We start from the raw sequence: 230,686 nt of genomic DNA on the forward strand, positions 1-230,686 counted from the left end.
TTTATTATACTCTCCTACAGAAACTAAAATCCCCATTAATGCATATAAATGAATAAATTTATTGCCATACTTTTTAAACATATTTACATAATCATAAGCTAAATCATAATTATAATTTTCTTTAAAATAAATATTACCTCTATAAAGTCTTCCTATTATTTTTGATAATAAATTAAACTTTTTAGCATTTACTTTTCCATTATATAAATACCAAAAAATACTTAGCTTTTCAAAAATAATATTTGCAAGTTCCTCTTCGATTATATTATTATCACTACCCTTTTCTACTAGCCAAAACCTTATATCATCTGATAAAACTTCTAACTTTGAAATGGCTATAAGCTTACCATATCCTCTAGATATTTTACACACTTCAAAAATGAAAGTATTATATTTAGAATACTCTTTTACACCTTCTACACAGAAAAATATGTAGCTATTGTGTATAGAAAAAACTTTGAATATTTCTTTTGCTTCTTCTTTTCCAGATAACCTCAACAAAGTTAAACCTAATTTTATTTCATTTGAATTATTACTTTCTTTTGAAAATCTTACTCCATAGTCATATAAAATATCTTTTGAAATAATTCCTTCACTTAGCATACATTTAAACTTTTCTATAAACTCATAATAATAATCTACTATATTATAATTATTAATAAATAGTTCCAAGCTCTCTTTACTATACTCATCTTCTTTTAAAAAATATTTATATACAAGATCTATTGCCGTATTAGAAAGCATCACTCTATCTTTTATATTATACTCTTCATTTAAGTAAATTTTTTTCGCCTCGTATTCTCCTGAACGACTCATATTTTGCTTATTAAATGATTTATAACCATGTTTTTCTATATAATCATTTAATATATCATATAAGAATACGACTGTACCCCTCTCCATTTGCACCCTCCTTATACCTTATATAATGCTTCCTTATAACAAAAACTCCCTGCCTTTATCTGCAAGGAGTGCTTTAAAAGTATTTTACCATTTAATGTTAATTATATCAATTGCTATATTTTTTATCTTTTATAACATTCTCTATAAATACTCTTACAGTTTCTTTATATAGTTTCTTATCTTTTGAATAAGCTCCTACATGTTTTGCACCCTCAATTAATAATAGCTTATTTTTATCCCCTTTTTTAACTTTATACATTTCCTCACTCATAGAGTGTGGTACTAATTCATCTGATGTTCCATGAACAAACATAACTGGCACATCACTATTTTTAATATCGTCTATTGGTGATATCTTATTCATATCAAATCCACATATTCTTTTAATTTTTCTGTTTAAAATGTGATAAACAGGGAAAAATGGAACTTTAGATTCTTTAAATTGTGACTTTATTATTTTTACACCATTTGAATATGCACAATCAGCTATTATAAAATCTATTTTGTTACTATGCTTTCCTCCATACATTAAAACAGTAGCACCTCCCATTGATTGTCCATGTAACCCTATAATCCCCTCCTTACCTACCTTTTCTCTCATTAAATCTACCCATTTATCCAAATCTTTAACTTCCTTATATCCATAAGTACTATGCTCTCCTTCACTTTCTCCATGACTCCTCATATCTATAAGTAATACATTAAATCCTTCTTCAAAAAATATATCTGCAAATTGAAAACATACATAATGATTAGCTGTATATCCATGATGTATTATAGCTATTTTTTTAGAATCCTTATTTTGCAAATAATAATAACCTTTTAATTTATATCCATCATAACTCCTTATTGTAAGCTCTTCTCCTTCTAAATTTTTATAATCTTCATAATCACTTGAAAACCTTTCCTTCATAGCTTTTATCATTTCATCTTTTGTTTTTCTCTTGTCCATAATTACCTTATAAAAAGCCTTTTTATTTATAAAATATAAAACAATACTTATAGAAACTAATAATATAGCAATTAATATTAGTATAGCCATTCCTACTCCCCCTTTTAATAATTAATTTTTATTAAATTTCTAAGCTTAAATCATATAATAATTTTATCCTATTATGAATTTCTCTTCAACATTATATCCTTTTTATCTACTTATAACAAAAAGGATGAACCCCTAATGGAGTTCATCCTTCTCTTTTATTATTTTATAATTTATTTTTTCTTCTCTTAAGGAAAGTTCCAGCTCCAACTGCAGCTATTCCTGAAAGTAATACTAATAAACTATTAACCCCTCCTGTTTGAGGTAAATTACCCTTATTTCCTGAATTTGAAGAATCACTTGGTTTACTTGGATTAGTAGTATTTTGTTTTTCTTTTACTGTTACTTTAATTTTCTTAGTAGCCTTTGCACCTTCACTGTCTACCACTTCATATATAACTTTATATTTACCTGCTTTAGCTGTGTTAACTGTATTTTCAACAACCTTAATTTTATCTGTAAGATTTCCTTCTTCAGCATCTTCTGCTGTTACTCCTGTCATAGGATCAAATTTAGAATTTAATTCTATAGTTGAATCCTTAGCATTTATTACTGGTATTTTATTAATAACTGATGATTTTTTCTTTACTGTTACTTCTATTTCATTTGAAGCTACAGTACTTCCATTTATAGTTACTTCAGCAGATACCTTTGAAACGCCTTCCTTTTTAGTTTTTATAACGCCATCTTCTACTGATAGAACTTCTGGATTAGATACTGTATATTTAATAGTAGCCTTACTTAAATCTGCTTTATTTCCATTAGACATAATTGCCTCTAATACTACTTTTGATTCATTTCCTTCTATTAAAGTAGTATTATCCATACATAGTCTTACTGATTCTAAAGTTAGTTTATCTTCTGGCGTTACATCTTTAATATATAAGTCATCTAAAACTAATTCATCATATCCATTACCTTTATTAAATGCTAGATAATAATCTACAGCATTGCCTGTTGTAAATTCTTTCTTAAATTCTTTAACTTCTCTTTTATATTCTGGACCATCTATTGGTCTTCCTGTAACAGTTCCTGGTGTTAGGTTTTCATTAAATAATTCACCTGATGTTTCAGATTTTATAGCTACTGAATATAGATTATCTATTTTATTTGTATATTTAAATCCTATTTCATAAGTTGTATTAGGTTTTAATTTTAATGTAGATTCATCTGTCAATAATATCTCACCTGTTGTACCTGGTTGTTGATTTGATTTTAATGAGAATCTACCATCAATTACCCAATTCATATATTGTTTTCCTTCTGGATCTTTTTCTGCATAGTGAGTTCTATTATCAGTTCCTAGATTTTGACCCATATATAAAGGTCCATGTCCCTCATCCACATTTTCAAAATCTTCATAGATTACATATCCATCTCTATTAGTTTTATCTAAATCAAGAGGGTTAGTCCAAATTCTAAAATCATCTATAAGAACTTTACTATCATCTTCATCCTTCGCAACATTTAAATATAACGTTCCTTCAGTTATTCCTTCTGGTATTGTAAATTCAACTCTCATTCTTGTTGCTCTTTCACCATGCCATTTTAAGCCTTCTCCAACATTCATTCTTGTTGTTTCTCTAGTTATAGTACTTTCTTCTAAAGTACATCCTGACTTAAATCCTAAAGTAACATCTCTATCACCATAATTTTTAACCCATACTGAAGCTGTATAAGTTTTACCCGGTTCTAGCCCTGTTATTTTTTGAGATAAATTTGCATCTGCTCCATTATTTCCTTGAACTACAACTGCATCATTACCTAATCTTCTATCAACATTCTCATTTATTATAGAAATATGCTCTTTATTTTCTGATGAAGAATTAATTGTCCATGAATCAAGTGTTTGAGAGTCAAAACCTGGATCACTTATCAATGTTCCTTCTCCCCAATTATTTATTCTATCTTCATTAACCTTTTCTTGGAATACTATATAAGGTGTATTTGCTTTAGCTTCAATTGTAACCTTTCCATTTGTTACAGGTAACTCATCTACAAAAGTTCTTCCTAAATCTGATAATTCATATATCTTAACTGTTTCTGTTCCTTCCCATCCTGTAGGAATATCCCATGTAGTTGTTCCCCCTTCTGGATTCCAATGATACACTTTATTTTCTGGTTCATTATCAAGTTGTTCCCATGTCCAAGGCATAAATAATGTAGTTTTTCCTATACCTCTATCATTAATAGTATCCTTTGGAGTTATAGATATTAATTTTCCATCTTGATACATATTAATGTTTCCATTTTCCCTCTTAACTTCTAATCCATCATTAAACTTAACAAAACCATTTGTACCATCATCTTCCCATTCCATTATCTCAAAATGTTGCATATATTTTGATGGTAATGTTTGATTGTAGAATGTTTCTATAGCATAAAATCCTTCTACATCATGTCTTGTTCCCCATCCACCAGATAATGCATGCTTGGCTCCTTTTAAAAGATCATCAGACATAAATACATCTTGTTCTTGGTTTCTTATAAATCTAATCATTTTACTTTCATTTCCTCTATTAGGGTATGCTGGATCTCCACCCCAATGAGTCCAAGCTGTTTGTTGTTCTAATGGACCATTAAACTCTGTTGCAAGCATCCAATCATTATCTTTTATTATTTCTGATAACTCATTTGCATTCCAACCATTTCCTGTATATACGTCAACATATATCCAAGATAAATCTGGATGATCTTCTTTTAACATAGAAAATCTTCTTTTTAATTCTCCTGTTAATATATCTTTCTTTTGATCTACGTAATAAGAATTATCTTTCCATGCCCATCCTTCTTGGAATCCTGGTCTTAAATTATTTACATCTAGTTCAAATGCATCTAAATGATATTCTGTTGCATTAACATGAACCCCTATTTTAGCATTATAATCTTTACCTATTTCTATTAATTTATTTAAATCATCCTTACCACCTTGTCTTATACCTGTATGACCACCTATATCAGCTATAACATCATCATGACCTTCTCCTTGATATCCCTTTTCTAATACTAATTGACCAAATCCATCTGTATAATTAGATAATTTCTTAATCATATCCCCTGTTCTTAGGAATGGTGATTGTGCTAAAGACCCTATATTAAACGGTATATATGAGAAGCTATTTTTTATATAATCCGCTCCTTTAACTTCATCCATATTGTCTCTGTAAAGAATAGCTGCATCTTGCCAATTTACTTTTCCACTTTTATTTTTATCCTTTGCTATCATAATTTGAGACCATGGAAGTTCTTCTGGCTCTCCTGGTACCGCACCTGAGTCTTCTAAATTTAATTTAACTTTTGTTACTCCATTTCCATCTAAAGTAGCTTTTATTTTTTCTCCATATTCATTACTTAATCCGATCATATTTATAGTGTCTTTTGTTACTTGTTCTGGCACACCTCCACTTTGTGTGTTAATACAAATTATATAAAGAGCTCCTGCCGCTTGAGCATTCCTAGCCTTATCTTCAAAAGTATGAGTTCCTCTATCAACTATAGCTACTTTTCCTGTAAGATCTTTACCTTGAAAATCTTCTACTCCACCTAATCCACAATATACAGCTTCATACTCTTTACCCATATACTTTTTAATCTTTTCTTCACTAGAGAATATAGGTTGATTTGTATTTCCATTTATCTCAACATTTCCTATATTACCAATAAAGGCTGGCGCTGATGAAGATTTTATTGCTTCTCTGTAAGTCCAAGTACCATTATATATACCCGCTTTTTTATATCCATTTCTATCTGCAACATTTATGACAATTCTATTTCCACCTTCAATTACATTATTATCTACTGCAATAGCAAATTTATCATCATTTATTATTCCGTAAGTTTTATTATAATCGCCCATTTTAACATCAGATACATTTTCAAATTTCTCTTGAATGTTATTCCAATCTCCTGTAGTTAGTACACCTGAAATCTTACCATTTTCAGTACTCTTTACAGAAGCTAAACTATGCCCTGGGAAATTTATTGTTCTTAATTTGAAACTTCCATTTTCTACAATTTCTTTTACTTCCATTTTTAAAGCATCATCTTTAACTAATGATATTTGAACTTTCATTATTAAATCTAATTCTTCAAAGGTCATAACATATTCAGCTGTTTTTTCATCAATAGTGTTATATGCTACTTTAGGAACATACTTTTCCTCATTTAACTCAACAATAAATAGTTGTTCATCTTCCCCTTCTAGTACATCTCCTCCAACTTCATATCTTATTACTCTTGGAAAATTATTATCTAATACAACCTTCATATCTCCTGATTGTATTACTTTTTCTTCTACAACTACTTCAGGTGGTATTATAGTTCCATCCTCTGGATCTGCTTTAACCGTAACTGTAGCAGTCACTCTATCTTCTCTATCAACTAAAGTTCCTTCTGATTTAAAAATTCCTTCCTTTGAGTATAGTGTTTTATCTATATAATCCCATTCTACACCTTCTAATGCAGTAGTCCCATCTTCATAAGTTACATTTACCTTTTTAGGTAACTCTGGACGTATTCTTATAAAGGTTTCTGCTGTCACTTCCTCTACTGATTTTATTGGCTTTAATGGCATTTTTTCATCTAAAGCTCCAACAGTACCAGCTCTAAAGTAATCTACATAGGCATCATTAAGTCCATACCATGTTTTAAATCCTACTCCATAACTTGAATTCAAAGGCATACCTTGTAAATTTACTTCTTCACTAAATATTTGTTCATCATTTAGCCACATAGTTATTTTTTTACCTTCGAATCTAACCTTTAATTTATATTCTTCTCCTGGATTTAATTTTGGACCTGAAAAATCTTTACTACTTCCATTTGCAGTTGCTATTCTCCAGTTCCCATTTAAATCATATCCTGCAAATAAATATGCTCCATCAGTTTGTGGTCTTAAAATAAAACCAAACCTTCCTACACCTCTTGAAGCATCACCATCTAACTTAAAGACCATTTCTGCTTCACCATCTTTTAATTGTGGTGCATTTTGATCAAAAAAAGTAAACTCATTATTTACTTGAGCATTTCTTGTTACCTTTAAATATCCATTTTCCACTTCATGAGTTCCTTCTCCTATAAGTGTTTTCCAATCACACTTCTCTGTATCATCAAATAAGGCAGTATATATTTCTTCACTTATAGGATTTATTCTTTCTTGTTGTAGCACTTGATTTTGAGCTTCTTCTATATTTGTTAAGTTATTTGCAAATGTTGGTGTTGTTATAGAAGCTATTTGAGTAACTACAATAGTACTTGCAACTAAAACAGATAGTCTTTTGCTCATTGATCTTCTTCCTATATTTCCTTTATTCTTCATTTTACATCCCCCTTGAAATTTATGGTTTTAATGTAATTAAAATCCCATAACCATATATTAATAATATTATTATGTAAACATTTACTCAATAATTTTATTGCTATCTTCTTTATGTTTGTTGTTATAAATTTACATATAAATAGATATATCTCATATTTACTTATTTGTAAGTTCCTATAGAATAAGAAAATCAATATTTTAATAAAATATAAAAAGGTGAACTACAATTAAGTAGTTCACCTTTTTAACATTACTTTTTTTGATCTAAATATTGACTTGCACTAAGAGCCGCTATATTTCCTTCACCTGCTGACTTTATATATTGATATGGCTTACCAACACAATCACCAGCTGCAAAACAACCTGGTATATTTGTTCTCATAAGTCTATCAACATAGATATGATTTTCTTCTATTTTTAATCCTGGAACTAATTGACCTGGAGAAATTGAATCCTTTAAAACAAAAACTCCATCAGTTTTTAGTTCTGAATTTTTTAATAATATTTTATTTACTTTCATATCTCCAGTAATAGCTTCTGGTTTATCTTGTACAACTTCTATATTATTTCTTAAATTATAAGAACCCTTATACATTGGTATATAATATACAAGTCCTGCAAGTTCACTTACAAAATTAGCCTCTTCTTCAGCTTCTTTATTATGTCCTATTATAGCAACAGTTTTCCCTCTATATAATGGTGCATCACAAGTTGCACAATATCCAACACCTTTTCCAAGATACTCTTCTTCACCTCTTATAGGTCTTGTATATTCCATTCCTGTTGCTAGTATTACTGTTTTTGCTTCATAAGTCTTATCATTAGCCATTAAAGCAAAGTACTCTCCCATTGCATAAATATTATTTATTCTTTCTTCTGTAATTTCTATCTCCATTGCATCTAAGTGAGCTTCAAATCGCTTTTTTATATCTTCTCCAGTCATTCCAAAAAAACCTAAATAATTATTAACCTTTGGAGCTTTAATTAACTTATTAGTTAAATTTTTATTTCCAAATACAATAAATTTTTTATTTCTTATTTTAGCATTTAATGCTGCAGAAAGACCTGCTGGTCCACTTCCTACAATTGCAATGTCGTATCTTTCATCCAAAATTTCCACCTTCCTCTTATAGGTGTTTAGTTACAGCAGCCTTTAATGATTCTTTTGGCATAAATCCTATTAAAGTTTCTACAGGTGCTCCATTTTTAAAAATCATTAATGTTGGGATACTTGATATTTGATATCCATTAGCTAATTTTGGATTTGCATCTACATCTACCTTTGCAAATTTTACATTTGTAAGTTCCATTGCTAAATCTTCAACTATAGGTGCTATCATTTTACATGGACCACACCAAGTTGCCCAAAAGTCAACTAAAACTACACCTTTTTGTTGTAATACCTCTTGATTAAAATTCATTTCTGATACATGTTGAACCATACTTTTATTCCTCCTAATATACCCACAAGGGGTATCTATTTTATATTCTCATATTACACATTTTTTTAATCCTAGTCAATAGGTAAGAATTAAACTTCTCACTATATATATTCCCTTAATATATAAATTAATATTCTACCTAAATGTTAAAGATTAAAACTTTTTTTCTCTATTATTCCTTTGAAAATTGTGCATCGTATAGTTCTTTATATATACCATCCTTAGCTAATAACTCCTTATGATTTCCTTTTTCCTTTATCCCCTCATCTGTTAGAACTATTATTTCATCTGCATTTTTAATTGTAGACAATCTATGAGCAACTACAATTGTTGTTCTTCCTTTGCATAATTCCTCTAATGATTTTTGTATTATACACTCTGTCATATTATCTAAAGCAGATGTAGCTTCGTCTAGTATTAGTATTGGTGGATTTTTTAAAAATACTCTTGCTATAGATATCCTCTGTTTTTGTCCACCTGATAGTTTTACTCCTCTTTCTCCTATATAAGTGTCATATCCATCTTTTAAATTCATTATAAATTCATGAATATTTGCCTTCTTTGCAGCTTCTATTACTTTATCAAAGGTAGAATCTTGTTTTCCATATAGAATATTTTCTTTTATTGTTCCTGTAAATAGAAATACCTCTTGCTGTACTATACCTATATTGTTCCTTAATGATTCTAATGTACTACAGTATATGCTTTTTCCATCTATTGTGATATCACCATCTGTAACATCATAAAATCTAGGTATTAAATTACAAAAGGTTGTCTTGCCACCACCTGAAGGGCCAACTAATGCAACCATTTTACCTTGTTCTATCTTTAAAGATATACCTTCTAAAATATTTTTATCTTCATAGCTAAAATGTACATTTTTAAACCCTTAATCTATCTATATATATCTACAATTAATCCTTGTATTTCATCTATTGATGAAGCTATATTTAAATTTTCTCTTTCATCACTTAATAGAGCCTGTGTAAGTTCTTCTAATTTTAAATCTATAGTATCTACAGTTATAAAGTATTGTGTTTGCCAAAAACTAACATCCCTCTTAGTATCATACATAAAATTTAATATTGACTCTAAATATTCTTTTATCATTTTTTTATAAGCCACAACATCTCCATAGGTTTTAGTTATTACTAACCTATTTCCTCTTTTTTTTATGTCTTCAATCATTTTCTTTAATTGTTCTTCTGACTTTCTTTCTCTTGCTTGATTAAAGCTTTGTGAAAAATCTTTTTTTTCTGAAGTTATCCTTCTTTCTTGTTTTATTAAACTTTTTCTATTTACTCTTCCTATTTCCACATCTTTCACTCCTCTATAGGATTATTATACCAAAGCATTTCATTTTCAACTAGTTATATTATACAACATAAAGTAAATTACATTTTTTCCCACGTATTAATATTTTTAAACTATTTATGCTATACTTATAGTAGATTTTTAATTTACATTATTTACAAAATAGGAGGTTATTTAATGTGGTTTAACAAAAATATAGAGGATATCATAGAAGAATTTGGTTCAAATACTACAAATGGTTTATCCTCCTCTGAAGCAAAATCTAGACTTGAAAAGAATGGACCAAATAAACTTGCTAGTAAAAAGAAAAAGTCTATGCTACAACTATTTTTTGTCCAAATAAATGATGTTATGATTTATATTTTACTAGCAGCTGCTGTTATTTCTGCTTTTATGGGCGAAGTTAGTGATGCTATTATTATTTTAATTGTAATCTTAGTTAATGCAATTATAGGTGTTGTCCAAGAATCAAAGGCTGAGAAAGCTTTAGAAGCCCTTAAAAACATGTCTACTCCTAAAGCATTAGTTAAAAGAGATGGACAGATAATAGAAGTTCCATCGGAAGAAGTTGTTGTAGGTGATATAGTTATTATAGATGCTGGTAGATATATACCTGCTGATTTAAGACTTATAGAATCTGCTAACTTAAAAATTGAGGAATCTGCTTTTACAGGTGAATCTCTTCCTTCTGAAAAATCAACTGAAATTTTAAATAGTGAAAATGATATACCTGTTGGTGATCAACACAATATGGCTTTTATGTCTACTTTAGCTACTTATGGAAGAGGAAATGGTATTGTAGTTGCTACAGGTATGGATACTCAAATTGGTAAAATTGCAAAAATGTTAGATGCTGAGGAAGATGATACTACACCACTTCAAAAGAAACTTGCTGAGCTTGGCAAAATTTTAGGTTTTACAGCTGTTGCTATTTCTTTAGTTATGTTTGTAGTTTCTATGATTCAAGGAAGAGACTTTATGGAAATGTTCATGACTTCTATAAGTTTAGCTGTTGCAGCTATTCCTGAAGGACTTCCTGCCATTGTTGCTATTGTACTTGCCTTAGGTGTTCAACGAATGATAAAGGAAAATGCTATTATTAGAAAACTTCCTGCTGTTGAAACTCTTGGTTCTGTTAATATAATTTGCTCTGATAAAACAGGGACTTTAACTATAAATAAAATGACTGTTAAAAAATATTTCGTTAATGGTGAACTAAAAAATTTAGACGAAATAGATACTAAAGAAAATACTTCTAAACTACTTGTTGAAGGTATGATATTATGTAACGATGCTACCTCTAAAGATGGTTCACAAACTGGAGATCCTACTGAAATTGCATTACTTGATGTAGGTAATAAATTCAACATCTTTAAAGAAGATTTAAATTCTATCCATAAAAGAGTTGATGAAATTCCTTTTGATTCAGATAGAAAACTAATGACTACTGTAAATAAATATGATAATAAGGATTCTGTATTTACAAAAGGAGCTATAGATAGTATCTTAAAAATTTCTTCTAAGATTTTAATTAATGGTAAAATTGAAGATTTTTCAGATGAGCTTAAAGCTAAAGTCTTAAAGGCTTCTAATGATATGTCTGATGAAGCTCTTAGAGTTCTTGCCCTAGGATATAAAATAATTGAAAATGAACATGTAGAGATTGATTCATTAGAAAAAGATTTAATTTTTGTTGGTTTAATGGGAATGATTGATCCTCCAAGAGTAGAGGTAAAAGACTCTATAACAAAAAGTAAAAATGCTGGTATAAGAACTATAATGATTACTGGAGACCATAAAAACACTGCCGTTGCAATAGCTAAAGAATTAGGTATTGCCGAAAATATTTCCCAGGCAATGTCTGGTAGTGAAATAGATACTTATACTGAAGAGGAGTTTACTAAAATAGTTAATAATTTTAGAGTGTTTGCTCGTGTTTCACCAGAGCATAAGGTTAAAATAGTTAAAGCCTTTAAATCTCATGGAAATATTGTTTCTATGACAGGTGATGGTGTTAATGATGCCCCTTCATTAAAAGCTGCTGATATTGGTGTTGCAATGGGTATTACAGGTACAGATGTTGCTAAAGGTGCTGCTGATATGGTTTTAACTGATGATAATTTTACTACTATAGTTAAAGCTGTTGAAGAAGGTAGAAATATTTTTAATAATATAAAAAAATCAATACTATTCTTGTTAAGTTGTAATTTAGGTGAAGTAGTAGCTCTATTCTTTGCGATTTTATTTAATTGGGATACCCCTTTATTACCAATTCATATTTTATGGGTAAATTTAATTACTGATAGTTTTCCTGCTCTATCTTTAGGTGTAGACCCTGGTGATAGCGGAGTTATGGATAAGAAACCTAGAAATCCTAAGGAAAGTTTATTTGCTGGAAGAATGGGAAAACTACTAATAATAAATGGTATTTTAATAGGTGTAACTACTCTTTTTGCATTTAAATTAGGTGAAAAATTATATCCTGATTCCTTAAGACATGCACAAACTATGGCCTTTGTTGTTTTAAGTGTTTCACAATTATTCTTCTCTTTAGCTATGAGAAATGAAACTAAATCATTATTCCAAGTTGGAATATTTAAAAATAAATCGCTAATAGGATCTTTAGCCTTTGGAATTGCTCTTCAATTCCTAGTTATATCAATACCTTTTATAGCTTCAATCTTTAAAGTTTATGCATTAACTCTAAAAGACTGGACAATAGTAATTGGAATTTCATTAATACCATTTATTATTAATGAAATAATAAAAGTATTTTTTAGATCTAGCGATAAAAATAAAGCTTAAATAATTAAAAGGGATATATCAGACTTAGTGATATATCCCTTTTAAAATTAATTTATATCATTATCAAATATTAAGCCTTCTGTTAAAATCCCTTTGTCCATTGAATATATTTTATCTGCCACATTTTTTGCAAATTCCATATCGTGAGTTATGATAAGCATACTCATTCCTTGTTTTCCTAGAGTCTTTATAAGATTTGTAACTTCTCCTGTTAATCCTGGGTCTAAAGCTGATGTTGGTTCATCAAAACACATAAGTTTTGGATTTAAAGCTAATGCTCTTCCTATTGCAACCCTTTGTTTTTGACCTCCAGACAATTCGCAAGGGTAATTATTAACTTTCTCTTTAAGTCCTAAGAACCCTAAAATTTCTTTAGCTTTTTTTATTGCTTCAACCTTATTTTCACCTAACACTCTTTGAGGTGCTTCTATAATATTTTCTAAAACACTCATATGTGGAAATAAATTAAAGTTTTGAAATACTAATCCTATATTTCTTCTTATTTCATTAAACTTATTTTTATCTACATATTTTCCATTATCACATAATTTTTTTTCATCTATCTCAATAGTACCAAAATCACACATTTCAAGACCATTTACACATCTTAATAAAGTAGTTTTACCACCGCCAGAAGGACCAACTATTACAAGGATTTCTCCAGCTTTTATTTCTAAATTTACACCTTTTAAAACTTCTGTGTTTCCAAAGCTTTTTTTAAGATTTGTTATCTTTAACATCTTATTCCCTCCTAATTATAATAGTTATATCTTTCTTCTATTTTTTCTAAGCCTTTAGTTAACAAACCATTTAAAACTAAATAAACTACTGCTACAACTACAAAAGGCATTATTGAAGATATTCTATTTGATGCAATTTTAGCTACCTTTAATAACTCATCTAGCCCTACTACATAAACTAATGCTGTATCCTTAACTAAAGTAACAACTTCATTAGCTACAGGTGGGAATATTCTTTTTAGAGCTTGTGGAAGTACTATTCTAAAGAATGTGTCTTTAGGTGTTAATCCTAAAACTTCTGCAGCTTCAAATTGTCCCTTATCTATTGAAAGTATTCCTGCTCTAAATATTTCTCCAAAATAAGCTCCATAATTCAATACCATTGCTAAAATTGCTGCTGTAAATCTTGGAATTCTAACTCCTATTAAAGGTAATCCAAAGAATACAAATAAAATTTGTAATAACAGAGGAGTACCTCTTAAAATCAATACATATAATCCAGTAATTGATTTTATAATCTTTATTTTTGATATCCTTCCAAGAGCTATTATTACTCCTAATGGAATTGATAATATCAATGTCAAAACAAATACACCAAGTGTCATTTTTAAGCCTTCTGATATTTGTGGAATAAGGCTAATTATATCATTTACTAACGTCACAGTTACTCCTCCTTATTGTAAACTACTTAACTATTATATCTTCACCAAACCATTTTTCTGATATTTTTTGTGCAGTTCCATCTTTTATTACTTCATTAAAAGCATTATTTATAGCCTGTAATAATTCTGTATCTCCTTTTCTTATCCCAACACCATACGTTTCTTTTCCAAAGTCTTCACTTAAAACCTTATATTTTTCAGCTCCTCTTTGATTTATATAATATTTAGCAAGTATCTCATCTGCAACTACTGCATCTACTCTTCCTGCTTCTAAATCCATTAACGCTTCGTTATTTGTTTCAAAAGTTACTATTTTTCCATTCTTAAATGTAGATACTGTATCCCCATCTGATTCTATTGCATCTACCGCACTTGATTGATTTTGTGCACCTACTGATGCTCCTTTTAAATCTGACTTAGTTTTAATTTTAGAATCTACTAACGTTATAATAACTTGTCTATTATTTAAATATGCTTTTGAAAAATCAACTTTTTCTTTTCTTTCATCTGTCATAGAATATCCATTCCATATTAAATCTATATTTTCATTATCAAGTTCAGTTTCTTTCATGCTCCAATCTATATTTTGAAACACTATTTCTTTTCCTAACTTTTCTCCAACTGCTTTTGCTAAGTCAACATCAAAACCTGTTGTTTTACCATTTTCATCTTTAAAACCTAGTGGTACAAAAGTATCATCTAGTCCTATAATCAATTCATCTTTATCTATAGTAGTAATTTTACTATTTTCAACATTTCCGCATCCTACTAATCCAATAGCTATTACCCCAAACAATGATACAACTATAATATTTTTTATAATATTTTTTATAATCTTTTTTAACATAATATTATCACCCTTTTCTTTATCACTTTACTATATCATTACTTTATCACACTAAAGTAATGAAGTCAAACTTTTTATATATAAAAATAAAACCTTCATATAATTATATGAAAGTTTTACTTTTTTAGTTCCTATTTTAATCTTGTTCCTTCTTCTTCTTGAACAATTTTACCTTCTTTCATTAGTCCACCAAGAGCCATTTTAAAATAATTTTTGCTTGTTTTAAAAGTAGCTCTTATATCTTCTGGATTTGATTTATCATTAAACTCCATAAACCCACCATTCTTTTCCATGTGCTTTAGTATATCATTTTGTAGTTTATCTCTTTCGTTAAGTCTTGTTTGTCTAGGTGTTAATCCTATAACCCCATCTTCATATAATCTCTTAACTCTAACCTGTAACTCTTCTCCTGGGAATACTTCGTTATAATATTCATTAGGTAAAATTAATCCTTTATATTTTGAATCTATCGCCACATTTAAAGTACCAGCTGGAGTTCTTGAATAAACTTGAGCTGTAACCTCATCTCCAATTTTAAATATAACTTCTTCCTCTTTAGCATTATATACATAGTTTTCAACTTCTGTAGTTGCTGCTATTCTACCTGTTTTATCTAAATATATATAAAATAAATATTTATTTCCTATTTGAAGCTTAAATCTTTGTTCCTTAATTGGTACAAAAATATCTCTATCTAATCCAAAATCTATAAAGGCACCAAATTTCGCTTGAGCGACAACCTTTAAATACGCTACATCTCCAACCTTTGCTAAAGGAGTTTTAAAAGTAGCTACTGGTCTATCTTTAGAATCTCTATATACGAAAACCTCTATGTCATCTCCTTCTTTTATTCCCTTACCTTCTGCTAAGGATTTAGGAAGTAAGACCTCATCTCTTCCTTCATCTCCAAGATAAAACCCAAAGTCTTTTTCTCTTTTTACTTTTAAAACATTGTATTCACCTATTTTTATCATTTTTCCTCCTAAATTTATAAGTATTTCTTACTTAAATTTACATAGTTATTTGCTGAAGTTTGAATACTTTTTATTTCGTCTTCTGTAAGTTCTCTTACAACTTTAGCTGGACTTCCCATTAAAAGTACTCCTTCTTTAAAAGTTTTTCCTTGTGAAACTAAAGAACCAGCTGCCACAATTGTATTTTTAGATATTTTAGCTCCATTTAATATAATACTTCCCATTCCAACTAAAACATTATCAGCAATCTCACATCCATGAATTATAGCTCCATGTCCTACAGTTACATTATCTCCAATAATAGACGGACAATTTGTATCTACATGAACTACTGAATTTTCTTGAATATTAGTATTCTTACCAATAATAACTTTATTCATGTCTCCTCTAATTCTTGTTCCAAACCAAATGTTAGAATCCTCTCCAATAACAACTTCTCCTATTATATCAACACTCTCTGATACATAGCAAGTTTTATGTATACAAGGTTCCTTACCGTCAAATAATTTTTTCATAAAATCAACTCCTTTAAACTAAACTTATTTTATCATCCTATGATATTATTGTCATTATTTATACACATTTAATACTATATATATAATAAGTAATAATTTAAGAGAGGCTTATTTTGGGAAAAAAGAAACACAAGGAAATTAAAGGATTTAATCAAAACGACTTAAAATTTTACTATGGTATTCCTCATTGCCATACAAATTTTTCTACTGGTAAAGGCAACCCTTTAGAAGCCTACGAGTATGGAAGAAAAGCAGGACTTAATTTTATGTTTGTAACAGATCATAATTCATTTTTATCTAATAAAGTATCTATTAAAGATTCAATTTATACCCGTTGGCAAGGAACTCATTACTATGCTTCAAGGCTTATGAAAAAATATGAAGAGTTTTTACCACTAGTAGGCTTTGAATGCAAAACTGATTCCTATGGTGATTTAAATATAATGAATTCTTCAACCTTTTTTACTGGTATAGTAAAAGATATAAAAATACTTTTATTATGGATGTTAAATAATGAAAATGCTTTTATATCAATAAATCATCCTCATAAAAATATTAGAAATTTATCCTATAATCCTATTTTAAATAAACTTATTACCTCCATAGAGGTTGGAAATGGTAACCCAGCTGCAAAATATACAAGACATGATAAGCATTATTTTAATTTACTTGATGCAGGATGGAAGTTAGGAGCAATAAACGGTCAAGATAATCATAAGATAAACTTTGGAGATTCTGAAAATTTAACAGTCTATATTGGTAATGAACTTTCTAAATCTGCTTTAGTAGATTCCTTTAGAGCTATGAGAACTTACTCTACAGAATCTAGATTTTTAAAATTTTACTTTACTATAAATGATAGTTTTATGGGGGAAACTATACTAATTTCTGATAATAAACTAAAATTCCTAATTTATGCTGAGGATATTAGATATAGAATAAAAGAAATTAGTATTATAAGTAACAAAGGTACTACAATTAAAGACATAGATGAAATTAATTTAAATCATATTAAGTATATATATGAACATAAACATGAGGAAAATGAAACTTGGTATGTTATAAAGGTAGTTCAGGAAAATAATCGTATTGCTATTAGTTCTCCAATATTTGTAGAGTCAGCAAAAGAAGTTTTAGGTAATTCTTATGAATCTTAAAATACAAAAAGAGTTGTAAAATAAATTACAGCTCTTTTTGTATTTATGTTAACATTATTTATTTTTTTGATTTTGCATATGTTTAACTCTATTTGGTTTAGCTTTAGGTTTAATTTCAATTTTCTTTTCTTGCTTTTTTGGTCCCCCTGTAGCTTGAATATCTAAGAACCATATAAAGAACCATACTACAACTAAAGTAAATAGTATATTAATCCATGGATTTGTAGTTTTAAATAAAAATTGAACTGCAAATAACGCAACAGATATGCCTAATAATAACCATTTGTTAACTTTAACTTTTGAGAAAACATATTTTCTTCCTAATGTGAACATTAACATGACTGCTCCTAACATAACTGCAAAGTATGCTATCATAAACAATATATTTGTCATAACTTTTATCCTCCTATATTCACCTATAATTATATATTAAAAGAAATTACCTTTACATGCAAGTAATATAATTTTTAAATATTTGTAACATTTACGCACATAAAAATTTGTCTATAAAACACCGGGTTAAAGTGGCTTTTTTTGATTTTATTAACTTTTTTATCAAAATAACAAATTTATTTTAATTTCTTTTACTTTTTTTTCTTCTATTTTGTGTATTTTTTTGATAAAATAAAAAAGTAATTATAAAATCATTACGAGGGGTGATTATATGGGTTTAAATCAAACCTATCAATTAGACGAACTAGATCTTCAAATATTAGACTTATTAATAAAGGATTGTAGGACTCCTTATTTAGAGATAGCTAGAATTTGTCATGTTAGTGGTGGTACTATTCATGTAAGAATGAAAAAAATGGAGGAACTTGGGATAATAAAAGGTACTAGAATACTATTAAATCTTCCTAAGCTAGGTTATGACGTATGTTGTTTCGTTGGAATATATGTTGATAAAACTGAATCTTTTTCTTCAGTATTTCATGAGTTATCTCAAATAAAAGAAGTTGTTGAATTACACTTAACAACAGGAAATTATTCAATATTTGCTAAAGTTATTTGCAAAAACATTTCAGACCTTCAAGATATCTTACTAAATAAAATAAATTCTATAAATGGAATTCAAAGAACTGATACATTTATTTCTCTAGAACAACCTATAGACAGAAATATATCTATTTAGTGTCTATTTGCATAAAAAACCTTCCTCTAGGTTAAAATATTTAGTGAAAAAACCTATTAAAAAAGGAGTGTTTTTTATGAAAATTCTAGACACAATAGCACTTATTTTGGTTATAGTCGGTGCCGTTAACTGGGGTCTTATAGGATTCTTCCAATTCGATCTTGTTGCAGCTTTATTTGGTACCATGACTATGTTTAGTAGAGTAGTCTATGCTCTAGTAGGTCTAGCTGGACTTTATTCACTATCCTTTTTTGCAAAGGGTAGCATGACAACCGATAAGATATAGACATAAAAAAGCCTATCATTTTAAATGATAGGCTTAATTATTTTTAAAGATTTTTTATTATTTCAAATAATTCTATAGCTGCTGCTCTTGGTCCATTTTTTTCTTGACCTTTTACAGCTAAACATGTTTTTATTTGTCCAACCTTAATATTATCATTAAACATAGTATCAAAATATTCTTCTATTAAAATATTTGTTTCTGTTTGCTTTTGAGCTGGACCAAATGGATTCGCAAAGTAACTTTCAACTAAACCAGTTTCTGAAGTAGTTCCTTTAGCCATTCTTGCTCCTGATTTAAATACACTAATTGCATCCTTTGGAGTCTTAAAGTATTCTATAGAAGTTTCTCCTTCTTCTACCTTAGTATAATTATTAGCATATAAGAATAAATCTACTTTATATCCCTTTACAATTTCCTTATATGGTGCCACTGGCATAACTAATCTAGCATTTATCTTATCTGGATTCATAAATATACTTCTATCCATTTCTTTAAATGCATATCCTTGATCTAAATCATCTAATCTTACGAATGCACCTATTTCAGTACCATATCCAAATACTTCTCCATTTATATTCTTAAATGTTCCCATATCATCAAATATAATAGTCATATTACTTATATAATCTTCACTTAATGCTCTAAAGGCTTCTAAGCTTTCTGATTTACCAGCTCCACTATCTCCCATTATTACAACATTAGCTTGCTTACCGCTCTTTAATTCAATATTAACCATTGCTCCATGTATTGGAAGACAACCTCTTTTTATCATAACTAAGTTGTGAAGAGTTAATGTCATCTTCTTCATATAACCAAAGTAATCTACTTCCTCTGAGTGGTTTACATATCCTATCATAACATCATTTTCTTTATCATCATAGAATACAGTTTTAACTTTATCATCTTCATCTGTAGCACCAAACACATAAACTAAATCTGGCTTTCTACCTCTATATTCATCACTTCTTGCCATTTCAAATAAATTACATAAAGTAATTCCATGTTCCATAAAATCTCTGTGGAAATATATAAATGCTAATAATTCTCCTACTTTAGCTGGATAGCAGAACCAATGCTCTTTATTTAAATTTGCATATCTTAATGGGTTTTCATATACTTCTTTAAACATTCCACTTCTAGTATTCTTCTTAGGATAAGTTATAAATGGTGTTTCTAATAAAATGCTATCTATAAAATTAATATCTTCTAAAGCTTCATATCCCTTTGGTATTGGCCATAAAACTCTATTAATCATTAAAGATGAATTTCCGCCAGCTGGTATTTGTCTAAATACTTTTGGCTTATATCCTAATACATTCTTTTCTATTTTTCTATATAATTTTAATATTAAATTAGAAAATTCTGAGTTAGCTTCTGTAAAACTCATTGCTGCTAACCCTTGTTGAACTTTATCACTGTGAATTATAGTATATCTTTCTAATCTTCTCCAGAATAAATAAAAATCTTCAATAAATGCTATAAAGTTATCTTTATCCTCAAAAAGTTTTTTATATTTCTCATTTGCCTCAACTATTTCTTCGACACTCATTACCGTACAATACTTACATATTCTACTTATATCTTTTCTTATCTTTGTAATATCTCCTGTATCTAATCCATCCTTTAGATATTTCCAACTTAAGGAAAGTCTACTTTTAGAAATTCGTAGATAACTCTCTACAACCCTTCTAAAACCTTCACTTTCTAATAATGTTTCGAAATTGTTACAATATTTCGCTGTAAAGTTTATTAATATTTTATCATTACTCATTGAAAATTCTTTACGCATAATTTGCCCCCTCTATGAATTTTATGTTAATTAAATATTTCATTTTTTATTATTTTTGACCTTAACAATTCGATTATAACATATTTTATGCAATTTTTAAAAGAATGATTTTGCATTTTTCACAAATTATTATCAAATTCTATCTAAAACCCTTTTTGAAAACATATACATTAGAAGTTTATCAATCTCCTTTTATAAAATTATTAATTTTATCGAAATATTTCCTTATTTTTTTATTTTTATTTCTACCCCCTACGAACATTTTTAATTTCAATAGTTCTTTTTAATAAATTTAATACTAAATTTCTACATAATAAAAACTTCTAAGAAAATATCCTAGAAGTTTTTATTATCTTTAACCTTGATTTAATTCTTTTACTATTATATCTCTAACCCTATCTGCTAATGCTTTTTCTTCATCCCTATTAAGATTATCTGTATATATTGGCTTTCCAAAAGTTATTGTTATATCTATAGCTTTAAATTTTCTATCTATTTCAAAAGCTCTATAAGCTCCATCTATTGATACTGGTATTATTGGTGCTTTTGCCTTAGTAGCTAACTTTAAGCTCCCCTTTTTAAACTCTTGAACTTTACCATCTTTACTTCTTGTTCCTTCTGGAAATATACACATGCTATATCCGTTTTTTAAATTTTCAGCTCCTTGTTGTATTACCTTTATAGCCTCTCTTGCATTTTCTCTATCTAATGGTACACAATGGTATTGTTGCATCCAATATCCTATAACTGGAGTTTTAAGCATCTCTTTTTTAGCTATAAATCCCATAGCTCTTTCTGCCGAATCCATAAGTAATGGTATATCTAAGATACTTGTATGATTTCCTATAAAGCAACAAGCTCTATCTGGTATATTTTCTTTTCCTTTAACTGTAACATTCATTTTTATTGCTCTATTTATAGTATAATCTGCCCAATCTCTCCCTACTTTTGCGCTATATTCATATCCTGCTTCTATTCCTTTAGTTTTTCTTATGTACCAAAGCTTAATAGCCTTTAGTCTTAAAACTATCATATATAATAAATAATGTATTCCTTTAAAAATTCCTATCATTTTTCCCTCCATAAATCGTATTGTTTTACCTAATGTTATTATACTAATAACGAAAATATTCTTCAACGACAACTTTCTCTTTCCATATACATAATATAATGTTAAACTTATTTAAGTCTTAAAATTTAATAATGGAGGTATTTTAATTGAAAAAGAAATTATCAATTTTATTACTTTTTGTACTATCATTTTGTTTTATTTTTGTTGGATGTGATATTGATGTAGCAAAAGGTACTATTCCAGATAATAAAACTATGAAGGTACATTATATAGATGTTGGGCAAGGAGATTCAATTTTAATACAGGTTAATGATAAAAATATGCTAATTGACTGTGGTCCAAGAGATGGTAAAGATAAGTTTTTTTCTTATCTAGAGTCACAAAAAATAACTAAACTTGATTATGTGGTGGCAACCCATCCCCATGAAGATCACATAGGAAATATGGCTGATGTTATAAAAAAATACGATGTAAATAAATTTTATGCTCCTAAAGTTGAACATACTACTAAAACTTTTGAAAAAATGGTTGAAGCTTTAGTTAAGAAAAATTTAAAGATAACTACTATAAAGGCTGGTACTGATTCCATAGATCTTGGAGAAAACACAAAAGTTTCTGTTGTAGCTCCTAATAAGGATACTTATGACGATTTAAATAATTATTCTCCTATTATAAAGATAGAATATGGAAATAACTCTTTCCTATTTACCGGAGATGCAGAAAGTAAATCTGAAAAAGAGGTTCTTAAAAAAGGATATAATGTAAAAGCTGATGTACTTAAACTTGGACATCACGGATCATCTACATCAACTTCTAAAGAATTCTTCGAAGCTGTCAATCCTTCAATCGGAGTGATTTCACTTGCTAGTGATAATAAATATGGTCATCCTCATAAGGAAACCCTTAATTTATTAAAAGATAAGAAAATTAAAGTGTATAGAACAGATGTTGATGGTACTACAGTCCTTTCATCTGATGGTAATAAAATTTCTAATATTAGTAAATAAAAGCTAGATAATATCTAACTTTTAGCCTTAAAAATTTTTATACTTTCCTGTACATCAAAAAACAGTAGATAGATTTGTTTTTACACAAAACTATCTACTGTCTCACTACCCCTTTTAAAACAATCAATTTTTACTCTTTAACATTCTACTTTTTTAATAACTTCTTTATTTGTTTCTTCTTTAATTTCTATTTCTTCTTTGACTTCATCACTATCTTTTACTTGTAATACTTCTTCATTCCCTACATCATCACTATTATCTTCTTCTTTAACTTCATCTTCATCACTAATTTCTTTAGTCTCAACTATGAATTTATTCCATAGTGTAAAAATATTATAAAGATTAGTAACATCTTGCTCATTATATAAAAGTATATTTTCAACCTTTTCTCTAGGTATTCTTAAAATATATTCTTTATCTTTTAAAACCTTATGAAATGTTTTAGCTAAATTAGAACCACTTATAACTTCGCCTTCTCTAGAAATCTCAAAGACCTTTTCTAAATTTTTCAATCCTATAGAATGTCCATAGACTCTTTCGTATTCTCTTTGTATATCTATATCTTGAAATTCTTTTGAAAAATCATAATGGATATTATATTTTTTAAACAAATAATTTATCACAGTAAAATCATTATTTCCTGAAAAGGTAACTATAGAATTTTTCCCCTTTTTCTTCATACTCATAAAGTACCTTTTAGCTAAAACTAATATATCTACAACCTCATTTTTATTTTCAATCATATATTGAGTAACATGTAGTTTTTTATCTTTCTTATTAAATATACACGCACCAAAAACACCAATACACTTAGGTTTTTTATAAACATAATGCTCTAAATCAAAAAATATCAGTTCATCTTGGTCTTTACATATATTATCAGTTCTTAAAATAAACTCTTTGGATATTTCACTAACCTCTACTATATTTTCACGAATTATCACAATACCACTCTTTCTTCCTCTTTATTATCACCTTTTAATGATTACTTGTTCTTTATATTACTATATTAATTATAGCATCTTTTATTCTAATGTTAAAATCTTTATGTATATATACTTCTATACTATACTATTAATCTCAATGAGTATATGTTAATATAATCGAAAATTATTATTTTTCCCAGCACTTGTGAAAATTATTCTCATTTCTCTTTAAAAGTATTGACTATTTTTTATGATTTTGCTATTATATTAGTATGTATATATGATAATGATTTTCAATACGAGGTGTGAAAAATGAGTATTTGCGATTTAAAATTAGGCGAAAAAGGGAAAATAGAATCTATTAAAGGCGACGATAAACTTGCTAAAAGATTATTTGCTTTAGGTTGTATTGAAGGTACTGAAATAGAATTAAAAAGAATTGCTCCATTAGGCGATCCTATCATTGTTAATTTAAGAGGATTTGACCTAGCTATTAGAAAAAAGGACGCTAAAAATATAATCTTAAGTTTATAGGGGGATACAACATGAAAATAGTGGCATTACTTGGTAATCCCAACGTAGGAAAGACTACATTATTCAATAGTTTAACTGGCGCCAATCAAAGAGTGGGAAACTGGGCAGGTGTTACTGTAGATAAAAAGGAAGGTTTTTTTGATGATATCAAAATAGTTGATTTACCTGGTATCTATGCAATGGACACTTACTCTAATGAAGAAAAAGTTTCTAAGAATTTTTTAGAAACAGATGAAGTTGATGTAATACTAAATATAGTTGATGCATCAAATATAGATAGAAATTTATATTTGACTACTCAATTGAAACAATTTAATAAACCTATAATTTTAGCTGTTAATATGATTGATGTTGCTAAAAGAAAAGGTATTTATATTGATTATAATAAACTATCAGAGCTTCTAAATATAACTGTTATTCCAATAATAGCTTCTAAAGAAGAAGGTATAGAGGATATTAAGACTGCATTAAAATCTGATAATTTTTTAATAAATGATGCTGATAATGATTATCAGTTCAAAACTGAAAAAGAAGCGTATTCTTTTATCGAAGATATATTAAAAAAATCTAGTGTAACTAAGAGTAATAATGAAGAATCTTTTAAAGATAAATTAGATAACTTCTTATTAAATCCTTGGCTTGCATATCCAATATTCATTATAATAATGGCATTAATGTTTCAAATTACCTTTGCGTGGGTTGGACAGCCTTTATCTGATATGTTAGATGGATTGCTTAATGATTCACTACTACCATATATATCAGATCTTTTATCTAATACGTCACCTTGGTTCCAATCATTAATAGTTGACGGTATTGTCGCAGGGGTTGGTGGAATATTAGTACTACTTCCAATAATACTAGCACTATTTACTTGTATTTCAATACTAGAAGATAGTGGTTATATGGCTAGAGTTGCATTTATAATGGATAAATTAATGAGAAGAATGGGACTTTCTGGAAAAGCTTTTATACCTATGATAGTTGGTTTTGGGTGTACCGTTCCTGCTATAATGTCTGCTAGAACTCTGGAAAGTGAAAAAGATAGAAAGCTTACAGCTTTATTAGTTCCTTTAATGAGTTGTAATGCTAGATTACCTGTTTATGCAATATTTGCATCAGTATTCTTTCCTGATTATAGGGTCTTAGTTGTAGCTGGACTTTATTTATTAGGTGTAATATTAGCATTTATTTTGGGAATACTATTTAAGAATACAATTTTCAAAAAAGATGAAGAACCTTTTATAATCGAATTACCAGAATATAAAAGACCATCTCTTAAAAACATATCAAAACAAGTTTATGAAAAGGCAAAAGGCTTCTTAATTAAAGCTGGAACTATTATATTTGCTATGAGTGTAGTAATTTGGTTCCTATCAAACTTTAATTTTACTGGTATGGTTGATGTTAATGATAGTATATTAGCTTCTATTGGAGGATTCATTGCTCCGATATTTAGACCATTAGGTTTTGGTGATTGGCAAAGTTCAGTTTCTCTTTTAACAGGTTTACTTGCTAAAGAAACTGTTGTTGCTTCTATGGAGGTAATTTTCGCTGGTGATTTAAGCGCCATGTTACCTTTATATTTCAATGCTGCTTCAGCTCTTTCTTTCTTAGTATTTGTGCTGTTATATACTCCTTGTATATCTGTACTTGGTGCTATGAAAAAAGAATATGGAATTAAATTCACTTTACTTTCAGTATCATACCAATTAGTTCTTGCATGGGTAGTATCCTTCTTAATATTTAATATAGGACGAATTTTTATATAGAATATTATTAATTTAAAGGAGAATTTATGGAAATTATTATAACAGTTGGAATCATCGCATTCTCAGCATTTGTAATTTATAAAAAATTAAAAAAATCTTCAAAAGGCGAATGTACTTGTGGTTCTTGTTCATCACATTGCCCAATGTATAAAAATAAAGAAGAAATTAAAATTAATAAAAAATAAAAGATATAAATTATTGTATACACCCTTTATAGTAAACAGTTGAAATAATAAACACTGTTACTATAAAGGGTGTATTTTATTATAAGAAGAAATCTAATATCTAGTAAAATTAAAAGGCATAGCACCTATATAATATAGACGCTATGCCTTATTTATTTAATTTCCATTATCCCCTTATCTACTTGACAGGAGGTAGTTAACTTTTAAGCTTTATCAGCCATCTCTACCAATTCTTTATTTTTGTCCATTAATCTTGTAATATAAATTTTAATTGTTGCTACTGTTGGTGATGCAAGAAGCATTCCTACAGGTCCAAAGAACCCTCCCCCAACTACAACTCCTAGTATTATAAAGAAAGGTCTAACTCCAACTTTACTTCCAATTAACTTAGGATCTAAATACCAACCATCAAATAATTGAAGTGATAATAATACTAAGAATGTTAAAATACCTTTTGTAGGTGATACAAAAACATTAAATAAGAAACCTACGATTTCTCCAATAAAAGGTCCAAAGTAAGGAATCATGTTAGTTATTGCAACTATACAAGCTAAAAGCACTGCATATTCTGATTTAACTAAGTTTAGTAGTATAAAAGCAAGGCCACCTATAATTGATGAATCTATAGCTTTAATCCCTATATATGTACCTATCATATGGTTATATATTCTTACAAACTCAATAATCTTTTCTGATTTTTCCTTTTTAAAGATTATAAATAAAATTCTTTTTGTTCCAGCTATAAGTCTTTCCTTATCTACAAGAACATAAACTGAAATCATTATTCCTAATACAAATTTCATTAAATTGCTTGATATTGAAAATGCATATGAAATTGATCCTTCTAATAAAGTTACTGCTACAGTTCCTACTTGTGAAATAAGTCTATTAACACTTTCCATTGTTCCTGTAGATACAATTAAATCTTTAATACTTTCATTGCTTAATAAGTTGTTTAATCCATTTTGCATTTCAGTAATATAACTTGGTATATCTTTTGTTAAGTCTATTGCACTTTCAACAATATTTGGAATACAATAAAATGAAATTAAAGCAATTACTCCTATTAAAATTGCGTATGTTGTTAAAATAGCTAATCCTTTTTTAAGCTTAAACTTTCTTTCTATACGCTTAACTAAAGGATTTAATATGTATGCTATAACTAACCCATAAATAAATGGTACACATAATGATAATAACTTTCCTAATACACCAAAAAAGTATTGATAGTTATCTATAATCTTATATCCAATAATACCCATAACAATTGCTATAACAATAGATACTATTAAATCTTTATGCTTTATATTTTTACCAAACATAAATACCTCCACCTCTCTATATCATTTTATATTTGATTATATCATAAAGTATTCTTTAAGTCTTTGTTATAATTATTAATTTTTTCATAAATTAAAAGGGATGATTATCACCCCTTTTAACTACATTTTTTCTACTACTTCTATTCCTAATAAAGCTAATGCATTTTTTATTACTTGACAGCTAGCTTCAACTAATTTTAATCTAGCTTCTTGTAACGTTTCATCCTCTAAATTCAATACTGAATGTGCATTATAGAATTTATTAAATGCCTTAGCAACTTCTATAACATATCTAGTAACTATTGATGGCTCTAATTTTTCTATTGCTAAATGTATTTGTTTATTGAAGTTTTCTAAAGTCTTAACTAATTCAAACTCTTCTTTTGAAGTAAGCTTAGAGTAATCTTCTACGCCCTTAAGCTCTCCAGCTCTTGTTAATATACTATTAGCTCTAGCATATGAGTATTGAACATATGGACCTGTTTCTCCTTCAAATGAAAGCATTTCCTTCCAATCAAAAACTATATCCTTTTCTCTTGAGTTCTTTAAATAAGTAAATACTAAAGCTCCAACACCTATCTTCTTAGCTATATCTTCTTTGTTTTCAAGGTTAGGATTCTTTTCATTTATTACTTCTAATGTTTTATCTACAGATTCTCTTATTAAATCATCTAATAAAACTATTTCCCCTTTTCTTGTTGAAAGCTTTCTATCTGCAAATTTAACTAATCCAAAACCTACGTGAACACAATCCTTTGCCCATTCATGTCCTGCAAGGTCTAAAACTTTAAATACTTGTTTAAAGTGTAGGGCTTGTGGAGTTCCTACTACATATACACACTTATCAAAATTATAAGTCTTCTTTCTATACATAGCAGCAGCTAAATCTCTAGTTGCATATATTGAAGCACCATCAGCTTTTAAAACTATACAAGGTGGCATATTATATTCATCAAGCATTACAACTTGTGCACCATTACTTTCAACTAATAGACCCTTTTCTTTTAATTCATTAACTACAACATCCATTTTGTCATTATAGAATGCTTCTCCTGCATATGAATCAAATTTAACATTAAATACATCATATACTCTAGCAAACTCTTTTAAACTTAAATCTCTAAATCTTTTCCATAAAGCTTCTGCTTCTTTATCTCCATCTTCTAAAGCCTTAAAATATGCTCTTCCTTCATCTTCTAATTCAGGATTCTTTTCTGCTTCATCATGGAATTTAACATATATTCTAAGTAATTCATTTATAGCATTTTCTTCTAATGCTTCTTCATTACCCCATCTCTTATATGCTGATATAAGTTTACCAAATTGAGTTCCCCAATCACCTAAATGATTAATACCCTCTACGGTATATCCTTCCTTTTTAAATAATTTATATAAAGAATTACCTATAGCTGTAGTAAATAAATGTCCTACATGGAAAGGCTTTGCTATATTTGGTGATGAATATTCAACACAAACTGTTTTACCTTCTCCAACCTTTGATGATCCATAATTATCTCCTTGCTCTAGAACCTTTTCTATTGCATTTTTTGTAAACACACTCTTATCAGCAAAGAAATTTACATATGGTCCTAAATTAACTATTTTTTCAAAACCTTCTTTATCTAGTTTCTCACTTAATTCCTCTGCTATCATATTTGGAGCTTTTCTAAAAGCCTTTGCTAATTGAAAGCATGGAAATGCATAATCTCCCATTTCAGGCTTTGGTGGTATTTCTATAAGTTTTTCTATAGCTTCAATATCCATATCAACATATTGCTTTATAGTTTCTGAAACTTTCTTTTTATAATCCATTTTAATTCCTCCATTATCATTTCAAATTTATAATAAAAAAATCCGTCTCTTATAAAATAAGAGACGGAAATATATCCGCGGTACCACTCTAATTGCATCAAATGCCACTTAACGCTTTAACGCAGCTACTACGATTTATCCTACTTAATTTCAGTAAATATCTCCAAGGCTCTTTTCTTATAACCTATCTTATAGAGCTTCCACCAACCTCTACTCGCTTAAAGAATCAATTATAATACTCTTCTTTTCCTAGATTTTTTATTTAATTTAGTAAGATTATTATACATAATTATAACTTTTATTGTCAACTAATAAAAAAGCTATTCTAATTAAATGTAATTTTATTATATATTTTTCATTTATCTCTTGAATATTAGACAAAATGATATAATATTTAATTATGGGTATTTCCCAAAGTATAGTATTATTAATTATAATAAGGAGTTTTTATGAATAGAGTTGGAGTTATTGATATTGGCCCAAGTTCTGTACGTTTAATGCTAACAGAAGTTGAAGAAGGCGGATATTTTAAAATTATAGATGAGCTTAAAACATCTATACGATTATGTGATGATTTAGTTAATGGATGTGCAATTTGCAGTAAAAATGTTAATTCAATCCTTTCAACATTACGTTCTTATAAATCATTATGTACTGTCTCTGGGGCTACTAAAATTTTTGCAGTTGCTACTGAATCATTTAGAACTGCTAGTAATAAAGATTTATTAATATCAACTATAAAAGAGGAGCTAGATATTGATGTAAATGTATTAAGCTGTGAAGATGAGATATATTTAAATTATCTTGGGGTTACTAGAAGTATTTATGTTGAAAATTCTTTAATGGTGGAAGTTGCTGGAACTGCTACTCATATTGCTTGGATACAAAATAATAATATAATTAAAAGTGCTACACTTCCTTTTGGTAGTGTAAATTTAAGTTCTAAGTATAATTTAAAAGATAGAGTTTTACCAAATGATATAGATAATGCTCTTAAGTTTATAAGTGACAGCTTAAACGAAATTTCTTGGCTTAAAGATGCAAATTTTGATTCTATAATAGGTGTTGCTGAAATTGTTAGAAATTTAGGTAAAATAGATAGAGTTAAAAAGCGTTATCCTTTTGAAATTCCCCATAACTATGAATTAACTGATATAGATGTTCATGATATATTTAATATTGTAAAATCAAAAGATTTTAAACAACGTCAAAAAATTGAAGGTCTTGACTTTGAAATTTCAGATATTGTTGTTGGAGGAATTTCTATTTTTTATAGTATTGTAAAAGGTGCAAATTCTAGTAAAGTTGTAATTTCAGGGCGTGGCTTACGAGAAGGTGTAATGTATGATTACTTAAAAGAAAACTTTAGTATTACTCCTGATATTTTAGATTATAGTATAAATGGTATATTAGATACTTTAAATATTAATAAATGTCATGCTAAACATGTTTTTGCAATTACAACAAAACTTTTTGAAGAATTAAAGCCTCTTCATCATTTAAGTGATAAATTTCATCATGTTGTAAAAACTGCAGCTATGTTACACGATTGTGGAATTAGCATAAATTATTATGATCATCATAAACATTCTTTTTATGTTATATTACACTCTTATATAAACGGATTAACTCATAAGGAACTTTTAATGAGTGCTGCAATTGCTGCATCTCATAGATTTAACAGATATAAGCTTCCACTACCACCTTTTGCTTCTATCATAAATCAATTAGATTTAAAGTCCATAAGCCAAATTGGTGTATTACTTAAAATTGCAGAAGGTCTTGATCGTAGTCTTGTTGGAGCTATTAAGGACATAAATGTTGAATTTGATTTAGATACAGTTAAACTGACTGTCTTTTCAGATATAGATGTAGACCTTGAAATTCGTCAAGCTTTAAGAGCATCTGATAAATTTAAAGAAGTCTACAATAAAGATTTAATTATAATAAAAGCCTAAAAAGAGGTCTTGCAAATAAGCAAGACCTCTTTTAAAATTTCAATACACTTATTAGAAAAATATACCAACAACACTAAAAGCTATTTTAGTAAATAAAGAACAAATAAGAGTTGAAGGAATTGATATTATTTCACTAGCTACTAATACCACTCCTAATAATATTAATACTTGATATTGATATATAGTATCAGCTACTTTATAATATGTTTTTGGCCATAAATCCCTTAATATATCAAAACCTGCAAGACCAGGTAACGGTAATAGATTAAATATAAATAGATTTACGTTTATTATACAAACATAAAATAACATCCTTCCTCCAATTTCACAAAATTCAGAAGACATACTCTTAAACATATTACTCCATAAAGCCCATATAAATGCAAAAATAAATCCTGTTATTAAATTTCCAAGAGGAGCAGCTATACTAACTTTTATAGAATCCTTATATCCTCTTTTATATGCACTTGGATTAGTGTCTACAGGTTTAGTCCACCCAAAATGAACTAACAAAATCATTATAAATCCAAGTGGATCGATATGAGCTGCTGGGTTTAAAGTTAATCTTCCTTGAAATCTAGGTGTTTTATCACCAAGCTTATCAGCAACTAAAGCTCTTGCATAGCCTTGAACTGTAAATGCTACTAAAATAGCTGGTACTGTTAAAATAATCTTTAATAAATAATTTCTCATATTTTTCACTCCTAATATTTATTATCTAGTATTATATCACATATAATATTTTAGTTATTACGTGTTTACAGTATTTTAATAAAGAAAAACTCCTCTTTAAAGAGGAGCTTTATGTTTAAAATAAATATTTAACGTTGTGAATGTTGTGAGTCTGGTTTATTTACATCTTCACCTGGTGATGGTGCTACAGGTGGTTTTTCTTGATTTCCACTATCTGAACCTGATCCATCCTCTGAAGGTTTAACTGTACCATCTGTTCCATTTCCTGCTCCACCGCTTGGATTCCCACTTCCAGCCCCTGGATTTTCACCTGTTGTTCCACTTCCACCAGCTGTTCCTGGATTAGGTGTTGGATTTCCTCCAGAAGTTCCATTACCATGTGAACCTGAAGTTGAAGATCCTTGGTTATTTAATGAATCTTGCGGTGTAGTTTGAGGAAGTCTCATATCTACATCATCTGAATTTTTATCATTATAATCTTCTGGATTTATTCCGTGTAATGAATTATATCTTGCTTCCTCTGCATCCATTTCAGCTTTTAAATTTTGTATTGATAAAATATCAAATTCCTCTCGATTTGGAAGTTTATTTTCGAATATAAAATCATGTAGTACTTTTGAGTTTTGTTCTTTATCTATAAGTAATACCCAACCTAAATTTTTATATACTCCATCTCTAACTATAAGATCTGTGTGAGGCATTTGAAGTTGTTGAATATTCAATTCTGGGAACTTATAAATTGTATATCCTAAATTTAGGGCTTCTGGTATATCTATGTTAGTATTTACTTGTTTTGCTAAACTATTTGCTATACTCATATATTTTAAAGGACTAACATCCTTTAATTTACCTGCAACTTGTGATAAAACCTTTCTTTGTCTTTCTGTTCTTTCATAGCTACCATTTCCTACTTTTCTAATTCTAGAATAAGAAAGGGCTTGTGCACCATTTAAAGTTTGTACACCTGTGTTAGTTATTAATTCTGCCTTAGAACCTGTTGTGTCTCCTATATATTTATTTAATTCTTCTATTTCATAATCTTGTATATCGGCTTCAATTCCACCAATTTCATCTATTATAGTTTCGAAACCCCAGAAATTAACTATTATATATTTTTGAAGATCAATTTCAAAGGTATCTCTTATTGTTTCCATTAATAATTTAGCTCCACCTTGAGCTCCATCTTCTGCAGCGCCTATAGCATATGCAGCATTAATTTTTTGCTGACCATAACCTGGTATATTAACTAACGTATCTCTCATAATTGAAGTTAACTTTACAACTTTATTGTTGCTATCTAAAGTTGCAATTACGATAGTATCAGATCTTGCTGCTTCATCAAGAGTTCTTCCATCTGTTCCTATTAATAAAACGTTTGTTACGCCTTCTACTTCTTTATAATCTACACCTTCTTTTTCTTGTGGTGTATATTCTGTATATACTTGATTTCTAAGTTTGTAGTACGAGCCTACTACAGTTACTGCTATTATGGCTATTACAACTAATATACTTAATGATATAATTACAGTCTTCTTTTTTTTATTCATTTTCTTCTTTTTACTGCTTGTATTATTTTCTTTCATCATTAATGCCTCCTCTTCCCAATTATATTATATATCCTATTGCTATCTTTTTACAACAATATTGTATTAATTGTAACATTTTATTCTTTTAATTTTATTAAGAATAAATAACATTTTTATATTTTTTATCTTATTTATATGTAGTATTTATATTTAAAAGCTTTATTATGTATTAAAATTCTTGTCTTTATTATATATAACTTCCTTTTACTATGTTATAATCTATCATAGTAAAATTTTGAGAGGTGATTAAATTTGAAAGAAAAGGTTTTAACACTATTAAAAGGCAGTAATGATTTCATTTCTGGCCAAAAAATAAGTGATAAACTTGGTATAACTAGATCTTCAGTTTGGAAATATATAAATATACTAAAAAGGGAAGGTTATGTTATAGAAGGTATTTCCAACAAAGGTTATAAATTAATATCATCTTATGACATTTTAAACCCTTTAGAGATAAAAGAAAAACTTAAAACTAAAAATATAGGTAAAAATATTAATTATTTTGAAAGCATAGATTCTACTAACATTAAAGCTAAAAATTTAGCAAATAGTAATTCTCCTGATGGTACATTAGTAATTAGCGAAACTCAATCTCTAGGAAAAGGGCGTCTTGATAGAGAGTGGATTTCTCCTAAAGGTGGCATTTGGGCGTCATTAATTTTAAAGCCTAACCTTGAACCAATACACGCACCTAAAATAACTTTAATTGCTGCTGCTGCTATGGCTATAACTCTTAAAGGTTATTCTTTAGATATTAAAATTAAATGGCCTAATGATTTAATTTTAAAAGATAAAAAAGTCTGTGGAATTTTAACTGAAATGAATTGCGATATGGATAGAATAAATTACATTATTCTAGGCTTTGGATTAAATGTTAATATACCTGAAAAAAACATACCTATTAATTTAAAATCAAAAGCTACTTCACTTTTAATTTCTACAGGAAAAAGTTTTAGTAGAACAGATTTACTTTGTAACTTTTTAAATAATTTTGAAATACTCTATAATGAATTACTAGATAAAAATCATGCAAATACTTCTATAGATATTTGCAGGAAATATTCTTTATTTATAGATGAAGAAATTATTATTTCTACTCTTAATGAAAATAAAAAAGTTAAATGTATAGACATAACTTCTGATGGGTCTCTTTTAGTTTTAGATTCATTAGGTAATAAATCTAAAGTATTTTCAGGTGAAGTTTCTCTTTCTAAAAATTATATTATTGATTAATTTAATTTTTTGTACATATTTTTTCATCTTTTCTCTATTATAATATTAACAAATTTGCAAATAAAATTTATTGATATTATTATTTACTTGGTATTATATTGATAATTAACCATATCATTTAATACTATAAATTCATTATTTGCAAATACTAGACATATAAATTAATTTTTTTTTAATTTTTTATTTACTTATTCGGTTTAAGCGATTAATATAGTATTGTTGTCGAAATTAATACCCGTTTGGAGGTTTGTTTTATGAATATTAGTATTATTGAAATGCCATTATTTTATGGATGTGATAATCCTGGAGTAGAAAATGGCCCTAAAGTTTTAAGGGAGAACAACCTTCTAGATATTTTTACAAAAAGCCACACTGTCTGTGATATGGGTGAAGTAAGCATTAAGCAAATAGATCCTAAAGATAAATACGCAGCAAATGACAAGATGAAGTATTTAGATGAAGTTGTAAGAGCAAATATCGAATTAGCAAATAAAGTTTATATGTCATTGCAAAATAACTCATTACCTATAGTAATTGGTGGAGATCACTCCTTAGCTCTTGGTAGTGTAGCTGGTACTAGTAAGTATTACGGTGAAGATTTAGCAGTAGTTTGGGTAGATGCACATGGTGATATCAATACCTCTAAGACAACACCTTCTGGTAATATTCACGGTATGCCTTTATCAGGATCAATGGGTCTTGGAGATGACTCATTAATAAATATATATTCACTTGGAAGAAAAGTTAAACCTGAAAATGTATTTATATTAGGTGCAAGAGATTTAGATCAAGGTGAACTTGAACTTATAGAAGAGCATAAACTTAATGTTTGGGATATAAAATATATAACTAAAAATGGAATAGATTCTGTCTTAAAAGAATTTTTAGAAGAAATTAAGAAAAAAGGAATTAATCATATTCACTTCAGCTTTGATATAGATTGTTTAGATCCTTACTATGTTCCTGGTACTGGAACCCCTGTAGAAGATGGATTATCTTTTATAGAAGGAAAAAAAGTACTAGAAACTGTAATAGGTACAAACCTAGTAACTTCTATAGATTTTGTAGAGTTTAATCCTGCATTAGACAAAAATAATAAAACTCTAGAAACCTGTTTAGAGTTACTTAAGATAATTTCAAATTCTTTAAAAAATAACTAATAGTTTTCTATTAGTTATTTTTTTGTGTTATTATATAATAAGTCGATATTTATTACAAATTTAGGAGGATATAATGAAATTACTAATTTTTGATACTGAAACAACTAGCGTAAAACCAGGTCATATTTGTCAGTTAAGCTACATATTAATAGATGCTTCTAAAAAGCCTCAAACTACCATAGGCAAGAACTTTTTCTTTACTGTAGATGAAATGGATGAAGGAGCTGAAGCTGTACATGGTTTTAGTTTAGAGAAGCTTTATGAACTTTCAAATGGTCAAGAATTTTTAGAATTTGTTTCTGAATTTATGCCTGATTTCTTTGAAGCTGATTTTATAATAGGTCATAACGTTCAGTTTGATATAAAATTCCTAAAACATGAATTACAACAGCTTTGGGAGGCTGGTCTTATAGATACTACATGGGAGCCTAAAAATTCATTCTGTACTATGGGTTATTATAAAAACATTTGTAAAATACCTAATCCGAATGGAAATATAAAAAATCCAAAGCTTTCTGAAGTAATAGACTTTTTAGGTATTACAGAAGATAAAATAGCCTCTAAATCAAATGAATTGTTTGAAGGTAGCGGAAACTATCATGATGCTAGATTCGATACTACAGCAACATATTTAATTATTATAGAGGGTATGAAAAAAAGACTTATACCAGCTGGCTATTTTTCTAACTTATTAAAAAATAATTAATTTAAAAAACCAAGCATAAGCTTCAGCTTATACTTGGTTTTTCTAATAAATACTCTTTAAAGAAATAATTCTTTAAACTCATTACATTTTTCTTTATCCATTTGAGGTACGCCTTCTAGTCTATACTTTATTCCTAAGCTTTCATATTTATTAACCCCTAATAAATGGTATGGAAGTAATTCTACTTTTTCTACATTTTTTAAAGTATTTATAAATTCTTTAAGCTTTAACATATATTCTAATGAATCAGTTTTTCCTGGTACAACTACTTGTCTTATCCAAAGTTTTGTACCTAACTTTTGACAAGTGTTTAAGAATTTCTTTGTTTCATCCATTTGTAATCCTGTCATATCTTTATAGCCTTCTTCAGTTAAATGCTTAACATCATATAAAACTAAATCAGTATATTTAAGTATTTCTTCATAATTGCCGTGTCCAACTCCTGAAGTATCTAAACAAGTGTGTATTCCTGCTTCTTTACATAACTTTAATGTTTCTAGTAAAAATTCTGGTTGTCTTAAAGGGTCTCCACCTGAAAATGTAACTCCACCGCCAGAAGATTTAAAATAATTTTTAAATCTTGAAATCTTCTTAACTAACTCTTGTGGAGTATATTCTTCTCCACCCTCTTCTTTCCATGTATCTGGATTATGACAATAAAGACATCTTAATGCACATCCTTGCATAAACACCACAACCCTTATCCCAGGTCCGTCTACTAATCCCATACTTTCTATTGAATGTATTCTTCCTTTAAGCATACTACGTCCTCCTCTAAATCAATTTTGTGATTAATCATGATTAATTATTCTTTAAATAACCACTCATCATTAATCCCTTATTTATTATTAACATTCCCCCACCTATAAAATAGGCAGGGGAATGTTTAAAACTTAATAATTATATACTTTGATGGAATGTTCTGCTTATAACTTCCATTTGTTGTTCTTTAGTTAATCTTGTAAAGTTAACTGCATATCCTGAAACTCTTATAGTTAATGTTGGATATTTATCTGGGTTTTCCATTGCATCTAATAAAGTTTCTCTATTAAATACATTAACATTTAAGTGATGAGCTCCTTGAGTGAAGTATCCATCAAGAATTCCAACTAAGCTGTTTATTCTTTGTTGTTCATCTTTTCCTAATGCATCTGGAACTATTGAGAATGTATTAGAAACACCATCTTGACAAACTGAGTTGTAAGGTATCTTAGCAACTGAGTTTAATGAAGCTAATGCACCATTTTCATCTCTTCCATGCATTGGATTAGCTCCTGGTGCAAGTGGTTCTCCTAATTTTCTTCCATCTGGAGTTGATCCTGTCTTCTTACCATAAACTACGTTTGAAGTTATAGTTAAGATTGATAAAGTATGTTGTGCATCTCTATATAATGGATGTCTCTTTAATTCATCAGAGAATTTAGTTACTAATTCTACTGCTAAATCATCAACCTTATCATCATCATTTCCGTATTTAGGGAAAGTTCCTTCTATTTCGAAATCAACAGCTATTCCAGCTTCATTTCTTATTGGCTTAACTTTTGCATACTTAATAGCTGATAATGAATCGGCAGCAACTGAAAGTCCAGCTATACCAAATGCCATTAATCTACCTACTTCAGTATCATGTAAAGCCATTTGTCCAGCTTCATAAGCATATTTGTCATGCATGAAGTGAATAATGTTCATTGTATCTACATATAATTTTGCAACATATTCTAATACGTTGTTGTAAGCTTCTTTAACTGTATTGAAATCTAAAACTTCATCTTTTAATGGTTTTAATCCTTCAATTACAGTTTTTCCTGATTTTTCGTCTACTCCACCGTTTATAGCGTATAATAATGCTTTAGCTAAGTTAGCTCTAGCACCGAAGAATTGCATTTGCTTACCAACTTGCATAGCTGATACACAACAAGCAATAGCATAGTCATCGCCATAAATTGGTCTCATAACTTCATCATTTTCATATTGAATAGCATCTGTCTTTATTGACATTTCAGCACAATACTTTTTGAAGTTTTCTGGTAAATTTGGTGACCATAAAACAGTCATATTTGGTTCTGGAGCAGCACCTAAGTTAGTTAGAGTGTGTAAGTATCTAAATGAGTTTTTAGTTACTAGAGGTTTTCCGTTTACACCCATACCTCCGATTGACTCTGTAACCCAAGTTGGATCTCCAGCAAATAAATCGTTGTATTCTGGTGTTCTTAAGTGTCTAACTAATCTTAATTTTATAATTAATTGATCTATTAATTCTTGAGCTTCTGTTTCTGTTATAACGCCTGCTTCTAAATCTCTTTCGATATATATATCTAAGAAGTTTGCAGTTCTTCCAAGTGACATTGCAGCACCGTTGTTTTCTTTAACAGCTGCTAAATATCCAAAGTAAAGTGCTTGAACAGCTTCTTTAGCATTTGAAGCTGGCTTTGATATGTCACAACCATATTTAGCTGCCATTGCTTTAATTTCACCTAAAGCTCTGATTTGCATGCTAACTTCTTCTCTTTTTCTTACTAATTCATCTAGCATATCTCCTTGAAGATTATCTAGATCCTTTTTCTTTTCTTCTATTAATAGATCTATACCATATAATGCAACTCTTCTATAGTCACCTATAATTCTTCCTCTACCATAAGCATCTGGAAGACCAGTTAATAAACCTGCACTTCTTGCAGCTCTTGTTTCTTTAGTATAAGCATCGAAAACTCCTTGGTTATGAGTCTTTCTATATGCTGAGAAATGAGCTTCTATATCCTTATCTAGTTCATAGCCATAAGCTTCACATGAGCTTTTAACCATTCTCATTCCACCAAATGGATTAACTATTCTCTTTAACGGAGCATCTGTTTGTAAACCAACAATTACTTCATTATCTTTATCAATATATCCAGCTTCAAAATTATCAATTCCTGATACTCTATCAGTAGCTATATCTATAATTCCTTTTTTAATTTCTTCGATAATTAATTCTCTGGCTTCTCCCCAAACCACAGATGTCTTATCTGAAATAGGAGCTAAGAAGTCTGAATCACCTTCATATAGCTTGTAGTTTTTTTGTATAAAGTTTCTAACGTCAATTTTTTCTTTCCAGCTTTCGCCTTTAAATCCTTCCCATTGTGGAAACATTTCAATTCCTCCCCCGTGTCATTTTTTTAACAATTTTATTATACACTCTATTTGTAATTTTGTTAATATAAATTTTTAATATTTATATGATTTCTTGTAAATATATTAAAAATTATCCAATTTTCTTATATGTTTAAATATTCTCACTATAATAAAATGTAAAAATAACTTATTTAATATTAACCCCAATTTCTGCACTTAATACCTTTACACAATTCTCCCCTGCTATTTTTTTCACAATATTCAAACAACTCTCTATATTCCCTACTATATTAGATGAAATCACTATCTTTCCATTATCTACAAAGTTTTTATCTACCAATTTATGCTTAGATATATTTTCTAGCCTATTCAAATCAAATTCCTTACTCTTAGGAATAAAAAGACCCTCTATTATATTACATTTGTTTAAAAAATGTATTCCTAAGTTAAAACATAAAACATAATCACAGTTATTATAATTAGATAAAATATATTTTACTATAACTTCATCTTCTAGTACTTCTAATGCTCCCATCCCCCCAGGAACTATTAAAATTTCCTTTTCTAAATTATTATCTTTAAAACTTTCTGAGTTAATCTGGATATTATTTTGTAAATTATTTATCCCATCATAAGATATACTTATTACTTCAAACAATTCTTCACCTAATATCTCATTTGCTCTTTTAAATATCTTAAAGGGAATAGAATAATCAATAATATCCATATTATCATATGCTAAAACTTGTACATTTCTTTTTTTTCTAGAACCTCTATTTAAGAAATCATATTTTGTTATTTTATAACTCTCTTGATTTCTAAAGCTTCCAAATTTTTTAAACCCTATTTTTTTAAATATAATCTTAGCATTTTCAGTTGTTATTGTGTCTATTATGGTTTCTCCACCAAATTCTAAAAAATAATATTCAAGAAGAAGTTTTAAAGCCTCCTCTCCATATCCATGACCTCTATAATCTTTGTGTATTTTAATATTTATTCGTGCAACTTTAGTTGCAGAATCATATCCATGAAAACTTACTTCTCCAATAGTTTTATCTTTTATTGTATATATTAAGCAATAAAAGTTCTTTCCATCTGTTGGATATACCATTTTTTTATAAAATGCATCCCACTTATCTCTTGTAAAGTTATAAGTCCCCCCAATATCAACCATGGTTTCTTTATGTCCCCATAGACCTTCAACAAAGGCTAACTCTTTAAAATTTGGTTGCTTTATATAAACTTTTTTACCATTTCTTCTGTATAAATTAACTTTATCATTCATATAATCACCCTTAAATTTAATAAGTATCTAAATATACTCATTAAAATATCTCATATTATTATTATTTTATCAAGAAATTCCCTTACATTGTTTAACAATTTAATATTTTTTTAAGAAATTTATTATTAATACTAATTTATATATATCATCTTAAATTTCATAAAGGTTGATTTCTCTATGTTTTAATGTTGTTATAAAATTTCAATTATTTACACTTCGTTTTTTTCCTTAGTATTTGTAAACTTAAAGTGTTGTTTTATTAAACTTACAATACATAAAACATACTCTAATGTTAATACTATCAATGGTTATAGCAATATTTTTTTTAAAACTTTTTAGTAAAAAATTCTTGATTTTTTATAAATTACTTTATATAATATTTTTTGTTTGTTTAGTAATTTTAAACCTAAGGTTTAGTATAAGCAAAGTTTTTAAAGGTAGAAGGTGTAATTGTGCAAATAGGCGAAAAAATTCGTAGATTGAGAATCGAGAAACAGTTAACTCAAGAGGAACTTGCAAATAGATGTGAATTATCTAAAGGATTTATTTCTCAAGTAGAAAATGATTTAACTTCTCCATCTATTGCAACCCTAGTGGATATTTTGGAAATACTTGGAACTAATCTAACTGAGTTCTTTAGTGAAGATAGTGAAGAAAGAGTTACATACACATATGAAGATATGTTTGAAACAGATAATGAAGATTTAAAATATAAGCTAATGTGGCTTATACCTAATGCTCAGAAAAATCAAATGGAACCTATTATGATAACTTTAGAGCCTAAAGGGCAATATATAGAGGAAGAACCTCATGAAGGAGAAGAATTTGGTTATGTATTATCTGGAACTATAATACTACATTTAGGTGAAAAGAAATTTAAAGTGAAAAAAGGTGAAAGCTTTTACTTCAAACCTAAAGTTAACCACTATATCTCTAATCCTCACAAAACTCCCGCTAAAGTAATTTGGATTAGTACTCCACCATCATTTTAATTTCATAGAAAGAGGTGTTTATTTTGGAACAAAATATTATTGAACTTGAAGGAGTATCAAAAAAATATGGAGATAATAACGTATTAGATAACCTTTCATTAAGTATCAAAAAAAATGAATTTTTAACTTTACTTGGACCTAGTGGGTGTGGAAAAACCACAACCTTAAAAATTATTGCAGGATTTGAACAAGCTGATAGCGGAAAACTCTTGTTTGATGGAAAAGATATATCTTCTTTGCCTCCTTATAAAAGGCAAGTAAACACCGTATTCCAAAAATACGCTTTATTCCCACATATGAATGTTTATGAAAACATAGCATTTGGATTAACAATAAAAAAGATTAATAAAAATGAAATAGATAAAAAAGTAAAAGAAATGTTAAAGCTCGTTTCTTTAGAAGGATTTGAAAAAAGAAATATTGATTCTTTAAGTGGTGGACAACAACAAAGAGTTGCTATAGCTAGAGCTTTAGTTAATGAACCAGAAGTTCTTTTATTAGATGAACCTCTTGGAGCTTTAGATTTAAAACTTAGAAAAGAAATGCAAATAGAACTTAAAAGAATTCAACAAAGACTTGGAATTACTTTTATCTTTGTAACCCACGACCAAGAAGAAGCTTTAACCATGTCTGATACTATAATTGTTATGAACAAAGGGAAAATCCAACAAATGGGGACTCCTGTAGACATCTATAACGAACCATCTAATGCATTTGTTGCCGACTTTATTGGTGAAAGTAATATATTAGACGGTATTATGATTGATGATTTTAAAGTTAATTTTTCTAATAGAACTTTTGAATGTGTTGATAAAGGCTTTAATAAAAATGAAGAAATCGATGTGGTTATAAGACCTGAAGATATAAAAATAGTAAATTCTGATAGTGGAATGTTAAAAGGAATTGTTAAATCAGTAGTATTTAAAGGTGTTCATTATGAAATAGAAGTATTAGAAGGAGATCATTTGTGGATAATCCATAATACTAAACATGCAGAAATTGATTCTATAATAGGACTTGATATATATCCTGAAGATATTCATATTATGAGAAAGGTTAAAAATAATGAGTAAAATAAGAAAACATTCAAGTAGTTTAGAAGTCTCTCCTTTTGTTATTTGGAGTACTCTATTTATAATAATTCCTTTATTCATTGTATTATTCTTCGGATTTACAGTAAAAACTACAGAAGGTAGTTATGCCTTTTCAGTAGAAAACTTTACAAGACTTATTCAACCTCAATATATAAAAGTTTTTACTAGAAGTTTATCTCTTGCTTTTTCAGCAACTTTAGGCTGTTTAATCCTTGGATATCCTGTGGCATATATTATTTCTAAAATGAGCCCTGGAAAAAGAAATATATTAATTATGTTATTTATAGTTCCAATGTGGATGAATTTTCTTCTTAGAACTTATGCATGGCTTCCTATCCTAGGTAAGAACGGCTTTATAAATAATCTTTTATCTAATTTTGGAATGGGTCCATTTACATTTTTATATAACGATGGCGCTGTTATTTTAGGGATGATTTATAATTTCTTACCATTTATGGTGCTTCCAATTTATACAGTACTTACAAAAATGGATCAAAATCTAATAAATGCAGCATCTGATTTAGGTGCTAATAAAGGACAAATTTTTAGAAAAATAGTTTTACCTTTAAGTATGCCTGGTGTTATATCTGGAATTACAATGGTATTTATGCCTGCGGTTTCAACTTTTGTAATCTCTAGATTATTAGGTGGTGGACAATATATGCTTATTGGTAATTTAATAGAACAACAATTTACAACCATGGGTGATTGGAATTTTGGTTCTTCTATTTCCATTTTTATGATGATTATAATTTTAATTTCTATGGCTGTAATGAGTAAATTTGATATAAGTGATAAAGAAGGAGGAGGTCAATTATGGTAAAAAGATTAGAGAGTTTTTTTAAGAAATTTTATTTATTTATAATATTTGTATTTTTATATGCACCAATATTTACTTTAATTATCTTCTCATTTAATGATTCTAAATCTATGGGAAACTGGTCTGGTTTTACATTAAAATGGTATGGTGAACTTTTTAGAAATGAAAGAATATTAGAAGCATTATTTTATACAATACTTATAGCTATTATTTCTTCTATTGTAGCTACTATAATAGGAACCTTAGCTGCTATAGGTATAAATAAGATGTCTGGTCCTAAAAAAACATTTTTATTAAATATTAACTATTTACCTGTTTTAAATCCTGATATAGTTACAGGGATCGCATTAATGAGTTTATTTATATTTGTAAGACCACTTACTAAATTAGATTTTGGATTTACAACTATGTTACTAGCTCATATAACATTTAATATACCTTATGTAATCTTAGCTGTACTTCCAAAATTAAAGCAATTACCAGCTAACATTACAGATGCAGCTTTAGATTTAGGTGCAACACCAGCTTATGCTTTAAGAAAAGTAATATTACCTCAAATAAAACCTGGTATCTTTGCTGGTATGTTAATGGCCTTTACAATGTCAATTGATGATTTTGTAATAAGTTTCTTTACAACAGGACCTGGAGTTACAAATCTTTCAATTGAAATTTTCTCAATGGCTAGAAGAGGTATTAAACCTGAAATTAACGCTCTATCTACTTTAATGTTTGTAACTGTTTTAATCCTATTATTAATTGCTAACAGAAAAGAATTTACATCAAGAGGTGATAAAGTTGAAAATGCATAAAAAATTAATGTCTCTAGTTACTGCTACTATTCTTTCATCTACCTTATTTATAGGGTGTAGTAATAATTCTGATAGTAAAAAAGGAGTCAATGGATCTATAAATGTATTTAATTGTGGAGATTATATAAATCCAGATTTAATAGGTAAATTCGAGGCTGAAACTGGAATAAAAGTTATATACGATACTTATGATACTAACGAAATAATGTATCAAAAAGTTAAAACTAGCCCTGGAACTTACGATTTAGTTTTTCCATCAGATTATATGGTAGAAAAAATGATTAAAGAAGATATGGCTGAAAAAATAGATTATAATAACGTTCCTAATTATATTAATATAGGTAATGATTATAAAAACTTATCTTATGATCCAACTAATGAATACTCTATTCCTTATATGTGGGGAACTATCGGTATAATTTATGATGCTGATAAAGTTAAAGGAGAAATTACTAGTTGGAATGATCTTTGGGATTCTGATTATAAAGATGAGATATTTATGTTTGATTCAATTAGAGATACTTTAGCAATAGCTTTAATAAAACTTGGCTATTCTCAAAATTCCGTTGATCCTTACGAAATAGACAAAGCTAGTGAAGAATTAATTAAACAAAAACCTTTAGTTCAATCTTATGTTGTTGATGAAGTTAAGGATAAAATGATAAATGGTGAGGCAGCTTTAGCAACAGTTTGGTCTGGAGATGCTGTATATATTCAAGAAGAGGCTCCTGATTTAAATTTAAAATATATTGTTCCTAAAGAAGGTTCTAATAAATGGTTTGATACAATGGTTATACCTAAAGATGCACCTAACAAGTCTGGTGCTGAAGCTTTTATAAACTTCTTATTAGATCCAGAAAATGCACGTGATAATGTTGAATATATTGGATATGCTACTCCTAATATAGCTGCATATGCTTTATTAGATGAAGAAACTCAAAAAGATCCAACAGTTTATCCTCCAAAAGAAGTTTTAGATAAATGTGAAATATTTAAAGACTTAGGAAATAAACTTAAAATTTATGATGATGCTTGGCTTAAAGTTAAAATTGAATAACAAAATCTTTAAAAGGTAGATACAAAAAGTATCTACCTTAGCTTTACAAATAATATTAATTACTGGAGGTTTTTTATGTTAAGATACTATGTAGTTGTAGCTGGACGTATTCAAGGCGTTGGCTTTAGATTCTTTTGTCAAAGTCATGCATCTATTATGAATATTACAGGCTTTGTACGTAACATGAGTAATGGTATGGTTGAACTTCAAATTCAAGGTTCTGAGGAAGTTCTAGATAAATTTTTAAGTTTAATAAAATCTGGTAATAGATTTATTAGAGTTGATGATATTTCTATAAAAAAAATACCTTTGCTACAAGAGGAAAAAGGCTTTAAAGTAGTTTATTAATTAAAGCCTTTTTTATTTACCTATTTACTTCTGTATCATATAGCATTAAATTATTTCTTTGTATAACATCTATAAGAGAGTTTGCGTATATAGGCTCTCCATTTTCATTATTAGCTGTACTATAGCCAGCCTTCTCTATTGCTTTAGCTTGATCTTTATAATTCTTTGCTTCAAAAACCCCATTTTCTTTATATCTTATATTTTCATTTAAAAACCTTCCATGATCTTCTATTGAAGCTGCTTTGGTTCTATATACTCTAAAATAATCTTCTATAAAATCATCATAATTTTCTTTAGTTTTCATTTTTATTTTTTTTCCACTCCAACTCTCATCAGCCTTTATTCCAAATAAGTTATTATGTTTATCTGAAAGTTCAGACTCACCCCAGCCAGATTCTAAAATTGCTTGAGCAATTGTAATAGATGGCAATATCCCATATTCTTTATAGTTATTTAAAGCTTCATTTGATAAATCTTTTATAAAAGTCTTTTTATTTTGATCCTTTGCTAAGCTGGTATTAAGATAATTATCTTCTATACTAACTAAACATTCCTTTGCCTTTTTTATCTCTTCTCCTTTTGCTCCTAAATCTTTTAACACTTTTTCTAAAGTCTTTATTTTATATTCTCCAGTATTACTATTATATTCAAAGAAATTATTTCCTATTTTAATTACATCCTCTTTTTTTGAAGCTTCAAAAGTTCCATTATTTATAGTAGCATAAACAACCGCTACTTCTTGCCAATTTAATTGTCCTTTATTTAAACTTACTTCATCACAAGTTTGTATGTAATAATTTATAGTATCCTCTGATAGCTTTATAAAGTCCTTATTAACCCCTCTTTTTAAAAAAGATAATACCACAGTTATTAAAACTACTATTATAAATAATATTTCTAAAAATCTTCTTTTACTTACTTTTTTATCCTTACTTTTTTTATAGCTTACAAGACCAGAATAACTTCCTTTCCACTCCATAAGTTCACCTCCTATTATATTTATATATCTAAAAATACCTTTAAATTACTTTTAATATTTAATATATAAAAAATAAGCTAGCATCTGCTAGCTTATTTTTAGGCAACTACCCCTTCTACTTTCATTTCCTCAAAAAATTGTTCTGTTTCCTCTACAACAACATTTCTAAGCCCTATAAGTCCAATTAAGTTAGGTAATGCCATTAATCCATTAACTATATCTGCTATTATAAATATAAGTTCAACTGGTAAAAATGGTCCAACTGCTACGAAAGCTATAAAAACAACTTTATATGGTAATATAGCTTTTACTCCTATTAAATACTCAATACATCTTTCTCCATAATAGTTCCATCCAAGTATTGTAGTAAAAGCAAAGAAAATAAGTCCTATATTAACTATATATTTTCCTATAATTGCTATAGTTAATCCTATTTCAAAAGCTGATGTTGTTAAGGCTGCACCTTCTAAAGGTCCTTGAAATGCTCCTGTTATTACAATTACTAAACCTGTCATTGTACAAATTATTATTGTATCAATAAAAGTCCCTGTCATTGAGATAAGACCTTGCTTAACTGGTGATTTTGTTTTTGCTGCTGCTGCTGCTATTGGAGCACTACCAAGTCCAGCTTCATTTGAAAATACTCCTCTTCCAATTCCTCTTTGCATAGCAATTGAAATTGTAATACCAATAGTTCCACCTAAAGCTGCTTTAGGATTAAATGCACTTCTAATTATAAGACTAATTGCTTCTGGAATTGCTGTAAAGTTAAATATTAAAACTAATAATACACTAAATATATATAAACCTGCCATTATTGGCACAACTTTTTCTGATACCTTTGATATTCTTTTTATACCACCTAAAGTTACTAATGCAACTAATATTGTTACTAAAACAGCTGTTACAACTAGTGGTACTTTAAATGTTATTTGTGCTGCATCTGCAATTGATTTTACTTGCCCAAAAGTTCCTATTCCAAGTAAAGCAACTCCAACACCAAATATAGCAAAAACTTTAGCTAACCAGTTTAATCCTAAGCCATTTTTTATATAATACATAGGACCTCCAGCCATCTCTCCATTTTCATCTATTTCTCTATATTTTATAGCAAGTACACCTTCTGCATATTTTGTTGCCATTCCAAAAAATGCTGCTATCCACATCCAAAATAAAGCTCCAGGTCCTCCTGCTTTTATAGCTGTTGCTACTCCAACTATATTACCTGTTCCTATTGTTGCTGATAAAGCTGTACAAAGTGCTCCAAAACTTGAAACATCTCCCTTTGCATTATCATCATATTCTTCATCATCCTTAAAAAACACATATTTTAATGCTAATGGTAATTTAAGAATTTGAACTAGCTTTAACCTACAAGTTAAATATATACCAGTCCCAACTAAAAGAATTAGTAGAGGTGGTCCCCACACTATGTTGTCAATTGATTGTAAAAATGATTGAATTTGATTTGTCATAAAAAAATCCCCCTTAAATTAAATTTACGGAGGAGAATAGACTAACTAAAATACTATAAAAATAGTATAAGTTAATCTTATCCCCTGTCCTTTTACCTGAGAGTTTCAGTAAAATAAAAATTTTACCTTGCTCCTTCGGTGCTCTCTTGAGTCTCTCCAGAGGCTCGTCCAGTAACGGTCCTAATACCTGAAAGATTTGCTTCTTCGGTGGATTTTTAAAATCACTCTCCCGCTACCTTCATCCGAACATTATTAAATTATAAAATCATTATATACACCTTTTCTTTAAAATGCAACTTTTTTAAGTATTTTTTTTAAATCTATGTACTATTTTTATTAAAATATATAAACTAAATATTTATATATTCTATATACATAAATTTGTTCTTTTTAGCAAAATCTATTATATATATATTTATAGAAAAAGGTGATATTATGATTAAACTTATAGCATCTGATTTAGATGGAACTTTACTTGATGATAACGGTAAAATTCCTAATGAGTTTGAGGATGTTTTAAAAGAAATTATACAAAGAAATATAAAATTCATTGCAGCTTCCGGAAGACCTTACTATACACTTAAAGAAGATTTTGGTAAATTAGCAAAGCATGTAACTTTTGTAGCTGATAATGGTGCTGTAATAGTAGAAAATGATGAAATAATTCATTGTGATATAATTGAAAAAGAACTAGTACAAAAAATAATTTCAAAATATAGAACTTTAAAAGACATACATATAATTCTTTGTGGCAAAGAATGTGCCTACATCGAAGATACTGATCCTAGATTTTTAGAAGAAGTAGATAAATTTTACTACAAAAAAGAAATTGTTAATAATATAGAAGATATAGAAAATGATATCGTAAAAATAACTTTCTGCGACTTCAATAATGTTAGACAACTATCAGAAAAGCATTTTGCAAAAGAATTCTCAGATGAATTACAAATTGTTGTTTCAGGAAAGATATGGCTTGATATAATGGATAACAAAACAAATAAAGGATTAGGACTAAAAAAAATCCAAGATAAGTTTGCAATAACTAATGGAGAAACAATGGTTTTTGGTGATTATTATAATGATCTTCCAATGTTTGAAAAGGCATTTTTTACATATGCTATGGATAATGCTCCTGAAGAAGTTAAAAGTAAAGCAAAATATATTATAGAAAGCAATTCTAATTATGGAGTTATTAATACGTTAAGAGATAAATATCTAAAAAATCAAGGGGAATAAAACTCCCCTTGATTTTTTTATTAAATCTCTACTCTACCTCTTATTTCCCCTTTATAAAAGGCTTTAATATTTTCAATTATTTCTTTAAATAATCTTTCCCTCGCTTCAACACTTGCCCATGCAATATGTGGTGTCAATATTACATTTTCTTTATTTTTAATTCTTATTAAAGGATTATCTTCTTTAATAGGTTCAACTTCAAATACATCTAATGCTGCTCCTGCTATTAATTCTTCTTCTATAGCTTTTGCTAAATCTTCCTCTACAACTATAGGACCTCTTCCCATATTTATTAATATAGCATTCTTTTTCATTTTCTTAATAGCATCATAGCTCATAAGACCTTTAGTTTTTTCATTTAAAGGTGCATGTATTGATATTATATCTGACTCTTTAATTAACTCTTCAAAATTAACATTCTTATAATCTCTATTTAAATTATTACCTGATGTTGAATAATATATAATATTTACTCCAAAAGCTTCTGCTATCTTAGCAACTCTTTTACCTATAGCTCCTAATCCCACTATTCCCCAAGTCTTTCCTTCTAATTCATAAAAAGGTTTGCTTAAATCAGTAAATAATCCTGATTTTGCATAACTTCCTGATTTAACAAAATTATCATAATATGAAAGCTTGTCATATAACGCTAATACTGTAGCAAAAGTATGTTGTGCTACAGTATTAGTTGAATATCCTGCTACGTTTGTAACTGCTATTCCTTTTTCCTTTGCATATGTTATGTCTATATTATTAAATCCTGTAGCTGTTTCACAAATTAATTCTAATTTTTCTGCATACTTTAAATTACTCTCATTTAAAACAACTTTATTAGTAAGAACTATATTAGCATCCTTGATTCTATCTACTACTTCTTCTTGTTTTGTAGTATCAAAATAAACAACTTCTCCAAATTCATTAAGATTTTCAAATTTAATATCCCCCAAAGTCTTTCCGTCTAAAATAACTATCTTCTTCATTTTACCCTCCTATATAACTAGCCAATTTTATTTTTTATATTATTAATCTTATTATAATATTTAAAGTTTTTATAATCTATATAAATGTAAAATAAAAAAGGCTGTATCAAAATTAATTTTGATACAGCTTTTTTGATTCTAATGACCAATAAGTCCACTTTCTTTTAATTTTTCAACAAAGTTTTTACTTACTTTGTTTATAGGTCCCTTTAAGAATAATCCAACAACTATAGCTAATCCAAAATAGCATAATAATATAGTTAAATCCTTAATTAATAATTCAGGCACTACTCCACCTACTGCTTCTCTCATTCCTGATATAGCATAAGTAAATGGTAATAATGGATATACCTTTTGGAAAAATGGTGTTGTTACTTCTATTGGGAATGTTCCACCAGACCCTGCTACTTGTATTACAAGTAATATTACAGACATAGCTTTACCTACATTTCCAAATATAGAAACTAAAGTGTACACAATCATTATAAATACCATACTAATAAATACACTAATTCCTACAAAAAGTATAGGCTCTGATACATAACATTTAAGTAATAACATATCTCCAATACTAACAATTAAAGATTGACATATTCCTATAAATGCAAAGGTTAAAAATTTTCCAAAGTATTTTTCATATGGTTTTAAATGCATTCCTTCTTCAAAACCATGAGCATCTGTTGTTAATAATGATACTAATATTAATGCCCCTACCCATAAAGAAAGAGTTGAATAAAATGGTGACATTGCTGAACCATAATTTGGTATAGGGAATAATATATCTTCACTTATTTTCACTGGGCTTGCTAAGAAACTACTAGTTGCTTGCCAGTCATTTTCAAACATCTTCAATAACTCATCTATTTTTTCACTATCAGTTAATCCTGAAAGTTTATCCGCTATATTAGCAATTTTTGATTTTATAGTAGGCAAATCTCTTTTTAATTTTTCAAGTTCAGTCTTTCCAAGATCTACACCTAAGTCAAGTTTATTTAATAAATCTTTAACCTGTGGCATAGATTCTTTAGCTTCTCCTACTAAAACTAAAGTATTATCTACTATACTATTCATTTGTTCTACAGCCTTATTTAACTGTGGTACATATTCTGAATCATAATTAGCTACAATATTGCTAATTATTGATTTATTATTAGATACTAAATCCTTTAAATTTTGAATTTTAGTCTTATCTAAAGGTTTAGCATTAACTACTGCATCTTTAGCTGAGTTTATTCCAGATATTAATTCATCTAATTTTACATTTGCATCATTTAATTGTTCTATAAGATTCTTAATTTGTGGATTTAATTTACCTAATGGTTCTAATCTCTTAGTCATATCAGTAATTTTCACTTTTAAATCAGCTACTTTAACTGAAATATTATCTAAAGTCGAAATAATTTGATCCTTATCTATATTAGTATTTAATATAGTATCTAGTAATCCCTCTACAGAAGTTAATGTATCTTCAGCAACTTGTAAATCCTCTTTTATAACAGGTGCTATATCATTAATACCTTTTTTAGTCTTTTCTAAAGCTACTGTAGCATCATTTAAAATAGTTGTACTAGTATTTAAAGTTTCTTCTACTAGTGGTATATTATTATTAACTTTTTTAATAAGTTCTTCTGCTGTTATAGTTCCATCATAAGCCTTATTAACTAAATCTTCTATTTCCGGCATCTTTTCATTTAAATCTATTATATCATCTACAAATTTTATTAGCTTAGGTCTTACTTCTTCAATTCCAACTCCTGTTTCATTTAGAACTTTAAAAATAATTCCATTTACCGTTTCTACTATTGTACTATCTACTTGACTTTTTATAGTATTTACTCCCTTATCTGTAATTTTAGGAGCAATAGCATTACTTTTTTGATTTACTTTATACATAAGCTCTGGCTTTTGTATATCATTAGATACTATTGATAGAATTTTCTTAGTAAAATCTTCAGGAATTATTATTGTTGCATAATATTTTCCCTTTCTTACTGAATCTATACCTTGTTCTTCATTTACAAATTGCCATCCTAAACTATTATTGTCTTTTAGTTTATGTATTAACTCGTCCCCAACATTTATATTTTTTTCTCCAAAATTGTCCCCTGCATCTTGATTTACTATACCAACCTTTATTCCTTTAGTGTTACCATACGGATCCCATCCTGCCTTAATATTAAACCAAGCATATAATGCTGGTAATAGCATTAATCCTAAAATTATAATTAAGGCAACCCAATTTGTAACTATACTTTTTAAATCTCTTTTAAATATTTTAAAGATATTCTTCATCAATTGCGCCTCCATTTCCCATTTAGTAAATCCATTATTATATTATCACCATATTTACAATAATATTTAATATAAACTATCAAAATTAAGAAGTAGAGCTTTAATTTAACTCTACTTCTTAATTTTATATTAAATATTATTATATTTTATTCCGAATTTCTACATTTTTCAATAACTTTCTGTATTTTTTGCAATTATATAAGTTAATAATGATATTCCTGTTATATTTATTAATTTATTCTATTATAATAGAGCAATTTAAAAACATTCTTATATACTATTTAATACTTTACTTTAATTTTTTTCTAAATGCTAATAAAGCATTTAGATTATCATATGAATATACAGCTTCAGTTTTCTCATCTCCAAAAGCTCCATATATATTACTTTTTTCATTCATAACTTGAAATATCTTCATCTTATTTGATGCTAATTCATATAACTCTTTATCACCTACAACCTTTGCGATTTGAATTATATTAGCATAAATGGAAGTAGACTCTATTTTACTTTCCTCTCCAGTTTCTATATTATATAGTGAAGATATGTATCCTTTTTCTTTTAGTTGATCTTTTAACCACTGAATACTTACAGATGTATCCTCCCCCGCCTCGCATTTATTTAAAATAACAAGTACAGAAAGAAGTGAATCTATTTCTTCAGAATCATATGAATTATTGGATACATTATAATTTTTTCTATACAAAGGAAGTTTATCAGAAATAAAACCACCATTAATAACTTGTAAAGCTTTATTATATACAAGCTCCCATTTTTTATCTACTTGCGTTAATAATTTTAATGCAGATAAATCTAAATAACATAAAGTTGTTAAATTGCTCTTACCATATTCATCTTCAAAGTCTATCAAGTTTCCATTTGTCATCAAATTCTTATATATTCCCTGGGAAATTTTAACTCCATAGTATCTATATTTAAAACTTTTAAACTCCTTTGATGCCAATATTAAAGCTTCCGATATTCTTAAATCATCGATAGTTGCTGACACCTCTGATGGTTCTCCATTATCTATCCTCCAACTTACTAAATTATTTTTTAACAGCATTTTTTCCTTTATATAATTAAAAGTTTTATCAAAACCTTCCTCATCTCCATTATATAAATAGTACATAAGTAACATACCTTGAGATTCTGATAATATATTATGTCCTTTTGTTATATCCCCTTCACTTTTTTTATCTTTTAGATTTGTATAAATACCACCATCTTTATCCATTAGATTATTTTCTGTAAACTTGAAAACTAAATCTTCTTCTTTACTCACTTCTTCTTTATTTAAAACACTTTCCACCTTAATAGGTTTTATATATTTTATAGATGTTCCTATAAATATCCCTACTATACTTGCAATAAAAATAGCTAAAATTATTAGTCTCTTGTTTTTCTTCATACTTTACTCCTAAATAAATTCTCTATAGATTTTTCTATTTTAATTATAATAGATTTTTCCTATTTTAAAAAGAAACTTCCTAACATTATACTCTATTTAAGAGATTTCAAAGTTTTATATATATCATCTAGCTCACTATCTGAAAGCTTATCCAAATTATCTAATTTGTATTTTATATTTTCAATTGTCTGTTGTTTAAAATCCATATTTCTCCTTCTTTTACCACCATTTATTATATAAGCAGCTATTGTACTTGTTGTTATACCTATAAACCCTATTCCAAATATCATAAGTAAAACCGCCACCAACCTCCCCATTGATGTAGTAAGTAATACGTCTCCATACCCTACAGTTGTAAATGTAACAAAACTCCACCATAATGCATCTTCAAAGCTCATCCCTTCTAGCAAAGATATCATAACTGCACCTAATACTATTACTATAGTTGTTAATATAAGCATATAATTAAATTTATTCATTTTTTGCTTTTCTCTTATATTCTTTTTAAATTTCATAAGTAAAATTATTAATCTTAAAAGTTGTGCTATTTTTATAGCAACTATATTATTAAAAATTAATGTTATTTCTAAGTATTTAAATATCCTTAAATATGTTTTAACTGTTATTATTACCAATAAGTCCAAAAAATTTTCTTTTATAAATTCTATTTTCCTTCTAGCATATATAAATCCCATAATATAGTCTCCTATAAATATAAACCATATTACTAAATCCATATAATAAAAGGAGATTAATACTTCATGGGGCAAATCTATAGTTATTTCTAACATAAGCATTATAGATGCCATTAATGCTATTAACCCAATAAAATCATCATAAACTGTTTTTCTATTCAAAAGACTCCCCTCAATAATATTGCTCTCTTTATATTTTATAAGTTTTTTAGCTTAAAAATGATTTTAAACTAAAGTTTTCTAAAAAATAAAATGGTGATTAGTTTAAAGCTAATCACCATTTATGGGTTTATTTATCTCTAATTGAGAATTTATATATGGTTTCTTTATTATATTCTTCACCTTTCTTTAAGAAAGAATGATTAACAAAACAACTATCTTTACCTATTGGTGGACTTTGAGTTTCTACAGCTATAGCACCTCTTCTCTTAGGTTTTTCTCCTGACTCTAGTATTTCTTCATCTGGAAAGTTTAAAGAGTATAGTACTACAGATTTTTGATTTGTAAATACATCCATCACTCTACCTGAAGATTTATGATAAAGTCTAAGCTTTATTTTATTTCCTCCATTAAGTATCCATGGATGATCATATCCTTGACCTATTTTAAGTTGAGGATCCTCTTCTTCTATATCTCTACCAATAAGTTTAGGAATAGTAAAATCAAAGGCAGTTCCATTTATATTAAGTAATTTCCCTGTAGGTGCTTGTGTCTCGTCAAGCTCTACTAAAAAATCACTGTCTATATATAAGTGATGATCTAAAATATCCCCTCTTTGATTTCCACTTAAATTAAAATAACTATGATTTGTAAGATTTAATAAAGTATCTTCATCACTAATACCTTTATAAGTTATTTTAAATGTATTGTCTTCAGTAACGGTATATCTAACTGTTACATTTAAGTTTCCAGGATAACCTTCTTCGTTATTAGGACTAAAACATTTTAATTCTACATAAGCCTCATTTTCTAATATTTCTGTTGAAGCTTCCATTATCTTTTTATCAAAGCCAGTATTTCCTCCATGCCCTTGATTTGCTCCATAATTTTTATTTAACTTTAAAAGCTTATCATTTAATTTTACTTCTCCACCACAGATTCTTCCTGAAGTTCTTCCGATTAAAGCTCCATAATAAGATGGATTTTCTAAATATACGTTTATATCTTTATATTTCATAACAACATTTTCAAGGTTTCCATTTTTATCTGGAACTATAACATCTGTTATTATTCCTCCGTAATTTAATACATTAATCCCAAAGCCTTTAGAATTTCTAATTTCATAACTTATTATATCTTTTGAATTATTTACCATAGTATTTTTTATTTGCATTTAATCACCTACAATCCAAGAATAAATTTATCAAAGGCATATTGTCCTTTTTCATCTCTCTTGTACACTCCAGCATCTTTTAATACTGCTAAGAACTTAAGTCCTACCTCTTGTTGTAGTATATCCTCTACATTCTCTTCATTTATATTTTTATATTTGTTAATTATTTCAAGAACCCATAGCTTATGTTTTAAAAGTTCTTCTTTTTCATCTATTTCTGAAATTCTTTCTGTATTTAAAAGGAAATACTTAATTTCTTTAAGTTCTTTTTTTAGTCTTGATGGTAAAATAGCAAGTCCCATAGCTTCAATTAAACCAATATTTTCTTTTTTAATATGGTGTAATTCTTCATGTGGATGGAAAATTCCATAAGGAAACTCTTCAGTAGTTCTATTATTTCTTAAAACTAAATCAAATTGATAGTTTTCACCATTTCTTCTTGCTATAGGAGTTACAGTATTATGAGGAGTATCTCCTGTAAATGCATGAATATCAACCTCTTCATCTGAATAAGTTTTCCACTTTTCATATATATATATAGCTGCCTTTAAAATAGACTCTTTATCTTTTCCTTCTAGTCTTATTACAGACATAGGCCACTTAACCTTTCCAATTTTAACATCATTAAATTTATCAATTTGGAATTCCTTTTCAACCTTAGCTTTAGCCATTGAGAATTCATAATTTCCACCTTGAAAATGATCATGTGCAAGAATTGAACCACCAACTATAGGTAAATCTGCATTTGTACCTACAAAATAATGTGGGAATTTTTCTATAAACCCTAAAAGTCTCTTAAAGGTAGCTTCTGTTATTCTCATAGGATCATGACTTCCTTTTAGAACTATACAATGCTCATTATAATAAACATATGGTGAGTATTGTAAAAACCACTTTTCTTCATTTAAAGTAAGCGGGATAATTCTATGATTTTCTCTAGCTGGATATCCAATTCTACCTGAATGCCCTTCATTTTCTACACAAAGCAAACATTTAGGATAGTTACTTGAAACAACATTCTTTTTAGCCGCTATGTCTTTAGGATCCTTTTCTGGTTTAGATAAATTTATAGTTATATCTAAATTTCCATACTCTGTAGCTGTTTGCCACTTAATATCCTTTTTAACCCTATCAGTTCTTATATAATTAGTAGCTCTACTTAAATCATAATAATAATTAGTTGCCTTTTTCGGATCTTCTTTATATAATCTATTAAACTCTTTTATTATTATAGAAGGCATCTTAACTAAACATCCCATAATTTTAGTATCTAAAAGGTCTCTTGACTCTACCCCATTACTTTCTAAAATGCCTATTTTAAAAGCATAATCTAATATATTTTCTAAGCATTCAGTTGGAGTTTCAAGATTTTCTTCTATATTTCCTACTTCTTCTACTTCATTTAATTTTAGAATATCCATTATTCTATTTGTTACAAAAATTTTATCCTCTAATTCTATTAAACCTTTTTTAATTCCATATTGAAGTAATCTTTCTATCTCATATGAAATATTAATACTCATAATATCCACCTTCTTATCTATTTTAGTCAAGTCTTCTTGCCCCATCGCCTATATTAACAACATAAAAATCAGCTTCATAACCTATTTTTTCTTTATATGCTTCTCCAACATTTTTAATAAAGTTATCTATATCTTTATTTTTCACTAAACTAACTGTACATCCACCAAAGCCTGCACCTGTCATTCTTGAACCAATTACTCCTTCTTGTTTCCATGCAAGTTCTACTAATGTATCAAGTTCTATTCCTGTAACTTCGTAATCATCTCTTAATGATACATGAGAAGCGTTCATAAGCTTTCCAAATAACTCTACTTCATTATTCTTTAAAGCTTCAACAGCCTTTAATGTTCTTACATTTTCATAAACTGCATGTTTTGCACGTTTTCTATTTATCTCGTCAACAATTAGATGCTTGTACTTTTCAAATTCTTCTTCACTTAATTCACCTAAGGCATTTATCTTAACTTCCTTTTGTAAATCTTTTAATGCAGCTTCACATTGACCTCTTCTTTCATTGTATTTAGAATCTGCTAGTCCTCTTCTTTTATTTGTATTTGATATTACAATAGATGAATCAACTAAGTTAATTGGTGCATAAGAATACTTTAAAGTATTTGTATCTAATAATGTAGCACAGTTTTCCTTTCCCATTCCTATTGCAAATTGATCCATTATTCCACAATTTACACCTATAAATTTATTTTCCGCTAATTGTGAAAACTTTACTAAATCAATCATATCAACATTTAATTTGAATAAATCTCTTAATGTAACTCCTGTAACTAACTCTAATGATGCAGATGATGATAATCCAGCTCCATTTGGTATATTTCCATATACATATCCTTCAAAACCTGAATCAATTGTATAACCATTTTCTCTTAAAGCCCAAATAACTCCCTTAGAATAGTTTGCCCAATCATGTTCTTTTTCATTTTTCAAGTCATCTACACTAAACTCTAAAACTCCTAATTCTGAGAAATTCTTTGAGTATAATCTTATAAGCTTGTCTTCTCTTTTTCTAGCTATCATATATGTTCCAATTGTTAAGGCACAAGGAAAAACATTTCCTCCATTGTAATCTGTATGTTCTCCTATTAGATTTACTCTGCCTGGTGCAAAATAATTACCTTGTGGTTCTTCACCAAAAGTTTTAATAAACTCATTAACTAATTCTTGTAACATTTTAATACCTCCACCTAATTACCATTTATTTAAACGCTTTCAAATATATTAAAATTTTAAAACAATTCTCTATATTCTTATTTTAGTAAAGAGGATTGATATTGTCAATAAATTTACTAAATTTTTTACTAAATTATTTATATTGTTTTACTATATTATTTAAAATAAAAAGAAGCTTGTAATAAATTTAACTACAAGCTCCTAAAATTACTTTATACTTTTACAACTTTCTCTTATTTTTAATTTAGAGTTTATTACGACTTTTTTTCTATAACATCTATTTGTTAATATATTCTCTATCATCAAATCTACTGCTGCCATCCCCATAAATTCAGTATAAACTTTAACTGTAGATAATGACGGTATCATATATTTAGCAGTTGGAATATCATTAAATGCCACAACACTTATGTCATCTGGTATTCTAAGACCTTTTTCTGCAATAGCCTTATAAGCGCCTACAGCCATAGTGTCACTTCCAATAAAACAGGCTGTTGGTATTAACTCTTCCTCTAAAGCTTGTTTCATAAGTCTATATCCATCTTTATGTGTAAAATCACCAGTAAAAACTTTATTCTCACTATTTATGCCTTTATTTTTTATATATTCAATAAAATTAACTTCTCTTTCATCTATTATATATTCTATGCCATTTCTATAAGTTTCACGACCACCTATATAAACAATTTTTTCATGCCCTAAATTAAATAAGTAATCTAAAGCTTCATACATCGCCTCTCTAAAATCTACTACTACAGAATCATACAGCTTATTATTAGGTGAAGAGTCGACAAAAACTATATTTGATGTATTTTTTCTTATAATTTCTATTTCATCTAAGCTAAACTTTCCTATAGCTATAATTCCATCTACATTTTTAAGTTGATCCATTCCATTTTCACTATGAACTGTTATAATATTTATAGATTGTTCTAGACATTTCTTTTCAACAGCTAGCCTTATTGATAAATAATAAGGATCTCCTAACTCTTGTTCCGCTGTGTACCAATGTAGAATCCCTATAGTTTGTGTTTTATTTTTCTTTCTATTTCTTACAGATACATATTCTAATTCATCTGCCGCTTGAAAAATTTTCATTTTTGTCTCATTTGCTACATTAAGTGACTCATCAAAATTTAGTACTCTAGATACTGTAGATGATGAAACTCCAACTAAGTTAGCAATATCTTTTATTGTAGCCATTAATATATCCCCCTGGAAGTAATTATCTATTTAATAAAATTAATACTCATTAATATATTTCCACTTCTTTCTTACTTATATAATACAACCTAGAAAATCACCCGTCAATATTTTACTAAAAATTTACCAAACAATAATTTTGTTTTCAGTAAAGTATATTAAAATAAGCAAAAAAATCAGCATATCTAAAAGTGATATAACTGATTTTTAAATAAAATATATTAACTAAACAAAAAGAAAAACACTAGGCTTTAAACCTAGTGTTTTTCATAGTACGAGACAAGCCATAAGCGGAGTTCTGTATTAAGCAATCATCTATCTAGGCTTACTGTTGCCAATAAGCTCAAGCGACACACCCGGAGGCGGGACGGGCAGCCCCATTTGCCTCACTCTCGGTCTTGCTCCAAGTGGGGTTTACATAGCCATGATGTCACCACCATGCTGGTGAGCTCTTACCTCACCTTTCCACCCTTACCTAAGTAACCTTAGGCGGTATATCTCTGTTGCACTTTCCTTCAAGTCGCCTTGACTGGACGTTATCCAGCACCCTGCCCTGTGGAGCTCCGACTTTCCTCTCCTAGATCAAGTCTAGCAGCGATTGCATGTCTTACTCGCAAGTTTTATATTATCACATAAATCAAAGTAATACAATATTTTTTTTAAAATTATTAAACAAACTGTAAAACTATAAGTAAAATAGCAAGTATTAGCCATGAATAAAATCCAATTCCCGAGAATAAGAGAGTTAAAATCATAAGAACAAAAATACATATCCTTGCTTGAATGCAACAAAAATTATTTCTACAATTTAAACTATTACCTATATTTCTTGATACATTATCACTAAAATCCTTAATAGTTTTTTTAAAGAATTTTGCCCAATCATTACCCTTTTTTTTATGATAATATCTATTACTTCCCATCCACCAAACTCCTACAATTGCTATTATTTATAAATATGTTATATATTCTGATTTGATACTTTTTAAACTAAAAAAAATAAATCCCTATACAAAAGTATAGGGATCTTTAACTATCTTTGATGTTATAAACTCAACATCTTTAAAATTATTTATTACTTTTTCTATTGTCTTTAAAAAAACTAACCATTCAGAAGAAAAATGTCCAATATCTAAAATCGATACTCCCATTTCTTTATAATCAGAAGCGTAATGATAAGTAGTATCTCCTGTAATAATACAGTTAACTCCTTTTTCTACAGCTCTATTAATGAAATCTTGCCCACTTCCATTAATTATAGCTATATTTCTTATCTTTTCATTTCCAATAGAAATTCTTAAATTGTCTATATTTAATTTTTCTTTTACTATATCTACTAAATCCATTACTTCTATCTCTTTATCTAATCTCACTACTCTTCCAAGTCCTGCATTAGAATTTTTCTTATTTATTTCTAATAATTCATCTGATTTAAATCCTAACATATCAACTATATTTTTATTTAATCCTTCTTCTGCAGAATCTAAATTAGTGTGACTAGAGTATAAACTTATATTATTTTTTATAAGCTCTATTATTTTCTTTCCTAGTAATGTTTCTGTAGTAATGCTATTTGGCTTTCTAAAGATAAGAGGATGGTGAGTAAGTATCATATCAACCTTTAGACTCTTTGCTTCTTCTATAACCTCTAAAGTACAATCTAAAGCTACTAAAACCTTTTTAACTTCTTGATTTTTATCTCCAAGCATTAACCCCACATTATCAAAATCTTCTTTTAAATATGTAGGAGCTAATTTTTCCATTTCACTCATAATATCTTTAACTTTTTTCATTTTAAATCACCTTATAAAAAATTAATCATATTTGATAATACTGAAATTTTTTCAGTTAATTCTTCTTTTCTTGAATTTGCTGATGGTGTATCATCAGTTATAAAACTCACTATCTTATTATATTGATCTAATTTATAACTTAAATATTCCTTCATTAAAGGATGTTTTTCCATTAATAATTTAGGACTTATTTCATAATATATATTATCTAAGATAGTATTTTCCCCATCTTTTCTCTTAACCTTAAATAATTCATAGTATTTACCTTCATCTAAGCACAAATCTTCTTGTATTATTTCATAATCATTAGTATATAAGTATTCTCTTAATACTTCTGGATTTTGTGCTGGTTGAAGTACTAAGTAGTCTAATTCATTTACTATACCTATACTATCTTCTAGTATATCTCTTATTAAATTCCCACCCATTCCAGCTATAATAACAGCTTGAGCTTCTTTTTCTTTTATTACACTTAATCCATTTCCTAATCTAAAATCTAGTTCTTCTCCCACCCCTTCTAGAACAGCATTAAGCCTAGCTTTATCAAGAGGTTCTTTATTTACGTCAGATGCTATAGCTTTATCACATAAACCATTTTTCAATGCATATATAGGGATGTATCCATGATCTGTTCCTACATCTATTAGGGATTCTACTTTATCTAATTTATTTATAATAAAATTTAATCTTTTGCTTAATTCCATTTAATTCTACTCCTTACTTAAAGTAAAATTAGCACCACTAGGTGCTAATCTAAATAATCTTTTAATTTTTTACTTCTTGATGGATGTCTAAGTTTTCTAAGGGCTTTTGCTTCTATTTGTCTTATTCTTTCTCTAGTTACATTAAATTCTTTTCCTACTTCTTCTAGAGTTCTAGCTCTTCCATCATCTAAACCGAATCTCAATCTTAATACTTTTTCTTCTCTTGGAGTTAATGTATCTAAAACATTTATTAATTGTTCTTTTAACATTGTAAATGCAGCTGCTTCAGCTGGTGCTGGTGCATCATCATCTGGAATGAAATCTCCTAAGTGTGAATCTTCTTCTTCACCTATTGGAGTTTCAAGTGAAACTGGTTCTTGAGCAATTTTTTGTATTTCTCTAACTTTGTCTACAGGTAAATCCATAACTTTTGAAATTTCTTCTGGGAATGGATCTCTACCTAATTCTTGAAGTAATTGTCTTTGAACCCTTATAAGTTTATTTATAGTTTCAACCATATGAACAGGTATTCTTATAGTTCTAGCTTGATCTGCTATAGCTCTAGTAATTGCTTGCCTAATCCACCATGTAGCATACGTTGAAAATTTAAAGCCTTTTCTATAATCAAATTTTTCTACAGCTTTTATTAATCCAAGGTTTCCCTCTTGTATTAAATCTAGGAATAACATACCTCTTCCTACATATCTTTTAGCTATACTAACAACCAATCTTAAATTAGCCTCTGCTAATTTTTTCTTTGCATATTGGTCTCCTTCTTCTATTCTTAATGCTAAATTAATTTCATCTTCTGATGATAAAAGAGGAACCTTCCCTATTTCTTTTAAGTACATTCTAACAGGATCATCTATAGCTATACCTTCTGGAACTGAAACATCTATTTCCTCTTCCTCAACCTCTTCTACAGCATTTACCTCACCTAATACTTCTATTCCCATTGATTCTAGAACTTCATATATCTTTTCTATTTGTTCTGGTCCTAAATCTATATGTTCAACTTCATCCATTATTTGTTTATATGTTAATGTACCAGTTTTCTTACCTTTATCCAGTAGGTTTTTAACTACTGCCATTTTATTATTCTTATCCTCGTTATTCTTTTTGCCTTGTTTAGCTTTAGTTTTTTGATCTACCATTACATTACCTCCTTTCGCTATGACCACCTATTCTCTCACACCTCTTTTCAATAATTCTGCTATCTTAGTTAATTCAATAGCGATATGAATAGACTCTTCAATCTTCCCTTCTGCCTCTAGTAATTTTTGTTGTTTTTTTAAATCCTCTAATCTTAGGTTTAATTTATAATTATCTATTTGTTTTATAAAATCCTTAATTAATTTTTTGCTATCATTCACCTTAAAAACATTATGCTCTTTTATTTTCACTAATTCCTCTAAAGTCTTAACATTATTACATTTTGATTCTACAAAGCTCATTATATTATTTATTCTTCCCATTTTACCATCTTTAATAATGGAGAATATTTCTTTATGTTCTTCTAATATTAAATCCTCTTCTTTTAAAATATTAATAATGTATTCAAAATAGTCGTCTTCAAGCATTAATTTCATTAAAGATCTCTCCGCCTTTAAAAAACCAGGCTCTACATATAATTTTGTTCCATTATATTCCTTATTATTCATAAATTTATCATTATTTATGTTTTTTGTCATTTCACTTGATAATAAGTCGTATAAAGCTTGCTCTCTTATACCAGTATTCTCTGAAATTTTTTTAACATAGACATCTTTTTCCACAGGATTTAATTTAGCTAAAATATTGGTAACCCTTTTACCATATTTAGCAAGAGAATCGCTTTCTTTAAAATTTATTCCCTCTTCAGCTCTCTTTAATCTATAATCAATTAATGGCTCAGCATTTTTTATTAAATTTTTAAATGCTTCTTTTCCATTACTTCTTACAAATTCATCAGGATCCTTACCTTGTGGAATATTTAAAACTCTAACTTCAAATCCTGCATCTTTTAATATTTCCAATCCTCTTAACGTTGCTGTTTGTCCTGCTATATCTGCATCATAAGAAATTATAACTTTATCTGCATATCTTTTTAAAAGCCTTGCTTGATTAGTAGTTAATGCTGTTCCTAATGAAGCTACAACATTTGTAATCCCATATTGATGCAAAGTTATTAAATCCATATATCCTTCTACTATAATAAAGTATCGTTCCTTCAAATTGCTTTTAATAGCAAAATTTAAGCCATATAAATTAGTTCCTTTTTGAAAAACTAGAGTTTCTGGTGAATTTAAATATTTAGGTTTTGAATCGTCTAGCACCCTTCCACCAAATCCTATTACCTTCCCCCTATAATCAAATACAGGGAAAATAACTCTATTTCTAAATCGATCATATTTATTTCCAGTTTTTTGAGATGTTGATACTAATCCTGCTTCTAATAATATTTCCTCATTGAATCCTCTTTTTCTTAAGTATAAAAGCAAATTATTCCAACTTTCTTTTGCAAATCCTAGTCCAAATCTCTTCATAGTTTCTTCTTTAATACCACGATTTAAAAAATAATCTTTAGCTTCTGAAGTGCTCATTAAATTTCTAAAGAAGAATCTAGCTGCTTCTACGTTAACATTATAAAGCATCTCTTTCTTCTTAGTTATAGGACTCTTTCCTTTATTACCGTCCTCTATTGTTATATTAACTCTCTCTCCTAAATATTTTACAGCATCTACAAAAGGTAGATTTTTAGTTTTCATAACAAAAGTAATTACATTTCCAGCTTCTCCACATCCAAAACATTTATATATTTGTTTATCTTGAGATACAGAAAAAGACGGGGTTTTTTCATTATGAAAGGGACATAACCCTGAAAAATTTCTACCTGATCGTTTAAGTCTTACAGACTCTGATATAACATCTACTATATCATTTTGCTCTTTTATCTTTTCTAAAATTTCTTCAGAAATCTGCAAGGAGATCCACCTCCTCACTATTTTTTTTCGTCAACCTTTTAAGTATTCGACATTTTATATATATTTCCTTCTTAAAATATAATTTAACATAATATTTTAAGTACTTATATCTATTTATATTCTTTTCCAACTTTAAAATTCCTTTTTTTCGTCATGAAAATATTTTTCCCAGAAAAAATTTTCTTATTCTTTAATTTACTAATAAATTACAAACTTTGGTACAAAAATACGATTAAAGCAATTCAAACAATAATCGTCACTCATACCTGCAATATAATCTGCTACAGCTCTTTCTAACCCTTCACTTTCTAAAATCTTCTTATAAGTATCTGGTAGTTTTTCGGGATATTTACAATAATGCTCAATTAATTGAACTAATATAAACTTGGCTTTTTCTCTTTCAGAGCTTAAAAAGTCTCCTAAGTATATGTTTTTGAACATATACTTTCTAAGTTCTGTCATAGCTTCCCAAACTTCCTTGCTTAAAGATATATCAACTACTCCACTTTCCAAACTCTTTGTAGTGTTATTTATTACATCTAAAACTAATGTATCAATTCTTTCTGAGCTAGTAGACCCTAAAGTTTTTCTAATATCTACTGGCAAATCATACTCTTTTAATAATCCTGCTCTTATAGAATCATCTATATCATGATTTAAATATGCAATTTTATCACTTATTTTAACTACTCTACCTTCTAAAGTCTTAGATTTATTATCAAATTTTCCAAGAGCACTATGATTTAAAATACCATCTAGCACTTCCTCGGTTAAGTTTAATCCCATGCCATTCTTTTCAAGCTTTTTAACAACTCTTACACTTTGCTCATTGTGTCTAAATCCATCTTTAAGGAATTCATTTAATACTTCTTCTCCATTATGAGCAAAAGCTACATGTCCTAAATCATGACCTAAAGCTATAGCTTCTATTAAATTTTCATTTAATCCTATCCCAACTCCTATACTTCTTGCAACTTGCGAAACCTCTAAGGTATGAGTTAGTCTAGTTCTATAATGATCTCCAAAGGTTTTTATATAAACTTGGGTTTTATGTTTTAATCTTCTAAAAGATTTACAGTGAACTATTCTATCTCTATCTACCATAAAACACGTTCTTATAGTATCCAAATCTTCTTTCCTTTCTCTTCCAAGACTTTGTACACTGTGAGTTGCTTCTGGTATTAATGTCAAGTTTTCAAAACTCTCTATTTTTTCCCTTACATTCATATATCTCACCTCTATTAATGATATTCTATACTTTTGCCTAAATCCCTTTATTTAAGTATTTCATTATAATTTCATTATTTATAATATTCTAGTATATTTATTTTATTTTACTAATATCATAATAATGAATAATTTTATAAGGAGATTAAAATGGGAAATACTAATTATAAAAAAAATTCCAGAGAAGAATTGTTATCTCTCGATAAAATAAAGGCATTTATCTTACCAAACTATGAACTTGAATATGCTAATGTTACAATGGTGAAATTTAAAGATACCGAAAAACAAAGGGCTGTTTACAAAATAGACTATAAAGGTAAAAATTATTGTTTAAAAAAAGTGTATTATGATGAAGCTAATCTTCTATATGTTTACTCTGCTATGGAATGGCTCTATAGGAATTCTATTTTAGTTCCTAAATTACTTCCTACTATTAATGGTCATAGATATGTTATGTACTCTGATATGCTATTTATTTTAACCCCTTGGTTAGAAGGCGACAAATGCAACTTCGACAATATGCATCATTTACAACTTTCTGCTAAAACACTAGGTACATTACATAAAGTTTCTAGAAACTTTACTCCAATAGAGGGTAGCTGTTTAAGAAAAGGCTTAGAAGATTATCATCTATCTGTATATAAGCATTTTAATCAGTTATTAAATGCTGTAAATAGCGCACATAAATATAACGATAAATTTTCTAATATTTTTCTTGCTAACTTAGATGAAAACTTAAGGTTAGCTAAACTTTCAGTCGAAATATCTTCTTCGATTAAATTGGATGAACTTTCCTCTTCCCTTTGTCATGGAGATTATGTAAATAAAAATATTATAATTGATAATAATAATGTTTGTATCATAGACTTTGATAAATGTAAGCTAGATTACTCTGCTCATGATTTAGCATATTTCCTAAGACGTTTACTTAAAAGAGAAAATACCAATTGGAATATCGAAATAACTACATATGTAATCGATAGTTATTTATATTCTAATAATTTAACTGAATCTGATTTAAAATATATTTTAGCTTATATTGCTTTTCCTCAAAAATACTGGAAATTATCTAGAGATTACTATAAAAATATAAAGAAATGTAATAAAACCTCTTTTGTTCATTTATTAGAAAAAGGCCTTAGTAAGACAAGTAATCAACTTGAATTTGTATATGAAATGATGAAGGTTTTTAAAGATAAGTATAATATAACTTTTTAAATTCAATAAAAAAGGAGACCAAGTGGTCTCCTTTTAATTATCTCTTATTTTTAACTTGAGCTTGTGCAGCTGCAAGTCTTGCAAGTGGAACTCTAAATGGTGAACATGAAACATAATCTAATCCTATATTGTGACAGAATTCAACTGATGATGGATCTCCACCATGCTCTCCACAAATTCCAAGTTTAATATCTGGTCTTACTGATTTACCCTTTTCCACTGCTAATTTAACTAATTGACCAACTCCTGTTTGATCTAGTTTAGCAAATGGGTCTTGCTCATAAATTTTCTTATCATAATAGTCTGCTAAGAACTTAGCTGCATCATCTCTTGAGAATCCAAATGTCATTTGAGTTAAATCATTTGTACCAAATGAGAAGAATTCAGCTTCTTTTGCAATTGCATCTGCAGTTAATGCAGCTCTTGGAATTTCTATCATTGTACCAACTTTATATTCTAATTTAACTCCATGTTCATCCATTACAGATTCTGCTGTTTTAACAACTATATCTTTAACATATTTTAATTCTTTTATTTCACCTACTAAAGGAATCATTATTTCTGGAACTACATCATAACCTTTATTGTTCTTAACTTCTATTGCAGCTTCAATTACCGCTCTAGTTTGCATCTCTGCTATTTCCGGATAAGATACTGCTAATCTACATCCTCTATGTCCCATCATTGGATTGAACTCATGTAGACTCTCTACAGTAGCTTTAAGTTCTTCAAATGTTAATCCCATCTCTTTAGCTAATGATTCTATATCTTCATCACTATGAGGTAAGAATTCATGTAGTGGTGGATCTAAGAATCTTATAGTAGCTGGCATTCCTTCTAAAGCTTCATAAATTCCTATAAAATCTTCTCTTTGCATTGGAAGTAATTTTTCTAAAGCTTTTCTTCTTTGCTCTTCATTTTTAGCAACTATCATTTCTCTAACTGCCATTATTCTATCTTCTGCAAAGAACATATGCTCAGTTCTACATAAACCTATACCTTGCGCTCCAAACTCAACAGCTTGTTTTGTATCTCTTGGAGTATCTGCATTAGTTCTAACTTTTAACTTTCTAATTTCATCAGCCCAACCCATAAATTTAGCAAAATTTCCTGATATCTCTGGTGTAACTGTTTTGACTGCTTCTCCATAGATATTTCCTGTAGTACCATCTATTGAAATATAATCATTATCTCCATAAATCTTTCCGTTAACTTCTAATGTCTTATTTACTTCACTTATTTTAAGATCTCCACATCCTGCAACACAGCATGTTCCCATTCCTCTAGCTACAACAGCTGCATGAGAAGTCATACCCCCTCTTACTGTTAATATACCTTCTGCTGCAATCATTCCTTCTATATCTTCTGGTGAAGTTTCAAGTCTTACTAAAACTACTTTTTCACCTTTTTCTTTTCTTTCCTTAGCTTCTTCAGCTGTAAATGCAATTTTACCACATGCTGCTCCTGGAGATGCTGGAAGTCCTTTGGCAATTGGTGTAGCTTTCTTTAATTCATCTGTATGGAATGCAGGATGAAGTAATGTATCTAGTTGATGTGGCTCAACTTTTAATATAGCTTCTTCCTTTGTTAACATTCCTTCTTCAACTAAATCAACAGCAATCTTTAATGCAGCTTGAGCTGTTCTCTTACCATTTCTTGTTTGTAAGAAGTAAAGCTTACCTTCTTCAATAGTTATTTCCATGTCTTGCATATCTTTATAATGATGCTCTAACTTGTTAACAATTTCTGTGAATTGTTTATATATTGCTGGGTTTTGTTCTTCTAATCTAGCAATTGGAAGTGGAGTTCTAATACCTGCAACAACATCTTCGCCTTGTGCATTCATTAAGTATTCCCCATATATTTTATTTTCCCCATTTGCTGGGTCTCTTGAGAATACAACTCCTGTTCCTGAAGTTTCTCCCTTATTACCAAAAACCATTTCTTGCACGTTTACTGCTGTACCCCATTCCCCTGGAATATCATTTAATCTTCTATATACTATAGCTCTTGGATTATCCCATGATCTAAATACAGCTGTAATAGCTTCTATTAATTGATGTTTTGGATCTTGAGGGAATTCTTCGCCTCTTTCTTTTTTATATAATTCCTTATATTTGACTATTAAAACTTTCAAGTCTTCTGCTGTTAATTCAGTATCAAACTCTACTCCTTTTTCTTCTTTTAATTCATCTATTAAATTTTCAAATAGTCTTTTTTCTATGTTCATAACAACATCTGAAAACATTTGAATAAATCTTCTATATGAATCGTATGCAAATCTTGGATTACCAGTTAGTTTAGCCATAGTTTCTACTGACTGATCATTTAATCCAAGATTTAATACAGTATCCATCATACCTGGCATTGATACTCTAGCTCCAGATCTTACTGATACTAATAACGGATTTGTTAAACTACCAAATTTCTTTCCTGTGATTTCCTCTAATTGTCCAATTTTTTCATGAATTTCTGAAATAATATCTTCTGATATTATTTTTCCATCTTCATAGTACTTATTACACGCTTCTGTTGTAACTGTAAATCCTTGTGGTACTGGAATCCCTAGTAAAATCATTTCTGATAAATTTGCTCCTTTACCTCCTAGAAGGTTCTTCATAGACCCATTGCCCTCACTAAAAAGGTAAACGTACTTCTTTCTTTCCATCTCAATACTCCTCCGTTTTAATCAAATTGAAATATATATACTAACAAAGCTATTGCCTCGTAGTTACCCTATTAAAAATACCATGTTCTAAATTTAGCTTTAGTTTCTCTCTCCTAACTTAACAAAAAGTTTTGTTATGTTAGTTTTAGATATTTTCCCTATTATCCTCAACTGATTTTTCGTATCGTTAAGATTTTCAACTTTCTCCACTATCGGAATACTATCAATTTCATGTTCTATAATTTTTTGAGCAAGGCTATATGCACTGTCTTCTGCATAACCACAAACTATATTAGGCATTCTCGTCATTATTACACCAATTGGAACTTTATGGATATCAGTTCCCCCTATGGCTATTTTAAGAAAATCCTTTCGAGATACCGCACCCACTAACATTCCATTACTTTCTACAAATAATGTCCCTACATCATTTAAAAACAAGTATACGATTGCATCATACACTGTAGTTTCTTCGCTTACCGTTACAGGTTTTGACATTATTTCACCAGCTATAACTTTAGATATATTTTCCAACACGCTAGTATTATGCGGTTCGCCTTGATAAATATAACCTACTTTAGGTCTGGCATCTAAAACACCTATCATTGTAAGTATTGCTAAGTCAGCTCTAAGAGCGGCCCTAGTAACTCCTAATTTTTCTGCTAGTGATTCACTTGTAACAGGCTGTCCTTCTTTTACAATTTTTATTATTTCTTCTTGCCTCTGTGATAATTTCACTTTTATCCCTCTTTTCAAATCAGCAAAGGAATATTCAGATAATTAAGATTAGTTTGATATTTACAATCTAATTATAACATTTTATAACATTTTGACTATACTTAATTTTCTGAAAAATTAGTCAAATTACCTGAATATCCCTTATTTATTAAATTTATTGCCTTATATTGCCTGTTTTCTTACATTATCAATTAATTAATCCTCGTTATCAAATTTTACTGTGTAACTATATACATTTTCATTTAAATCTGAAGATTTATTTATATCTTTATTAGTCTTAACTATATCAGATGTTACTCCATTTACTTTATTTTTAACTTTACTCGCTACATCTGTTGCCACATCTTTAATATCATCTACGGCTTTTGAAACATATTTATTAACTACTTCTACAGACCCATCCGCCATAGTTATTTCAATCTTTAGTTGTGTAACTACTGCTGCTATTAATCCAAATGCTAAAATTTGTGGTATTATAATAGCAATTACACCTGCTGCTATACCTGCATTTACAGGAATATCTACAATTTCTTTTTCATCTTTTGATATTCTTATACGTGTTACATTTCCTCTATTTATTAATTCTTTCAACCAAACTTTTAGTTCATCTAATGATTCATAGTTTTTTTGTTCTTTTTTCCCATTAGGTAACTCTGTTATCATCTCTGATTTAATATTTTTTACTTCTTCTAAATATATTATAGCATCTAGAATATCACTATTATTAATTTCTAATGCGTGCTTTGCTTCTGCATAAGTCGCACCAGTTCTTTCTTTCACCTTATCTACTTTTTCTAATGTAATTCCCATTACTAATCACTCCTTTATATAATTTAACATTTCTAAACTTTTAGGTTTCTTAGAATAGTTTGATGAAATAATAAAGGTTGTAACTTTACTTAAATCTTTCTTTATTTCTGAATTAACATTAAGCCTATATATCTTATCCATTGGAGTATTACTTAAAAATTTCAATGCATTGTATGCAGGTTTTGATATATAAAGACCGTGTTCCCTATTACAATTTTCGCATACTCCGCCATAATTTGAAAGAGATATATAATTTGTTATGCCTATTTTTTTTCGGCATATAGAGCATTCTTCTAAATTTAACCCATATCCAGTAGCTTTTAAAAGTTTTAATTCAAAAGATCTTATTAAAAGCTCGTAATCTAATGCATCTGTATCTAATAAATACATACATGTCAAAAATTCTTTAAATAGACTTTTATCAATGTCTCCTTCTTGAACACAAATATCTATAAGCTCACATAAATAAGATGAGTATGTTAATTTGTCTAAATTATTTAATAATCCTTGGAAAGAATTTATTATTTTTCCCTCTTGCAAGTTATAAAGACTTTTGCCTTTAAAAACTACATATTCTCCATAGCATAAAGGAAGAGTAAGAGATAAAAACTTACTCTTACTTTTTCTTGATCCTTTTGCTATGGTTGTTATCTTTCCTAATTCTTCAGTATATAACCATACTAATTTATCGTTTTCTTTAAACTCTTTAGTTTTTATAATTACTGCATTTGTCTTATATAGTGACAGAAAAACCATCCCCTTGGCTACTTCATTTTTTTGTAACCAAGTTCCTTTAATAGGTTTTGGTTATCTCTCCACTCTTTTCTAACTTTAACCCAAACTTTTAGGTTAACTTTAGCATGTAGGAATCTTTCGATTTCGTATCTTGCCGTTTCACCTATTCTTTTAAGTGATTGACCATTTTTACCTATTATAATACCCTTATGAGAATCCTTTTCGCATATCATATCTACTTCTATATGATATGTTCCATTTTCTTTTTGTTTCATTTGTATTATATCCACAGCAATTCCATGAGGTATTTCATCTCTTAAACATCTTAAAGCTTTCTCTCTTACAATTTCTGCTATTACAAATCTTTCTTGAACATCTGTAATCATATCATCTGGATAATATTTTGGTCCATTTGGCATAATTCCAACCATTAATTCTACTAATTTATCTACATTTTTACCCTTTATAGCTGAAATTGGAATGATTTCTTTAAAATCGAATTCTTTTGAGTACATCTCTAATGTCTTAGCAACTCTATCTTGAGTAAACTCATCAATTTTATTAAGAACTAAAAATACTGGTGCTTTTTGGTTCTTTAATGTTTCTAATATGAATTTATCTCCTCTTCCAATTTCTTCTTCTGGATTTATTAAGAATAAAACAAGATCTACTTCTTTTATTGAATCCTTAGCAGAGCTTACCATATACTCACCTAACTTATGTTTAGGTTTATGTATTCCTGGTGTATCAACAAACACCATTTGATAGTTATCCTCTGTAAGTATTGTTTGTATATTATTTCTTGTAGTTTGTGGTTTATTTGATACTATTGAAAGTTTCTCCCCCATTATTTGATTTAAAAGAGTTGACTTTCCTACATTTGGTCTCCCAACAATTGTGACAAATCCTGATTTAAACATTCATCCTCCTAGTTTTCTAAATCCTTCTGTGTAAATGCTCCTGGCATTATTTCTTTGAAAGATTTAACAATATAATCTTCTTTATTTTTTATAATTATTATTGGCGTGTCTTCACTTTCTATAAACTCTGAAATTACTTGTCTGCAAATTCCACATGGATAAGTATAAGAGTTTGTATCTCCTATTAATGCTAATGCTTTTAATTTTCTGTTTCCTTCAGATACACCTTTAAATATAGCTGTTCTTTCAGCACAGTTTGTTCCACCAAAAGATGCATTCTCTATATTACATCCAGTATATATAGTTCCATCTTCAAATAATGCAGCTGCCCCAACTTTAAAGTTTGAATATGGGCAATATGCTAGTTCACGTGCCTCTATTGCTTTTTGTATAAGTTCATTGTAATTCATAGTTAATCCTCCAATTCTGTAATTTGTTAGTATTTTTATTATAACTTACTAATCTACAATTTACAAACAAGAATTAGGAGTTAATAGCTCTTTTTTATAGTTTTTTTAATTTTATTATAATCTAAAGATAGTAAATATTAATAAAGTTAGTAAAGTTCCAAAAATGCTACCAACTATAACTTCTAATATTGAATGAACTTCTGAATCTACCCTACTTTGTGCTGTTATAAAAGCCATTAAATAACTTAAAAGTATACATATAGGTTCTTCTGTTATCAAGGCTATTGCAGTAGCTATAGAAAAGGCTAACGCACTATGTCCACTAGGCATTCCTCCTTTTAATGGAGTTCCCTCTCCAAAAATAGCTTTTACAATAAGGGTAGCAATAGTTACAAATACTAAGGCTATAAAAATAGTATATGGTTCTGAATTTTTAACCTTATGTACTACTCCATAAGAAAGATCTGATATTTTATCTCCAAAAACTATATATCCGACTATAAGTGCATTAATAGCTGTTACTAAAACCCCTCCTGCTGCTGCATTCTTTGCAACCTTTGCAAGAGGATGATAATAATTGGTTGACATATCTATAGTAGCTTCTATAGCAGTATTAATAAGCTCTGCTGCAATTACTAAAGTTATTGTAATAGCAAGTAATAAAAACTCTACCTTTGAAATATCAAAAAAGAAGCAGGCTAATAATACACATAACGCTGCAATTAAGTGTATCTTCATATTTCTTTGGGTTCTTACTGTATCTATAATACCGTTTATTGCATAATTAAAACTCTCTACTACTTTTTTTAGTTTCATGTAATCACCCTCTGCTTTATTATTTGCTTGTTTTACTTAATTTATTATTCTCTTTTTATATTTAATTTATTTAATATTTCTTCTTCCCTTTTTCTCATTATGACCTTTTCATTTTCTTCCATATGGTCATACCCTAATAAATGTAGTATTGAATGAATAACTAAATAACAAGTTTCTCTTTCATATGAATGATTAAACTCTTTACTTTGCTCTAATGCTCTCTCTAATGATAATACTATATCTCCTAAAACAAGTTCATCTCCATCCATATATGTTTCATCAAAAGTATTTTTTATATACATATCCTTAAATACTTTTCCATTTTCATAATCTAACATAGGGAATGATAGTACATCAGTTTCTCTATCTATATTTCTAGTTTCATTATTAATCCCTCTTATCTCATCATTATCCACAAATAATAATGAAATTTGATATGGTACATTAACCCCTTCTTCATTCAACGCTAAATCACACACTCTTGAAATTTTATCTATAAATTCCTGATTTACTTCTAGTTTATTTTGTCTATTATCTGTATATAACATTTATTTTTCTCCTTGTTTTTATTTAGAATTTATAATACGAAAGGGCTAATGGCCCTTTCGTAAATTATTTTTTCATCTTTTTCTCTGTTGGATATTCTATTCTCCTATGATAAATGCCATTAAGAACTTTTAAGAAACATTTTCTTATTATCTCTATGTCCTTTAAAGTTAAATCACAATTAGACAGCTGATCTGAATATAATTTATCTTTTATTATATTATTAACCATTTCTTCTATTTTACCTTTTGTAGGCTCTGTAATAGATCTAACAGCAGCCTCTACCCCATCAGCAAGCATAATTATAGCTGCTTCCTTACTAGATGGTATAGGTCCTGGATATCTAAAATCTTCTTCCTTTACATCATCTGGATTTTCAGATGAATTCTTTAATGTATAATAAAAATATTTAACTAATGTAGTTCCATGATGCTGTTCTATTATATCTTGTATAACCTTTGGTATATTGTGCTCTTTTGCAAGTTCTACACCATCTTTAGTATGGGAAACTATAATTAAGGTACTTAAATTTGGAGTTATTTTATTATGTGGATTTTCTTTTCCCATTTGGTTTTCTCCAAAAAAGTAAGGTCTTTTCGTTTTACCTATATCATGATAGTAAGCTCCAATTCTTGCTACTACAGGATTTCCACCTACCTCTTCTGCTGCAACTTCGGCTAAATTTGCAACCATCATACTATGATGATACGTCCCTGGTGCTTCCATTAATAATTTTTTCATTAATGGCTGATTTGGATTAGATAACTCTAGTAACTTTATATTTGTAACTACATCAAAACTTGATTCAAAAAATGGTAAAAACCCTAAAGCTAAAACTCCTGATAATAATGCTCCTAATACAGAAAATCCAGTATCCACAACAATACCTGATATGTTATTAGAAATAAGCATTCCTGCTGCTAAAGTAATTATAGCTGAAATCACAGACATATAAAGAGTTGAATATAAAACATCATTTCTTTGTTGAATCTTTTTAAGTGTTGTTGATCCTATAATTACACTTGTTATTGCTAATATAATTACAGCTGGTCTAAAACCTACTACAACAGAAATTAATAGTATATTCAAGAAATTTATAACTAAAGAAACCTTATAATCTAAAAGTACAGTTAATAATATAGGTGCAAAGGCTAATGGTATTAAAAATGGTGAAATAATAGATAATCCCCTTGATAAAACTAATATAATTAAATTTATCATACTTATCATAGTCATCATTTTAGTATCTTCAAATAGATCTTTTCTCTCTTTAGATATATATGAATATTCAAGTAGTAATACAACTATAACAAAAATAGCTAATACTATATAAGTATATAAATAATTTTTTCCTCCTCCTCTATCTAATAGGCCTAGCTCTTTTAGAAGTTCAATTTGTCTTGCCGTTATAGGCTCTCCCTCTTTAACGATAGTTTGATTTTTCTTTATTATCTCTTTCGGAACATTCTTTTGAGCTTCTCTTATTTTCTCATCTGTTTTTTCTTTATCAAAAAAGAAATTAGGTTTTATTTGAGAATAAATAATGTCCTTTAAAACATCTTCTAAATTCCTATCAAAGCTCTGCTTACGGAATTCATTATCTACTATGCTTTTAGCTTTTTGAATATGCTCTAGATTATTTTCTTCAATAGGCTCTCCATAAGCTAAATTCAATGTATCTAAAACAAACCAATGTGCTAATGTAAGTTGTTCTTTAGATACTGATATAAGAGTTTTATATTCACTATCATTTAAATTAAACTCTTCAACCTTTTTAATAGATAATATTTTTTCTTTTTCATCCATGTCTGTACTGTTTATATTACTTATTTTATCAAAGAGTTTCTTTATATTTTCCTCTGCTTTAATTTTTACATCACCATTTAAGGTGTACTGTTTCCCTATCTTTTCTATTATCTCTTTTTCTCTTTCTTTTGTAGATACCTCATCTACAGTATCTCTTGGAGCTTTTATGTCTACAGTTGCAATATCTCCTTCTTCTAAATTATACTTCCTTGGAGCTATAGAAGTTACTAACAATCCATAAGTTAAAACAAAAACCATAACACCAAGTAGAATTCTTTTTGATTTATCTTTATTCCTATTAAAAAACATGTCTATCACCTTCTAATCTATAAAGTTATTAGTAATCAACAGGTGTATTATCTACTATATTTTGTTCTACTACAAATATTACCTTAACTATTATATTTCCCTGTCCATCTTCTTCTGTATTTATTATTTTATCTACTATCACAGCTTCTCTTGTTAAATCCTTTAAAAGGGATTCTCCTAATGCCTTTATTGAATTATCAACAGCCTCTTCTTTAGTTAACTTTACAGGAGTTTCTTCTCTTTCAAAATATATCACCTTATTAAAAACTTTTCCACTCTGTTCTATTTTATCATAATGTCCAAAGTCTTTTATAGCTTTTTTCAAGTAAATTTTTTTGCCAAAGATATTAAGATAAACATCACTATCCCTTTCCCCTGTTCTTTCTAGTTTAGTTCCATCTATTTGAACTTTCATTTCTTTCTCATAGAAAGTATTTGCCATTACAACTCCTTCTGGAGCCTCCTCGTAAGGTTCTTCTTCTTTTCCATTTATTCCTTCTATCACTACTTCTCCCGCCTTTATCATAGTTCCTACCGGAACTGCTGCCCTTCCTGAAAAGGCGTATATTCTTTTAATCTCTCCATCCATTTTAGCCACAAGATTCCCTAATTCTTTTTCCTGAGCCTTTGGTGGGTTAACTTTCTCTTCCACATAGATTTTGAGTGTAGATCCTTCTACTCTAGCCCTAAGCCACAATACATCTGAATTCACATCTTCTATTTTCTTTTCTATTTCTTTAGCATTAATATCTTTTTTCTTTATTCCTGGCTTTATTCCTATATTATATAATTGTTGCCTTAATTCGTAAGGCGAAACATTTTTCTTAGTATTTATTTCAACCTTCCATACAAAAGTTGATAAGTAAAATAAAATAATTATAAATAATATTCCTCCAATTACAAGCGAAGATTTCTTTTTAAGTCTACCAACAAAAAATAAGAATCCACCACTTCCAACTATTTTCATTTTACCTCTTAATCTGTGAACTGAATCTTTTAAAAGTTCATAATCATCGTATTCTATTTCAATTATTATAGTTGCTATATCTACCCTCTTTACATTTAATACATTTACATTTTTAGCCCATAATATGTTTAAAAGTCTTTCAGGGTTCAAAATACTGACTTCTACAGCAATTTTACCTCTATTTAAAAAGTCAAATCCCATTATACTTACCCCTCATAAATTATTGATTGGAACTTACCACTAATAGTTATAGTAGAGCTTCCTATATATAAAATCTCAAATTTTTCTCCATTTATTGTTATCGGGCTAACATTTGTATTTACTTTAATTATGTTCCTTTCAAATACCACTATACCTTTATGATTTTCTATAGTTATCTCCCCATCTCCTAAAACTGTAATTTTAGGAATATCTAAAGCTATATCTTTAGGCAGATCTAGTTTTTCAACTATAACATTTCTACTTTTATTTAATTTGTCTTGCATTTTCGCCTCTCCTTATAAATAATTCTTCATTGTACTTTATGATAATATTTAAAAGAAAATTACATTTTTATGCAAAACAAAAAGAACTCATAAAAATGAGTTCTTTTGCTATTTATTAGTTAAATACTCTTTTACAATTTGACTTACAAGCTTACCATCGGCTTTACCCATTGTTTTAGGTCTAACCACTGCCATAATTTTTCCCATGTCTTTGATGTTATTAGCGCCCACTTCTGTAGCTGCATCTTTAACAATTTCTAAAATTTCTTGTTCATTTAACTGCTGAGGAAGGTAATTTAGCAAGATTTCTATTTCAGCTTTATTCTGATCTACTAAATCTTGTCTATTTCCCTTTTCAAATTCAAGCATAGCTTCTCTTCTTTGCTTGACTTCTTTAGCTAAAATTTCAATAACCTTATCGTCCTCAAGCTTAACACCATCAGTCTTTTCAACTAAAAGTATTGCAGACTTAGCGGTACTTATGACATTTGCTCTAAATTTATCTTTAGATTTTAATGCAGTTTTCCAATCTTCTTGAAGTCTATCTTTAATTGGCATTTACATACCTTCTTTCAAAAGAAATTAAATTCTTACTTGAACTTTCTCTTTCTAGCAGCTTCTGATTTCTTCTTTCTCTTCACGCTTGGCTTTTCATAATGTTCTCTCTTTCTAACCTCTGAAAGAACTCCAGCTCTAACGCATTTTCTCTTAAATCTTCTTAACGCACTTTCAAGTGTTTCGTTTTCTCCAACTTTTATTTCTGACATCTATTATCCCTCCCTCCGCTAGCTCAAAATTAATTAATTTAACTCAGCTACGGGCTTAATAACACACGCTATATTATACAATAGCTAGAGTTAAAATGTCAACCTCTAGATAAAAAAACTATTAACCTGGTGGCCACTTTAATTCTCTTTGCCCTAATACATGAAAATGTATGTGATTTACAGTCTGACCACCATCTTTTCCACAATTATTAATTATTCTATATCCTGAGTCAGCTATATCTAGCTCTTTTACTATTTTATTAATAACTTCGAATATATGTGAAATAATATTTGAATTCTCTTCATTTATTTCATTAACGCTTTGTATATGCTCTTTAGGTATAACTAAAAAGTGTATAGGTGCTTCCTTATTTATATCATTAAAAGCCAAAACCTTATCGTCTTCATAAATTTTATCACAAGGTATTTCACCATTAATTATTTTGCAAAAAATACAATCCATAAATTCACCCCCCTTAATTTAAAGTTACAATTTATAAATAACAATATATTACATATCGTATTTAACTATTTTAAAGTAAACGAGCTTTTGCAAATTCCTGTTCTGCCTCTATTATTTTTATATCTACAATTTTACCAATAATATCTGCACAATTGCAAGGTACTTCTACCTTAATATAATTCCTTGTATATCCTTCAAATATACCTTCTTTACCTTTTACTCTTTGTTCTATAAGAATGTCCATGTCCTTATTAATAAATTTCTTATTAAACTCTTCTTCATTTTTATTGCTTAAATCTATTAAAACCTTACTTCTTTGCTCTTTAATATTTCCATCTATTTGATTTTCCATATCAGCAGCTTTTGTACCCTTTCTTGGGCTATATTTAAATACATGTGTCTTTGTTAATTTTATTGTCTTTAAAAATTCTACTGTTTCATTAAACTCTTCTTCTGTTTCTCCTGGGAATCCAACTATAACATCTGTTGTAATAGAAACTCCTTCTAAAGTATCTCTAAGAAGTTCTACGGCCTCTTGATACTCTTTAGCTGTATATCGTCTATTCATTCTCTTTAAAGTTGCATCACATCCACTTTGTAATGATAAATGGAAATGAGGACATAATTTTTTAAAGGTTTTTATTTTTTCTATAACTTCTTTTGTAAAGAATGCCGGTTCAATTGATCCTATTCTTATTCTTTCTATGCCTTCTACATTTTCAATTTCTTCGATTAAATCTATAAGAGTTACATTTCCTTCTAAATCTAATCCATAAGAAGCTGTATGTATTCCTGATAATATTATTTCTTTAAAACCATGTTCTGCAAGCTTTTTAACTTCTTCTATAACCTTCTTAGGATCTTTTGAACAAACAGATCCTCTTGCATATGGTATTAAACAATATGTACAAAATCTATTACATCCATCTTGTATTTTCAGGAAAGCTCTTGTTTTATCTTGATAATCTTCTATCTTTAAGTCTTCAAACTTTTTATTCTTAAGAACGCCTTCAACATGAACTTGACTTTTACCTTCATCTTTAGCTTTATTTACATAATAAACTACATCACCTTTATTTCTAGTTCCAAGAACTACATCAACTCCTGGAATCTCTGAAACTTCTTTAGGAGCCATTTGAGAATAACAGCCAACAACAGCTATAATAGCTTCTTCATTTAATCTTCTAGCTCTTCCTATAATCTGTCTAGACTTTTTATCTCCCATATTAGTAACTGTACATGTATTTATAACATATACATCTGCAACCTCGCTAAAATCTACTACTTCATAACCTTCTCTTATGAATTTTTCTGCCATAGCTTCTGATTCATATACGTTAACTCTACACCCTAGGGTAGCAAATGCAACTTTCATTAAATATTTCCTCCTAAATCACCTAACTCATATTGGATTAAAGAAGTAGCTACAAACCCAGCTGTTTCCGTTCTTAGTATTCTACTTCCTAACGTAATAATATACGCTCCACTTTCTTTAAGTCTTTCTATTTCTTCTGGTTCAAAACCACCTTCAGGACCAACTAAGATTCCTATTTTTTTAATATCACTTAAATCTTGATTTTTATCTCTTAACTCTTTAATTAGAGTCTTTACACCAAAATTTTCAGCATTTTCATATGGGACAAGCATTAAATCCATAAGCTGAAATTCATCCATAGCAGCTTCAAAAGAAATAGGGTCAGTAACTTTAGGTATAATACTTCTCTTACTTTGTTTTGCTGCTTCTAATGCAATTCTATTTAATCTATCAAGCTTTTTAAAGTCACCCTTAAGTTTTATATCAACTCTTGATGTTAAAGTAGGTATAAATTCATGAATTCCAAGTTCAGTACCCTTTTGGACTATCAAATCCATTTTTTGTGCTTTAGGTAATCCTTGAAATAAATATACCTTAATATCACTTTCATTATTTATATCTAACTTTTCTAATATTGATATTATAACCTCTTGCTTACTTATAGATTTTATTTCTCCAAAGAACTCTTCTCCATTACAGTTATTTAAAACAACTTTCTCACCTTCAGTAAGTCTTAAAACCTTATATATATGTTTTACATCATCGCCTAAAATCTTACATTCATTTTCCGAAAAATTCTCTCTTGGAGCAAAAAATTTATGCATTACCTTCTCTCCTTAAAATAAAATTACTTTAATTTTGCAACTATACAGTTCCATTCTCCATCCTTGTTTATTTCAAGAACTTCAAATCCTGTTTCTTCTAATTTTTAGTTACCATTTCAACTCTATCATGAATAATACCTGATGTTATGAAATATCCACCTTCTTTTATTACTCTCTTAACATCTTCTGTTAATATACATATAATTTCAGCTATTATATTTGCTACTACGATATCAGCTTTTCCATCAATAACTTCAACTAAGTTTCCATATAAAATTTCTATATTATCTAAATTATTAAAGTTAACATTTTCTTTTGCTGATTCTACTGCAACAGGATCTAAATCAACTCCAACTGCTAATTTAGCTCCTAACTTAGCAGCTGATATAGCTAATATTCCTGATCCACATCCAACATCAAATACTGTACTATCTTCTTTTACATATCTTTCTAAAGCTTGTATACACATTCTAGTAGTTTCATGTGTTCCTGTACCAAAAGCCATTCCTGGATCAAGTTCTACTAATAACTCATCATTTTTTGTTTCATAATCTTCCCATGTTGGCTTTACAACTATCTTGCTTCCAACCTTAGTTGGCTTATAATATTTTTTCCAATTGTTTGCCCAGTCTTCTTCAAACATTTTTTCATTTTCAACTTTACCTTCGCCTACATCTATACCCATATCTTTAAGTTCTTTTATTTTTTCATTTATGTAAACTAAGATTTCTTCAATATTATCTTCCTCTGCAAAATAAGCTTTTACTACAGCTACAGTACCTTTATGTTCTAATACATTAATATCTGCAAAATCCCATGTTAATGGTCCTTGTTCTCTTCCTAATATATCATTTGGATCTTCTATTGCAACTCCTTTACAATCTAATCCATAAAATATTCCTGAAATAGGTTCAAGAGCCTCACTTTTAGTTATTACTCTTACCTCTATCCATGTTCCTTCCATTTAAATCAGTCCTTTCAAACATACTTTGACTAATTTATTATTTTACACTTATGTAGAGTATATGTCTAGTTTTAAACTTAAAGTTTATCCTATTCCCTAAAAAAATAAATAGACTCTCTAAAATTAAGAGAGCCTATAATATAAATTCACATTATTTAGCTAGATTTATAGCTTCTAACACTTTATCATAACTAGGTTCATTTGTTACTTCCTCTAAATATTCAACAAAGGTTACATTATTTTCTGAATCTACAACAAATGATGCTCTTGTTAATAATCCTAATTCTTTTATATATGTTCCTGTTGCCTCTCCGAAACTTTTATCTTTATAATCAGATACTGTTTTAACTTCTTCTACTCCAGCAGCGCCACACCATCTTGCTTGTGCAAATGGAAGATCCATAGAAACGGTATAACAAGTTACTCCTTGTAATTTCCCTATCTCTTCATTAAATTTTCTTACCTCCATATCACAAACTCCAGTATCGATAGATGGCACACTTAAAAATACTCTAACACCTTTTGTGTCTTTTAAAGTAACAGGTTTTAAATCATTTCCTACTACTACAAAATCTCTAATTTTCTCTCCAACCTTCACTGTGTTTCCTTGTAGTGTTAATACTTCACCTTGAAATTTTACGTTTTTCATAAATATATTTCTCCCTTCACGTTTAGTTATAAATATTATTATTTTCCCTAAACTTATTTGTTATTATACTTATATTTTAATAAATAATTTTTATTTGTAAATATATATTATTAATTTCGATTTATATTTTTTATTCATACTCCTTATTAATAAAATTTCAATTGATAATACTATAAATAAAAATAACCTATTACTCAACATTAAAAGTAATAGGCTATTTTAAAATTAAACTAAATATTTATTTACTAAACTTTCGAATTCATCTTTTTTAACTTTTATATACTCATCGTATCTTAATTCGCATTTGTCTATACTAACTGCAAGTTCATATAAAAATTCTGGTATCTTACTTGCTAACATATCTCCATAACAATCACCAAGTTTAGTTTTATTAGCTGCAAAAGATCCATCTACATATAATGAGAAACACTCTTGTACTTCATCATTAACCCTCTTCTTTTTACCTGTAAACCCTATTGGTCCAACTTGATGAACTCCACAAGAATTTCCACATCCTGAAATATATATTCTTGGTAATACATCCTTTGTAAATTTCTTTTCTTTAAAGTAATCCAATATAGCATTTAAAGTTCCTTGACTATTGCATAATCCTACCTGACAAGTTGGAACACCTATACATGATACACTTTGTTCAAATACAGTTTTCCCACCCATATCTTCAGTTATTTCTAATAATTCCTTTGCCTCTTCACCATTTAGATTTCTAAAATAAATGCCTTCTGTCATTGCTAATCTAATTTCTATATTATCCATTTTTTCTAAAGTCTCTAAAATAACCTTTAAATCCTTTGTTTCTAATTGGCCTCCAACTGGATGTAAATAAACACTATATAAACCTTCTTGTTTTTGACTAAATAATCTTGGAGATTTAACCTCTACCTTTATTCCTTTTTTATTATATTCTTTAGTTTCTATATTTTCTAACTCTAATCCACCACGAGCCTTTGCTTCATCAACATATTTTTTATAGCAAGCTAAGAATTCTTCTTCTCCCATTCTGTCTAAAATATATCTTATACGAGCCTTATTTCTATTTTCATAATTACCCTCTGCCATGAATAAATTCACCATAGCCTCTACATAATATAATACATCTTTTGGCTCTATAAGTTCTTTATATTTAACAGCTATCTTAGGATTTTGACCTAGTCCACCACCTAGGTACACTTGAAAACATTCTTCCCCATCCTTATTAATAGCTAAAAACCCTAAATCTTGAACAGTACAATGTGCTCCATCTGCATTGCTACTTGAAAAAGATACTTTTAGTTTTCTTGGTAATTTATATGTATATATTCTTTCTAAGAAATAATTACCTACAGCTAAAGCATATGGTGTAACATCAAATGCTTCATCAGTATTTACTCCTGATAAAGGTGATATAGCTACATTTCTTGGGAAATTACCTCCTGAACCTCTAGTGTATATATCATTATCTAATGCTTCTTTCATTAAATCACAAACTTCATCTATAGATAAGCCATGGAATTGGATTGCTTGACGAGTTGTAAAATGTATTCTTTCCATTCCATATTTTTTAGCAAATCCATAAACAATTTTCATTTCTTCTAAATCTGTTATACCTGAAGGAATTCTAAGTCTAATCATAAACTCTTTTCCTCCACGATGAGCATAAACTCCAAATCCACCTGAAGCATGTTTGAATTGCATTACATTTAATTCTCCATTTAAGAATTTATGCCCTTTTTCTCTAAAATCCTCAATTTCACTATATAGTACGTCTTTTAATTTAGTCATATTATCACCTCAAAGATTTTTCTCTTTCTTCATAGTTTACATTATATCACTAAAAATAATTCATACTTATTGGATATTTTTATGGTATATATTATTAAATACCTATATATGTATAATGAAAAGAGACTCTAACTTACGTTAGAATCTCCTTTTATTACTTCTTTCCAAACAAATCTTTCAAACCTTTTTTATGTGTTATTACTTCTTCAGTACTTTCTCCTGAAGCTTCCATAAACATCTTTAAAGCTTCTCTTTGTTTTTCATTTAAAGATTTAGGAATATCAACTATTACTTTAACATATTGATCTCCTCTACCTGAAGAGTTAACTCTTGGAACACCTTTTCCTTTTAATCTAAATAATGTTCCTGATTGTGTACCTTGTGGTATTGTATATTTAACATCCCCATCTACTGTTCCTACTGTTATTTCAGTTCCTAATGCTGCTTTTGCCATTGAAATATGAACATCTACATAAATGTCATTGCCTTTTCTTATGAACTTCTTTGATGGTGTAACGTTTATTCTAATATATAAATCTCCTGGAGGTCCATCATTAGTTCCATGTTCGCCTTGTCCTCTTAGTGGCATTACATTTCCAGTATCAACTCCTGCTGGAATATTAACAGTAATTTTTCTGTTTTTTCTAACCTGACCTTTTCCACTACATTTTGGACACGCTTCTTCTATAATCTTACCTTTTCCACCACATCTATCACAAGTTGATGTACTTACAAAACTACCTAATGGAGTTTGTCTTTGTACTCTTACTTGCCCTGTTCCATTACATGTTGGACATGTTTTAGCTGTAGTTCCAGGTTTTGCTCCAGTACCTCTACATGAATCACAGTTTTCACTTCTATTAATTGATATTTCTTTTTGCACTCCAAAAACTGCTTCTTCAAAAGTTAACGTTAGTGTATATTCAATATCTGCACCTCTTTGAGGTCCATTCCTTCTTCTTCCGCCGCCACCGCCGCCGAAGAAACTATCAAATATATCTCCAAAGCCTCCCATATCTGAGAAATCAAAGCCACCAAATCCACCTGCACCAAATCCACTTCCATCAAAATCAGCAGTACCAAATTGGTCATATCTAGCCTTTTTTTCTGGATCTGAAAGCACTTGATAAGCTTCATTTATTTCTTTAAACTTATCTTCTGCTTCTTTATTTCCTTGATTTTTATCAGGATGATATTTTATAGCTAGCTTTCTAAAGGCTCTTTTTATTTCATCATCTGAAGCCCCTTTTTCTAGTCCAAGTGCTTCATAATAGTCTTTACTTGCCATCTATTTCTTCACCACCATTTTTACTTTATAAAAGGGAAGACGGCTTTTGTCTTCCCTCATACATTATAACTACTACACTTTATTGTTACAACTATTTATCTTCTTTTACTTCAAAATCTGCATCTACTACATTATCATCATGAGCTGCTCCTTGATTAGCTCCACCCATGTTGTTTGGATCAAAACCTGCACCAGCTTCACCATTTGCATTTGCATCTGCATAAACCTTTGATGATATTGCATAGAATTCTTGAGTTAATTCATCCATAGTCTTCTTAATAGCTTCTACATCTTCGCCATCTTTAATTTTGTTTAATTCTTCTAATTTAGCTTCTACCTTAGCTTTATCTTCTGCTGAAACTTTATCTCCAAGTTCTTCTAATGTCTTTTGAGTTTGGTATGATACTTGGTCTGCATTGTTCTTAACTTCTATTTTTTCTTTTCTCTTCTTATCTTCTTCTGCAAATCTTTCTGCTTCTTTTACTGCTGCATCTACTTCGTCATCTGTTAAGTTTGTTGATGCAGTTATTGTTATATTAGCTTCTTTGTTAGTTGCTTTATCAACAGCTGATACTTTAACTAAACCATTTGCATCTATATCAAAAGTAACTTCGATTTGTGGAATTCCTCTTGGTGCTGGAGCAATACCTGATAAAGTAAATCTACCTAAAGTCTTGTTGTCAGCTGCCATTTGTCTTTCACCTTGAACTACGTGTATTTCAACTGATGTTTGACCATCTGCTGCTGTTGAGAATGTTTGACTCTTCTTAGTAGGAATTGTAGTATTTCTTTCTATAAGTGCAGTTGCAACTCCACCTAAAGTTTCAATTCCAAGTGTTAATGGTGTAACATCTAATAGTAATACGTCTTTAACTTCTCCTGTTAATACACCTGCTTGAATAGCTGCACCTACTGCAACACATTCATCTGGATTAACTCCCTTTGATGGTTCTTTTCCTGTAAAGTTCTTAACAGCTTCTTGAACTGCTGGAATTCTTGTTGATCCACCAACTAATATTACCTTATCTATATCACTTAATGAAAGGTTAGCATCTGCTAAAGCTTTCTTCATTGGCTCAATTGATCTTTGAACTAAATCATGAGTTATTTCGTTGAATTTAGCTCTAGTTAGGTTCATATCAATATGCTTTGGACCTGTTGCATCAGCTGTAATAAATGGTAAGTTTATGTTAGTTTGCATTGATGATGATAATTCAATCTTAGCTTTTTCAGCTGCTTCTTTTAATCTTTGAAGTGCCATTTTATCATTTCTTAAATCTACACCATTTTCTGCTTTAAATGTTTCAGCAATGTAGTTCATGATTTTTTCATCAAAATCATCTCCACCTAACTTAGTATCTCCGTTTGTTGATAATACTTCGAATACTCCATCTCCAAGTTCAAGGATTGATACATCGAAAGTACCACCACCTAAGTCATAAACAAAGATTTTTTGGTTTGTATCCATTTTATCTAAACCATAAGCTAAAGCTGCTGCTGTTGGTTCATTTATTATTCTTAAAACTTCTAATCCTGCTATTTTACCAGCATCCTTAGTCGCTTGTCTTTCTGAATCATTAAAATATGCTGGAACTGTTATAACAGCTTGTGTTACTGGTTCACCTAAATAGCTTTCAGCATCTGCTTTTATTTTTTGAAGTACCATTGCTGATATTTCTTGTGGTGAATGGTCTTTTCCATCTATAGTAACTTTATAGTTAGTTCCCATATGTCTCTTTATTGATATTATTGTTTTATCTGGATTTGTAATCGCTTGTCTTTTAGCAACTTGACCTACTAGTCTTTCGCCATTTGCTTGAAATGAAACTACTGATGGAGTAGTTCTTGCTCCTTCTGAATTGCTGATTACTACTGGTTCTCCACCTTCCATAACTGCTACACATGAATTAGTTGTTCCTAAATCAATTCCTATAATTTTTCCCATAATCTATTCCTCCTAAACTTTTTCAATTAATTCTTTTTTAAATTTATTATTACTAGTTGGCTACTTTAACCATTGTATATCTTATAACCTTATCTCCTCTTTTGTATCCCTTTTGGAATACTTCTGCTATTGAATTTGCATTAAAGTTTTCATCTTGTACATGCATTACAGCCTGATGAAGATTTGGATCAAATTCTCCTGTGGCATCAATTTCTTCAACCCCAAGTTTTTCGAAAGATCCTGAAACTCCTTTGATTGTCATTTCAATTCCTTTCTTAACATCATCTATACTTCCTTCTGCAAGAAGTGCTCTTTCAAGGTTATCTAAAACAGGTAACATTTCTTTTAATACGTCTGTACAAGCATCTGTATATATACCTTCTTTTTCTTTAGCTGTTCTTTTTCTGAAATTTTCATATTCAGCTGACATTCTTAGCAATCTATCTTTTAAAGCTTCTACTTCATTACTTAATTTCTTATTTTCTTCTTTTAATTTTTTAGTTGTTTTTAACGGATTCCACCCGTCTTTACTTTCTTCTTTAACTTCTTCTGCTTCTTGTGATACTTCTTCATCACAAGTATCCATATCTTCTTCTACTTCAACATTAGCAGTTTCACCCTTAATTTCTTCCTCTTTAAACTCTTTGTTATCTTCCATAACAACACCTCGTCTCTATTTTATTCAATACTTTGATTTCTAAGGCTTCTATTTAACTCTTTCATAACTTGCCCCATTATAGCAATAACTTTAGAATAATTTATTCTTCTTGGGCCAATTAATCCTATAGTTCCTATTGGTCTTCCATCTAAAGAGTATTCAGCTGAAATTACAGAGCACTCTTTTGCTTCAGGAAAATAATTTTCTTCTCCAATTTTTATAGATATATCTCCAGGAGACTCCAAAAGTTCTATTACACAATCCTTGTCATTTATTAAAGATAGGATTTCTTTTGCCTTTTCAATATCGTTATACTCTGGATAATTAAATATATTTGTTGCACCTTCTACTAAAATGTCTGAATGTTTTACTTCCTTAAGTGTTTCATAAAGTGCTGGTAAAATTGCATTAAATAATTCGTCATATCCTTCTAGTTCATTTTTCAAATTACTTATTACTTCAAGATTTATCTCTTCAATAGTTAAATTTCTAAGTCTTAAATTTAAGATTTCATTTATTCTTTGAAGAGTTTCTCTTCCTGGCATTTCTCTAACTCTTATTCTATGATTTTTTATAACTCCACTATCTGCAACTATTACTGAAACTAAGTTATGGTTATCTATCATCAATAACTGAATAGATTTTATATAACTCCTTTTAACAGATGGAGTTTCTACTATACAAGTTAGATTTGTAAGCTCTGAAAGTAATGTGCATGCCTGTTTTACAATTTTATCAACTTCATACATTGCAGAATTAATAATATATTCTTTGATTTTAAGTTCTTCTTCTTTACTTAAACTCTCAGCATTCATTAATTTATCTACATATAGTCTATACCCCTTATTAGAAGGTATCCTCCCTGATGATGTATGAGGTTGCTCTAAGTAACCCATCTCTTCTAAATCTGCCATTTCATTTCTTATGGTTGCTGAACCAACTCCTAGGTCATATCTTTTTGCTATTGTTCTTGAACCAACAGGTTCTCCTGTAATTATATAATCATTAATGATAGCCTGAAGTATTTTTATTTTTCTTTCATCAATAGCCATGACATCACCTCTACCTGTTAGCACTCATTTAAGTCGAGTGCTAATGACTACAATATCAATATATTCCTTATAGTTTTTTTTGTCAATCTAATAAATATTTAAAATAAATATTATATTGCTAATATAATAAATTAATTGTATTTTTCTCTTTTTTTCTAACTATCTCTATCATTATCTATTAAGTTTGATTTTTACTTACTATCTAATATAAAATCACTCATTACAATATTAGATAATTCAATCCCCTTAGAGGTTAACCTTAGTTTTTTATTATCCTCTTCTAATAATCCAGCTTTTATATTTTTCGCTATTATTTCTTTATATATACTGTTAACATCTCTTCCAAATCTAACTTTAAATTCCTCTTTACTTATTCCATCTATTAATCTAACTCCCATAAACATAAACTCTTCAATATTGTCCTCTATGGAGTTTTTTATTTTTTCGTCTATAACATCTTCATTTAATTTAATTCGTCTAACATATTCTTTTACATTATCTAAATTTTTAAATCTATACCCATCTACAAAGGAGCTTGCAGATGCACCTAACCCTAAATAAGGCTTACATTCCCAATATATTTTATTATGTAAACATTCACAACCTTCTTTTGAATAATTAGAGATTTCATATTGATGATATCCGTGAACACTTAAAATATCTTTTGTTATAGCATACATTTCTCGTTCTTCTTCTTCTGAAGGTAGCCTTAATTTATTGTTGTTATACATATTATAAAAACAAGTTCCTTCTTCTATTATTAAACTATAGGCTGAAATATGATCTGGTTTAAGTTTCACTATTGTCTCTAAAGTCTCTATCCAATCTTCTAATTTTTGATTTGGAAGCCCAAACATCAAATCAACATTTATATTATTAAATCCAATTTTTCTAGCTAAATTGAAATTTTCTACAAATTCATCAAAGGTATGAATTCTTCCTAAAGTTTTTAATAAAGAATCTTGTCTTGCTTGTAAACCCATACTAATTCTATTAACTCCACCTAAAAGCATAGTTTTAAGCTTTTCTTCCTCTAAGGCTCCTGGATTACACTCCATTGAAAATTCTATATCTTTTGCCTTATTAAGCTTATTAATAGAATCTAATACTCTTTTTATTTGACTTTCACTTAAATATGATGGAGTTCCTCCACCTATAAATATACTCTTAATTAAATAACCTTTTCCTTTTTCCTCAATTTCCTTACTTAAAGCATCTACATAATCATCCATTAGCATTTCTAAAGATGCGTAAGAAGGAAAATCGCAATACAAACACTTTTGTTTACAAAAAGGAATATGTACATATAATGATATCTCTTTCATTTATCTCACTCTCTTTCTATTTAGCTTAATTATAATATTATAATATAATACTTATAATTATTTAGCTAATAAAAAGAACTCTTTACTTAAAGAATTCTTTTTATTAGTATTCACATATTTTTATATCTCTATTAAGTCTATATTAATTGCATTATGAAAAATTAAATCTCTTTGAATTCTATCTATTTTAGAATTTATTATTAACCCCTCTAATTTTATTGTAATGTTAGTCTTTAATCCATGTCTTGATAAGTAAGTATTTAATTTATGCCCTAAAATGGATATTGGAAGTATTTCTCCATTTTTTCTTCTCAATGTTCCTGTAGAGTAACCTAGGTTTCTTATAACCTTTCCCTTAACTTTAACATCCCTTAAATTTGCTTCTAACATAACATCCCCACCTTTTAATATTTATATAGTCATAATAAATATATTGGTTAATGCTATAAATAATTACAAATTTATATCTATATTATTTTAAAATATTCAATAACACTACTTTTATTTTTGAATACTGTAATTATAGAACAATTTAAAAGGAGCTTATAAAATTGAAATCTTTAAAAATAATTTCTTTTGATGGTGGTGGTATAAAAGGAGCTTTATCTATTAGAATTTTAAAAAGATTATGCGAAGAATATCCAGACCTATTAGATAATATAGATTTATTTGCAGGAACTTCAACTGGTTCATTAATTGCATTAGCCTTAGCTAGTGGGCTTTCTGTAAATGATGTTGATAATTTATATAGTCATGAAATAACTAAAACTATTTTTTCTAAACCTCGTCTTAACTTATTTAGACCTAAATTTAATAATAAAAATTTAAAATCAGTGTTATTAAAATACTTTCCAGAAAATTTAACGCTAAAAGATTTACCTAAATATGTATGTATCCCTTCATTTAATGTTACTGGACTTAACTCTAAACATTGGGAGCCTGTATTTTTTAATAATCTAACTGATAATAAAACTATTAATTATAATATTATAGATGTTGCTCTTGCTAGTTCAGCAGCCCCTACATTTTTTCCATCACACAAAAATTTTATTGATGGTGGTGTAGTTGCTAACTCTCCTACTACTATTTCTGTTTTTCATTGTATAGATGCTTTTCCTAACATTGATTTTAAACAAAACATAAAATTGTTATCTATTGGCACAGGAGATAGTCCTTATAGAATAACTAAATCTACTTCTAATTGGGGAATATCTCAATGGTCCTTTCGCTTATTTGCAAAAATGAATTCACCTCTATTATCACTTGTTATGGATGGAATGTGTGATTTAGATAATATGTACTGTAATGTTTTATTAAAAGATAATTATTTTAGAATAAACCCTAAGATTTCTAAACTTATAGAAATGGATAATTACAATTTTGTTCCTTTCTTAAAACTTTTAGCAGATAGCATAGACTTAGCTGATTCATTTAAATTTATTGAAACTATATTTTTAAAAGATTAATAAATAGAAAAAAGATATTAAGATTATGAAAACATAAACTTAATATCTTTTTAATTAATCTACTTTAAGGACTGCCATAAATGCTTCTTGTGGCACTTCAACAGAACCTACCTGTCTCATTCTCTTCTTTCCTTCTTTTTGCTTTTCAAGTAGCTTTTTCTTTCTTGATATATCTCCACCATAACATTTAGCAAGTACGTCTTTTCTCATAGCCTTAACTGTTTCTCTAGCTATAATTTTTGAACCTACTGCTGCTTGAATTGGCACTTCAAACATTTGTCTTGGAATAATTTCTTTTAACTTTTCTGCTATTCCTCTTCCCTTATCATAAGCTCTTTCTTTAGGAACTATCATAGATAAAGCATCAACCACATCTCCATTTAACATTATATCAAGTTTTACAAGCTCTGTTCTTGTATATCCCTTAAACTCATAATCTAATGATGCATATCCTCTAGTTCTTGATTTTAATGTATCAAAGAAATCATAAACTATTTCATTCAATGGAATTTCATAATTTATAGATACTCTTGTTTCTTCTAAGTATTGCATGTCAATAAAAGTTCCTCTTCTTTCTTGACATAACTCCATAACTGCGCCAACATAATCTGATGGAGAAATTATACTTCCTCTTACTACTGGCTCTTCCATATAATCTATTTCTGTAGCTGGTGGAAGATTTGTTGGATTTGTAAGTTCTATTATTTCACCATTAGTTTTTATAACTTTATAAATAACTGATGGTGCAGTTGTAATAATATCTAAATTAAATTCTCTTTCTATTCTTTCTTGTATTATTTCCATATGTAATAAACCTAAGAACCCACATCTAAATCCAAAGCCTAAAGCTATTGAAGTTTCTGGTTCAAAGTTTAAAGCTGCATCGTTTATTTGTAATTTTTCTAATGCATCCTTAAGTTCTTGATATTTAGCTCCATCTACTGGATAAATACCTGAATAAACCATAGGTATAGCTGGTTTATATCCTTCTAAAGCTGCATCTGTTGGTCTATCTGCATCAGTTATGGTATCTCCAACTCTTGCATCTCTTACATTTTTAATTGAAGCTGCTATATAACCAACATCACCAGCTCTTAATTCTGAAATTGGAAGTAATTTAGGTGTAAACACTCCAACTTCTGTTACTTCATAAACTTTATTAGTAGCCATTAACTTTATTTTAGTTCCCGGTTTTACTATTCCGTCTTTTATTCTTACATATGAAACAACGCCTTTATAGCTATCATAGTATGAATCAAATATTAAAGCTTTAAGTGGAGCTTCTTCATCTCCTGTTGGCGCTGGAATCTTCTCAACTACAGCTTCTAATACATCACCTATATTTAAACCTGTTTTTGCTGATATTAATGGTGCATCATGTGCTTCAATACCTATAACATCTTCTATTTCTTGCATTATTTCTTCTGGTCTTGCTGATGGTAAATCAACTTTATTTATAACTGGAGCTATTTCTAAATCATTATTTAAAGCTAAATAACAATTTGCTAAAGTTTGAGCTTGAACCCCTTGAGTTGCATCTACAACAAGTACAGCACCTTCACAAGCAGCTAAGCTTCTTGAAACTTCATATGTGAAATCCACATGTCCAGGAGTATCTATAAGATTTAATATATACTCTTCACCATCTTCTCTTTTATATATAAGTCTAGCTGCTTGAGACTTAATTGTAATTCCTCTTTCCCTTTCTAGTTCCATATTATCTAGAATTTGTTCTTCCATTTCTCTTTGAGTAAGAGTTCCTGTAGCTTCTAATAATCTATCTGCTAGGGTTGACTTACCGTGATCTATATGTGCAACAATTGAAAAATTTCTAATACGTTCTTGTCTATTACTTTTCATATATCTAAACTATTAATAAAATCTATTAATAGCTATTTCACCCCCATTATAATTAAATCAGCTAAATTATATCACAAAAGTTACATTATGTGTCAAGTAAAAGTATTTAAAGCTATTCATGTAATTTTTCTTCTATCTGTTGTTCTGTATTATTTTGATCTTTATTAACTTCTTCTTCAGAACTTGTTTTAGTATTATCTTTATCTATATTTTCCTTTTGTGATTCTTTCTTTTCTCTTTCTTTTATAAAGTCATCTACTATATTATCTAACTTACTATTAGTATCTTTATTTTCTTTTTTTTCTTTTTTTAGTTTTCCATCTATTTTATTCTTTATACTGTTTAATTTTATTGATATATTAGATGTTACTTGTGAAAATGCCTTTATAAATGGATTTTCCTTTTTTATTCTAAACTCTTTGTCATCGATCTTTATAGTTGTATTATCTTCTTCATTTGCAGGTGTGTAAATTTTTACTGTAGCATTATCCTTTATAAATTCCTCAAAATCTTCTCCGAACTCCTCACTAACCATAGCATAATTATCTTCTCCATTACCTGTAGGAGATAATGCTTTTGTTGTTACTATATTTACACTTGTAAACCCTAGTATAACTATTACTGTAAAAATTATAGTTCCTAAAATAAATTTTTTTATGGACAAAAATAAGCACCCCCTAAATTTATATCTATAAGGATGCTCATTTTTTTATATTTTATTCATTTATTGTCTATTTAAATGTTCTGCTAATACTCTAGCTATATATTTTGCTGTTAATTTTGCTTCTTGAGCTGTATTAGTATTAAATCCTACTTCTATTAATATAGAATTATCACTTAAGCCTTGATTAAATGCATTTTTACCAATTTCATATGTCATAATTTTTCTTGTTATTTCTGGATATAATGATGTTGATATTCCATATAACTTATCTGTCAAAGCTTCATTTGCAGCATATCTTGGACTATTTTCTGTCCTTACAAACATAAATTTAGCTAACTCTTGTCCATTTAATTCACCAGTTACTCTTTTACCTGGATCTAAGGAGTCTCTATGCAAATCAATTACAAGCTTAAAGTCTCCATATTTATTTAGGTAGCTCTTTAATGTTTCTTCTGATCTAAGATAACTATCATTATACTCTAATGAATGATTTGTTTTATCATGTATTACTGAAATCCCATACCCTTCTTCTAGTTCCTTTGCTAGAATATCTCCAACACCAACTACATTAAAATTACTATCTGTAGTTTCCTTTCCTGCCTCTGCGTAATACTCCATTGTATGAGTATGATAAATTAACACTTCTGGTTTAGAATTATCTAAGGCTTTCTTTAAAGTTGGATCATATGCATCACTAACTTTATTAAGCTCTGCAATTTCCTCTGGAGAAAGTTTTGCAATACTATTATCATTTAGACTAAAAGGTTTTAATCTAGCTAAAGATTTATCTGGTGTACAATCACCAACTACACCTTTAAAAAGACTTAATTCTTTTCCGACAATTGCTGATGTATTTATATTTCCCAAACCTAAAGCTTGTATTATTATCTTTTCTACTGATAATCTATTTTCAACAAAATCTCCTTTATTATATACTTGTGTCTTTACTACAGGCATTCCAAAATTTAAAAGTTGAACGTATGCATATCCTCCTCTTTCATAATAACTATCTACTACACTTAATGCCCTTATAAAAAATACAAGAATTGCTATAATCATTAGTATGTATCCCATGCTAAACTTTGTATTTCCTTTGGAGTTTACTCTCCCTCTTCTGCCCATTGAATTAACGCCACTTCGTCCTCTTACTTCATACACTGTAACTCCCCCTCACCTAATATATATATATTTATTAGGTTACTTAATTATTCTTATTTTTAACTTTACAATTTAAATTATTTTAAAAGTAAAAAATACTCTACATATATACAATACTTTTATATGTAGAGTATTATAATTATTTAATTCATAAACTTGTTTATATCCTCCATATCTAAATTAGGTTGTATAGCCATATTTATCCCATTTGATATTATTTTAGATAAAGAATCAATAACTGTATCTACATCTTTTGGAGTTACCATTAAATCTCCAACAAAAGGATTTAATATTTCTTTTATTAATGCACTCTTTTCAACTTTATCTACTGATTTTAGCATATTGTAAAATTCTTTTCCTGTTTCTGCTTTTCCTATAAGTTCATCTAATAAAAGATCTATAGTATCATTAGCTATAGTTGCTGCATCAACTACTGTAGGAACACCTATAGCAATTACTTTTACTCCTAAACTCTCTTTATTTATTTTCATTCTATGATTTCCAACACCAGCACCTGGTGAAATACCTGTATCACCTATTTGTATTGTTCTATTTACTCTTTCTAATTTTCTTGAACCAAGTGCATCTATACAAATAACTAAATCTGGCTTAATTCTATCAACTAATGATTTTACTATTTCACCTGTCTCTATTCCTGTAATTCCAAGCACCCCTGGAGCAATACAACATACCGGTCTTACAGATTCATCCATAATATCAGGCATTACCTCTTTTAAATGTCTTGTTACCATTATTTTTTCTGTAACTTTTGGTCCTAATGCATCTGGTGTAACCTTCCAGTTTCCTAAACCAACTACTAATGCAGTTTTTTCTTCTGAAATATCTACAAGTCTTCTTAATACATTTGCAACAACCTTTGAAACCTTATCCATAGATTCTCCATCATAATGGGTAAATTCTGGGAAATCTATGGTTATATAATTTCCTGCTGGTTTTCCAAGTTCTTCTCCTGCTTTATCTGTTTCAATTGTAACAGTTGTAATTTTTATATCTTCCTCCTGTTCTTCTTCTACAATAACTCCATCAAGTTCTCTTTTATTTTCCTGAGTATACATATCTTTTGCTTCTATAGCTAAATCAGTTCTTACATTTATCATAAAAAAACCTCCATTTTTTCTTCTGTCCTTCTTATTTTTCCTTAATGTTTTAATTTAATACTTGAACTTACAAAGTTTCAATGATATAATCTAGTATGTTAAAAAACAAACTCGAACGCAGATTTCCCCAAAGCTGCAAAGAGGCCCTATAAAATCTTAAGGGGGTGAAATAGAAATGGCAAACATTAAATCAGCAAAAAAGAGAATTAAGGTTACAGAAGCTAAAACTGCTCAAAACAGAATGATAAAATCAGCTTTAAAAACTGCTATAAAGAAGTTTGAAGCTGCTGTTGCTGCAAACAATGCAGAAGAAGCTAAGGTTCTTTTCCCTAAGGCTGTTAAAGCTTTAGATATGGCTGCTCAAAAGGGAGTATGTCACAAGAACATGGTAGCTAGAAAGAAGTCAAGATTAGCTGCAAAGTTAAACGCTATGGCGTAATAAAATAAAAGCCGGTCCATTGGACCGGCTATTATTTTACATAATTTTACTTAATCATAAAAGCTTTAAATAACATTAACTCCATTTCTGTTTTTTTATCTACACTAGAAGATTTTATTTTCCTCTCAGTTTCTAAACAAAGTTTCATAAGTTGCTGTAATTGACTGGTAGTAAACTTATTACATTGTCCCATAAGTTTTTCTACTATAAAGGTTGGAAGTCTAAATCTATTTACAAGCTCATCTACTCTTTTACCTTTATTTATTAAAATTTTCATTTCATATAACCTTTTAAAGTTATTTTCTATATTAGTTATTATAAGCATATGTTGATCTGCTTTAAATAAAAGTTCATCCATTAAATCTATTGCTTTTTCAGCCTTTCTTTGAGAAATTAAATCTATCAAATCAAAAATATCATCTTCACTTTTATTTGGTATTAATTTGTCTATATCCTTTTTATTAATAGGTCTACCATTAGCATATGTAATTAATTTATCTACTTCTCTTTTTATTACATCAAAATTATTTTGTACTTTCTCTGCAAAATACCTTACTTCAATTTTTCCTATTTCTCCACCATTAGATTTAAATATTTCTTCAACTTTTTTATAATACTTATCTTTTTTTAATTTTTCACAATGAACTATTTTAGATACTTTTCCTAATGTAGATAATTTTTTATTTTTTTTAGGAGTATCTCTTTTATCATTAAATAAATAATACATTATAAGCACAGTATATGATGGTAAATCCTTCAAGTAACTTGATACATCTTTATATATTTTAGAATTTGTGCTATCAGATTTTTCTTTTAAAAAGTTAGCTCTATATACAACAACAACTTTTTTTTCTCCCATAAAAGGCATTGTTTCACAAGCATTCATTATATCTTCTATAGTTGTTGACATACCATCTAACTTTATATAATTCAAATCTAAAAAGTCTTTATCTAAAACTTTATATATTATTTTTTTAATTCCTTCCTTAATTAACTCTTCATCTAATCCGCAAAAAATATATGAATTATCTACTTGCCCTCTTTTAATCTCAGTTTCTAAACCATCTAAATTTATCAAGATAATCCACCTTTCCTAATCTAATATTAACACTTTATCTGAAAATATCATAATTTCATCAAAGTCTCCTCTTCTAAAATTTATTATATCATAATCTGAGTTACTTTTCTGTTTGCTTAATGCTAACAAATAAACCTTACCATTATTATTTAGTTGAAAATCCTTACCTTTACTCTTCAAATAAGTATTATCACCTATTTTTATAAACTTTCCTTCCTTATAAACTTTATTTGCTAAAGAAATATTTTTAATTTTTTTTAAATCTATATCTTTCTTTAATGTAAGTAACATTCTATCTCCTTTATAACTTAATAATATAGCTCCCTCTTTATAGTATTTGATTTTAGGTATGGGACTATATATCAATATAGATATATATACAAGAAATAATAATGGCATATAAATAAACCTTTTGAATCCTTTTTTATAAAAATATGAACTTATGAGTATAGACATATACATTAGTGCTATATTTTCATTTAGGTAGGTAATTGGTGGTAATATATTTATTAAGCTTTCAGTTATATAATCTAAAAAATCAGTTATATAATATGCTATAAAACATATGTAATTAAAGATTTCAGTTGTAAAAGATACAATAGCTAATAAATTCCCCAATATTACTATTATAGTTATTAATGGTGATATTAATAAATTCCCTATTATAAATCCTAATGAAAATTCTTGAAAATATATTAAAAGAGCTGGAAAAGTAAATATTTGAGCTGAAATGCAAATAGATAAACTTTCTCTTATATATTTAGGTAACTTATATAAAGATTTATTTATTTTTTTATTAAATAATATTATCCCTAATGTTGCTAAAAACGATAATTGAAATCCAATTTTAAATACTCCTTGTGGTTCAATTATAAGTAATATTACTCCAGCTAAAGATAATGCAGCTAAAGGGTTATATTTTCTTCGTAATGGTACTGCTAAATTCATACATAATAGCATTATATATGCTCTTACAGTAGATAATGAAGCTCCCGTAAATATAACATATATAAATGCAATAAATGGAGTTAAAGATTTTCCAAATACCTTCATAAGTACACTATAAACAATAGCCATATGTAATCCAGATACCGCTATAACATGTGTAACTCCCAAGGTTTTCATATCATTTCTATCTTCTTCATCCAAAAAATTAGTATATCCAAAAGAAATTGAAGTAATTAAGGCTGCTCTTCTACTCCCTAGCTTATTTCTAATTTTATAAAATATATTTTCTCTAATCTTATATACCTTACTTATTAAATCATCAGCTATTTTCTTATAATCTATTATCTTATATATCCCTAGATTTCCTTTACTTATTTTTATATCCTTTGTAAACTTTCCTTTTACAGCTAATCTTTCGCCTATTTTTAACTCTTTTAAATCTCCCTCTAAGTAAACTTCTCTTCCCTCTATTTTACCAACTGCACCATATCCATTTAAAGAAACAACTCTAATTATTTCTGTATTACTAGGTTTATAATTAAAATAACATATATTATTTAATAAAGAAATTGTAAAAAAGAGACTAATTAAAATTAAAAATCTTCCTCTCTTGTATATATAAATCATAATAAAAAAACAGCTAGCTATTAATATAGCTAGCCAATTATATTTTGAATATATTTCATATACTACTGAAGATAAAATAAAGATAAGAAAAATATATATCAAATGATCTTTCTCTTGATCTATTCCATCTAAATACATGGCATCACCTCTTATTATGAGTTTTGCCATTTTTTAATAATTATATCTCCTATAAGAAAAGTTATTATACTTGCTGAAATTATAATTATCATATCTTTATTATATGTTATTGAATTTACAACAAATAACAATGCTCCTATAAATAAATATATAAGTATCACTAATAATGTTGGCTTTAAACCTTTATTTAATGATCTAAAGCTAATATTAGAGTTAATTAGCGTATTAAGTATTAAAATACCCCCTATTATCATAAATAATGAAAATTCACTTTGCTCTGGTAATATAAATACTGCTGTTGAAACTAATATACTAACTAAACCTACTTCTATAAGTATTTTATTTTTACTTTTATCTTCTTTTCTATATAACATGTTCAAAAGCATTATAGGAGTAAGGAAAACAAAGTTAGCTAATAATATAGTATATTCATTGAAAATAATTTTATCTGTTAATAAATAATTGAAATTTAAAGTAATTAATTCTGCTAATATTCCTATTATATATATCATCAATGCATTATTTATACCTTTATATAAGTTATAATTTTCTATGTTTAACTTATTAAAAGTACTAATCACACCTTTTTCACTATATACATCACAGCTTCTTTTTAATAATGAAGTTGCTTCTCCTTTTGCAACACTAAAATCAGCTAAATTAACAATAGATAAATCTCCTAAGGTTTCACCTTCACAGGCTATTTTATATCCATCTTCTTTAAATGTATTTACTATTGTTGTTTTTAATGTTGGACTTAATCTACAGAATACTCTCACCCTTGAAATTACCTTATAAAACTCATCTTTACTTAATGCTTCGAGCTCTACCCCTGAAATTACTTCTTTAGAAGACCTTATAATTCCTATATTTCTTCCTAAAATTTCACTAGAAATCTTATTATCATCTGTAAATATTATAGGTAAAATCCCCTTTTCCATTATCTTTTCAATTTTCTCTTTTATTCCATCTACTAGTGGGTTGCTTAAAGCAGCTAATCCTACAAACACTAAGTTACTTTCTATATTTTCAAGTTTTGAGGGTTCGTAATTAAAACTTCTGTATGCAAAAGCATCGGTTATTAATCCTTCTCTTTTGAATATCATATCTGTCATTTTAATTTTATTTATATCCTCTACTGTTAACTCTCTCTCTATTCCATTCACCAGTATATGGGTGCATGAATCTAAAACACTATCCAAAGAACCTCTAGTATTAGCTCTAAATCCTTTGTCTCCCTTATTTATAGTTGTATATAAATTTCTGCTTGAATCCCTTGGCATCTCAAATATTCTTCTATTTGAACTTTCTAATGCTCCTTTAAATATATCTTTTTCTGCTCCAAACTTCATATAAGCAACTTCAAACATATCTCCCTTGGACCACTTATTTTCATTATTATATTTGGCATTATTACACAGTATAGATATATCTAATATTCTCTTACTATTTATTTCTTTAAAATCTATTTTTTCTTTTAATATTATTTCTTCATTTGTATATAATTTCTCTAAATATAAATCTTTTTTTGTTATTGTATTAGTTTTTTCAAGGAAAATTACTTTTATATCCTTTACCCTATCTATAATTGAAAAATTGATTATTTCAAAGCCGTCTCTTTCTAATCTTTTCTTTGTATTTTTTATATATCTCCCCATTAAATCCGGAAGAGAAATAGTTATTATACAAAGTAATCCTATAAAAAATAACTGTGCTTTATCTTTTAAACCACCTGGAAGCACCATAGTAAATATAAATTGAACTAAAATTAAACATATAGATACTTTATAAATAAACCCTTCTATTTTAGAAGATAAGGTCTGCTTGTCTACCTTTGATTTATTCATTATTGTAAGTAATTTTCCTAATCTAGTATCCTTTCCGGTTTCAACAACTACCCCTATACCATTTCCTTCTTTTATAACGGTTCCTCTAAATAACATATTATGTATTTCACTTAAAGAAGCTACACCTCCATCTAATTTAGCTTCATATTTATCTTTTATAGAATTATCTCCCGTTATATTTCTTTCATCTACTTTTAATCCTTCACTTTTTATTATTCTTATATCTGCTGATATAAACGATCCTTTTCTAAATCTTACTACATCACCTTTAACTAATTCTTCTGCCTCTATAAGCTTTTCTATTCCATCTCTTAATACTGATACTTGAGATGTATTTAACCTTTGTAAAATTTCAAGTTCTTTCGCTCTAGTTATTTCATAATATAATTTAAATATTAAGTTATATATAAGTAAACCACTTGTTATAATTGCCATTAAATTAAATTTATTTATTATAAATATAAAAATAAATGCCAAAAAGAAATATATGTACTTTTGCTTAAATAAATCTTTTAATATATTTAGGTTTTTTCTATGTCCTGGAGTATCTATTTTATTATCTCCATAGTTTTCTCTTCTTTGGATTACCTCATTTTCAGATAACCCCTTATCTATGTTGCTTTCCAGTAATTCTATTACCTTCATAGAACTATTACTATAATATGATTTCATATTTAATTATTATCCCTCTCTTTCTCTAACATATATATCCGCTTTGTTTAATTTTTTTATGAATTATATTAAAAATTTTAACTAAAAATAACCTGACACTTTATAGTATAAATTGTCAGGCTATAAATTTCAAATTATTCTCTCATAAAATTTTATTAAGATTTAGTTTTAGGATTAAAAATACACGCCATTATATATCCAAAAAATATTGCGGCTGTTATTCCAGCTGCTGTTCCAGTAATCCCCCCAGTAAAAGCTCCAATTAACCCTTTTTCATCTACAGCTTTTATAGCTCCCTTTGCAAGAGAATTTCCAAACCCAGGTAATGGTACTGAAGCTCCAGCTCCACCTAACTCTATAATTTTATCATATATTCCAAATGCACCTAGAATTGCACCTAAGGTAACAAATATAACTAATATTCTTGCTGGTGTAAGCTTTGTAGTATCCATTAATATTTGACCAATTACACAAATAATTCCGCCTATGATAAATGCATTTACAAATTGCATTAATATACCTTCTTTCTTAACTTATTTATCTTTATATTCAATAGCTACTGCATGAGCAATTCCTGGAATAGTTTCACCTTGAAGAGATGAAGTTGTACTCATTAATGCTCCAGTAGATATCAACAAAACATTTTTTATCTCTTTTCTCATTAATTTTTTATAAAAACATCCACTTGCTACAACTGCAGAACATCCACAACCACTTCCACCTGCATCTGTATTTTGAACCACATCATCAAATATCATATCCCCACAATCTACATAATTTTCTCTTATATCATATCCATATTCCATCATCAATTTATTAGTTATTTCTTTTCCTACTTTCCCTAAATCACCTGTGGCTATTACATCATAAAAGTTTGGTTGTCTTCCTGTGTCTTTAAAATGTCTAACTAATGTATCTACAGCTGCTGGTGCCATAGCGGCTCCCATATTATTAGGATCTTTTATTCCATAATCTTTAACAACTCCTGTTGTTACATAAGTAACTTCAGGAAAATTCCCTTCTTTCGCAAGTAACATAGCCCCTGAACCTGTAACAGTCCATTGACAAGTTGCACATCTTTGAGATCCATATTCTAATGGAAATCTAAATTGTCTTTCAGCTGCACTAAAATGTGATGATGTAGATGCTATTACATAATTTGCAAATCCTCCATCCATCATCATAGCTGCAACACTTAATGATTCTGACATTGTTGAACATGCTCCATATAATCCAAAGAAAGGAATGTTAAGTTGTCTAGCTGCAAAAGATGATGATGTAATTTGATTTAATAAGTCCCCTGCAAATAGATAATCTATATCTTCTTCTTTTAAATTAGTTCTTCCAAGTACACCTCTTATAGCAGTATGCATCATATCACTTTCTGCTTTTTCATAGCTGTCTTTTCCACATGTATCATCATTTAAAATTTCATCAAAGTAATCTCTTAAAGGACCTTCTCCTTCTTTTGGACCTACTATTGAATATGTAGCTATTATCTTAGGTGGATTACTTAACTTTACTGTATGTTTACCTACTTTTTTATTTTTTTGGTTATTCATACCAATATTCCTCCTAACACTTCTTATTTATAGTTATTCTCAGTAACATTTACATAAATATTTGTATAAGATAATATACTATTCCTATTATTACTGAGCTTCCAATTCCATAAACTAAAACTGGGCCTGCAATAGTAAACATCTTAGCTGCGACTCCAAATACAAAGCCTTCTTTTTTAAATTCAATTGCTGGAGCTACTATCGCGTTAGCAAAACCTGTAATAGGTACAACGGTGCCTGCTCCACCAAAATTTGCTATCTTATCATAAATTCCTACTCCAGTTAACAAAGCCCCCAAGAAAACAAGCACTATCGGCAATATTGTTTTAACTTCTTCTTCTGGAAATCCATATTTAAGTAGAAGGAATTGGAATACCTGTCCAATAGTACAGATTACTCCTCCAACTAAAAATGCTCTTGCACAATTTGTTACTAGCTTTGGTTTAGGTTCTGCTTCCTTTGTAATAGTTTGAAATTTATTAACTATTTGTTGTTCTTTAGCTGAGTGTTTTTTTGCCATAACTATCACTCCTTTCCTATCTATAAATTTATTATTCCAATAATTTTAAATAATAAACATAAATTATTACTAATTATATAAAATAAAAATAGTGCTGCAAATCTAACTTTACAGCACTATTTTCACAATTTTTTTAAAATAATTTTTTTATATTCCATTTTAAATTCCCTCTTAAATTAACTTTAGTCTTGTAACCTATTTCTCATTTGTATTAATACTTTTTTCTCTATTCTAGATACTTGAACTTGACTTATTCCTAAAAGCTTTGCTACTTGTACCTGTGTCTTATCCTTAAAGTACCTAAGCATTATTATTTGTCTTGCTTTATTATCTAAACTTCTTAATGCTTCTTTTAAAGCTATTTTATCTATCATATCTGTATCTTCTTCACCTTTTTCACTAAGCTTGTCAATCAATAAAACAGGTGCACCATCATCTTGGTGTATTGTATCATAAAGATATTGAAGACTATTTGAAGATTCTATAGCAAATAATATGTCCTCTTTATCAACTCCTGAAAATTCAGACAGTTCTTCTATAGTCGGATCTCTGTCTAACTTTTTAGTTAGCTCTTCTTTATCAAAATGTAATTTTCTTGCTAAACTTTTTACATTTCTGCTAACTTTTATCATGCCATCATCTCTTATAAATCTTTTAATTTCTCCGATAATCATTGGTACTGCATAAGTTGAAAATTTAACGTTAAACTTAGAATCAAAATTTTTAATTGCTTTAACTAATCCAATAGATCCAATTTGAAATATATCCTCGTAATCATATCCTCTATTTAAAAATTTCTTACTAATTGAGGAAACTAAGGGTAAATTCATTTCTATTACTCTATCCATTGCTTCTTTATTACCAGCTTTAGCTAGAGGTATTAATTGTGAGTTATCATCATAATTATATTCCTCTCTTCTCATAATTCCATTTTCCATAAACTCCACCTAACTTACCATATTGAATTTCTTCTTCATTACAACTTTAGTTCCAACTCCTTCTTTACTTTCAACATCTAAACTATCCATAAATGATTCCATAACTGTAAATCCCATACCTGATCTTTCTAATTCAGGTCTTGATGTATAAAGAGGTTCCCTAGCTTGTTCTACGTTACTTATCCCCCTTCCTGAATCTTCAATTGTAATGATTACTTCTGTCCCTACTATACTTGCTTCTATTCTTATTATGCCCTCTTTTCTGTTTTCATAACCATGAATTATGGAATTTGTTACCGCTTCTGATACTGCTGTCTTAACATCTGTTATTTCTTCAACTGTTGGGTCTAATTGGGATACAAATGCAGCCACTGCAACCCTTGCAAAGCCTTCATTTTCAGATTTGCTCATTAATTCTATACTTATTTTGTTATCTACATCAATCATTCTTAAACCCTCCATTAAATACTTTTTATTGCTTCATCTATACTGTTATAAGAATCTATAATTTTATACATCCCTGAAATCTCAAATACTCTATTTACTGTTCTGTTAACATCAGCAACACAAAGTTTTCCATTCCTATTTTGCATCTTCTTTAATCGTCCAATTACTACACCAATTCCTGAACTATCCATAAAAGTAACACCATTAAAATTTAATATAACTTTTTTTATGTTATCTCTATCTATTCTATCATCAATTTTGACCCTAACTTCTTCAGCACTATGATGATCTAACTCTCCTATTAAACTTATTATTAACTTGTCCGTATTTTTATCAAACTTTAGATACATATAAAACCACTCTAAAGACTAGTAACTTTAGAGTAATTCACCTCCTTTATTTCCTTCTTTTTCCATAATTTTAACATATTAGTTTATTCTTAGTCAAATATAAATATTCTTAAATTTATCAATTATACAAAAAGGTAGTTTAGCTTTTTATTAAACTAAACTACCTAAATTTACTCACTATCTGATTTTACGTTCTCATATCTATTAAGTTCATTATTTATTTGTTGATAAAATTCTTCTATAGTTTCATCATCTTCTAAAATCATAGTTTCTATTGCATCTTCTAAAGTATCCATAATATATATATGGAACTTTCCTTCTTTTATTGAATTTTCAACTTCAGGTATTAATATTAATTCATCCTTATTACTACTTGGAATAAGAACGCCTTTATTTTCTTCGCTATCTATAGACTTGCAAATATTATAAAATCCTTCGATTTTTTCATTCACTCCTCCAATAGCCTGAACTTCACCAAACTGATTTAATGATCCCGTTATTGCAATATTTTGTTTTATAGGTCTTTTGCTTAAAGCTGATAGAATACAAATTGCTTCTGCAACTAATGCACTATCCCCTTCTATCATCCCATAAATTTGTTCAAAACTTAAATGAAAATCTACAGGAAGAGTTTTATATGGATCTACTATATTATTTAACAACCCTGTTAAAATATTTATTGATTTCCCATGAATTTTACCACTTAGATTGCTTTCTTTATGAATATCAATTATTTTCCCTGATCCTTTATATGCAACACAAGTTACCCTCATAGGCTTTCCAAATATACTATATCCAGTATCTAATACAGATAATGCATTTACAACTCCAACCTTTTTATCTTTTACAGATATTAAAATTTTATTTTCTTTATACATTTTCGCAAATTCTTTTTCTATACTCTCTTCCTCATATGCTATTTCAATTATATCTTTTGCTGTTATAATATTAGAATTTTTTTCTTTAGCTAAATCATTAGCTAATATAATTAATTTTTCTATATCAAAATCATCTATACTTATTCTATTTTTATTACAAGCTTTTCTAGAAAGATATTTAAATATTTCATATATACCTTCTTTATCAATTTCCATAATGCTATTTTCTTTTATTTTTTGGCTAATAAATTCTTTCACATATGAATTAACTTTATCATTCATATCAATTACATTATTAAATTCTGATCTTAATGAAAATAATTTTTTGAAATCTTCGTCACCATTATATAAAGCATCATACGTTTCATAATCTCCAATTAAAATTACTTTAAGCTTTACTTCTATAGGGCTAGGTTTTAAACTATTTATAGGCATTAACTCTGAATATCCCTTTGAAAAGTCGTAATTTAATTTGTTAGTCATTAATACTTTTTTTAAATAATAATAACTATATGGATTATTGGCTAATGAACTTATTCTTATAATTAAACAACCTTCATTTGCTTTTAATATAGATCCCGAATTTATTAATGATATATCTGTTGTGTAAATACCATTTTTATTTTCATACTCTATACTTCCCATAAGGTTATTTAAATTTGGATCATCTTCATAAATTACTACTGGATTAGTATTTAAGGTATTATCTACTAAAACCTTAACCTGATACTTATTTATTGCTTGGTATAACTCTTCTTCATCCTCTTCTATACTCATTGTATAACATTCTACTATATCTTTTTCTATTTCTATAAAAATCTTTTCTAAATATTCATATATATTATCGTCATTTATAAATTTTAAAAGTGCTTCATCCTTTATATCTTCCATTTCATTTACAAGAAAATCTGAAAACATATCTTTTAATTTCTTAATAGATTTAGATTCTATATCTTTTAATTTTTCTAATATATTTTCTGCCTTTTTCTTTAGTTCTGAAGCCTTTGTTATTATTTCTTCTTTTCTTATCTTTTCTAATCCATCATACTCTTTTTCAGTCATTATTTTTCCAGCACTTAATGGAATAAACGCAAAGCCTTTAGTCGTAGCTTTTACATCAAAGCCTTCTGATTTTGCCATATCCATAAGGTCTTCAATATATCCATTTCTCTTACTTTGAATTTCATCTATCAAATCATCTTTTTCTTCATCAGTTGAACTAGTATAAAATTCTTCTACCACATCAATGTATGAATTTTTTATTTCTTCGATTGTTTTTTTTAACTTTTCTCCATTACCGTTATCTACCATAAGGACTTCGGGTCTTTTTTCATCCTGTAATATTACATAGCAAATATCCTTTGGAGGTTTTAATCCCTTGTACTGCTCCCTTATATAATTCATAAGTTTTTTCAACTTATATTTAGAAAAGGAATCTATTAAATATAAATTATATCCTTCTTTAGATATATTTAATGATCTCCTAATTTTCTTATATGCATCTTTTATTTCTGGGATTTCCTCTTCATTTTGTAGATTGTCCTCAAATTCAATGTCAAATTTTATTTCTTGTGGAGATAATTCTTTCTTCATTATTTTCCCACTTAAAAATTATAGATTATTCTATAATTTTATAGAAGCAGTTCCCCCCTTTATTAGTTAATTACTATATTAGTATTCCTAATAGTTCATTTTAGGGAACGATTTTTTAATTTTAAAATAAAAAAAGTACGCAAATGCGTACTTTTTTATATCCTAATAATTTGAATTTGAAACTTTTCCTTCACAAATAGCTATTGAAGCTGATGCTCCTATTCTAGTTGCTCCATTTTCAATCATTGTCATTGCATCTTCTTGGCTTCTAACTGCTCCTGATGCTTTTACTCCCATTTCTGGTCCTACTGTTTCTCTCATTAATTTTATATCTGCTGCTGTTGCTCCACCAGTTGAGAATCCAGTTGAAGTTTTAACAAAATCAGCTCCTACTTCTTTTGCTAACTTACAAACGATAACCTTTTCTTCATCAGTTAATAAACAAGTTTCTATTATAACCTTGCTTAATGCTTTTCCTTTAGAAGCATCTACAACTGCCTTTATGTCATTTTTAACATATTCTAAATCTTTTTCTTTAAGTTTTCCTATGTTAATAACCATATCTACTTCAGTTGCTCCATTTTTGATAGCATCTTCTGTTTCAAAAGCTTTAACAGCTGTAGTTGTTGCTCCTAAAGGGAACCCTATAACTGTACAAACCTTTACTTCGCTACCGTTTAACATTGAAGCAGCTTTTTTAACCATTCCTGGATTAACACATACTGAAGCAAATTTATATTCTAATGCTTCTTTACATAACTTTTCCACTTGGGCATCTGTTGCTTCCGCCTTTAATAATGTGTGATCAATCATTCTTGCTAACTCTTGTTTATTCATAATCTATTCCTTCCTCCCTATAAAACTAAAGGTTTACTTTAGTACTTATATTATAAAATAATTTAAATATAATTAACAGGAATTTATTGTAAAGTTTTAACTTTTTTCTATTTTGTTAATTTTTCTAAACTTTTATTAAAATATACTTAACTGTTCCTCGAAATTTTCTCTAAATGATGAAATCGTTAACCCAATAAGTCTAACTCCATCTGCAAAATCCTCTTTTTTCAATACCTCTTTGCTAATTTTGTAGAAATCCTCAAATCTATTCGTATAATAATTTAATGTTCTACTTCTTGTATGACTTTCAAAATTGCTAGTTTTATATTTTATAGTAACTGTTTTACCTTTAATACCTTTAATTTTTAATTCCTTACTAATATAAAGTGAAAATTCTTTTAAATATAAAAGTAATTCTTCCTTATTATTAGTATTATTTTTCAATGTTACTTCTTTCCCATAAGATTTTCTATCTCTATTAATAACGACTTCCCTATTATCTATACCTCGTATCCTATAATATATATCAAATCCATTTTTTCCTAGATATTCAGTATAAAACTCAATTGGCATTTCATATAAATCCACGATTCTAAAAAAGCCCATATTATTTAATTTTTTTACTGATTTAGATCCTAAACCATATATTTTAGAAATTTTAAGTGGTAATAATATTTCTGGAATCATTTCTTTAGTTATTACCATTATTCCATTTGGTTTATTCCAATCTGAAGCAATTTTAGCTAAAAATTTATTATAGGATATTCCTATAGATAAATTTAATCCTACTTCTTTATATACTCTTTTCTTTATATAATTAGCTGCTTCTAATCCACTTTTAAATCTACTTTCTGTAATATCTAAATAAGCTTCATCAATAGAAAGAGGTTCCACTAAACATGTAACCTCTTTAAAAATTTCAAATATTTTTTTAGATATCTCTTTATATCTATAATATCTAGATTTTAAATATATCCCATGAGGACATAATTTTTGAGCCATAAATATAGGCATTGCGGAGTGAACTCCATATCTTCTAGCTTCATAAGAACAGGTTGATACAACTCCTCTCTCACTTACTCCACCTACTATTACAGGTTTACCTTTCAAATTAGGATTATCCATTTGTTCTACAGACGCAAAAAAGGCATCCATATCTACATGTAAAATTATTTTATCCATATTTCCTTCCAAGTTAAGCTAAGACTTCAGAGAATATCCCTTTATTTTTAGATTGTATAAAACAATATACTCCATGTGCTAGTAGCTCATCAATATATCTCCTTTTTTCAGAAATAGTACAAAATGCAACTATTGATATTGCTATTATAGTTCTAAAGCCTTTATCCATATAATATTCATACTCTGCCTCTTCTTCACAAAGTATATCTATAACCCCTTCTACTATATCAGCATTTTTTCTTGGGGTTACATTAGATAATACACCAAGTACTGGTAAGAATTGTTGTGCAATTTTTAAATCTCTTTTTTCAAGTTGAAGAATAAATTCGATAGTTCTATACATATCCCCGGATGAACCGTTTAACATAATTGCATTTGCTAAACCTTGCACTCCATTTTTTGATTTTATTTGTAATGATGACATTTGCTCATACACTACTTCTATAAATTCATCTATTGTTTGTATATCAATATCATTTAATGCCCATAAAGCACACACTAAATAATCATCTTCTTGAGTAATATTATAGTATTTCTCTTTTAAAATAATATATACATCTTTCATCTTTCTAATAACTTCATACTTGTCCTTATTTTTTCCGTATTTTGCGATGACAAAAGATGTTAATACTAAATGATCACATTCCTTAAAGTTTTCTTCAACTAATATATCCATTATATTATAAATATTATCTACTAATTCTTTTTCATTTCCTTCTTCTAATGCTATAAGTAAGGATAATATATATAAAGTATCTCCTCTAAAAGGTGATACTCTAGATGATGTAGCTTTTATATATTTTCGTATTTCTCTAACTTTTTCTACTGGTATTTCCTTCTCATAATGTGCATAAACTAATGATGCAAAATGATTTAATAAATCTCCATCATTCCTTAAATTTTCTTTTGCAGCTCTATAATTTTTAATTGTTAGCTGTATTCTGTCTTGGAGAATTTTTTCCATAAAACTTTTCCCTCTCCTTTATTCTTAGAATATTAAATTCTTCCCCTATATTATACTATAAAAATTGTGTCAGTTTCATAACAAAATATTAAGTTATTTCATCAAATTATTCCAATTTAAATTTAAATAAGCTAGAAGCTGTCGCTTCTAGCTTATATTATTCTACTTGAGTTAAAAGCCTTTTCATCACATCTCTAAGCTTAGGTTCTCCTAACTCTTCATGTGCTATTGCCATAACTAGCTTAATATCATTATCTGATTCATCAAGTTTATATGCTTTTATATCTATCATTGATTCTTCTGGACAAAACTCTTCTATGTCCGTTGCCATTTCTTCTGCTAAACTTAAATATTCTTCAAATAATTCATCTTCACTTAATTGTTCTAAATCATAATCATCTTTTAATACTTCATTTAATATATCTAAATCTATACTTAAATTAAAGGCAACTATATCCTCTCTTTTAGATCCTTTACTCATATCTTTTACTACTTTAAATTCTGAGTTTTCTACTATCTCTTTTTTAACTTCATCACTATCTACAACTTTTCTACCAAATGCTATGTACATATATTCATCTCCTAATTAATTGTTTCATTAGTATTATACATCATAAATTTGAAGTATATAAATAATATTTTTACACTTTAATAATTTAATTAATAAAAAATAGCACCTAAAAAGATGCTATTTAAGTTATTATTCAAATAATGACTGTGCAAATAGTATGTAATACCCTTGAGGATAACTACAAACTGGACATACTTTAGGAGCTTCTTTACCTTCATATATAAAACCACAATTAGTACACATCCATTTAACTTCTGTTTCTTTTTTAAATAAAGCTCCATTTGCTAATTCAGTTGCAAGCCTTCCAAATCTATCTCCATGTACTTTTTCTACTTCAGAAATTTTAGTAAAATGTGATGCTATTAATGGGAATCCTTCTTCCTTTGCTACTTCAGCAAACTCTTTATATACACTTTCCCACTCTTGATATTCATCATGTTGAGCTGCCTTTAAAGCTTCTAAAGTAGTATCGTATACTTCAATAGGATATTCTGCTGGTCCTACACCTATATTTTGACCTGTAAATTCTTTTAGTGCATCAATATATACTTTAGCATGAGCTCTTTCTTGATCTGCAGTATAATCAAAAGCTTGTTGCACAATATATAATCCTTCTTTTTTAGCTAATTCTCCGCCTATAGTATATCTATTTCTAGCTTGACTTTCACCAACAAAAGCTCTCATTAAATTTTCTTTAGTTCTACTATCTTTTAATTCCATTGTCTATGCCTCCTAAATATAATAATTCAAATTTATTTTATCCAAAGTTATCTTTTATTATTACTTTTCTCTTATTAAGTTCTCAATTTCCTTTTTTTATTGAATATAATAGTACTATAAAAAATAATTGGAGGGATAAATATGAAATCACTAAAAATATTATTTTTAAAATTCATTGCTTCCTTTAAGAATTATATGAATACCACCTATCATTATTAGAGCACTAAAATTTAATTAAAATAATTCTATAAATAAACAATAAAAACTTCTAGAGCTTAACTCTAGAAGTTTTCTTTTAAAACAATTTTTACCTTGTTTTATACTTATCTAATTACCAACAGAAACAAAGCAATAATAATATCCACATCCAACCGCCACAGCCAAATCCTCCGCCGCAGCCTCCAAAATCACAGCCTCCACCGCCATAGTTTCCATAGCCACAACCTCCGCCACAATTATTAGAACATTGCATACAGCATGGACAAACACTACCATTTTTATCAAATATGAATGTTAATTTAACTGTTTTATCACAATCTGTTATATACATTTGTGGATAATTATATAATATTTCTGATATTACCGGATTAAATGATCTTATTATTATTGCATAATTTTGTTCTTCTTTATGGTTACAACAACAAGAACAATTACAACAACAATTACAACAACACATTGAAGAAAGATTTTCATTTAATCCACAATTATAATCATTATCATCAAAATCACAGTAACAACAATCATTATTCTTTGGTTTACAATTACAAGGATTGCCTTCCTTTACTTTAATCGGTTGAGATAATGCAAATAAGTTATCACAAGGTACACTTGGTGCTTCTAATACTTCATCACAGCACTTTACTATAAAGTTTATCTTAATATCATCACCATATAGTGATTCTGGTAAATTTTCTCTTATCTCACAACCACTACATTTACAATCTGGTTTGATGATCATATCATATTCAGCTGGTGTACATCCTTGAGGAGATACTAATCTTAAACATACTTTCATTCGTATAGCCCCCATTTATCCTAAAGTTAGTTATACTATATACTATGATAAATAAGTTTTTTTGCTATCATACTATTTATTTTTTATTATTGTCATATTTCTTTAATACATATTTTCATAATAAGTGCTATATTAATAATTAATATAGTATTTATATTATTGAAATATAAATTATAAAAGGAGTAATTAAATGGCTAATATGAAATTTTCTTTTTTAAAAAATTCTGCTGAAACAACTAATATTGAAAAAAGAGATGACTACCCTATTCTTGACCCTATTGTAATTGAATTTATATCAAAAGAGTTTCCGGATTTATCTAAAAACATAACTAAATCCCTAAATAATTTGAAAGAAACTTTAGAATCATCTATAGATTCAATTGAAGATAGATCTAGTGAAATAGTTAAGAGTAATAGAGATTTTTCCCTAAGTGGTGAGTACAGATCTGCTTCAATTAGACTTCATGAAATCAGCATAAGTATAGATAAATATATTAATTGGGTAAATTCTAATTCTTCTTTACAAAAATCATCTATAGAAAATGATACCGAAAAAGTTATAAAAACTACAGATACTATTACTAATATTAATATAGTTTCCAAGAATGAATTATTTGTCTTTGATGATTTTACTGGAAAATCACCTAAATCTTTTGAGTTAGATAACCTAAACATTCTAGTAGATAGTTGGGAAGATTTAATAATGAAAACTGCTGATACACTTATAAAACATTATAAGCATAATAAAGAATTAAATTTGGAAGTTCCTAAAATAGATGTAGTTGATAGTAAAAAGTCTATTCAAAATGACTTTAGAGATACTATTATAGAAATGTTACTTGAGTATAAAATTGACCCATATAAATATAAAATTAAATTATAAAATTAAGGTGAAGTTTAAATTTAACTTCACCTTTGAAAAATTCTTTATTTTATAAACTTCTTATATAAAATCCATTATTATAAAGTTCTTTATCATATTTAATTTCTATATCATTACAAAGTCTTTCATCTTTTTTAGATATCACAAAGTTAACATCGTTAATTAATACTTCTATATCATCTTCTGACTTATAATCACAGTAAATATCGTAAGCTGGCTTTCCACATCCTACTGCAGAAACTTTTACTCTAACATAATCATTACTACTATTTTTGATAAGCTCTAATAAACCTTCTTTTGTTTTTTCATCAAATAAAATATTCATATATTATTAGCTCTCCTTTGTTTTATTATAGTAATATATTACTATATGTTTTATCCAAATTAAACTTATTTATTATATTTGTTAATAACACATGTTTGAAAGTTATTAATTCAAATTCTTTGTACCAATCTATAATATATCCTCATATATTATAATTATTACTAATTAATTCGAGGAGCATATATGAGAAGTGATTTAAAAGAAGTGCCTTTACAGTTTACTGCTGACTTACCCTATCCTAAAATAGAGGTTGATACTATTAATTTACAATATGCTAACTTAATACAAATGAACTATGCTGGAATGATATCTGAATTCTCAGCTATAAATCAATATATATATCATGAAATAAGTCTATTTGAAGATTATCCTGATGTTACTTACACACTTAAAGGAATATCAAAGGTTGAAATGCATCATCTTCAAATATTAGGAGAATTAATAATTGTTTTAGGAGGGAATCCAGGTTATTGGATAAACAGGAAAAATAAAAAACTGAATTGGTCTCCAAATTTTGTAGTTTATGGCTCTACTTTAAAGGAAATGTTAGCTGCTGACATAGCTGGAGAGAAAGATGCTATTGATCAATATAGAAAAACAGCTAACCAGATTCAAAACGAAAACATAGTTGCAATAATAAATAGAATAATACTTGATGAAGAACAACACATTAAGTTACTAAATAGATTATATGAAAAATATATTACAAAATAAATGATTTAAGTGGATATTATAAAATGTAATATCCACTTATAAATTTAATGATATATTTTTTATTTTTGTATTATTAGGTAATATATTTCCTCATTTTCAAAAGCTTCTATTACATCAAGTCCTGCTAATTTAAATAAATTACTTTGTAATTCTATATCTATAAGTCTAGCTTCACTTAATTCTTTTATCTTTGATTTATGTAAATTATTTAAGTATTCTCTACCATTTGAATGAGCTATTATTAATTTTCCACCATTGTTTAAATTTCTATTAACAAGGTTATATATTGTTTCTATCTTTTTTTGAATATATGGAAAAACTGAATATAAGATAACTTTATCATATTTTTCTTCAAACTCATCTTCTTCAATATTCATATTTATAAAGTTTACATTCTCTAAATAACCATATTTGCTTTTAGCTACTTTAATCATCTCTTTTGAGATATCTATAGCATCAATTTTACATTTTGGACATTTTTCTAGTATAAAAGGTATTAAAACTCCAGTTCCCGTTCCTACATCTAATACTTTATCTTCATTTCTTATATTAATCTTCTCTAAAAAATCGTTTATTTTCTTTTCATTTACAGCATTTTTTTTATCCCAATCTTTAGCTACATTGTTAAAAACCTCAACATTTAAGTTCATAGTAATCTCCTTTAATTTAATAGTTAATTATATATATTAAAAAAAGCAACATTTTATTCTATTTTTATTTTCCTTTTATTTACATAACTTTTGTACTGTTATTTGCATAATAATTTTCTATTTAACAAAAATATAAAGTATGTTATAATTAAGCTGTTATAATATATAATTTTGTTTTTAATATTTGCAAATATAAAGGAGTTTTAATTATGGGTTTCAAAGATAAAATGACTAAATATTTTTCAGATGCGTATATAGAAAAATATGGTGATAGAATGACAAGTGCTTCTGGTACTGTTTTATCAGTTAAACTAGAAGAAAAAAATATATTAGGTATTTTTAGAATCTTAAAAGTTAATTTAATAGTAAAGTCTGATATAGGTAAAGGTGTAGTTAAATCACTATACAAGAAAAACAGATGGTTTAAGAAACCTGAATTTATTGATATAAAACAAGGACATAAAGTTATAATAATGGGTATTGCTGGTGAAAAAGGTAAAGAAAACTCTGAAGTTATAGTAGCATCAAATATTGCTAACCTTACTACTAAGAAAGATTTATTCCCATTTGACCATTCTCAATTAAAGAGAGCTAGACAACAAGCAACTAGAATGAGAAGTAGATAATAATAAAAGCTTAAAATTTAAATTTTAAATTTTAAGCTTTTTTATTTTATTAAAATGTTACTAATTCCATTTCATCAACTGCTTTTCTTACAAGACTATCCACATCTAAAACCTCTTCTGATTTTCTTATTAAATCTACTCTTGGTTTAGTCTTTGGATGTTTTGGAACAAATATAGTGCAACAATCTTCATAAGGTAAAATTGAGGTTTCATATGTTCCTATTTCTCTTGCTATATCCATTATATCACTTTTATCCATTGCTATTAGAGGTCTAAAAACAGGTCTATCTGCACAATCATTACTTACCATTAACCCTTCCATTGTTTGACTTGCAACTTGCCCTATACTTTCTCCAGATGAAACTGATTGTATTCCCTTATCCTCTGCTACAGAACATGCAACTCTCATCATAAACCTTCTCATAATTATAGTTAACTCATCTTCTGGACATCCATTTATTATAGCCATTTGTATTTCTGTAAAAGGTACTATATAAAGATTAACTTTCTCCGTATATGTAGCTAGTATTTTTGCTAGTTCTTTTACTTTCTCTTTGGCTCTTTCAGATGTATAAGGATGGCTATGATAATAAATACAATTTAATTCTACCCCTCTTCTAGCCATTAAATAACCTGCAACTGGTGAATCTATTCCTCCTGATAACATAAGCATAGTACTTCCATTAATTCCATATGGAAGACCTCCAACACCCTTAATCTTATCTTTAGTTGTATATATATATGCTTTTTCTCTTATTTCAATATTTACTAAACAATCAGGGTTTTTAACATCAACACCTATCCCTTCTATGTTATGAAAAACATATCCACCAACTTCTTTAGATGTTTCTAAGGAATTTTTAGGGAATAGTTTATTGGCTCTATTGGTCTCAATCTTAAATGTTTTTGGAGATGCTTCAATTACTTTTTTTAAAGCCTCTTCTTTTATAGCTTGCATATCCCTTTTAGTTTCTATAACTATACATACCTCTGCTACTCCAAATACTCTCTTTACTCTATTTACTGCTTCTTGTATATTATCTGATTTTATAAAATATCTTCCTTGATCAATTATTATTTCATATTCTAGTCCTTTAAGTTTTTTCTTAATATTATCTCTAAGCTTTTTTTCAAATTTATTTTTATTAAGTCCTTTTAAAAATATTTCAGATGCATATTTAACTAAAATTAACTCATTCATCTTTTTACTCTCCTTAAAAATTTTAATGAATTTTCTAATGTTGTTATTACTTTATCTACTTCTTCTTTTGTATTTTCTTCTGAAAAAGAAAATCTTATTGCACTTTCTATATCCTCTTTAGAAAGATTTAACGCTTTCATTACATAACTTCCATTTACTATACTATTTTTAGATGTACAAGCTGAACCAGTTGCAACATATATATTTTGCTCTTCTAAAAGATGTAATAATACTTCTGCTTTTACCCCTCTAAATGAAACATTTAAAATATAAGGACTAAAATAATCTTCTAATGGACTATTAATTCTTATATTTTCTATATTTGATAATTTTTCCATCATATAAGCTTTTATATCCAATACTTTTTTATAATTTCTATTTATATTTTTTATAGTTATTTCTGATGCCTTATTAAGTCCCATAATAGCTGGTAAATTCTGAGTTCCTGCTCTTATTCCTCCTTCTTGACTTCCTCCTTTTATAAAGGAATTTAATACTATTCCTTTTTTTATATAAATAAAACCACTTCCCTTAGGCCCATGAAACTTATGACCTGCTACTGATAACATATCTATATTCATTTTTTTTACGTCAATAGATAATTTACCATAAGATTGAACTGCGTCAACATGAAACTTTGCTCTTGAACTACATTCTTTAATAACCCTTCCTATTGATTCTATATCTTGTATAACCCCCATTTCATTATTAACATGCATTATAGACACAAGAACTGTATTTTTATTTATAGCATTCTTTAAATCTTCTAAAGATATTTTTCCATTTTCATCAACATCTAAATAAGTAACACTTATACTACTTTTTTCTAAGCTTTCACAAACCTTAAGAACTGAATGATGTTCAAATACTGTTGTTATTAAATGATGTCCAGGTTTTAAAATTCCATTTATTATTAAGTTATTTGCTTCACTTCCACCCGAAGTAAATAATATCTCTTCTTTGCTAGCATTAATTGTTGATGATAGCTGTTCTCTTATTTCATTTAACTTTTTTTCAGATTTTATACCTAATTTATGAAGAGATGATGGATTTCCATAAAACTCTCTCATACCATTTTCTACTTCTTTTATAACTTCCTCATAAGGTTTTGTAGTGGCACTGTTATCAAAATAAACTTCCATGTTATCACTCCTACTTAATAAATATTATTCTCTATAGTTAAACTAATAATTCAAAACTTCATCTACTATAATACCGATAGGTTTAATAAGAATAAATATATCACATTAATATTTTTTTTCAATAGTTTTGAGTATAATTTTCCTTAAATAATTATTATCAGCTTATTAAAACATTTACAAAAATAGGTTATAATTAAATTAATAGGAATTATTTTAACATTTATTTTTAGGAGAGGATATTATGAGGAAAAACTTGTTAGTTCTATCAATACTACTTGGCTTTACTTTGCTTTCATCTTATTTTACTTTCTCTAAATACATTAATTCTAATATTAATCCTGTGAGAGATATTTCTAATAAAGATGTTAATAAAGTTTCTTTTGAAAGTTTAACAAAATTGGGTACTAAGAGCTCTCTAAATGTTATTGAAGTGGAAATACTAGTTAAGGATATTAATTTAGATGAATTAACTATAACTTCTGAAAATAGTATTGATGATGTTACTATAAACTTTCAGCCTGATGAAGATTTATCCAACATAAAAATAGGCGATAAAATTAAAATAAGAGCAATAAAAAAATCTATGAACTATTCACCTCTTATAGTTAAATTAGATAACGCCATTATAGTTAAATAAATAACGGCATTATAATATCCCTTTATTGGAATATTATAATGCCGTTATTTTATATTTATTTTTTTGACTTTATTAATAGGTAAACACTATTTATCAAGAAAATTACACCTGAATAAAATAATACAATTGTCCAATGATTAAGCATTAATGGAACAGTATTAAATATTCCTGATAAGAAAGGTATATAAAGGATACTACATACCATTAAAGTTGATATAGTACATGCACCTACTAAATATGGATTAGTAAATAACTTTATTTCAAATATAGAATGTCTCTCTGATCTACATTCAAATACATGTAAAAGTTGTGACATTACTAGTGTTGTTAAAGCTAATGTTCTACATGTAACTAAATCCATTCCATAATATCTTCCTGTCATAAATGATAAAAGAGTACATATACCGATTAAGCAACCTCTAACTACTATCTTAGACCATAAACCTCTTGCAAATATGCTTTCTCCCTTTTCTCTTGGTTGTTGTCTCATAATATCTTTATCAGCTGGATCTACTCCTAATGCAATAGCTGGAAGTCCATCTGTTGCCAAATTTACAAATAGTATTTGTATTGGAGTAAGTGGATTTGGCATATAAAAAAGTGAAGCTAAGAACATAGTTAAAACTTCTCCTAAATTACAAGATAATAAATATCTTATAAACTTTCTTATATTATCATATATAACTCTACCTTCTTCTACAGCTGATACAATTGTTGCAAAATTATCATCCATAAGAACCATTGCAGCTGCTTCTTTAGTTACATCTGTTCCTGAAATCCCCATAGCAACACCAATATCTGCTTCTTTAATTGCCGGTGCATCATTTACTCCATCTCCAGTCATTGCAACTATTTTATTTTGCTTTTTAAAAGCCTTTACTATTCTAAGCTTATGATTAGGTGATACTCTTGCAAAAACTCTTACTTTATTTACCTTCTTCATTAATTCATCATCAGTTAATTTCTCTATTTCATCTCCTGTTATAGCTTGATCATCTGTATTACAAATATTTATAGATTTTGCAATTGCTAATGCAGTATTTTTATGATCTCCTGTAATCATTACTGGTTGTATTCCTGCTAACTTACATTTAAGTACCGCATCTCTTACTTCTAATCTTGGAGGATCTATGCTTCCTGCTACCCCTAAGAAAATAAGTCCTTTTTCAAGATTTTCATTTTTAACTAATCCCTCTTCTTTGTATGCAGCAGCAATACATCTAAGAGCTCTATTAGACATGGCTTCAATATATGCAGCTACTTGCTTTTTCTTTTGAAGAGTAAGAGGTTTTACTGTACCATTTTCTAATATATGAGTACATCTTTCTATTACTCTTTCTGGAGCTCCTTTCATATAACAAGTCTCTTTAGTGCCTTCTCTAACAATTACACTCATCATTTTTCTTGTTGAGTCAAAAGGAATATCATAAATTCTATTTGCATTTGATACAAAGGCCTCTAATAATGGAATTTCATTAAAGAAAGCTTTTATTAACGCAGTCTCTGTAGGATCTCCATGTAAAGCCTTATCTATGTTTTTAACACTAAAATCATAATTACAATCATTACAGTAAATTAATGCTTTCATCATCATAGTATGATTTGTAAGTTTTTCTTTTTCTAACTCATAAATTTTACCATTCATATACATTTCTTTAACTGTCATTTTATTTTGAGTTAATGTTCCTGTTTTATCAGAACATATTACTGATGTACATCCTAAAGTCTCTACTGCTGGTAACTTTCTTACTAATGCATTTTTCTTAAGCATTCTTGATACACCAAGTGCTAAAGCTACTGTTACTATTGCTGCAAGCCCTTCTGGTATAGCTGCAACTGCTAAAGAAACACCAAGCATAAACATTTCGCCAATTTCATTTCCACGCAAAATACCTAAGACAGTAACTACTGCACAAATTACTAAACATAGAGCAACCAATACTTTGCCCAATGAATCTAATCTTTCTCTAAGAGGTGATTTTTCCTCCTGAATGTTTTCTAAAAGATCTGCTATCTTACCCATTTCAGTTTTCATTCCAATGCCATCAACAAGTAAAATACCTCTACCTTTTAAAATTGTAGTTCCCATATATCCTTGGTTCTTATCCTTCTTAGTATCTTTTGATACTCCAACAGATTCTCCTGTTAAAAGTGATTCATCCACCATCATTGATGAAGCTTCTATAAATGTACCATCTGCTGGCACTCTATCTCCTGCTTCCAAAATTATAAGATCTCCAATAGTTACTTCTATAGAGTTTATAACTTTTAATGCCCCATCCCTAATAACTTTACACGTTGGAGCTGCTAAATCTTTTAGAGCTTCTAATGACTTCTCTGTTCTATACTCTTGAACAAATCCTAAAATAGCATTAACAACAACTATAATAAGAATAGTTATGGCATCTGCTTTATCTCCCATTATTCCTGATATTATAGTAGCTGCAATAAGTACCCACGTAATAAAATCATTAAATTGAGATAAAAAGATAAATACTGGTGATGTTTTCTTCTTATGAGATAATTCATTTAATCCATATGTTTTTTGCCTACTTTCTGCTTCTTTTGTAGTTAATCCTCTACTTATTTCTCTTTCCTGTAGCACAAGTTGTCCTCCTTAATATGATTTCTATATATTATATTTTTTTAAATCAAAGATATGAATTTTTTTGAGTACTTTACAAATTTCTTAAAAAAGGTGTTGCAATTTTTTCTTAATGTAATATAATATGAACATAGTTCAAATAAATTTTGTAGGTGATTTTATGCCAAAAATTATTAAAAATGTTAGAGCGTTAATATTAAGTAAGGGTAAAAATTTATTAATCGAAAAAAGCTATAGTGAATTTAATATAAGAGAACTTGCTAAGCTATGTGATGTATCTGTTGGAACTATCTATAATCAATTTGATACTAAAGAAAAACTTATTTCCTCAATTTTTATAGATGATTGGAATAAATCCTTATCTAAAATAGAAAATTTAAATTCAACTTCTCTTTCTTTAGAAAAAAAACTTTTTTCTGTATATAAAGAAATGAATATTTTTATTTCTACGTATATATCTATTTTTCATGATATTTTCGTAAGTAATAAATCTCATAAAAAAATTAATCATCTAGATTCTTTATATAAATTAGTTGGAGAAATATTATATTTTGAAAAGGAAAAAGGAAATATAACCTCTCAATTATCAATAGAGAAGTTAACTTATTTTACTGTTAATAATTTAATAGTATTATGTAAAGATAAAACTTTATCTTTTGAAGAAACCTACAGTCTAATAAAATTTAATTAAAATATTTAAATCGACTAAGTCGATTTTTTTATGAACCAATATGAACATTGTTCAAATAAAATTTCTTTTAAAGGATGTGTAAATATGAAAAATAAAAAAACAACTACTCTTGCAATGATAGTATTTTTACTTGGCATCTTTATGGGAGCTATAGATTCTGGAATTGTTTCTCCGGCAAGAACTATTATATCTGATTCCCTTGGTATTGCTGAGTCTGCAAGTATATGGATGATTACTATATATACTTTAGCCTATGCCGTTTCTATGCCTATAACAGGTAAATTATCTGATAGATATGGTAGAAAAAAAGTTTATATGATTTCTATAGGCTTATTTGCCTTTGGATCTTTATTATGTGGATTATCAAATTACTTTAATAACTATAACTTTTTACTTTTATCTAGAGTAATACAAGCTCTTGGTGGCGGTGGAATTATGCCAATTGCAACTGCTTATATAGGCTCCTCCTTCCCTATAGAAAAAAGAGGTAGTGCTCTTGGATTAGTTGGTGCTGTATTTGGAATATCAACTGTAATAGGACCATCTTTAGGGTCTTCAATACTTTCTATTGCTGGAAATAATCATTGGGGATATTTATTCTTTATAAACATTCCTATAAGCATAATTATATTAATTCTTGCTTTTAATTTAAAAGAAAATAAAAATACTGAAGCTTTAAAGAAAATGGATTTAAAAGGTTCTGTGGCATTAACCATTATAATACTTTCTCTTATGTACTCATTAACAAATTTAAAATTCTATGATTTCATTAATTCATTGAAATCTACTAATGTATGGCCATTTTTACTAATATTTATTGTTTTTCTTCCTATATTTATTTTAATTGAAAAGAAAGCAGAGGATCCTGTATTAAATTTACATTACTTTACTAATAAACAAATTGCAATAACTCTTGCTTTAAGTTTTATTGTAGGTTGTGGACTTATGGGAACTATATTCTTACCTCAATTTGGTGAAAATGTATTAAAAGTTAAAATGGGAACTGGTGGCTATATCGTTACTCTTTTTGCTATATTTACAGGTATGGCTGCTCCAATGGGAGGTAAATTTATAGATAAGTTTGGTGTTAAATCAATATTATTAACTGGATTTTTATGTACAGCTATTGGTACTTTATATCAAGCATTAGTTACTGCTACAAATCCTACATTCTTAAATTTACTTATTGGTTTAATATTTATGGGCTTTGGTATGGGCTTTACAATGGGTACACCAATTAACTATTTAATGATGAGTTTAGTTCCTGAAGATGAAATTTCTTCTGGACAATCTACAGTTTCATTAGTTCGTTCTATAGGTGTTGCTGTATCACCAAACCTTCTTGTAAACTTTATAGCTGATGCAGGAAATAAGGTTCCATCTGCAATACAACAAGTACTTCCTTCAATCCCTAATATGCAAAGTAATATCTCTATGGGTTCAAATATGTCTCCTGAATTATTAACTAAATTCCAAAACTCTGATGTTACTACAATATTTGATACAGTAAAAGATTTTGCAGATTCAATGTTAAATGGAATGAAGCAAACTCTATCATCAAATCCACATATGAAATTTGATACAATTAAAGCTTCATATATGACATCACTTGATAATTCTAGAAGTACTATAGAAAATACATTTCAAAGTACCATGAATAGTGGATTTTCTCATCTATTTATAGGTGCTGCAGTTATTGCCATTATTGGATTAATTTTAACTTTATTTTTAAAAAGAAAGAAAAAATTTAGTTAAACTATAAGGTATAGTAGTATTATTTTCTACTATACCTTATTTTTAGTTAGGTTATTTAGTCAAAATTCTACATATACTTTATATTGATGCTTTACAAAATCCCTACATATATATAGAATATTAGGTATGAATACTTAACTAAGGAGGCAATAAATTTGAAAGATGTAATTTATGTTACTGGACATAAAAATCCAGATTCTGACTCAATATGCGCAGCATATTCATACGCTGAATTTAAAAATAAAATAGGAAACATACCTGCTGTTCCTGTAAGATTAGGAAATGTAAATCAAGAAACTCAATTTATTCTTGATTACTTTGGGGTTGAGGCTCCAAAATTTTTACCAACTGTTAAACTTAAAGTAGAAGACTTACAATTTGATAATATAGCACCAGTCTCTCCTGATATTTCATTAAAAACAGCTTGGCATATCATGAAAGATAAAAATATTAAAACTTTACCAGTTGCTGATGGAAATGATCACTTACTTGGTGTTTTAGCTATATCAAATTTAACTTCATGTTATATGGACATATGGGACAATAGAATATTAGCTAAGAGTAATACATCTCTTGATAATATAATCGATACTTTATCAGCTAAAGAAATACATATCGATGAATCAAGAAAATCTTTCCCTGGTAAAATAATTGTTACTGCTATGCAACCTGATAGTATGAAGGATCATATTGAAGAAGGAGATATTGCAATAGTTGGTGATAGAGAAGAATCTCAAGATGCATTATTAGATTTAAATATCTCACTAATGATAATAACAGGTTCTCATGTTCCAACTGATGCTATAATTAAAAAGGCTAAAGAAAAAAATATTACTATTATAGTAACTCCTTATGATTCATTTACTGCATCAAGACTTATAATACAAAGTATTCCTGTTGGATATGTTATGGTTAAAGATAATCTAATATCCTTCTCAACTGAGGATTTAGTAGATGAAATAAAGGGAATAATGATTGAAACAAGATTTAGAAGTTATCCTGTTACTGATACTAACGGTAGGGTTTTAGGTACTGTTTCAAGATACCACTTAATTTCTAACTTTAAAAAGAAAATAATTCAAGTTGATCATAATGAAAGAGGTCAATCTGTTGATGGACTTGAAGATGCAGAAGTATTAGAAATAATAGATCACCACAGAGTTGCTGATATACAAACTAATAACCCTATATTCTTCAGAAATGAACCTGTAGGAAGTACTTCAACTATAGTTGCTAAAAGCTTCTTTGAAAATGGCATTAGACCATCAAAACAAGCTGCTGGACTTTTATGTGGTGCTATAATTTCAGATACACTATTATTTAGAAGCCCAACTTGTACAAACCAAGATAAACATATATGTAAAAAGCTTGCTGAAATAGCTGATATAAATATTGAAGAATTTGCTAAAGCAATGTTTAAAGCTGGTACTTCACTTAAGGGAAAAACTGTTGAACAAATATTCAATCAAGATTTTAAACCTTTCTCAATAGAAGATACTAAAGTTGGTATTGCTCAAGTAAATACAATGGATATAGAAGGATTTATGCCTCTTAAGGAAGACATGTTAAAATACATGGAAACTAAAGCTAAAGAAGCTGGTTTAGATATGGTTATGTTATTACTTACTGATATCTTAAATGAAGGTTCTCAAATTTTAGTTGCTGGTAATAAACCTGAAATAGTAGAAAAAGCATTTAATGTAACTTTAAAGGACAATGAAGCTTTCCTTGATGGAGTTCTATCAAGAAAGAAACAAGTTGTTCCTCCAATAACTTCAGCAATAACATCAGCTTAATATAAAAAGCATCATCTTTCGATGATGCTTTTTCTTTAATTAATTATTTAGAACGTAAATTATTTACCATTCCCCACATTTCATCTGCAGTTTTTACACCTCTAGAGCTTAATTCAAAGGCTCTTTGTGTAACTATCATATCTGAAAACTCAGTAGCCACATCTACATTAGACCCTTCTAAAGTTCCTTGATATAAATCGCAATCTGTAGTTTTTACTACTTGTGAACCTGGAGCTGGCTTAAATAAGTTATCTCCTACTGATATAAAAGCTTTATCTCCAGTTGCTGTGTATCTAGGGATTTCTCCTACGTTCTTTAAATTTCCACTTTGCTTTATATATATTTGTCCACTCTTATCTACAACAAAATTATCTTTGTTGAATTTAACATTTTCTTCTGAAAATCCTTGTGAAAATTCTATATCTAATTTATTTCCTCTTCCATCTACTAATCTACCTTGTCCATCTATAGCAAAGGCTCCATCTCTTGTATAAGATTTTTCTCCATTTGGAGCAATTATTCTAAAGTAACCAGTGCCATCAATTGCTATATCTGTAGTTCTACGAGTTTCTCTTAACATTCCTTGTGCATTATCTCTAAACCACTCAGAAGTTTTTATACCTGTTCCTATTACTGAGTCTTTCTCATTTAAAGGTACACCTTTTCTATCTAAGGATTCTGTAAGTAAATCTTTAAAACCCACATCAACTCTCTTATATCCCATTGTAGTTGAGTTTGATAAATTATTTGATATAGCATCTAATCTTTCTTGATTAGCATTCATTCCGCTTTGACTTGTCCATAAAGTTCTTAACATAATATTTCCTCCCCTATCTTACTGCACCTATTTCATTTGCAGCTTTTCCTAAGGTTTCATCAATAGTTTGTACCATCTTTTGATTCGTTTCAAAGTTTCTCATAGTTGTAATCATATTTACCATTTCAGTTGATACATTTATATTGGAAGCTTCTAATGATCCTTGATGAACAAAAACTTGAGCATTATATACTGGATTCTCTCCCTTGTAATAATTATCTCCAATTTTCTTTAACTTACTATAATCATCAAAATCAGCCGTAGCTAATGAATGCGTAGTTCTATCGCCTACTCTAAGATTATTAAGTCCATCTAAGGTAAACTTATTTCCACCAACAAATATTGGTTCCATAGTCCCTGTATTTTTATTAACACCTAAAACTTTATCTCCACTTGTGTTAATTAAATATCCGTCATTTGCTACTCTAAAACTACCATCTCTAGTAAATAATGTTTCATCGCCTCTTTTAACTGCAAAAAAACCTCTTCCATCTATAGCAAAATCAGAAGGCTTATTAGTTTTTTTAAGTATCCCTTGAGTAAACATAGTATTTACACTATCTATTTTAGAACCTAAATTTAAAGTTCCTAATTTTTGAGACACATTTCTTCCACCAACTACTTTATCTCTGTTTTGAAGCATAACTTCATCAAAACTCTTAATTGCTAAATCATCACCTTTATAACCTGTTGTATTAGCATTAGCTATATTGTTTGTAATATTTGATTGTTTATTTTCTAATGAAATTAAACCTGATACTGAGGTATATAAACTTCTAATCACTAGTTCTCATCCCCTTTTTTAAATAATACTTTACATTCATCATCAAAATGCATTCCTAACCCTCTAGCTTTTTCCTCAATCTTATCATTTGATAAGGTTCTATTATATTGATATCCAAACATTAGGATGGCAGTTAAAGTCATTCCTATTCCAATTCCTAAAAGTATTTTTCTATCAGTAAAAAAATTTGTTATTTCCTTTATCTTTAAAATAATCCTTTTATTAATAAGACTTCACCTCTACCTATAGATAATTTTTCACATATTTCATCATCACTTAGACCTTGTTCTATTAAAGTTTTTACTTGATTTACTTTATTTTCTTTGTTTTCTTTATCTAAACTATTTGAAAAATTAATCTCTGATATAACATCCTCTGTTTCTTTTAAGTTTATATCTTCAACCTTATTATCGTCTTTTTTACTTTCATCCTTAAGTTTTTCAATAGAAATTTTAATTTCCTCTATTTCTTTTTGAAGGTCTAATACGGTTTCTGCCAAATCTTTTCTTATGGCAATTATCTCTAACCCATAATCTTTATTTGAATTATCAGCTTCTCTTTCTAAAATATGATTAAAAGACTTCTCTTCTTTTCTTATAGCTTTTACATTTAAAATAATAAGTATTATTCCTATTACTAATATTAAAATTGGAATCATGCTTTAACCCCTTTATATGTAATCTATTTTTTTCATTATTGCTCTAAGATTTCTAATAGCTCTACTATGTAATTGACAAACTCTTGATTCTGAAACTTCTAATACAGTTCCTATCTCTTTTAATGTAAGTCCTTCATAATAATATAAGGTTAGTACTAACTTGTCTTTCTCTTTTAGTTTATCTATACACTCTGCTAAGATTTTAATTTTCTCTTTATCTTCTAAGGTTTCTTCTGGTGATGGACTATTTTTATCTTCTATTATCCCCATAACAGTTACTTCATCATCATCTGAATAAATTATATTTTCTAAAGAAACTACCGACATATAATTTATATAATTTTCTACTTCTGAAACTTCTTGTATAGATACATTTAAATCTATTGCAATTTCTTCTAATGTAGGTTCTCTCATAAGCTTATTTTGTAATCTCTCTACACTTTCATTATATTTAGCTAATTTATCCATAGCTCCTTTAGAAATAGGTCTGTTTTTTCTTATCTCATCAATCATAGCACCTCTTATTCTAATGGTTGCATAAGAAGAAAATTTCATACCCTTTGTAGAGTCGTATTTATTTATCGCATCCATAAGCCCCAATATCCCATAGCTTACCAAATCTTCATATTCTATATATTTAGTTCTACCAAGCATTACTCTAGATGCTAAATGTTTTACTAAAGGTATATATTTTTCTATAATTTTTCCATTATCCACTAAAGCACTCTGATTTTCCATAAATATTTCTCCTCTAAACTAACTCACTTTGCCTTCTTAAAATAATAAATACAATTTTTATTATTTTCTCCCTGGTTTTATTATCTATATTTAAAAAACTTACTCCACAAAGATAATTGTCATTCTCTTCTTTAACTCTAACTACTCTGCCTTTTAAATCAAGCTTTATATCATTGTAATTAATATTTACTAGTAGAATATCCCCTTTTTTAAGATTCTCTTTAGCCCTTATTTTCATTCCTCCACCACTTAAATCTAATAGTGTGGCTTTCTTTACCGGGTTTTCTACTTTATCTTTATCTTTTTCTAATGATTTATTTTCTTTTATATATCTTATAAACTCAAGAACATTAACTCTTACAAAGTTTCTTCTTTGTACTTTTTTATATTATATGGAAGAGATAATCTATAGTATGATATATTATTTTCTTTAACTCTATCTATTACTTTACAATAAAAATTAAACAAACTAGATTCTTTATCATAGTATATTAATTCTATTTCTTCATCCATTGCTAATGAAAGATATTCTCCCTTATTAACTGGTATGTTTATTTTAATATGTTTTTCTCTAATATCTTGTACTATACTTTTATAAATCTCCTTATTTTTAATAACCTCTATTCTATTGTTCAACCCTAATTTTAATTTAACCATATTGTCACCTCTAAGAAAAAATATCAAATAACTTTCTAAATAACCCTTTAGCTCCTACACCTATTGATTCTTCATCATGCTCTAAAATTATATTAGTTATTTTTAAAATACAATTAGATGCATCCGATTTTGGATATGATATCATAAATGGTACTTGCTCTCTAACTGCCATTAATAATTTTCTATCCTCATAAATACACCCTAAATAACTTACCCTTATATTTAAAAATCTTTCTACAGCTGCTCTAAACTTATTAAAAGTTTGTTGACCTTCTTCTTTATCTAAAACTTTATTTACAATAATACTTGCTTTTGTTTTAATTTTAAAATGATCAACTGCTTTAATTAAACTATATCCATCGGTTAATGATGTTGGTTCAGGCGTAGTTACTAGTATAAGTTCTTCTGAACAAGCTATGAATGCTAATACGCTTCTACTTATTCCTGCACCTGTATCTATTAAAATAAAATCAAAACCTTCTAATTGTTCTATTTTATTTAAAAATATATTTCTTTCATGTGCTTGAAGATCTTCTATATTATTTAATCCACTCCCTCCTGGAAGAAGCTTAATTCCTTTTGGTCCATCTACTATTACTTCTTCAAGAGATTTTCTTCCCCTAATTAAATCTAATACACTATATTTAGGTAATATACCCATTAACACATCATCATTTCCCATTCCGATGTCAGCATCAAAAATAAGAACTTTATTTCCTTTTTTTGAAAGTGATATAGCTAAGTTAACAACAAAATTGCTTTTTCCTACTCCACCTTTTCCTGAAGTAACTGTTATTATCCTAGCTTTTTTATCTAAAGTTCTTTTATCTTCTCCCCTTACTAATCTTCTTAGACTTTCAGCTTGATCTAACATAAAGTTTCCTCCCCTAAAATAATACGTTGTAATTCTTCTAAAGTTGGTTTTCTTATATCATCTGGTACATTTTGTCCAGTTGTTATATATGCTAACTTTGTATTAGATTTTTTTATTATGTTATATATTGATCCATAGGCTATAGTTTCATCTAATTTTGTTATTATTATTTTGTTATACCCAATATCTTTATACCCATTTAAAATAACTTCTAAATCTCTATTTTTAGTTGTACTACTGATAACTAATGCTATATCATCTGATTCTACCTTATTTATATAAGCTCTTAATTCTGATAGTTGCATTGAATTTTTACTGCTTCTCCCAGTAGTATCTATAAGCACAACATCACAATCTTTTAACTCTTCTATTGCAGTTTCCATTTCTTTTAATGTAATTACAACTTTAAAAGGAATATTCATTATCTCTGCATATGTTTTAAGCTGCTCAACAGCTCCTATTCTATATGTATCGATTGTTATTAATCCAACTTTCTTATTTTCTACTAAGGAAAGTCTTCCTGCAAGCTTTGCTATAGTAGTTGTTTTTCCAACTCCTGTAGGTCCTATAAGTACTACATTTCCTTTAAGATCACCATTCCAAATATTTATTTCTTGAGATAATAAATTTTTAAAATCCTTCTTAAATTCATCTATATTATCAGAGCATTTTTCTTTTATTTCGTCAAAATAAATTTCATCTATGTCCATATCTTTTAATTTATCTAAAACAAGGTCTTTTTCTTTAGCTGTATTTTTTATAACCTTATTTAATAAATCTTTTATTTCTTTTACTTCAATGTCTAATTTTTTCTCTTCCTTTATAGGCTTAGTTTCTATAGGTTTAGAGATTATTTCATTTTGAGTGTTTTGTATAAGTTTTTTAAAGCCTTCTAATGATTCATTAAAATCATTAGAGGCTCTTCTATTATTTTTTATACTCTTACTATTAGAAGTTTTACTATTTTCTATTGCTGCCGTTACTTCTATAACTTTTGGTACGAAATATCCTTTTATTCCAGATACCCTTACTTTTCTTTGACTAACTATTATTGCATCTTTACCTAGCTCATATCTTATTTTAGTTAATGCTTCATTCATATTATTAGCTACATACTTTTTAATTATCATTGTAAAGATACAACTCCTTCTGTTCTTATTTCTACGTCATTTGGTATTTCATTTAAGGAAATTACCATTACATGTGGATATACCATTTCTATAAGCTTCCTAAATACTGGACGTATATTTGGTGAAACTAATATAACTGGTTGATTGTTAAAGAAATACACACTCTCTATTACGCTTCTTAAAGCATCTAATATTCTGCTTGTAGTATCTGGGTCTACTGCTGGGAATGATCCTTGCATTGACTTTTGAGTGTTAGCAGATATTATTTCTTCAATTTGTGGTGATAATGTAACTACAGTTAGACATCTGTTTTCATCTATTATTTGATTACAAATAGTTCTTGCAAGAGAGAATCTAACATATTCAGTTAATAACTCTAAATCTTTAGTTATTCTTGAATTATCTGCTAATGATTCCATTATAGTAACCATATCTTTTATTGGCACTTTTTCTCTTAATAAGTTTTGTAAAACTTTTTGTAATTCTCCTATTGTCATTAAATCAGGAATAAGTTCTTCAACAACAGTACTATATTTTTCTCTAGTATTTTCTACTATTAATTGAACTTCTTGTCTTCCTAATAATTCGTAAGAATTTGCCTTAATAGTTTCTGTTAAATGAGTTACCATAACTGTAGTTGGATCAACAACTGTAAGTCCTTTTATTTCTGCTTCTTCTCTTTGATCTTTATTTATCCATACGGCTGGTAAATTAAAAGTTGGTTCAACTGTTCTAATACCAGCTATTTGTGAGTTATCTCCTGTAGGATCCATACATAATAACATATTTGGCATAAGTTCTGCCGATGATATTACAGTTCCTCTTATCTTAATTAAATATTCATTGGTTTTAATTTGAAGATTATCTCTTATTCTTATAGGCTGTACAACTATTCCCATTTCAATTGCACATTGTCTTCTTACTGATGCTATTCTTTGAAGTAAATCTCCACCTGTAGATTCATCTGCTAATGGAATCAATCCATATCCAATCTCTACTTCCATAGGCTCTACAGAAATTAAGTTCATAACATTTTCTGGTTCTTTTCTTTCCATTTCTGTAAATTCTTCTTCAACTTTTGCAATCTCTTCTTCTTCTCTTTTTAAATCTTCTTTATATAGCATATAAGACAATGTTCCCATTGCTATTGAAGCTAATAAAAATGGTATTGGTGGCATTCCAGGAATAATAGCTAAAAATAACATAATAGCTGATACTATTCCAGTTGCTATTGGGAATGCTGTAAGCTGTTTAGTAAATGTCTTACCAAAATTATCTGCTGAACCTGATCTTGTAACTAATATACCTGATGCTGTTGATATTAATAATGCTGGTATTTGCCCAACTAATCCATCACCAACTGTAAGTCTTGTATAAAGTTCTGCTGCTTGACCAAAATTCATATTTTTTTGCATTACTCCTATTACAATACCTGCAATAATATTTATAAGAGTAATTATAATACCTGCAATTGCATCACCTTTAACGAATTTTGATGCCCCATCCATAGCTCCATAAAAATCTGCTTCTGATTGAAGATCTTGTCTTCTTTTTTTAGCAGTTTCTTCATCTATAAGACCTGCATTAAGGTCTGCATCAATACTCATTTGTTTACCTGGCATAGCATCTAAAGTAAATCTTGCTGATACTTCTGATACTCTTCCTGCCCCATTTGTAATTACTACAAATTGTATAATAACTATAATTAAGAATATTATAATTCCAACTACATAATTTCCACCTATAACAAATTCTCCAAAGGCTTCTATTATCTTTCCTGCGCCTCCCTCACTTAAAATAAGTCTTGTTGATGAAATATTAAGACCTAATCTAAATAAGGTTGTTACTAATAGTAATGTAGGAAATACTGATAATTGTAATACATTAGTAGTAAACATTGTAATCATTATGATTACAGCTGATAAAGTTATATTAAAAGCTAATAATATATCTAATACAAATGGTGGTAATGGTATAATTATCATTAAAACTATGCCTAAAACACCAAAGGCTACTAATACATCTAAATTCTTCTTAAAGTCAACCTTTTTTTCTAAGAACACCCTTATCCCCATCCTTTATTTATCTAGTTACTTCTTTTTTTCTTTTGATTTAACTTATAAACCATCGCCAAAATTTCTGCTACTGCTTGATACATATCTTGTGGAATCTCTTGATCAATTTCTACTTCACTATAAATTAACCTAGCTAAAGGTTTATTTTCTATAATAGGAACTTCATTTTCTCTAGCCAATTCCTTTATTTTTATTGCAATATTATCAGCTCCCTTTGCAGTAACTTTTGGAGCTTCCGTTTTTCCATCTTCATATTTAATAGCTATTGCTAAATGAGTTGGATTTGTTATAACAACTGTTGCATCTCCAACAGATTGCATCATTCTCTTTTGAGACATTTCTCTTTGTTTTTGTTTTATTTTAGATTTTAATTGAGGATCTCCCTCCATTTGCTTATACTCTTCTTTTATTTCTTGTTTACTCATTCTAAGTTCCTTGTTATGCAATCTAAATTGTATAAAATAATCTATAGCTGCTAAAGCTACTAATAATATTGCTATTTTGCCAAATATACCTAAAACTAGTTTTTTTACCTCTATTCCTAGTGTTGGTAAGTATAAATTTCCAAGCTGAAGTACACTACTGAAATTTTCTTTGATATATGAATACCCAAGAAAAGCTACTATAGAAACCATAATAATATTTTTTACTAAATCTACTAATGCTTTTTTTGAAAACATATTTTTAAATCCATTTATAGGATTTAATTTTCCAAAAGAAGGCTTTATTGCATCTTTCGTTACTAAAAATCCAGTTTGCATTAAACTAGCTACTACACCAGCTATCATTATTGGAATTACTATAGGCATAATTGCTATAGCCATTTTACTTATTACTAATAAGTTTAGACCTTTAATACTTGACTCTGTTAACTCCATGGAACTAGCATCACTTAAAAAATATATTACATTTGCTTTTAAGGTGTTTGCTAAATACCCACTTAGTCCCATTATAACTAATGTTGTTGCTAACATCGTTAATGCTAATCCTACATCTTTACTTCTTGCTATTTGCCCCTTTTTTCTTGCATCACTTTTCTTTTTAGGCGTAGCTTCTTCTGTTTTTTCATCTGCCGAGATTACAAATAATAAAGGTGCTATAGTCATAATCTTCCTAAAGATTTCTGGTATATAACTTATACTACCAATAAATACTTTAACTACTAATGTAAGAGATATTGATACTGCAATTAATCCTACTAACATCTTTACTGGCATACCTAAAATCATTACATTTATTTGAGGTACTGCTCTTGATATAAGACCCATGCATAAATCTGTTATTATAATTATCATCACTATTGGTATAGCTATTTTTAAGCCTATTGCAAAATATTTAGCTATAATATCTATTAAAGCCATCATTGTATCCGTATATAAAATGTTCTTACCTAATGGAACTAATATAAAACTTTCCACTAAAGATTTAATCAACATATGATGTCCATCTATAACAAAGAAAATCATCATTGCTATAAAGTGTAGTAAATTTCCAATAACCGTTGTACTAGTTTTACTATTAGGATCAAGTACACTAACCATACTTAATCCAATTTGAACATCCATTAAACTACCAGCCATTAAAACTGCTTCAAAAGCTAGATTGGTTATAATCCCTAAAACTACCCCAGTGGAAATTTCTGATATAATATAAAAAATTAATATTAGATTGTTATTTATTAGTTCTACATTTATCCTATCTACTCCACCTACTAACGCTACGGAGAATATAAGTGAAAAAAACATCTTTAATGTTTTAGGAGTTCCATTTGGAAAAAACACCTTTGTTATTGCAAAAAAGCTTGTTAATCTTATAAAGATAAATATTAGCGATAAAAAGTAGGCTGCATCAATCACAAAGCTACCTCCTAAGTTGAAATTTTAATAATGAGTTCAAAAATTCTCTCAGTAAATCCTACCAAATTATGAAGCATCCAACTTCCAAGCATAAGCCCAATTGCTGCAATACCTATAAGTTTAGGAACAAAAGTTAATGTTTGTTCTTGAATTTGGGTTGTAGCTTGAAAAATACTTATTATTAAACCTATTAAAATTGCAGCTATAAGTATAGGTCCTGCAACTTTTAATGATGTATATAAAGCATCTTTAACTACACCTGTAACTAAATTTTCACTCATATTTTCTCACCTACCCAAAACTTAATACTAATGATTTTACTATTAGATACCATCCATCTACCATTACAAATAATAGTAATTTAAATGGTAGTGATACCATAACTGGTGGAAGCATAAACATCCCCATAGACATAAGAACACTTGCAACAACCATATCTATTATTAAAAATGGCATAAATAATAAAAATCCTATTTGGAAAGCTGTTTTAAGTTCACTTATTGTAAAAGCAGGTATAACAACTTGAAGTGGAATATTATCCTTTGTTATCTTATCCTTATCCATTTTTGATGTTTCGATAAATAATTCTAAATCCTTTTGTCTTGTTTGCTTTAACATAAAATCTCTTATAGGTTTTGTACCTACTTCTATAGCTTCCTCTTGGCTTATCTTATTTTCCATATATGGTTTGAATGCTTTATCATTCACCTCTGTATAAATCGGACTCATTATAAATACTGTTAAAAACAATGCAAGCCCAACTAATATTTGATTGGGAATTGATTGTTGTGCACCAAGCGCACTTTTTAAAAATGAGAAAACTACAATAATTCTTGTAAAACAAGTCATCATTATTATTATTGATGGTAATAATGTTAATATTGTTAAAACTATAAGTAGCTTTATATTGTCTACATAATTTTTAGCTGTTCCACTTTCTCCACCAACAGAAATATTTACATTAGGTACTTCCATTGTATTTGGTGCTGCATGTACACTTCTAGCGTATATAAACATAAAGCTCATAGCTAAAAATATTATTAAAAAATATTTTTTCCTATTTTTCATGGTCCTCTTCCTTTAGTTTATATTTATTTTTAAACATATTGAAAGTTCTTTTAAATTTATTAATGATATTTTCATATCCTTTGTTTAAATCATTTTGAACTTTCAATTTTTCATTCTCTATAGTTAGAACTTCTTCTTCTGATAAATCTTGAATTTTCTCAGTTTTACCATTAGAAGAGGACATAATATACCCTTTATTTCCAACCTTTAAGATAATAATAAAACTATCCTTCGATATTTGAATTCTATCTAAAACCTTAATGTATTTATTCTTATTGATTTGATTAATTCTATCTCCACTAATCTTAAAAGCTAAGTACATAATTCCAATTACAATTACTAGTGAAAATACTAGCTTTACACACATAAACACAAATTCCATGTTTTACTTCCTTTATTGGACTATTATGTCATTTATATAAACATCTCTTACTAGTCCTAATTTAAGCTTTTGATTTACTCTCTTAACTAATTCACCCTTTAGGTTTACTTCATTTTCTGCAGTAAAGTCTTTAGCCTTACAAGATTTAAAGTAATATATAGTAGTATCCCTAAGTACTATTTTTTTATCCTTTATTTCATTAAGTAAATCTTCATTGCTTTTATCTGCTCCTATTGAAACTGTTAACTTAACATATCTCTTTTGACCATCATCACTAAGGTTTACAAAAATTTCACCTAAATCACAATATGTTTCTTCAATAATTATTTCTCCTGCTGTTGCTTTTTTTGACATTCCAAAATATACTCCAGCAAAAGTTCCTAATCCTATTACAGCTAAAATTAATATACCAATAATTATCTTTTTAAAAGTTCCTGTTTTTTCATTTTTATCTTTAGCCATTTTTTCGTGCCTCCTCTGTTGTCATTATTAAAATATTAACTCTTCTATTTTTAGCCAAATTTTCATAAGTATCATTTGGAGCTACTGGCCTATATTCTCCATACCCTGCTGCTGTGAATCTCTTAGGATCTTCCTTCATAACTTCTACAAAGTATCTAACAACATTAACTGCTCTATCTGCAGATAGTTCCCAGTTTGATGGAAATTCAGATGTGTGTATAGGTCTATTATCTGTATGTCCTTCTACTATTATTGGATTACTCATAGATGCTATAAGAGAATTTATTTTACTCAATATTTCTTTACTATCTTCTCTTAATACTGAACTTGACGTTTCAAAAAGTATATTATCCCTTAATTGAATTACTACTCCTCTATCACTATCTATAATATCTACTACTGATGATAAATTATTTTCTTTAACAAATTCTTTAACATCTCTATATATTTTTTGTTGTTCACTCATATTAGTAGTTTCTTCTACAGTATTTTTAATATCTACTTCTCCTCCAATTAATGGTACTTGACCATTGTATAAGTCGTATTCCATTATTGTATCTCCCTTTTCTCCACTCATTAAAGTTTGAAAAGCCGTAGATAATTTTTTTATTTTTTGATTATCAACTGTAGACATTGAATATAGTAGTATAAAGAAAGTAAGTAATAGCGTTATACAATCAGAATAAGTTGCTAGCCATTCGTTTCCTGTAGGTTCATCACTAGCTTTCATTTTTTTATTTTTTCTAGCCATTAGTTAACAACTCCTTCATTGTTTTCAACTACACCACTTAAATATTCAAGTCTTTCTTTTGGATTAAGATATGTAAGAAGTTTCTCTTCTACTATTCTTGGATTAACTCCTGATTGTATTGAAAGAATACCCTCTAACATCATTTCTCTCATTTGTGATTCTTGTTCACTTTTAATTTTTAAGTTTGCTGCCATTGGAGTACAGAAAAGATTTGCTAATATTGAACCATAGAAGGTTGTAATTAATGCCTTTCCCATACCAGATGCTATATTAGATACATCTGTTAGATTCTGTAACATTTGAATAAGTCCTATAAGTGTACCTATCATACCAAAAGCTGGTGCATATACTCCCCAAGTACTATAAATGCTTGAACCTTTCATGTGTCTACTTTCCATTTCATCAATTTCAAGTTCTAATATTTCTCTTATAGTTTCTGGTTCTATACCATCAACTACCATTTGAAGTCCTTTCTTTAAAAAATCATCTTCTAATTCTGAAATATCATCTTCTAAAGATAATAACCCTTCTCTTCTTGCCTTTTTAGAAAGGTTAGTAAATTGAAGTATAGTATCTTGTGATGATATTTTTGTTTCTTTAAATGTTTGTCCAAATAGCTTTCCTAGGTTTTTTACTTCCTTTATAGAATAAGTTATTAAGACTGCACTAAATGATCCCCCTATTGTTATTAATACTGATGGAAAATCCCAGAATATCATTAAATTACTTCCTGACATCATTCCGTACACTAATAAAGCTCCACCTACTACTAATCCTAAGAAGGTTAATGCATCTGACTTTTTCATAATAATGCCTCCTAAAACTTATATGTTACAATTTTATTTTTATATATAATAACTTTTTCTATTACATCTTCTACTGTTTCTAAAACTATATATTTTTTACCATTTGTTAAAGTAATTACTGTTTCTGGTACTTCCTCAATTTTCTCAATATGATCAGCATTTAAAATAAATTCTTTATTATTCATTCCCACTAATTTAACCATAGTGTTCTCCTTTTCTTTAAAGTTCTTATATTTTATTTTTTAATATAAGCTAGAAGCCATATTACTAGCTATAAAAATCATAGTATTATGGCTAATAGTTATATTTTATATTTATCTATCTCTTTAAGTTGATTATATCTTGAAGTATTTCATCTCCAGTTGTTATCATTTTACCTGATGCTTGGAATGCTCTACTTGAAACTATCATATCTGTAAATTGTTCTGCTAAATCTACATTTGACATTTCTAGCATACCTTGTAAAGTATCTCCGTAACCCTTTGAGTTATCATCATTTAAAGTACCTATACCACTCTTAATTACTGCTTCACCTGAGTTTACTGATGAACTATATAAGTTACCACCTAGTTTTGTTAAACCTTCTGGATTTTTAAAGCTTGACATAGCTATTTGTCCTAAAGCAGCTACTCTACCATCTTCTAAAACTCCATTTATAACTCCATTTTTATCGATTGTATAAGTTTTAACTTTTAATTCTTGTTCTGTTCCTGGTATTCTAACTTTATCTGGAATTTTAAGTGTTTTTAATTCTCCATCATATGATTTTAAATCTTTAGTACCGTCAACAAAGTTCATACCACCATCTGTATCTAAACTTTGTACCGGAGTACCACCACCTGTTATTCCTGATTCGATTCCGCTTATTTGAGCTGGTGAACCTGTAACTTTAATTGCTTGGTTTATTCCCTTTTGTTGTAATGCTTGATTAATAACATTTTGAACTAATCCTGATGAAGTTACACCACTATTTATTAAATCTGCATTTATTACTATCGTTTTATTGCTTGTATCTATACTTGCAGATGTTTTAGTTCCTGAATTTACTTTGCCTATTTGAATCTTATATCCATTTAATGCTGCACCTGGTGTAAATTCAAATTTCATTCCAGCAGCTTCTACTTCGTGAGGAGTTGCTAAATCCATTCCTCCGTCTATAGATTGTGAACTTAATCCTGTAAATACCTTTGGTGTTCCTGAAACTATTACTTTATCTGTTGATTTTAAAGTAGTACCTAAAGCTTTATTTATTTCATCAGAAAGCTTTTGAGCTGTAACTTCATTTGGAGTTACAAAATCTCCTGATATTAATAATTTCTTTGGATTAGTTTTATCTTTTTCTACTACTAAATTAGGAGATTTAACATCTACTATTTCTACTTCATAGCCATTATAAGTATTTCCTTTAGGTAATGTAATAGTTACTCCTGCTATATCTATAGCTTTAGGTGATTTAAGGTCACTACCATCATTTAATGATAACATATTTCCTTTTTTATCATCTTCATACTTACCAGTTATTGTTTTTAATTTAGGAGATATAATTCCATTTTTGCTTAATTCACTATTAAAGGATGTTTTTATATTATCTCCTATAGTAACTAATTCTTTAAAGTCTGCATTTATTGTTATAATTTTATCATTTTTATTTACAGATACTTTAGTTGCAGTACCTTTAGTAGTATCTCCAAACTTTATCTTATATCCATTTAATCCTGCACCTTCTTCAAAGTCGAAAGTTAATCCACCAAATGATTCTTTACTTTCTTTACCAGATGGATCAATAACTGTTGGTTTAGGAGCTTTAGCTACTGAACCACTTTCATCTGTTTGTCCATAAACTTGTGATACACTCATAGGTGAACCTGAAAAATTAGTTACTGTTTGTTTTAATCCTTTTGCTGCTAAAGCATTATTAATAGAATCTTTTAATACACTTCCAGATATAGCACCTTTACTTATAAAGTCTGCATTTATTTTTATTTTCTTTGTATCTTTATTTATATCTACACTAATAGGTGTTCCTGTTCCTATTCTTCCAATTTCAAATGAATACCCATTTAATTCGCTTCCTTCACTTAATTGTAATGTAAATCCACCAATTGTTGTTGAGCCTGGCGCTGTTGCATCAGCCCCTCCAATAACCTTATCTGAAGCTAAATCTGCTATATTAACAGGTTTCCCTGAAACAAAAATTTGTTGTGAAATTCCTGCTGAAGATAATCCCTTATTAATTGCTGATTCAACTTGTGGTGTTGTTAAGGCTCCTGGAGTTGAGAAGTCACCATTAACTACTATTGTTTTTTCAGCTTTATCTACATTAGATGTTGTAACTGTTCCTGGTCCTATTTCTCCAAGTACAACTTTATATCCATTTAATTGTGAACCTGGTCCAAATCTAAAATCTAAACCTGCTGTTGAAACAATTGTTGGTTGTTTTCCTGTAGCCTCTTGTGCACTATCATCATTAGTTAAAGAGTATCCTAAAACTCTAAATCCATCTCCAGTTAATAGGTTTCCAGCTTCATCTAATATAAATGATCCATCTCTTGAATACATTATTTCTGAATTTGAATTTGCTAATGATTGAGATGTTATATTATGTGCTCCTGCTCTATGATTTACTTCTAAACTACCATTAGAAATTTCAGGTCCTTTACTTACCATAAAGAATCCATTACCATCAACAGCAACATCTAGTGATCTTCCTGTTGGTTGCATCATCCCTTGAGTCATAACTGAATCTATACTTGCAAGTTGTACTCCAAGACCTACTTGGTTTGCATTTACACCACCTTGATTTTTTGATGGTGCCATAGCATCTGATACATTTTGACTTAGCATATCACTAAATCTTGCTCTTGATGATTTAAAAGCTGTTGTTCCTACATTTGAAATATTATTACCTATAACATCTAATTTTGTTTGATTTACTTTCATTCCGCTAATTCCGGAATACATTGATCTTAACATAATTTGACCTCCACCCTCTTATTATTTTTACTTACATCTATCATTCAATAAGTAATTGGCTTCCTATTAAAAGGTCCAGCCTATAAAATTACTACACTATCTACATTCGTAAATACATTATCTTTTGCTCTTTCTTTTTCAACAGCTGTAATAATAGTTTTATTTTCTATACTTGCTATTAAAGCTATATCTTTATATAACATTACAGAGTTTTTACAGCCTTTGTTTTCTGCAATTTCAAAACCTTTTTCAATAGCTTTCATATCCTGATTATTAAAATTAATCAGCTTTAATCTTTCTGCTGCATGTTTAGATAATTTATATCCATCTTCTTTATCTATCTTTTCATTTAGAACATCTTTAAAGCTATTGCCTACACCACTCTTTTTAGTTGTTATTAAATTAGTTGATGTAGGAGTTTGAAAATTCCCAACTTGATATGGCACTCCATTTATAATTCTAAAGCCCATAAAATTCACCTACGCTTTTACGCTATTAACAATGTCATTTAACTTATTGGATATTTTTTCATTTGCAGTAACACTAATTACTTTATCATAAGTAAATTCTTGTATATCTTCAGAACCATCTAGTTTAACTTTTACTTTAACTACACCTTGGTCTTTATGTATCCCAAGAACCTCACCCTTAATATTTTCATTATTATTTCCCTTTTCACTTAGTTCAACATGTTTACCAATAAATGCTGAAGCTACTAAAAAAGATAGATTCCCGTTCATATTATTAATTGAAGGAGTTGAATAATTTGGAACATCTAAAACTGTAAGGATATCTTCTATTGGGAAATCCTTATATATATTTTTTCCATTTTCACTAACTTCTAATGATATACTGGTTTTTCCATTTTGTGTAGTAACTGCTTTAACTACACCAGTATATGGAGCTCCCTCATTATTAACAGATTTTAAAGTAACTCCTCTTCCTGTTAAATCATGAGCTGCATAATTTGTCATAGTAGTATTTAAATTTCCCATTTGCTCCATTGAAGCAAATTGAGCCATTTGAGTAACATATTGAGTTGAATCATTATTACCCATAGGATCCATATTAGATAGCTCTGCTGATAGTATCTTTAAGAATGCATTTTTATCCATATCTTGACCAGGTTTCATTATCTTTGTTCCTCTATCAGTAGCTCTATTTCCTGTATAATTGTTAATTGCGTTAGTCATAAAATCCCTCCTATGCTAATAAGTTAACATTACTATCATCTATTCTTATTCCATCTTCATTTATACTATCTACTTCATCAAAATCTATTAACTTGTTTTTTGCCTTCTTATTCTCTTCTCTTGCAAAATCACTTTGTGAATTTTCTCCGCTATAAAAAGTAGCATCTTCTTGATATATGCCTACATTAACATCTTGAATCTTAATATTTTGTTGTTCTAATCCTTTCTTTATATCATTTAGATTAGAGTTTATTAAATTATAAGTTTCTTTTGATGTAGCCTTTATTTCTGCTCTCATAATACCTTCTTGTGATAAAATTTTAATGGTAATTTCCCCTAATTCCTTAGGATAAATTTTAACCTTTAATTCAGAAACAGCATTTTGTACCATATACTTAACATTTTTGATGATATCCATATCCATTGTTTGTTTATTAACTATAATTGGATTATCTATAATTTGAATTGGTTTAAAAATATTTTTATTGTAATTACCTATTAAATTTCCTTTTCCAAGACCTTTGTCAGAGTCTAAAATTTTTGATAATACTTTTTCTTCCTCAGTTAATTTCTTTAATTCTTCATCAGATTTATCATTTGATTTTTCTAACTTAGTATTAACTTTATCTTTTGTATTATCATTTAAAACTATTTTCTTTAATTCATCTGAAAAACTTGTATTATCCACATCTTCATTAGATACTTCAACTTTAGATTCTACATCTACCTTAGAATTATTAAGTTTATCAATTGATTTTTTATTTTCCTTATTAGTTAACATGCTAGGATTTTCCACTATATTTACTGAACTAATACTATTTAAGTTTTCTTTTGAAAATAACTTTTCATTTAATAAGTTTAAAACTTCTGCTAATTCTTTAGATTCTTTACTAGATAATATATCTTTAAAATCATCTGAATTAATCATTTCTAAAATATTATTAGCTAAGTTTATAGCCTCATTTAAGGTATCTTTTTTATCACTTAACTCAACTGTGTCTAACCTTAAAATATCATTATTAACTTTACCTAATTTAAAATTATCCTTATTAATAGTTAATTCTTTATTGTCTATTAAGCTTGAATCTAGACTTACATTTAGCTCTCCTGAAATTTCATTACTCTTTAAGTCTTTTTGCTGAATTAATTGACTTAATAAAAGAATAATATTTTCTAGTTTATTATCATCTAATTTATTTCCTTGGAAATCTTCTGAATCATCTATTGCTTTTGTAATTTTTTCTATAGTTTCTTCTATTGTACATTTATCTGAAGGTTCTTCTTCATTTTTTAAAGTTTCTATTTTCTTAAAGTCATTTGTAGTACTTTTATTAGTTACTACTTCATCCTTTAAAATATCTTTAAACTTATTAGTATAATCTGAAGCTTCTTTTTTTATATTTAGATCTTTATTTGCTACTGATTCCTTATTAATTTTTAAATTAGTAAGTATTTTCGTATCTATCATTTTATGATTTCACCCCCTTTCTATGATTTCTCATATATCCATATAGGGCAAATTCATCATTTGCTATTTGTTCTATTCTATTTTGCTCTTTGATATATGCAAGCTTTTGTTTTTCTTTTAATATATCAACAGTTTTTCTATCTATTTGACTTTTCTTTAAGTTATCTCTTCTAAAATTAACTTCTTTCTCTTTTAAAACTACTTCTTTTTCTGTAGTATCAATACCTTTGTTAAGAGCAAATAAATAATTCTTTTTAAGCTTTTGATAAACTACTGATTCTCCTGGAGCTATCCCATTATATTTACCATAATTCTCTCTAAGATCTGCAAGTTTTTGTTCTACAACTTGTTTTTCTCTTTGACTTTGAGTAAAAAGCCTTTTGCTCTCTTCCTCTTTCTCTACTCTAATTTCTAGTAGTTTTTCTAATCCAAATTCAAATCCTTTACCCATAACATCTCTTCTTTCTATTTATTAAACATTGATGTAAGATTTAATACACACTCTTGAAAATTAGACTTTTCTTCTATACCTTGTTTTAAAAAGCTATTTATGGCCTCATTATAATCTATAGCTAAATCTATCTTGTTATTAGTACCTCTAACATACGCCCCTAAGTTTATTAAATCTTCCGATTCTTTATAAGTAGCTAGTAAATCTCTTGCTATAGACGCTGCCTCTTTGTGATTATCACTAGCTATATTAGACATAAGTCTACTTACACTATTTAATATGTCTATAGCTGGATAATGATTTTTGTGAGCTAATGCTCTTGATAAAACTATATGTCCATCTAAAATACCTCTAACAGTATCAGCTATAGGCTCATTAAAATCATCTCCATCAACTAATACTGTATAAAAAGCAGTTATAGACCCTTTGTCTGAGGTTCCTGGTCTTTCCATAAGTTTTGGTAATTTAGCAAAAACAGATGGAGTATACCCTTTTTGTGCTGGTGGCTCTCCTATAGCTAGTCCTATTTCTCTTTGAGCCATAGCAAATCTAGTTACGGAGTCCATCATTAAAATAACTTTTTTACCTTGATCTCTAAAATACTCTGCTATTGCAGTAGCTGTTAAAGCTCCTTTTATTCTAATAAGTGCTGGTTTATCTGAAGTTGCACATACAACTATTGATTTTTTCATACCTTCTGGTCCTAAATCTTTTTCTATAAATTCTAGAACTTCTCTTCCTCTTTCACCTATTAAAGATATTACATTAACTTCTGCTTCTGCTTCTCTTGCTATCATCCCTAAAGTTGTACTTTTACCAACTCCAGAACCTGCAAATATACCTATTCTTTGTCCTTCTCCAACAGTTAAGAATCCATCTATTGCTCTTACCCCTGTAGGTAAAATATCTTGGATTCTTTTTCTTTTTAGAGGATCTGGAGGATCATTCTCTAAAGAATATCTCTCTCCATCTAAAATCTCCTCTTCATTTAACGGATTTCCAAGACCATCTAAAACCTTACCTAAAAGTTCATCTGAACACTTTACGCTTAAAGGTCTTTTTTCTGGAACAACTCTACATCCTGGAGAAATACCTATAAGCTCTCCAAGAGGCATAAGTAAAACAGCATCTTCTCTAAATCCAACTACTTCACAGCTTATAGGCTTATTTTCTTGATTATATATAGTGCATAATTCACCTACAAAACCTTTAATGCCTTGGACTTCTATAGTTAATCCTATAACTTGTTTTACTTTTCCCTCTGAATAGGTTGGGTTTATTTCGTTTAGTTTTTTATTTAACATATTAAAATCTATGCTTATCATATTAATCACCAACCTAACATTTAAAAAGAACTTCTTCTATTTTTTCTAAGGTAACATCTATTCCTACAATAGTTTTACCTGTGTTCTTTTCAATAACTGCATTTCCAAGTTCCATAAGTGGGTCTTCTAAAAGGAATACTTCTCCTTTTAATCTATAAGCTTTTTTCCAGTATTCAACTTTATCCATTAGTGAATCTTTATAGTTAGGATTAAATCTAATTATTATATTCTCCTCACCTATTGAGTCCTCAAGAACTGGTTCTATTAGATTTAATATTCCTTCACTTAATTGAAACTCTTTTCCTGTGATTATTCTTGCCATTTCTAATGAAAGCTTTAATATTTCTTGTTTCTTTTCTTCCATATAACTTTCATAATCTTCTCTTGCAGTTTTTAAAATATATTCTGCATTATTTATTTCTTCTGCTACCTTTTCTTTTGTATCATTAATTGCAGTTTCATAACCTAACTTATAACCATCTTCATAGCCATTTTGTTTTCCTTGCTCATAACCTTTTTCATAAGCACATTTTTCTAATTCTACAGCTCTTTCTGTAGAATTAACAATAATTCTTTCAGCTTCTGCCTTTGCATTTTTTATTATATTTGCACCTAAACTCTCGTATCTTTTAACCATAGCATCTATATCTATAATGCTTTTTTCTTCTGTTTCTTCTTTTGCTTTAGCACTAACGTATTTAGTCTCTATATTCTTACTATCACCAGAATGAGCTAATGAATATTTAATAAGATTACATGATGATTGCATCTTCCCCACCTCTTGAAATTACTATTTCTTGTGCATCGTCTAGTCTTCTTATTATAGAAACAATTTGTTGTTGTGCCTTTTCTACATCCATTAATCTTACTGGTCCTAAGAACTCCATATCTTCCTTTAATGAAGCAGCAGCTCTCTTTGATTGGTTTCTGTAAATAACATTAGATACTTCATCTGAACAACCCTTAAGAGCAAGAGCAAGATCCTTAACATCAACTTCTCTAAGAACTCTTTGAATTGATACATCATCAAGAGTAATGATATCTTCAAATACAAACATTGAGCTTTTAACTTTATCTGCTAAATCTGCATCTTCTCTTTCTAATGATTCAGTTATATTTCTTTCTGTTGATCTATCAACTTGGTTTAATATTCCAACTAAAGTATCTACTCCACCAAGGGATGTCATTTCACTTCTCACAACAGTTCCTAGTTTACTTTCTAGCACTTTCTCTATCTCCTTAATTACCATAGGAGATGTATCACTCATTGTTGCAATTCTATAAGCCACTTCACTTTGCGTATCTTCTGGTAATTCTGCCATAACTTGGGCTGCCTTATCTGCTTGAAGATAACATAGGATTAAAGCTATTGTTTGAGGATGCTCATAATTTATTACATTTAAAAGTTGATGAGCATCTGCCTTTCTAGCAATAGCAAATGGTCTATATTGTTGAGTAGCTTCTGTTACCTTACTTAAGATTTCTGAAGCTCTTTGTGGCCCTAGAGCTTTTGCTAGTAATGTTCTAGCATACTCTAATCCACCTTCTAAAATATAATCTCTAGCTCTATTTATTTCTAAAAACTCATCTAATATCTCTTGTCTTTCTTCAGATGAAACAGTTGATATATTTGCTATCTCATAAGTTATCTTTTGTATATCTGATTCTGGAAGCTTTTTTAATATCCCTGAAGAGGCTTCTGGCCCAAGAGTTATAAACAGTATTGCCGCCTTTTGTATTCCTGATAGTTTTTTCTTCTCTTTTGCCATATTATCACCTCTCATTGTCAGCTAACCATGATTTAACTATTTCTACAACTTGATCTGGTTTTTCACTTGCATATTTTTTAATTTCTTCTTCTTTATGAGTATTAACATTACTAATACCGAAGTCTATTGGTTTTAACATTTCTGTATCATTTAATGAGTCATCATCAATAACTATATCTAATAGACTTTCTTGTTCTTCTAATGCCTTTTTACGTTTTTTCCTTCTAATAACTATTATTGAAATAATAGCTCCTAATATACTTGCTAATAAAATACTACCGTATAATACCATCTTGTTCTTTTTATCTTTAGATAGCATATCATTTATAGAATTAAACTCTTTCTCTGCATCTGCTTTTGCTGCTGAATCAAATTTCATTCCTACAACTGATATCTTATCTCCTCTTTCTTGATTTACTCCTATTGCTGTACTAACAGAATCTTCTATTGCTTTTTGAACTGCAGGAGGTAAATTGTCATCTACAAATACAGATGCTGTTAATCTCTTTACTTCTCCTGGTGCACTTATAACAGTATTTTCTGTTTTTCCTACTTCATAGTTAGTCTTTTGTTCTTCTCTAGATGAAGTGCTTTTACTATTTCCTGATGAAATAGTATTTCCCATGTTGTTATCTACAGGACTTTCACTATTGTCTCCTGAACCATTATTGTTATTTTCTTTTATAGTTTGTTGACTTACTATAACCTTATTAGGATCTATTACTGTTTCAGTTTTCTTTTTAGAATCAAAATCTAAGTCTACCTTAACTTGTGATTTAACTTTATTTTTACCAATAACAGGCTCTAATAAACTTACAATAGATCTTTGAAGTTCATCTTCATACTTCTTTTCTAAAGCATGTTGTTTATCTACACTTTCAGCACTAGCAACTCCACTTTCTATATCATTTAAATCCTTAGTTAAAAGATTCATCTTATCATCTATTACTTCTATATTTTCTTTTGGTACATTCTCTGTACTTCCTGATACTAAAGCTACTATTGATTTAACTTGTTCTTGACTAAGGTTATTTCCTGGAAGAAGCTTTATATATACAGCTGCTTTTCCTGGTTCTTTATCTTCCACAAAAACCGAATCTTTAGATGGCGTTATATGTACTCTTACATTATCAACTTGTGGAAAACTTTTTATTGTCTTTTCTAATTCTCCTTGTTGTACTCTTAACTTCTTAAGTTTAAATTCCTCATCAGTCATACCAAATGAGCTACTATTATCCATCAACTCGTAACCTTTACTACCATTTGATAACTCTGGGGCCATTTCTAATCTTAATTCGTCAACTTTTTCTTTAGGGACCATAATGGTATCCCCTTCTATCTTCATGTCTATCTTTTGCTCTTTTAGCTTATTTGTTACAAGCTGAGCATCATTTGCATCTAAATTAGAAAATAAAACTTTATATTTATTTGATGAAGAATAAAAAAACATGGAAATTATTGCAATTATAACTGTTATAACTGCAACAATAATAGAAATCTTTATTACCTTACTTAAAGATTTAAATTTATTCCATATATTTTTAAAGCTTTCTTTAAGCTTATCCATAACTACACTCCTATCTTGTCTACAATTGCGTTCTTGTCAATTCTTGAATTGCTTCTACAACTTTATTTCTAACTTGCACAGCGAGTTGGAGTGACATTTTTGATTCTTCTGTAGCTAACATGATTTTATGAATATCAACTTTTTCTCCAGCTACAAACTGATTTGTTAAGTCATCTGCAACAACTTGTTTTTCATTTAGCTTATCTAAACTTTCTTTAAGCATAGACGAAAATTTATCATTTTCTTTATTTTTTATATTTGGTTTAGCAATCTCTAAATCACTACTATTAGGTATAAAACTATTAATTCTCATACTATCTCCCCCATTTTTATATTTAATAAAATTATCTTCCTATTTCTAATGTCTTCATAAACATTCCTTTTGTTGCATTTAAAGTATCAACATTAGCTTCATACGATCTTGATGCCGTAATCATATCTGCCATTTCATTTAATATATTTACATTTGGCATCAACACATATCCATCCTTACCAGCATCTGGGTGGCTTGGGTTGTACACTTTTCTTAAAGGCGATTTATCTTCTACTACTTTAACAGCCTTTACTCCATTTAACCCCATTGCATTATCTAAGTTTTCTTGAAATACTGCTATCTTTCTAACATATGGCTTTCCATTTTTTCCTCTTGTAGTTAATGCATTAGTCATATTTGATGTTATTGTATCCATTCTAAGCCTTTCGGCAGAAAGACCAGTTGCACTAAGTCTCATAGTATTAAATAAACTCATTTTTATCTTCCTCCACCTGAAATAACATTTTTAGTCATATTAAGTTTAGAATTAGCTTGTGTAATCAATGTATTATACATAAGAGTATTAGCAGCTTGATTTACTTTTTCTAAATCTAAATCAACATTATTCCCATCCATTCTCATACTTGTACTTTTATCTCTCTTTACTGAGATTCCATTATCAGAATCCATATCAGTGAAATGTTTACTATTTGTTTTTTTTAAATTTAATTCAGTTGATTTATTTTTCAAGTTTTCTTCAAAGACAACTTGAAACTTTTTATAACCTTTAGTATTTATATTAGCTAAATTATTAGATATAGCTTTCTCTCTTAAAGTTGCTACATCCAATCCTTTTTTTATGAAATTAAACGTATTATCGTTATTTAACTCCATATAATCTCACCTCTCAATTTATGTTGTTCATTTTTCTACATTTTTTCCTAAAGTTTTCTTTTTTCCTTTATATCTATTATATTAAAATTTTTCGATTTTTTCTAGTGATTTTATAAAACTATTTTATTTTTCATTAAACTTTCTGTTTATACCCCATTTTTTATAGGTTTCTATAAGTATTTTATTTTTTCTCTTCTAAAATTTTTAAGAATATCCGATTATTAAATCAAAATTTGTACTAAAATGAATAAAATGGAGATAAAAATAAAAAGAAGGGTTTTTGCCCTTCTTTTTATTTTATTCAAATTTAAATTTAATTTTTATCTTATATTTTGTAAAATTTCCAAAACATCCTGTGGGAAATTATTGCTTTGATTTAAAATAGATAATGCTGTGTTATGTAATATTGAGGTTCTTGAATATTCAGCAATTTCTAAAGCTACATCCGTATCTCTAATCATACTTTCTGCTTTTTCAAAAGTTAATGACGTAGAGTCTAAATTTTCTCTTGATGTTTCCATTCTATTTTGAATAGCTCCATATCTACTTCTTACATTACTAATACTAGATATAGCAGCATTAACCGTATCAAGATTAATTGCACTTTTATCTTTATCAGTTACATCTATTTCTCTAATTGAATTCCCATCTTTATCCTTAAGCATTCCAGTAGTTACATTAAACATAGGTATTTGTAACTCTTCTTTAACATTAGCACCAATCATATGAGATTTAAATTCTGGATAGTCATTATTATATACTTTATCATTACTTAAAAGATTAACTCCATTAAAATCTGAATTTCTAACAGTAAAGTCTATATCTTCCTTTAATTGTTTTATTTCAATTTGTATAGCCTCTAAGTCTTTACCAACATTTGTTCCATTGTTAGCTTGAACTATAAGTTCTTTCATTCTTAATAAAGATTCATTAACTGTAGTTAATGCACCATCTACATTTTGTATCATTGAAATTCCATCTTGAAGATTTCTTTCCGCTGATTGAAGACCCCTTATTTGCATTCTTAATCCTTCACTCATAGCAAGCTTATTAGAATTATCCTTGGAACTATTAATTTTACTTCCTGTACTTATTTTAGTTAAAGATTTAGATTGTAATTTTAAATTATTTTTATAATTTTTATATATATTCATAGATTCCATATTGTGACTTAATCTCATATTAACACCCCTTCTATTTTTTGTTGTATTTTAGATTATTTTATTAATATAGTTAGATATGAAAGTTTATCATAACCTAACTCCTTCATATCATTACATATTTTATTAAGGAATTCTTCATTATGTTCTATTACCCTTGCAAAAGAATAAAATACTTCTATTAAATTCTCTTCTTTAAATTCATCCTCATAAACCGCTAAGGTTGTAGTTAATAACATCCTTAATACAGAATAAACGGCAACTAACTTTACAACTTCATTGTAAATATCTTTTTTCCCTAATCCACACATAAAATTATTGTAAATATTATAAACTAAGTAATTTTCAATTATATAATCATTTTCCATTAAAAATTTACTATAATACTCATCTTCTAATTTTCCATATGTATTTATTAATTCATCTAAAGACTTCCCTTCATCAAAGCCCATAACTTCATTAAAATTAATACACATTTTATTAAACTTATCATTTAATATTATACCCATATTAGTTCTTACTTCTAATATACTTTTTACAAAGGGGAATTTTAATCGTTACATTGTAGGTATGTTACCAAAAGAATCTAGAATGTTTTTATCTTCTATTATATTTTTATATTTATCTATAAGGATATAACATTTTTCTATATTATTTTCCTTTAAAGCTTCTTGAACATTTTCCCCTATCATAGCAATTATAATTAAACGCTTCCATATAGATATGTTTCTATATTGCATAATACTTATACTAACACTTCTCAATTCCCAAAATAAATTATATATTTCATTTTCTGCTTTACATACTTTTCTTAAATATCTTGCTTCATCTAAAGGTGACTCTTCCTCAACATAATCAAAAGTTATTCCCCTTTTATTAAGTAAGACCTTTCTACACACTTCAGGACAAGATATAGCTAGTGATAACTCATGTAAATCATTAAATTTACTTCCTAATCTGGGATAAGTTTTACAAGTGTGACTTAAATACTTCTCCCCTAACTCCTTATGTATAGTACATAAATTATTACTATCAAGCAAAGGACAATTACCACGGGAATCTAATTGAATTCTACCATATTCATTGTCATTTTTTGCTTTTCTATTTCTCTTTACATTTTTATTTATTTCTATTCCAAAATCACTATTTAACTTTCTATATTTATAAAAAATCTCTTTATCAATATCTATATTCCATAACTTACAGCAATGATCTTCACATTCACTTCCTATACATTTAAACTCATCATAATAATAAGGCTTTAAAACTCTTCGCATAAAACTTATTCTCCCTAGACTTTTATATTTTAATCTATTTCTATTATCGTTATAAATAAAGTTTTCTTTATATAATAGAATCTATCTTTATTCATATCTTGCTTAAGAAAAAAGAGCGAGAAACAATCTCACTCTTTTTAAAATAACCATATAATGTTTTTTAATTACTATCTTAATAATTGAAGAACACCTTGTGGTTGTTGGTTAGCTTGACCAAGCATAGCTTGAGCTGCTTGTGAAAGGATGTTATTCTTTGAGAATGCCATCATTTCTTTAGCCATATCAACGTCTCTAACTCTTGATTCTGCTGCTGTTAAGTTTTCTGATGAAGTGTTTAAGTTGTTTATTGTATGTTCTAATCTATTTTGAACAGCACCTAACTTTGATCTTTGAGTTGATACTTGTTCTATAGCTGAATTTATAGTCTTTATGCTTCCGCTAGCTAATTCTCTAGTTGAAACATCTGAACCATTTATTGTAAATTTAGTTCCCGCAAGCATCTTACTTGTTTGGAATCCTAATTCAGCTTCTGTAACTTCACCTATACCTTCAATGTTTAATTTTTTATTACCTGCATCAAATGTTCCAATTAATTTGCCATCTTTTATTACATTAGTTCCTGAAATTTCATAACTTCCTGATGATAATTTTTTAGCTGCTCCTGTCATTGTATTTTTAATATCAGCAATTCCACCTTTAACAGTTAAAACAGCACCATCAGCTAATGCTGCTTTAGTAAATACTGTATCTTGTCCATTAACTACTATCTTTTTAGCTCCACTATTAAATGTACCAACAGTATTCCCATTTGTATCTACTAAATTAGTTCCTGATATTTTATAACTTCCATCAGCTAAGTTACTATTTAATGCTAATGCTTTGCTTTCAAGTGAGTTAGTTGTAGTTAATCCTAAACTTGCAGCACTCATGTTTCCGATATCTAATTTAACTGTTTGGTTTGAGTTAGCTCCAATTTGGAATTCTCCTTTGAAACCACCATCTAATAACTTTTGAGTATTGAATTCAGTATCTCCTGATATTCTGTTTATTTCTTCTGTTAATGAGTTTATTTCATCTTGGATAGCAGTTCTATCTACAGCTACGTTTGTATCGTTAGCTGATTGTACTGATAATTCTCTCATTCTTTGAAGAATTGAGTGAGTTTCACTTAAAGCTCCTTCAGCTGTTTGAATTAATGAAATACCATCTTGAGCATTTCTTGATGCTTGATCTAATCCTCTAATTTGACCTCTCATTTTTTCTGAGATTGCTAGTCCTGCAGCATCATCTCCAGCTCTGTTTATTCTTAAACCTGAGCTTAATTTTTCCATTGACTTACCTGCTGTAGCAATGTTTCCCATCATATTTCTGTGTGCGTTTAACGCATTCATATTGTGATTGATAATCATAATATAATTCCTCCTTGATTTTTAAATTAGACATCCCTGTCTTTTATTTTATATGTACAATTTATTCAAGTAATTTTCTTACTTATTCTAAATATCGTAACTATTTTTATCTACTTTAGCTTTTTTATTCTAAAAAAAATAACCAGAACAAATCTGGTTATTTTCAAAACTTAACTTACAATTATCTTAATAATTGAAGAACACCTTGTGGTTGTTGATTAGCTTGTCCAAGCATAGCTTGAGCTGCTTGTGAAAGGATGTTATTCTTTGAGAATGCCATCATTTCCTTAGCCATATCAACGTCTCTAACTCTTGATTCTGCTGCTGTTAAGTTTTCTGATGAAGTGTTTAAGTTGTTTATTGTATGTTCTAATCTATTTTGAACAGCACCTAACTTTGATCTTTGAGTTGATACTTGTTCTATAGCTGAATTTATAGTCTTTATGCTTCCGCTAGCTAATTCTCTAGTTGAAACATCTGAACCATTTATTGTAAACTTAACTCCATCTTTCATTTGGTCTGTTATAAATCCTAATTCCGCTTCTGTAACATCTCCAACGCCATCAATAGTTAACTTCTTAGCACCTGTTGCAAATGTTCCTACTAATTTACCATCTTTTATTACATTAGTTCCTGAAATTTCATAACTTCCTGATGATAATTTTTTAGCTGCTCCTGTCATTGTATTTTTAATATCAGCAATTCCACCTTTAACAGTTAAAACAGCACCATCAGCTAATGCTGCTTTAGTAAATACTGTATCTTGTCCATTAACTACTATCTTTTTAGCTCCACTATTAAATGTACCAACAGTATTCCCATTTGTATCTACTAAATTAGTTCCTGATATTTTATAACTTCCATCAGCTAAGTTACTATTTAATGCTAATGCTTTGCTTTCAAGTGAGTTAGTTGTAGTTAATCCTAAACTTGCAGCACTCATGTTTCCGATATCTAATTTAACTGTTTGGTTTGAGTTAGCTCCAATTTGGAATTCTCCTTTGAAACCACCATCTAATAACTTTTGAGTATTGAATTCAGTATCTCCTGATATTCTGTTTATTTCTTCTGTTAATGAGTTTATTTCATCTTGGATAGCAGTTCTATCTACAGCTACGTTTGTATCGTTAGCTGATTGTACTGATAATTCTCTCATTCTTTGAAGAATTGAGTGAGTTTCACTTAAAGCTCCTTCAGCTGTTTGAATTAATGAAATACCATCTTGAGCATTTCTTGATGCTTGATCTAATCCTCTAATTTGACCTCTCATTTTTTCTGAGATTGCTAGTCCTGCAGCATCATCTCCAGCTCTGTTTATTCTTAAACCTGAGCTTAATTTTTCCATTGACTTACCTGCTGTAGCAATGTTTCCCATCATATTTCTGTGTGCGTTTAACGCATTCATATTGTGATTGATAATCATAATATAATTCCTCCTTGATTTTTAAATTAGACATCCCTGTCTTTTATTTTATATGTACAATTTATTCAAGTAATTTTCTTACTTATTCTAAATATCGTAACTATTTTTATCTACTTTAGCTTTTTTATTCTAAAAAAATAACCAGAACAAATCTGGTTATTTTCAAAACTTAACTTACAATTATCTTAATAATTGAAGAACACCTTGTGGTTGTTGATTAGCTTGTCCAAGCATAGCTTGAGCTGCTTGTGAAAGGATGTTATTCTTTGAGAATGCCATCATTTCCTTAGCCATATCAACGTCTCTAACTCTTGATTCTGCTGCTGTTAAGTTTTCTGATGAAGTGTTTAAGTTGTTTATTGTATGTTCTAATCTATTTTGAACAGCACCTAACTTTGATCTTTGAGTTGATACTTGTTCTATAGCTGAATTTATAGTCTTTATGCTTCCGCTAGCTAATTCTCTAGTTGAAACGTCTGAACCATTTATAGTGAAGCTAACTTTATCAAGCATTTTACTAGTTTGGAATCCTAATTCTGCTTCTGAAACGTCACCTACGCCATCTATAGTTAACTTTTTCTTAGCTGCATCAAATGTTCCTGCTAATTTACCATCTTTAATTACGTTAGTTCCTTTAATTTCATAGTTTCCTGATGATAACTTTGTAGCTGCTCCTGTCATTGTATTTTTAATCTCAGCAGTTCCACTCTTAACTGTTAATACTGCATTCTCAGCTAATGCTGCTTTATCAAATACTGTATCTTTACCATTTACTGTTATCTTCTTACTAGCAGCATCAAATGTACCTACAGAGTTTCCATTTGTATCTACTAGATTTTTTCCTGATATTTTATATGTTCCATCAGCTAAGTTGCTATCTTTTGTTAATGCTTTGCTTTCAAGTGAGTTAGTTGTAGTTAATCCTAAACTTGCAGCACTCATGTTTCCGATATCTAATTTAACTGTTTGGTTTGAGTTAGCTCCAATTTGGAATTCTCCTTTGAAACCACCATCTAATAACTTTTGAGTATTGAATTCAGTATCTCCTGATATTCTGTTTATTTCTTCTGTTAATGAGTTTATTTCATCTTGGATAGCAGTTCTATCTACAGCTACGTTTGTATCGTTAGCTGATTGTACTGATAATTCTCTCATTCTTTGAAGAATTGAGTGAGTTTCTGCTAAAGCTCCTTCAGCTGTTTGAATTAATGAAATACCGTCTTGAGCATTTCTTGATGCTTGATCTAATCCTCTAATTTGACCTCTCATTTTTTCTGAGATTGCTAGTCCTGCAGCATCATCTCCAGCTCTGTTTATTCTTAAACCTGAGCTTAATTTTTCCATTGACTTACCTGCTGTAGCAATGTTTCCCATCATATTTCTGTGTGCGTTTAACGCGTTCATATTGTGATTAATAATCATAATATAATTCCTCCTTGATTTTTAAATTAGACATCCTTGTCTTTTATTTTATATATAAAACTTATTAATAAAATAAGTCTTATTACATAGTAATTTGAATTTTTTTGTTTTTGTTACTTTTTTATTATCGCAATTCCCATCAAATGCTTTATACTTTTTTTGAGATTTTTTTATTTTTTTTTAATTTAAATTTTAATTTTTATAGTATATCTTCTCACCCTCTTTTCTATTATCGTACTTTCATCGCATTACTTTATATTAATAAAAGTATTTTTCTATAAAATATATTTTAATTATATTTTTCTGTTAAAAAAACTTTGCGTTCTTATATTACTTCCATAAACTCTATTAGCATTTTTGCTTTTATGAAGCTTTTTAATTTCTTCTTTTACTTTATTCTGTTCTTCTATTATAGAATTCTTAAAATTACTATCTATAACATCTATAGAAAGCTTTTTATAAATTTCTTTTATTTCTTGTCTATCTATTCCTAAAGAGAAAATCTTTTTTAAGATTTCTTCTCTTTTATCTAAATATATATCTACATCTGCTTCATTTTCTATTTCTTTAATAGCTTTTTCTGTAATTTCTTTATATTCCTTTAGAAGTTCTTCTACCATACTTATTGTCCACCCATTTGTTGAGCTAAATATGATTGTTGAGAATTGTATTTGTTCATTGCAACTTCAAGCTTAGAATATTTAGAATATAAAAGTTGCTCTTTTCTTGCTAAATCTTTTTCCATTTCTTTTATTTTCTTTTCATGCTTTGCTATAGTCTTGCTAAGTTCATTATTATATGCAGTTGATGATCCTTCAATTCCAGCTTTTTTAATTATTGAAGCTGTTACTGTTACTGTCTCTTTATATAAAATATCTTTAACTCTATAAAGAACACCTGTCTTAGAATATTTTTCACTATCTGATAAACCTTTATCTTTTGGTGATGCTATAAATAAATTCATAACTGCTTCTGAATCTTCTTCTAAAGCTGCTTTTAATTTACTTTCATCTATAGTAAACATACCATTTTTATCTTTGTAATCTCCATTTGGCTTTATACCGATTTTTTCTAAATTAGTGCTAACTCCATCCACTAAAGCTCCCATAGCTCGTTTCATTTGATTAGCTATTCTTGAAACATCAGAATCTCTACTTAATTGACCTTTTTTAACTTTTTCGTCCCAAAGCTTAATTTCACTTTCTGACATTTCCTTCTTTTGTTCACTTGTTAATGGTTTAAAACTTCTATCTCTTTTTTCTAAAACTACTGTATTTAATTTTTCTATTAATTTATTATAGTCTTTTACAAAGTTAACTATTTTTTCTTTAGCTTCTGTAACATCAGCTTTTCCTATTAGTCTAACTTCTTCACCATTAGTTTTATCGTTAAAACTAAATTCTACACCATCTAAATTTAGTTTATTATTTGTACCTGTATAATCATATACCTCACCCTTAGAGTTTGTTATCTTAGCTATACAATCCTCACCAGTTGATTTATATTTTCCAATTTCTTGCTTTTCAACTGTAGGGATACCACTTGGTCCTAACTCTACTTTTCCATCAGCACCTTTTTTATAAGTTGTAACATCTATTGTAAATGTATTATCCTTACCATCTATTTTAGCGCCTGTATCTTTTGTTTCTATAACTATTCCCTTAGAAAATTCGCTATACTTTATCTTAAATTCATCTGAATCTGCTTTAGGGAAGGCTGCTTTTATTTTATTTACAATTTCTTTATTATCAGACTTATCAACATTAGCTAAATCTATTTCAACAGTTTTTCCCCCACCAAATTTTAAAGTTAATTTATCAGTATCTTTTATATCATCTTCTTTTATAGTTATAGATGCTGGTTTTGCTATTTGATCTACTGAAACTTTATAATTACCTGATTTTGCTCCAGCTAAACCATTTGCAGATACAGCACCTTCATCAGTAGAATTAAAGTTTACTGTGCTATAGTTTTTAGATAAAAGTAAACTATCCTTACCTGCTAAATCAAAGTACTTATTATAAAACTCTCTACTATCTTTGATTACTTCTCTATATAATTTTTGTTTTACTTCAACTTCTTCTTTCTTTTGGATTTTTTGATCAACTCTAATTTTATATGGTTTCATAGATTCTTTCATAATTTGATCCATATCTAGTCCTGATGCTAAACCTGTTATTCTCATTAGTACTACTCTCCCCTTATTTCTTTTTATCTATTTAACTTAGAAACTTCATAAGCTTCATACCATATATCTCTTATTTCTTCTATTAATGGCATTAACTCATCTAAAGCTTGAATATCTTTGTTTATATTTATTTCAACTAATTTATTTTTTATAAATTCATATACAGAAAAAATTTGTTCCGCCCATTCTCCAGCGCTTTGATCTAAACTTACCATTAATTCAGTAAAAATATTTTGTACCTTTACTAAATTTTCATGACTTTTTTTAACATCTTTACTAACAAGCGATTCTCTTGCTATTTTTGAGAATTTCACCGCTCCATCTACTAGCATTAATAGTAGTTGTTCCTTTGATGCATAGTTTACACTGTTATTTTTATATACATTAAATGCATTGCTACCGTACATTTATTTTCCTCCTACTTTTTAATATCTAAAAAAGTTCCGTACGCTGATATCTTACAGTTTTCATCCTTTTCTGCTTCTACTTTTATTGAGGGTTCTACTAATTTAGTAGCTTTTATAATTATTTTTTTATCTTTCTTGTTTTCTTTTACATGCTCTTTAAAGGATTTTTCTTTTTGTTTTTCACTATCTTTATATATTAGTATATTAGTCTTTCTATGAACCTTTCCATCTCTTGTTTTTTCATAAACTTTTCTTCTTAAGTCTGTATCAATTTTATTTAATAAAAAGTTCATAGCCACCCCTCCTAATTATGCCTTTTTATCTACTACTACTCCAGCCATTTTACACATTTTAGCTACTAAATCTAATATTTTTTCTGGCGGACATTCCATTAGTACTTCTTTTGTATTACTATCTATTATTTTTATCATTATATCCCCAAAATCTTTATGAACGGAGTACTCAGCATAAGTATTATCATCTTTTAAAAACTTATTAAGTTCATCTATAGCGTTTATAACATCTTCTTTTTTATACCTATTATCATTTTTTACTACTTCTATAACTTCCCTGTCTTCAAAGATTTTAAATTCTTGTTTTTTACATATATCTAGGTTAGCTTGTCCTCCTTGATTCACTACCTTATCTATCATTGTTTACACCTCTATTTTTTAAAACTCTTAAGTATATCTATGCTAATTTTTGTTGCCTCTATATTTTCACTTTCAACTTCCTTAAAAAGTTCTTTTCTTAAAATAGTTACTTCCTTCGGTGCTTTAACTGCAAGTTTTACACTACCATCTTCTATTTTTGATATTGAAACTTCTATATTATCTCCGATTAATAGTGATTCACCTTTTTTTCTTGTAATTACTAACAAGTATTACTCCTCCTTTTTAATTGACAAGCTTAATTATCTTGTAATTGATTTTTTAAGTTTATATTGTCAATTATTAATCGCCCATTATCTATATTGAAAGTTGGTGCTTTATCTTGTATTTATCTACATCTACTATAAATTGTTCCCCTTTTTTATTTTTTATATTAATAATTAATGGGGCCTTTAAATTTGCAGTTATTTTTTTTACATCAGAATTTAAAGTAACTATAGAATATAACATTACATCACTTGGTGATTCAATTTTTAATTTCTTTATTATTTCTTCATTTAGTTTTACTTCATAATTATTTTCTATTAAAAATGGTGACATTATAACAAATGCTAACTCTTCATTTTCTATTGATTGTAATATGTTAAATGGAGTTTCACTAAGTTCCTTTATTACATACTGTTTTAAATCACCAAAGCCTGGTAACCCTTTTTCAAAACTTATTATTTCTTCTTCACTATATATTATTTTTCCATGTATAGGAGACATTATTTCCATGAAAACCCCTCCGCTATTTTATAAAATCTATTAAAGTAGGTTGTAGTATTCTAGCACTTGTTTGTAATGATGCCATATATATACTTTTAGCTACTGAAACTTCCATAGTTTTTTCTGCAAAATCTATATCTTCTGTTTTAGATAATATATCTGTCATATTGAAGTTATGTTCTTCATTTTGCTCTTGTGCAGATTCCATTCTGTTCATTTTAGCTCCAACTTCTGATCTTATTCTATGTATATTAGCCATAGTTTCATCTATAGTTAATAAATTTTCATTTACTACTCTTGATGAAATAATAGGATCTGTTGAATCTAAATTATTTGTTAATTCAGTAAGAAAATTCATAACATTTACTTTTTCATTTTTACCTTTAAAAACTAATAAATCTGTAGCTGAAACACTATAATCCATAGTTACTCCCTGAGTAACTTCAACTTTTAATTTTTTAGATATCATAGAAATTTGAGTTTGTATAGTATCGTCATTAGAATCTAATCTTAAAATTTCTCCATCTTTTCCACTTAGGTTTATTACATTGTTTCCTGTTCCCGCATCTTGTATAGTATTTACTGGTTTAGAACTTCCTTTTGTTCCTCCAAATATGTACTTACCATCAAAGTTAGTATTTAATATTTGTGATACTTCATTTATTTTTTCATTTATTTCATCTTTTATAGCTCTCTTTTCATCAACCCCATAAGCTGCATTTCCCGCGGATACCATTAACTCTCTAATTCTTTGAAAAGAGTTATTTAATTGCTCTAAAGCAACATCTGTAGTTTCTAACCAATTTGATGTGTCTTTAATATTTTCATTATATTGTTTATTTGTTCCAATATCGGTATGTAATTGCATACTTCTAGCTACTTTAAAAGGGTTATCTGAAGGTCTTCTTATTTCTTTACCTGAAGTTAATTGTTCATTTAATGTTTTTAAATTTGATTGATTTCTTCCTAAATCTCTTAAAAAACTATTAGACATCATTGAATTTGTAATTCTCATGATTAATTCCTCCTAATTATCTCTTTAATCCATTTACTACTACATCCAACAACTCATCTACAGTTGCAATTATTTTAGCATTTGCATTATATGCATGTTGGAATTGAACTAAGTTAGCCATTTCGTCATCTAAAGAAACACCTGATTCTGATTTTCTTGTTTGTTCTAAACTAAATAATAAGTCTTCTTGATTTGAAACCATTCTTTTAGCTTCTTGTGCTTGTACTCCTAATCTATCTATTGTATCTTTAAAATAACCATCCATCTTCATACCTGATGGACTATTAGCTATTTTTAATCCACCACTACTTAAAGGTGTTCCACCTTTTTTCATATCAAACATATCTTGTCTTGATTTTATTGTTTCATTAATATCTTGTATCTTAATAAGTGAATCTCTAAGCTGAGCTATTGCTAAAGCTCTTGAGCCATCTGATTCCCCGTCAATTGTATTATGTGATGGATATGCAAATCTATCATCATTAGTTCTAGTCTTCATTTTCATAACATCACTTAATATTTCTTTATTTATAGAAATATTTTTAGCTGTTATTTCTTCTTCCCCATGAAGAGTGCTATCTAAATTACTTAATAAATTATTATTAGTATATTTTGCTACATCTTTATTAACAAAGAATGGTAAATAATCTCTTTCTATTTCTGCTCCATTGTTTAAAGGATTATCCATCCCGCTATGCACAGCATTTACTGAAAAAGCTATTGTTTTTGAAAGCTTATTTAATTGCCCCATATAATCTTTAATATCTTTTTGTATAGATATTAATCCACTTAAATCACCACTCTTAGGTTTAAATATCATTAATTCTGAACCATGAATAGTAGCTCCATCTGATATTGGATATCCATCTGCTTTAGTAGCCTGTCCTGACTCAGATGCCCAAATCATTCTACTATTTTCAATCTCTACAACTTGTTCTTTTGAAAGTCCAGTTACTTTCATAGTTTGTTTATTTTCTTCACTATCCATGTTTCCATTTTTATAATAAGTTATTATATAAGTATCCTCTGAAAAATCCTTTGCATCCTTTTCAATACTAGAAACAAAAGACATTCTAGCTACTTGAGTATTCGGAGCAGCACTTACTAGATTAGAAACCTTCATTCCACCTACATCTTCTGGTCTTACATCAATACCATTAAACGCTTTTCTATCTACTTGAACATTAAATTTATAACTTAATTTATCTAGTAATAAATCTCTTTTATCCATTAAATCATTAGGAGTGTTTCCTGTTACACTTACCCCTATTATTTCTTGGTTTATTCTATCTATTTGACCAAGAATACTATTTAATTCTACTACTCCACTTTTTATCATTTGTTGGGCATTTGATTGTAGATCTTCCATTTTTGTATATGTGCTATTTAAGGTGTCGCATAAAGCTGCTGTTTGTTGTGCCACAACAGTTCTTGCATTTGAACTATTTGGTTGTTTAGATAATTCTTGAAATGAATCAAAAAATTTTCCCATAAGAGTTGATAAACCCGTATCAGAGGGTTCATTAAATACGCTTTCTATTTCATATAAAAACTTATTTCTTGATTCATATTTTCCAAGAATAGCTGTCTCATTTCTCACCTGAAAATCTAAAAAGTTATCTCTCACTCTTTCTATAGCTTGAACTTGTGCTCCTGTACCAAGTTGTCCCGCTTGTACTGAAGCATTTATTCCTGTTCCTCCAAAAGGACGTGTAGTTTCTATTTTGGCTCTTTGTCTACTATATCCAACAGTATTTGCATTAGATACATTGTGAGAGGTTACATCTATGCTTTTTTGTTGAACATTCATTCCACATTTTGCAATGTTAAATGTTGAAAATAATCCTGACATATTTTTCCTCCATAACTTTAATATAAATATTTAATTTATCTATTTATGTTTCCATAAGAATTATAAACTGGTACTTCTCTATTTGGATTTATAATTGTAAGAAGTCTATTAGTAAGACTTAATTGTTGTTTTAAAAGTAACTCATTAGTATCTTTTTGAAGCTGTATTGCATTTAATACTTTCTTAATTTCTCTATACACATTATCAAGTTCTATATCTTCTGTATTTTTTAATACATCTGTAATTGTAAAATTGCCTAAAAGCTTTCTTCTTTCTATCTCTATTTCTGCAACTTCTTTATTACAATGTTGTATCTTCTCTACAACTTCTTCTAGTCCAAATATATCTTTATTCATAAGTAATTCATATTGTTTATCTAATAATTCTAGTAATTTATTTAATGCCTTTTTTTCTTTAACTAATACTTTAATTAATAAAACTACTATTTCATTAATCATTTCTATTTTCTCCTCATTTCATCAATCATAGCTTTAGCAGTTAATTTAGCATCTATTTTATAAGTTCCATTTGATAATTTATTTTTTATCTCATTTACTTTTGCACTTTTATCATAATCGCTTCTATCTATACCATAATCTCTTAAAGCTTTTGCTTCTTTAGATATTTCAATTCTATCTTTTGATACTTTATTTTCTATTTTATTCACTTTACTATTTGATACTTTGTTATAATAATTTATCCCACTAGTTAATCCAATTCCTTTAATATTCATTAAAATTCCTCCTATTTAATTTCCCTATTTAATTATCGTATGCACTTGTTGTAAGTTTATACTAAAGTAGAAAAAAAGCCAATCTATCCATTTAAATAGACTGGCTTTTTTCTATCTTAAAGACTTAATTCTTTCTGTATTATTTACTATACTAGTAATTCTAACACCAAAACTTTCATCTATAACTACAACTTCACCTAATGCAATTTGTTTTCCATTAATTAGAATTTCAACTGGCTCTTCAGCTAGTTTATCTAACTCTATAAGTGAACCTGTACTTAAGTTTAATATATCTTTTATACTTTTTTTAGTTCTTCCCAGTACTACTGATATATTTAAAGGTACATCTAATATTAAATCTATATTTTTATTTGATTCCCCTAAAACTCTAGGTTGTAGTGGTTCAAATGATGCCTTATTTACTTCTATTGTTGGTTGTTTTACATTAATGTCTTTATTCATAACAGTTTCCTCTATTGTCGCATTAGAAGCCTTTATTGTATTCACATTTATAGCTTCTTCTATTTGTATATTATCATCTACTTTAGCTTCTTCTATTTTTGTTAGAGCTGCTTCTTCTTCTCCCATCATTATAGAAACTATCTTTTTAGCGGTAGCGATAGGTAAAATTTGCATTACATTTGATTCTAATAAATCACCTATTTTTAAATCAAAACATACTCTTACTATTTCTTCATCTTCTTCTATTGTATCTGCAATACTTTCTTGTAATCCCTTCCATATCTTAGAGCGTGGTGGGGATATATTTACTTCTCTTGCAAACATAGTGGCCATAGAAGTAGCTGCTGAACCTATCATTTGATTCATAGCTTCTTGTACTGCACTAACTTCAATTTCTGATAGTTCAATACTTTCTACTTGACCATTACCACCCATCATAAGATTAGCTATTACTGCAGCATCTGTAATTTTCATTATTAATATATTTCTACCTATAATTCCTGTTACATACTCAACATCAAGAATTATATTAGGATATTCAAACCCTTCCTTTATTTCTCTTAATGTTGTAATCGAAACCTTAGGAGTTGTTATATTTACTTGTTGATTTATTATTTGATAAAGAGCTGTTGATGCTGAACCCATAGATATATTTCCTATTTCACCAAGCAAATCTTTTTCTATATCTGATAGTTTTTCTAAATTAACTTCTTTCTCTTTTCCTGACTCACTATCTCCATTTAATAATGAATCTATTTCTTCTTGTGATAAAAACCCATTACTCATACTCATTCACATCCTTATCTAAAATATCCAAAAGCTCTACGCCTATGTTTTTTCCAACAATCCCTGGTTTAGCTATAAAGCATTCTTGATCTTCTACATAAACCTTAATAGGATCATCAAACTTCGAATTTAATACTAAAACATCGCCAGTTACTAGATTTAAAAAATCATCTACTGTTACTTCTGTATTTCCAATTTCAGCATACATAGATACTTCAACAGGCTTTAATCCTTCTTTTAGCTTTTCCTTAGATTCTTCTATTAATTCTGTTTCATCTGTTCTAAACCAATATTGTACTATCAATTTATCTAACACCTTTTCTACACTTAGATATGGAATACATAAATTCATATATGTAGTACCTCTACCAAGTTCAACTGCGAAAGTTAAAAGAGCTACTGGTTCATTTGGTGCTAAAGTTTGATTCGCTGATGGATTCGTTTCTAATCCTTCAAACTCTGGTTTAACATCTAATACTCCATCCCAAGCCAAAACTAAGTTTTTAATCATATCAGATGTGATTTGAGATAATATGTTTTTATCTATTTCAGAAAAATCTTTAGAATATTTCTTCCTATCCCCTGTTCCGCCTAAAAGTATATCAAGAATTTGGAAAGAGAACTGAGGGTTCATTTCTAGAAGTATATTTCCTTGTAATGGTGGCATTCTAAAAACAGTTATTATTGTAGGATTAGGTATTGAATGTATAAATTCTTCATAGGTTATTTGTTCGACACTTTTTATTTCTACCTTTACATTCTTTCTTAATTGACCTGATAGATAATTTCCTACAATTCTAGCAAAGCTATCATGTACCATTTCTAATGTTCTTATATGATCTTTTGAAAACTTTTGAGGGCTTCTAAAATCATATTTTTTCACCTTTTGCTTATCATCTGTGTCAACCAACTCCTCAGGTGCAACATCCCCTTTAGATAAGGCAGATAATAAGGCGTCTATTTCGTTTTGTGATAAAACTTCTGCCATTTTCCTCCCTCATTTCTTATTGATTTAATAATTTTTCTATGTCTATTATGGTAAGTAATTTACCATTTAAGTCAATTACTCCTCTTAAATACCCTTGATTATGAGATTCTAATTGTTGTAGATTGTTGTCATCTATATCTATAACTTCTTCTACTTCATCTACTGCAATTCCAATCTCTTCTTCATCTAATTTTAAAATTATTATATTATTTTGCTGTTTATTTGAATTTATATTTAGTAATAAATTAATGTCAACTAAAGACTTTATACTTCCTCTTAAATTTATTAATCCTTTTATATATATAGGAGATTTAGGAACTTTAGTTATACTCATCATATCATTTATACTTTGTATTTTTTCAGTTTCAACTGCAAAATGCTCTTTCCCTAATTTAAATACTACAAATTGCATTTAACATGCCTCCTAATTTAGGTTTTAACCTAGTACCTTATTTATAGCCTCTAACACTCTATCTGCTTGGAATGGCTTTACTATAAAATCTTTTGCTCCTGCTTTTATGGCATCCATAACCATTGATTGTTGTCCCATTGCAGAACACATAACTACTTTAGCACTTGGATCAAACTCTTTTATAGCCTTAACAGCTTCTATTCCATCCATATCTGGCATTGTTATATCCATTGTAACAACATCTGGGTTTTCTTTTTTATATAAATCCACCGCTTCTATTCCATTACACGCTTCTCCTACAACTTCAAATCCATTCTTTTGAAGTATATCCTTTACCATCATTCTCATAAATGCTGCATCATCAACGATTAATACTTTTGCCATTTTTATTCCCTCCAAAATTATCCTATTCCTAAAGATTCTAATATTTTTTCTAAAGATCCAGGAGCTGGTACATAATATAAATTTCCTTTTATATTACTACTATCATCTCCTGAAAATAATGTTTCTATGTCTAAAATATACTCATTATACTGTCCTGCATCTACAAATGTAGATACAAGTATTGCACTTAGCATATCATTAGCTATTGCCGGAACTGATACTGTAGCCTTAATGTTAATAAAATTTGATATTGCATTCATAAATGAAGATGCTATTATATTACCTACTTCGGCTATAACAGAAGCCCCCATTTCATCTAAACTTTTTTTATCTCTACATAATCTAGAAATAATATTTAATGCACTATCTGTTTCAAAAACATATAAAAGACTTCCTTCAATATCATCTAATACTTTAACTAAAACTGCAACTACTTCATTTTCTTCATATTGATTGAATAACTCTTCAAACCCTATGATATTAATATTGGGTACTGACATATCTATTTTACTACCTAATAACACCGATAAAGCTGTTGCTGAATTACCAGCTCCTATATTTGAAACTTCTCTTAAAGCATCTAATTGTATCGATGTTAATTCTTTGTAATTCATATTACTTCCCCCATATTTATATAAGTGCCGCTACATCTAAAATCAATGTTACTGAACCATTCCCTAATATTGTGGCTCCAATATATTCTTTTAATGTATTTAATGTTTTACCTAAAGGCTTTATAACTATTTCTTGTTGTCCTAATAGTGAATCTACAAGAAGACCAACAGTTTTTTCTCCAACTTTTACTATTATAATAAAGTTTCTTGTTGATTCTTCATTCTCAATTCCAAGACGTTCATTTAATCTTATAAGTGGAATTACATCATCTCTATATAAAATAACTTCTTTTCCATTAGTTTTCTTGATATTTTCTTTTTTATAATCAATAACTTTATCAATGAATCCTAATGATATCGCAAATGTTTCTTCCCCTACTTTTACTAATAAAGCTTGAATAATTTGTAATGTTAAAGGAAGTTTTATTACAAAAGTTGATCCAACTCCATCTCCACTTATAACATCTACTGATCCACCTAGAGAAGCTATTTTGGTTTTTACAACATCCATTCCTACGCCTCTACCAGATATATCTGTTACAACTTCATTAGTACTAAAGCCTTGAGCAAATATAAGGTTCCTTATATCATTATCACTCAAACCGTCTGTATTTATCCCAACTTTTTGAGCTTTAGCTTTTACTTTTTCAACATTTATTCCGGCACCATCATCTATAACCTTTATTAATGCCTTAGTTCCTTCTTGATATGCTACTAATTTTATAGTACCTTCTTTAGATTTTCCACTAGCTATTCTTTCTTCTTTACTTTCTATTCCATGGTCAGCTGCATTTCTTAATAGATGTATTAATGGTTCACCAATTTCATCTATTACAGTTCTATCTAATTCAGTTTCTGCACCTTCAACTATAAACTTTATGTCCTTATCTAACTCTACAGATAAATCTCTTATCATTCTTGGGAATCTATTAAATACAACGTCTAAAGGTAACATTCTAATTTTCATAACTAAATCCTGAAGATCAGAAGTAGTTCTTTCTACCTGTTCCAAAGTTTCCACTAACTCTTGTGATTTATCATCTATTACTATTTGTTCTAATCTAGTTCTATATATAACAAGCTCTGACACCATATTCATAAGCTTATCTATTCTTTCTAAGTCTACTCTTACTGACTGATGTCCTTTTTTAACATCTTTTTTCTTTTCTGATCTCTTTTCACTTGTTGAAGGTTTAGAAACTTCTTTTGCTTTTATTTCTGGTGCCTTCTCACTCTTTACTTCTTCAGGTGATGTTTGTTCATCAATAGCAATATCCTCTAACTTAATACTTGAAGTTATTACTTCAATAACTTCTGAAATGTTACTTACAACATTTTTTATTTCCTCTTCTTCGTTTCTGGTAATAATTGTAAAAGTTAGCTTTGAGTCAAATTGTTCACTTTCTATATCTTCAGTAGATGGAATAGACTTTATTATTTCCCCATGGTTTTCTAATTCTTGTACAATTAAAAAAGCTCTAGCTGATTTTAATAAAGTTTCTTCACTTAATGTTACTTCTATATTTACAACATTAAAAGTATTTTGTAACGCTTGTTTTATAATAGATAAATCATATTCATTTAATTTAATATCTATTTCATTTTTACTTTCAGGTATTTTTATGCTTTTTTCGCTTTTATTTGATTCTGATGCTGATATTTTTTGTAATGAATTAATTATACTCTTTATATCAACAATTTCATCATTACCTTCTTCTATGTTAGTTACCATCTTTTCCAATGTATCTAAACAATCAAATAAAATTGTTACAACATCTTGTGTAACCTCAAGCTTACCTTCTCTGAAATTTGATAATACATCTTCCATTTTATGGGTTAATTCTGCGATATCATTAAATCCCATTGTTGCAGCCATACCTTTTATTGTATGAGCAACTCTAAAAATCTCATTTAGTTTGTCTATATCATTTGGCTCTTGTTCTAAATCTAACAAGGCTTCATTTAAAATTTGTAAATTATCCATAGACTCTTCTAAAAACATATTCATATATTGAGATGTATCCATTTCAAATCCCCCCCTTACATTTTTTATATATAAATGTAGATACCTTTTCTAAACCATAGTCTCTATAATTATATATACTTTCAGTAGCTCCTATAAAAAGCAGACCACCCTTTTTAAGTGAATTACTAAATCTTTCAAATATTTGATTCTTCACGTCATTTTTAAAGTATATAACTACATTTCTACAAACTATAAGATCAAAATCTTTTTCATAAGTATCTACTATCAAATCATGATTCTTAAAAGTTATCATGGATTTTATACTAGGTTCTATAATATATTTATCTTCAACCTTTTTAAAATATTTGTTTATGTATTCTTTACTTACATTTTTTATTTCTGATGAATTATATTCACCTAATTTTGCTTTTCCTAAAATTGTCTTATCAATATCTGTTGCCAATATAGTATTTTTACCATAAGGATTTAATTCTTTTAAGATAATTCCTAAACTATATGGCTCACAACCTATGGAGCAAGCTGCACTCCAAACCTTTATTTTAGAATCTTTATTTAAAAGGTTATCTTTTACTGCTGTTTCTAATTGTTTAAATATTTCTGGATTTCTAAAAAACTCTGTAACATTAATAGTAATAAAATCTAAAAATCTTTCTCTTTGTTCTTTGTCTTTCGTTAGAATAGTTTTATACTCTTCTAATGATTTAACACCAATTCTAGACATTAAACTATTTATTCTTCTATTTAATTGTTCTGGCTTATACGCATTTAAATTCACTCCAAGTTCTTTAAAAACCCACTGATGAAAATCGTTAAAATCCATTCTTCCTCCTATACCTTATTTAATATATCTTTTATTTTTAAAGATATATCCTCTAAAGGTAATACAAAATCTACTGATCCAGTTTCATAAGTTGCTTTAGGCATTCCATATATAGTGCAAGTACTTTCGTCTTCTGATATAGTAAGACCTCCATTCTCTTTAACTACTACGGTTCCTTCTGCACCATCTTTCCCCATACCCGTTAGTATAACAGATATAGCTTTTTTCTTATATACTTTTGCTGCTGATTTAAATAATCTATCAACTGCAGGTCTTACTCCCCATAAAGGAGCTTCATCATTTAAATATATTTTATTATCTGATTCAACCTCCATGTGATATCCTCCTGGAGCTATATACGCAGTATTTTTTTCTAATTTTACTCCGTTATAAGCCTCTATAACTTTTATGTTACAGCACTTATCTAATCTTTCTGCGAATGATTTTGTAAATCCCTTTGGCATATGTTGAACTATTAAAATAGATACTCCTATATTACCCGGCAATTCTCTCAATACCTTTTCTATAGCCTTTGGTCCTCCTGTTGAAGCACCAATTAAAACCACTTCATATCTACTTATTTGTATTGTACCCACAAAAATCATTCACCCCCATTAAATTTCTTTTATATATGCCCCTACGCATCGAATCTTTACTAAGCCATTCTCTGCATCTAATATCATAGTTCTTCCCTTATTTCCTCCTACATCTTCAGAAATTAAGGAAATCCCTATTAAACTTATTACATTTTTTGTTGCTTCTATGTTTCTTTTTCCTACATCACTTATTATTTTTTTATCTGTAAAATTAAACATAGATGCTCCACCTGCTATTTTTGCAACTATATTTTTTTTAGCACATCCTGATTTTATCATTTTATCTAATAAAGCCGGTACTGCTAAATCAGCATATTTCATTGGATTTGTTATGCTTTTAAATTGAGTACTATCTGGAAGCATTATATGAACTAAACCTGCAATTTTCTTTGTTCTATCATAAAGTGCTATTCCGATACAAGAACCAAGTCCCATAGTAATTATACTTCCTGGAGCCGAGATAATTGAGTAATCTGCAATTCCAACTCTAACCTCATTCTTCTCTTGCATCAATTTCACCCCTGAAACAAAATCGCTTCCTCTTCTGTTGATAGTATTTTATCTAAATCTAACATAATTATTATATTGTCATTCTTCCTTATAAATCCTCTCATGTATTCTTTAGAAACTAATGAGGAAACTGCTTTAGGATTACTTATTTCATCTGTACCTATACTTAAAACTTCACTAACATTATCTACTAATATTCCAATCTTTCCAAATTTCTTTTTAACAACAATTATCTTTCTATCTGATGACTCACTACAATACTCTGTATTATTAGTAAATCTTTTAATTAAGCTTATTACTGGTAATATACCTTCTTCATAATCAATTACACCTTCTAAAAATTTAGGTGAATCTGGTAATTTAGTTGTCTTTTCTGCACCTAAGATTCTTTCGATTTCACTAATATCAGTTGCATAAAATTCATTCTGTAAATTAAATATAAGTATTTTCATTTCCTCCATATATATCCTCCTATAAAAGAAACTTTTCTATTTCAATCTCTCCATTTTTATTTAGATAAGCATGAATATTCTTTGAAGGTTTGTCCAAAACATATCTTCTATTACCAACTATGAACACAGTATTTTGATAAGCAACATCTGCATATATATGTCCTTTAGAATCTACTTCTAATTTTGTTGCAAATCCCGCTTCACTTCCAATAACTTTAGATTTAATTATGTTTTTAGCTTTAATATGTCCACCTCTACATATTGCGTTTCCATGAAGAAATTCTATATTGTTTAAACTATTTATATTAGATGCAAATATTCCTTTTCCAGTTATAAAAATATCTCCTGATGCCTCTATAGTTGATTCTTGAGCATACTCTATCTTTAAATCTACTGGTATGCTTAAGTTTTCTTTAAGCTTGTCTATCTCTTTTAATGCTTCATCTACTATTGGTTTTAGTTCACTATAATTAACTATTTTAGTAGGTGCAAGTCCTATTAATTTTGATTTTATAAGAGATATTACTTTAGAATTTCCATCTTCATCGTTTATTGTGCTGGATATAACACTAATGCATTGTCTATTAACTACTTTATATTTAGTATCTATTAACGTTTTAATTAACAATCCATCAGTTGCATTTTTATTTACAAGGTTTTTTTCTTTTAGAAACTTTAAATTAGCTATTATAGCATTTAAACTTTCTGCTAAGTCAGTTAAAGAAGTTATTCTTGACTCTTTTAGTAAATCTGTACTTCCTACTTTAATTTTAGAATTAACAATATTACCTAAAATAGTACTTTCTCCTTTAGCCTCTACTTTAGCTGAAAATACACCTTCACATAAATGCACTCCTTTTGCAGCTTTAACTTCCATACCTTCCGTAACTTTTCCTCTTACTTCTATAGCTCCAGCAAAATCGATATTTCCAGTAGAAATATCGATATCTTTATCAACTACATATATAGATTGAACAGTTATAATATTTCTAGCTATATTGGGTCTTCCGTTTTTAATTGCAATTATATTCCTATCTTTTAACGCACAGCCTTCTCCAATTTTATATTTAAACTTATTTTTCGGCTTCTTTAATATGGTCTTTCCAAAAACATCTATACCATCCTTACCTTCTTCTCCTTTTATAATTTCGGCCAAAATTTCTCCAGCTTTAATACTTGTTACATAATTTAAATTTTTATAATCTATATTTTTTAAAGAGTCTATATCTTTCTCTTCTTTTCTATTAAAATATATTTCTAATTTATCGTCTTGTGGATCTATAGGTTTTATCCCTTCAGCAATAATTAAATCTTGAATTTCATCATTTTCTTCTATTGAGTTTAAAATATCTTTGTTTATACCATAAATAATTTTATTATTTTTTAACTCTTGTAAAATTTCTAACTTTGAAACTTTCTTTGGAAGCTTTCCTTGTATTTTTTTAGTTTCTAAGCTAATTAAATTACTTTCCTCTGCATCAATTAACTTATATGTATTTCCTGGGATATAAGTTACAGTTAAATGTGCTTCGGTCTTATCTTTATTAGTTTTAATCTCTATAAGAGTTTCTCCTTCTTCCTCTTTCCCTTTAAATTCTATTTTATCAGTGCTTTTAACCTTCACACTATCAGTTATAAGTTTATTATTTATATATAGTTCCCCATTACTTGTTGGTATTATTTTTGCAAATTCACCTTCACCCAAAGGATCAATAACAATAAATTTTCCATTTTGTATTTCTACACTTCCATTAACGTTTTCATAAAGAAACATATAATTTTCTTCAGCCTTCATTTTCATAAATCCTCCTTAATATTATATACATAATCTGATATTCTTAAGTTTATTTTAAATACATGCCCAATTATATTTTTTTATTTTCTATATATTCTTTTATTAACTCATCAAATTTAATCTTTAGTATACTAATTATTTCGTTATTAATATCCATATCTATACCCCCAATTTTAGATATTGGTAATATCTTTGGTGAAGTTCCTGATATGAACATAGCTTGAAATTTATTCAATTCCTTATCTAAAACATTTTTTTCTTGTATATTTATATTATTTTTTCTTGCTATCTCTAATATTTTTTGTCTTGTTACTCCTGGTAGTACCTTTTCTGTCTTAGATGTAATTAGAGTATTATCTTTAATCATAAATATATTTGACTTACTTCCTTCTGTTATATATCCCTGATTATCAACTAGTATAGCTTCAAAAACCTTTGAACTCTCTATTTCTTCACTTACTTTCTTTCTAAAATCCGAATCTACTACTTTTGCATTTGGATTAACTCTCTCACCATAGTAAAGAATAGTTTCAACACCATTTGAATACATTTCTTTTGTAGGATAACTATGTTTAATAGAGTATACCTTCATAGTATCCGTTTTTATATCAAATGTTATCTTTATATTTCCCTCTTTTATTTTATTAGCTTTTATTAAACTAGTAGTAAACTCCTCTATTTTTTCATATGTATACATAAAACTTTTCTGCATATGATCGAAAGTATTTTTCATCCTGTCTATATGTTCTTCTAAAAATAGAGGGGTTCCATCTATTACTCTTAAAACCTCATAGATAATTCTTTCCTTTTCCTTAGTATCTTCAGTATAGTTTTCTATACTTTGCAGGTTCCCATCTTCTAAGTAAAACTCATTTATCGCTTCCATAAAGCACCTCCCATTAATTCCATTTTAATATTTCAAATTCGTGTTCTTTCTTATAATTTATTAAATACGGTTTGCCAACTAAATCTAATAAAGGTTTATCTGATAAAGAGTCTGAAAACATATAAGAATTCTTAAAATCTATATTTAAGTTTTCCTTTTTTAAAACTTCTTTTAGTCTCCTTACTTTCTCTTCCCCCTTACAATTAGCACCATCCATTTTTCTTATAAACTTACCTTCTTCAAATAAAAATCTAGTTCCTATAATCATATCAACGCTATCTATATTATATAGCTCTCTTAAATAAAATTCAGGAGAAGCTGATATCAAATAGACTTTATATCCTTGTTTCTTTAAATTCTTCATCATATTTAAAGCATCTTTATATATGATTTTACTTAATCTATCTTTATAAAACTCCTTAACTAGTAAAGCTAACTCACCTTCATCAATTCCATCGATAAATTTTAGAAATTTTTCCTTAACCATTCTTTCATCATATACTTTTGCCATATACATCACTCCACTATATAATGCTCTAGGAAGAAACTTAATATTTTTTTTATCTTTATATATCATATATTTATAAAGTTCCATTAAGGTCTCTTTTCTAGTTATTGTATAGTCTACATCAAATATTGCTAATTTATCCATGTTAATTCCTCCCTAATATATATCATATCTATTATATATTAAATTAATATAGGTGACCATTATATCACTAGGTTAATTTATTGATTTTTATTTAATTATTTAATTTAAAATGAATAAGGGTAGAAAACACTTATGATTTTCTACCCCAAATATTATTTGCATTTTTTAATAAAAGTTTCTATTCTATCTAATCCCTCTTTTATTATTTCCATTGATGTTGCATATGATAATCTAATATAATCATCTAATCCAAATGCTATACCTGGAATAACAGCTACCTTTTCAATTTCTAAAATTTCTGATGCAAAATCTAAAGAATTACTTATGATTTTCCCATTAACCTTTTTACCATAACATTCTTTTACATTTACCATAACATAAAAAGCCCCACTAGGTTTTATAATTGATATATTTTCTATTTCTGATATTCTATTAACCATATAATTTCGTCTTTTTTCAAATTCTATAACCATATCTTTTATTGTTTCTTGAGTTCCATTTAATGCTTCTATTGCTGCATATTGTGATATAGAATTAATATTTGAAGTCATATGACTTTGTATAGCACTCATAAGCTTTGCAATCTTTTGACTAGATGCTGAATAACCTATCCTCCATCCAGTCATAGCATAGGATTTTGAAAGACCATTTATAACTATAGTTCTTTCATACGCATCCTGTGATAATGATGCTATGCTTATATGAGTTTCATTATCATATATTAATTTCTCATATATCTCATCTGATATAATCATCAAATTATTTTTCTTTGCAAATTCAGCAATTTGAATAAGTTCATCTTTAGTATATATAGTTCCTGTTGGATTATTAGGACTATTTAAAACTATAGCTTTAGTCTTTTCTGTTACAACTTCATTTAAAGCCTCTAAAGTATATTTATAATTTGACTCTTCTTTATTTTGCACAAAAACTGGAATTCCTCCAGCTAACTTAACTAACTCTGGATAACTAACCCAATAAGGAGTGGGTATTATAACCTCATCACCTACATTTAATATAGCCATAAATGTATTAGCTAAACTTTGCTTTGCCCCTGTTGAAACTACTATTTGTGAAGGATCATATTTTAATCCATTATCTCTTTGAAATTTATCACAAATAGCTTCTCTAAGTTCTATTACCCCATTTGTTGGAGTATATTTTGTTTTCCCTTCCTCCATCGCTTTTATAGCTGCATCCATAATATTTTTAGGAGTATTAAAATCTGGTTCACCTGCTCCAAAACTTACTACATCAACACCTAAAGCTTTCAATTCCTTTGCCTTTGCCGTAATTGCAAGGGTAATTGATGGATTTATTTCTTGTGCTTTTTTTGATAATTTCATTATTTTTCCCCCATTTTATTTAGTCTTTAACTTATATATTTTATTAAGTAATAATTCATTTATACCATAACTACCTATACCTGTATCGTGAATTAATTCCTTACCATGATAATCGCTTCCACCTGAAATACAAATCTTATATTTTTTAGATAAGTTATAAAAATTATTAGTTTGACATTTGGTATGACTTGGATGATATACTTCTATTCCTTTTAAGCCGTAGCATTTCAAATCTTTTATAACATTTTCTACATCCATTCCTCTATATATCTGACCTGGATGAGCTAAAACAGCTATTCCTCCAGCTTCGCTTATTACCTCTATAGTTTTTTTGTAATCTAATTTAAATCCCTTTACATAAGCTGGCTTTCCTTTAACTAAAAATGAGGTGAAAGCAGTTTTGTAATTATCAAAATAACCTTTTTTAACCATAGCATTTGCTACGTGTCCTCTTCCTATAGTAGAATTTATATCAACTGCTAATTCTTCTAATGTTAAATGTATATCATTCTTTTTCAATTCATGTAAAATCTCTTCTATTCTATTTATTCTTGATTTATTTAGTTTATTCACTATACCCTTTAATGTTGAATTTTCAACATCAATAAAATATCCTAGAATATGAAGTTCTAACTCCTTATATTCAGTACTTAACTCAATGCCAGGAATAATAGTTATATCATCATATATATTTTTAGTTATATACTGAGACTTAATTGAATCATGATCCGTTATTGATATACATTTTACTTTATTTTTTTTTGCTATTCCAATAATCTCCTCTGGTGTCTTAGTTCCATCAGAATAATTTGAATGGATATGTAAGTCTGCATACTTCATATTTAAACACCTTATTCCTCTAAGTATATATTAAAAATATATCACTATTAAAATAAATTGACAACTAAAAATACTTTTTAACTTAAATAAGCTAAAATTTATATATTTTTATTTTAAATAAAAAAAAATGCCTTTCGGCATTTTTTTATTCGTTAGATAACTCTTCGCTATAGTATTTAGCAACCTTATCAAATTCTTCTTCATCTGGAACTATTAATTCTCCTGATTCAGTTGATCTAAATAAATAGAAAGAATCTTCTGTTGGGTTTTGAGCTAAAATATATTCATTTTCTTCATATTCAAAAGCATCTACGATTGGGCATGAAATTACATTGCCATTATCATCTTCTAAATCTACTACAAAATGTTCATGTTCGTGTTCTCCACAACCACATCCACCTTCATTATGATCATGGTTACATCCACAATCATGTCCTTCTGTATGACATCCACATGAATTTTCTTCATCGTGGCATCCACATTTATTTTCATTACACATATAAAAATCCTCCTTTATTATGTAGTCTTTTTCATTCTACCCCTAATTTGTATAAATTAAAAGTAATTTTTTAAAAAAAGTTCATTTTTAATTTTTATATATTATATTTTACATTAAAATAAGGGGCTTTAAGCCCCTTATTTGTATAAAAATTATTGTTCTGCTAATTTCTTGTATCCTGCTAATCTTTCTTTAGCATCTCTTTCAGTCTTTTCAAATAAAGCTTCTGCAGCTTCTGGGAATGCTTTTGCTAATGATGCATATCTTACTTCACCCATTAAGAATTCTCTAAAGTCAGTCTTTGGCTCTTTTGAATCTAATGAGAATGGATTCTTAGTTCCAACTAAAGTAGGATTGTATCTATATAATGCCCAGTATCCACAATCAACAGCTTTTTTAGCTTCTGCTTGGCTGTTACTCATACCAATCTTAATACCATGGCTTATACATGGAGCATAAGCAATGATTAATGATGGTCCATGATATGCTTCTGCTTCTGCTATTGCTTTAAGTGCTTGATTCTTATCAGCACCCATTGAAATTTGAGCAACATATACATATCCATAAGACATTGCCATCATTCCAAGGTCTTTCTTCTTAGTTCTCTTACCTGCAGCAGCAAACTTAGCTATAGCAGCAGTTGGAGTTGCTTTTGATGATTGACCACCTGTATTTGAGTAAATTTCTGTATCCATAACAAGAACATTTACGTCTTCTCCTGAAGCTAGAACATGATCTAATCCACCGTATCCGATGTCATAAGCCCATCCATCTCCTCCGAAGATCCATTGTGATCTCTTAACTAAGAAGTCTTTATCCTTTAATATTTCTTTAGCTAATTCTGAATTTACAGTTTCTAAAGCTGCAATTACTCTTTCAGCTCTATCTCTTGTTCCTTCTCCATTAGCCATATTTTCCATCCAATCATTAAGAACTGCTTTAACTTCTTCTGAAACTTCTGTTTCAAGCAATTCTTTCATATTGCTAGCTATTCTTTCTCTTATAGTTTCAACTCCTAAGAACATACCTAATCCAAATTCAGCATTATCTTCGAATAATGAATTAGCCCATGCTGGACCGTGTCCATTATGATTTACTGTATATGGAGTAGCTGGAACAGATCCACCCCAAATTGATGAACATCCAGTAGCATTAGCAACCATCATTCTATCTCCGAATAATTGAGTTACTAACTTAGCATATGGAGTTTCTCCACAACCTGCACAAGCTCCTGAGAATTCAAGTAATGGTTGCTCAAATTGGCTACCCTTAACTGTATTCTTGTTCATTGGGTTCTTCTTAGGTGAAACTTCTTTAACAGCATAATCCCAAGCAGCAATTTGTCCTTCTTGAGTATCTTGTGGCTTCATAATTAAAGCCTTGCCTGGTGCTGGACAAACTTGAGCACAGTTTCCACATCCTGTACAATCTAATGGAGTAACTCCCATTGTATAGAATAAAGGCTCTTCTGTTTTTAATGCCTTTGCAGCAACTATTCTCATACTTTCTGGTGCGTTATTTTTTTCTTCTTCTGTTAATAAGAATGGTCTAATTGCAGCATGAGGACAAACAAATGCACATTGATTACATTGAATACATTTATCTTCTTCCCATTCTGGTACGTTTATAGCAACGCCTCTCTTTTCATAAGCAGCAGTTCCTGCCATGAAAGTACCATCTTCCATTCCCTTGAATGCTGAAACTGGTAAATCAAATCCTTCTTGTCTGTTGATTGGTTCAACTATATTCTTAACGAATTCTGGTTTAGTTGGATCTTCAGCCTTAACTTCTTCAACCACATTTTTCCAGTCTGCTGGTACATCTATTCTTACAATAGATTCAACACCCTTATCAATTGCAGCGTAGTTCATGTTAACAACTTTTTCACCCTTCTTACCGTATGACTTAACAACAGCATCTTTTAGGTATTTAATTGCATCTTCAACTGGAATGATATTAGAAATCTTAAAGAATGCAGCTTGCATTATCATGTTGATTCTTCCACCAAGACCAATTTCTTGTGCTATCTTAACAGCATTTAAAGTATAGAATTCTATATTATTTTCAGCTATGAATTTCTTCATTGATGCTGGTAATTTTTCATCTACTTCTTCTGGGCTCCAGATAGTATTTAATAAGAACTTACCATTCTTCTTTAATCCATCTAAAACATTATATTTGTAAACATATGCTTGGTTGTGACAAGCTACGAAATCAGCTTTATCTATTAGATAAGGTGATTTAATTGGTTGCTTACCAAATCTTAAGTGAGATACTGTGATACCACCTGATTTCTTTGAGTCATAAGCAAAGTATCCTTGAGCATACATATCTGTATGGTCTCCGATAATTTTGATTGCACTCTTATTAGCTCCAACTGTTCCATCTGATCCAAGTCCCCAGAATTTACAAGCTTTTGTGCTATGAGGAGTTGCATCAACTTCAACTACATCTAATGAAGTATTTGTTATATCATCAACAATTCCTATAGTAAATCCGTTCTTTGGTTCAGCTTTTGTTAAGTTAGCATATACTCCAGCAATGTGTGATGGGTTTGGATCCTTTGAACCTAATCCATATCTACCACCAACTATAACAGGAGCATTTTCTTTTCCATAGAATGCATTCTTAACATCTAAGTATAAAGGTTCCCCAGCTGATCCTGGTTCTTTTGTTCTATCTAATACAGCTATAGACTTAACTGAAGCTGGTATTGTTTTTAATAATTTTTCTATTGAGAATGGTCTATAAAGTCTAACTTTAACTAAACCTACTTTTTCTCCATTTGCATTTAAGAAGTCAACAGTTTCTTCAATAACATCAATTGATGAACCCATTGATATTATTATTCTATCAGCATCTGGTGCTCCATAGTAATCGAAACAGTGATATTCTCTTCCTGTTAACTTAGTTATTTCAGCCATATATCCTTCTACGATTTCTGGTAATTCATCATAGAATCTATTTACTGACTCTCTAGTTTGGAAGTATATATCTGGATTTTGAGCTGTACCTCTTGTTACAGGATGATTTGGGCTTAAAGCATTATGTTTAAATGCTTCTAAAGCTTCATAATCAACTAAATCCTTTAATTCATCATATTCGATTACTTCTATTTTTTGAATTTCATGAGAAGTTCTGAATCCATCAAAGAAGTTCATGAAAGGTAATCTTGACTTAATTGCAGCTAAATGAGCAACTGCTGATAAGTCCATAACTTCTTGTACTGAACCTTCTGCTAGCATTGCAAAACCAGTTTGTCTTGCAGCCATTACGTCTTGATGATCTCCAAAAATATTTAATGATGAAGTAGCTAGCGCTCTAGCTGAAATATGGAATACTGTTGGAAGCATTTCCCCAGCAATCTTATACATGTTAGGAATCATTAATAATAATCCTTGTGATGCAGTATAAGTTGTTGTTAATGCACCAGCTTGTAGTGATCCATGAACTGCCCCTGCAGCTCCTGCCTCTGATTGCATTTCCATAACCTTAACTGTTTGACCGAATATATTCTTTCTACCTTGCGCAGCCCATTCATCAACGTGTTCAGCCATTGGTGATGATGGTGTTATTGGGAAAATAGCAGCTACATCTGTAAACGCATATGATATATGAGCAGCAGCTGTATTACCATCCATAGTTTTCATTTTTCTCATTATGTTTGACCTCTCTTCCTTTAATTTAATTTTACTTTTTAATAAATACGATTTTAGTATAACCAAAACCCATTATTATGATTTACAAAAACATAGTTTTTGTAAGAAAAAGATTCAATCAATGCACTTATGCTAAGCCCTTACCCCCTAAGTAAGTACTCTAACATTGGTCTCTATCCCCTAAAAATCTATTTAGTTAATTCCTCAGCAAGTCTAGCAGCCTCTAATAATTCTGCATCACTCGGTGATTCTTTAACGGCTAATTTGCCTACTACGTCAAAACCGTAGTCTTTCATTCTCTCAACCCAATCATCCATAAACTTTCCATCATCCCAACCATATGATCCAAATAATACTAGCTTCTTATGATTGTTTTGAATTAGTTTAAATTGGTTGATAAAAGGTTCCATTTCATGTTGCTCTATTCTATTGTTGTCCATTGATGGACTTCCAAATGCTACAGCATCTACATCTGTAACATCTTCAACAGTAGCATCAACAACATGTTTTATTGTAACTTCTGCCTGATTTCTTTGTGCACTTTCTGCTATTGCATTAGCAATAACCTCAACATTTCCCCCATTACTCCAGTAAATAATTGAAATTTTTTTCATAAAATAGCACCTCATTCTTTAAAATACGATTAATAGAATCTCGTTTTTTGGGCATATATTACCTAAATTTTACTTACTCTCTTATTATATACTAGTGTTATATTTTTGCAAGTTAGCAACGGTTCATATTAGGTCGATATACCTTAACCAAGGAAAAATAAGCTTATTTTACATATTTATCTCTATACTATTTAGTATTACTTCCAAAATCGCCTGTACACCGTTTTTCATATTGCTATTCTCCATATTTTTTACTAAATAGCTTCCCTTTTCCTTTAGCGCTTTTAATTTAATTAATAAATTATGTTTTTCCATCATTTCATCTTCATCTAATACTAAGGAATATCCTTCTTTTTCAAATGAATTTGCATTTAATATCTGGTCTCCTCTACTAATTTTCTTAGAAAGCGGAATTAATAATGTAGGCTTTTTAAGTGCTAACAACTCAAAGATAACATTTGCCCCCGCTCTTGAAATTATAAAGTCCGCTGCTTTAAGTAAATGAGGAAGATCCTCTTTAACATATTCAAATTGTCTATATCCTTTTATATTATTTAAATTTTTATCTAAATTCCCCTTACCACAAACATGTATTACATTAAACTCCTTTAATATTTCATTTAAATCTCGTCTAACCTCTTCATTGATACTCTTTGCGCCTAAGCTTCCACCTATTACTAATAAGATTTCTTTATTATCACTAAATCCACAAATCTCTTTACCTCTTAATTTACTCCCTTCTAATATTTCATGTCTTATTGGAGTTCCTGTAAGTACCCCCTTTCCATCTTTTATATACTTAAGACTTTCTCTAAAAGTTACACAAAGTTTATTACAAAATGGAGCTGATAGCTTATTTGCAAGACCTGGTGTTAAATCAGATTCATGAGAAACTACTGGTATTTTTTTCATTGATGCAGCTATCACAACAGGTACTGCCACAAATCCTCCCTTTGAAAAAATAACATCTGGCTTTTCTTTATTTAATATTTTCTTTGCTTCTAAGACACCTTTCATTACTTTAAAAGGGTCTGTAAAATTTTTAAAATCAAAATATCGTCTTAACTTTCCTGATGAAATTTCATAATATGGTATTTTAGCATCTCCTATTATTTCTTTTTCTATACCTGTTTTACTTCCTATATATTTTATTTCAAAACCTTTTTCCTTAAGTTTTGGAACTAAAGCTAAATTGGGTGTTACGTGTCCTGCTGTTCCTCCACCAGTCATAATAATTTTATATTTACTCATCTATTAATCCTCCTTAATATATCAAACAAAACTATTATCTTAAATAAATTATATGTATGTTCAAATACTTTCGTTAATTTACATTTCTATTTTATATATTATACATACTTATTAAATCATAATTTCCATTTTAAATCACTAATATTAATATTGTTATAGAAATTCTTTTCTTTAATTCCTTAACTTTCATATAATAATTTTTCTCTTTTTACACAAGCTATAATCATCAAATAAAAAGGAGGTGATTATCGTGGCATCATTAGTACCTGAAGCAAAGAATAGCTTAGCAAAATTCAAAAATGAAGTAGCTAACGAAATGGGTGTTCCATTTACAGATTATAATGGTAACCTTTCTTCAAAACAATGTGGATCTGTTGGTGGAGAAATGGTTAAAAGAATGGTAGAACAATATGAAAATGGAGTAAAGTAATCCATCTTCAGCAATAGTTTACTATTCCATATTGCAGTATAGAATTTTTTGCAATATAAAAAGAAATACCAATTAATGATATTTCTCTACTATTTAATCAATACTTAAATAAAATGGAATTATTTAAGTAAAGGGTACCTAAATGCAGGTACCCTTTTACAATTTCTCTTTCAAAACTATACCTAAATAATTTACTTAGAAACTCTATAATTACTTATAACTAACTGAACCTTCTTATTACCCATATATTCATTAATCTCAGGGAAGCAAATAACATCTAAATACACATCGTTAGGCTCTCCATTAAGAACTCTAGCATATTCATAGTCTCCAAATTCCCATTTCATAGTTTCTTCAAACTTTTCTATATCACCAAAATATATCCCCTCAATAACTAAGCCACCATCACTTAATTTAAGTTTAAGTACATTTCTATTTTTACCTAGTATTTTTACCTCTAATAACTTCAATTTTTTCATACCAAAGGTTGGTTTAGGGTTTGCTTTTCCATATGGTTCTAATAACGATATTTGATCTATTAATTCATAGTTTACTTTATTTAAAGGTAATCCCATATCAATTTGCACTTTGACCATAATATCTTCTTCTGTTAATGTAGTAACTTCATTTAGTCTATCCCTAAAAGCATCTATATTTTCAATAGGTATAGACATACCAGCAGCCATTGGATGTCCTCCAAACTTACCTAGGAGGTCCTTACATTTTAATAACTCCTCAAACATATTATATTCCTCTATTGATCTTCCAGAGCCTTTAGCACCATCATGAGCCTTTGTAAGAATAATCGTAGGAAGATTATATTTCTCTCTTATCCTACCTGCTATTATTCCTGCTATACTTTCATGGATATCATCTAAATATACCACTATGACTTTATTATCTTGCATTTTATTTTCTTCGATTATACGAATAGCCTTATCTACACCTTCTTTAGTTAACTCTTGTCTTTCTTTATTTAAATCATTTAATTTACATGCTAATTCTTTTGCTCTATTAACATCATTACTTAATAATAGTTCTAACGCCCAAAATGCTTGTTCAAGACGTCCTGACGCATTTATACTTGGTCCTATAACAAATCCAAGAGTGTATACAGTAATAGTCTTATCCTTAATACCAGTCTCTTCATACAATGCATTTAATCCTACATTAGTTGTATTATTTAACAACTCTAACCCTTTTGTAACTATTATTCTGTTTTCATCCACTAAATCTACAACATCACAAACTGTTGCTATAGCAACATATTGTAATAAATCAATTGCTTCATCTTTACTAATATTATTAAGTTTATATAATTCTTCTATAAATTTATAGGCTACCCCTGCACCACATAAACCCTTGAAATTATAATTGCAATCACTCTGTTTTGGATTAATAACTGCTAATGCCTCTGGCGTTACATATCTTCTCTCTCCATTCTCTTCAACAAATGGTATATCATGATGATCTGTTATAATAACTTCTATCCCTAATTCATTTGCCAACTTAACTTGGTCTATTGCCGCAATCCCATTATCACATGTAATTATAATATTTATTTTATCATTATAAGCCTTACGAATAATACTTTCATTAATTCCATATCCTTCTTTTATTCTATCTGGGATATGATACGAAACATTTGCTCCACATCGACTTAATGCTTTATATAGAATAAATGAACTTATGACGCCGTCCACATCATAATCACCTACTATTAATATTTTATTATTTTCTTTGATATGATCATGTATTCTTTGCACTGCCTTAATTAAATCTTTCATTTTAGATGATTCATGAAAATCTCTAATATCCACATTTAAAAACTTTTTTATATCTTCTATCTTATATATCCCTCTATTAACCAATAACTTTGCTACAACTTCGTTTATATTACATTGTTCTGAGATAGCCTTATAATTACTTTTTATATTTTTTATCATCCATTTTTCCATATAATTCCTCAAACTTAATCTAAAATCACTCTCTATGCTACTTTTTAAAACTATATATTTTACTAAACTTGGTTGTTAATACTCTTATTTAAACTAAGTTATATTTTAAATAAATATAAAATAAAATTAGAGTTAATTATTTAATTAACCCTAATCTTAAATATACTCTTTATATTCCCCGAAAACTTCTTATGCTAGATAAATAACATTCCTCTTTTAATTTCATCTACTTTTTCTGGCTTAACTTTACTTAATATCTCAAAAGCAAAAGGAATAGCTGCTGCTGGACCTCTTCCTGTTATTATATTATTGTCAACAACAACTAATTCATTCTTATAGTTGCATTCACCAAGTTCTGTTTCAAAACCAGGATAACAAGTTATATTTTTACCTGTAGTTATTCCTGCTTTTCCTAGAGCAATAGGGGCTGCACAAATCGCACATACAAATTTACCTTTTTTATAAAATTCTTTTATTAATGATATAACTTTTTTATTATCTCTTAGGCTTGTAGACCCTGGTATTCCACCTGGTAAAACTAATATATCATATTCATTTATTTCATTATTTTCTATATTATTATCTGCTATTACCTTAACTTTATGAGATGTTGTAACCTCTAAATCTTTTAACGCAAAAGTATTGCAAGTTACATCTGCTCTTCTTAAAACATCAACAACTGTTAAAGCTTCTATTGTTTCAAACCCATCGGCTAATAAAATTGCTACTTTTTTCATAATTCTTTCTCCCTTATACTTCTTAATTATATAAAACTTCCTTTAATTCATCATCTAAGCCTATCATCAAGGCACTACTACCTCTACCAGCTCTATTTTGAAGTTTTATTTCCTCAATCTCTAATTCTTTTTTATTCTTACTTTTAGATATAAGTGTTAATTTTATATGTGACATAATCGCTATTTCATTTTCATTATTTGTATGATTATTTACAAATACTCTACCAAAAATAACTTCATCATCCTCTTTTAGGCTTATTCCAGTAACACCTGAAGCTACTTTCCCCATTGGATTCACATTTTCTGTAGAAAATTTTATTGCCATAGCTTTTTTAGTTACCATAATTACTTCAGCATTAGTTTTATCACAAATATCTACAGAAATAACTTCGTCTTTATCATGTTTAAATTTATAAGCTATTTGTGATGAATAGTTTCCTTCAAATTCTTTTAATAAAGTTTTCTTAATCATACCTTTTTTAGTAAAGAAATATACATACTTATTATCTATGAAGTTAATTACTGAAGATATCTTTATTACAGATTCTCCTGGTAACATACCATCTACTATATTACTTAAAATTATATCACCTTTATTAACATTTTGAAGTAGAAATGCTGAAATTTTATATACACTTCCCTTATTAGTAAACATTAATATATCACTTTTTGAATCGGTATTAACTTTAAGTGCGTCTTGTTTTCTTACTTTCCCTATACTTTTAATAATTCCCTTCGAATTTATTCCTATAGAGAACTCTAAAAACTCCATCTCATTAGTATATTCTACATTTAAAATTTCGTCCTTTGATGATAAATTAAATATTTGTAGCGGAAGAATATTTCTTGGTTGATCTTCAAGTTCTGGTATTTCTAAACTAAAGTTTAATCCATTTTTAGTTTCAACCTTTAAAAAATCTTTTTCTTCCTCTTCATTAAATAAATCTACACGAATAACTTCTTCCCCATCTTTCATTTTCAATGCTTGTAGTTTTGTATATGAAGTACTAAATTTATCTAAAGAACTTTTCTTTATACAACCCTTTGAAGTAATAAATTGAATATATTTATTTGGATGTAAGCTATTTACAGAAATCACATTAACTATAGTTTCTTGTTCTAAGTTTAATGTTTTTATTAAGCTATCTAACCTTTCTCCTTTTTCTTTCCATTTACCTTCTGGTATATTTATTCCTTTTATTTGATACATATTACCAGCATTAGTAAATACCAATAGATTTTCAATAGTATTAGATTTAACTAAAAACTTCAGTTCATCTCCTTCTCTATACTCAATATCTTCAATTTTCCCATTAGATCTATTATATGTTTTAAGAGGAATTCTTTTTACAAATCCATCTTTTGATATTGTAACCATAACATCTTCAACTACTATAAGTTCTTCAAGATCTATTTTGGCTTCGCTATCATCTTCTATAATAGCTGTCCTTCTTGGATTTTCAAATTTAGATGTTATCTCTTTAAGTTCAGTTTTTATAACTTTTAAAAGTTCTCTTTCGTCATCTAATATTTTCTTTAATCTTTTTATAGTTTTTTCTAATTCATTATATTCCTTTTGGAATACTTTTATTTCTAAACCAGTTAATCTATAAAGCATTAATTCTAATATTGCCTCTGCTTGTATATCCGTAAATCCAAATTTATTCATAAGATTCATAGCTGCATCTTTTTTTGATTTAGATTCTCTAATAGTTTTTATTACTTCATCTAAAACATCTATAGCTTTTATAAATCCTTCTACAATATGAAATCTCTTCTCAGCTATCTGTAATTCCCTAACAGTTCTTCTTGTAACAATTTCCTTTTGATGATTAACATAGTGTTCAATTATTGTCTTAAGACCCATTGTTTGTGGTTTACCATCTGCTAATGCAACCATATTAAAGCTTATGTTACATTGTAAGTCAGTCTTTTTAAATAGATACTTTAATATCTTATCTGCTCCATCTTCATCTATTGCTTTTTTAAGCTCAATAACTGCTCTTACTCCATTTCTATCAGATTCATCTCTTATATCAATTATAGCTTCTAATGCTTTTGAATGTCTTTTATCTCCAGTCATTTCTGAAATAGTTTGAAGTAACTTAGCTTTATTTCTTCTATATGGGAATTCAGTTATAACTATTCCTATTCTTCCATTTTCTAATTTTTCAATACTAGTTTTAGCTCTTAATGTAACCTTACCTTCTCCTGTTTCGTAAGCAGAAAGTAATGAATTTTTCCCTATAAGTATTCCGCCTGTTGGTAGGTCTGGACCTTTTATATACTTCATTAAATCCTTCGTTGTAACTTCTGGATTGTCTATATATGAGAGCACACCATCTGTTACCTCACCTAAATTATGAGGTGGTATGTTAGTTGCAAGTCCTACAGCTATTCCAAAAGCACCATTTACTAAAAGGTTTGGATATCTACTTGGCAATACCTTTGGTTCTAACTCACTATCCGAATAGTTAGGAACCATATCTACAGTTTCTTTATCTATATCTCTAAGCATTTCCATTGCAATTGGTGCAAGTCTTGCTTCTGTATATCTCATAGCTGCTGCGCCATCTCCATCCATAGATCCCCAGTTACCATGTCCGTCTATAAGTGGTTCTCTTGTGGAGAAATTTTGAGCCATAATTACCATAGCATCATAAACCGAACTATCTCCATGTGGATGGAACTTACCTAAAATATCTCCAACTATTCTAGCTGATTTATAATAAGGTCTATCTGGATAGGCCTTTAAAAGATATGCTCCATATAGTATTCTCCTATGAACAGGCTTTAATCCATCTCTTACATCTGGAAGAGCTCTATCTTTTGCTACTTCTATTGCATAAGGAAGATAGTTATCTGGCATTGCCTCTTCTATAGGAATTCTAATAATATTATTATCCCTAGGTATATCATTAACTTTCTTTGCCATAATATTTCTCCATTCTATTCAAAATTAAAATTCACCATACTTATACATATAATTTTTTCTAGGTTCAACTATATCTCCCATCAATAATGAAACCATTTTTTCTGCTTTAGCTGCATCTTCTATAGTAACTTGAAGTAAAGTTCTTGTAGAAGGGTTTAGTGTTGTATCCCATAATTGTTCTGGATTCATTTCTCCTAATCCTTTATATCTTTGTATAAGAGCACCTTTTCCAATTTCTTTTTTAACTTTTTCTAATTCTTCATCACTATAAGCGTACTTAGAAATCTCTCCATTTTTTGTGTTTCTATAAACTTTATATAATGGAGGTTGAGCTAAATAAAGATGTCCATTTGCTATAAGCGGTCTCATATATCTGTAAATGTAAGTCATCCATAAAGTTCTTATATGATATCCATCTACATCTGCATCACTCATTATTATTATTTTATCGTATTTTAAATCTTCTTCTTTGTAATTATCTAAAGTTCCTGTTCCAATTGCAGTATTGAATATTTTTAATTCCTCTGATGCTAAAACATTTTCTAGTTTTTGCTTTTCAGTATTCATTATTTTTCCTTTAGATGGCATTATAGTTTGGAATCTTCTATCTCTTGCCTGCTTAGCTGATCCTCCAGCAGAATCTCCTTCCACTACTATAAATTCATTAACAGTATTATCTTTTAATGTACATACTGCAACCTTACCTGCAAGAGGAGCTGTACCTTTACCAACCTTTTTCTTTTCAGCATCATTTATTTTCTTTATTTTTTCTCTTCTTTGTGCTGCTTGAAGTGCATTATTTATTATCATAGTTGCTACTTCTTTATTATCCTCTATCCATTCACCAAACTTTGTGTAGGCTAAATCATTCATCATTGTGTACGCTTCTGTACTGCCTAATTTAGTTTTGGTTTGTCCTTCAAATACTGGATTAGTTATTTTTATTCTTACTATAGCAGTCATACCTTCTCTTAGGTCATCACCTTCAAAGTCCTTGTCTTTTTCTTTTAAAATGCCTAGCTTCTTAGCACCTTCTTTAAATGCTCTAGTCATACCAGTCTTAAAACCTGTTTCATGTGTTCCAGCTTCTGTAGTTGGTATATTGTTAACATAACTTGCTATATATTCTGTTGTAGAATCAGTAAATTGTATACATACTTCTCCAAACATTTGAGTTGCTTCAAGACTTCTTTCACCTTCAAAGAAAATTGGATTTGGATGTAATGTAGTTTTACTTTCATTTAAATAATCTATAAAATCTAATAACCCTCTTTCAGAATAATATTCTTTTACTATTTCTTCTTTTCTTCTATCTATTAGTTCTAAATGTATTCCTTTATTTTGAAAAGCTAGTTCTTGTAATCTCTCATCTATTACATCAAATTTAAAATCTACTGTTGAAAAGACATCTTTATCTGGCATAAAAGTAACTCTTGTGCCATTCTCTTTAGATTTTCCGATTATCTCTAATTTACCTACTGCTGTTCCAGGCATATCTTTTTTCAATTCTTTATCGTAACAATATTCAAATCTTTGTTTGTATATATTACCATTTTGATGAACTTCTACTTCTAGCCATTTTGAAAGAGCATTTACAACTGCTGCCCCAACTCCATGTAATCCACCAGATGTCTTGTAGTTCTTATTATCAAACTTTCCTCCAGTGTGTAATTCGGTAAATACCATCTCCACACCAGATTTTTTCTTTATAGGATGAATTCCTGTAGGAATCCCTCTTCCATTATCTATAACAGTAATACTTTTATCTTTATTTATAATTATAGTCGCTTTATCACCATATCCATTAGATATCTCATCTATGGCATTATCTAATATTTCCCAAATGCAATGATGTAATCCCTTACTTCCCGTAGACCCTATATACATACCTGGTCTCACTCTTACAGGCTCTAATTTCTCTAGGGATGTCAAATCTGTAACATCATATCCCTTAATTAAATCATCACTCATTCTAACCTCCAAAATTAACTTGCCAATTTAAGGTACACATACTACTTTAAAATTTATCTTTTAAATTATAATTTTCTCAAAGTTCATACCTTATATACAATCTTTATAATTTTATCATAATTAATGTTTCTTTTAAAATATAATAGTTTTAAAGAAATTTGTCAAACATTTGTTCTTTATAGGTTCATATCATAAAATAAAAAACCAGCGAATACGCTGGTTTTTTTATACATCACAAATTTCTATACTTCTAACATGCTTTGTAGGGTTCCACTCTTTGTTGTTTTTCTTTAACATACCTTGTATTGTTATAGGTATCCAAGTTAAAGTATATACAGCATATAATAAGAATCTAAATAGTAAAATTAAATTCTTCTTTCCTAAGAACAACCACGTAGCTAATAAAAATGCTGCATTATATACTATATTAGCTAATACATATAAAGCTAAACTGTTAGAATTTCCAAGTATCATTGGTAAAACAAATACACTTAATGAATAAAATAATATCATACCAAAGAAACCTGTTGATATTTTCTTATCTAATTTCATAATTAATGGTGTTATTAAGAATTGCATTACCGCTAATACCTTAAATAAAACATCTCCAAATAAATAACTTATTAGGAATATATTTAATCCATCTGAACTAACAATTTGGAGTACTGATAGTAGTAATGAAATACCTAACATTAATGTTAAGAAAGGTTGTATTACATATAGAGCACAGTCTAAAACAAACCATTTTCTTTCTTTTAAACCCTTCTTTATAAGTTTAAAGAAATATCTTGATGCAACATCTGTAAATCCTTGCATCCATCTTCTTCTTTGAACCCATGATTGCTTTAATGTTAATGGTTTTTCATCATAAATTATAGCATCATGTGCCCAACCTACTTTTTCACCATTTAAAACTAGCTTACATGAAAATTCTAAGTCTTCAGTTAAGCATGTTGCACCCCAACCAAGTTCTTGAAGAACTTCTGTATCTATTGCAAATCCAGTTCCACCGATTTGGTTAGATAATCCAACATTAGCTCTTGCTAATTGATACATTCTATTTTGTGACCAAAACGCTATAGAATATGATGTTGCAATCCAAGAATCATTTGGATTTTTACTATCTATATAACCTTGTACTACTTTATATCCTTCTAGCATTTTTGAGTTTATTTCCTTACACCAATCTTTTGATACTAAGTTGTCAGCATCAAAAATAGCTATGGCATCATACTTCTTCTTCATTTTGAATAACTTTGCAAACATCCATTCTAATGCAAAGCCTTTACCTCTTTGCTCATCATTGAATCTTTCATAGACATTTACACCATATTTTCTTGCTACTTTTGCAGTATTATCAGTACAATTATCAGCAATTATGAATATATCTATAAGTTCCTTTGGATAATCCTGATTTAGCATACTCTCTATTAATTTTCCTATTACAACTTCTTCATTGTGAGCTGCAACAATCATAGCAAATTTCTTTTCAGCATTATAGTTCTTTTTTTCATCTTTTCTTTTTAATCCCATAAAAGCAAGAATAAAATAATACATCGTAATTACAAAGACGAATATTTGAAAAACCGCTGTAACTGAAAAAATTATATCACCCATTACATCCACTCCTATAAATTTAAAGGACTATAAAATTTGTTAAAATATATTAGTGTCCTTCTTTACATCCTTTTTAATATATTCCATCGCATTTAAAAAATCAAGTGTGAAATCTTAATATTTAATTAAGTTTGCAATTTAAACATTTACATAGAGATATTTCTATTAATATATTATCCTTATGTAAATCTATTTATAATCTTTTTTTGGTTTTTAATAAAATTTTATTTGAAATTAAAATACACTTATCACAATAAATATGATAAGTGTATAAATAAAACTCAAAATAGGGGTTACTATTTTTGAGGTTTTAAACTATTCCTTGTGCCATCATAGCCTCAGCAACTTTCATAAATCCTGCAACATTTGCTCCAAGAAGAATATTTCCAGGTTCTCCACATTCTTCAGCTGCATTCTTTGAATTTTTATATATATTAACCATTATATTTTGTAGTTTTTCATCCACTTCTTCAAATGTCCATGATAATCTCATACTATTTTGTGACATTTCTAAAGCTGAACATGCAACTCCCCCTGCATTAGCAGCCTTTGCTGGTCCAAACATAATTGAAGCTTTTTGTAATATTTCAATAGCTTCTAATGTTGTTGGCATATTTGCACCTTCTGAAACAGCTAAAGTTCCATTCTCCACTAAAAGTTTAGCAGAATCTGCATCTATTTCTCCTTGAGTTGCACATGGAAGAGCTATATCACATTTTATTGACCAAATTCCTCTACAACCTTCAAAATATTTAGCAGTTGGAACTTTGTCTATATATTCTTTGATTCTACCTCTTCTTATTTCTTTTATTTCTTTAACTACATCTAAATTAATTCCATTTTCATCGTATATATATCCATTTGAATCGCTTAAAGCAACAACTTTAGCTCCAAGTTCTGTTGCTTTCTTAGTAGCATATATAGCAACATTACCTGATCCTGATATAACTACTGTTTTTCCCGAAAAGCTTAATCCATTATCTTTTAGCATCTCTTCTGTAAAATAAACTAAACCATATCCTGTAGCTTCTGTTCTTGTTAAACTACCACCATAAGTAAGTCCTTTTCCAGTTAAAACTCCTTGTTCATTAGCTCCTCTTAATTTTTTATAATATCCATATAAATATCCTATCTCTCTTCCACTAACACCTATATCTCCTGCTGGAACATCTATATTAGGACCTATATGTCTATATAACTCTGCCATAAAACTTTGACAGAATCTCATAACTTCCATATCTGATTTTCCTTTTGGATCAAAGTCTGAACCACCTTTTCCTCCTCCTATAGGAAGTCCTGTTAATGAATTTTTAAATATTTGTTCAAATCCTAAAAATTTAATTATGCTTTGATTTACTGATGGATGAAATCTAAGACCACCCTTATATGGGCCTATTGCACTATTAAATTGAATTCTAAATCCTCTATTTACTTGAACATTTCCTTTATCATCTATCCATGGCACTCTAAAAAATATTTGTCTTTCTGGTTCAACAATTCTTTCTAAAATACCTGCCTTTATATACTCTTCATGTTTTTCAAATACTGGAACTAAAGAATTTAGCACTTCTGTTATCGCATCTAAAAATTCAACTTCTCCTGAATTTCTTTTTCTTACTTGTTCTAGAACGCTATCTACATATTCTCTGCCGTTCATATTTCCATCTCCTTCATTCTCTAATTATTTATATAATACAATACACGACAATAAATTGCTATATTTTTTCGAAATATCTGATTTTTTTAATAATTACTTATAATACCATGTATATTTTTAACAATTTATTATGTAGCAAACCTTTTCATGCTTTTCAAATTATTCTTTTTATATAAAATATTATATATATGTATAATTGGAGCTAATTAAATAAATAATATTGCTAATATTTTATTAATTTAATTTGAAGGAGATTTTTTATGAAAATAGGATATGCATGTACGCCTCTTTTGCTCCATTACAAAACAACTAGAAAGATTTTATTAAAATATTATTCTGAAGAGTTACTAATCACTTTAATAAAAGAAAATTTAGATGGCCTCTTAAACATACTTAATTATAATAGTCTAAATAATATAAACCTTTTTAGAATAAGTTCTGATATAATACCTCTTGCTAGTCATAAAATAAATACATTTTCTTGGTACAATTACTTTGATAAAGAATTGAGAAATATTGGAGACTATATCAAAAATAACTCACTAAGAGTATCTATGCATCCTGGACAATATACTGTTATTAATTCACCAAAAAAAGATGTTGTAGAAAAATCAATTCTTGACCTTAAGTATCATGCTGATTTTTTAGATTCTTTAAATTTAGATAGATCACATAAAATCATATTACATATAGGAGGAATTTATGGAGATAAAAAAAGTGCTATAGAAAGATTTATTAAAACCTATAACAACTTAGATGATAATATTAAAAATAGATTAGTAATTGAGAATGATGAAAAAAATTTTTCTATGGATGATTTATTATATATTAGTCAATTATGCTCTATACCTGTAATTTTTGATAACTTACATAATTCTTGTTTTAACGATAACAAATATTCTCTTTACGATATCTTTAAAAAGGTCAGTAACACTTGGAGTACTTTAGATGGAAATATGAAGGTTCATTATAGTCAACAACATCCTTTTAAGAAAAAAGGTGCCCATTCCTCTACTTTAAATATAGATAAATTTTTAGAGTATTTTAATATATGTAAAGACTTTAATCCAGATATAATGCTTGAAGTTAAAGATAAAAATATATCTGCAATTAAAGTTTTAAACTCAATCTCCGAATTAAGTAATACCCCTTCCATATCTTCATTAAACTCTGAATTTGATAAATATAAATTCATTTTATTAGAACAGGGTGACACTACTTTTAATAAAGCATCCTCTATAATAAATAACGATAAATCCTTTATAAAATTTTATAAATTTATAGATGAAATTATATATTCAGAAACAACTTTACAAAACAAAAAGCAGGTTTTAAAGGAAATAGAGAAAAAAATTAGAGATGATATAGAAAATAGAGAATTTAAATATTTTAACAAATTATTACAAGAAGAAGATTATATAAAATGTAAAAATTACTTATATAAACTTATATTAAAATATAATAATCCCTTATCTAAAAGTTATTATTTTATTAACTACTAAATAAAATAATCCTTCCTAGATAAAAAATATAAATTTATCTAAGAAGGATTATTCTTTTAATCATTCATTTCTTTTATTATATTGTCTATAAATTTTACTTTCTTCCCTCTGGAATACATATATATTGGAATTGACGTTATAATACCTACTCCTGTTCCGCAAATAATATCCCACATTGTATCATCTAAACTATTATTTTGAGCTGTTAATCCAAAAAGAGAATCTGTTGTATACTCCCATATTTCCCAGACTCCTGCTGCTGCTGCTGCAAATATTATCACAAAAATCACAGCCATATACGGATTTACTACTTTAATACCTTCTTTTCCACATAATGATATAAATAGTACATATCCTATAATCGCTATTATCGCACCAGAACCCAGATGTAAGAATTTATCATAATGAGGTATTCCATAAAAATCCCATACATTTCCTAAATACATTGCTAAAAATATAAATATTAGTATCATATAGTAGGACGTTTTAGATCTACTTAAAAAACTCTTTTTATATACGATATACATTCCCCATATAGTTACAACTAATAATAGAATTCTTGGAAACTTTATTCCATTTTTAAAGATAAAATCATATACAGCTGTAATTGCTAGTAAAAGCATACTCCCCCAAGTAACTAAACTTTCTTGACTTTTGCTTTTAAAACTCACTTTATCACTCCCGTTACATTGCTGATTTAATAATTATATCAAATTTAAATGATATTTATCGCAAGCTAACCTACTGTTAACTAAATGTTAACTTAGTAACAACTGCTATTTTAAATACGTTTAAATAGTACAGCTGCTATTAAACTTCCAACTATTAATCCTCCAATATGCCCGAAATTATCTATATTAGGAACCGTTAATCCAATAGCTATATTTAATATTATTACTTGTATAATATTAATCATATATTCTTTCCCTATATTTTTTCTATTTTTGTAACCAAACATAAACATGGCTCCTAAAAGACCAAAAACTGCCCCTGAAGCTCCAACTGATATGCTTTGTGGTGAAAGTATATAACTTAATGCTGAACTTCCAATTGCTGAAGCAAAATAAATTACTGCATATTTTTTTCTTCCATATACCTGTTCTACTTGTACACCTATTATCTTTAATGCCATCATATTAAATATAATATGTATAATTCCTCCATGTAAAAAAGCAGAAGTTATAAATCTAAAAATTTGTCCTTCATTTATTAAAAGATTAACTTTAGCTCCAAGCTCTATTAATGTAATTATATCTATATCTATAAAGTTCTTAGATTTAATTGCAGATATTATATAAATTAATATATTTATTAAAATCAAAGAGTAAGTTAATTTATATTTAATTAAGTTCTCTTTAGAAGATGTATCTATTTTCACCATATATTCTATAATAGGTATTAATATTTTAGATGTTTCACTACAATAAAGTATTTTTCTATCTTTTAAGGAAAATATTAATTTATTTTTATTAGGAGAATTATTTATATACTCTCCTGAAACTAGTACAACTGAATTTAAAATATGGGGCTTATCAAAAGCCCCAGCTAAATATTCCTTTGCTTCTCTGTAGTTTATATCTTCTTCACTATCAGATGTTACTATAACACCTAAAATTACTTCTCCAAGATCTAAAACTCCTAGCCACTTATTTTCTTTATGAAAATTACTATAATAATCTCTCATAAAGAAATTAGCTTCTTTTGTTAATAAATTATAAAATACTTTTTCAAATTTTTTCATAAATTCCCCATTAAATTTCTTTATCTAACATATCTAAAAGTTCATTAAACCTTTCTATTGTTGCTTCTAATGGCTTTGAAGTAGTCATATCTACTCCTGCCTTCTTAAGAATGTTTATAGGGTAATCACTTCCTCCACTCTTTAAGAATCCAATGTATTTTTCTACAGCATCTTTTTCTCCATCTAATATAGACTTAGCAAAGGCTGATGCTGCTGCATATCCTGTAGCATATTGATAAACATAAAAATCAGAGTAAAAATGAGGTATTCTTGACCATTCTGCATCTATAGCTTCATCAACGACCATATCTTCCCCGAAATATTTAACATTTAAATCATGCCATGCTTTATTATAATCATCTGAAGTAAGTGAATTTCCTCTTTCTAGTGTTTCATGAGTATATAATTCAAATTCTGCAAACATTAATTGTCTAAATACAGTAGTTCTTATTTGCTCTAATTCTTGATTTATTAAATATAATTTTCTATTTTTATCAGTTTCTTTATTTATTAAATGATGTATAAGTAATGCTTCATTAGTTGTTGAAGCAACTTCTGCACAGAATAATGTATATCCAGCATAAATATATGGTTGCTCTTTTCTTGAATAATAAGAATGAATTGAATGACCCATTTCATGTACAAGAGTTGATACATCATTTAGTTCATAATTATAATTTAATAGTACATATGGCATTGTACTATATCCACCCCAAGAGTAAGCTCCACCTCTTTTACCTTTATTTTGATATATATCTATCCATCCATCTTCAATTCCATTTTTAAATATCTTTAAATACTCGTCTCCTAGTGGATTAAGACCTTCTACTGCTATATTTACAGCTTTATCAAATTCTATATGATCCTTTTTAATTTCTATAACAGGAACATATAAATCATACATATGCATCTCATCTAAACCTAATAATTTTTTCTTTAATGATACATATCTGTGTAAAGAAGCTATATTATCATTTATAGTTTTTATAGCATTTTTATATACTTCTTGAGGTATATCATTAGGACTTAAAGATGCATCTAAAGCATTTTTATATTTTCTTACTTTAGCACTAAAGTTAAAATTCTTAATTGAACTTGTTAATGCTGTTGCTAATGTATTTTCAAAACCTTTATATTCTTTATATAAAGTTTCAAAGGCAGCTTTTCTTACATTCCTATCCTTACTTTTTATAAATGATGAATAATTCCCTTCTGTTAATTCAATCTTATGACCTTCTTCATCTAATATATCACCAAATTTCATATCTGCATTAGTTAACATATTATGAATAGCTTCTGGAGCTGATAAGCAATCTGATACGCTTGCTAAAAGTTCCTCTTCACTCTTACTTAAAATATGTGGTTTTTCTTTGAAGATATCTTCGAAGAAAAAATCATACATTTTAAGTTCTGGTAATTTTTCCATACAGTCTCTTATAAAGTCTTCTGATAAAGTTAAAATTTCTGGTACAAAATACGCTGTGTATGTTGAAAACTCTGCCATATAAGCATCGACTCTATTCATCATTCCTTGATATTTTGAATTTGAAGTATCCTCATCACATCTTAAATGTGCATAAACATAAATAGTTTCAGCTTTTATTCCAATATCAACATAAAGCTTAAGATACTCTAAAATACTTTCTGCATTATCTAATTTACCTTCATAATTTTTTAAATTAGGAGCTTTATCTTTTAGCTCTTGAAATGCCTTTTCCCATTCTTCATCTGTTTTAAATATCTTATTTACTTTCCACTTGTATTCCTCTTTAATCTCATCTCTCTTTTTAAGAACCTTACTTTCACTCATAAAAATTCACCTAAATTAAATTAGGCTCCTCCTTCCTAAATATATTCTTGTTCTTTGCCTATAATATCTTTAAATACTTTTTCCATGGATTCTTCTATTAAAGAAACACATTTTCCTAGCTTTTCTTTTATAACCATATAATCTTCATCATAATCAAATTTTATGATAAATGTTGGGTTATATTCTTCTAAATCCTCTTCTATTGTAAATCCACTTTCTTCAAATGATTCATGATTAAATAAATCATATATTGCAGAGTATTCCCATTCTTCTACATCTTTATTTGTATCAAAATATAAATTAACTATATTATCTAACACAAATAACTTTTTAACATATAATGCTCCCTCTGAAACCTCAAAACTTCCTAATTCTTTTGTTATAAATCCTGTTTCCTTATTTTTTTCCATTAATACTAAGCTTGAAAAATCCATCTTGTATTTTCCTCCAATTCATTTTTTATCTAGTGTTTTTAAATATATCTATATTATATGTTTTAACCATACAATAAAGCAAGATATGTATTTACTTAATGTTAAATTATGGTAATATAATCTTAGGGATATTTTTAAGGAGGGTGCTTATGAGTAAAAAAGTTTCAAGAAAAGTTTTAAAAATGAAAAGAAAGGAAAGACTTAAACATAGAAGAAAAAAATTTTTTGTAGCTTTATCTATATTTGTAGGTCTTTTAATGGTTTCATCCTTACTTATTTATAATCTAGTATTAAAACATAAATTAAAAGACTTAACTTATGCTATAGATTATCACTTTACAAGTAAGGATATTAAAGAAGAAAGACTTCTTAGCGTACAACAGTATAATTTATTATTTGCAGATGGCGATACAGTTGTAGTTGAAGCTCATGGTCTTAGTCACGAAAAACCTCATTCAAATACTACTGTTAAGGCAAAACTTATTAAAAATAAAAAAGGTATTTGGGATTTAGATAAAGATGCTTTAGTTGCCAAAGAAAAGTAGTTGTTGCAAATTATTTGCATTATCATATATAATAGAGCTAGAAAATTTAGGAGTTGATTTAATGATTAATATAAACAATTTATGTTTTTCATATACTAATAAAACACCTTATTTACTTAATAATGTTAATTTAAGTATTCCTAAAGGTGCTTATATTTCAGTTGTTGGTGAAAATGGAAGCTGTAAAACTACCCTTATAAAATTAATTTTAGGCCTTCTTTCTCCGACTTCTGGCTCTATTGAGATTGAAACTAACTCTATAGGTTATGTTCCTCAAAGATTAGATTCTTTTAATTCTCAATTTCCAATAACAGTTACTGAAGTATTAGAATGTCATGTAAAAACATTAAAAAATAAAAATTCAAATATAACTTCAGCTTTAAAGCAAGTTAATATGTATGATTTTAAAAATTCTCTTCTCGGAAATTTATCCGGAGGACAACAACAAAGAATATTAATTGCACGTTCTTTAATGGGAAATCCTGAAGTTATAATTCTAGATGAACCTTCCACTGGTGTAGATGAAAATAATCAAAAAGAAATTTATGGTATATTAAATAAACTAAATCAATTTGATCACAAAACTATTATATCTATAGAACATAATATAAATATAGCACTCAAATATTCAACTCACATACTTAAAGTACATAATGGGACAGTTAAGTTATATACTGTAAAGGACTATATTAAATTCAGAAATGAAGATTCCTTTTTAGATGATGCTATATAAAAAGATTAATAAAAAAATATATATTTTTAGAAAGGTAGACTTTAATGTTTCAATTAGAATTTATGCAAAATGCCTTTATGGCAAGCTTAATTATTTCTATATTATGTCCTTTCATAGGACTTTTTTTAGTGTTAAGAAGATACTCGATGATTGGTGATACCCTATCTCATTCTTCCTTTGCAGGGGTAGCTATCGGACTAGTTATAGGAGTTAATCCAATAATGACAGCATTTTTATTTACTACATTATGTGCTCTTATTATAGAATTTTTACGAGATTATTATAAAAAGTATGCAGAGCTTGTAATGTCATTAGTCTTAACATTTAGTTTAGGTATTGCAATTATACTTATTAGTAGCGGTAAAGCTTCTGCTAAAGTTAATTCTTATCTATTTGGAAGTATTTTAACAGTAAGTACAAGCGATATAATTTTAATTTCAATTATCGGTATAATTTGCTTAATAACTTTAATACTTTTATATAATAAACTTGTTTACATAACCTTCGACGAAGAAGGCGCTAAAGTTTCTGGAATTAAAGTTAAGCTTATAAACTACATATTTACTTTACTAGTAGGTGCGACAATTTCTATGTCAATTAGAATTATGGGGATTTTAGTTATATCTTCTATTATGGTTGTTCCTGTTGCAACTGCTATGCAGCTAAAAAAGAGCTTTAAAACAACATTAATCTATTCAATTATATTTGGATTTTTAGATATAATGTTAGGCTTAATATTATCTTATTATGTAAATAGTGCTCCAGGAGGTACTATAGCTATTACTTCTGTATTTACACTTATATGTGTTATACTATTTGATAGATTTAAAAAATAAAAGACAACGTCATTGAACTGCTCCCTGTCTCTTAAACAGGGGCTAGTTTACATCGACGTTGTCTTATTTTTTACACTTATCACATATACCTTTCATTTCAAGCTTATGCTCTGTTAAACTAAATCCAACTTGTTTTTTTATTATTTCTTCTATTTGCTCTATTGGACATGGAACCCTTACTGATTTATGACAAATATTACATTTTAGTATATGCTCATGACTTTCTTTTTTCATAGAATATACAGCTGGCCCATCAGTAAGAACTGTTTTTTTAATAACATTTTTCTCTTCAAATAATTCCAAACTTCTATATATTGTACTTAAGTTTAAATTTTTCCCTTGCTTCTTACATTCTTCATATAAATCATCTGCTGTTAATCCACTCTCTGAATTTTCTAATATATTAAGTAAAGCTATTCTACCTTTTGTTACTTTTATATCTCTATCTTTTAGAAAAGTTGTCCATTCCATTTCTTATATCTCCTACGCTATAATATCTTTATATTATAACATAACCAAATATATATTTGTATTCCTTAAAAAAATATCATCTTTATAGCAAAAGCCATAAGAATTATTCCTCCTAAAAAACCAGAGTATTTACATGCAAAATCTATTCTCCTTATATATCTACAAATATAAAATCCTATTAAGCACATAAGTAAGGTAATAAGACCTACCATTATAGAATCTACTATTAATAATACACCTGATATTATATGATGAAATACTGTAAATCCAACAACTAATGCATCTATACTAACAGATACTCCAAGTATAATATACATACATTTTTTTATTAAAAAAGTATCATCTCTATCATCTTTTTTAAAACCTTCTATTATCATTATGATTCCTATGATTCCTATAATAAGTCCTCCAATTAAATTAGGAATACTTGCTATATATGTATCAAAAATCAAACCTGCTAATCCACCTATGAATATAAACAGAAATTGAAAGAAGGCAAAAGATAAAATAAATCCTATTTTATTTTCTCTCTTTAGAATCGGATTTATTCCTAAACTTATACTAAGACCAAAGGCATCCATAGCCATTGCAATCCCTATAAAGATTACCTCTTTTACACCCATTTACCATATTCTCCTCTTTTTATTCAATCTACTATATATTTTATTAATAATTCTATTATTTATGAGTTAAATTTTTTAAATAAATACTTTAAATAATTTATATTTTGTTGTATATTATTAATTAGAGTATATTAATTAATTTAAAAGTATATCACATTGAGTGATTTTTTATAAAGGAGAGTATGTTAATGGCAAATTGTATAATCGCACAATCAGGTGGCCCAACTTCTGTTATCAATTCAAGTGTTGTAGGCTTATTAAAAGGAAATAAAGATTTAAAAGCTTTCGATAAAGTTTATGGAGGCTTAAATGGTATTGAAGGTATATTAAATGGTAATATAATAGATTTGTCCTCTTTAAGTGATGCAGAAATAGAAACTTTTAGATATACACCTTCCTCTGGATTAGGTTCTTGTAGATATAAAATGAAAAAATTAGAAGAGTCCACAGAAGAATACGATAAACTTCTAGAAATACTAAAAGCTTATGATATAAAAGCATTCTTTTATGTAGGTGGAAATGATTCTATGGATACAATTGCAAAACTTAGTGAGTATGCTAAATATACTAAAATTGATATTAAATTTATAGGAATTCCTAAAACTATAGATAATGATTTAATGTTTACAGATCATACTCCTGGTTTTGGAAGTGCTGCTAAATTTATTGCAACTACTACTCTTGAAACATATTTAGATTCATCTGTTTATATAAATAATGGAATATTTATATTAGAAACTATGGGTAGAGATACTGGTTGGCTTGCAGCTGCTTCTTGTCTTGCTAAAATTGATGGTAAACAAGTTGCAGACTTTATATACTTACCAGAAGTAGCTTTTGATACTATTAAATTTCTTAATGATGTAAGACAAAAATTTAATGAACAAAACAAAGTATTTATAGTTGTATCTGAAGGGCTTAAAAATGCTAATGGAGAATTCATAACAGAAGTTCAATCTCAAACACATGATAATTTTGGACATGCTCAACTAGGTGGAATAGGTTCATATCTAAAAAAATTAATTATCGATTCTGGAATAACAAAAAGAGTAAAATCCCTTGAACTTGGCGTTTTACAAAGATGTGCTATACATTGTGCATCTCATACTGATTTAACAGAATCCTTTGAAGCTGGTTATTCTGCATTAAAATTTGCTATTGAAGGTAACAGTGGCTATATGGTTGCAATTAAAAGATATTCCAATTCACCTTACTCAACATCACATTTTTTAATTGAAGCTGATAAAGTTGCAAATAATGTTAAATACTTTCCAATAGAATGGATAAACAAAGATTGTAACAACTTAACTGAAGAAGCATTTAACTATTTAAATCCTTTAATAGATGGATTTCCTAGCTTGGTTTTTGAAGATACTATGCCAAAATTTAAAACTTTTAATAAATAAATAAAAAATGAAGGTATTGCCTTCATTTTTTATTTCATATTACTTATTAACTCTATAGTATTTAAAAAAACATCTATCTCATCAACACTATTATATAACCCAAAGCTAGCTCTAACCATACCTGGCATCTTACATCTTGGATTTGTTAAATGTTTTGTTGCCTCTTCATCTGTTAAATTTAAAAGTCTTTTTACATATGGATGTGCACAAAAGGCCCCTTGCCTTACAGCAATCCCTCTAATTTGTGCTAATGCCCTAGCTACTTCTGCATGATAAATGCCTTCAATATTAAATACTATAATCCCTAACCTATCATCAATGTTCTTAGTATCTCCATATGAAATTACATTTGGTATGCTACTCATTCCCTCTGTAACTCTTTTTAATAATGAATGTTCATTGCTATCAATTTCATCATACCCTATTATTTCTAGTTGTTTCATGGCTTCAACTAAGGCTACTGCTCCAAAAAAGTTAGGAGTTCCTGCTTCATCTTTTTCTGGAGGTGGTAAATAAAATTCTTCATAGTCTAAAACTGTATCTACAGTTCCTCCCCCTTTAAGATCTGAGGCAACTTCTTCAAAACATTCCTTAAGTCCAATTATTGCACCACTACCGAAGGGTGCATACATTTTATGAGCTGAAAACACTAAAAAATCAATAGAATCCTCATTTGAATCTCCCATGATTTTAACTCTTTTATGTGCTACTATTTGTGCACCATCTACTATTAGTTTAGCCCCATATTTATGAACAATCCTAGCTATTTCATATATATCATTAATATATCCTGTTACATTAGAGGCCGCAGTAACAGATACATATTTTACTGCTCCATTATAATTGTCTAATTTATTTTCTAATTCTTCAAATTTTAATCTCCCAACTGCATCTACTTCTATATAGTCTAACTTACATTTCCCTCTCCAAGGTAAATCATTTGAATGATGCTCCATTCTAGTAGTTATTATTACATCATTCTTATCTCTTATAAGCATATTTGAAAGTCTATTTATACCTTCAGTAGTATTATTCACAAAAATTGCAGTATACTTATCAGCTGGAGCATTAAAAAATTTAAGAATATATTCCCTACTCTCGTTATAAACTTTAGTTGAGTATTCTGATTTTTGTCCCATCCCTCTACCAATAGAGCCATAATACTCACTAGTTTCTATTATTTTATCTATAACTCTTCTAAAAACAGGAGTAGTAGCTGCATTATCAAAATTTACAGGAATAACTTCATGTCCACCTAAAATAGGCACTTTTTTTTCTAATCCTACAAGAGAATTTCTTAAATAATCACTTCTAATACCATTCATCCCAATACCTCCCATATATTTTATTCTCTAATACATTTTAGTGTGCTAATATTTGAAACTATCTCATATTTTATAAAGTAACATATAGATTTTTGAAACATATATTTATAATAAAATATTCTTTGGAGGGAAAAAATGAACTATAACAATAATAATATAATTGAACTTGACGATGATTTGCAATTTGTTCCATTAAATATTAAAGAACCCTTCTCTTGTAAGGATTCTAAATGGATACCTCTTATAAACTTTGACTCTGATTCTATTAATAATATTAATAATAATTTTTTACTTGGGTTTGGTTATCCAGTAGCTAATAATGGTATGAATTCTGGACTTGTTAGTATACCTCCAGTGTCAGTTACTAAACCACAAAATATAGAATCACCTAAAAATCTTTCACAAACTACTGACCCAACACCTTCTAATAATAATTTAAATAATCCTAATTTAGGTAATATTGATTTATTATATCCATCTGAAATACCTGCTGATGAATTATATTCCTATAATTCAACTGGGAAATGTAAAGCTAATGAAACTCCAATTAATATACCTAACTTAAAATCTTCTAATACTCCTTTAGAAAAAAGAGAATATGATGAAGATGATGAATTAATTCATATGAATATCCTTAGAAACTTTGATTTTAGTACAGATGAAATTTTTGATTTAAGAAATTCTAATTGTTCTAATATAGATAAAATTTTTAAAGAAATAGAAGCAAATCACAGTGGTATAATTGGCACTTTTAAAGCTTATAGAATTCCATATCCTATATCAGCACTACTTGTAAAAAAAATAATCAAACTATCTCTTGAATATTCTGAAAAGGAGTAGATAATTTTATGATTTTATTTAGAGATAACTTACCAGATTTACAATGTAAAGTAAGATTAATACATGCAGTACCAGCTGCCCCTGCAGTAGATATTTATGCTAATGGTTCTCCAATAGCTAAAAATCTATCTTTTAGTGACATAAGCTGTTATATTGCTATAGCTCCCGGTACTTATGAGATTCAAATCTTTGTATCTGGAACATATGATTCCCCTTTATTAACTAAAACTATAGACTTACTTCCAAATTCAGCATCAACGATTTCAATTATTACAAATAATAACAATTTAGATTTATTTGTGTTAAATGATGCTAATAATCTTGGACAAATCAGTAATGCTTTTTTAAGATTTATTAATTTATCACCTAATTCACCTTTATTGACTTTATCATTACCTAATGATATTTCATTATTTAATAGTGTAGAATATATTGAAACTACAGGATACTATCCTCTATCTCCTGGAATTTACAATTATAAGGTTTCCTTTGCTAGTTCCGAAGGTTTATTTAAGTTTATAAAGGACATAAAGCTAGAAAATGGACAATTCTATACAATCTATATAGTTGGATTATTTAATAAAAAACCTCAACTTGGATACGTTATTGTAAAAGATGGTATTTAATCATAAAAAGAAATGGTAAATTTAAAGATTATTTACCATTTCTTTTTATTTACTCTTCTCTTAATGCATCAATTGGATTTAACTCTGCTGCTTTTTTAGCTGGATAAATCCCAAAGAAAATTCCAACTGCTGATGAAAATATAAGAACTAAACATATGTGTATTATAGTAACCTTAGGTTTTACTCCCATTATTAATCCTACAGTAAATGATCCTGAAACTCCAATTATTAATCCTATAATACCCCCTATTAAAGATATAATTACAGCTTCAGTTAAAAACTGAAGTAAAATACTTTTTGTAGTTGCTCCTATAGCCTTTCTTATTCCTATTTCCCGTGTTCTTTCAGTAACAGATACAAGCATTATATTCATAACACCTATTCCTCCAACCACTAAAGATATTCCTGCTACTGCACTTATAAAAGAACCAAATATATCTATTACTTTATTGATCTCTTCTACCTGTTTTATCATCTTTTCCCCAATATATAATTCTTTTTCTCTATTATTGTGTCTTGCTGATATTATATTTATGGCCTCATTAGAAGCCTCTTCTATATCTTCTTTAGATTTTGCTACTACTAAAATTGAATCTATTTGTGATTTTCCAAATAAATTATCTAATGTTTTTTTAGGGACAACTGCCATAGCTGGAATATGCTCTATTGGTGCTGCCTCCATATACCCTGGTGCTTTAGTTACTCCAACTATCGTAACTTTTTTAAGATTATTAGGATTTCCTATAAAAATAGATTCTCCTTGTACCTCTTTATGTCCAAATAAACCTTTAGCTGTGAACTCATCTAAAACAACTACTGATTTTCCTTCAATGCTTTCTTTTTCTGTAAAATATCTTCCGCTTATTATTTCAGCATTTTCTATATATCTATAATCTGGCGTTACTCCATTAATATAAATATTTTTTTCTTTATTATTAACATTACATACACCCGTTCTCATTACCATAGGTGTAACTGCTTTTATATAATTACCTTTTTCTTTTATTATATTTATGTCTTGCAAAGAAATATAATCTCTATTGCTTGCTCTTGACGAATCTACTTTTATCTGTATTGTAGATGAGCCTATTTTTTCTAATTGTCCAGTTACGATTTCTTTTCCTCCTCTACCTAAAGAAACAATTGCAATTACAGAACTTACTCCTATTATTATTCCCAGCATTGTTAAGAAACTTCTAAGCTTATTTGACTTTATGCTTTCAAGAGCCATTTTAAAATTCTCACTCATAGAAATTCCCCTTATCTTTAAATGTATTTACATTTAATTTCTTCATCTTTTTCTATTTCCCCATCTTTTACATGTATTATTCTTTTTGTGTATTTAGCTATTTCTTCTTCATGAGTTACCATAATTATAGTTGTACCTTCTTTATTTAAATCTTGAAATATTTTCATTACTTCTAAACTTACTTTTGAATCTAGATTTCCAGTTGGTTCATCTGCCATTATAACTGATGGATTATTTACAATAGCTCTTGCAATTGCAACTCTTTGCCTTTGTCCTCCTGAAATTTCACTTGGTTTATGTTTAATCCATGGGGATAATCCCACCTTTTCTAAAGCCTTTTTAGCTCTTTCAATTCTTTCTTTACTAGAAACACCTGCATATACCATAGGTAATTCTACATTTTCTAAAATATTTAACCTTGGTAATAAATTAAAGTTTTGAAATACAAATCCGATTTCTATATTTCTTATCTTAGCTAACTCATCATCAGTTAAATTATTTATTATCTTATTATTTAATCTATATTCACCAGTACTATATCTATCTAAACATCCTAGAATATTCATAAGGGTACTTTTACCTGAGCCTGATGGCCCCATTATAGTTGTAAACTCCCCTTTTTTTATATTTAATGAAATATTCTTTAAAGCTTTATATTCTATTTTTCCTGTATTATAAACTTTATTAATACCATTTAACTCTATCAGTTCTAGTTCCCCCTTTTAACTTTATCTCCACTTTCTAACTCTCCTGAAGGATTTAATATAACTAACTCATCTTCGTCTATACCCTCTAATATTTCTACTTCCCTTTCTCCCTCAAGTCCTACTTTTACTTCTCTTTTGTAAGCTATATTATCTTTCAATATAAATACATAGGGTTTGTTTCCTTTTTCCACTTTTATAGCCTCTGTAGGAACTACAATTACATTGTTTTTTTGGCCAACTAATATATCTATTTCATTTTTAAAGCCTATCTTTAACTCTTCAGTTTTAGTTAAGTTATCAATCTCGCCTTCAATATATGCTTCTCCCTCCATCGAATTGGAAATACTCTTAGCTGTTGGACTTATAAAAGATACCCTGCCTTCAATTATTCCATTACTTGTTTTTATCATTGCAGGTTGGTCTATTTTAATATATTTACTATCATATTGGTTTAATAGAATTTTGATTTTTAAATTTTCTAAATCTTGAACTACAATTACTGGATACTCTGATAAGCTTATATCTGTAACAGTTCCATCAATATCAGAAAATATATTTCCATTATCTAGATTTGTTAGGTATTGATCTTTCTTTACTTCATCTCCTACTTTTACACTTATATTATTGTATTTGTATCTTTCTAAGTAATGTTCTGCTTTATTTTTAGACTGGATAACTCCAGTTACATTTATATATCTAACTATATTTCCTTTCTCAACTAAATGGACTTTAACTTTGCTATCTTCTGATTTTTTATTTAAAGTAACCATTAATATAATTAGAATTGATAAAAAAAGCATTGCACAAACCCATACTTTTCTTTTTTTCACATATCTTCACTCCTAAAATCTCTTATCAATTTTAAAGTATTTACATTTAAATAAATATTTATGTAATATCTATACTATTTTCTATATTTGATTACATACTAGGTTGATAGTATAATTAATAGTAATTGTTTTATTAAATAAACAGATATTAAATTGGAGGATAAAAATGATAGTTTTAAGCTGTAAAGATATATGTATAAGTTATGGTATAAGAGATGTTTTAAAAAATATAACTTTCTCTATAAATGAAGGAGATAAAGTTGGTATAATTGGCGGCAATGGTGAAGGTAAATCTACACTGTTTAAAATTATCTCTAAAGAACTTACTCAAGATGATGGTGAGGTTTTTGTTGATAAAAATAAAACTATAGGATACCTTACTCAACATGTTGATTTAAATTTAGATGGGACAATATATGAAGAAATGCTTTCTGTTTTTCAGGAGCTTAGAAATATAGAATGTAAATTAAAAAAGATTGAAGAAAGCTTAAATGAACCTTATGATCCAAGTAATGCAGCTTATCATGATAAATTAATAAAGGATTATACTACTCTTCAAGATTTGTATAATCATAGAGGTGGATATACATATAAAGGTGAAGTTTCTAGAGTTTTAAAAGGACTTGGGTTTTTAGAAGAAGATTTTGATAAACAAATTAACACTTTAAGTGGAGGACAAAAAACTAGAGTATCTTTATGTAAATTACTTCTTAAAAATCCTGATATTATACTTTTAGATGAGCCTACAAACCACTTAGATTTAGAGGCTATAGAATGGCTTGAAGATTATCTAAAATCATATAAAGGAACGGTTCTTGTTATTTCCCATGATAGATTTTTCTTAGACTCTGTAACTAATAATACTTTTGAGGTAATAAATGGACATATAAATTGTTATAATGTTCCTTATACTAAATTTATAGAACAAAGAAAAAAGAAGTATGAAGCTGATCTTAAAGCATATAATCTTCAACAAGCCGAAATTAAAAGACAGGAAGCTATAATTGAAAAGTTTAGAAGCTTTAATAGAGAGAAAAGTATTAAGGCTGCTGAAAGTAGAGAAAAAGCTTTAGATAGAATGGAAAAGATAGACGCTCCTGATAAAGAAAAAGAAGCTTCTAAAATAAAATTTGAGGCTTCTGTAAAAAGTGGTTATGATGTACTTCATGCTGAAAATCTTTCAAAAAGTTATGGGGATAAAAAATTATTTAAAGATCTTTCTTTTGACTTAAAAAGAGCTGAAAAGGTAGCCTTAATAGGTGAAAATGGTAGAGGTAAAACTACATTATTTAGGATGATATTAAATACTCTAGATAGTGATACAGGTAATATAATTCTTGGAACTAATGTTAATGTTGGATACTATGATCAAGAACAATCGGATCTTAATCTTGATAAATCAATAATAGATGAGGTGTGGGATGAATTTCCAAACCTTACAACTTCAAAACTTAGAGGCATTCTTGCATCATTCTTATTTACAGGAGATGATGTATTTAAAGAAATAAAAACATTAAGTGGCGGAGAGAAGTGTAGAATTAATTTACTTAAATTAATGCTTTCAAAATCAAACTTACTTTTACTAGATGAGCCTACAAATCATTTAGATATTATGTCAAGAGAAGCTTTAGAAGATGCATTAATAAGTTATGATGGAACGCTTTTGGTAATATCTCATGATAGATATTTCTTAAATAAAGTTATTGGAAGAATCTTAGAGCTTAAAGAAGATGGTGTTAAAGAATATTTAGGTAACTATAGCTATTTTCAAGAGAAAAAATTAAATCCTACTAGATATCAAGAACTAGAGGATTTAGCAAATGGTAAAACTAAAACTCAACTTAAAGATGAAAAAAAGAAAAAAAGAGAACAAGAAAAAGAAGAAAAAGCATTAAAGCTAAAAGCAAAAAAACTTGAAGAAGACATTACATCAAAAGAAAATGAACTTCTTAATTTACAAGAACAACTTTGCCTTGAAGAAATTTATTCAAATCCAACTGAAAGTGAAAGAGTAAGTAAGGAAATTAAAAATCTTGAAGAATTAATAGCCAAATTATACGAAGATTGGGAAAATATACTTTAAAACTGTAAAAAGGTACTAGATATTTAAATTCTAGTACCTTTAATTTTTAACGGATTCCAGATGAACCAAATCCACCTTCTGCTCTTTCTGTTTCTGATAAATCCTTAACTTCTGTAACCTCTACCTTCCATACTGGTTTTATTACCATTTGAGCTATTTTCATTCCTTTTTCAACAACAAATTTATTTTTACCATGATTTATTAATATAATTCCAATTTCTCCTCTGTACCCCTCATCTATAGTTCCTGGTGTATTTAAAACCGTTATACTATATTTTAATGCTAAACCACTTCTTGGTCTTATTTGAGCTTCTGTCTGTTTAGGAAGTTCTATTTTTATACCTGTTTTTATTAATGCTGGATCACCAGCCTCAATAGATACTTCTTCAACAGAATATAAATCTAATCCTGCATCCCCTTCATGAGCGTAACTAGGTAGTATTGCATCTTTATGTACTCTTTTAACATTTAAATTAAACTTATTCATAAATAAATCCTCCATATTTTTAATATAGACCTATTTTACCATATGAATATAAAATAAGACCATAAGATTTACCTTATGATCTTACTTATTATTATTTTTTGCAACAACATGCTTTTATTCTATTTACAACAGTTACTGTTGCTTCCTTTAAGTTTTGGTCTATAATTACTTCATTCCAATTAATATAACATGGTTTTTCGAAATATCTCCTATCCACTATTGAAATTACTCTATAGCATCCATCCTCTAAATTTTCAAAGTTAACCTTTCCTTCTGAATTTGTTAATTGTGTATCACATAATTTAGGAGATACTCCATTTAACATGTACAAATTAACCTTAGCTCCTTTTAATTCTACTCCATCCTTGCTACCTAACTTAACAACAACAGTAATACAGCCTTTTTTTTCTGTCTTATTACAATTATTATTTATATTATTAAAATGTTTTAGATACTCCTCTTTGTTGTCTATTTCATTATTTTCACAATTACATTTACTGTCTGACATATAATAATTATTTCTATAATACTCATTATTATTTGATTCTATGTGCTCATCATTACTAATATTTAAATTATCTTTTGGCGTAGATACAGTATCCCCTCCTTCCTCTCGAACCTCAATAAATACATTATAATTTTCATTACTTTGAACTGAAATATCACTATTTTGTTGTTCTTTATTTAGATTTACTTGATTTTGTCCTAATTGACTTTGATGTTGAGTTTTAGAGTTATTGTGAAATTCAACTTCTCCATTTTCATTAGTACAAAACTCATCATCTATCATTATTTTCATAAGCCCCTCCTAATAACAATATAGTTACATAATATGATTAACCCCCCCGTTTGGTGATAAAAAAAAGCTGATTTAATAATTTTTTTAATCAGCTTTTTTTCTATTCAATTAATAACATTTTACTTGCTACATCAAATTTTTCTGGTTTATTATAATAAAATCCTTGTATAATATCACATCCAATTTCCTTTAAATACTCTATTTGAGCTTCAGTTTCAACGCCCTCTGCTACTACTCTTAATTCTAGATTATGTGACAGTTCAATTATACTTTCTATTATATAATTACTTTTTTTATCTTTTTTTATTGCATCTATAAAACTTTTATCTATATTTAAAACATCTATTGGTAATATTCTCAAATAACTTAAAGAGGAATATCCCGTTCCAAAATCATCTAATGCTATAGATACTCCTAATATTTTTAACTTTCTAAGAATCTCTAAATTCCTTTTTGATGAATTTATTATTACACTTTCTTTAATTTCAAATTCTATATAACTTGGATTTAAATCGTATTCTTTAAGCTTATTTCTAATATAATTTACTATTTTTTCATCTCTAATTTGGATATTTGATAAATTTATCGACATTTTAAAAATTTTATCAGTCATTAAACTTAATTCCTTGCATTTTCTAAATGCTATATCAATTATATATTTTTCAAGTTCAATTATAACTCCTGAATTTTCTGCAACTGGTATAAATTCTAAAGGTGAAATATCTCCTAAAACATTACTGTTCCATCTAGCTAAACATTCATACCCATAAACCCTTTCATTTCTTAGATTAAACTTAGGTTGATATACTAAATATATTTCATTATTTTCTATTGCCGTTCTAAGAGCCTTTTGTATCTTATACTCTTTATTTACACTCTCTAGAATATATTCATTGCAAAATTGATATTTATTTTTCCCATCTGATTTAGCTCTATACATAGCAATATCAGCTCTTTTTAATAAAGTCTCTATATCTTTACCATCCTTTTTATAAATACTAACTCCAATACTTACAGTACAATAGATTTCTCTTTCCTCTATTTGTATATTACTTTTTAAAGCTTCAAATAGATTCTCTAATTTCTTTTCTATATCTTCTTCTTTTTTAATGCCATATTGAGCTACTACAAACTCATCTCCTCCAAACCTTGAAATAAACGAATCTTTATTAAAAACATTACACAATATATTACAAAACTTTATTAATAATATGTCTCCAATATCATGGCCATAACTATCATTTATATTCTTAAAATTATCTAAGTCTATAAATATTATAGCTATTTTACCATGATTAATCTTCTTATTTTCTATAACATTGTTCATTTCATTTATAAAATACCGTCTATTTGGCATTCCAGTTACAATATCATGATAACTCATAAAATTAATTTCAGACTCTTTAGCCTTTTTATCTGTTATATCTGTAATTATTCCAGATAAGTAATAAACGTTTTCTTTTATAAATCCTCTTCCTTGAGAACTTAAAATCACTTTATGTCCATCTACAGTTGTTATTGAATGTTCTATTGTAAACTCGTTTAAATCTTTATTTTTATATAGATTATAATAAAACTCTATGAATCTTTTTCTTTCTGGTATATCTATATATTGACATATTTGCTGAAATGAATTTATTTCTTTTTTTATATTTAAGACTTTATTTATTCGATTTGATATATAAAGCTTTTTACTCTTATCATCCCACTCCCATACTGAACCTTTTGATGCTTCAAGTGCCATTTCATATTTTCTATAATCATTTTCTATTCCTTTATATAACTTTTTATAACTTCCCTTTATAACTAACTCTTTGATAATCTCTAAATATACAAATAATATTATTATGAACCATAATAAACTAACTTGGCTTCTAAATACAATTACACTTTCTATAAATAAAATAAATGTAATAATAACAATTAGAAGCTTGTCTCTCATATCCATTAATATCACCAATACCCTTATTAGCATTTTAATATCATATCAATATTTTACCACATTTTTCTTGTAATTTTATACATTTTTAAAATTATTTTAAAATTATTGTGTAAAAAAAGAACCTCCTAATTAGAGATTCTTTTAATTTATTTATATTATTTTTTTATTTTATCATATACCTTAGTTAATATACCATTTAACACAACTCCTACTAAAGCTGCTAAACTTAATCCTGATATACTTACTGTTTCTGTTATTTTTATAGCTATAGGTTCTTTTAAAAACAATCCTGATAATCCGATAAACATTATGACTATCATTATAATTATATTTTTCCAATTAAATTTTACTTTCTCATTTTTTATAGTTTGAGCTCCGACTAAGGCGATCATTGAGAATAACATTATACTTATTCCCCCCATAACCGGTGTTGGAATTGTTCTTATTGCTGCCCCAAACTTATCTACAAAACTTAATATTATTGCAAATATTGCAGTTAATCTTAAAATTGATGGATCATAATTTTTAGTTATTGCAAGTACTCCTGTATTTTCTCCATAAGTAGTATTTGCTGGTCCTCCTAATAATGATGCTGCTATAGTTGCAAGACCATCTCCTAATAAAGTTCTATTTAACCCTGGCTCTTCTATAAAATTTTTTCCAACCACTTGTCCATTAGTAGTTATATCACCTATATGTTCCATAAAAACTGCTAATATTACAGGTACAACTATCATTACTGCTCCAAAATCAAACTTTGGTAAAGTGAAATTTGGAATTGCTACAAAACTTGCTTGTTGTATTGCCGTTACATCTACTAATCCAACTAGTAGGCTTAATGTATAACCAATTGCTACAGCTATTATTATTGATACTTGTGATAAAAATCCCTTTGCAAATTTTTTTATTAAAATTGCTAAAAATAAAGTTACTATCGCTATACTTAATCCAATTCCTGATCCTGCTTCTTTAGCTATTACAGCATTAACTCCTGCCATATCTAAAGCTGTTGGAATAAGATTTAATCCTATTACCATTATCATAGGTCCAACAACTTGTGCTGGTAAAACTCTCTTTATGTTTGAAACTCCTATTTTCTTGATTAAAAAGGATATTCCTACATATATAAGCCCTGAAACAAAAATCCCACCTTGTGCATATCTTAAGTCTCCATACTGTGCTGCTACTGCGCCTATAACTGGTATAAATGCAAAAGATGACCCTAAGAATACTGGTACTTTTCCTTTTGTACAAAAATGGAAAATTAAAGTTCCAACCCCCGCAGAAAATAGGTTAGTGTAAAGTTTTTTACACTACTTTTCTTTTTAAATCTTTATATATCAAGGTTTCGCCAGTTTTTTTGTATAAAAAAATAACGACCCCCTAATTTCATGTTAAAATTGAATCTCTAACCAAACAAAATCACACATGAAAGGATGTCGTTATTATGGATTCAATTATAACTTATTTAATTACTTATAATCAATATTTAATTGCCATTATCGGTCAATTACTTTTATTCATCTCAAAACATATTCCACTTAACCAGATGATATTTGATGATTCTAATAGTCCAGAATACCAAAAATTCAAAGTAGATAAGCTACCCACAATTATTAGATTTGAAAAGGTAGACTATATATTACTTTTAGCTTATTACAAACATAAATATAACAAGACCGTAAAACCCGTCCAAAGACGGAACGGGAAGTCTATCCCTAAAAAAACTAAATGTCCTAAGTGTGGTGCACCACATGAATATATATACGATAACAATGGCAGTAAAGGACAGTTTCAATGTAAAGTTTGTGGTCTTACATTTAAAGAAACTAATCACACAACTAAACCAATAGTATTTATATGTCCTTATTGCGGTGCTACGCTTACGGAACAAAAGCAACGCAAGCACTTTAAAATACATAAATGCAATAATTCTAAATGCTTATACTATCAAAGAAATCTTAAGAATCTTCCAAAGAATATTGATCCTTGTGATAAATACAAGTATAAGCTTCATTACATATATCGTGAATTTAATATTAACTTCTTTAAAATGGATCTATATCCAATATCAAAACATGCTACCGGATTTAGTTTTAAGAAGTTTAGCCCGCATATAATGGGACTATGCTTGACTTATCACGTTAATTGTAAAATGTCTACAAGACAAACAGCTCATGTTTTAAAAGAAGTTCATGGAATAAAAATTTCACATAGAACTGTTGCTAATTATGCTCTAACAGCAGCTGCTGTTATTAAGCCGTTTGTTGATACCTTTGATTACAAACCCTCTAAAATACTTTCTGCCGATGAAACTTATATAAAAGTAAAAGGCATTAAGCATTATGTCTGGATTGTAATGGATGCTTGTAAAAGGTCTATTCTAGGTTATCAAGTATCTGATACAAGAGATACTGGCCCTTGTATACTAGCAATGCGTATGGCTTTTGATAAGTTTAAAGACTTCCCTGGAAAAGCTTTAAACTTCGTTGCCGATGGTTACAGTTCATATCCGTTAGCGAAGCAACAATTTGAATTAGAAAAAAATAAAGAATTTAATCTAACTCAAGTTATCGGACTTACTAACGATGATCCAGTATCTGAAGAATTTCGTTGGGTTAAGCAAGTTGTAGAGCGTTTAAACCGTACCTTTAAATCTTCCTACAGGGGTACCTGTGGTTATGGAAGTGATGAAGGTGCTCTTTATGGCTTCTCCCTTTGGGTTGCTTATTACAACTTCTTACGCCCGCATCCTTACAATTACTGGCGTCCTTTAAACGAATTAAAGCAACTAGATGGTATTGACAATATGTCTGCAAAGTGGCAAATTCTTATCAGTCTCGGTCAACAAACCATATTACATATGCAAGAATCACAAACTTCTTGATAAATCATAAAATCAAATATTGATTAAGTTTTTGCCTCCGTTACCGAAGGTCTTTTTAGCATATTCAATTTTAAAATTTTCTTAGATATTATAAAGATATTTTTAACTATTATTCCAAATTAGCCATAAGCTATTTTTTCATACGAAACTTTACACTATCGAAAATAGTGCAACTGAAATATCTAATCCTGTAATCATAGGAACTAAAACTGTTGCTCCAAACATTGCTATTAAATGTTGTATCCCTAAGATTCCTTTTCTTAAACCTTTCTTTAGTGACTCCGATTTATAACTTTCTTTTACCTCAACATATTGTGCCATACAAACATGCCTCCTTATTTTTAGTAAGGAGAAATTTAATTTCTCCCCTTTTTAGCCTCTCTGGACTAATTTTAAAAGGTATCTTTATTTAGATAATAAAAAAACTCCTTGCCTTTTAGCTGCAAGAAGTTACAACAATTCTATACTTAAATAGAATCATATACTCTAAACTTTAACTTCTTATCAGCCTCTCTGGACTAATTTAAAGAGTTTTTTAATTTCTTTGCTCAATTATAGCAACTTTAAATCCTATTTGCAATATTTTTTTATCTTTTTCCAATTAATTAATAATATATTATAAAAAATTCAGCAAATACTAAAATATATATGACAACAAGGAGGTAATATGTCAAATGAAAAATAAAAAATATCTTTTAACAGCCTTAACTCTCGTCTTAACTTTTACTTTACTTTTTTCTTTTAGTATTAATACAAAAGCTTTAGATACAGATAAAGAAGAGGAAAAAGTAATTTACTTAACTTTTGATGATGGTCCAGGTGGCAAAACAACAATTCAAATTCTAGATACATTAAAAAAAGAAAATGTTCCTGCTACTTTTTTTGTTATTGGAGAACAAATAGAGGGTCAAGAAGATACTATTCTTAGAATGAAAAATGAAGGTCATAGTATTGGACTTCATAGTTTTTCACATGAAAAGGCAAAATTATATCGTGGAAGTGAAGGCTTCTTAAAAGAAATGTTAGAAGATCAAGATACTCTTTATAAGGTTACTGGTGAAAAATACACTATATTAAGATTTCCTTTTGGATGTAACAATCAAACTTATAAATTAGATGAATCTATGGTTAATTTGCTTCATGATAATAAATTAAGAATTTACGATTGGAATACAGATAGTGGAGATGGAGCTAATCCAAATTCCGCACCTGAAACAATTATAAAAAAGGCTTGTTCTAATAAAGATAAAGATAAAGTTATTCTTCTTATGCATTGTTCCTATATGCATAAAAACTCTGCTAAAGCATTACCTACAATTATAAAATATTATAAAGATCAAGGGTATACTTTTAAAGCTATTGATGAAAATACTCCTGAAGTTTATAAAATTATAAAAAGGTAATCTTATTTTAAAACTACCTCCCAGTAACATAGGCAAGGAGGTAGTTTATTTAAATTTTTATTATTTTTTATTTAACATTAATACTTAATCCTGTCACTTTAAAAGCTGTTGAAATTGCTTTATATAAAATACTTCCTAAAATAGTATTCATAATAGATGCTGGTATAACTACTATTTTCACTAAACTCATAAACTCACCAGGAAGACCTACTATAAGCTGTGCTGAATACAAGAAAATTACTCCACTTAAGATAGTTCCAAAAATTAGAGATATAACCATTTTCACATTATTACTAACTCTATTTTTTAATGGTAACAATGCAAAATAAATTATATTTGCAGTTGCAACCTTGTCTATTATATTTGGAAGTTGTCCACCTGGAAACTTAGTAGTTAAAGCTGTAAATATGCCTATTATTATACTTGATATTAAGGTAGTTTTATAATCTTCATTAATTATTATAATTATAAACAAAATTGCTAAAGCAAAGTCTGGTTGCATTGGCAATCCTAATACGGGTGTAATTTGATGTAATAGTGCTCCTATAGCTATTAATATTGCATTTAATATCATTTTCTTAACATTATTATTTCTATTCATTTTAATTTCCTCCTTAAATTTAAAAACTAATTGCTATGTCTTATACCACCATTCATTTCATAACATTTTAAACACCCCCGTATTATTGATTAATTTTTTGTATAAAAAAACTCCGTCCTATAAAAATATAGGACGGAGATTATCCGCGTTGCCACCTAAATTGCTTAAAAAAGCCTCTCATTTTCAGGTACTATCATACCCTATTCCCTATATCGTGGGAATTACGGATCAACTACTATCATAAGATTTCGTATCACACCTCAGAGGCCCATTCACTATTTGCTACAGTACCGAAATCCCACCATCTTCGGCTCTCTTAAACCTTACATAATAGCTACTCTTCCTCATCAAAGGAATTTAAGTATTTATTTACTATTATATTATGCTACTTTCCTAAATCTGTCAACACATTTTTAATCTTTTTCTATTCGGTATTAAAATCATTATTATAAATAATACAAATAATAATACACCCTTTATCATACTAGTTCCACTTATACTCCACCAAATTCCATCTATCCCCAAAGAAGCTATACCTGATAATATAGCTGCAAGTGGTACCCTTGCTCCAGTAAATAATATACTAACCCAAGATGGAGTAACTGTATTTCCAAGACCTGAAAAAGCACCTGCTGTAGTTATTTCTAAACACATAAATAATTGAGAATATCCTAAAATTCTAAGATATACCTTACCTTGCTCTATAGCTTCTGCTTCTGGTATAAATAATGCAAATACTTGCTCTCCAAAAAATACTAAAAGAATAGTTGCAAATATTCCTACTATAATCGCCATTATCATGGTTGCCTTATATCCTTTAATTATTCTATCCCACTTATTTGCTCCATAATTTTGTCCAATAAAGGATGTTAACGCAGTTGAAAAACCTCCTGCTGTCATCCAAGATATAGCTTCTATTTGAGAGCCTACTTTTTGAACTGCTATTGGAACAGCTCCCCAACTTGCTATTATTCTGCCTATTAACATAGCAAAAAATGAAAATAATCCATTTTGTAATGCAGCAGGTATTCCTAGCTTACAAATTTTTATCATATGAACTTTATCAATATATTTTTTATTATCTAAGCTTAGGCTATATCCATTTTTAATAAATTCTATTATAAAAATTATAGCTACTATCATTTGAGCAAAAACAGTTGCTAAAGCTGCTCCTTTTACCCCTAAAGCTGGAAAACCAGCAATTCCAAATATTAATATAGGATCAAAAACTATATTAAATAATAATCCTATTGTATTTATAATAAATGGTGTTTTACTATTTCCTGATGCATTAAAAATCCCTGTAAATAAAGGATTCAAAAACATAAATACCATTCCTAGTGATACTATAATTAAATAACTTATTGACATATCAACAATTTTCACATCGCCTAAATTAAAGAAACCTATAAGTTGCTTTCTAAGAATTATAAGAATAATAGTATATAATAATGCTGTAACAACATTAATAAATAAACTATTATATACAAATTTATTTTTCTCTTTTATATCATCTCTTCCTATAGATTGAGCTACCCCTATTTCTGCTCCAACCTTAGAAATAAATACTAATGCACTTCCAAACCAAGTAAAAAAACCGGCTGTTCCAACTGCTGCAACAGCATCACTTCCTACTCTTCCTATCCAAATCATATCAGTCATGTTATATGCCATTTGAATAAAGGATGTTCCTAGTATTGGCAAAGATAATTTTAATAATGTTTGAAAAATATTTCCTGAAATTAAATCTACTCTATTTTTCATTTTTATCCCCCTTTCAAATTCAACAATTACTATTTTAGTGAAAATCCCCCAAATTGTAAATAAAAAATAAAAAGAAGGATTTATTAATTTAAAATCCTTCATTTTTTAATATAATATTTTTATTAACTACTTAATTTATTCTTGTTTTTCTTCAATTCTATTTTCAACTTTTACCTTTTTGTCATTTATCAACGTAGCTACTAATGCAGCTGATGCAGCTACTAACAATGCTACTTTTCCTGCTTTTTTCCCCTTCATAACTTCACCTCCATTTTAAAATATTCTTTATTTAAATTGATTTTGTTCTTTTTCATAATTATAACCTACTGATGAAAGTTTATCCTTTAATTCCTTAACTTCTATTCCTATATCTTCACAAAAACTTTCTAAAGATGAATAGAAATCTCTTAATTTCATATTTACTAAACTTACTAATATATTAGGATCCATTGATAAAATACTTTCCCTATCCATTATCTCACACTCCAATACCTTAGATTCTATATAAAAACTATATCATATATTTTTTAATAAAAAAACATTTTATATTATGTTTACTGTATGTTATTAATTATTTTCATATAAAAATAGAACTCCTAAGAGTCCTATTTACAATGTTTTTCTTCTTTACTTAGCTCTGGGACTTTTGCAGCTTCGCTTTTTTTAGGAGATTGGTATCTTCTCTTTTCCCATGATGCTTGTTGACCATGTTTAGCCATATTATCACCTCCAACCTTATATACTTAGTGTTTGTCTCAATATTAAAATTATTCTAAATTTTAATATACATTTATGGCTTTTCTTGTTACTATATTTATTCTTCAAATGGAGCTATGATTCATAAAGCAAATGGTGAGAAATTAACAGCTTATCCAATAGATAAAAGTGAAGCTAGAAAAGTTTTAGAGTATATGGATAAAAATAAATTTCCCTACTCTGTTTTTACAGAAGATATTATTTTTCAAAAAGATGATAATTTAACTCGTCTAAAAAATGATTATAAAAATACTAAAATATTAAATTCACCTCTTGCAGACATGGGATTAAAAACTCTATCTGAATTATTTACAGCTGAGTATAAAGATGTTATAAGAGTTTCTCATTATGAAGAAATTTTATCTTCTGATAAAGATTTATTTTATATAGCGGGAAATTCCTTTAATCAAGAAAGATTAGATAATGGTATGAAAGATCTTAGTCTAATAAAAACTTTAAATATTTCCTCTTCAGCCTTCCATAACTTTGATGCAACAAATATATACGCTTCAAAAGGACAAGCTGTGGAATTCTTAGCTAATTATCTTAATATTCCTCTTAACGAGACTGTGGCTGTAGGTGATAATTATAATGACATTTCTATGTTAGAAAAGGTTAAATATAGTATAGCTATGGGAAATGCAAATGAATCTGTAAAAAATATTTGTAGATATACTACTTTAAATAATTCTGAAAATGGTGTTGCTTATGCTATAAAAAATATCTATTATAAATAAAAAACTATATTATATTTTGTATTTCACATAACTACCTTACAAATATAATATAGTTTTTATAATTAAAATTTATTCTTCATCATATACATCTAGATATTTTACTTTCTTTCCGCTTTTTTCCCATCCTAAAATAGAATCCATACTTACATTCTCAGCTGCTTTAAATATTGACTTTTCTACACCATCAAAATTTTTCTTTAATTCTTTTATTAAATCTTTTATTTCGTATCTCTTATTTCCTATCTTTTCAGCGGCTACCATACAAGCACAATTTAAAGGCCAAATTCCAGCATTATTTGTAAATCTCTTTATATAATCTTCTTCTACATAATATAATGGTCTTATTAATTCCATATTTTCATAATTTGAAGATTTAAACTTTGGTAGCATAGTCTTAAAATTACCTGCATATAAAACATTTAATAAAGTTGTTTCTATAACATCATTGTAATGATGTCCAAGTGCTAATTTATTACATCCAAGTTCTTTTGCTTTACTATATAATGATCCTCTTCTCATTCTAGCACATAAGTAACATGGATAATCCTTTGCCATCTTATCTACTACTTCAAATATTCCACCATCATAAATATGTACTGGTATTCCTAAATGCTCACAATTTTCTATAAGTAACTCTTTAATTTGAGGATGATATCCTGGATCCATAGCTATAAATTCTAATTCAAAATTCATTTGACCATGTTTTTTTAATTCTTGAAAACATTTTGCCATTAATAATGAATCTTTTCCTCCTGATATAGCAACTGCTATTTTGTCTCCATCTTCTACTAATTTATAGTCCTTTACGGCTTTTACAAATTTAGACCAAATATGTTTTCTATATTTTTTAACGATACTACGTTCAATTTCTCCTAATGATTTCTTTTCTTCTGTTGGAATCATTCTTTCGCAGCCTTTTCCTGATATGCTACTCATATAATCACCTCTATTTATTAAATCTTTATAAATTATAACACCTTTTTATATTAATGTCTTTATTAACTTTACTTAATAATAATTTGATTTCAAAGTGTAACATTTACCTACATATTAAAATATATTATTTATTAATTAATTATTTAGGAGTTTTAAATGATTATTTATCAAAATGAATTTGAAGATACCAATTTCCAAAATAATAATGAAAATTTAATTGAATATAATAGTGAAAATACTAGAATACCGCCTTTTGGTAATTATCCTAACTTTCCCCCACTTCCTAATAGTCCTTATGAACCTGGTGGAATGAATAAACCTGGAATGCAATTGGGTAAACCTCCCAAGTATACTCCAAATAAAAATGAAGCTGGAGTTCAATCTCTTAAATCATCAAAGTCTGGTTCACCTAATGTAAAAGCAGTTAGCCCTAATTCTATTAGTTTTTGCCTTTATAAATTTACTTATATTTGGGAAGTTAGTGGCAGAAGTTACTGGGTTTATTTGATAAATGTTGATAGAGTATCCATTTCAGGATTTAGATGGATCGGTTTTAATTGGTTTTACTTTGGTATTGATCTTAAGAAGATAGATTCTTTTATTTGCTATAGAAACAATTTAGATGATGTATGTGATAATAGCTGTTATCGTTCAGATAAAAAAGATATTTTAGAGAATATTAAAACTGAATTTTCTAATGATGGCATAAAAAATATATACTCTAGAGTATTATCTGTTATAGATATTCCAGAAAGCAAAGAAGATGTTTTCTTAGAAGATATAGGTGTAATAGATGGTAAAGCTATTCAAAGCAGAATTCCATGTATTAAAACTAGAAATGTCAGCTATCAGCTTACTTTAGAAGTAAGTTATCCTGAAAATATTAATGAAGAAATAAAAGAACAAATAATTTTTTTTGCTAGAGATGCATCAATAGATGCTTATGAAATTATTACAAGTACAAGAAAAAATGATACTTGTATATATCCTTTAGAAATTGAAACACGCTCTTCAGATTTAATTCCAAAATCTCTATCATATTTTTCTAAAAAGTTTTCTTC

The 230,686-nt window shown here is 28.3% G+C and carries 218 protein-coding genes, 1 other RNA gene, 6 pseudogenes, 2 riboswitches and 2 other annotated features (2 of these 229 only partly in view); of the genes and pseudogenes, 42 read left to right on the forward strand and 183 right to left on the reverse strand.

What is annotated here, in order from left to right; all coding sequences use genetic code 11:
- The 7 genes and pseudogenes from BTM21_RS07320 to BTM21_RS07350 form a co-directional block, all read right to left on the reverse strand.
- Positions 1–903 carry the start of an HIRAN domain-containing protein gene (locus BTM21_RS07320; protein ID WP_021875356.1) on the reverse strand. Its footprint begins 1,041 nt before the window's first position, so only the first 903 of its 1,944 coding nucleotides appear in the window; the start codon lies at positions 901–903; its stop codon lies beyond the left edge, outside the window.
- Between the two features lie 106 nt (positions 904–1,009).
- The gene (locus tag BTM21_RS07325) at positions 1,010–1,945 is read right to left on the reverse strand and encodes an alpha/beta hydrolase (protein ID WP_021875355.1); all 936 of its coding nucleotides are present in this window, start codon (positions 1,943–1,945) and stop codon (positions 1,010–1,012) included.
- 163 nt (positions 1,946–2,108) lie between these two features.
- Entirely contained in the window at positions 2,109–7,259 is a 5,151-nt protein-coding gene (locus tag BTM21_RS07330) for an endo-alpha-N-acetylgalactosaminidase family protein (RefSeq protein WP_096145396.1), read from the reverse strand.
- Positions 7,260–7,509: 250 nt separating this feature from the next.
- Positions 7,510–8,370, reverse strand: a complete 861-nt coding sequence (locus BTM21_RS07335; protein WP_021875353.1) for an NAD(P)/FAD-dependent oxidoreductase — start codon at positions 8,368–8,370, stop codon at positions 7,510–7,512.
- 16 nt (positions 8,371–8,386) lie between these two features.
- Entirely contained in the window at positions 8,387–8,701 is a 315-nt protein-coding gene (gene trxA, locus BTM21_RS07340; RefSeq protein ID WP_021875352.1) for a thioredoxin, read from the reverse strand.
- A 172-nt stretch (positions 8,702–8,873) separates the two neighbouring features.
- Positions 8,874–9,587: pseudogene (locus BTM21_RS07345) on the reverse strand (ABC transporter ATP-binding protein); the annotation flags it as partial.
- 8 nt (positions 9,588–9,595) lie between these two features.
- Positions 9,596–10,018 carry a YaaR family protein gene (locus BTM21_RS07350; RefSeq protein WP_079481265.1) on the reverse strand — a complete coding sequence of 141 codons (423 nt, stop codon included), beginning with the start codon at positions 10,016–10,018 and terminating at the stop codon, positions 9,596–9,598.
- A 174-nt stretch (positions 10,019–10,192) separates the two neighbouring features.
- Here BTM21_RS07350 and BTM21_RS07355 point away from each other — a divergent pair, with 174 nt between their 5' ends.
- Complete coding sequence (locus BTM21_RS07355) at positions 10,193–12,820, forward strand: calcium-translocating P-type ATPase, PMCA-type (RefSeq protein WP_021875349.1); 2,628 nt, start codon at positions 10,193–10,195, stop codon at positions 12,818–12,820.
- Between the two features lie 47 nt (positions 12,821–12,867).
- Here the strand turns inward: BTM21_RS07355 and BTM21_RS07360 are convergent, their stop codons facing one another.
- The 5 genes from BTM21_RS07360 to BTM21_RS07380 form a co-directional block, all read right to left on the reverse strand.
- Positions 12,868–13,560 (reverse strand): amino acid ABC transporter ATP-binding protein, encoded by a 693-nt coding sequence (locus BTM21_RS07360; protein ID WP_021875348.1) that lies wholly within the window; start codon positions 13,558–13,560, stop codon positions 12,868–12,870.
- Positions 13,561–13,571: 11 nt separating this feature from the next.
- Entirely contained in the window at positions 13,572–14,222 is a 651-nt protein-coding gene (locus tag BTM21_RS07365; protein WP_274536740.1) for an amino acid ABC transporter permease, read from the reverse strand.
- 22 nt (positions 14,223–14,244) lie between these two features.
- A complete protein-coding gene (locus tag BTM21_RS07370; RefSeq protein WP_021875346.1) occupies positions 14,245–15,069 on the reverse strand; it encodes an amino acid ABC transporter substrate-binding protein in 825 nt (274 codons plus the stop codon).
- 131 nt (positions 15,070–15,200) lie between these two features.
- Positions 15,201–16,043 carry a CvfB family protein gene (locus tag BTM21_RS07375; RefSeq protein ID WP_021875345.1) on the reverse strand — a complete coding sequence of 281 codons (843 nt, stop codon included), beginning with the start codon at positions 16,041–16,043 and terminating at the stop codon, positions 15,201–15,203.
- 14 nt (positions 16,044–16,057) lie between these two features.
- Positions 16,058–16,558 carry a gamma carbonic anhydrase family protein gene (locus tag BTM21_RS07380; protein WP_096145397.1) on the reverse strand — a complete coding sequence of 167 codons (501 nt, stop codon included), beginning with the start codon at positions 16,556–16,558 and terminating at the stop codon, positions 16,058–16,060.
- A gap of 113 nt (positions 16,559–16,671) precedes the next feature.
- Between BTM21_RS07380 and BTM21_RS07385 the strand changes: the two genes are divergently transcribed.
- Positions 16,672–17,715 (forward strand): CehA/McbA family metallohydrolase, encoded by a 1,044-nt coding sequence (locus BTM21_RS07385; RefSeq protein WP_021875342.1) that lies wholly within the window; start codon positions 16,672–16,674, stop codon positions 17,713–17,715.
- A 54-nt stretch (positions 17,716–17,769) separates the two neighbouring features.
- On the opposite strand, the gene BTM21_RS07390 is transcribed toward BTM21_RS07385, so the two are convergent.
- On the reverse strand, positions 17,770–18,108 hold the full coding sequence (locus BTM21_RS07390; protein WP_079481264.1) for a hypothetical protein: 339 nt from the start codon (positions 18,106–18,108) through the stop codon (positions 17,770–17,772).
- A 271-nt stretch (positions 18,109–18,379) separates the two neighbouring features.
- Between BTM21_RS07390 and BTM21_RS07395 the strand changes: the two genes are divergently transcribed.
- Together BTM21_RS07395 and BTM21_RS07400 are read left to right on the forward strand one after the other, a co-directional pair.
- On the forward strand, positions 18,380–18,847 hold the full coding sequence (locus BTM21_RS07395; protein WP_021875340.1) for an Lrp/AsnC ligand binding domain-containing protein: 468 nt from the start codon (positions 18,380–18,382) through the stop codon (positions 18,845–18,847).
- 76 nt (positions 18,848–18,923) lie between these two features.
- The gene (locus BTM21_RS07400) at positions 18,924–19,133 is read left to right on the forward strand and encodes a DUF378 domain-containing protein (protein ID WP_079481263.1); all 210 of its coding nucleotides are present in this window, start codon (positions 18,924–18,926) and stop codon (positions 19,131–19,133) included.
- 43 nt (positions 19,134–19,176) lie between these two features.
- On the opposite strand, the gene BTM21_RS07405 is transcribed toward BTM21_RS07400, so the two are convergent.
- On the reverse strand, positions 19,177–20,922 hold the full coding sequence (locus BTM21_RS07405; protein WP_079481262.1) for a phosphoenolpyruvate carboxykinase (ATP): 1,746 nt from the start codon (positions 20,920–20,922) through the stop codon (positions 19,177–19,179).
- Between the two features lie 355 nt (positions 20,923–21,277).
- A complete protein-coding gene (locus BTM21_RS07410; protein ID WP_079481261.1) occupies positions 21,278–21,994 on the reverse strand; it encodes a lysophospholipid acyltransferase family protein in 717 nt (238 codons plus the stop codon).
- A 146-nt stretch (positions 21,995–22,140) separates the two neighbouring features.
- Here BTM21_RS07410 and BTM21_RS07415 point away from each other — a divergent pair, with 146 nt between their 5' ends.
- Positions 22,141–23,001 carry a ComEC/Rec2 family competence protein gene (locus BTM21_RS07415; protein WP_021875336.1) on the forward strand — a complete coding sequence of 287 codons (861 nt, stop codon included), beginning with the start codon at positions 22,141–22,143 and terminating at the stop codon, positions 22,999–23,001.
- Between the two features lie 137 nt (positions 23,002–23,138).
- On the opposite strand, the gene BTM21_RS07420 is transcribed toward BTM21_RS07415, so the two are convergent.
- On the reverse strand, positions 23,139–23,945 hold the full coding sequence (locus BTM21_RS07420) for a ribonuclease H-like domain-containing protein (protein ID WP_021875335.1): 807 nt from the start codon (positions 23,943–23,945) through the stop codon (positions 23,139–23,141).
- Positions 23,946–24,239: 294 nt separating this feature from the next.
- Here BTM21_RS07420 and BTM21_RS07425 point away from each other — a divergent pair, with 294 nt between their 5' ends.
- Genes BTM21_RS07425 through BTM21_RS07435 form a run of 3 tightly spaced genes read left to right on the forward strand, consistent with a single transcriptional unit; the run spans position 24,240 to position 26,418 of the window.
- Positions 24,240–24,461, forward strand: a complete 222-nt coding sequence (locus tag BTM21_RS07425; protein WP_021875334.1) for a FeoA family protein — start codon at positions 24,240–24,242, stop codon at positions 24,459–24,461.
- A gap of 11 nt (positions 24,462–24,472) precedes the next feature.
- Positions 24,473–26,233 (forward strand): ferrous iron transport protein B, encoded by a 1,761-nt coding sequence (feoB, locus tag BTM21_RS07430; RefSeq protein WP_079481260.1) that lies wholly within the window; start codon positions 24,473–24,475, stop codon positions 26,231–26,233.
- A gap of 26 nt (positions 26,234–26,259) precedes the next feature.
- Positions 26,260–26,418 carry a FeoB-associated Cys-rich membrane protein gene (locus tag BTM21_RS07435; RefSeq protein WP_021875332.1) on the forward strand — a complete coding sequence of 53 codons (159 nt, stop codon included), beginning with the start codon at positions 26,260–26,262 and terminating at the stop codon, positions 26,416–26,418.
- Positions 26,419–26,621: 203 nt separating this feature from the next.
- Here BTM21_RS07435 and BTM21_RS07440 read toward each other — a convergent pair whose 3' ends face one another.
- Complete coding sequence (locus tag BTM21_RS07440; protein WP_079481259.1) at positions 26,622–27,740, reverse strand: AI-2E family transporter; 1,119 nt, start codon at positions 27,738–27,740, stop codon at positions 26,622–26,624.
- 120 nt (positions 27,741–27,860) lie between these two features.
- Positions 27,861–29,552 carry an arginine--tRNA ligase gene (gene argS / locus BTM21_RS07445; RefSeq protein ID WP_021875330.1) on the reverse strand — a complete coding sequence of 564 codons (1,692 nt, stop codon included), beginning with the start codon at positions 29,550–29,552 and terminating at the stop codon, positions 27,861–27,863.
- Positions 29,553–29,608: 56 nt separating this feature from the next.
- Positions 29,609–29,812 (reverse strand) — a binding site (T-box leader).
- A gap of 189 nt (positions 29,813–30,001) precedes the next feature.
- On the opposite strand from argS, the gene BTM21_RS07450 reads away from it, so the two are divergent.
- Positions 30,002–31,510, forward strand: a complete 1,509-nt coding sequence (locus BTM21_RS07450) for a Ppx/GppA phosphatase family protein (protein ID WP_021875329.1) — start codon at positions 30,002–30,004, stop codon at positions 31,508–31,510.
- A gap of 51 nt (positions 31,511–31,561) precedes the next feature.
- Here BTM21_RS07450 and BTM21_RS07455 read toward each other — a convergent pair whose 3' ends face one another.
- Both BTM21_RS07455 and BTM21_RS07460 read right to left on the reverse strand, forming a co-directional pair.
- A complete protein-coding gene (locus BTM21_RS07455) occupies positions 31,562–32,203 on the reverse strand; it encodes a site-2 protease family protein (RefSeq protein ID WP_079481258.1) in 642 nt (213 codons plus the stop codon).
- A gap of 128 nt (positions 32,204–32,331) precedes the next feature.
- Positions 32,332–33,786, reverse strand: coding sequence for an LCP family glycopolymer transferase (locus BTM21_RS07460; RefSeq protein ID WP_079481257.1), 1,455 nt, complete (start codon positions 33,784–33,786; stop codon positions 32,332–32,334).
- Positions 33,787–34,041: 255 nt separating this feature from the next.
- Between BTM21_RS07460 and BTM21_RS07465 the strand changes: the two genes are divergently transcribed.
- The 3 genes from BTM21_RS07465 to BTM21_RS07475 all read left to right on the forward strand — a co-directional run bounded on the left by BTM21_RS07465 (position 34,042) and on the right by BTM21_RS07475 (position 36,888).
- Positions 34,042–35,022: a biotin--[acetyl-CoA-carboxylase] ligase gene (locus tag BTM21_RS07465; protein WP_021875326.1), complete on the forward strand. Its 981-nt coding sequence runs from the start codon at positions 34,042–34,044 to the stop codon at positions 35,020–35,022.
- A gap of 254 nt (positions 35,023–35,276) precedes the next feature.
- Positions 35,277–36,182, forward strand: a complete 906-nt coding sequence (gene rocF, locus BTM21_RS07470; RefSeq protein WP_079481256.1) for an arginase — start codon at positions 35,277–35,279, stop codon at positions 36,180–36,182.
- Positions 36,183–36,255: 73 nt separating this feature from the next.
- Positions 36,256–36,888, forward strand: coding sequence for a 3'-5' exonuclease (locus BTM21_RS07475; RefSeq protein ID WP_021875324.1), 633 nt, complete (start codon positions 36,256–36,258; stop codon positions 36,886–36,888).
- A gap of 56 nt (positions 36,889–36,944) precedes the next feature.
- Here the strand turns inward: BTM21_RS07475 and pflA are convergent, their stop codons facing one another.
- The 3 genes from pflA to BTM21_RS07490 form a co-directional block, all read right to left on the reverse strand.
- A complete protein-coding gene (gene pflA, locus BTM21_RS07480; protein WP_021875323.1) occupies positions 36,945–37,649 on the reverse strand; it encodes a pyruvate formate-lyase-activating protein in 705 nt (234 codons plus the stop codon).
- Positions 37,650–37,788: 139 nt separating this feature from the next.
- Positions 37,789–40,017 carry a formate C-acetyltransferase gene (gene pflB / locus BTM21_RS07485; protein WP_096145398.1) on the reverse strand — a complete coding sequence of 743 codons (2,229 nt, stop codon included), beginning with the start codon at positions 40,015–40,017 and terminating at the stop codon, positions 37,789–37,791.
- 169 nt (positions 40,018–40,186) lie between these two features.
- On the reverse strand, positions 40,187–41,284 hold the full coding sequence (locus BTM21_RS07490; RefSeq protein WP_021875321.1) for a GNAT family N-acetyltransferase: 1,098 nt from the start codon (positions 41,282–41,284) through the stop codon (positions 40,187–40,189).
- A gap of 452 nt (positions 41,285–41,736) precedes the next feature.
- Between BTM21_RS07490 and BTM21_RS07495 the strand changes: the two genes are divergently transcribed.
- The 6 genes from BTM21_RS07495 to BTM21_RS07520 all read left to right on the forward strand — a co-directional run bounded on the left by BTM21_RS07495 (position 41,737) and on the right by BTM21_RS07520 (position 46,404).
- Positions 41,737–42,276: a helix-turn-helix domain-containing protein gene (locus BTM21_RS07495; protein WP_079481255.1), complete on the forward strand. Its 540-nt coding sequence runs from the start codon at positions 41,737–41,739 to the stop codon at positions 42,274–42,276.
- A gap of 23 nt (positions 42,277–42,299) precedes the next feature.
- Positions 42,300–43,349, forward strand: a complete 1,050-nt coding sequence (gene potA, locus BTM21_RS07500) for a spermidine/putrescine ABC transporter ATP-binding protein (protein WP_021875319.1) — start codon at positions 42,300–42,302, stop codon at positions 43,347–43,349.
- Positions 43,342–44,193, forward strand: coding sequence for an ABC transporter permease (locus BTM21_RS07505; RefSeq protein ID WP_096145399.1), 852 nt, complete (start codon positions 43,342–43,344; stop codon positions 44,191–44,193). Before potA ends, BTM21_RS07505 begins: the two co-directional genes overlap by 8 nt.
- The gene (locus BTM21_RS07510) at positions 44,187–44,999 is read left to right on the forward strand and encodes an ABC transporter permease (protein WP_079481254.1); all 813 of its coding nucleotides are present in this window, start codon (positions 44,187–44,189) and stop codon (positions 44,997–44,999) included. Before BTM21_RS07505 ends, BTM21_RS07510 begins: the two co-directional genes overlap by 7 nt.
- Positions 44,986–46,056, forward strand: coding sequence for an ABC transporter substrate-binding protein (locus tag BTM21_RS07515; protein ID WP_096145400.1), 1,071 nt, complete (start codon positions 44,986–44,988; stop codon positions 46,054–46,056). The genes BTM21_RS07510 and BTM21_RS07515 overlap by 14 nt, the downstream gene beginning before the upstream one ends.
- Positions 46,057–46,131: 75 nt before the next feature.
- A complete protein-coding gene (locus tag BTM21_RS07520) occupies positions 46,132–46,404 on the forward strand; it encodes an acylphosphatase (protein WP_079481253.1) in 273 nt (90 codons plus the stop codon).
- Positions 46,405–46,420: 16 nt separating this feature from the next.
- Here BTM21_RS07520 and BTM21_RS07525 read toward each other — a convergent pair whose 3' ends face one another.
- On the reverse strand, positions 46,421–47,383 hold the full coding sequence (locus BTM21_RS07525) for a glycoside hydrolase family 73 protein (protein ID WP_021875314.1): 963 nt from the start codon (positions 47,381–47,383) through the stop codon (positions 46,421–46,423).
- A gap of 98 nt (positions 47,384–47,481) precedes the next feature.
- Positions 47,482–48,858: an alanine/glycine:cation symporter family protein gene (locus BTM21_RS07530; protein WP_079481252.1), complete on the reverse strand. Its 1,377-nt coding sequence runs from the start codon at positions 48,856–48,858 to the stop codon at positions 47,482–47,484.
- Positions 48,859–48,939: 81 nt separating this feature from the next.
- A riboswitch (glycine riboswitch) is annotated at positions 48,940–49,021 on the reverse strand.
- A 2-nt stretch (positions 49,022–49,023) separates the two neighbouring features.
- Positions 49,024–49,100, reverse strand: a riboswitch (glycine riboswitch).
- 193 nt (positions 49,101–49,293) lie between these two features.
- On the opposite strand from BTM21_RS07530, the gene BTM21_RS07535 reads away from it, so the two are divergent.
- Positions 49,294–50,094 carry a Cof-type HAD-IIB family hydrolase gene (locus BTM21_RS07535; RefSeq protein WP_079481251.1) on the forward strand — a complete coding sequence of 267 codons (801 nt, stop codon included), beginning with the start codon at positions 49,294–49,296 and terminating at the stop codon, positions 50,092–50,094.
- A 20-nt stretch (positions 50,095–50,114) separates the two neighbouring features.
- On the opposite strand, the gene BTM21_RS07540 is transcribed toward BTM21_RS07535, so the two are convergent.
- The 15 genes from BTM21_RS07540 to BTM21_RS07610 form a co-directional block, all read right to left on the reverse strand.
- Positions 50,115–51,074, reverse strand: a complete 960-nt coding sequence (locus tag BTM21_RS07540; protein WP_021875311.1) for a D-2-hydroxyacid dehydrogenase — start codon at positions 51,072–51,074, stop codon at positions 50,115–50,117.
- Positions 51,075–51,212: 138 nt separating this feature from the next.
- Positions 51,213–53,366: a YhgE/Pip domain-containing protein gene (locus BTM21_RS07545; protein WP_021875310.1), complete on the reverse strand. Its 2,154-nt coding sequence runs from the start codon at positions 53,364–53,366 to the stop codon at positions 51,213–51,215.
- A 289-nt stretch (positions 53,367–53,655) separates the two neighbouring features.
- Entirely contained in the window at positions 53,656–54,777 is a 1,122-nt protein-coding gene (locus BTM21_RS07550) for a glycosyl hydrolase family 8 (RefSeq protein ID WP_021875309.1), read from the reverse strand.
- Between the two features lie 92 nt (positions 54,778–54,869).
- Positions 54,870–55,634 carry a potassium channel family protein gene (locus tag BTM21_RS07555; RefSeq protein WP_021875308.1) on the reverse strand — a complete coding sequence of 255 codons (765 nt, stop codon included), beginning with the start codon at positions 55,632–55,634 and terminating at the stop codon, positions 54,870–54,872.
- Between the two features lie 127 nt (positions 55,635–55,761).
- A complete protein-coding gene (locus BTM21_RS07560; protein ID WP_021875307.1) occupies positions 55,762–56,805 on the reverse strand; it encodes an aldose epimerase family protein in 1,044 nt (347 codons plus the stop codon).
- Between the two features lie 8 nt (positions 56,806–56,813).
- On the reverse strand, positions 56,814–58,328 hold the full coding sequence (gene galT / locus BTM21_RS07565; RefSeq protein WP_079481808.1) for a UDP-glucose--hexose-1-phosphate uridylyltransferase: 1,515 nt from the start codon (positions 58,326–58,328) through the stop codon (positions 56,814–56,816).
- A gap of 22 nt (positions 58,329–58,350) precedes the next feature.
- Complete coding sequence (locus tag BTM21_RS07570) at positions 58,351–59,520, reverse strand: galactokinase (protein ID WP_172000992.1); 1,170 nt, start codon at positions 59,518–59,520, stop codon at positions 58,351–58,353.
- 201 nt (positions 59,521–59,721) lie between these two features.
- A complete protein-coding gene (locus BTM21_RS07575) occupies positions 59,722–60,717 on the reverse strand; it encodes a LacI family DNA-binding transcriptional regulator (RefSeq protein ID WP_021875304.1) in 996 nt (331 codons plus the stop codon).
- Positions 60,718–60,988: 271 nt separating this feature from the next.
- Positions 60,989–61,331: RNase P RNA component class A (gene rnpB / locus BTM21_RS07580), an RNA gene on the reverse strand.
- A gap of 54 nt (positions 61,332–61,385) precedes the next feature.
- Complete coding sequence (locus tag BTM21_RS07585) at positions 61,386–61,640, reverse strand: hypothetical protein (protein WP_079481249.1); 255 nt, start codon at positions 61,638–61,640, stop codon at positions 61,386–61,388.
- 84 nt (positions 61,641–61,724) lie between these two features.
- Positions 61,725–62,510, reverse strand: a complete 786-nt coding sequence (locus BTM21_RS07590; RefSeq protein WP_021875303.1) for a Nif3-like dinuclear metal center hexameric protein — start codon at positions 62,508–62,510, stop codon at positions 61,725–61,727.
- 11 nt (positions 62,511–62,521) lie between these two features.
- A complete protein-coding gene (locus BTM21_RS07595; RefSeq protein WP_021875302.1) occupies positions 62,522–63,214 on the reverse strand; it encodes a tRNA (adenine(22)-N(1))-methyltransferase in 693 nt (230 codons plus the stop codon).
- A 44-nt stretch (positions 63,215–63,258) separates the two neighbouring features.
- On the reverse strand, positions 63,259–64,368 hold the full coding sequence (gene rpoD / locus BTM21_RS07600; RefSeq protein ID WP_021875301.1) for an RNA polymerase sigma factor RpoD: 1,110 nt from the start codon (positions 64,366–64,368) through the stop codon (positions 63,259–63,261).
- A 27-nt stretch (positions 64,369–64,395) separates the two neighbouring features.
- Positions 64,396–66,177 (reverse strand): DNA primase, encoded by a 1,782-nt coding sequence (gene dnaG, locus BTM21_RS07605; protein ID WP_079481248.1) that lies wholly within the window; start codon positions 66,175–66,177, stop codon positions 64,396–64,398.
- 198 nt (positions 66,178–66,375) lie between these two features.
- Positions 66,376–67,404: a deoxyguanosinetriphosphate triphosphohydrolase gene (locus BTM21_RS07610; RefSeq protein WP_021875299.1), complete on the reverse strand. Its 1,029-nt coding sequence runs from the start codon at positions 67,402–67,404 to the stop codon at positions 66,376–66,378.
- 150 nt (positions 67,405–67,554) lie between these two features.
- On the opposite strand from BTM21_RS07610, the gene BTM21_RS07615 reads away from it, so the two are divergent.
- Entirely contained in the window at positions 67,555–68,622 is a 1,068-nt protein-coding gene (locus tag BTM21_RS07615) for a CotS family spore coat protein (protein WP_021875298.1), read from the forward strand.
- A gap of 37 nt (positions 68,623–68,659) precedes the next feature.
- On the opposite strand, the gene ppdK is transcribed toward BTM21_RS07615, so the two are convergent.
- From ppdK to BTM21_RS07740, 25 genes and pseudogenes are all read right to left on the reverse strand, one after another.
- Positions 68,660–71,290, reverse strand: a complete 2,631-nt coding sequence (ppdK, locus tag BTM21_RS07620; RefSeq protein WP_079481247.1) for a pyruvate, phosphate dikinase — start codon at positions 71,288–71,290, stop codon at positions 68,660–68,662.
- 99 nt (positions 71,291–71,389) lie between these two features.
- Positions 71,390–72,028, reverse strand: coding sequence for a transcriptional regulator CcpN (gene ccpN, locus BTM21_RS07625; protein ID WP_021875296.1), 639 nt, complete (start codon positions 72,026–72,028; stop codon positions 71,390–71,392).
- A 195-nt stretch (positions 72,029–72,223) separates the two neighbouring features.
- Positions 72,224–72,838, reverse strand: a complete 615-nt coding sequence (locus BTM21_RS07630) for a DUF4342 domain-containing protein (protein ID WP_021875295.1) — start codon at positions 72,836–72,838, stop codon at positions 72,224–72,226.
- A gap of 6 nt (positions 72,839–72,844) precedes the next feature.
- Positions 72,845–73,594, reverse strand: coding sequence for a DNA repair protein RecO (gene recO / locus BTM21_RS07635; RefSeq protein WP_021875294.1), 750 nt, complete (start codon positions 73,592–73,594; stop codon positions 72,845–72,847).
- Between the two features lie 8 nt (positions 73,595–73,602).
- Complete coding sequence (gene era / locus BTM21_RS07640) at positions 73,603–74,493, reverse strand: GTPase Era (RefSeq protein WP_021875293.1); 891 nt, start codon at positions 74,491–74,493, stop codon at positions 73,603–73,605.
- 8 nt (positions 74,494–74,501) lie between these two features.
- Positions 74,502–74,903 carry a cytidine deaminase gene (locus BTM21_RS07645; RefSeq protein WP_021875292.1) on the reverse strand — a complete coding sequence of 134 codons (402 nt, stop codon included), beginning with the start codon at positions 74,901–74,903 and terminating at the stop codon, positions 74,502–74,504.
- Between the two features lie 114 nt (positions 74,904–75,017).
- A complete protein-coding gene (locus tag BTM21_RS07650) occupies positions 75,018–75,719 on the reverse strand; it encodes a diacylglycerol kinase (RefSeq protein ID WP_021875291.1) in 702 nt (233 codons plus the stop codon).
- A gap of 44 nt (positions 75,720–75,763) precedes the next feature.
- Positions 75,764–76,267 (reverse strand): rRNA maturation RNase YbeY, encoded by a 504-nt coding sequence (gene ybeY / locus BTM21_RS07655; RefSeq protein WP_021875290.1) that lies wholly within the window; start codon positions 76,265–76,267, stop codon positions 75,764–75,766.
- A gap of 64 nt (positions 76,268–76,331) precedes the next feature.
- Entirely contained in the window at positions 76,332–78,380 is a 2,049-nt protein-coding gene (locus BTM21_RS07660) for an HD family phosphohydrolase (RefSeq protein WP_021875289.1), read from the reverse strand.
- A gap of 28 nt (positions 78,381–78,408) precedes the next feature.
- Positions 78,409–79,548, reverse strand: a complete 1,140-nt coding sequence (yqfD, locus tag BTM21_RS07665; RefSeq protein ID WP_021875288.1) for a sporulation protein YqfD — start codon at positions 79,546–79,548, stop codon at positions 78,409–78,411.
- A 5-nt stretch (positions 79,549–79,553) separates the two neighbouring features.
- On the reverse strand, positions 79,554–79,832 hold the full coding sequence (gene yqfC, locus BTM21_RS07670; protein ID WP_021875287.1) for a sporulation protein YqfC: 279 nt from the start codon (positions 79,830–79,832) through the stop codon (positions 79,554–79,556).
- Positions 79,833–79,940: 108 nt separating this feature from the next.
- Entirely contained in the window at positions 79,941–80,390 is a 450-nt protein-coding gene (locus BTM21_RS07675; RefSeq protein ID WP_021875286.1) for a GatB/YqeY domain-containing protein, read from the reverse strand.
- 32 nt (positions 80,391–80,422) lie between these two features.
- On the reverse strand, positions 80,423–80,599 hold the full coding sequence (gene rpsU / locus BTM21_RS07680) for a 30S ribosomal protein S21 (protein WP_021875285.1): 177 nt from the start codon (positions 80,597–80,599) through the stop codon (positions 80,423–80,425).
- Between the two features lie 121 nt (positions 80,600–80,720).
- Positions 80,721–81,062, reverse strand: coding sequence for a histidine triad nucleotide-binding protein (locus BTM21_RS07685; RefSeq protein WP_021875284.1), 342 nt, complete (start codon positions 81,060–81,062; stop codon positions 80,721–80,723).
- A 70-nt stretch (positions 81,063–81,132) separates the two neighbouring features.
- Positions 81,133–82,437 carry a tRNA (N(6)-L-threonylcarbamoyladenosine(37)-C(2))-methylthiotransferase MtaB gene (gene mtaB / locus BTM21_RS07690; RefSeq protein WP_021875283.1) on the reverse strand — a complete coding sequence of 435 codons (1,305 nt, stop codon included), beginning with the start codon at positions 82,435–82,437 and terminating at the stop codon, positions 81,133–81,135.
- Positions 82,437–83,201: an RsmE family RNA methyltransferase gene (locus tag BTM21_RS07695; RefSeq protein ID WP_021875282.1), complete on the reverse strand. Its 765-nt coding sequence runs from the start codon at positions 83,199–83,201 to the stop codon at positions 82,437–82,439. The genes mtaB and BTM21_RS07695 overlap by 1 nt, the downstream gene beginning before the upstream one ends.
- A gap of 23 nt (positions 83,202–83,224) precedes the next feature.
- Positions 83,225–84,165 (reverse strand): annotated as a pseudogene (prmA, locus tag BTM21_RS07700) (50S ribosomal protein L11 methyltransferase).
- 151 nt (positions 84,166–84,316) lie between these two features.
- Positions 84,317–84,814: a thiol peroxidase gene (tpx, locus tag BTM21_RS07705; RefSeq protein ID WP_079481246.1), complete on the reverse strand. Its 498-nt coding sequence runs from the start codon at positions 84,812–84,814 to the stop codon at positions 84,317–84,319.
- Positions 84,815–85,039: 225 nt separating this feature from the next.
- Entirely contained in the window at positions 85,040–86,593 is a 1,554-nt protein-coding gene (locus BTM21_RS07710) for a nitrite/sulfite reductase (RefSeq protein ID WP_021875279.1), read from the reverse strand.
- Between the two features lie 154 nt (positions 86,594–86,747).
- The gene (gene dnaJ / locus BTM21_RS07715; protein WP_021875278.1) at positions 86,748–87,881 is read right to left on the reverse strand and encodes a molecular chaperone DnaJ; all 1,134 of its coding nucleotides are present in this window, start codon (positions 87,879–87,881) and stop codon (positions 86,748–86,750) included.
- A 91-nt stretch (positions 87,882–87,972) separates the two neighbouring features.
- Positions 87,973–89,826, reverse strand: coding sequence for a molecular chaperone DnaK (gene dnaK, locus BTM21_RS07720; protein WP_021875277.1), 1,854 nt, complete (start codon positions 89,824–89,826; stop codon positions 87,973–87,975).
- 52 nt (positions 89,827–89,878) lie between these two features.
- Positions 89,879–90,484, reverse strand: a complete 606-nt coding sequence (grpE, locus tag BTM21_RS07725; RefSeq protein WP_021875276.1) for a nucleotide exchange factor GrpE — start codon at positions 90,482–90,484, stop codon at positions 89,879–89,881.
- 20 nt (positions 90,485–90,504) lie between these two features.
- Positions 90,505–91,536: a heat-inducible transcriptional repressor HrcA gene (gene hrcA, locus BTM21_RS07730; protein ID WP_021875275.1), complete on the reverse strand. Its 1,032-nt coding sequence runs from the start codon at positions 91,534–91,536 to the stop codon at positions 90,505–90,507.
- Between the two features lie 191 nt (positions 91,537–91,727).
- Positions 91,728–92,861 (reverse strand): radical SAM family heme chaperone HemW, encoded by a 1,134-nt coding sequence (hemW, locus tag BTM21_RS07735; RefSeq protein WP_079481245.1) that lies wholly within the window; start codon positions 92,859–92,861, stop codon positions 91,728–91,730.
- Between the two features lie 120 nt (positions 92,862–92,981).
- On the reverse strand, positions 92,982–93,251 hold the full coding sequence (locus tag BTM21_RS07740) for a hypothetical protein (protein ID WP_021875273.1): 270 nt from the start codon (positions 93,249–93,251) through the stop codon (positions 92,982–92,984).
- A 161-nt stretch (positions 93,252–93,412) separates the two neighbouring features.
- Here BTM21_RS07740 and BTM21_RS07745 point away from each other — a divergent pair, with 161 nt between their 5' ends.
- On the forward strand, positions 93,413–94,327 hold the full coding sequence (locus tag BTM21_RS07745; protein WP_021875272.1) for a patatin-like phospholipase family protein: 915 nt from the start codon (positions 93,413–93,415) through the stop codon (positions 94,325–94,327).
- Positions 94,328–94,381: 54 nt separating this feature from the next.
- Here the strand turns inward: BTM21_RS07745 and lepA are convergent, their stop codons facing one another.
- From lepA to gpr, 4 genes are all read right to left on the reverse strand, one after another.
- Complete coding sequence (gene lepA / locus BTM21_RS07750; protein ID WP_021875271.1) at positions 94,382–96,187, reverse strand: translation elongation factor 4; 1,806 nt, start codon at positions 96,185–96,187, stop codon at positions 94,382–94,384.
- A gap of 112 nt (positions 96,188–96,299) precedes the next feature.
- Positions 96,300–96,851: a hypothetical protein gene (locus tag BTM21_RS13835; RefSeq protein WP_021875270.1), complete on the reverse strand. Its 552-nt coding sequence runs from the start codon at positions 96,849–96,851 to the stop codon at positions 96,300–96,302.
- 60 nt (positions 96,852–96,911) lie between these two features.
- Positions 96,912–98,009, reverse strand: a complete 1,098-nt coding sequence (locus BTM21_RS07760; protein WP_021875269.1) for a stage II sporulation protein P — start codon at positions 98,007–98,009, stop codon at positions 96,912–96,914.
- Between the two features lie 143 nt (positions 98,010–98,152).
- Positions 98,153–99,127, reverse strand: coding sequence for a GPR endopeptidase (gene gpr, locus BTM21_RS07765; protein WP_021875268.1), 975 nt, complete (start codon positions 99,125–99,127; stop codon positions 98,153–98,155).
- 175 nt (positions 99,128–99,302) lie between these two features.
- Here gpr and rpsT point away from each other — a divergent pair, with 175 nt between their 5' ends.
- Positions 99,303–99,566 carry a 30S ribosomal protein S20 gene (gene rpsT, locus BTM21_RS07770; protein WP_021875267.1) on the forward strand — a complete coding sequence of 88 codons (264 nt, stop codon included), beginning with the start codon at positions 99,303–99,305 and terminating at the stop codon, positions 99,564–99,566.
- Positions 99,567–99,612: 46 nt separating this feature from the next.
- On the opposite strand, the gene holA is transcribed toward rpsT, so the two are convergent.
- From holA to BTM21_RS13840, 16 genes are all read right to left on the reverse strand, one after another.
- The gene (gene holA, locus BTM21_RS07775; protein WP_021875266.1) at positions 99,613–100,644 is read right to left on the reverse strand and encodes a DNA polymerase III subunit delta; all 1,032 of its coding nucleotides are present in this window, start codon (positions 100,642–100,644) and stop codon (positions 99,613–99,615) included.
- A gap of 15 nt (positions 100,645–100,659) precedes the next feature.
- Complete coding sequence (locus BTM21_RS07780; protein ID WP_021875265.1) at positions 100,660–102,357, reverse strand: ComEC/Rec2 family competence protein; 1,698 nt, start codon at positions 102,355–102,357, stop codon at positions 100,660–100,662.
- A gap of 14 nt (positions 102,358–102,371) precedes the next feature.
- Positions 102,372–104,876 carry a P-type ATPase actuator domain-containing protein gene (locus tag BTM21_RS07785; RefSeq protein WP_079481243.1) on the reverse strand — a complete coding sequence of 835 codons (2,505 nt, stop codon included), beginning with the start codon at positions 104,874–104,876 and terminating at the stop codon, positions 102,372–102,374.
- Positions 104,877–105,031: 155 nt separating this feature from the next.
- Positions 105,032–105,388, reverse strand: a complete 357-nt coding sequence (spoVAE, locus tag BTM21_RS07790; protein WP_021875263.1) for a stage V sporulation protein AE — start codon at positions 105,386–105,388, stop codon at positions 105,032–105,034.
- Positions 105,389–105,409: 21 nt separating this feature from the next.
- Positions 105,410–106,438: a stage V sporulation protein AD gene (gene spoVAD, locus BTM21_RS07795; RefSeq protein ID WP_021875262.1), complete on the reverse strand. Its 1,029-nt coding sequence runs from the start codon at positions 106,436–106,438 to the stop codon at positions 105,410–105,412.
- Between the two features lie 49 nt (positions 106,439–106,487).
- On the reverse strand, positions 106,488–106,958 hold the full coding sequence (gene spoVAC, locus BTM21_RS07800) for a stage V sporulation protein AC (protein ID WP_079481242.1): 471 nt from the start codon (positions 106,956–106,958) through the stop codon (positions 106,488–106,490).
- Positions 106,959–107,140: 182 nt separating this feature from the next.
- Complete coding sequence (gene sigF / locus BTM21_RS07805) at positions 107,141–107,896, reverse strand: RNA polymerase sporulation sigma factor SigF (protein ID WP_079481241.1); 756 nt, start codon at positions 107,894–107,896, stop codon at positions 107,141–107,143.
- Positions 107,897–107,905: 9 nt separating this feature from the next.
- A complete protein-coding gene (gene spoIIAB / locus BTM21_RS07810; protein ID WP_096145401.1) occupies positions 107,906–108,343 on the reverse strand; it encodes an anti-sigma F factor in 438 nt (145 codons plus the stop codon).
- 14 nt (positions 108,344–108,357) lie between these two features.
- Positions 108,358–108,693: an anti-sigma F factor antagonist gene (gene spoIIAA / locus BTM21_RS07815; protein ID WP_021875258.1), complete on the reverse strand. Its 336-nt coding sequence runs from the start codon at positions 108,691–108,693 to the stop codon at positions 108,358–108,360.
- A 170-nt stretch (positions 108,694–108,863) separates the two neighbouring features.
- The gene (locus tag BTM21_RS07820) at positions 108,864–111,164 is read right to left on the reverse strand and encodes an AAA family ATPase (protein WP_021875257.1); all 2,301 of its coding nucleotides are present in this window, start codon (positions 111,162–111,164) and stop codon (positions 108,864–108,866) included.
- Between the two features lie 162 nt (positions 111,165–111,326).
- Positions 111,327–112,001: a deoxyribose-phosphate aldolase gene (gene deoC / locus BTM21_RS07825; protein WP_021875256.1), complete on the reverse strand. Its 675-nt coding sequence runs from the start codon at positions 111,999–112,001 to the stop codon at positions 111,327–111,329.
- 135 nt (positions 112,002–112,136) lie between these two features.
- Positions 112,137–113,183: a DNA polymerase IV gene (locus BTM21_RS07830; RefSeq protein WP_079481240.1), complete on the reverse strand. Its 1,047-nt coding sequence runs from the start codon at positions 113,181–113,183 to the stop codon at positions 112,137–112,139.
- A gap of 13 nt (positions 113,184–113,196) precedes the next feature.
- Positions 113,197–114,147: a DUF4003 family protein gene (locus tag BTM21_RS07835; RefSeq protein WP_021875254.1), complete on the reverse strand. Its 951-nt coding sequence runs from the start codon at positions 114,145–114,147 to the stop codon at positions 113,197–113,199.
- Between the two features lie 157 nt (positions 114,148–114,304).
- A complete protein-coding gene (locus tag BTM21_RS07840) occupies positions 114,305–114,718 on the reverse strand; it encodes a hypothetical protein (protein ID WP_021875253.1) in 414 nt (137 codons plus the stop codon).
- Between the two features lie 129 nt (positions 114,719–114,847).
- Entirely contained in the window at positions 114,848–115,438 is a 591-nt protein-coding gene (rbr, locus tag BTM21_RS07845; protein ID WP_021875252.1) for a rubrerythrin, read from the reverse strand.
- A 331-nt stretch (positions 115,439–115,769) separates the two neighbouring features.
- Complete coding sequence (locus BTM21_RS13840) at positions 115,770–116,453, reverse strand: hypothetical protein (protein ID WP_021875251.1); 684 nt, start codon at positions 116,451–116,453, stop codon at positions 115,770–115,772.
- 190 nt (positions 116,454–116,643) lie between these two features.
- Here BTM21_RS13840 and BTM21_RS07855 point away from each other — a divergent pair, with 190 nt between their 5' ends.
- Positions 116,644–117,336, forward strand: a complete 693-nt coding sequence (locus BTM21_RS07855) for a hypothetical protein (RefSeq protein ID WP_021875250.1) — start codon at positions 116,644–116,646, stop codon at positions 117,334–117,336.
- Between the two features lie 49 nt (positions 117,337–117,385).
- Here BTM21_RS07855 and BTM21_RS07860 read toward each other — a convergent pair whose 3' ends face one another.
- Positions 117,386–117,661, reverse strand: coding sequence for an iron-sulfur cluster assembly accessory protein (locus tag BTM21_RS07860; protein ID WP_021875249.1), 276 nt, complete (start codon positions 117,659–117,661; stop codon positions 117,386–117,388).
- 183 nt (positions 117,662–117,844) lie between these two features.
- Between BTM21_RS07860 and BTM21_RS07865 the strand changes: the two genes are divergently transcribed.
- Complete coding sequence (locus BTM21_RS07865; protein ID WP_021875248.1) at positions 117,845–118,375, forward strand: ferritin-like domain-containing protein; 531 nt, start codon at positions 117,845–117,847, stop codon at positions 118,373–118,375.
- Between the two features lie 59 nt (positions 118,376–118,434).
- Here BTM21_RS07865 and BTM21_RS07870 read toward each other — a convergent pair whose 3' ends face one another.
- Positions 118,435–119,025 carry a class I SAM-dependent methyltransferase gene (locus BTM21_RS07870; RefSeq protein ID WP_021875247.1) on the reverse strand — a complete coding sequence of 197 codons (591 nt, stop codon included), beginning with the start codon at positions 119,023–119,025 and terminating at the stop codon, positions 118,435–118,437.
- A 209-nt stretch (positions 119,026–119,234) separates the two neighbouring features.
- Here BTM21_RS07870 and BTM21_RS07875 point away from each other — a divergent pair, with 209 nt between their 5' ends.
- Positions 119,235–119,651 (forward strand): hypothetical protein, encoded by a 417-nt coding sequence (locus BTM21_RS07875; RefSeq protein WP_021875246.1) that lies wholly within the window; start codon positions 119,235–119,237, stop codon positions 119,649–119,651.
- A 49-nt stretch (positions 119,652–119,700) separates the two neighbouring features.
- On the opposite strand, the gene thiI is transcribed toward BTM21_RS07875, so the two are convergent.
- The gene (gene thiI / locus BTM21_RS07880; RefSeq protein WP_079481239.1) at positions 119,701–120,852 is read right to left on the reverse strand and encodes a tRNA uracil 4-sulfurtransferase ThiI; all 1,152 of its coding nucleotides are present in this window, start codon (positions 120,850–120,852) and stop codon (positions 119,701–119,703) included.
- Positions 120,849–121,994 carry a cysteine desulfurase family protein gene (locus BTM21_RS07885; RefSeq protein WP_021875244.1) on the reverse strand — a complete coding sequence of 382 codons (1,146 nt, stop codon included), beginning with the start codon at positions 121,992–121,994 and terminating at the stop codon, positions 120,849–120,851. Before BTM21_RS07885 ends, thiI begins: the two co-directional genes overlap by 4 nt.
- Before the next feature lie 241 nt (positions 121,995–122,235).
- Here BTM21_RS07885 and BTM21_RS07890 point away from each other — a divergent pair, with 241 nt between their 5' ends.
- Positions 122,236–122,631, forward strand: a complete 396-nt coding sequence (locus BTM21_RS07890) for a hypothetical protein (protein WP_079481238.1) — start codon at positions 122,236–122,238, stop codon at positions 122,629–122,631.
- Positions 122,632–122,686: 55 nt separating this feature from the next.
- Here BTM21_RS07890 and BTM21_RS07895 read toward each other — a convergent pair whose 3' ends face one another.
- Positions 122,687–125,236: a calcium-translocating P-type ATPase, SERCA-type gene (locus tag BTM21_RS07895; RefSeq protein ID WP_021875242.1), complete on the reverse strand. Its 2,550-nt coding sequence runs from the start codon at positions 125,234–125,236 to the stop codon at positions 122,687–122,689.
- A gap of 160 nt (positions 125,237–125,396) precedes the next feature.
- On the opposite strand from BTM21_RS07895, the gene BTM21_RS07900 reads away from it, so the two are divergent.
- From BTM21_RS07900 to BTM21_RS07910, 3 genes are all read left to right on the forward strand, one after another.
- On the forward strand, positions 125,397–125,927 hold the full coding sequence (locus BTM21_RS07900; protein WP_161493086.1) for a helix-turn-helix domain-containing protein: 531 nt from the start codon (positions 125,397–125,399) through the stop codon (positions 125,925–125,927).
- Between the two features lie 84 nt (positions 125,928–126,011).
- The gene (locus BTM21_RS07905) at positions 126,012–127,682 is read left to right on the forward strand and encodes an MFS transporter (protein ID WP_021875240.1); all 1,671 of its coding nucleotides are present in this window, start codon (positions 126,012–126,014) and stop codon (positions 127,680–127,682) included.
- 155 nt (positions 127,683–127,837) lie between these two features.
- Positions 127,838–129,478, forward strand: a complete 1,641-nt coding sequence (locus BTM21_RS07910; RefSeq protein WP_021875239.1) for a putative manganese-dependent inorganic diphosphatase — start codon at positions 127,838–127,840, stop codon at positions 129,476–129,478.
- 43 nt (positions 129,479–129,521) lie between these two features.
- On the opposite strand, the gene BTM21_RS07915 is transcribed toward BTM21_RS07910, so the two are convergent.
- From BTM21_RS07915 to BTM21_RS08235, 67 genes and pseudogenes are all read right to left on the reverse strand, one after another.
- On the reverse strand, positions 129,522–130,295 hold the full coding sequence (locus BTM21_RS07915) for a flagellar hook-basal body complex protein (RefSeq protein ID WP_021875238.1): 774 nt from the start codon (positions 130,293–130,295) through the stop codon (positions 129,522–129,524).
- 13 nt (positions 130,296–130,308) lie between these two features.
- Complete coding sequence (locus tag BTM21_RS07920) at positions 130,309–131,079, reverse strand: flagellar hook-basal body complex protein (protein WP_021875237.1); 771 nt, start codon at positions 131,077–131,079, stop codon at positions 130,309–130,311.
- Positions 131,079–131,222: a hypothetical protein gene (locus tag BTM21_RS13690; RefSeq protein ID WP_161493125.1), complete on the reverse strand. Its 144-nt coding sequence runs from the start codon at positions 131,220–131,222 to the stop codon at positions 131,079–131,081. The genes BTM21_RS07920 and BTM21_RS13690 overlap by 1 nt, the downstream gene beginning before the upstream one ends.
- 62 nt (positions 131,223–131,284) lie before the next feature.
- Entirely contained in the window at positions 131,285–131,737 is a 453-nt protein-coding gene (locus tag BTM21_RS07925; RefSeq protein WP_021875235.1) for a DUF6115 domain-containing protein, read from the reverse strand.
- Between the two features lie 12 nt (positions 131,738–131,749).
- Positions 131,750–132,475, reverse strand: a complete 726-nt coding sequence (locus tag BTM21_RS07930; protein ID WP_021875234.1) for a FliA/WhiG family RNA polymerase sigma factor — start codon at positions 132,473–132,475, stop codon at positions 131,750–131,752.
- A gap of 13 nt (positions 132,476–132,488) precedes the next feature.
- Entirely contained in the window at positions 132,489–132,812 is a 324-nt protein-coding gene (locus BTM21_RS07935; RefSeq protein WP_096145402.1) for a PilZ domain-containing protein, read from the reverse strand.
- A gap of 20 nt (positions 132,813–132,832) precedes the next feature.
- Positions 132,833–133,132 (reverse strand): flagellar brake protein, encoded by a 300-nt coding sequence (locus BTM21_RS07940; protein WP_096145403.1) that lies wholly within the window; start codon positions 133,130–133,132, stop codon positions 132,833–132,835.
- Positions 133,133–133,142: 10 nt separating this feature from the next.
- The gene (locus BTM21_RS07945) at positions 133,143–134,006 is read right to left on the reverse strand and encodes a MinD/ParA family protein (protein ID WP_079481236.1); all 864 of its coding nucleotides are present in this window, start codon (positions 134,004–134,006) and stop codon (positions 133,143–133,145) included.
- Positions 134,000–135,136, reverse strand: a complete 1,137-nt coding sequence (flhF, locus tag BTM21_RS07950; protein ID WP_079481235.1) for a flagellar biosynthesis GTPase FlhF — start codon at positions 135,134–135,136, stop codon at positions 134,000–134,002. The genes BTM21_RS07945 and flhF overlap by 7 nt, the downstream gene beginning before the upstream one ends.
- On the reverse strand, positions 135,133–137,199 hold the full coding sequence (gene flhA, locus BTM21_RS07955) for a flagellar biosynthesis protein FlhA (RefSeq protein WP_021875230.1): 2,067 nt from the start codon (positions 137,197–137,199) through the stop codon (positions 135,133–135,135). Before flhA ends, flhF begins: the two co-directional genes overlap by 4 nt.
- A gap of 23 nt (positions 137,200–137,222) precedes the next feature.
- Complete coding sequence (locus BTM21_RS07960) at positions 137,223–139,067, reverse strand: fused FliR family export protein/FlhB family type III secretion system protein (RefSeq protein ID WP_079481233.1); 1,845 nt, start codon at positions 139,065–139,067, stop codon at positions 137,223–137,225.
- 11 nt (positions 139,068–139,078) lie between these two features.
- The gene (fliQ, locus tag BTM21_RS07965; RefSeq protein WP_021875228.1) at positions 139,079–139,348 is read right to left on the reverse strand and encodes a flagellar biosynthesis protein FliQ; all 270 of its coding nucleotides are present in this window, start codon (positions 139,346–139,348) and stop codon (positions 139,079–139,081) included.
- Positions 139,349–139,358: 10 nt separating this feature from the next.
- A complete protein-coding gene (fliP, locus tag BTM21_RS07970) occupies positions 139,359–140,135 on the reverse strand; it encodes a flagellar type III secretion system pore protein FliP (protein WP_079481232.1) in 777 nt (258 codons plus the stop codon).
- Entirely contained in the window at positions 140,125–140,517 is a 393-nt protein-coding gene (locus BTM21_RS07975; protein WP_193433059.1) for a flagellar biosynthetic protein FliO, read from the reverse strand. Before BTM21_RS07975 ends, fliP begins: the two co-directional genes overlap by 11 nt.
- 12 nt (positions 140,518–140,529) lie before the next feature.
- The gene (locus tag BTM21_RS07980) at positions 140,530–140,979 is read right to left on the reverse strand and encodes a flagellar basal body-associated FliL family protein (RefSeq protein ID WP_079481231.1); all 450 of its coding nucleotides are present in this window, start codon (positions 140,977–140,979) and stop codon (positions 140,530–140,532) included.
- Entirely contained in the window at positions 140,972–141,730 is a 759-nt protein-coding gene (locus BTM21_RS07985; RefSeq protein ID WP_021875224.1) for a flagellar motor protein MotB, read from the reverse strand. Before BTM21_RS07985 ends, BTM21_RS07980 begins: the two co-directional genes overlap by 8 nt.
- Positions 141,730–142,536 carry a motility protein A gene (locus tag BTM21_RS07990; protein ID WP_021875223.1) on the reverse strand — a complete coding sequence of 269 codons (807 nt, stop codon included), beginning with the start codon at positions 142,534–142,536 and terminating at the stop codon, positions 141,730–141,732. Before BTM21_RS07990 ends, BTM21_RS07985 begins: the two co-directional genes overlap by 1 nt.
- A gap of 11 nt (positions 142,537–142,547) precedes the next feature.
- A complete protein-coding gene (locus BTM21_RS07995) occupies positions 142,548–142,739 on the reverse strand; it encodes a flagellar FlbD family protein (RefSeq protein ID WP_021875222.1) in 192 nt (63 codons plus the stop codon).
- A 115-nt stretch (positions 142,740–142,854) separates the two neighbouring features.
- The gene (locus BTM21_RS14150) at positions 142,855–144,393 is read right to left on the reverse strand and encodes a flagellar hook-basal body complex protein (RefSeq protein WP_311195626.1); all 1,539 of its coding nucleotides are present in this window, start codon (positions 144,391–144,393) and stop codon (positions 142,855–142,857) included.
- 372 nt (positions 144,394–144,765) lie between these two features.
- Positions 144,766–145,509, reverse strand: a pseudogene (locus BTM21_RS13940) (flagellar hook-basal body complex protein); the annotation flags it as partial.
- 80 nt (positions 145,510–145,589) lie between these two features.
- Entirely contained in the window at positions 145,590–145,979 is a 390-nt protein-coding gene (locus BTM21_RS08005) for a TIGR02530 family flagellar biosynthesis protein (RefSeq protein ID WP_021875220.1), read from the reverse strand.
- A 9-nt stretch (positions 145,980–145,988) separates the two neighbouring features.
- Positions 145,989–146,702 carry a flagellar hook assembly protein FlgD gene (locus BTM21_RS08010; protein WP_021875219.1) on the reverse strand — a complete coding sequence of 238 codons (714 nt, stop codon included), beginning with the start codon at positions 146,700–146,702 and terminating at the stop codon, positions 145,989–145,991.
- A 10-nt stretch (positions 146,703–146,712) separates the two neighbouring features.
- Complete coding sequence (locus BTM21_RS08015; RefSeq protein ID WP_021875218.1) at positions 146,713–148,170, reverse strand: flagellar hook-length control protein FliK; 1,458 nt, start codon at positions 148,168–148,170, stop codon at positions 146,713–146,715.
- A gap of 1 nt (position 148,171) precedes the next feature.
- Positions 148,172–148,621 (reverse strand): flagellar export protein FliJ, encoded by a 450-nt coding sequence (gene fliJ / locus BTM21_RS08020; RefSeq protein ID WP_021875217.1) that lies wholly within the window; start codon positions 148,619–148,621, stop codon positions 148,172–148,174.
- A 14-nt stretch (positions 148,622–148,635) separates the two neighbouring features.
- Positions 148,636–149,946 carry a flagellar protein export ATPase FliI gene (fliI, locus tag BTM21_RS08025; protein ID WP_021875216.1) on the reverse strand — a complete coding sequence of 437 codons (1,311 nt, stop codon included), beginning with the start codon at positions 149,944–149,946 and terminating at the stop codon, positions 148,636–148,638.
- Between the two features lie 13 nt (positions 149,947–149,959).
- Positions 149,960–150,715: a FliH/SctL family protein gene (locus tag BTM21_RS08030; protein ID WP_079481229.1), complete on the reverse strand. Its 756-nt coding sequence runs from the start codon at positions 150,713–150,715 to the stop codon at positions 149,960–149,962.
- Positions 150,699–151,715, reverse strand: coding sequence for a flagellar motor switch protein FliG (fliG, locus tag BTM21_RS08035; protein ID WP_021875214.1), 1,017 nt, complete (start codon positions 151,713–151,715; stop codon positions 150,699–150,701). The genes BTM21_RS08030 and fliG overlap by 17 nt, the downstream gene beginning before the upstream one ends.
- Positions 151,716–151,719: 4 nt before the next feature.
- Positions 151,720–153,282, reverse strand: a complete 1,563-nt coding sequence (fliF, locus tag BTM21_RS08040) for a flagellar basal-body MS-ring/collar protein FliF (RefSeq protein WP_021875213.1) — start codon at positions 153,280–153,282, stop codon at positions 151,720–151,722.
- A 19-nt stretch (positions 153,283–153,301) separates the two neighbouring features.
- The gene (gene fliE / locus BTM21_RS08045) at positions 153,302–153,595 is read right to left on the reverse strand and encodes a flagellar hook-basal body complex protein FliE (RefSeq protein WP_021875212.1); all 294 of its coding nucleotides are present in this window, start codon (positions 153,593–153,595) and stop codon (positions 153,302–153,304) included.
- 31 nt (positions 153,596–153,626) lie between these two features.
- On the reverse strand, positions 153,627–154,031 hold the full coding sequence (gene flgC, locus BTM21_RS08050; RefSeq protein ID WP_021875211.1) for a flagellar basal body rod protein FlgC: 405 nt from the start codon (positions 154,029–154,031) through the stop codon (positions 153,627–153,629).
- A gap of 2 nt (positions 154,032–154,033) precedes the next feature.
- Positions 154,034–154,429, reverse strand: coding sequence for a flagellar basal body rod protein FlgB (flgB, locus tag BTM21_RS08055; protein ID WP_079481228.1), 396 nt, complete (start codon positions 154,427–154,429; stop codon positions 154,034–154,036).
- A gap of 320 nt (positions 154,430–154,749) precedes the next feature.
- The gene (locus BTM21_RS08060) at positions 154,750–155,610 is read right to left on the reverse strand and encodes a flagellin N-terminal helical domain-containing protein (protein WP_079481227.1); all 861 of its coding nucleotides are present in this window, start codon (positions 155,608–155,610) and stop codon (positions 154,750–154,752) included.
- A gap of 35 nt (positions 155,611–155,645) precedes the next feature.
- A complete protein-coding gene (locus BTM21_RS08065) occupies positions 155,646–156,098 on the reverse strand; it encodes a hypothetical protein (RefSeq protein ID WP_096145404.1) in 453 nt (150 codons plus the stop codon).
- A 48-nt stretch (positions 156,099–156,146) separates the two neighbouring features.
- Positions 156,147–156,866: a flagellin lysine-N-methylase gene (gene fliB, locus BTM21_RS08070; RefSeq protein WP_096145405.1), complete on the reverse strand. Its 720-nt coding sequence runs from the start codon at positions 156,864–156,866 to the stop codon at positions 156,147–156,149.
- Between the two features lie 167 nt (positions 156,867–157,033).
- Complete coding sequence (locus BTM21_RS08075; RefSeq protein ID WP_079481226.1) at positions 157,034–158,275, reverse strand: flagellin N-terminal helical domain-containing protein; 1,242 nt, start codon at positions 158,273–158,275, stop codon at positions 157,034–157,036.
- A gap of 181 nt (positions 158,276–158,456) precedes the next feature.
- Positions 158,457–159,698: a flagellin N-terminal helical domain-containing protein gene (locus BTM21_RS08080; RefSeq protein ID WP_079481225.1), complete on the reverse strand. Its 1,242-nt coding sequence runs from the start codon at positions 159,696–159,698 to the stop codon at positions 158,457–158,459.
- Between the two features lie 180 nt (positions 159,699–159,878).
- Positions 159,879–161,120, reverse strand: coding sequence for a flagellin N-terminal helical domain-containing protein (locus BTM21_RS08085; protein ID WP_079481224.1), 1,242 nt, complete (start codon positions 161,118–161,120; stop codon positions 159,879–159,881).
- Between the two features lie 293 nt (positions 161,121–161,413).
- A complete protein-coding gene (locus BTM21_RS08090) occupies positions 161,414–161,740 on the reverse strand; it encodes a hypothetical protein (RefSeq protein ID WP_021875205.1) in 327 nt (108 codons plus the stop codon).
- A gap of 2 nt (positions 161,741–161,742) precedes the next feature.
- Positions 161,743–163,305 (reverse strand): flagellar filament capping protein FliD, encoded by a 1,563-nt coding sequence (gene fliD, locus BTM21_RS08095; RefSeq protein WP_021875204.1) that lies wholly within the window; start codon positions 163,303–163,305, stop codon positions 161,743–161,745.
- Positions 163,306–163,331: 26 nt separating this feature from the next.
- Positions 163,332–163,715: a flagellar export chaperone FliS gene (gene fliS, locus BTM21_RS08100; protein ID WP_021875203.1), complete on the reverse strand. Its 384-nt coding sequence runs from the start codon at positions 163,713–163,715 to the stop codon at positions 163,332–163,334.
- Positions 163,716–163,726: 11 nt separating this feature from the next.
- Complete coding sequence (locus BTM21_RS08105) at positions 163,727–164,008, reverse strand: hypothetical protein (protein WP_079481223.1); 282 nt, start codon at positions 164,006–164,008, stop codon at positions 163,727–163,729.
- Between the two features lie 15 nt (positions 164,009–164,023).
- A complete protein-coding gene (locus BTM21_RS08110; protein ID WP_021875201.1) occupies positions 164,024–164,368 on the reverse strand; it encodes a flagellar protein FlaG in 345 nt (114 codons plus the stop codon).
- A gap of 11 nt (positions 164,369–164,379) precedes the next feature.
- Positions 164,380–164,595: a carbon storage regulator CsrA gene (gene csrA, locus BTM21_RS08115; protein WP_021875200.1), complete on the reverse strand. Its 216-nt coding sequence runs from the start codon at positions 164,593–164,595 to the stop codon at positions 164,380–164,382.
- Positions 164,596–164,683: 88 nt separating this feature from the next.
- A complete protein-coding gene (fliW, locus tag BTM21_RS08120; protein ID WP_021875199.1) occupies positions 164,684–165,103 on the reverse strand; it encodes a flagellar assembly protein FliW in 420 nt (139 codons plus the stop codon).
- A 13-nt stretch (positions 165,104–165,116) separates the two neighbouring features.
- Positions 165,117–166,109, reverse strand: coding sequence for a flagellar hook-associated protein FlgL (flgL, locus tag BTM21_RS08125; protein WP_079481222.1), 993 nt, complete (start codon positions 166,107–166,109; stop codon positions 165,117–165,119).
- A gap of 16 nt (positions 166,110–166,125) precedes the next feature.
- Positions 166,126–167,961: a flagellar hook-associated protein FlgK gene (gene flgK / locus BTM21_RS08130; RefSeq protein WP_021875197.1), complete on the reverse strand. Its 1,836-nt coding sequence runs from the start codon at positions 167,959–167,961 to the stop codon at positions 166,126–166,128.
- Between the two features lie 35 nt (positions 167,962–167,996).
- Positions 167,997–168,419, reverse strand: a complete 423-nt coding sequence (locus BTM21_RS08135; protein WP_021875196.1) for a flagellar protein FlgN — start codon at positions 168,417–168,419, stop codon at positions 167,997–167,999.
- 2 nt (positions 168,420–168,421) lie between these two features.
- Positions 168,422–168,694: a flagellar biosynthesis anti-sigma factor FlgM gene (gene flgM / locus BTM21_RS08140; RefSeq protein WP_021875195.1), complete on the reverse strand. Its 273-nt coding sequence runs from the start codon at positions 168,692–168,694 to the stop codon at positions 168,422–168,424.
- 111 nt (positions 168,695–168,805) lie between these two features.
- Positions 168,806–169,942 carry a flagellar motor switch phosphatase FliY gene (gene fliY / locus BTM21_RS08145; protein WP_079481221.1) on the reverse strand — a complete coding sequence of 379 codons (1,137 nt, stop codon included), beginning with the start codon at positions 169,940–169,942 and terminating at the stop codon, positions 168,806–168,808.
- Positions 169,935–170,930: a flagellar motor switch protein FliM gene (gene fliM, locus BTM21_RS08150; protein ID WP_021875193.1), complete on the reverse strand. Its 996-nt coding sequence runs from the start codon at positions 170,928–170,930 to the stop codon at positions 169,935–169,937. The genes fliY and fliM overlap by 8 nt, the downstream gene beginning before the upstream one ends.
- A 16-nt stretch (positions 170,931–170,946) precedes the next feature.
- Positions 170,947–171,342 carry a chemotaxis protein CheW gene (locus BTM21_RS08155; protein ID WP_021875192.1) on the reverse strand — a complete coding sequence of 132 codons (396 nt, stop codon included), beginning with the start codon at positions 171,340–171,342 and terminating at the stop codon, positions 170,947–170,949.
- Between the two features lie 24 nt (positions 171,343–171,366).
- Positions 171,367–171,726, reverse strand: a complete 360-nt coding sequence (locus tag BTM21_RS08160; protein WP_079481220.1) for a response regulator — start codon at positions 171,724–171,726, stop codon at positions 171,367–171,369.
- 17 nt (positions 171,727–171,743) lie between these two features.
- On the reverse strand, positions 171,744–172,340 hold the full coding sequence (locus BTM21_RS08165) for a chemotaxis protein CheC (RefSeq protein WP_021875190.1): 597 nt from the start codon (positions 172,338–172,340) through the stop codon (positions 171,744–171,746).
- Positions 172,341–172,356: 16 nt separating this feature from the next.
- Positions 172,357–174,366 (reverse strand): chemotaxis protein CheA, encoded by a 2,010-nt coding sequence (locus BTM21_RS08170; RefSeq protein WP_021875189.1) that lies wholly within the window; start codon positions 174,364–174,366, stop codon positions 172,357–172,359.
- 1 nt (position 174,367) lies between these two features.
- Positions 174,368–175,147 (reverse strand): CheR family methyltransferase, encoded by a 780-nt coding sequence (locus tag BTM21_RS08175; RefSeq protein WP_096145406.1) that lies wholly within the window; start codon positions 175,145–175,147, stop codon positions 174,368–174,370.
- Positions 175,148–175,155: 8 nt separating this feature from the next.
- Positions 175,156–175,731, reverse strand: a pseudogene (locus tag BTM21_RS08180) (CheB methylesterase domain-containing protein); the annotation flags it as partial.
- 30 nt (positions 175,732–175,761) lie between these two features.
- Positions 175,762–176,253 carry a chemoreceptor glutamine deamidase CheD gene (locus tag BTM21_RS08185; protein ID WP_021875186.1) on the reverse strand — a complete coding sequence of 164 codons (492 nt, stop codon included), beginning with the start codon at positions 176,251–176,253 and terminating at the stop codon, positions 175,762–175,764.
- Between the two features lie 5 nt (positions 176,254–176,258).
- Positions 176,259–176,714, reverse strand: a complete 456-nt coding sequence (locus BTM21_RS08190) for a chemotaxis protein CheW (protein WP_021875185.1) — start codon at positions 176,712–176,714, stop codon at positions 176,259–176,261.
- Between the two features lie 10 nt (positions 176,715–176,724).
- On the reverse strand, positions 176,725–178,506 hold the full coding sequence (locus BTM21_RS08195) for a DUF342 domain-containing protein (RefSeq protein ID WP_021875184.1): 1,782 nt from the start codon (positions 178,504–178,506) through the stop codon (positions 176,725–176,727).
- 64 nt (positions 178,507–178,570) lie between these two features.
- Positions 178,571–179,386 (reverse strand): aminotransferase class IV, encoded by an 816-nt coding sequence (locus BTM21_RS08200; protein ID WP_021875183.1) that lies wholly within the window; start codon positions 179,384–179,386, stop codon positions 178,571–178,573.
- 13 nt (positions 179,387–179,399) lie between these two features.
- A complete protein-coding gene (locus BTM21_RS08205; RefSeq protein ID WP_021875182.1) occupies positions 179,400–180,038 on the reverse strand; it encodes an HAD-IB family hydrolase in 639 nt (212 codons plus the stop codon).
- Between the two features lie 152 nt (positions 180,039–180,190).
- The gene (locus BTM21_RS08210; RefSeq protein ID WP_021875181.1) at positions 180,191–181,384 is read right to left on the reverse strand and encodes a pyridoxal phosphate-dependent aminotransferase; all 1,194 of its coding nucleotides are present in this window, start codon (positions 181,382–181,384) and stop codon (positions 180,191–180,193) included.
- A 15-nt stretch (positions 181,385–181,399) separates the two neighbouring features.
- Positions 181,400–182,224 (reverse strand): PHP domain-containing protein, encoded by an 825-nt coding sequence (locus BTM21_RS08215; protein WP_021875180.1) that lies wholly within the window; start codon positions 182,222–182,224, stop codon positions 181,400–181,402.
- Between the two features lie 145 nt (positions 182,225–182,369).
- Positions 182,370–182,723 carry a DUF1292 domain-containing protein gene (locus BTM21_RS08220; RefSeq protein WP_021875179.1) on the reverse strand — a complete coding sequence of 118 codons (354 nt, stop codon included), beginning with the start codon at positions 182,721–182,723 and terminating at the stop codon, positions 182,370–182,372.
- A 152-nt stretch (positions 182,724–182,875) separates the two neighbouring features.
- Positions 182,876–186,382 (reverse strand): pyruvate:ferredoxin (flavodoxin) oxidoreductase, encoded by a 3,507-nt coding sequence (gene nifJ, locus BTM21_RS08225; RefSeq protein WP_021875178.1) that lies wholly within the window; start codon positions 186,380–186,382, stop codon positions 182,876–182,878.
- A gap of 188 nt (positions 186,383–186,570) precedes the next feature.
- The gene (locus BTM21_RS08230) at positions 186,571–186,996 is read right to left on the reverse strand and encodes a flavodoxin (protein ID WP_021875177.1); all 426 of its coding nucleotides are present in this window, start codon (positions 186,994–186,996) and stop codon (positions 186,571–186,573) included.
- A 168-nt stretch (positions 186,997–187,164) separates the two neighbouring features.
- Positions 187,165–188,247 (reverse strand): undecaprenyldiphospho-muramoylpentapeptide beta-N-acetylglucosaminyltransferase, encoded by a 1,083-nt coding sequence (locus BTM21_RS08235; RefSeq protein ID WP_079481218.1) that lies wholly within the window; start codon positions 188,245–188,247, stop codon positions 187,165–187,167.
- A 247-nt stretch (positions 188,248–188,494) separates the two neighbouring features.
- Between BTM21_RS08235 and BTM21_RS08240 the strand changes: the two genes are divergently transcribed.
- Positions 188,495–188,677: an alpha/beta-type small acid-soluble spore protein gene (locus BTM21_RS08240; RefSeq protein WP_172000991.1), complete on the forward strand. Its 183-nt coding sequence runs from the start codon at positions 188,495–188,497 to the stop codon at positions 188,675–188,677.
- 191 nt (positions 188,678–188,868) lie between these two features.
- Here the strand turns inward: BTM21_RS08240 and recJ are convergent, their stop codons facing one another.
- The 6 genes from recJ to gdhA all read right to left on the reverse strand — a co-directional run bounded on the left by recJ (position 188,869) and on the right by gdhA (position 199,552).
- Complete coding sequence (gene recJ, locus BTM21_RS08245) at positions 188,869–190,635, reverse strand: single-stranded-DNA-specific exonuclease RecJ (protein ID WP_079481217.1); 1,767 nt, start codon at positions 190,633–190,635, stop codon at positions 188,869–188,871.
- 194 nt (positions 190,636–190,829) lie between these two features.
- Positions 190,830–191,372, reverse strand: a complete 543-nt coding sequence (locus BTM21_RS08250) for a DJ-1 family glyoxalase III (protein WP_021875173.1) — start codon at positions 191,370–191,372, stop codon at positions 190,830–190,832.
- Between the two features lie 22 nt (positions 191,373–191,394).
- Entirely contained in the window at positions 191,395–194,307 is a 2,913-nt protein-coding gene (locus tag BTM21_RS08255; protein ID WP_021875172.1) for a DNA topoisomerase IV subunit A, read from the reverse strand.
- A 24-nt stretch (positions 194,308–194,331) separates the two neighbouring features.
- Positions 194,332–196,278 (reverse strand): DNA gyrase/topoisomerase IV subunit B, encoded by a 1,947-nt coding sequence (locus tag BTM21_RS08260; RefSeq protein ID WP_079481216.1) that lies wholly within the window; start codon positions 196,276–196,278, stop codon positions 194,332–194,334.
- A 225-nt stretch (positions 196,279–196,503) separates the two neighbouring features.
- The gene (locus BTM21_RS08265; RefSeq protein ID WP_079481215.1) at positions 196,504–197,895 is read right to left on the reverse strand and encodes a glycosyltransferase family 2 protein; all 1,392 of its coding nucleotides are present in this window, start codon (positions 197,893–197,895) and stop codon (positions 196,504–196,506) included.
- Between the two features lie 310 nt (positions 197,896–198,205).
- The gene (gdhA, locus tag BTM21_RS08270) at positions 198,206–199,552 is read right to left on the reverse strand and encodes an NADP-specific glutamate dehydrogenase (protein WP_021875169.1); all 1,347 of its coding nucleotides are present in this window, start codon (positions 199,550–199,552) and stop codon (positions 198,206–198,208) included.
- A 260-nt stretch (positions 199,553–199,812) separates the two neighbouring features.
- Here gdhA and uvsE point away from each other — a divergent pair, with 260 nt between their 5' ends.
- Entirely contained in the window at positions 199,813–201,054 is a 1,242-nt protein-coding gene (gene uvsE / locus BTM21_RS08275; RefSeq protein WP_096145408.1) for a UV DNA damage repair endonuclease UvsE, read from the forward strand.
- A gap of 56 nt (positions 201,055–201,110) precedes the next feature.
- On the opposite strand, the gene BTM21_RS08280 is transcribed toward uvsE, so the two are convergent.
- From BTM21_RS08280 to BTM21_RS08295, 4 genes are all read right to left on the reverse strand, one after another.
- Positions 201,111–201,725 carry a DUF2238 domain-containing protein gene (locus BTM21_RS08280; RefSeq protein WP_021875167.1) on the reverse strand — a complete coding sequence of 205 codons (615 nt, stop codon included), beginning with the start codon at positions 201,723–201,725 and terminating at the stop codon, positions 201,111–201,113.
- Between the two features lie 110 nt (positions 201,726–201,835).
- Entirely contained in the window at positions 201,836–202,795 is a 960-nt protein-coding gene (locus BTM21_RS08285; protein ID WP_021875166.1) for a rhomboid family intramembrane serine protease, read from the reverse strand.
- 10 nt (positions 202,796–202,805) lie between these two features.
- Positions 202,806–204,605 carry an oligoendopeptidase F gene (gene pepF, locus BTM21_RS08290; protein WP_021875165.1) on the reverse strand — a complete coding sequence of 600 codons (1,800 nt, stop codon included), beginning with the start codon at positions 204,603–204,605 and terminating at the stop codon, positions 202,806–202,808.
- A gap of 35 nt (positions 204,606–204,640) precedes the next feature.
- Complete coding sequence (locus BTM21_RS08295; RefSeq protein WP_021875164.1) at positions 204,641–205,039, reverse strand: DUF6762 family protein; 399 nt, start codon at positions 205,037–205,039, stop codon at positions 204,641–204,643.
- Between the two features lie 149 nt (positions 205,040–205,188).
- On the opposite strand from BTM21_RS08295, the gene BTM21_RS08300 reads away from it, so the two are divergent.
- The 3 genes from BTM21_RS08300 (at position 205,189) to BTM21_RS08310 (ending at position 207,153) form a co-directional block, all read left to right on the forward strand.
- Positions 205,189–205,584 (forward strand): hypothetical protein, encoded by a 396-nt coding sequence (locus BTM21_RS08300; protein ID WP_079481214.1) that lies wholly within the window; start codon positions 205,189–205,191, stop codon positions 205,582–205,584.
- A 61-nt stretch (positions 205,585–205,645) separates the two neighbouring features.
- On the forward strand, positions 205,646–206,317 hold the full coding sequence (locus tag BTM21_RS08305) for a metal ABC transporter ATP-binding protein (RefSeq protein WP_021875162.1): 672 nt from the start codon (positions 205,646–205,648) through the stop codon (positions 206,315–206,317).
- Between the two features lie 44 nt (positions 206,318–206,361).
- Positions 206,362–207,153, forward strand: a complete 792-nt coding sequence (locus BTM21_RS08310; RefSeq protein WP_079481213.1) for a metal ABC transporter permease — start codon at positions 206,362–206,364, stop codon at positions 207,151–207,153.
- Positions 207,154–207,216: 63 nt separating this feature from the next.
- Here BTM21_RS08310 and BTM21_RS08315 read toward each other — a convergent pair whose 3' ends face one another.
- On the reverse strand, positions 207,217–207,624 hold the full coding sequence (locus BTM21_RS08315; RefSeq protein ID WP_021875160.1) for a Fur family transcriptional regulator: 408 nt from the start codon (positions 207,622–207,624) through the stop codon (positions 207,217–207,219).
- Positions 207,625–207,689: 65 nt separating this feature from the next.
- On the reverse strand, positions 207,690–208,247 hold the full coding sequence (locus BTM21_RS08320) for a manganese efflux pump MntP (protein ID WP_021875159.1): 558 nt from the start codon (positions 208,245–208,247) through the stop codon (positions 207,690–207,692).
- Between the two features lie 188 nt (positions 208,248–208,435).
- On the opposite strand from BTM21_RS08320, the gene BTM21_RS08325 reads away from it, so the two are divergent.
- Positions 208,436–209,653, forward strand: a complete 1,218-nt coding sequence (locus BTM21_RS08325) for a 6-phosphofructokinase (RefSeq protein ID WP_079481212.1) — start codon at positions 208,436–208,438, stop codon at positions 209,651–209,653.
- 29 nt (positions 209,654–209,682) lie between these two features.
- On the opposite strand, the gene BTM21_RS08330 is transcribed toward BTM21_RS08325, so the two are convergent.
- Positions 209,683–210,978, reverse strand: coding sequence for an aminotransferase class V-fold PLP-dependent enzyme (locus BTM21_RS08330; protein WP_079481211.1), 1,296 nt, complete (start codon positions 210,976–210,978; stop codon positions 209,683–209,685).
- A gap of 135 nt (positions 210,979–211,113) precedes the next feature.
- Here BTM21_RS08330 and BTM21_RS08335 point away from each other — a divergent pair, with 135 nt between their 5' ends.
- Together BTM21_RS08335 and BTM21_RS08340 are read left to right on the forward strand one after the other, a co-directional pair.
- Positions 211,114–211,818, forward strand: coding sequence for a hypothetical protein (locus BTM21_RS08335; protein ID WP_021875156.1), 705 nt, complete (start codon positions 211,114–211,116; stop codon positions 211,816–211,818).
- Positions 211,819–211,826: 8 nt separating this feature from the next.
- Complete coding sequence (locus BTM21_RS08340; protein ID WP_021875155.1) at positions 211,827–212,444, forward strand: DUF4397 domain-containing protein; 618 nt, start codon at positions 211,827–211,829, stop codon at positions 212,442–212,444.
- A 49-nt stretch (positions 212,445–212,493) separates the two neighbouring features.
- Here the strand turns inward: BTM21_RS08340 and BTM21_RS08345 are convergent, their stop codons facing one another.
- From BTM21_RS08345 to BTM21_RS08355, 3 genes are read right to left on the reverse strand one after another with little or no spacing between them, the layout of a single operon-like run.
- Positions 212,494–213,699 carry an ABC transporter permease gene (locus tag BTM21_RS08345; RefSeq protein ID WP_096145409.1) on the reverse strand — a complete coding sequence of 402 codons (1,206 nt, stop codon included), beginning with the start codon at positions 213,697–213,699 and terminating at the stop codon, positions 212,494–212,496.
- Positions 213,700–213,710: 11 nt separating this feature from the next.
- A complete protein-coding gene (locus tag BTM21_RS08350) occupies positions 213,711–214,400 on the reverse strand; it encodes an ABC transporter ATP-binding protein (protein WP_079481210.1) in 690 nt (229 codons plus the stop codon).
- 2 nt (positions 214,401–214,402) lie between these two features.
- Positions 214,403–215,230, reverse strand: a complete 828-nt coding sequence (locus BTM21_RS08355) for an efflux RND transporter periplasmic adaptor subunit (protein WP_079481209.1) — start codon at positions 215,228–215,230, stop codon at positions 214,403–214,405.
- 166 nt (positions 215,231–215,396) lie between these two features.
- On the opposite strand from BTM21_RS08355, the gene abc-f reads away from it, so the two are divergent.
- The gene (gene abc-f / locus BTM21_RS08360; RefSeq protein ID WP_021875151.1) at positions 215,397–217,313 is read left to right on the forward strand and encodes a ribosomal protection-like ABC-F family protein; all 1,917 of its coding nucleotides are present in this window, start codon (positions 215,397–215,399) and stop codon (positions 217,311–217,313) included.
- A gap of 46 nt (positions 217,314–217,359) precedes the next feature.
- Here abc-f and dut read toward each other — a convergent pair whose 3' ends face one another.
- The 4 genes and pseudogenes from dut to BTM21_RS08380 all read right to left on the reverse strand — a co-directional run.
- Positions 217,360–217,800 carry a dUTP diphosphatase gene (gene dut, locus BTM21_RS08365; RefSeq protein WP_079481208.1) on the reverse strand — a complete coding sequence of 147 codons (441 nt, stop codon included), beginning with the start codon at positions 217,798–217,800 and terminating at the stop codon, positions 217,360–217,362.
- Between the two features lie 91 nt (positions 217,801–217,891).
- Positions 217,892–218,599 (reverse strand): prealbumin-like fold domain-containing protein, encoded by a 708-nt coding sequence (locus tag BTM21_RS08370; protein WP_021875149.1) that lies wholly within the window; start codon positions 218,597–218,599, stop codon positions 217,892–217,894.
- A gap of 100 nt (positions 218,600–218,699) precedes the next feature.
- Positions 218,700–220,547, reverse strand: a complete 1,848-nt coding sequence (locus tag BTM21_RS08375; protein ID WP_021875148.1) for a sensor domain-containing protein — start codon at positions 220,545–220,547, stop codon at positions 218,700–218,702.
- Positions 220,548–220,696: 149 nt separating this feature from the next.
- Positions 220,697–221,833: pseudogene (locus tag BTM21_RS08380) on the reverse strand (uracil-xanthine permease family protein); the annotation flags it as partial.
- 155 nt (positions 221,834–221,988) lie between these two features.
- Here BTM21_RS08380 and BTM21_RS08385 point away from each other — a divergent pair.
- Positions 221,989–223,428, forward strand: a complete 1,440-nt coding sequence (locus BTM21_RS08385; RefSeq protein WP_079481036.1) for a DDE-type integrase/transposase/recombinase — start codon at positions 221,989–221,991, stop codon at positions 223,426–223,428.
- A gap of 162 nt (positions 223,429–223,590) precedes the next feature.
- Here BTM21_RS08385 and BTM21_RS08390 read toward each other — a convergent pair.
- A pseudogene (locus tag BTM21_RS08390) lies at positions 223,591–223,749 on the reverse strand (uracil permease); the annotation flags it as partial.
- Between the two features lie 353 nt (positions 223,750–224,102).
- Here BTM21_RS08390 and BTM21_RS08395 point away from each other — a divergent pair.
- The gene (locus BTM21_RS08395; RefSeq protein ID WP_021875146.1) at positions 224,103–224,831 is read left to right on the forward strand and encodes a polysaccharide deacetylase family protein; all 729 of its coding nucleotides are present in this window, start codon (positions 224,103–224,105) and stop codon (positions 224,829–224,831) included.
- A 67-nt stretch (positions 224,832–224,898) separates the two neighbouring features.
- On the opposite strand, the gene BTM21_RS08400 is transcribed toward BTM21_RS08395, so the two are convergent.
- The 4 genes from BTM21_RS08400 to BTM21_RS08410 form a co-directional block, all read right to left on the reverse strand.
- A complete protein-coding gene (locus BTM21_RS08400) occupies positions 224,899–225,432 on the reverse strand; it encodes a tryptophan transporter (protein ID WP_021875145.1) in 534 nt (177 codons plus the stop codon).
- 125 nt (positions 225,433–225,557) lie between these two features.
- Positions 225,558–225,792 (reverse strand) — a binding site (T-box leader).
- Between the two features lie 42 nt (positions 225,793–225,834).
- Complete coding sequence (locus BTM21_RS08405; RefSeq protein ID WP_079481206.1) at positions 225,835–227,196, reverse strand: MATE family efflux transporter; 1,362 nt, start codon at positions 227,194–227,196, stop codon at positions 225,835–225,837.
- Positions 227,197–227,331: 135 nt separating this feature from the next.
- Positions 227,332–227,454, reverse strand: a complete 123-nt coding sequence (locus tag BTM21_RS14090; RefSeq protein WP_021875143.1) for a hypothetical protein — start codon at positions 227,452–227,454, stop codon at positions 227,332–227,334.
- A 27-nt stretch (positions 227,455–227,481) separates the two neighbouring features.
- Positions 227,482–227,670, reverse strand: coding sequence for a DUF4250 domain-containing protein (locus BTM21_RS08410; RefSeq protein WP_021875142.1), 189 nt, complete (start codon positions 227,668–227,670; stop codon positions 227,482–227,484).
- Positions 227,671–228,008: 338 nt separating this feature from the next.
- Here BTM21_RS08410 and BTM21_RS08415 point away from each other — a divergent pair, with 338 nt between their 5' ends.
- Positions 228,009–228,689, forward strand: a complete 681-nt coding sequence (locus tag BTM21_RS08415; protein WP_341429550.1) for an HAD hydrolase family protein — start codon at positions 228,009–228,011, stop codon at positions 228,687–228,689.
- 69 nt (positions 228,690–228,758) lie between these two features.
- On the opposite strand, the gene BTM21_RS08420 is transcribed toward BTM21_RS08415, so the two are convergent.
- Positions 228,759–229,625, reverse strand: coding sequence for a tRNA 2-thiocytidine biosynthesis TtcA family protein (locus BTM21_RS08420; RefSeq protein ID WP_021875139.1), 867 nt, complete (start codon positions 229,623–229,625; stop codon positions 228,759–228,761).
- A 156-nt stretch (positions 229,626–229,781) separates the two neighbouring features.
- Between BTM21_RS08420 and BTM21_RS08425 the strand changes: the two genes are divergently transcribed.
- Positions 229,782–230,686, forward strand: partial view of a hypothetical protein gene (locus BTM21_RS08425; RefSeq protein ID WP_021875138.1) — the 5' portion only. It continues 121 nt past the right edge of the window; 905 of the gene's 1,026 nt are visible here — the first part of the coding sequence; it begins with the start codon at positions 229,782–229,784; its stop codon lies off the right edge, out of view.

Origin of the sequence: Clostridium chauvoei (genome assembly GCF_002327185.1) — a bacterium.
Lineage (GTDB): Bacteria > Bacillota > Clostridia > Clostridiales > Clostridiaceae > Clostridium > Clostridium chauvoei.

Excerpts from the sequence above, each read along its gene's own strand:
- BTM21_RS08160 (WP_079481220.1), bottom strand. The coding sequence starts at position 171,726 with ATGGCAAAAGTATTAATCGTTGATGATGCAGCATTTATGAGAATGATG.
- BTM21_RS07505 (WP_096145399.1), top strand. The coding sequence starts at position 43,342 with ATGAGTAAAATAAGAAAACATTCAAGTAGTTTAGAAGTCTCTCCTTTT.
- BTM21_RS08255 (WP_021875172.1), bottom strand. The coding sequence starts at position 194,307 with ATGGCAAAGAAAGTTAATGATATACCTAGGGATAATAATATTATTAGA.
- fliF (WP_021875213.1), bottom strand. The coding sequence starts at position 153,282 with ATGGATAAGCTTAAAGAAAGCTTTAAAAATATATGGAATAAATTTAAA.
- BTM21_RS07405 (WP_079481262.1), bottom strand. The coding sequence starts at position 20,922 with ATGCGTAAAGAATTTTCAATGAGTAATGATAAAATATTAATAAACTTT.
- BTM21_RS07550 (WP_021875309.1), bottom strand. The coding sequence starts at position 54,777 with ATGAAGAAAAACAAGAGACTAATAATTTTAGCTATTTTTATTGCAAGT.
- gdhA (WP_021875169.1), bottom strand. The coding sequence starts at position 199,552 with ATGAACGGCAGAGAATATGTAGATAGCGTTCTAGAACAAGTAAGAAAA.
- fliJ (WP_021875217.1), bottom strand. The coding sequence starts at position 148,621 with ATGGGTAAAGGATTTGAATTTGGATTAGAAAAACTACTAGAAATTAGA.
- BTM21_RS07545 (WP_021875310.1), bottom strand. The coding sequence starts at position 53,366 with ATGAAGAATATCTTTAAAATATTTAAAAGAGATTTAAAAAGTATAGTT.
- fliI (WP_021875216.1), bottom strand. The coding sequence starts at position 149,946 with ATGATAAGCATAGATTTTAATATGTTAAATAAAAAACTAAACGAAATA.
- BTM21_RS07885 (WP_021875244.1), bottom strand. The coding sequence starts at position 121,994 with ATGGAAGTTTATTTTGATAACAGTGCCACTACAAAACCTTATGAGGAA.
- BTM21_RS07660 (WP_021875289.1), bottom strand. The coding sequence starts at position 78,380 with ATGTTTTTTAATAGGAATAAAGATAAATCAAAAAGAATTCTACTTGGT.
- nifJ (WP_021875178.1), bottom strand. The coding sequence starts at position 186,382 with ATGAGAAAAATGAAAACTATGGATGGTAATACAGCTGCTGCTCATATA.
- BTM21_RS07890 (WP_079481238.1), top strand. The coding sequence starts at position 122,236 with ATGAGGAAAAACTTGTTAGTTCTATCAATACTACTTGGCTTTACTTTG.
- BTM21_RS08405 (WP_079481206.1), bottom strand. The coding sequence starts at position 227,196 with ATGAAAAATAGAGTAGATTTAATTTCAGGAAATATTTTTCAAACATTA.
- hemW (WP_079481245.1), bottom strand. The coding sequence starts at position 92,861 with ATGAAAGAGATATCATTATATGTACATATTCCTTTTTGTAAACAAAAG.
- BTM21_RS07995 (WP_021875222.1), bottom strand. The coding sequence starts at position 142,739 with ATGGTTAAATTAGTGGGAATGAATAATAAAGAATTTATTTTAAATGCT.
- BTM21_RS07905 (WP_021875240.1), top strand. The coding sequence starts at position 126,012 with ATGAAAAATAAAAAAACAACTACTCTTGCAATGATAGTATTTTTACTT.
- BTM21_RS08385 (WP_079481036.1), top strand. The coding sequence starts at position 221,989 with ATGGATTCAATTATAACTTATTTAATTACTTATAATCAATATTTAATT.
- spoIIAA (WP_021875258.1), bottom strand. The coding sequence starts at position 108,693 with ATGTATCTAAAGTTTGATAAAAATACGGACAAGTTAATAATAAGTTTA.
- BTM21_RS08075 (WP_079481226.1), bottom strand. The coding sequence starts at position 158,275 with ATGATTATCAATCACAATATGAATGCGTTAAACGCACACAGAAATATG.
- BTM21_RS07985 (WP_021875224.1), bottom strand. The coding sequence starts at position 141,730 with ATGGCTAGAAAAAATAAAAAAATGAAAGCTAGTGATGAACCTACAGGA.
- rpsU (WP_021875285.1), bottom strand. The coding sequence starts at position 80,599 with ATGTCAGAAATAAAAGTTGGAGAAAACGAAACACTTGAAAGTGCGTTA.
- BTM21_RS08420 (WP_021875139.1), bottom strand. The coding sequence starts at position 229,625 with ATGAGTAGCATATCAGGAAAAGGCTGCGAAAGAATGATTCCAACAGAA.
- fliD (WP_021875204.1), bottom strand. The coding sequence starts at position 163,305 with ATGAGAATAACAGGTTTAGCATCAGGACTAGATATGGATCAAATTATG.
- BTM21_RS08250 (WP_021875173.1), bottom strand. The coding sequence starts at position 191,372 with ATGAAAAAAGTAGCAATTTTATTAGCCGATGGGTTTGAAACAATAGAA.
- BTM21_RS07940 (WP_096145403.1), bottom strand. The coding sequence starts at position 133,132 with ATGGTTAAATTAAAATTAGGGTTGAACAATAGAATAGAGGTTATTAAA.
- BTM21_RS07590 (WP_021875303.1), bottom strand. The coding sequence starts at position 62,510 with ATGAAAAAAGTTAAAGATATTATGAGTGAAATGGAAAAATTAGCTCCT.
- BTM21_RS08060 (WP_079481227.1), bottom strand. The coding sequence starts at position 155,610 with ATGAGATTAAGTCACAATATGGAATCTATGAATATATATAAAAATTAT.
- recO (WP_021875294.1), bottom strand. The coding sequence starts at position 73,594 with ATGGTTTTTCTGTCACTATATAAGACAAATGCAGTAATTATAAAAACT.
- flgC (WP_021875211.1), bottom strand. The coding sequence starts at position 154,031 with ATGAGTTTATTTAATACTATGAGACTTAGTGCAACTGGTCTTTCTGCC.
- BTM21_RS07450 (WP_021875329.1), top strand. The coding sequence starts at position 30,002 with ATGAATAGAGTTGGAGTTATTGATATTGGCCCAAGTTCTGTACGTTTA.
- fliS (WP_021875203.1), bottom strand. The coding sequence starts at position 163,715 with ATGTACGGTAGCAATGCATTTAATGTATATAAAAATAACAGTGTAAAC.
- BTM21_RS08065 (WP_096145404.1), bottom strand. The coding sequence starts at position 156,098 with ATGGGTATAATATTAAATGATAAGTTTAATAAAATGTGTATTAATTTT.
- BTM21_RS07860 (WP_021875249.1), bottom strand. The coding sequence starts at position 117,661 with ATGAATATTTTATTTGATGAAAAAACAAAAGAAGGTTTATTAGAGCTT.
- BTM21_RS08370 (WP_021875149.1), bottom strand. The coding sequence starts at position 218,599 with ATGAAAATAATGATAGATGATGAGTTTTGTACTAATGAAAATGGAGAA.
- BTM21_RS08110 (WP_021875201.1), bottom strand. The coding sequence starts at position 164,368 with ATGATAGATAAGGTAGTGAATCAAGGAGGACAAGCTAACCTAGATATA.
- BTM21_RS08200 (WP_021875183.1), bottom strand. The coding sequence starts at position 179,386 with ATGGAAGCGATAAATGAGTTTTACTTAGAAGATGGGAACCTGCAAAGT.
- BTM21_RS07330 (WP_096145396.1), bottom strand. The coding sequence starts at position 7,259 with ATGAAGAATAAAGGAAATATAGGAAGAAGATCAATGAGCAAAAGACTA.
- BTM21_RS08105 (WP_079481223.1), bottom strand. The coding sequence starts at position 164,008 with ATGAACTTTTTATTAAATAAAATTGATACAGACTTAAGAAGAAAAGTT.
- fliQ (WP_021875228.1), bottom strand. The coding sequence starts at position 139,348 with ATGAGTGAAAATTTAGTTACAGGTGTAGTTAAAGATGCTTTATATACA.
- hrcA (WP_021875275.1), bottom strand. The coding sequence starts at position 91,536 with ATGGCTATTGATGAAAGAAAAATAAAAATACTTCAGGCTATCATTAAT.
- pflA (WP_021875323.1), bottom strand. The coding sequence starts at position 37,649 with ATGCTTAAAGGAAGAATACATTCAATAGAAAGTATGGGATTAGTAGAC.
- abc-f (WP_021875151.1), top strand. The coding sequence starts at position 215,397 with ATGATAGTTTTAAGCTGTAAAGATATATGTATAAGTTATGGTATAAGA.
- spoVAE (WP_021875263.1), bottom strand. The coding sequence starts at position 105,388 with ATGCAATTTGTAAATGCATTTATCATAGGCGGAATTATTTGTGTAATT.
- BTM21_RS14150 (WP_311195626.1), bottom strand. The coding sequence starts at position 144,393 with ATGAGTGTATCACAAGTTTATGGACAAACAGATGAAAGTGGTTCAGTA.
- BTM21_RS08325 (WP_079481212.1), top strand. The coding sequence starts at position 208,436 with ATGGCAAATTGTATAATCGCACAATCAGGTGGCCCAACTTCTGTTATC.
- BTM21_RS08010 (WP_021875219.1), bottom strand. The coding sequence starts at position 146,702 with ATGACTAACGCAATTAACAATTATACAGGAAATAGAGCTACTGATAGA.
- BTM21_RS08215 (WP_021875180.1), bottom strand. The coding sequence starts at position 182,224 with ATGAAGTATGCAGACTTACATATCCATTCAAATTATTCTGATGGAACT.
- BTM21_RS08410 (WP_021875142.1), bottom strand. The coding sequence starts at position 227,670 with ATGGATAGGGAAAGTATTTTATCAATGGATCCTAATATATTAGTAAGT.
- BTM21_RS08340 (WP_021875155.1), top strand. The coding sequence starts at position 211,827 with ATGATTTTATTTAGAGATAACTTACCAGATTTACAATGTAAAGTAAGA.
- spoIIAB (WP_096145401.1), bottom strand. The coding sequence starts at position 108,343 with ATGATTGATGTAGATAACAAAATAAGTATAGAATTAATGAGCAAATCT.
- sigF (WP_079481241.1), bottom strand. The coding sequence starts at position 107,896 with ATGGAAAATGGAATTATGAGAAGAGAGGAATATAATTATGATGATAAC.
- BTM21_RS07695 (WP_021875282.1), bottom strand. The coding sequence starts at position 83,201 with ATGCATAAATTTTTTGCTCCAAGAGAGAATTTTTCGGAAAATGAATGT.
- flgL (WP_079481222.1), bottom strand. The coding sequence starts at position 166,109 with ATGAGAATTACAAATTCAATGATGTCTAATAGTTTTTTAAGAGATTTA.
- BTM21_RS07785 (WP_079481243.1), bottom strand. The coding sequence starts at position 104,876 with ATGAAATCATATTATAGTAATAGTTCTATGAAGGTAATAGAATTACTG.
- BTM21_RS08190 (WP_021875185.1), bottom strand. The coding sequence starts at position 176,714 with ATGGAGGAAATGAAAATACTTATATTTAATTTACAGAATGAATTTTAT.
- BTM21_RS08210 (WP_021875181.1), bottom strand. The coding sequence starts at position 181,384 with ATGAAATTATCAAAAAAAGCACAAGAAATAAATCCATCAATTACCCTT.
- argS (WP_021875330.1), bottom strand. The coding sequence starts at position 29,552 with ATGGATTATAAAAAGAAAGTTTCAGAAACTATAAAGCAATATGTTGAT.
- BTM21_RS07435 (WP_021875332.1), top strand. The coding sequence starts at position 26,260 with ATGGAAATTATTATAACAGTTGGAATCATCGCATTCTCAGCATTTGTA.
- BTM21_RS07925 (WP_021875235.1), bottom strand. The coding sequence starts at position 131,737 with ATGATTCCAATTTTAATATTAGTAATAGGAATAATACTTATTATTTTA.
- BTM21_RS08300 (WP_079481214.1), top strand. The coding sequence starts at position 205,189 with ATGAGTAAAAAAGTTTCAAGAAAAGTTTTAAAAATGAAAAGAAAGGAA.
- era (WP_021875293.1), bottom strand. The coding sequence starts at position 74,493 with ATGTTTAAATCAGGATTTGTCACAATTGTTGGGAGACCAAATGTAGGA.
- uvsE (WP_096145408.1), top strand. The coding sequence starts at position 199,813 with ATGAAAATAGGATATGCATGTACGCCTCTTTTGCTCCATTACAAAACA.
- BTM21_RS08030 (WP_079481229.1), bottom strand. The coding sequence starts at position 150,715 with ATGCAATCATCATGTAATCTTATTAAATATTCATTAGCTCATTCTGGT.
- BTM21_RS07510 (WP_079481254.1), top strand. The coding sequence starts at position 44,187 with ATGGTAAAAAGATTAGAGAGTTTTTTTAAGAAATTTTATTTATTTATA.
- BTM21_RS08330 (WP_079481211.1), bottom strand. The coding sequence starts at position 210,978 with ATGAATGGTATTAGAAGTGATTATTTAAGAAATTCTCTTGTAGGATTA.
- BTM21_RS07630 (WP_021875295.1), bottom strand. The coding sequence starts at position 72,838 with ATGGGAATTACATTAGAAAAAGTAGATAAGGTGAAAGAAAGAACTGGT.
- BTM21_RS08320 (WP_021875159.1), bottom strand. The coding sequence starts at position 208,247 with ATGGGTGTAAAAGAGGTAATCTTTATAGGGATTGCAATGGCTATGGAT.
- BTM21_RS07400 (WP_079481263.1), top strand. The coding sequence starts at position 18,924 with ATGAAAATTCTAGACACAATAGCACTTATTTTGGTTATAGTCGGTGCC.
- BTM21_RS07835 (WP_021875254.1), bottom strand. The coding sequence starts at position 114,147 with ATGGAAAAAATTCTCCAAGACAGAATACAGCTAACAATTAAAAATTAT.
- BTM21_RS13690 (WP_161493125.1), bottom strand. The coding sequence starts at position 131,222 with ATGACTTTAACTGCCATCCTAATGTTTGGATATCAATATAATAGAACC.
- BTM21_RS08285 (WP_021875166.1), bottom strand. The coding sequence starts at position 202,795 with ATGAAAAAATTTGAAAAAGTATTTTATAATTTATTAACAAAAGAAGCT.
- BTM21_RS07380 (WP_096145397.1), bottom strand. The coding sequence starts at position 16,558 with ATGAAAAAATTATTTGACGGTAAGGAACCTTGTATACATAAAACTTGC.
- dut (WP_079481208.1), bottom strand. The coding sequence starts at position 217,800 with ATGAATAAGTTTAATTTAAATGTTAAAAGAGTACATAAAGATGCAATA.
- BTM21_RS08155 (WP_021875192.1), bottom strand. The coding sequence starts at position 171,342 with ATGCAATTTGTAGTATTTAAATTAGGGAAAGAGCATTTTGCAGTTGAA.
- yqfC (WP_021875287.1), bottom strand. The coding sequence starts at position 79,832 with ATGCAAGACAAATTAAATAAAAGTAGAAATGTTATAGTTGAAAAACTA.
- BTM21_RS07780 (WP_021875265.1), bottom strand. The coding sequence starts at position 102,357 with ATGTATTTAGATGGAATAGATCAAGAGAAAGATCATTTGATATATATT.
- BTM21_RS08235 (WP_079481218.1), bottom strand. The coding sequence starts at position 188,247 with ATGAGTAAATATAAAATTATTATGACTGGTGGAGGAACAGCAGGACAC.
- deoC (WP_021875256.1), bottom strand. The coding sequence starts at position 112,001 with ATGAATAAACAAGAGTTAGCAAGAATGATTGATCACACATTATTAAAG.
- BTM21_RS08315 (WP_021875160.1), bottom strand. The coding sequence starts at position 207,624 with ATGGAATGGACAACTTTTCTAAAAGATAGAGATATAAAAGTAACAAAA.
- BTM21_RS07370 (WP_021875346.1), bottom strand. The coding sequence starts at position 15,069 with ATGTTAAAAAAGATTATAAAAAATATTATAAAAAATATTATAGTTGTA.
- BTM21_RS08080 (WP_079481225.1), bottom strand. The coding sequence starts at position 159,698 with ATGATTATCAATCACAATATGAATGCGTTAAACGCACACAGAAATATG.
- dnaK (WP_021875277.1), bottom strand. The coding sequence starts at position 89,826 with ATGGGAAAAATTATAGGAATTGATTTAGGAACAACTAATTCATGTGTA.
- BTM21_RS07390 (WP_079481264.1), bottom strand. The coding sequence starts at position 18,108 with ATGACAAATATATTGTTTATGATAGCATACTTTGCAGTTATGTTAGGA.
- BTM21_RS07440 (WP_079481259.1), bottom strand. The coding sequence starts at position 27,740 with ATGTTTGGTAAAAATATAAAGCATAAAGATTTAATAGTATCTATTGTT.
- BTM21_RS07535 (WP_079481251.1), top strand. The coding sequence starts at position 49,294 with ATGATTAAACTTATAGCATCTGATTTAGATGGAACTTTACTTGATGAT.
- BTM21_RS08375 (WP_021875148.1), bottom strand. The coding sequence starts at position 220,547 with ATGGATATGAGAGACAAGCTTCTAATTGTTATTATTACATTTATTTTA.
- BTM21_RS07460 (WP_079481257.1), bottom strand. The coding sequence starts at position 33,786 with ATGAAAGAAAATAATACAAGCAGTAAAAAGAAGAAAATGAATAAAAAA.
- BTM21_RS07595 (WP_021875302.1), bottom strand. The coding sequence starts at position 63,214 with ATGGAATTAAGCAAAAGATTAAATTTTATTATAAATAAATTAGATAAA.
- BTM21_RS08165 (WP_021875190.1), bottom strand. The coding sequence starts at position 172,340 with ATGAATTACAAAGAATTAACATCGATACAATTAGATGCTTTAAGAGAA.
- flgM (WP_021875195.1), bottom strand. The coding sequence starts at position 168,694 with ATGAATATTAAAGGAATTGGATTAACTAGTGGGATAAATTATTATAAC.
- BTM21_RS08195 (WP_021875184.1), bottom strand. The coding sequence starts at position 178,506 with ATGAAAATGAAGGCTGAAGAAAATTATATGTTTCTTTATGAAAACGTT.
- gpr (WP_021875268.1), bottom strand. The coding sequence starts at position 99,127 with ATGATAAATGTAAGAACTGATTTAGCTATAGAAGCAAAAGATATGTAT.
- feoB (WP_079481260.1), top strand. The coding sequence starts at position 24,473 with ATGAAAATAGTGGCATTACTTGGTAATCCCAACGTAGGAAAGACTACA.
- rpsT (WP_021875267.1), top strand. The coding sequence starts at position 99,303 with ATGGCAAACATTAAATCAGCAAAAAAGAGAATTAAGGTTACAGAAGCT.
- BTM21_RS07355 (WP_021875349.1), top strand. The coding sequence starts at position 10,193 with ATGTGGTTTAACAAAAATATAGAGGATATCATAGAAGAATTTGGTTCA.
- BTM21_RS13840 (WP_021875251.1), bottom strand. The coding sequence starts at position 116,453 with ATGAAAGTATGTTTAAGATTAGTATCTCCTCAAGGATGTACACCAGCT.
- BTM21_RS07425 (WP_021875334.1), top strand. The coding sequence starts at position 24,240 with ATGAGTATTTGCGATTTAAAATTAGGCGAAAAAGGGAAAATAGAATCT.
- flgB (WP_079481228.1), bottom strand. The coding sequence starts at position 154,429 with ATGGAGTTAAATAACGATAATACGTTTAATTTCATAAAAAAAGGATTG.
- rocF (WP_079481256.1), top strand. The coding sequence starts at position 35,277 with ATGAATATTAGTATTATTGAAATGCCATTATTTTATGGATGTGATAAT.
- BTM21_RS07475 (WP_021875324.1), top strand. The coding sequence starts at position 36,256 with ATGAAATTACTAATTTTTGATACTGAAACAACTAGCGTAAAACCAGGT.
- BTM21_RS07870 (WP_021875247.1), bottom strand. The coding sequence starts at position 119,025 with ATGAACTTAAATGTTGAGGTTTTTAACAATGTAGCTAAAGATTGGGAT.
- flgK (WP_021875197.1), bottom strand. The coding sequence starts at position 167,961 with ATGTCAGGATTATTTTCAACATTTAACATTGCAAAATGTGGAATGAAT.
- BTM21_RS07855 (WP_021875250.1), top strand. The coding sequence starts at position 116,644 with ATGGCTAATATGAAATTTTCTTTTTTAAAAAATTCTGCTGAAACAACT.
- BTM21_RS08230 (WP_021875177.1), bottom strand. The coding sequence starts at position 186,996 with ATGAAAAAAATTTCAATTATTTACTGGAGTAATGGGGGAAATGTTGAG.
- BTM21_RS07490 (WP_021875321.1), bottom strand. The coding sequence starts at position 41,284 with ATGAATGATAAAGTTAATTTATACAGAAGAAATGGTAAAAAAGTTTAT.
- BTM21_RS07560 (WP_021875307.1), bottom strand. The coding sequence starts at position 56,805 with ATGCAAATAAAAAATACTATGGTAAATAATTCAAAAGATATAATAAGT.
- BTM21_RS07530 (WP_079481252.1), bottom strand. The coding sequence starts at position 48,858 with ATGACAAATCAAATTCAATCATTTTTACAATCAATTGACAACATAGTG.
- BTM21_RS07930 (WP_021875234.1), bottom strand. The coding sequence starts at position 132,475 with ATGGAAAATCAGAGTGCTTTAGTGGATAATGGAAAAATTATAGAAAAA.
- BTM21_RS14090 (WP_021875143.1), bottom strand. The coding sequence starts at position 227,454 with ATGAAGGGGAAAAAAGCAGGAAAAGTAGCATTGTTAGTAGCTGCATCA.
- BTM21_RS07875 (WP_021875246.1), top strand. The coding sequence starts at position 119,235 with ATGGGTTTCAAAGATAAAATGACTAAATATTTTTCAGATGCGTATATA.
- yqfD (WP_021875288.1), bottom strand. The coding sequence starts at position 79,548 with ATGGGATTTGACTTTTTAAATAGAGGTAAAATTGCTGTAGAAGTCAGT.
- BTM21_RS07710 (WP_021875279.1), bottom strand. The coding sequence starts at position 86,593 with ATGACTAAATTAAAAGACGTACTATATAGTGAAATTGAGGATTTTAGA.
- BTM21_RS07675 (WP_021875286.1), bottom strand. The coding sequence starts at position 80,390 with ATGCCAATTAAAGATAGACTTCAAGAAGATTGGAAAACTGCATTAAAA.
- ppdK (WP_079481247.1), bottom strand. The coding sequence starts at position 71,290 with ATGGAAAGAAAGAAGTACGTTTACCTTTTTAGTGAGGGCAATGGGTCT.
- BTM21_RS07650 (WP_021875291.1), bottom strand. The coding sequence starts at position 75,719 with ATGAAACTAAAAAAAGTAGTAGAGAGTTTTAATTATGCAATAAACGGT.
- BTM21_RS08005 (WP_021875220.1), bottom strand. The coding sequence starts at position 145,979 with ATGGGCTTTAGAATTATAAATGGAGTGCCATATCAAGTTGGGAATTTT.
- BTM21_RS08260 (WP_079481216.1), bottom strand. The coding sequence starts at position 196,278 with ATGAGTGATGATTTAATTAAGGGATATGATGTTACAGATTTGACATCC.
- BTM21_RS07325 (WP_021875355.1), bottom strand. The coding sequence starts at position 1,945 with ATGGCTATACTAATATTAATTGCTATATTATTAGTTTCTATAAGTATT.
- tpx (WP_079481246.1), bottom strand. The coding sequence starts at position 84,814 with ATGAAAAACGTAAAATTTCAAGGTGAAGTATTAACACTACAAGGAAAC.
- BTM21_RS08400 (WP_021875145.1), bottom strand. The coding sequence starts at position 225,432 with ATGAATAGAAATAATAATGTTAAGAAAATGATATTAAATGCAATATTA.
- fliE (WP_021875212.1), bottom strand. The coding sequence starts at position 153,595 with ATGAGAATTAATAGTTTTATACCTAATAGTAGTGATTTAGAGATTGCT.
- fliY (WP_079481221.1), bottom strand. The coding sequence starts at position 169,942 with ATGAGTAATGGGTTTTTATCACAAGAAGAAATAGATTCATTATTAAAT.
- dnaJ (WP_021875278.1), bottom strand. The coding sequence starts at position 87,881 with ATGGCAAGTAAAGACTATTATGAAGCACTTGGACTAGAAAAAGGGGCT.
- BTM21_RS08295 (WP_021875164.1), bottom strand. The coding sequence starts at position 205,039 with ATGGATTTTTCAAGCTTAGTATTAATGGAAAAAAATAAGGAAACAGGA.
- BTM21_RS07900 (WP_161493086.1), top strand. The coding sequence starts at position 125,397 with ATGCCAAAAATTATTAAAAATGTTAGAGCGTTAATATTAAGTAAGGGT.
- BTM21_RS07610 (WP_021875299.1), bottom strand. The coding sequence starts at position 67,404 with ATGAATGTAAGGGAAAAAATAGAGAGTTTTGAAAACTTGACATTAATA.
- BTM21_RS07740 (WP_021875273.1), bottom strand. The coding sequence starts at position 93,251 with ATGTTAGAAGCAAATTTAAGGGATGTTAAAGTTAAGGGAAAGGTTATA.
- rbr (WP_021875252.1), bottom strand. The coding sequence starts at position 115,438 with ATGGAATTAAAAGATAGTAGAACTAAAGAAAATTTAATGAGAGCTTTT.
- BTM21_RS08305 (WP_021875162.1), top strand. The coding sequence starts at position 205,646 with ATGATTAATATAAACAATTTATGTTTTTCATATACTAATAAAACACCT.
- BTM21_RS08220 (WP_021875179.1), bottom strand. The coding sequence starts at position 182,723 with ATGTGTAATGAAAATAAATGTGGATGCCACGATGAAGAAAATTCATGT.
- BTM21_RS08265 (WP_079481215.1), bottom strand. The coding sequence starts at position 197,895 with ATGGGTGATATAATTTTTTCAGTTACAGCGGTTTTTCAAATATTCGTC.
- BTM21_RS07360 (WP_021875348.1), bottom strand. The coding sequence starts at position 13,560 with ATGTTAAAGATAACAAATCTTAAAAAAAGCTTTGGAAACACAGAAGTT.
- BTM21_RS07575 (WP_021875304.1), bottom strand. The coding sequence starts at position 60,717 with ATGGCTACAATAAAAGATATTGCTAACTTAGTTGGAGTTTCATCATCT.
- BTM21_RS07975 (WP_193433059.1), bottom strand. The coding sequence starts at position 140,517 with ATGGAATTTGTGTTTATGTGTGTAAAGCTAGTATTTTCACTAGTAATT.
- BTM21_RS07615 (WP_021875298.1), top strand. The coding sequence starts at position 67,555 with ATGGGAAATACTAATTATAAAAAAAATTCCAGAGAAGAATTGTTATCT.
- BTM21_RS07685 (WP_021875284.1), bottom strand. The coding sequence starts at position 81,062 with ATGGATTGTATTTTTTGCAAAATAATTAATGGTGAAATACCTTGTGAT.
- BTM21_RS07865 (WP_021875248.1), top strand. The coding sequence starts at position 117,845 with ATGAGAAGTGATTTAAAAGAAGTGCCTTTACAGTTTACTGCTGACTTA.
- pflB (WP_096145398.1), bottom strand. The coding sequence starts at position 40,017 with ATGTTTCCACAATGGGAAGGATTTAAAGGCGAAAGCTGGAAAGAAAAA.
- spoVAD (WP_021875262.1), bottom strand. The coding sequence starts at position 106,438 with ATGAATAACCAAAAAAATAAAAAAGTAGGTAAACATACAGTAAAGTTA.
- BTM21_RS07915 (WP_021875238.1), bottom strand. The coding sequence starts at position 130,295 with ATGTTAAGAACTTTATGGACAAGTCAAAGCGGAATGAATGCTAATCAA.
- fliW (WP_021875199.1), bottom strand. The coding sequence starts at position 165,103 with ATGGAAATAATGTCTCCTATACATGGAAAAATAATATATAGTGAAGAA.
- BTM21_RS07375 (WP_021875345.1), bottom strand. The coding sequence starts at position 16,043 with ATGATAAAAATAGGTGAATACAATGTTTTAAAAGTAAAAAGAGAAAAA.
- BTM21_RS08135 (WP_021875196.1), bottom strand. The coding sequence starts at position 168,419 with ATGATTAATGAAATAGTAGTTTTATTAATTAAAGTATTAGTTAAAGAA.
- BTM21_RS08205 (WP_021875182.1), bottom strand. The coding sequence starts at position 180,038 with ATGGATAAATTAGCAATATTTGATGTAGACTATACAATAACTAGAAAA.
- BTM21_RS07540 (WP_021875311.1), bottom strand. The coding sequence starts at position 51,074 with ATGAAGAAGATAGTTATTTTAGACGGAAAGACTTTGGGGGATATTAAA.
- BTM21_RS08170 (WP_021875189.1), bottom strand. The coding sequence starts at position 174,366 with ATGGATACATCTCAATATATGAATATGTTTTTAGAAGAGTCTATGGAT.
- BTM21_RS07410 (WP_079481261.1), bottom strand. The coding sequence starts at position 21,994 with ATGATAGGAATTTTTAAAGGAATACATTATTTATTATATATGATAGTT.
- BTM21_RS07945 (WP_079481236.1), bottom strand. The coding sequence starts at position 134,006 with ATGTTAGATCAAGCTGAAAGTCTAAGAAGATTAGTAAGGGGAGAAGAT.
- mtaB (WP_021875283.1), bottom strand. The coding sequence starts at position 82,437 with ATGAAAGTTGCATTTGCTACCCTAGGGTGTAGAGTTAACGTATATGAA.
- fliM (WP_021875193.1), bottom strand. The coding sequence starts at position 170,930 with ATGGCAGAAGTTTTATCACAAAACGAAATAGACGCCTTATTATCTGCC.
- grpE (WP_021875276.1), bottom strand. The coding sequence starts at position 90,484 with ATGGAAGATAACAAAGAGTTTAAAGAGGAAGAAATTAAGGGTGAAACT.
- ybeY (WP_021875290.1), bottom strand. The coding sequence starts at position 76,267 with ATGTTATATACAGATAATAGACAAAATAAACTAGAAGTAAATCAGGAA.
- BTM21_RS08175 (WP_096145406.1), bottom strand. The coding sequence starts at position 175,147 with ATGGATTTTAACGATTTTCATCAGTGGGTTTTTAAAGAACTTGGAGTG.
- BTM21_RS07520 (WP_079481253.1), top strand. The coding sequence starts at position 46,132 with ATGTTAAGATACTATGTAGTTGTAGCTGGACGTATTCAAGGCGTTGGC.
- BTM21_RS07585 (WP_079481249.1), bottom strand. The coding sequence starts at position 61,640 with ATGGGAAGTAATAGATATTATCATAAAAAAAAGGGTAATGATTGGGCA.
- rpoD (WP_021875301.1), bottom strand. The coding sequence starts at position 64,368 with ATGGTAGATCAAAAAACTAAAGCTAAACAAGGCAAAAAGAATAACGAG.
- BTM21_RS07395 (WP_021875340.1), top strand. The coding sequence starts at position 18,380 with ATGGGTTTAAATCAAACCTATCAATTAGACGAACTAGATCTTCAAATA.
- BTM21_RS07990 (WP_021875223.1), bottom strand. The coding sequence starts at position 142,536 with ATGAAAAAGTCAGATGCATTAACCTTCTTAGGATTAGTAGTAGGTGGA.
- recJ (WP_079481217.1), bottom strand. The coding sequence starts at position 190,635 with ATGGAAAAATGGATGATAAAAAATATAAAAAGTAATTATAAGGCTATC.
- lepA (WP_021875271.1), bottom strand. The coding sequence starts at position 96,187 with ATGAAAAGTAATAGACAAGAACGTATTAGAAATTTTTCAATTGTTGCA.
- BTM21_RS08335 (WP_021875156.1), top strand. The coding sequence starts at position 211,114 with ATGAACTATAACAATAATAATATAATTGAACTTGACGATGATTTGCAA.
- flhF (WP_079481235.1), bottom strand. The coding sequence starts at position 135,136 with ATGATAATTAAAAAGTATGTAGCTAATAATATGAATGAAGCATTAACT.
- fliP (WP_079481232.1), bottom strand. The coding sequence starts at position 140,135 with ATGAAAAATAGGAAAAAATATTTTTTAATAATATTTTTAGCTATGAGC.
- BTM21_RS08090 (WP_021875205.1), bottom strand. The coding sequence starts at position 161,740 with ATGGTAGAAGAACTTCTAAAGGAATATAAAGAAATTACAGAAAAAGCT.
- spoVAC (WP_079481242.1), bottom strand. The coding sequence starts at position 106,958 with ATGGCAAAAAAACACTCAGCTAAAGAACAACAAATAGTTAATAAATTT.
- galT (WP_079481808.1), bottom strand. The coding sequence starts at position 58,328 with ATGAGTATTAATATTTCATATGAGATAGAAAGATTACTTCAATATGGA.
- BTM21_RS08395 (WP_021875146.1), top strand. The coding sequence starts at position 224,103 with ATGAAAAATAAAAAATATCTTTTAACAGCCTTAACTCTCGTCTTAACT.
- BTM21_RS07525 (WP_021875314.1), bottom strand. The coding sequence starts at position 47,383 with ATGGAGTGGAAAGGAAGTTATTCTGGTCTTGTAAGCTATAAAAAAAGT.
- BTM21_RS07645 (WP_021875292.1), bottom strand. The coding sequence starts at position 74,903 with ATGAATTACAATGAACTTATACAAAAAGCAATAGAGGCACGTGAACTA.
- fliG (WP_021875214.1), bottom strand. The coding sequence starts at position 151,715 with ATGGCAAAAGAGAAGAAAAAACTATCAGGAATACAAAAGGCGGCAATA.
- BTM21_RS08310 (WP_079481213.1), top strand. The coding sequence starts at position 206,362 with ATGTTTCAATTAGAATTTATGCAAAATGCCTTTATGGCAAGCTTAATT.
- BTM21_RS07820 (WP_021875257.1), bottom strand. The coding sequence starts at position 111,164 with ATGAAGAAAGAATTATCTCCACAAGAAATAAAATTTGACATTGAATTT.
- pepF (WP_021875165.1), bottom strand. The coding sequence starts at position 204,605 with ATGAGTGAAAGTAAGGTTCTTAAAAAGAGAGATGAGATTAAAGAGGAA.
- trxA (WP_021875352.1), bottom strand. The coding sequence starts at position 8,701 with ATGGTTCAACATGTATCAGAAATGAATTTTAATCAAGAGGTATTACAA.
- BTM21_RS08015 (WP_021875218.1), bottom strand. The coding sequence starts at position 148,170 with ATGATAGATACGAAAATACTTACTAATTTAAAAATTAATAAGGAATCA.
- BTM21_RS07455 (WP_079481258.1), bottom strand. The coding sequence starts at position 32,203 with ATGAGAAATTATTTATTAAAGATTATTTTAACAGTACCAGCTATTTTA.
- fliB (WP_096145405.1), bottom strand. The coding sequence starts at position 156,866 with ATGCGAAGAGTTTTAAAGCCTTATTATTATGATGAGTTTAAATGTATA.
- BTM21_RS08185 (WP_021875186.1), bottom strand. The coding sequence starts at position 176,253 with ATGCAAGAGAAGAATGAGGTTAGAGTTGGAATTGCAGATTACTCAATT.
- thiI (WP_079481239.1), bottom strand. The coding sequence starts at position 120,852 with ATGAATGAGTTAATTTTAGTTAAATATGCATCTGAAATATTTTTAAAA.
- BTM21_RS07980 (WP_079481231.1), bottom strand. The coding sequence starts at position 140,979 with ATGGCTAAAGATAAAAATGAAAAAACAGGAACTTTTAAAAAGATAATT.
- BTM21_RS07830 (WP_079481240.1), bottom strand. The coding sequence starts at position 113,183 with ATGGATAAAATAATTTTACATGTAGATATGGATGCCTTTTTTGCGTCT.
- BTM21_RS07840 (WP_021875253.1), bottom strand. The coding sequence starts at position 114,718 with ATGTACATAGCATTTGGTAGAAAAGTTGTAGATAGTGATGAAGTTAAA.
- BTM21_RS08085 (WP_079481224.1), bottom strand. The coding sequence starts at position 161,120 with ATGATTATTAATCACAATATGAACGCGTTAAACGCACACAGAAATATG.